Source organism: Nitrospirota bacterium, from assembly GCA_016214845.1.
Taxonomy (GTDB): Bacteria; Nitrospirota; Thermodesulfovibrionia; order UBA6902; family UBA6902; genus SURF-23.
On sequence record JACRMS010000026.1, the window covers coordinates 1 to 228,654 of the forward strand.

The window sequence follows — 228,654 nt, forward strand, 5'->3', positions numbered from 1 at the left end:
ATTTCGTAGTTGCAACTCCGGCAGTCGAATGACAGTTGTAGCAGTTGCTGTCTGTTGTTCCGGCAGGTATGGTCTTGCCTGTGATATGGCATTCTGAACAGGTTGTCTTTATAGCGGAATGCGCCCCGCTGAATGAGAACGAAGGATGAGAATATGCCTTTACGTTGGCCCATGTGCTTGCCGTTGAGTGACATGCTGTGCAATCATGGGGATAACCAGTTGATACATGGTTAGGAGCTGACTGGTACTGTGCTGCATGACATGTATAACAGTGGTCGCTTGAGGTCCCTGCTATTGAGCCGGGGTAACCATTTGTATGGCATTTGTCACAAATTAAAGTATTGTGAATACCGCTTAACTGAAATGACCTGTGCAAATACTTGGCCTGTGACCAGGTGGATTCTGTGTGACAGTTAGTGCAAACCTTGGTGAAGCTGTTTGCGGTGTGTGAAGGCGCCGCAACTTTCTCATAAGATGTAGCGGAAGCCACGCCGGAAATGGAATGGCAGTTATAACAGTCGCTCTCGGTTGTGCCGAAGGGCAATACCCCGGAAGAGACATGGCATGTTGAACAATCACCAACTAACGAGGAATGAGCGCCTTTGAAACTAAAGGCTTCGTGGCTGAATGATACCTGTTCCCATGTGCCAGTTATATCATGGCATTCCGTGCAATCATGAGGATATCCTCCGGCCACATGATTAGGGGCCGACTGATAATCTTTCTGGTGACAGACATAACAATCCGTAGGCGTATTTCTATAGTTCCCGTTTTTGTGACAGTCCGTGCAATCCGCTTTTCTGTGGCCGCCTACAAGCCTGAACCCGACGCCTATGTGTTTGAAATCCGGCGGGATCCAGGACTGCTGCCTGTGGCAGTCTCCGCAGAAGCGTCCGAACTGATTGAAATGCACATCCTTATGACAACTGGTGCAATTTGAGTCCAGGCCCTTGAAGTTCTTTGACTTCTTATGACATTCGCTGCAGCTTAATGTGTTATGAACACCTTTAAGCTCGGACGTTAACGGATCGTGAAGGAATTTTCTCGGTTCCCAGCTTTCGGGTATGTGGCACTTTTCACAGGCCTTCTCGAATTTTCCGTTGTGCTGATCTTTATGGCATGTTATGCATTTGTCATATTCAATAGGCTTGAATTTGCCAATGGTCGCCTGCTTCTGGCTGCCGAATTCTGCAAACTGGACTTCGCTCCTCTGATGATGACATTTCTCACAGGCAACTTCTTTGTGTTTGCCCTCAAGCTTGAAACCTTTATATTCTCTGGCATCGTGCCTGAATGTGATGTTCTTCCATTTCTCCTGAACCGTGTGGCAGGAGTCGCATCGCTTGTCTTTGAACTGTTCCTTATGGACGTCAAAATGACAGTCGTTACACTTTTCATATTTTATGGGTTTTAATTTGCCAACGGCAGCTGTTTTGTTTTTGTTGAACTCTTTAAAAGGCGTCTCGCTTCTTGGATGGCATTTCTCACAGGCAACTTCCTTGTGTTTGCCGTCAAGCTTGAAGCCTTTATATTCATTAGAGTCATGCTTGAATGTAATATTTTTCCATTTCTCCTGGACGGTATGACAGGAGTCGCACTTCTTGTCTTTGAATTGTCCCTGATGAATGTCAAAGTGACAGTCGCTGCAAAGCGCATGAGCAACCGGCTTGATCTTTTTAATTACCTTTTCTACCTGTATGCCGTTTGTCTTGATGATGGTCTTTTCTTCAGGGTGGCAAAGCTCGCATGAAACCTTTGAGTGGCTGCCCTCGAGTTTGAAATCGCTCAGCTTGGCATTATTATGATCGAATGTCTGTTCTTTCCAGCCCTTTGTGCTGTGACAGCTTTCACATTTGTTGTCCTTGAGCTCTTTGTGCACGTCACTGTGGCAGTCACTGCAATTCTCCGACTTGACCGGTTTGAATTTACCGGCTGTCGCCGTTTTACTCTTATTGAACTCCTTGAACTTTGTCTCGCTTCTCTGGTGACATTTCTCGCATGAGGCTTCTTTGTGTTTGCCGTCAAGTTTGAAGCCTTTATATTCATTGGAATCATGTTTGAATGTGGTATTCTTCCATTTCTCCTGTGCCGTGTGGCAGGAGTCGCACTTCTTGTCTTTGAACTGTCCCTTGTGGATATCAAAGTGGCAGTCGTTGCAAAGCGCGTGGGCGATCAGTTTGAATTTCTTGACCTGCTTTTCAACCTGTTTGCCGTTCGTCTTCACAGTGGTCTTTTCTTCGGGGTGGCAAAGCTCGCATGAAACCTTTGAGTGGCTGCCCTCGAGTTTGAAATCGCTCAGCTTGGCATTATTATGATCGAATGTCTGTTCTTTCCAGCCCTTTGTGCTGTGACAGCTTTCACATTTGTTGTCCCTTATGCTTTTGTGAATGTCATTGTGACAGTCAGTGCAGCTTCCGGATTTAATAGGTTTAAATTGAAGGACCTTGTAAACTTTGCCGTCCTTTTCTTTATTGCCTTTCACCTGAACTACCGGATGGCAGCCTTCGCATTTCGCTTCCGTGTGTTTTCCGGTAAGCTGAAACTTTGAATTCTTGTCATGCTCAAACGACATGTTTTTCCAGCCGGTGAAGTTGTGGCATTTAAGGCAGTTATCAGGCAGAGTTTTCCTGTGAACATCAGTGTGGCAATTGAGACATTCCTGGGACAAGCCAAGATATGTCTTTTCCTTTTTATGACACGAGCTACACGTGGTCTTGTGCTTGTCTTTTAACGCAAAGCCCGTTTTTTCATGGTCAAAATTATCCTTATCAAGAGGCATTATATTAAAGTCTTCGCCTTTATGGTCGATGTGGCATTCAGTGCATCTCTTCCCGTTTAACTGGGCATGAAGACCTTTACTTTTCTTAATTCGCTCAACGAGCTTGTCATGGCATGACAAGCAGGACGAATCGGAAATCCCCTGTCCTAAGACGTGGCAGGAGATACATTTCTTAATAGTGTCCAGGTTCTTGTGAGATTTTGTCAGCTTCCCCGGAGAAATCATATCGGCGAAGCTTGCTCCAGAGAAACAAGAAAGCAAAAAGACAACAAATACGATAATCTTACCTTGTGTTATCATACTTTCATCCTTAATCCGTGCAACATATTCCATTGTTAGGCCAGGCTCCTTTTTTCTGTTGAACATTTTCGGAAGACAGGAAGGATCTTATATTGTAGGCAGTCTCTTGTAATTATTATTCTTACTTGATCCATGTTCTTTATTAGAGTATTTTATTATCTTATAATTGATTTGAAAAGGCGGTCTGTGATTGACCGCACAAAAATGCTTTTTCAATAAAAAATTTTCAAAGGCATCGGATAAAACAACGCCTGCTGACTCCTTAAATTGCCTGTGTAACAATAATTCCCGGTATAAATGTTTTTATGAGAAGGTAGAGAGTAATTCATATATCGGGACGTCTATAAAGCAATGTTTGTGCCATCCTGCTAACTTGTTAATATTTTGAAAAAGCAGATAGGACCGAAGAATCAGAAGTGTATTCTATTCATACACTGTTTAAAGGAGGGGAACAGGGAATCGTTTAATATGAAGGGGTTGTTGCGGTTTCTTTGTGCATGGAAAATCATACAGCGGGCCTTTAACGTATGTAGTTGAATAAGAATAACTTTCATCTTACGTTCTTATGCTGTAATGAATCATATCCGGTTGATATTATCCCAAGTACATCATTTTTTACAAAATATAAAAGGGGCGCCTTCTTATAGTAAAGGCGCCCCTTTTCAAAACTCCTCAAGTACAACTGATAACCTAATTGTCCTTAATACACGATAATTGTGTTTGCCTCAAAACATCCGCTGCTGTCCGCGGTCCCGTAAACATCGACCTTGACGCCGGCGGTAAGGTCTGCAAAATTGGTCATTTCACTTGTGACCGCATCATCCGTATCTTCTATTTGAAAGATATCCACATTGTCTGAGATGCCGACACATGTTGTCCCGACATCAAAGGTCTTCAGTATGAAGTCTATATTGCTTATGGTCCCGGAAACTTTATCTGAGGTCGTATCAAGCAAAATGAAGGCGGCATTGAGAAGGACCGGATTGTTATTTAATAATAGTATGCCGTCAACAATCGCGTGGACGCCTTCATGAATTGAGGACTCCGGGAGGGGGTCACCGTTCGATGAATAAATTTTTGTTTCCGCGTGAATACCGGCCTTTATCGGAGATGCCGCCTGGATGCCCTGGTCCTGGTCCAGTTCAAAATCAAATTGTCCGCCTGCACCGTTTTGTGAAATGACCCCTGAACGGACCATGCCTGAGAATTGCGCAAACTCCCCTATTTCCACTGTAACTGCCGACATTGTCATTTCACACGGCGTGTTGTCATCGTCTTCAGGAGAATCCATCATATAAAATCCGATGACTGTTACCGGACTGTTTTCAGCAAGGTCATCAAATGTTGCAGGACCTCCATCCCGGATCGCGCTGAAAAAAGACGTGTCGTCAGGAAGGCGGACAGTCAAACAGCGGTCTCCTGCGTCATCATTATTACCCTCTACAGGCTGGCCCATGTGCATGCCTGATGCGGTCATCATATTATCGCCGGGTATCTCTTTCAGCAAGAGATTGAATGTATGATTGACCGGGTCCGGATTGCTGACAGTGCCTTTTATGCGCATTAGCTTGCTTTGGTCCACATGATGAAGGACATCAATGAAAACCACCGGCCTGAAAATATATTTTTCCTGGTTCCCGGTCCTTACAATATGAATGGATTTCTCCGCGTCCATATCCAGTTGAACAGCAACTGTTTTGCCGGAAACAACGGTGAACATCTCACGCAGATTAAGGTCTATCTTGCCGTTTGCGGGCAAGTCAGGGTATATCTTTTCTCCGGTGTCTTTCTTGACCAATTCTATTTTCTCAACATATAGCCTTATCTTGTTGTATTGCGCGGCGGACACATTGTTCCCAACAGAAAACAGCATGGTCTCATCTTTCAGATCGAGCAGATTTAAGGTCTTGATGCCCGAAAACACCGTGACGTTCCGGTCATTGGATATCAGGCCGATCCGGGAAATCGTGATGTTAATCTGTGAAAAATCATCTGCGGGAGAGTCTTTAAGAAAGACCGCTACGCTGCCGCTGCCGCTTTGAGTTCCCTGTGATGTATTGGAAGACCCTCCCCCGCTGCCGCCGCAGGACGAAATGATCAATGCTGACAGATATAAGACAATAAAAGCTAAAAAAATATTTCGGTTGTGTTTCATTATAATCTCCTCCTTTTAAAATATTTGCGGTCAAAGACCGAATTGATTGTCCGCCTATTAAGCAATCCTTATACCACATTTATAACTAACTGAATTTATGAAAGTTGAAATATCCGGATTGAAGCGGGCGTGCATGGTTTTTCAATCAATGGCCGGAGAAAGAAATGTAAAATCTATTAATCAATTGGACTGTTACGGCTTTCTGTCCGTTGAAGGCAAAAGCATACACGATGTAAGGATGCTTGAGTATTAAAACTTGCCGGGTAAAATTATTATTGGATGGTTATATTTCTTTGAAATTTACGTGAAGACTTCGTCATCAAAAGGGACGCCGCCGATTGATTCTTCCATATCTTTGAGATCGTTTTCTGCTATTCCGAGGATATCAAGGGCTGAAAAATCAAGCGGGTAATTCGGGTCTTTTTCTGTGGGGCTCAGGATATTTCTTGTGGTTATATAATCGGCAATATGTATCACGGCTACCTGCTTCAGATTTTTTTCTGCTCGTGACGGTGTGTGATGGTACAGGTTTGAATCTATAATGATGTCGGGCAGGTCCCATCCTTCCGCAAGCCATGATCCGATCTCCGTGTGGTTGAAATCCAGTACTTTTTTCTCTGCGGCAAGCAGCGAATCCTCTTTCTCAAATGCCTGTAGCACTTCCTGATATTTGTCCGTGAAATACCTGTTCATGACCAGATACCCCAGGTCATGCAATGTCCCGCTCACCAAAACATCTTCCGCAATGTCCATTTTTAGGTTCCTGGAGATCAGCCTCGCGGTAAACCCGACTGAAACGGAATGGTTGAATATCCGCTGGTAATCGAAGGACTTTCCCCTCCTTCCGTCATCAAGCATGGTCATTAAAGAAATTCCGAGCGCGACATTTTTAACATTGTTGAATCCCACGCGCATTATTGCCGTCTGAAGCGCGTCGGTATGCACCTTGAACCCGAAAAAAGCAGAGTTGGCAACGCTCAAAACCTTCGCGGAGATAGCAGGGTCTTTTTCTACAATGCTCTCAAGTTTGTCAACTGACAACAAGTCATCGCCGATAAGCGCCAGAACTTCTTGAGCAATTACAGGAATGGTGGGGAGCTTCCTGATCTTCTGAACGTAAGACTTTAACGAATCATTCATAGCTGTATTATTATCGTCTTTTCAGTGCAATTTCTTAAGTGGAATATTATCATCTGCTCTTTGAATCAAGCCATATTGTCACAGGCCCGTCGTTAATTAATGATACTTCCATATGCGCGGCGAATATGCCTTCTTTAGCAGTTAATCCTTCTTCTCTCAACATGTTATTGAACAGCTTCCAGTATTCTTCGGCTATATCCGGACTTGCTGATTGATCAAAACCGGGACGGTTGCCTTTTCGCGTATCAGCATAAAGGGTAAATTGCGACACGCTCAAAACCTCGCCCCGGACTTGGTTAACATTTAGATTCATCTTCCCCATCTCGTCTTCAAAGATGCGGAGGTTCGCTGCCTTCCTGGCAAGGTACTCAATGTCATCTTTATTGTCATCCTTGCCTATTCCGGCAAGAAGCAGGAGCCCCTTCCCTATTTCCGTAACAGCCTGTCCATCCACAATTACTTTTGCGGTCTTGACCCTTTGGATCAGTATTCTCATGTACCGGCCTTTCTTAAATAAACACTGTCAATAAGTTGCAGCGGATCCAGCAGCCTCAGGATTTTCCGTGCGCTTATTATTTCCCAGTCAAGCTGAGCATATTGCACGACTTCAGATGACCATCCTGTTGAAATATGTAAATGAGGGATAATTCCGGCCCTTGCCTTACCAGATACTGTTGCGATAACATCGCCTTCCCTTACAACCATGCCGGCATGTAAACCATCAACCGGATTTGTATGCCCGTAGATCGTACACCACCGGATTTGATCATTGTCAGGGAGTTTGTGCTCTATGATAACAGACTTGCCGAGAAAGTCATTTATAATTCCGGCAAAAACTCCGTCATACATTACAGGAATTTTCATGTCCTCATTAAGACGATGGACCCCGCCCTGCCCGTCCTTATAAAAACAAAAATCCACACCCTCATGAGGGGTGTCCCGCCTTCCCTGATCACCCCACCATTTATTCAAATCATCAAACAGCATTCCTTTATAAAAGACCCATTCTTTAAAACTGTTTTCAAGGGCGTTCTCCCTGAAAAAAATTTCAGTGAATCGTGATTTTCTCAGTGGTGGAATATTCATGGCGTTAAATTTTAAATCCATTCTCGCTTAATCACAATATTTTCTTCTTACGCTGATTTAGATTATACGATATTATTTTTATCACAAGGTATTCAAGGTTATTAAAAAAGCGGGTTGGCAAGAATGCTTTGTGTTAAAATACTAAATCTCAATTATGCCTAACGAGCTGATCGAAACCATAACCAGCCAGGATGATCCCATCCGCAACCGTTCCATTACCTCACTTCTGCGAAACAAAAATAGTAAAGAACTCATCCAGCTTGCTGATGAAGTTGAAGCCTTCCGGAAATCCTCCGGCAACCTCTACCACAAAGTAAGGGCTTCCCTGTTTCTCTTTGTGATCTACAGGTATTACCTCCAGGTCAATAAAGATATACTTCAATACGGCAACATCCCCTTTGAAGGCGTCAAAGCTGCCTTTGAAAGAGACTTTGAACTTGCCATAACTACTTATCTGACTGAAACAAAAAGCCCCGGCGGCCAAAACAGCGCCGTCTTCAGCGCATTGGCGGAATCATACTACAACCTTGCTTTTAAGTATTTACTCGATCAGGTAAAGTTATCCATTAGCCAATGTACGGAAAACTATCTGCTTTTCAACATAAAAGGAATTGATGGTTACCCGTATTCTGCACCCGTAGAATTGACAACGCCGGACCCTGAAACAGGGCTATATCCGGTCGGGATGGATGCCTCGCCTGTCAGGCTGGACCCGTCTCACAGCGGATGGTCCGACATATTTTTCCTCGGAATGGATTTTCCCGAAGGCGCAAAGGTCGTAAACCTGTCGGTGAACATGAGGGTCCACAGTAGCGATGAGCGGATACTTCCTCCATGTGAGTGCTACACCCGCTTTATTGAAGAACCTGTTATTCACCTGATCTCAATCGACCTGAAGTCCTCAAAAAAAATATCCACTTTGCAGGAGCTTTTTAATTTCGGCAATGATTACCTCTCCCTTCTTAAAGCCGGAGTAGTAGCGTCCGGTATTGTGCCTCCCTGTTTTGAAGGCAGGAATATTCCGCTTAAAGATTTATTACATAAACTGCTTGGCAAACCCGGGGGCATAGAGGTAGTGACAAAGGTCAACGGCATCCCAAAGGGTTCGCGACTTGCCGTCAGTACAACACTTATTTCGACGATCATAACCCGCCTCATGAGATTCAGCGGCCAGATCAAAAACCAGACAGGGACATTGACCGAACTTGAAAGGCGCACAGTGGCGTCGAGGGCAATCCTTGGAGAATGGCTTGGCGGCTCAGGCGGCGGCTGGCAGGATTCAGGCGGCCTGTGGCCGGGGATAAAAGTGATAATGGGAAAGCTGTCAGGACACGGCGACACTGAATACGGTGTGAGCAGGGGCTGCCTCCTGCCTGAGCACAATGTGTTCTCCTGGGAGGAGATCTCAAAAGAGGTGGAGCAAAAGATCATTGATTCGATGGTGCTTGTTCATGGCGGGATATCGCAGGACGTGGGTCCCATTCTTGAGATGGTCACTGAAAAATATCTCCTTAAATATGAAAAGGAATGGAAAGCCCGGCTAAAGGGGATCGAACTGTTCACCAGTATCGTTGACGCATTAAAGATTGGCGATATGAAAGCACTCGGCAGGCTGACCACCGAGGATTGGGAAGGCCCGATACAGGACATTGTTCCATGGGTGAACAATGCCTTCACGGAGGCTTTAATCAATAATGTAAAAAATGAGTTCAGTGACGATTACTGGGGATTTCTGATGCTTGGCGGGATGTCAGGCGGAGGCATGGCGTTTATTGTGAATCCTGCGATCAAAACCGCTTTCAAAAATAGAATTGCTGAGATCATGCATGAGCTGAAGCAAATGTACAACTCCTCCCTGCCCTTTATCATTGATCCCGTGGTATATGATTTCGAGATCAACCATGAAGGTATAGCAGCGAAGTTATTGAAGGGGAAAGAAGCGGTGATGCCTGAGATTGAAGGCGTTCCTGTTTGTCACCCTGAACTTGTTTCAGGGTCTAATGGAGAGATGCTGAAACGAGTTCAGCATGACAGTCCGATAACCGAAGATCAGATTAAAAACCAATTCGGCTTCGATGTCCGCTCTCATGAGCATATGAAGGCCCTGTTAAAAAAAGGCGAGATCGGTCTTTCAAAAAACCGCCTTCCTTTGACAACTAAAATTGAAGACGTTTCGCCTGAGGAAATATTTCATTTTGAAGAGTTTAATTATTCCCCTCTATCAAGAGGGGTTAGGGGTGTGTCCTCCCCTCCTTTAGAAAAGAAAGGTGAGGGGGGATATTCCGAAACAGGCCTCGCCGCCCTCAAAAATAACGAAGTCGCCGTAGTCACTTTTGCCGGGGGCATGGGCAGCCGCTGGACGCACGGTGCAGCCGTCGTGAAATCCATTAACCCTTTTATTAAAATGGACGGCGCGTACAGGACATTTATTGAAATCCATCTTGCCAAGAGCCGGAAGACAGGAAAGTTATCAGGCCGCAATGTCCCTCATGTCTTCACGACAAGTTACTTAACACATGATGCTGTGTTCAGATACCTCGACAGATTTAACTACTTCAGCTACGAGGGGAAAATATATCTTTCTCCGGCAAAGTCCATAGCCCACAGGGTCTATCCGATGGAGCGGGACCTGCGCTTTCACTGGGAGGAACAGCTTCAGCAGAAGCTTGATGAGAATGTACAGAGGGTGCAGGATGATGTCCGCCGCGCATTAATAGAGTGGGCAAAATCAAAAGGCGAAGGGGAAGATTACAGCGAGAACAAGCCGATGCTGAGATTCAACCCGCCCGGACACTGGTATGAAATTCCGAATCTCATAAAGAACGGTGTGCTCGCGCAGATGCTGAGGGACAACCCAAACCTCAGGTATCTTTTCTGTCACAACGTCGATACATTGGGGGCGGATGTTGATCCGCACATGCTCGGAATGCACATTGAAAATAAAAAGTGCATGACGTTTGAAGTGACTCCCCGAAGAATAGAGGACGCGGGTGGAGGCCTGGCAAAGATCAACGGGCACGTCAGGCTCGTTGAGGGAATGGCGCTCCCAAGGGAAGAGGACGAATACGGTCTGAGTTTTTATAATACAAACACCAACTGGATAACCATTGATCCCATGCTCGAATATTTCGGGCTGGACAGGAATGTGATCTTGGATGCTGAGAACAGTCCGGAGAAGCAGGACAAAATACTTGACGCCATACACGCGGTTGAAAAAAAGATCCCGGCATACGTAACGTTAAAGGATGTAAAATACGTCTGGGGCAGCGGACAGGAGGATGTTTATCCCGTTGCCCAGTTTGAAAAGATCTGGGGCGACATGACAGGCCTCACGGACCTTAAGACAGGTTTTGTGTCTGTTGCAAGATACAGAGGCCAGCAATTGAAAGAGCCCGCGTTATTGGACACGTGGGCGAATGACGGGTCGTTTGAGTATGTGAAAGGGAAAGCGATCTTTTAGCTGCGGATTATGCAGATGGACGCATATATAGAAAAAATATTATTGACCGAAAATACCTTTAAAGTTGTCATTCCGGCAGGTCGTAAGCCGGAATCCAGTTTTTTGTTAAAAGGCTCTGGATTCCCGTTTACTGACTACGGGAATGACAATTCATAAATTGGTTAACACGGAGGAACTCATGTCCAATAAAAAGGTGGCGCTGATCCACGGCGACAACAGGAAAGAGAACATCAAGAAATGTCTCACGTTGATTAGAGAAGATTTGGAGCCTATAAAGAAGGCAAAGAACATTCTGATCAAGCCGAATCTCGTGGCGCTGAAACCGGACTTCGCAAACACCAATGTGGAGGCCATAGAAGCCGTCATCGAGTTCACCCGCACTCTTGCCCCTGATACACCGATCACTGTCGGTGAAAGTTCCGCCACCGCGTTCTACAGGAAGCTTCCTACAACGAAGGTGTTTGAGGATTATGATTATTACAGGCTTGAAAAGAAATACCGCAATGTGAAGCTGACTGATTTCGACAACGATAATGATGTGATGGAAAGTCCCATTCACTCGGTTGTCGGCGACACGCACCTGAGAATTTCAAAACGTGTCCTTGAATTCGACTACAGGATATCGCTCGCAATTCCCAAGACGCATAACTTCGCGCAAGCGACATTCGGAATTAAAAATATGGCCGGGCTTGTTTTAAGACAGGACATGGCAATGATCCACGGGATGAAAGGCGGAGTTGAAGTTGACGCGCCAAAGACACTCCTTGACAGACTGCCGCCCGGCACTGTTTCAAAGGCGAGAAGAAAACTTCCGCCCTGGCTGATAAACTTTTTGTTCAGGCAATACCCTGCCTACCGCAAGAGCGTAAAGATGATCCATCACAACATTGTCGAATTCGCAAAGAGGACCTGGCCTGATCTGGTGGTGCTTGATGGATTTACTTGTATGGAAAACAACGGCCCTGTTGACGGCACCCCTGTTGACATGAGAATAGCGATAGCCTCCGCTGATCCGGTTAAAGCCGACGGTGTCGCGGCAAGGGCGATTGGTTTTGAGCCCGAAGAGATCGGTTATCTTTATTACCTTCAGAACGAAGAGAAGATGGGGGACTATTCTCTCGAAGGTCTTGTGGGGGACGATCTAAATAAGATCAGGAAAGTCTTCAAACGTCACGGGACGTATGATATCCAGAGCCAGTGGAAATGAGCCTACTTTTGAACTTCCCAACTTTAAGAACCTAAAAAGTTACAATGTCCCGGTTCGTTCACCTTTTGTACTTCTGCACTTCCGCTCTTTTGCACTTTTGTTTCAGCAGTGTGTTCCTCGTTCAACTCCACTGACTGGTTATAACCTCATTTCTTTTTAGGTTTCTTATTTTGTTCCTTAAAATATGTTATTTGTCTCTCAATCATCTCCAGAATTTCATCTGGAACTTCTTCTCTTGCCAATAGTCCAATGACAACCGCACGAGCTATGCTTACGTCATAATCAATGTCGTTATAAAAACCCATCATCCATTTTGAAGGACCTTTATCATACTCATGAATATGAACACTTAGTTCGCCGCTGCTCATCTTGCCTATTTTCCAATCCTCAAACTTTGCCGACAGCTCAATTAAATGTTTTTTTATTTCTCTTTCATGTGCTTCCCTTTTCAATTCAAGAAGCTTCTTTTTCAGACTTTTTGAATTTGTCATTTCTTGTTTAACTCAAGCATCTATAATCTTTTTAATTTTCTCTGCTGCAAGCTTAACTTCAGCTTCAATGAGCTTGATATTAAATGCTTGCCCAACTATGTCTGATACAGCTTTTTCTACATTGTTTTGATAAAAAAAGCCAAGAGTCGCAAGTATGTCGATAGCTTCTACTCTATAACCGTTCAGATCTTCTACGACCTTTGCTTTTTCTCCAAGAGGATGTCTATTCCATTATTTGTTATGTCCCGATTATTTCATTCAGCCCTTCGACTACTTGAGCAAGTTCTTCTGGAGATACTCTTCCAAGTTTCTTCCCGATTCTCTCAACAGAAAGAGTTCGTATCTGGCTGATCTTTACCCATGATCGTTTTGGTAGTTTTTCAGTTTTCAGCTCCAGCGTCAAAGGGAAACCTGCTTTCTGCGGCTGGCTGGTTAATGTCATCGCTATGACTGTCCCGGAATGTTCGTTAAATATATCTTGACTCAAGATTAAAACAGGTCGCATGCCTGCTTGCTCATGACCACGCACGGGATTTAAGTCTGCCCATCGAATCTCACCCCTTAGTATTTTGGCCATTCGCTTAAATCCTCGGTTAATCCTTCTTCAGCCATAGCTTTCTCGAAAGCCGGATCCAATTTGGCACATTCTTTCGCCAACCGATTACGCTCTAATCTTTCTATCTTTTCGTTCACAGCTTCTTGAATTGCCTGACTACGGTTTATAAAAATGTTTTCATGAACGAGATGGTCTAAGCGACTAATTGAATTTTGATCAAGGGTAATTGCAATTTTTGCTTTACTCATATATTCACCTCCCGGTATTACTACTTATCATACCGGATACCAGAATTACGGTCAAGATGTTTTCATTGGTATGGACATAACAGTTGACTGTTTCAGACCACCGAATGACTTAAAAGAGCAAGAAACCGTTTTGAACTTCATGAATCTATGCTTAGAATATGATCTGGATGCCGCTGATTTGAAATTAAGTCAGAGTATGTTTTTTATATCGCTCGCATGACGGATTTTTTCAAAATCCGTGACGGGTGATCTTTGCCCCTTGACAACCGGAGGCCTTATAAGTGTTATCTATTCCTTTTACTTTAGATATTTCTCTATTGTCTTAAGTATTCTATATAAATCAATTTCTTGATAATTGTTTGATAAAGGTAATAAACGTTTTCCCAATCTATTCCTGCCCAATCGTTTGCTTTCAATGTTCCATTTAAAATATCCTCGAAGTTTGTCGTATATGTTGACTTACCATTAAAACGACCAGCCTTAATATCGTCTATGAATGTTTGAAATGTGTTCAGTTGTTGAGAATAGTGGGTATATTTAACTCTGGCTGACCAATTTAATGTGTTCTTAATTTTTATGATTAAACTTATCTCATTTTCATTTTCTATTTCCTTTTCTTTCAATTTTCTTGTTAAGAATGGTCCCCAATCTTCTTTATTATGTTTCTTCCCACAGGCTTTTACTTCTTGGTCAGGTGCTCCCATGATTGTCTCAAAAATGGTTTGAAGTTGCGACACCTTTTGAAATATGTTGTCGTAATACTTAGGCTTCGATCCAATTGTATACAAAAAAGGTCAATTATATTTCGGAAATTATCATCTTCATTATATTTCTTAATGAAGCAATTGTGAAATTCTGTAAAATTTATTTTATTCGGTAGTTGGCTATGAAAAGTATCTATTTCATCGAAAGATATTTTGAGCCCTCCACCCGTTTCATATTTTTTGCATAATTTTTCAGTTACTTCATTTATATTTGCTCCGGTTTCTTTAAATATTGATAAGCCTTGCTGAATTGATGAGAAGAAATATATATCACTTCTAAGAAATAAAAACTGGTAACAAAAAATAAAAAGATTAAGTCTTGGGCGAATTTCTTTATTATTCATCTCAGAAGCAATAATTAATTTGCATTGCGATAACTTCAATGCTCCAACTTTTTTGGTAGCAGGAATAATCCAGAAGTTCTTTAACTCGATTGCTTTATCCGGTTGATATAAGGCACCTGTCACTTCAATGCAGTTAAGCTCCATAATCGTAGCCACTTTCTAATAGATAACAGACATTAGATAGAATGTCTCATATTTAATAAACTACAATTTGTCATTAAGTAATAAGTGACATTGTTAGTTATCACTTAATACCAACTTATTAACTTTTTCCTGCTGACACTGTGTGTAGTGACAGGGTCTTTATTTATTCCAGCGCATCGTCCCACTTGATATGGAAATATTCTAAAGCAAGGTCTTCGAAATATCAATTAAAAAAATCGAAGAATAATTTCCCTTTCAAAGGCGCACATGTTTTTTATATAATTAAAAAGTCTTTTAATTTTCTTGCCGCACCTTTAACTTTAATTTTCCATGAAACGAATTCCTGAACCGGATTTAATGGATGATGCCGAGCAGGCAAAGGCTTACGCGGACACTGATTTCTCAGAACCGCACGAGGCCTTTGTTAAACATTTCACAACCCGTTTTCCTGAATTCTCTTACGGTGAGGCGCTTGACCTCGGATGCGGAACGGCGGACGTCATTATCAGAATGGCAAGGGCCTTGCCCGGAGTGAAGATCACTGGCATTGACGGCGCGCAGGCGATGCTTGACATCGGTATCCATGATGTTAAACAGAAGGGGTTTGAGCAGCAGATCAAACTGAGGAAATGCGCCCTGCCCGCCCCTGAACTGTCCGGGAAAAAGTTCGACGCGGTCATATCCAACAGCCTGCTCCATCACCTTGCCGGACCGCTAATATTATGGGAAGCAGTCAGGCAGTGCGCAAAACCCGGAGCGCCGATTTTTGTTATGGACTTACTGCGCCCTCATGATGTAGAATCAGCAAAGGCCCTTTTACAGCTTTATGCTGCTGATGCCTCGCCTGTTTTACAAAAAGATTTTTATAATTCCCTGCTGGCATCTTACAGCGTTGAGGAAATTCAACAGCAGCTTGAGGCGATGGACCTTGACCATCTCACAATCGATATTGTCAGCGACCGTCATGTATTAGTATGGGGAAAAAATCGTGAACACTGAGAAAAGCGAATTTCTCGGGACAGCATTCAGGGCTTCAATGCTTGCAGGGGAAGTTGTTCTAAATAATCTTGGCAAGATCTCTCCGGATGACATTGATATCAAGCAGGCCTCGGATTTTGTAACTACCATTGACAAAGAATCAGAGAAGATCATCATTGATACGATCAGGAGGAAGTTTCCAAGTCATCATTTCCTTGCCGAGGAATCCCTAAAAGAAGCGCAGACCACGGAGTACCGCTGGATAATTGACCCAATTGACGGCACGACAAACTTTATTCACGGATACCCTGTATTCTCCATTTCAATAGCGCTTGAATTCAACAGAGAAATAATTATGGGAGTTATTTTTGATCCGCTGCGGGAAGAAATTTTTACCGCGGAAAAAGGGAAAGGCGCATTCCTTAACGGGAGGCAGTTAAAGGTCTCCGGGGTAACTAATCTCGCAAACGGCCTTGTTACAACCGGGTTCCCCTTCCGCAAAAGAGACCTAATCGACAACTATTTAATGCTCTTTAAAAATATCTTCAACAGGGTGAGTGACATCAGGAGGGCCGGCTCCGCTGCGCTGGACCTTGCATATGTCGCAGCCGGCAGATGTGACGCGTTCTTTGAAATAGGACTGGGTCCATGGGACATTGCGGCTGGAAGTTTTCTGATCAAAGAAGCAGGCGGCGTTGTCACTGATTTCGGAGGTAAAAGAGATTATCTCTCAACAGGAAACATCGTGGCCGCCAATCCCGCAATACATGGAGAAATACTGAAAGAGGTCAGGAATGTGTTCGGGGGAATGATAGCCGGATGACACTCTTTCGTGAATAATTTTTCAAGGCGAATTTTTTTCTTTCCTCCACTTGACAACTAAAAAACTTATGATATAGTTTTTTCATGCAAACATCCGAAAGTAAAAAAATAAGGGCCGCGTGGGCCTTATTCATTATCTTTCTGTTCGTATTTACCCTGCCGCAGGCATTTGCTCTCACGTTGGACGGCGAATCAAAAACTTACTTTCAGTCCAGGGAGACCCTCGATTCAGACAGCATCTCTCCAATCTTTGAATATCTCGATTTCACTGTCGGTGACCTTGGCAGGGAAGAGGTCTCTTTTCACTTCGGCGGCTGGGCAAGATACAAAGATAACGGGGACATTGGTTTTTCAAAAACGTCCAACAGCGATCTTCAGTACGCGTATCTCAGCTTTAAAAAGAAGACCGACAACGCTGTCATAAATCTCGGCAGGCTCTTTGTCTCCGAAGGCGTTGCCCTTGAGCAGATAGACGGCTTTTATAAACGCGCTGATCTCAAGGGAGGATTCGGGGTCGCGGTCTTCGGCGGTGTGCCGGTTGAGACTGATTTCGACAGCCGCGAGGGCGACCTGGTATACGGGGCAAGGGTCACTCACGGCAAGGCCGGGCTTTACACTGCCGGTATTTCCTATCTAAAGGAGAGGAACGAGCACGACAAATTCAGGGAAGAGAGCGGCTTTGATATCTGGCTGCTTCCGGTTGACAAGGTAACAGTCCTCGGCAGGTCTTCTTATAATGTGACCGATTCGGGCGCGATGGAGCACTCATATTTTATAACGCTGGGCCCGTTTGAAAAATTCAGGATCTCACCCGAGATCTACTGGGCTGATTACAAGCGATACTTCACTTCGCAAACAACGAGCGCCTTCACATTTCAAAGCAGCATTATTGATCCCAAAGAGGAACTGCTCATGCTTGGCGGAGAAGCCTCGTATGCTTTTACGGAAGACATTCTCGTTGCCGCTAAGTACAAAAATTATAACTATGATATCGCCGGAAGCGCGGACTTTTACGGCGGCAGCATCACGTACTCTGTTTTCGGGACGGGAAGCGCGGGGCTTTCCGTCTACCGCATGAGCGGCGATGGTGAGAGTTTGAAGTATACTGAATACAGGGTGTACGGGAGCAAGAAGTTCGGGAAGGCCGACATAACAGCGGATTTCTTCAATGTGGCATACGCCGCGGAGATCAATGATGTGAAAAATGCCTATGCCGCTTCGGTTGCCGCGGGATATGATTTCAACCGGAAGATGAGGGCGGCAGCCGACCTTGAGTACGGGCAGAATCCTTATTTTGACGAGGAAGTAAAGCTCTTCCTCAAATTCCTTTACCGGTTCGGCACGGGGGCCTGAAATGAAAAGCGGACACATAAAAGCATTAATAATGATTTTTCTACTAACGGTCTCCGCTGTTATCTTTAACTGCGCGGGGCACAACAGCATTGCAAGACTTCATCCTGTCGAATTAGAGACAAAACCCCTCTGCAGCGAGTGCCACGCCGAAGAGTTTGCCGCGATTGACCACACAAGCGATTACGGCACAAGGCACAAGTTCCACGCGACACAGAACCAGAATACATGCAAAGTCTGCCACAGGGAATCATTCTGCAGCGACTGCCACGCGAACAAGGAAGAGCTAAAGCCAAGCGACAAATTCAAGGACGCCCCGGGAAGGTCCCTGCCGCACAGGGGAGACTATCTCACCCAGCACACGATCGACGGCAAGATAAATCCTGCCGTGTGCTTCAAATGCCACGGGCGCAAGAACAACGAAAGGTGCGGCTCATGCCACAGATGAGAATAAAAGAAAGACTTATACTCGCCGCGCTGCTTGCCGCGTTCGCATTACTCTTTGCATGTGGTGATGCGAATGAACAGGCGGTTTTCAATTCTGACACAAACAGTCATCCCGAGGGCTGGGCTGATCCCTTATCAATAGGCCATGACAATTACCACGCTACCCTGATGAAGGAAGTATCTTCATCTTCAAGAGGACGTACACTCTTTGCCAGGCGCTGCGCCCTCTGCCACGGCAAGGACGCAAATGGGAAGATCGGCCCCAGGATATTCAATATCAGCGCGTCATCAATTGCCGGCGTCATCGGGGTGGTCCCTTTAATGAAAGGACAATCAGACCTGAGCTCAAGCGACATTCAGGCGATAGCAGATTATATAGCTGAGTTGAGGGACGGGGCAACTCCGGTAACGACCACGCTCAATACGGAACTATGTGTAAACTGTCACGGCAGTGATCTTGACGGAGGCATATCGGGGATAAGCTGCTTTTCGTGTCACAACGGACCTGACGGCAGTATCGGCCATCCCGGGCTCGCGACCCATGTATGGCATGAGGCAAAAGATGATCCTTTGCATTACCACGGCACTTATGGAAGGAGATTCAGTGCTGCCTGCACTAATTGCCACGGATATAATTTACAGGGACACGCAGGACCGGCGTGCGATAGCTGCCATGACGGCGTTACTGCCGCGGTACTGGATTTTGTGCCGCCTCCTATCGTGCCGAACCCGACCGGACAGAGCATTACATTAACTATTTCCCTGACCGGAAGCAGCGAAGTCCCGCCTGTTGTTACCACTGGCAGCGGGACAGCGACCCTGATTGTCGATCTCGATACAAGGGAGATAAGCGGCACTTTAGCCTTTTCCGGGCTGAGCAGCGCCGCGACTGCTGCGCATATCCATCAGGCCGCTGCCGGAGCGAACGGGCCGATTGCTGTAGCACTGACTGGCGGAGCGGGAGGGACATCTGGAGTAGGGACTGTACCGGCGACCATCCTTACCGAAGAGCAGTTCAATGTACTCAAGGCAGACGGGCTTTATATTAATGTTCATACTTCAAACAATCCGGCCGGCGAGATACGGGGCCAGATCATATTCACGGGAGTTACGCTATCTGCTACACTGTCAGGGGCGCAAATGGTGCCTCCTGTGGTTACAACAGGAAGCGGTTCCGCAACTTTGACAGCCAACACAAGCACGCGCGGGATAAGCGGGACTGTGACTTTTTCAGGACTCACGGGCAATGCCACCGCCGCCCATATACACCAGGCCCCTGCCGGTTCAAACGGAGGTGTGATTGCAGCTCTCACAGGCGGCGCTGGAGGGACATCCGGTACATGGACCATTCCTTCCGGGACCATCCTGACAGTTGAACAGTTCAACGCGTTTATGGCAAACGGGCTTTATTTCAATATCCATACCACGACTAACCTTGACGGCGAGATACGGGGACAGATCGTCTTTGCCGAGCTGAGCGGCGCACAGGAGGTCCCGGCGGTAACAACTTCGGGAAGCGGCACTTATGACATCACAGTCAATACCGGCACGGGTGAGATAAGCGGAACAGTCACATTTTCCGGGCTCAGCAGCAACGCCTCTGTGGCGCATATACATCAGGCTGCTGCCGGAGCAGTAGGCCCTGTTATCGTCTCGCTTGAAGGCGGAGCAGGGGCGACATCAGGCGTGTGGACCATACCAACAGGCACAATCCTGACCGCTGAACAGATCACCGCCTATCAGGCAAACGGGCTTTATTTCAATGTCCATAGCACGATCAACCCTTCCGGCGAGATCAGGGGACAGATCATCGCGCAGTAAGCGGTACGCTGATTTTTGTTTTTCATTCTGTGCTGCGGAAATAATTTACCCGTCGTTCCTTCTTCACGTGAAACTGAACACCACTGAGACACATCCATCACATTTCTCTGTGTCTCTGTGCCTCCGTGGTTGACTGCTTAATTATAGAATGAAATCTTCTGCCACTGTGTTCTCCAGAGTTCTTTATTAAGGACCCTGCGGCCTCTGCAGCAGGGCGTCTATCATTTGAAAGTTTATTTTTTGGTGTCATTCCCGCAAGCGAAGCGCGTCGGGAATCCCTCCGGATTTATGAACATAAAAAAAACGGGGAGGTCATGCAAGACCTCCCCGTTTGCGTTTCAACAACTGCTTTACTGGGTTGTGAAGGTAGAGGACTCTGTTTCTACTGACCCTCCTTTGCTGTCGTCAGCTTCAACTTTCCAGTAGTAGGTTACTCCAGACGACAGATTGCTTACCTGAGTGGTCACATCGGTTGACGCGATAGTCTGGCCTCCACCTCCGCCTCCTCCGCCTCCGCCACCTCCGCAGGCATAGAGGGACATTCCCGTGATAAGCACAAGCGACAGGAGCGCTATTGTCCTGTTCCGTCTGTTCATGCCGCCTGCAAAGGCAAGTCCGACTATCCCTATCATGCTCAGACCGCCAAGGCCTGCGTAATAGACATTCATTTTACCTGCTGACGCAGTAACAACAAGGTCCTTCTGGCAATCGTTCCCGCTGCCGATGAAGAACGGGTTATTGCAGACGCTTACCTTATAACTGACTGTGTCCGAATCCTGATCATTTGACTTTGTCCACTTGAGCGTAACCGGCATCGATACTCCGGTTTCTCCATTTGCAGGGGACACAATCTCAGGAGCAGTCGGCGTGAAGTTAGTTACAAATGTGGCTGTGTAGTTGGCCGCAAGAGCGTTTTGCGCGAGGTCGTCAACGCCGGTTGTGACGGTAAGCGTATAAGGCGTGCCGGACGCCAGCGGGCTGTCAGGAGTGAAAGTGGCTGTCTTTGTCGAGGAATCGTACGTTACGGTCCCGGTCACCGCGCCGCTTGCGGAGCTGAGCGTTACAGTGCTGGTAGTTATGGAAGCCCCGTGCATCTGCTCGCTGAATACCACGGTAAGCGCTGAGGATTTTGGGAATCCGCTGCTGCTGTCTGCCGGATTAGTCGAGCTGATTGTCGGCGGTGTATCATCAGGGGCAGCTCCGGTGAAAGTCCAGGATTTTGCAACCAATGGATTGCCCACAGCATCCGTAGCACCGGTTGTAATTGCAGCTGTATAAACAACCCCTACGGTCAGATTCGCAGATGGGATGAACGTTGCGGTGTTGTTAACAGTATCATATGTAACAGTTCCGGCAATAGCCGGTCCCGCAGGGCTCGTAGGTGTCACTGTAAAATTAGTTGCATTAATTGTAGCCTGCGCCATTGCTTCACTGAAAACAGCAGTCATGGTAACATTGCCTGGTGCAGAACTGCCATCTTCCGGGAACACGGCAGTTACTGTAGGCGCTATGGAATCGATAGTCCCGCTCACCAGAACATGCCCTGCTGGAATTGCAGTGTCTGTCGGAGGAACATGGATTGTCGCGCTTCTGGCAGCCGCGCCAGCCGTGCCTGAGAAGCGTACTGTGAATGAACACGATCCGGATGCGGCAATCGTCGCATTGGAGCATGTATCAGGAGCAACGACTGTGAAATCGGCAGTATTGGACGATGTAATCGCTCCGAGGGTAACTGCGGCCCCTGTTACATTTGTAACTGTAACCACACTGTCCGTAAATATAGGAGCAACACCTTGCTTGGAAAAGACAATCGACGCAGGCGAAACCTGCATACCTAATTTTTTCCCGGCGAGGAAAAACAGACTGGTATTTTCAAGGGTCTCAAGAACATTGCCTGAGGCGTCTATTCTGTCAACTTTCAGGAAATTGGTCCCGAAAGGGCTGCCGGTCACGGTAACCGGCGCTGCCGGACTTGCAAGATAAATATTCCCGGTTGCCGGATCGGTCACATCTTTATTGCCAACTGTCGTGCTCTGAAGGAACGGCCCTATTTTCCCGCCCAATGCGCCGGTAAAAACGCCCGGAGCAATTCCGACGTCTGCCGTGGAATTGATCGCTTTTATTCCTGCGGGAACGTTAGTAAAAGTATCCACACCATAAGGATGAGTAACGCGATAGGTGCCCGCTGTAGTAGTGTCAACCCTGATCCTTATTCTTGCAAAAACTGTCTGGTCCCCTTGAACAGGAACACCGTTGCCGAATGAGCCCTCAAGGGCGGCGCGATATATTATCTTTTTAGACACTGTAGAGGCATCGGCAATAAAATAAAAGAATTCCGCGGGGAAATTTAGCGGCGGCCCCGGAAACACGAGAGGCAGCGTTCCGTTAAAGGTCGCATCCGCCAGCAGAACACAATACACCGTTGAGTCAACGCAAGATCCAAGCGCAAGCCCGGTTGAGTCCTGATACCAGAATGGGTACCCATTTGGATCATTGGTCGGACTGACCGCAGTTAATCCAGCGTGTGTTGACTGCGCGGTTACCAACGATAACAAAATCACTATAACTACTAATAACTTTTTCAACATATTTTTTCTCCTTTCGTTTACATTATTTTTGTTTTACTTGTCCTTCACAGGTACTGTAGCTGCTGGCGGCGCATGATCTGACCGCGGGTTGACCATGATCAGTATTGTTGCCGCGAGACTGTCCATGCTGCCGTCATTGACACGGTACGTGAAGGCGTCTACAATTGGCGATTCAATCTTCGCTTTATACATGTATGTAAAAGAGCCGTCAGGGCTCAGCTTGACTGACGCGTTCGGATCTGACGGACCGTTCACCAGCACCGCGGTTAAAGTATTTCCATCCGGGTCAGTATCATTGGCCAGGACACCGGGGGACGCAACTGTCAGAGGGACAGACGCTTCAACCGTATACAGATCACCTGTTGGCGAAGGCACACGGTTCGGCCCGGCATTGTCCGTTATATTTTCTGTGTTACTATCGCCCGCTTGATCTGCACTTGGACCATCGCTGGGGGGGGCTGAGGACTTCATTCCATTGGCATAAGCAAATGAGCGTGCAGCGCCACCGGAAACTGTATTGACCTGTGGCTCCGCGGCTGAGGCTCCTATATCTGTTGTATTTGTGCCAGCCGTATTCTCCACCTGTACCTGAGCGGAAATCGGACCGCCATCAAGTGTGGACAGGCTGGCGTTGAGCGCAGTTATCTTCACTGCTTTATCAAACGTGAGCGCCGCAATAATTCCGCTTCCTTCTATGGGTGCTATGCGGATGATGCCCATGCGCAGGGTCCCCGGGGTGTTGGTATTGACTGCTGTCAACGCGCCGGATATCAACCCTCCATAAGCTACACTTGGAGCGGCAGCGCCGTCATAGGTTATAATGAGGTCCATAGCCGCGGCCTTCTCCACCTTTGTCCCTTGCAGCACAAAAACTCTGTCAGTAAACTGCGAGACAACGATAGTGGAAGCGGCACATGAATTTCGCGCAAGCCCGGGGGCAAAAGCGGACAATAAAATAATGATGCAGAAAATAAACTTTATATTAAATTTCAAAATAACCTCCTTAAAAACACACCCCTCGATCCTTCATTATTAGAGGGGAGGTTCTACGGCCCGCTGAAGACTGCAGTAACAACTGCATTTGCTGCCGTCACCGCCGGGATGGTTGCGGCATCGCCCGCATCTACGGCGATAAAGCTTCCCGGTGTCTGATTAATGCTGAATGTCGGCAGCGCTGCTCCATCAGCAATTGCAAAGGTCACCTTTATGATCGCGGTGGTCCCGGTGTTGAAGCCGTTAACTCCCGCGTTAACTAAGGCAATCCTTGTGCTGTTGGCGGCTGCGTCAAAATTGGCGGTGACGAGTGTTTGCGCCCCGGCAGCAGCATTGTTGATCGCGAATACCTGCTGAGCATTGTTGTCAAACGTCGCGCCTGCCGTGTTATTCAAAGTGAACTGAAGCCCTGCCAGGTTCGTGACCGCCTGATCAAATGCAATGGTGACTTCAGCGCGGGTAACCACAGTCGGGGTGTTGTCACCGCCTCCAGTGCCTCCACCTCCGCCGCCGCCACCGCAGCTAATTAAAGCCAGTGCAAAAAAAATATAAGTCAAATAAGACTTATAAGACATATCTTTTATCCTCCTCAAAAGCTGATCAACCCCACAGCCTTCTTCAAAATCAGCAGGGCATCGGATATATCAATCCTGTTGTCCGGGGCAGTTAACGGAGCGACGTCTCCGTGATACATATCTTCATTTGTTGCTGTAGCAAGGCCGACCGCAATACGCAATGCCTTGAGCGCATCGCAGACGCTTACCGCAGCGCCGCCGCATAATTTACCATCAGAGAGGATGACTGTTATAACTGCCGTTTGCGTGGCGATGTTCCCGGTAAGGTCGGCAGCGGTAACAGTAATGCTGTTTGCTCCCGGGGACAATCCGCTGACAGGGACGCTCCATGCCGTGCCGCTGACAGTGACTGAGCCTGCGACAGCCGGAGCGCTGACCGTGACCTCCGGGACCACGCCGGCTTCCACTGTCCCGGAGATCAGCTTAGTTGTGGAAGTGGAAGTGGCGATGGCATCAATAGTAAGGGCAGGAGCTGAAATATCTGGACCGCTCACCGGCCAGGCCATAAGGAGGCCGCTTCCCTTTGAGGCGGCATTAACACTTCCGTCAAACACGCTGACCACCCATGCTGTCTTTGTGTCGGCTGCGCTTGTCGTTGAGGACCAGAAGACGTACTCCTTTACCATAAGAGGCACAAAAGGACTCAGGTCGGGGAGAGCAGGATTTCCAGTTGCATAATCTATATGGCTTCGCACCTCCTTCCGGTTAGGTAGCCGCCAGTTGCTAAGGCCGAGATATGAATTTTGATTAAGACACTTTATATGGTCGAGTGCCTCCTGCCAGTTCATTACATGTCCGGTATCGGGACAGGCAGCAGGTCCGGGGCTGTTTGCGTCAAGGGGCCAGATGAGGCCGGTCAGTTTGTCAACAGCAAGGGTCGCGGCAGAGCTCGGGCCTACATTCGTTTTGAATCTGGGAGAAGGCCACGCCGCGCCTGCAAGCATCTCTCCGTCCTGGCCCGCCAGACTGGTGCCGCAGGGATTGATTCTACTGCCTGCAACATCGAAACACTTTGTCTGTCCGGTCTTCCATAACTGAGTTGATAAGCCGCGCACAGGCCAGACAGCCCTTGTAAGGTCTTTATCAGAGGTCAATGCCAAGTCGCCTGAAACGAGGGACACGTCCCATGCGTCAGGTGCTGGAGGCACGGCCTTGAGATTGCTGTTATCGTTTGTGGAAGTCCAGTACAGGTCCGCCTGGACCAGGGTAAAGCCGTTCGCGATTAAATAGACTGATGAATTCGCTGCTCCTGCATGGACCAGGCTCTCCATCTCGTTAAGGTTTGGAAGACGCCAGTCGGCGAAGCCGGAAAAATTATTAGCGTTGAGGCATGTCACAAAAGCAAGGGCCTGCTGCCATGTCATTTTGCTCCCGGCGTTTACGCATACACCCGGAGAAGGGTCCGGGGCATTCGCGTTCTTGCTCCAGATAAGCCCGGTAAGATTGTCGGTTATAGTTGCATTGCCGTTATCGCTGAACCGCACAGGCCACGCTGCTCCGGCCTGCTTCTCGCCGTCTTCTCCGGTGCCAAGACACGCGCGGGGATTCCCGTTTATATCAAAGCATGCTGTCTGACCGGTTGCAGGTAGTTGAACGGCATTTGAAAGCTCCGGCACGATCAGCAGGAAAGTTATAACAAGTGTCACTATTTTATTGATCATGAATATCTCCTTTTCACTTTTCATTGCCGCCTACCTCACCGCCGCAGGGTATGCCGGGCGGGACGTTCCCAGCGGTGACGATTGAACGCTGATAGTGCGGGTTGCGTCAGGGAGAACAGAAGAACCGCTCTGGCGGAAACTCCACAACCCTTCAATGGGAGATGCTGTGCCGATGACCGTGCCGGTCAGGCTGTTGCCGCTGTAAATAGTTATCGTGGTCGCAAGCAGGTTCGTCGTAGTCCCTTCAACAACCCAGTCGCCGGTAGTGGCAGTAGCTGTCCTGAACTGTGCCCTGAGAACTGTAACTGTCTCGGAAACCGGCGATGTAACGCTCACTGTGACTGTCGCGGAATTGGAGACATTGCCGATGATATCTTTCACTGTGTATGTGAAGACATCTGTGCCGGTAAAACCGGTAACCGGCGTATAGGTAATCGTGCCGTCAAGGTTAGCTGCTGCCGTGCCGTGAAGCGGAGCAGAAGCCGCGAGCGTGTTCGGCGCAAGGGCATTGCTGACGCCGGTATCATTGGCTGTCACGTTTATTGTCTTTGATACATTCATCGCAGTCATGGCAGCGTCGTTTGCCGCGACCGGCGGGGTGTTCATATTCCTGAAGATCGTTGCAACCGGCAGAGTAGTAGTATTGCCAATGGCATCATTAGCGCTGACTTCAATAGTATTATCTCCTGCGTTCGTAAGCCCGGCGGTATAACTCCATGAGGTTCCGGTCACGGTCGCAGCAGACGCTGCGCCTCCGTTGACTGAAACATGCACCGCGGCCCCTGCCTCCACTGTGCCGGAGATAATCTGTGTAGACAAGCCGGTCGGGGTTGATACAGCATTAAGTGTAAGAGAAGGCGGAGTTGTGTCAAGAGTTATCGTAGCTGTTATCGATGTCTGTATACTGCTGGCGATCTCGACAGCGCTGACCTCAATGGCGTTTGCTCCTTCCTGAAATCCGCCGATATCAGCGCTCCAGGTTATGCCGGTCACAATTGCATTGACCGGCGCGCCGCCGTTGACTGTAACAGCCGGGGTCGTCATACCGGCTTGCACTGTTCCTGAAATTGTTTGAGCAGTTGAATTAGTAGGGCTGAGCACTGCATTGAGCGTGAGGGCAAGCTGCGGCGCTGGCACTCCGTTTGAGTCACGGGCGGGAATATGGGTCAACACTTCGGGGTCGCCTTCCGGAATAAACAGCTCAGGATGGTCGAAGGGCGCTGACTCGTTCCTGACCCTCGGATCTGTAAGAGCTGTGAGGAAATCGGTTATAGCTACATGGAGGGTCTGGTTATTTGATATCAGCGTGAGTCCGGCGCCGATTACAGGGTCAAGGTTATGGATGTTTTCTGCCGGGAAGTTTCCGCCCCGGGAATAAAAGTTCACAACACTATCAAGAGTCATTTCACTGCCGTTATGAAAGTAAGGGCCGGTCAGCTCCACGTTTCGCAGCCCCGGAACTTTGAATGCGCCGTCTGCGACAACAGGCATATTGACCGGAATGAAGGACTGGAGTATCGGGGTTTCGAAAGGTAAAAGGGCCTGCTCCTGGAGCTCTGCAAGACGCGAGAATGAAAGCGGAAACGGCTGTCCTGTCAGCAGGTTGGTAAAAGGCGCTGTCCCGCCCCTGCTGAGGTCCTCGGCGGTCGGTCTTATTGCGTTATTTACAAAGCCCTCGTCGTAGATATTCTGCACGCCGTCTGCCGCGAACATCAACTCTATTGTGTTATTAATGGTATTGTTCAAAAACCCAATGTTGGCAATAGAGTGGGCGGTCAATTCGGTGCCGATGTGGCAGACAGTGCAATTGCCGACACCTGCGAAGAGAGAGAACCCGAACTGCTGTTGTTCAGTGAGTGCGGTTGTATCCCCCGCCAGCCAGCGATCGAACGGGGAGTCGCCGGAGACCAGAGTTGCCTCATAGAGCTGAATAGCAAGCCCCCAGAAGAGAGAGAAGTTCGCCTCCATCTGGGTAAACCCGTCAGGCGTAAGCTTCGACGAATTCCAGAGGTTGTCGTTAAAAGCCTCCCTTATCAACTGAGCATAGCCAGTATGGAGCCCTTTGGCGCCGGGAGTGACGGCAGAGTTGGCAAGGCCGCCAAGCACACTGTCATCATGACTGACGAGCTGCTTGCCGAGTGGTGTCAAACCGAGCAGCTTTCTGCCAAGCATGGGAAAGGTGCGGCCCCTGCCTGACATCTCGACGGAGTCAAGAGGGGGGCCCACCGCCTGGGAGGCGAGGCTCGCGAATTCTATGACAACAGGCCGCTTCACAAGCTGCGGCTGAGCAGGATCGTCAAACCAGACGCCCGCATTCGCATCTGCGGGGCCGAAAGGATTTTCTCCATTAAAGCGGAAGTTGGCCCGGCCGTCCCAGAAGTTGGTGAAATTAAATACGGCATTTATCATGGTCGGTGCATTGCGGCCGGTAACCCGCCGGAGATTGCCGTACACAGGATCGTGGAAAACAGTGTCAGCTTCGGCAGCAAGCGCACTGTCCACAGACGGGTCCGGGAAGACGCCGACCCCGACGAAATCGGAGAGGCGGACCCCCTGTGACCCGATCACATCATTGGTATCGCGAATGATCGGATCAGTCTGTAAGTGACCGGAGCCATCCCGTTGATGCAGGGGAAAGTCATTGACCGGGTCCAGAGTATAGTTCGGTCCGAACTGAGAAAACCCGTTGACCCCCAATGTATTGTTTCCGAAGATCGTATCGCCGGCTTTTGTTCCGGGGTTAAGAGTATTCTTGAGCCGTTTGTCCACGCCGGCGCTGTGATGGCATGTCGCACAGGCCACAATGCCGTCGCTCCCCGCCTGCATCTCCCAGAAGAATGCCTTTCCGATCTGGATTGCAATGCTTTTGTTTTTCACATAGGTGAAGAGCTGCGGCGGCTCTGTGACCGCGCTCTGGTTGAGCGGGTTCAGTGCGGGCGGGGGCACAACAATTATTCCCCACGCTGTCCTGACGATCATAACAGCGCAGACTATCGCTATTGCCAGCAAACATATGGCAGCTTGTGATGTTAAATAATGTTGCCGTTTTTTCATCGCGATCTCTTGTGCTCTAACTTCCAAATTAGAATCAGTCCTAATTTTGAACAGTAATCTTTTTCTGTCATTCCGGCGGCTCCAACTCTGTCATTCCGGCTTGTCCGGAATCTTCTCCAAAAAGAATTCCCGGCGCGCTTCGCTTGCGGGAATGACGACCCAAAACACCCTTCTCACTTTACGCGCTAATAACAATCGGTATCCTTCCGTTCAACAAAGAAGCCCCTGTCCTGTTGTGAATGAACTCCACATTAGCAAAGCTACTAAAGGGCGTCGCCGATCTCATCAGCACATCAAACCGCCGCGCAGTTGAAAGCTCATAGGGCGTATTTGCCGGCAGCAGAAAAGGTTTGGTGTACTGGTTCAGCGGCGGCACTCCCAGCGCCCTGCCGTCAAAGGCGATGATCACGACATCTATAGGGAATGTGATCTTGATGCCGACATAGGCAGCGCAGAGAGCGCGTATAAGTATCGTCTGATTTACCTTTGCATTGACCGAGACCTGCATCCCTGTTACCCCGCTGTTCAGGTACGGTGGAACGGTGATTCCGGGGGCAATGCTTATCGTGTTTCCGACATGGGCCGGAAACGGAACGCCTGTGCAAAAAAAGTAATCGGGATTGAAGTCGTGAAAATCCCCTAACATAAACTGGTCATTGCTTCCGGGCTGGCTTCCATGCTTTGGAAAGGTATCAAAGGCGCCGCTCATATTATCACTCCATACGGAATCACGGTCATCAAGCACCCAGAGCGCTTCCACATCATAGGGTATTGTCATAGCGTGAGGGTCGCCGCTTCTAAGGTCTCCTCCGGTAAAACCCGGGAACATAGCCTGGAACTCCGGGAAATTAGTGAAGTTGGCCGCGGTCCTGCGAGGATAGCCTCCGGCATAATCAGGCAGCGCCGGGTTCTGCTGGTTGAACGCGTCGGGCGGCTCTATAAGGAGCATTCCGTACAACCCGAACTCAAAGTGCTGCATTGTGTTTCTGTGGCAGTGGTAAAAATAGGTGCCGATGAAATTGGGCTGCCACTGATAAGTATATTTTCCAAGCTCCATAGAGCAGTGCCCTACCCCGTCATTCATCGGGGTCGGCTCTATGCCGTGCCAGTGAATGGTATGGGGCGGCGGGCCGCCTGCGCTGGTCTGGCCATGGAAAACAACCCCGCGCGGCACGCGGATAGTCGGCCCCGGCCATACACCGCCTACTCCATTTGTAGCAACAGGATCAAAAGTCTGGAAAATATCCGGGTCCATAAAGGTGAAGAACCTGAGCGCTTTTAAGCCGTCCCACGAGGTGATAGTCCCTCCATGCATCAGGCTCCGGCCCACCGTATGAGGCGGCGACGGAACGTACCCCACTGTTGTAGGCGTAAATTCGGGATGCGCCGCCCTGATAAATTCCGGCACAGGGTTTGTCGGGCTCAAAAGCTCCGGCGTGTCCGGGCTTGCCGTAGGGGGGTCAAACATCTTGACCCACTCCCCTTCCATCCCTTGCACCGACTGTCTTTGAATATGAAATGCTGGATTATTGAATGACATGTTGTATCTCCTTCTTGATGAAAATTCTCATTTAATGACCATGCCCTGCAAACTCCACTGTTGCCGGGCCTGTAGATTCAGGGCCGTGCATGTCAGGCGCGTTAGGGAACGTCATCACCCCGCCTGCGGCATTGCGGTCTCCGGTGAAATTTATACCTGAGATCAACCCGCAATTGTAATTGCCTCCCTGCGCCGACTGCGATGCCTCTGAATGGTCGTGCATTGGGTAACAGAGGGGTGACAACTGCACCGAGAGATCAACACCATTGCCGGCTATTGTTCCTTTCGGCGGGATAAAGGTGTTCAGTTCCTGGTCCGGCGGCCAGACCGGCTTGCCGGTGACTGGCGAGGTGAGCGGAGTGTCCGCGCGCCCGATGCCCCCGACATTTGGAATGTCCGGCGGCCTGATATAGGGCACCAGCCATTCATAGGTGTCCAGCGCATGCAGCGTATAGCTGTCCACCCATAGTGGATTTTCTCTGACCACATTATTTTCTGCCAGCACAAATACGTGGTTTGCGTGTATGTGCAGGGAATGCATGTGCAGCCCCGCGTTGAGACAGCGGATAATTACCGGCTCGCCCACGCGGTTGTTCGGGCAGATGTAAGGATTGTTGTGGGAGAAATGTCCGGACTGCCCGTTGATGGTAAAGAAGTGCGCCTTCTTGTTGAAGCTTCCATTCTTAAATGAATTTACATAAGGATCGTTCAGGAATGCATCCACGAAGGTTGCGGCAGGGTAATCCTGCCCTGCGGGATACTGCCCCACCTCCTGAAACAGCAGTGGACTGGCCTGATGACACAGCCAGATGTACTGCCTGAAGGCCGGGGTCTTGCCTGTAGAAGAATTGTCAGCCTCCTCCCATGCGAGACCGGGCCAGTGCTCGGCTGTTCCAAGGTCATCAAACAACTGCTGCACCGCGGTTGTGGGATTGCTGAACGGGGTAAATTTATGACCGGCAACTGCCTGCCTCGGCATAACTACAAGCGCGCCGTGAAGTCCCATCACGCGGTTTACAGGCTCGTTAAGATTATCATAGTAGAGAAATGTGCCTGTCTTTGAAAGTGTGAATTCAAAGGTCTGTGTAGCTCCCGGCGCAACCGGACCGCTGCTGAACATGCCGGGCACATGAAGAGCGTGGGGTTCGTCAAGATCATTGGTCAGAGTCAGTCTGATAACGTCTCCCTGAAACGCAATGATATTGGGTCCCGGACAATCAGCATCTAAGTGAGGAGATTCACTCTTGTATATCCAGAAGTAGCAGCGCGCGTTTCTTAACGAATTGTGGGTGACCATATCTTTCATCGCATCAGTAATGCGGAATGTAATAGCCTGGATCACCGGCGTTACTGGAATTGGGTCCTGGGTGCTCGGAAAATTACCACCTCCATTACCATCACCACTTCCATTGCCACTGCTATTACCGCCGGAGCTGCTGCCGCCTCCACCGCCGCCTCCACCGCCGCAGGCGCCGAGAACGATAGTCGCTATCCCGCCTCCCGCGTAAATAAGGAATTGACGCCTGTCAATCAATGCTTTCTTAATGCTGTTGTTTTTCAAGGTGCGACCCTCCTTTATTCTTTTTTTTTATAACCACTGAGTCACTGAGACACAGAGAAAATATATAATCCTTCTTATTTATCTTCCTCCGTGCCTCTGTGCCTCTGTGGTTTACGAATTGACCTTTCTAATTTTCAAGTTCAGCTTCTTCCACCAAAATACCGGCAGGCGGAGTGCTGAACGCTCCCTTCACCTTAACGAGCGTGCCTCCAGTAGTCCCGCTCTTCGCAGTGATTGCCGCAAAGAATGATTGCGCTGTGGTAATGCTGCTGTCTTCGTCCAGACTGAACTGAACAGCGGCGCCGCTCAGATCAGCGGTGATGCCGAGCATCGTAAGGGTTAAGTTCGTAGCGTCTTTTGCTTCCACCTCTGCCTGAAGTGTATCTTTGCATGAGTTGCCATCATCTTTTATTTCACTGGCGATTATGTTGCCTGAGGAATCTACAAAGCCGCGCATCTGGACACACGCTTCAGTGCCGGTAAAGCTGGTATCTTTGGTCATGTCGTTGATCGTAACGGTCTTTCCCATCATGATGATCTGGCCGGGCAAACCTGTAAGGTCCAGATTATCGGTAGTTATGCGGACCACCTTCTTCTTAAACTTAATTTCCCGCGCCTGAAATGACCCGCCGTTCATTGTGCCGTCGACTTCTACAGAAACACCGTTTGCAAGGTCTATTGACGAACCGCTGCTGAACTCCGTTGCTGATGTTGTTGTCACGGAGACGGTGCCGACATTGAATGTCCCCGGATGCGCGGTGAATCCGGCAATAAACCCTTCTATCTCGAAGTCCTCATTTTCCGCAGGCACAAATTCCGCGTCTTCCTCATCTTCAAACTGTACTTTGGCAGCCGTGATCACGCCGCCTGCCAGAGAACCTTCAACTTCAACAAGTTCGCCGTTGACCAGCGTCATGCCCGCAGGCTCGATCGTTGCAGTAGCAAAGTTCACTACCTGTGTGCCGATAGTAAACGTCGTTGCAGTGAGATTGCCAATCATACCCCTGAGATTCACTCCATCGTCAGCAAACTCGTTTTTCAGCTCTACGCGGGTGGCAATGATATTGCCCATATCGTCTCTTTGGCCGTGCACTTCCACCTCTGTAGTACCGGCAACAATATCAGCAAGCAGGCCATTTGCAAAAACAGTCGAGTCATCAACAATAACCTTCTGTCCGGCTACCGTTAAAGTGTCAGGGTTCGCTGTCGTATCCTTCGCGGTTACGTTCCCCTGGACTTCATTTTCAGCTTCAATTGTGTCTGCCGTTCCGGTAACGCCGTCGTCATTAACAGTCCCTTTGACATGCACCTGCATCCCGTCCTTAAGCTCTGTCTCCGGTCTGCCGGGGTTGTCATCAATCCTAATAGAGGCGCCTGAAGCTACAGTGAACTCAACACCGTTTACAATTACGCTGCCCTTTGTCATTGTGCCGGACATTACCGCAGCCTTCGCAGTCCCGCCACCACCGCCGCTTCCTCCGCTGCTTCCGCTGCTTCCGCCGCCTCCGCCTCCACAGGCGATTAATGCTAAAGCGGCAAATACCGCAAACAGGATTGTAAATATATTTTGTTTTCTCACTTTGTCCTCCCTTTTAAGTGTTTTAATTTAATTTCAACAATTCATTTGTCAATTTAAATATTTCCAGATATGCCTCCTGCCGTCACCTCCTTATACAATTTTGCCTTACCCGTTAATCCAAACTTAACTATTGGCATAATATTTTTTTTACTTCTGCGGTTGGCTTTTGCAAAGATAATGCCATTTGAAAAGTTTGTGTAAAATTAAAGGGTTTTTGATTATTACGTGTTGATGGAGCTCATTATGAATGGCCTATTTTGAACTAACAGGTCCATTTTAGGCCATATGCTCCGGCCTTAAGTTTCTCCTGAAATATCGTCAATTCAGCGAGCGTCTGCCCTGTCATAAGCAGAGTATCTCATGAAAAAAATGACCCGCAATCTTCACCCGGACTGTTCCCTCTTGCCGCAAAGAAATCGATGTGGTATATAAACCAAGATAAGGTGAAAAACTTTCAAAGGAGAAAACCATGAAAAGAAAAAGTGTTCTGTTTGCTGTAGCTGTTCTCATTGTTTTGGCTGCAAGCGGCGCGGCATTCGCGCATCATGCATCCATCGGATCAGGCATCGGGCAGGCAGGCCCGGTAACAACCGTTTCCGCTTCAACGCTCAGCAAAGGCAGCTTCAATTTTGAGGTCCTTTTCGAGTACCAGAAGTTCGATACATTTTCCGACAGTGAACTGTTAGGGTTTGCCAGGAGCGGAGATGAGGGCATCCACAACGTCGAATCATTATTCAGTCCTTCAATCGGCCTTGCGTACGGAGCAGCGGACAATCTGACCGTTCATTTACGGATACCCTACGTGTCGATGAAGGGAGTGTCCATGAACATTTGATTTGACCGGCCCGATCTGTCGTCTCAGCCCGATCTTCCCTCCTAATGGAACGGGACAATGGCATACCCTTTATTCTGATATCCGACAAGCGAGACCCAGCCGTTGCCGACAAGCTTGATGCCGGAGAGTATGTCATTGTAGTCTACCTTAAGCAAACGGGCTGCAAGGGCGCATACCTCAAAGTCCACGCCGATGCCCCTGAGTTCCGTTATCATCTTTGCGATGTCATCAAGTTTCTTCTGGCGTTCAGGCGGCATCCCTTCCCTTTTTTTGGATACGAGGGGGACCGCGCCGCCGTGTATCTGGACAATCATGACAGGCTTGACTCCCTGTTTGAGCATACTGTCATGCGTGTCTTTTATTACAGACAGATACAGGAACAAATTCTCAGGGTCTCCGATCCCGGCTTCAAAAATGACCTTTCCCTCTTTTAGCCCCTTCAATGAATCCGCGTCATCCGGTTCAGCCGCCTGCGCGAAAGATAAGACCCAAAGCAGTGTGAAAGCCAGTGTTAAGGCCATCACCGAAGAAATTTTACTCGTCTTCATATTGACCGTCCTTTCTTTTGTTTGTTTGTTTTATTAATAAATATTAGCATGGTTACACGTGAAGTCAAGACGACAAATCAATAAGTTCAAAAACCGTTTGACAATTTTATAAGGCAGTGCAATATTACAAATATAGACGGCATAACCGGGGGGGGTAATTTATTTTATTCAATCGACAAACGGCTTATTATATTTTTGCTTCAGAGCATGTAGTTATGTCTTTAACTCTCTGCCCTATGCTCTATGCTCGCAGGCTTTCATTTCAGATGAAAGATATTAAAGGCCATGAAAGATAAAGGCAAGACAAAAGAACAGCTTATTAATGAACTGGCGCAGCTGCGGAGGCGTGTTGTCAAGCTGGAGACTTTTAAGGCCAGACATGGTCGTGTTGAGAAGGAACTGCAGAAGACCAATGAACGGCTGCATGCTGTCCTGAAAGCTTCGCCGGAAGCTATTGTGACACTCGACAATGACGGAATAGTCACAATGTGGAACGACGCTGCGGAGCGTATATTCGGCTGGAGCAAAAATGAAGTGATCGGAAAATTCAATCCGATAGTGCCTGAAAATAAATTTGAGGAATTCCTTTCATTGCGTGAAAGGGTGATGAAAGGTGAATCCCTGCACAATGTCGAGCTCAGGCGGCAGAGAAAGGACAGCTCCCCCATAGACATCAGCATATCAACGACGCCACTGATGGACCCGAAAAATAAGATAACCGGCATCCTTGCGGCAATCACGGACATCACCGGACGCAGGAAGATGGAGAAGAAGCTTCGCGCCCTGTCTCTCAAAGATGACCTCACCGGGCTATACAACCGGCGGGGTTTCCTGACCTTTGCCAGACAGCAGTTGAAGATCGCGAACCGCAGGAAAGAAGGGGTCATGCTTCTTTTTGCGGACCTCGACGGCCTGAAGATGATCAACGACGGCTTCGGGCACAAGGCGGGCGATCTCATTTTGACAAAGACAGCCGCGCTCCTCAAAAAAGTTTTTCGCGAGAGCGACATCATCGCCCGTATCGGCGGCGATGAATTTGTGGTGTTCTCAATTGAAACTCCAGAGATCGATATTGAAATAATCAAGGACCGTTTTGAAAGACACGTTGAGAATTACAATGTCAGAAGGACCCATGTATTCAGGCTCTCTATTAGCACCGGCATAGTATATTACAAACCCGGATGCCCTTATTCCATTGAAGACCTCCTGACACAAGCAGACACGCTCATGTACGAGCAGAAGAGGCAGAAGCAAAAGCCTTAGTTATCCTTAAAATGGAATTGCCAGGGGGAAGATAAAATTCCGATTGACAGATGCTGTTAAAAGCGTAGAATATAAGACGCGTCAAACCTCTTTAATAAAAGGAGTGAAACTATGCTTGAAAGCAAAAGGCAATTCAGAAGATTCGACCTTCCCCTTATTGTTAAATTCAGACCTACTTACGGGCCCACACAATATTCGCTGGGTTTGACAAAGAACATATCCTGCGACGGCCTCTGTCTCGAAGCGCGTGACTTCAATTTCATTAAATTTGAAAATCTCGAACTGGAGCTGAAATTTCCCCAGGGCAATTCCTCGGTTTCCATTTTCGGCGAAGTTATCTGGAAAAAGCAGGACGGCAACATAAGCCGCGCCGGGATCAAGCTCCGCCTGCAGGATGAGAATATAAAAAATGACATAATGGAAAAAATATCCGGCAACGCGAATATTCCCATAGACGCCCTGATGTTCGGCAAAGACATTTATCATGAGGCTGAGAAGAAAAAGGCTGTATTAAAACCGGCAAAAAAAGAAGTCCAGTCTCCCAGGGCCTTTAAGCAGGAAATTCACTTGCCGGTCCCGGTCAGTCAGGAAGGGCCGGTCATGACATCAGGCTTTACCAAAGAGTACATTGATGATTTCAAATGCAGGGTGACATTCAGACTGCCAAAAGCGGCCGCGCCCGAATGCTCAAATGTGACGATTGCCGGCGATTTTAATAACTGGGACGCTGCAGTCACCCCGATGAGTAAACTTGAGAACGGAGACTTTTGTGTATCACTGGAATTGGATGTAAGGAGAGAGTATAGATTCAAGTATCTAATTGACGGCAGCCGCTGGGAGAACGACTGGCATGCGGACAAATACCTTCCAAATTCCTTCGGCTCTGAAGACTCGGTAGTGGTCGTGTGAAAGCGGCGTTATTTTTTAATTAAGGCGTTCCAGTCCGCTGAAAATTTTTCCATGCCTTTAACAGTTAGTTCATGAGTGATGTCGTATTCCTGCCACTTTTTCGACAGGCTGATCTCTTTGTAGGGAATACTTTTCAGATTTTTCAAGGTGTAAATATAATTCTTCCCCGGCAGCGGAAGTCCTTTCTCACCCCATTCTTTTAATATGCCGTAAGGCGCCGTGATAATATCAGAGCCGAGATGCAGCGCGTACATAAAGTGGTCAAAGCTCCTGACGCTCGCGGTCAGCACCTGCACATGGCGGTCGCTATTCTGGAACATCTTCATGATATTGGCTATTAAAGTCATGCCGTTTTCTCCTTTGTCATCAAGACGCCCGATAAAAGGCGAGACAAACACGTCACCTTTTTTTGCCCCCGGGGTAGCGGCGTATACGGCTGCGGCCTGTTCCTGGGTGAAACAGAGAGTCAGGTTTACCCGCATGCCTTCAAGGACAGCCTGTCCGGCTGCCTTCAAGCCTTCCCTGTTTGTCGGGAATTTGATATGCGCATTAGGGATCCATGAGTTCATTTCCCTTCCTTGTGTGATCATCTGCCCGGCGGTCGTTAAAAGGTCCGCATATACCTCGATCGATATTGAGCCCTGCGGAATCAGCGCTGAGATCTCTCTGACAACGTTTTTATAGAATGAATAAATTTCGGCTTCGCTGAATTTCTCTCCGCTCTCAAGGCGTTTGCGCGCCTCAGGGTTTTTGGAGATGAGGGTCGGGTTTGTCGTCTGCCCGTCTAAAAAACCGATAAGCTTAATGATCTCTCTTGACTCTCCCTGATCTCCGCCGTCTAAAAAAATTCTTGTCTTCAGGTCTTGCGGTCTCATGAAATCTCCTTTACGAAAATTCCCGGCTGACAGGAATGATAAAAAAAGGGAGGGAAAATCCCCTCCCTTTTAAAAAGATGTTCTAATAACCGGGGGCCTTTTCCTTCTTGGGCATTTCCTTCATCTCTTTCATTTCTTCTTTTTTTGTCTCGCCCATCTCGTGCTTCATTCCTTTTGTCATCGGCTTACCCAGAGATTTAATGTATGCGACGAGGTCCTTCATGTCTTCAGACTTCGGATCAATTGCCTTGCCTTTATTTGCCATGATAATGCATACATTAATTGCATCTTCAAGGTTAAGCCACATCCCCGCAGGGTTCTTCCACTCTTTTTTGGCTGCGGATTTTTCCAGGCCCTTTCCGTCCGGATGGCATGAGCTGCATGAAGCTGAGCCCTCAGCGAATTTAGGGTCGTCGAAGTACTTCTTTCCATCTTCTGCCTTACCTGCCATCTTGCTGCCTGCAAAGCCGAAACTTGCGACAAGTCCCACAACAATCATTGCAAACAGTACGATCCTTAATATCTTCATCTTTCTTTCACCTCCTTTCAATTTAGTTAGAAACAGCATTTTAATACATGCTGATTTTTTTATAGTTCAAAGCATAGCACTTTTGAAAGCAATGTCAAGAATATTTTGCATCCCGGCAGTTCAAATTTTCTTGTAACCAAAACTGTGATATATTCTTTATGAAAGGCATGACCATTTTCATCACGAGTATAGAATGAAGAAACGCCCGGCTGAAGAAAAAAGGATTGCGGACAATAACGAACACAAGGTCTTCTGGAAAAAGTGGGGGCCCTATTTAAGCGAACGCCAATGGGGAACTGTGCGTGAGGACTATAGCGAAAACAGTGACGCGTGGAATTATTTCCCCCATGAGCACGCGCGCTCCCGCGCATACCGCTGGGGGGAAGACGGCCTTGCGGGGATATCCGATATAAAACAGGACCTATGTTTCGCGCTGGCGTTGTGGAACGGCAGGGAGCCGGTTTTGAAAGAGAGGCTGTTCGGATTAAATTCCTATGAAGGCAATCACGGAGAGGACGTCAAAGAGCTTTATTATTATCTGGACAATACACCGACCCACTCTTACATGAAGTATCTGTATAAATATCCTCACGCGGAATTTCCCTACAAACAATTGCTTGAGATCAACAGAAGCAGACAGAGACAGGGGCCTGAATATGAACTGCTTGACACAGGCGTCTTTGACGACAATAAATATTTTGATGTTTTTGTTGAATATGCAAAGGCAGGACCTGACGATATTTTGATAAAGCTTGAGATATTCAACCGTGCAGAAAGCGGCGCCGAGATTACCGTGCTTCCCACGCTCTGGTTCCGAAACACATGGGCTTTCGGCAAGACAAAGACAAAACCGGACATTCATTTGATGCAAAGCCCTCCTGAATGGCACTTATTGGAAGCCGTGCATGAAGATACCGGTGCATATTATTTACACTGTGAGAAAGCGCAGTCTGTTTTATTCACGGAAAACGAAACCAATACTGAAAGACTATTTAATTTCCCAAATCTCTCGCTTTACGTGAAAGACTCTTTTCATGATGCCGTTATCAATAATAATTTTGAACTGTTCAAAGATAAATTCAACGGGACCAAATGCGCGATAGTTTACAGATATGAAATTCCCGGCGGCAGGTCAAAGACAATTAAATTGCGCCTGGCGAACAGGAAGTTTAATAAAAATCCGTTTGGACCGGAGTTTGACAAAGTGTTTCGTCAGAGAATTTCAGAGGCGGATGAATTTTACAAACAGTTCATCCCCGAAGAGCCTGTAAGCGATGTCATACAGGTGCAGAGACTGGCGTTTGCCACCCTGCTCTGGAACAAACAGTATTACAATTACGAGATGGAGACATGGTTGAACGGGGACAAAGGCCAGCCTCCTCCGCCTGAAAACAGGAAGCGCGGGCGCAATCACGACTGGAAATACCTCTTTAACAGGGACATTATTTCCATGCCCGACAAGTGGGAGTACCCGTGGTATGCGTCATGGGACCTGGCGTTTCACTGCGTCCCCCTCTCCATGATTGACCCGGATTTCGCGAAAAAGCAGATCATGCTTTTTTTAAGGGAATGGTACATGCATCCTAACGGACAGATGCCTGCCTATGAGTGGGACCTCGGAGAAGTAAATCCCCCGGTCCACGCATGGGCCGCAATGAAGATCTACGAGATCGAAAAGAAATATAAAGGAAAGGGCGACATTGTATTTCTGAAGAGGGTATTTCAGAAGCTCTTGCTAAATTTTACATGGTGGGTCAACAGAAAGGACTCCGAAGGCCATAATATTTTCCAGGGAGGATTTTTGGGCCTGGACAATATCGGGGCCTTTGACCGGAGCAAGGTGTTGCCGGCAGGCGGACATGTTGAGCAGGCGGACGGCACAAGCTGGATGGCGATGTATTGCCTGGACCTCATGGACATGGCGCTTGAGATATCACAGACTGACCCGGCTTATGAAGATATGGCTTCAAAGTTTTTTGAGCATTTCATTCATATCGCTGAATCGCTGAATGCATTCGGCAAGCACGGTCTCTGGCATGAAGAAGACGGATTTTATTATGACGCCATGCATTTACCCGACGGCAGTATCAAGCCTCTGAGGGTAAGGTCGCTGGTGGGATTGACTTCGCTGTTTGCTGTTTCAGTGATAGATAAAGATCGTCTTAACAGATTAGCGGGATTCAAGAAAAGGCTGATGTGGTTTATGAATAACAGGAAAGACCTTAATAAATATCTGGCAATCGAGGAGCTTAGCGAGGACAGGGATATTTTGCTTTCCCTCACGCCAAAAGAGAGACTTGTAAGGATTCTGCAAACCATGCTTGATGAAAATAATTTTCTGGCCCCGGGCGGAATAAGGTCCATCTCAAAATGCCACAAAGACATTCCGTTCATTATGAGGATCAATGGAGAAGAATATCGCGTGGATTATGAGCCGGGAGAATCGATAACCGGCCTCTTCGGCGGTAATTCCAACTGGAGAGGCCCCGTATGGGTGCCTATCAATTACCTGTTCATAGAGTCTCTGAAAAAATATAACCATTATTACGGTGATACCCTGACAGTTGAATTCCCCACAGGTTCAGGAAACTTCATGAACCTCTGGGATGTGGCGAAGAAACTCTCGCAAAGAATAACCGACATGTTCATCAGAGATGAGAACGGTAACAGGCCGGTACACTGCGATGAGAAACGGTACAGGGATGACCCTCACTTTAAAGACCTTGTGCTTTTCTATGAATTCTTTCACGGCGACACCTGCAAGGGCCTGGGAGCGAGTCATCAAAGCTGGACCGGGCTTGTGGCTGAGATGATCCAATGGTGCTGGTGTAAGTGAACCGATAAGTCAGGAGTTCTCTTTTGAAAGAAGCTTTATAATATGTTTAGCAAGAGTATCGTTTATTTCGTTGTGCCGTGGAACTGGCTGTGAAAACCTGGTCACAGGATTCTGATACCAATCGTGATTCCCACCATGTCTGATGAATATACAACCCATCCCCTCTATCTTTTTGATTAAATCTTTTCTCTTCACGAAACTTGCAGTTCGGCCACTTTACGCACACAGGGAATAGCGCCACTGGTTAAATCATTATAAATATCCTTGAGATTCTCTTTTAATTCTTCCAATGATTCTCCCTGCGTCATATAATCCGGATATTCTTCCAGGTAGCCAATCCACATTCCACCGTCTTGCCAGTAAACATATTTTTTTGTTTCCATTTTCAATACCTCAAACAGATTATTTATATAATATAATGGTGGCTTTTCCGGTAAAAATCAAGTTTATTTTATACATACCTAACCGCCTATACAATTTCTTGCAAGTTGTGTTCTGGCATAAATTACTTCAAACATTTTGTCAACTTAGATATTATTGCGCCTCTCTTAATTAGATCCTCACAATAAACTCCCTTATCTACTTTTTCTTCATTCGTCATAGATGCTACAGACCTACGACGAGTTGGCCAAAGTGCAGCTCTTGATAAATCTGCCTTACTGAAATCAGCACCAGTTAGACTTAACGCATCATATAAGTAAGTTCCTTCTAAGTTTGCTCCTATAAATTTGGAATCTGTAAGGTCTGCTCCAGTAAAAAAAGCATATTTTAAAATCGAAAACGAAAGATTGGCTCCCCTGAGATCTGCTCCATCAAAATGAATTTTCGAAAGGTCGGCTTTAACTAACCGGGCATTTCTTAATTTAGCATTTCTGAAGGAGCCATGATCTATATATGCTTCTTCGAGATTCGCCCCCACCATGATAGCATTATTAAATGATCCTCCATCTATATGACACTTAAGCATTATTGCACCTTCCATAATTGTATTATCAAACACCGAATAATCTATAAATGCTCCATTAAAATCGAAATCTTTAAAATTTGCGCCTGTAAAATTACAATGATCACACTGCCTATACTCCTTTATATAACTTAACGATTCTTCTAATTCATTTTGCTCTGCCCAAACCTCAGATGCAAAAATTAATAATAATGAACTTATCAATATCAATGATTTCATTCCGTTTTCCCTCCTGTTATTTCTTTCTATATGATTGCAGGTATAATTACGTTTAACTCTCTATGTCAAGGCATCTGTTCTTACATGCATGTAATCTTTCTTCAGTGGTGGCAAGAACATTTGACTATACGTATGAGCCGTGAGGTTAATATAGTTAATTGATATGGCTATTGTAAATAAGATTCTTAAGATCATGCTGAAGAATAAAGTAACGAGCCGATTATTCGTCAGCCTTAAGTTACAAGCTCTCAACCACCCTTTTGAGTTTTGCCTGGATCTGAAAAGCTATCTCGCTTAGTACCGGGTTCTGAATGGCCTGCATTGACGCAATAGGATCGATCGCAGCCACTTCAACCTGTCCCGCTGAAATCTCCTGCACGATCACATTGCAAGGGAGCATGGTGCCGATCTTGTCTTCAGCAAGCAGCGCCTTGTATGCAGAAGACGGGCTGCAGGCGCCGAGGATTCTATATTTTCTGAAATCAACATCCAGCTTTTTCTTCAGCGTGGCCTGCACGTCGATCTCGGTGAGAATTCCGAAGCCTTCCTTTTTCAGCCTCTCGGTTACCCTTGCAACCGCTTCATCAAAAGATGTGCTCAATATTTTATTGAAGTAATAGCTCATGCGTTCCTCCCTTTTTAAAAAAGTATCCCGGTCCCTAAAAACAACTGGACCGGATAAAGGGTTAAAATTAATATGCCGAGGCTGAAATGCAAATTCCTCCATTTGGGGTCAGGCCCCTTTATTTTCCTCGATATAAAAAATGTGGCGCTGATCAAAAGCGCGATGTCCAATCCGACGATGAAATGCAGAGGATATTTCATTAAATGTCCGTAGTCCAGATAGGCCAGGGTCACTCCGGCGAAGAACCCGGCTATGCCCATTACCGCAAGTATCGGCCCGATTTTCCTATGGCGTTTTATTATATTGAATTGCGGCTTGCCGCCTGCCTTTCTTTGTCTCCTGATCTTTAATCCGAGCGTGCCCTGGTAAATGAAAAGAAGCATCATGATCGTGTTGAAAGAGCCGTGCACAAGTCTCAGATATGCTATTGTCTGTTTGTCTATCATAGGATGTTGTATGTCACCCTGAACTTGATTCAGGGTCTCTCTATAGTTTTAATATTTAGATGCTGAAACAATACTGAATCAAGTTCAGCACAAGGTTCAGCATGACAGTTTGTTTAATAAAATTCTTTTAAAGTACTCTCTATTTTAGACATTTCAAATGATTGTCTCACGAGAGGATTATCTTTGATAGCCGGGACCCTTTCTTCTAAAACCTGCCGGTTGTTTCTGTAAATTATTCCAACCGGGATGCGGTCTCCCCATTCGAGCGCTTTTTGAAATGCCGCAATCCTGTCTTCCGGATTGTATTCGGGCTCTATGTTATAAACTCTCTGCTTGTACCAGTCAAATGTATTGATCTTGTTGAATGTGACGCAAGGCTGGAGAATGTCTACAAGGCTGAAGCCTTTGTGATTGACCGCCTCTTTTATCAGTGAGGTCAGATGTTTCATATCACCTGCAAACCCTCTTGCCGCGAAGCTGCAATCGAGAGCGACAGCGAGCGCCATTGGATTTAGCTGTTCGGAAAAAACCCCGAAGGGCTGGTTCTTCGTCTTCATCCCTTCCATGCTTGTCGGAGACGCCTGTCCTTTTGTCAGCCCGTAGATCTGGTTGTCATGGACAAAGAGTTTTACGTTTATGTTTCTCCTGATAGCGTGCATAAGATGGTTGCCGCCTTCACCGTAGCAGTCGCCGTCTCCCGCGACCGCCATCACAAGCATTTCGTGATTTGCGAGCTTTATCCCCGTTGCGACCGGGAGCGTCCTGCCGTGGAGGCCGTTGAACGTATTGCATCTCACGTAATGCGGAAATTTCCCGGCCTGCCCTATTCCCGATACGATGGTAAACTGATGGGGTTCGATGTTCAGTTCGATCATCGCGTCCTTGAATGATTTGAGGATACTGAAATTACCGCACCCCGGACACCACGCCGGATGCCTCCCCCTGTAATCCTGTAATGTCGGCATATGGGTCTCCTGTTTTGAATTCCCTCTTTTGTAGGGGCGGGTTTCAAACCCGCCCCTACGGAGGAGAAGGGATCGTCATAATGAATCTATTATATCTGTAGAAAAATTATAGAGGCTAAGAGGTGAGAATGCAAATAATTATGGTCCGTCTTTTTCGGCGGGCCTTTCGAGCACCTTCAGGAACACCTCAACTATTTTCGGATTATATTGAGTTCCTGAACACCGCTTGAGCTCGGAGATCGCATAGTCCCTGCCCGGTGATTTTCTGTAAGGCCTGTCAGCGGTCATTGAATCAAACGAGTCAGCGACTGAAAGTATGCTCGCGCAAAGAGGTATGTCTTCACCCTTCAGGCCGAAGGGGTAGCCTTTCCCGTCATATCTTTCATGATGATGGAGAACGCCGGGGATAACATTGTTTAACTGTTTTATGGGGGCTATTATATCAGCGCCCTGCCCCGGGTGTTTCTTTATAAGTTCATATTCTTCATCAGTGAGTTTGCCGGGTTTGTCAAGAAGGCCGTCGAATGTTCCGACCTTGCCGATGTCATGCAATATGCCGCACAGCCTGACGTGATTAACTTCTTTCTCATGCAGTCCCATCTCCCTTGCGATCTCCACCGCGTATTTTGTGACCCTTTCAGAATGACCTTTGGTCCATGGAGATTTTGCGTCAATGATCGAAATAAGTGATGTTGTTGTATTAATAAGCAGCTCCTGGAGGTCGTCATAAAGCTTTGCATGTTCAAGCGCTACGGTTATCTGTGAGGCGATCTTTTCGGCTGTGGATATATGGTCGGAAGTAAGTTTATCGGAATACATAGAGCCGATATCCAGAATACCTAACATTTCGCCTTTACTGATAAGAGGGACTATAATGGATGATTTTATCCCAATCTCAATCTGCTCTCTATGATAAACACAATTAACGCTGTCTTTGGAAATGTCAGGAATAAAAAGGGGCCCCCTTCCCTGCTCAATAATACTGAAATGAGAGGTCTCCGTATCATAAGTCCTGTCTTTGAATTTACCCAGCCCCCATTCGGCAACCGGGCCGTATTTATCACTCTCTTTAAGGAGAACAGCGACTCTGTCACACGTTATTAATCCGCTCGTCAGCGTAGTGGCTGTTTTTAAAATTGCATTTTTATCAATAGAAGACAGTATCTCCTTGTCAAGCTGTGCCATTGCGTTTATTGTTTCTATCTTGTTTGTTAATTCCACAAGCCTTTCATTAGATTCCTGGTAGAGTTTGCTGTTCTGAAGCGCAATGCCCAGCCCGCTTGCAAGGCCCTTGAGAAGCGCGATGTCCTTCTGATCTACCGGCTGATCGGAAGTATAAATACCGCATATCATGCCGCTTATCTTCCCTCTGAAAGAAATCGGGACCAGCAGCGCGCTGTTCATGTTGAAGGTATCAATCATGTCTCCGCTGACAAGAATGCTTTCTACTGCCTTGTCTATGATCACACCTTCCCCTTTCATGATAGTATCGATCGCGGGAAAGTCGCCCGGCCTTATCGTTTTTGCCGCTACCATTTCCTTCTCGGCAGGACTTAAGCCATACGCGCCCGCGAATGCAAAGCATCCGGCCTCATCATCATAAAAGTATAAGCTCATCCTGTTAAACTTCAGATATCTCGGGGCCAGGTCCAGCACATTTCTGACAAGTTCCTTTTCTTCAAGGCTGGTATTTAATGCCTCGACCAGCTCAAAAAGCGACCTGGATACCTCCGCCTCGCTCTTTACTTCATCATACAACTGCGCCAGCTTGTCCTCCGCCTTCTTGCGCTCGGTAATGTCATGGATCAAGCCCACAGCGTGCCATTCATCTTTGACCATAATTCCCGAGGTGGAAACTTCAATTGGAAATTCCGTCCCGTCTTTCCTTAAGGCGCTCAATTCAATTGTCTTGCCGATTGCAAAACCTTGTCCTGTTGTCCTGAACTTATCGAAACCATTCCTGTATTCTTCATGGTATCTCCGGGGCGCAATATACCGGTGCAATTCTTTTCCAAGCGCCTCCTGAGGTGTGTATCCGAATAATCTTTCAGCGGCAGAATTCCAGTAGGTAACAAGCCCCTTATTGTCCATAGTAATAATGCCGTCAACCGCAGTCGCTGTTATCGCGCGGAATTTCTCCTCGCTTTCATAAAGTGACTTCAGCGCCTGAGATAAGGCGTTCAGGGGGAATATCTTAATAATGAAATATCCCGACAGTCCAAGGACAACTCCAAGCAGTCCGAACAATGACGTATTCCTCAAGACCGGGCGCAAAGACCGGCTGACCTCGATCTTTGCAACGACATTCCCTGAATCAAAAAGCGGATGTGAGCGTGTTACGACTGGCCCCTTAACATCAACATCGTTGGACGCAAGGACTTCGTTATTAACGTCAATGATACTTCGGGCCTCGTTATCTCCCTTGGCAGTAAAGCGGTTGAGCGCTTCATTGAGCCTGTGCTGCGAGTACCGCCAGTAGGAGGGATTTGCGTTTATCAACTGCGTGATAAAAAACGCGTTGGCTTCCGCCTCAGTCTCAAGCACTGCGGCATGTTCCTGATAGCTTAAAACAAAATAAGCGGAAGGCAGCAGGACCGCCACCATCACTGACAAAATCAGGGCCAGGAGGCTTGTTGTCCTGATGACCTTGCTGGCGCTCGCTTTGTTCATTACTTCCCTGACAAAGCAAGGAACCCTGTTTTATTGAGGATCGCCTTGCCTTCTTTTGAATTTACGAACTCGATGAAATTGTTTGTGACCGGGATGCTCTTCGGGCCCTTAACAATAAAGAGAGATTTGTAATAAGGATACTTTCCCTCAGTAAAAGTTTTCATACCCGGTGCTACACCGTTCAGCGTCACAATGTTGAACGCCCTCTTTTCTGCTATGATCTGCCCGATCGTTAATGCTCCAAAAGAACCGGGTACCTTTTCCAATGCGTCAGCACAGTCCTGGTCCGAGGGGGCTATTGTCATCCCCTCCCGCGACATTGCTTTCCCTAACGCCTCTTTCATTTCCGGAGACATACTTTTCATCAAGTCGGTATCTGCATCTGTTTCAGGACGCAATATTATTCTAATGGGCGTGCCGTCAGGCCAGTTTTTCGTCTCGCCTGTATACATCTTTGCAATGTCCTTAAGCGTAAGATTTACAACCCCTGCTTTACCGTAAAACACAAATACAAACGGGGTCCGAGCTACTTCTTCATCTGCGGCCCCGTATATACGTTCAGCATCTTTTAGCTGCCTGGAGCTGAGTCCGAGATCCAGCGCTCCCGCATTGACCGCCTTTATGCCTCCGGTGCTTCCAAGGCTTGGAAGAATGACAATATTCACACCAGGATGTAATTTTTGAAAAGCATCTCCCAGTTCCTTAAAACTTCCTAACGCATTCCCTGTCCCGCCCACTCTGATTGTCCCATTGATATCTTCCGCGTAGAGGCATATGCTCATAAGCAATAGACAAAGAATAACTGTTGATGCAAGAACAATTAACTGACTGAAAATTATCTTTCCCGGATTAGCCGCAACTTTTTTACAACAGCGCATACATTCCTCCTTTGTTTTTAATTTTTCATTCTTTGTTGCAAACTGCATAACCCTATATAAATACTTTGCAAATATTTTATCGGAATACGTTTAAAATTTCTTAAGGATTTTCCTTAATAAGGCAATTAGATGTTTTAATTGATTGCAATTAAAGATTGGAGGCTTAAAGCAATTCGGAGTTACGTCTGTGATAGGCTGGAATTGATTTCTCTTAGTAATTCATCTGCTGTAAAGGGCCTTCCGTCATATTTATTAATCCTCTGCTTGAAGTCATATCCTGTTTCTGCCCTCATTAATCTTGCGAACTGTCCCGTCGCATTGTTTTCAATACAGATGGTAATCTTTGCGTTGTTGAGAATGCGCAGATAATCAAGTTTGTCTGTTGAAGGGAATGGATAAATTTCACTGAAGTGAAGCATGGCAATATTTTTTTCATTCGAAAACATATTAACCGCCTCTTTCATCACGCCGTATGTGGAACCCCATCCGGCGATCACAATTTCCGGTCCTTCATTACCGTAAAAAAAAGGCGGCTCAATCTCCTGCCTGATGAGAGGAAGTTTTTTGAACAGCCGCTTGTCCAGCATTTTCATCCTCGTCTCCGCGTCTTCCACGATATGCCCTTCTTCATCATGCTCGTCACTGTCTGTCACAACCAGATGTTTTGCATCGCCGGGGATTCCCAAAGGCGTCACGCCTGTCTGTGTAAACGCATGGCGTTTGTATTCAGGAAGGTCCTTGAATATATCTCCTCTCAATCTGTAATCAGCATATTTCATTTTGGGTAGATCAAATCCTTCAAATGTCCATTGCGAATCAGATAGGTACTGGTCAAAAATAATGATAACGGGTATCTGATATTTTTCGGCAATATCAAAAGCTTTATTAGTCAGATAAAAAGCCTGCTCAGGTGTTCCCGGCGCAAAGATCACCCTGGGAAATTCTCCGTGGGCGGTGTAAAGGGCAAACTGCAAATCCCCCTGCTCCGTCCTCGTCGGAAAACCTGTGGCCGGTCCGGGCCTCTGTCCAAGCGCGATGACAACCGGCGTCTCTGTCATCCCCGCGAGTGAAAGCCCTTCCACCATGAGCGCGAACCCGCCGCCGGATGTTCCGGTCATGGCCCTCACTCCGGCGAATGACGCGCCAAGGGCCATATTGATCGCGGCAATTTCATCTTCCGCCTGCTCGACAATAATGCTGTATTCCGCTTCATTGTCGGCGATGTAATTCATGATTCCGGTGGAAGGCGTCATTGGATATGCTGAATAAAACTTTAAGCCTGATGCAATTGCTCCGAGCGCTATCGCCTCAACTCCGGTTATCAGCAGCAGGGGCGAGCTGCCGTTCGCCCGCACATTGAACGAACACCTCTGACAATTCTTTATGGCAAACGCATGTCCTGCCGCTGCGGCATTGATATTGCCTTTTATAACGTCTTCTCCTTTTTTCCTGAAAGTATCTTTGATGATATCGAATAATATATTCAGCTCCATCCCAAGCATTCCAAGCACGGCTCCGGTTGCTACGGTGTTTGCCATGATCTTATTTCCGCCGTGTTCTGCTGCAAGGTTAGTGAATGGGACGTCGAAATAGCTGGGGGTTGGGGATTGGGGGTTGGGAGTTGGAATCGTTGCTGAATCGTAAATGATGAGGCCGTTTTCCGTAAGCTCCTTTTCATGCAGCAATATGCTTTCTTTGTCAAACGCAACCACAATATCGATACCGTCCCTCGATGCGGTAACAGGATTGTCGGCAAATCTGATCTGGTAAAAATTATGTCCGCCCCTTATGCGTGATTCATAATCCTGGTGTGTGAAGACGTGAAGACCTGATCTTGAAAACACCTTTGCGAGAGTATCACCAACAGTCTGAATACCCTGCCCGGCCTCACCGCCTATTTTAATTGAGTAGTCCATAGTTACCCTCTGTGCGCTTCATAAATCTCCTCGAACTGTTTATGTATCCTCCTGAACGCCTCAAGCATATCAGGGGCAAAATGTTCAGGCATGGTCCTTCCATCGCCTTCAGTTATTCTCCTGTAAACCTCCTCATGGCTCAAGGGCATCCTGTACGGCCTCCTCATCCTCAAGGCATCATACTGGTCGCAGAGCATCACGATCCTTCCTTCAATCGGGATGTCTTCCCCTTTTAATCCCCTTGGATATCCGGTGCCGTCCCACCTCTCATGATGGTTTAAAGCCACTGATGCGGTCAATTGAATATTGTCATAAGAAGACCCTGAAAGCATCTTCTCTCCTATGATGGAGTGTGTCCTCATCACATCAAACTCAAGGGGAGCGAGCGCGTCAGGTTTTAAGAGTATATTGTCCGGTATCCCTATTTTCCCTATATCGTGCAGAGGGGCGGCAAATGAAATTGTCTCAACGAAATCCTTCGGCATGTCAAGCGCCCCGGCAAGCTTGCTTGCGTAAAAACCGATCCTCGATATATGAACGCCCGTGCCTGCGTCCCTGTATTCGGCAATTACCGTTATCCTTTTTATCATTTCATTGCTCATATTTTTGACCATTTCAAGTGCGTTTGCCAGCTCCAGCGTCCTCTTTTGAACAGTGGCCTCGAGCATCTGCTTGTTGTTCTTTTCAGCCTGGATCAACTTTGTATAACGGACAGCTTTATCGACCGAGCAGATAAGGTGCGGCGGCTTGTACGGTTTGATTATAAAGTCAAACGCGCCCTCCTGTATTGCTGCGACCGCTATATCAACTTCAGCATATGCGGTCATCAGTATGACCGGGACTTCGGAATTGATCGCGTGGACCTTTTTTAAAAGTTCGAGCCCTGAAATCACAGGCATCTTTAAGTCGGTCAGGACAACATCGATTGTATCTTTCTGAAATTTGTCGAGAGCACTCATTGCGCTGCTGCGCGAGGTAACGGAATATCCGTGTGATTCCAATACCAGTGAAACCGACTCAAGAATATAAGGGTCGTCATCAACTACAAGAATGTGTGCTTTAATGTCAGCGTTCATTTATCGAGAACTTCTCTAAGCTTGCGTAAAAGGGCCGCGGGAGGCGCCGGTTTCGCAATGAAGTCAAGCCCCTCCGCAAGTATGTCCTGCTTATAAATGTGCTCTTCAGGATACCCGCTTGTAAAAAGAACTTTAACGAGCCTTATATTTCTTATCTTCTCATAGGCCTCTCTGCCGTTTATCCTCGGCATTATGAGATCAAACAAAAGGAGGTGGATTTTATCCCTGTACGTCATGAATCTCTCCACCGCGTCCTCTCCATTGACCGCCTCAATGACTTTATAACCCGATTCCTCAAGCAAATGGGTCGTGAGTTTTCTGACCGCGTCATCATCTTCAGCCACCAGTATTGTCTCTGTCCCCCCGGCAGGCGCCGCAGGCTCGGCTATTATTGCTTCTTTGACATCTTCCGCTTTTATAATTGGCAGGTAGATCCTGAAGGTCGTGCCCTTCCCCGGTTCGCTGTAACAATTTATGTATCCGCTGTGCTGCTTTACGATCCCATATACAATGGAAAGTCCGAGTCCCGTGCCCTTTCCGACCTCTTTGGTTGTAAAAAAAGGATCGAATATCCTGTCCATTGTCTTTTTATCCATGCCGGTCCCGGTGTCAGTAAAGGCTATAAGGACATATGCCCCGGGTTCTCCATAACCATGCATCCTTATAAATCCCCTGTCCAGGTGCACGATCTCCGTGCTTATGCTTAATGTGCCTCCGTTCGGCATTGCGTCACGGGCATTTGTCGCAAGGTTCATGAATACCTGCTCCAACTGGGAGGTATCAGCCAACACAGTTAAATCCCCGCCAATGAGTGTTGTCGTAAGCTCAATATCTTCTCCTATTACCCTGACGAGAAACTTTTCCACCCTCCCGATAACAGAGTTAAGGTTTACTCTTGAAGGATTGCTTATCTGTTTCCTGCTGAAGGCGAGCAGGCTTTGTGTGAGGGACGCGGCCCTGTCCGCTGAGGCGAGTATCTGGTCGAGATGTATTTTTAACGGGTCATCAGGCCTCATCTTTATCTGCAATATGCTGGCATATCCGATTATTGCTGTCAGGATGTTATTAAAGTCGTGGGAGATCCCTGCCGCGATCTGCCCGATCGCCTCCATCTTCTGTGCCTGGCGGAGCTGGTCTTCAAGTTTGCATTTTTCAGTTATATCATTGATGATCTCAATTACAGATACTATCTCCCCTGCGGCATTTTTCATGGGAAAGGATTTTGTCTCCACGTAAAAAGGATTGCCTCCCTTCTTGTGAACATGCAGGGCTGTGTGAGGCTCTCCGGTATCGAAGGTTTGTTTTACAACACAGTCCACTCCCGATTCGTAGCACGGACTTTCCAGGTAATGTGAAACTTCATAGCAGTGCCTGCCTGTGACTTTTTCAGACGGGAGACCTGTCATTTCAAGATACGCCCTGTTTGCGGATATGATCCTGTATTCACGATCAACGACAATAAAACCTTCATCCACGCTCTCAAGGATACTTCTTATGAATGCCTCAGACTCCTCTATCAGCGCATTCGCATCCTGAAGCTCCTGAATTTTTTTCTCCAGCTTGGTGGCAACAATGTTACTGTATTTCTTAAGATACTCTATGTCATCTTTGAGCAGTTCTTCTGAGACGGACGGTCCCTCTTTAAGGCTGCATCCCTCAATAATGTCTTTTACTTCACTCCAGAATTCATCAGGCTCTTTGGGTTTGGCAATAAACGCCTCCGCCCCGAGGGACATGGCAAGCTCGGCTTCCTTATTGCCGACATATGTAGCTGAATAAAAAATAAACGGGATCGATTTCAGGGCCTCATCTGTCTTGACCGCCCTGAGAAACTGAAAGCCGTCCATCCTCGGCATAAGCGCGTCCGCGATTATGAGGTCGGGTTTATGAACAACCGCAAGCTCAAGTCCCTCCACTCCGTCACTTGCCTCAATGACGGCGCAATTGCGGCGCTCCAGATTGTATTTTAAAAGTCTTCTGTCATCGTTGTTGTCGTCAACTATCAATATCTTCATTTTGCACCTTCAGCCCAATAGATTTGTGGATACGGTCTACAATAGTGAGGGGATCAATCGGTTTTTCAAAGTATGCGTTGCACCCTGCGGCTAAAATCCTCTCCATGTCGCCCTGCATGGCGAAAGAAGTTATTGCCACAACGGGAATGCCGCGCCCTGCCTCCATGTTCCTTATCCGCCTTGTGGTCTCAAGCCCGTCAATGCCGGGCAGGTTTATATCCACAATAATGAAAAAGGGACGCAGGCTCGACGCGAGCTCAATACCCTCTTCGCCTGTGGCTGCCGGAACAACCTCATATCCGCTCCGCTCAAGCGCGTAGGTTATAAGCCGCAGATTGTCCGCGTTATCTTCTATTACCAGGACCTTTTTCATCAATCCTCACTGGTATAATTATCGAGAACGTACTCCCCTCACCATGCCTGCTTGAAAAAAGTATATCACCTTTTAAAACCTCTGCAACAAGCTTTTTAGTGAGATAGAGGCCGAGACCTGTGCCGGGGATCGATGCCCTCAGGGAAGAATCAAGACGGACAAATGCATTAAACAGTTTCGGGTAGTCTTCTTCGGAAATGCCGATGCCGGTGTCCTTGACAGAAATCTCAACGAGATTTCTGTCTTCTTTTTCCCCAACCCCCAACCCCCAATCCCCAATCCCTATGCATGCAAGCACGCTTAAGCTTCCTCTCTCCGTAAACTTCACCGCGTTGCTCAAAAGGTTCAGCACGCATTGAAGCAGCCTTCGCCTGTCCGTGTGCATTTCCTGATGCACGGCTTCAACAGTCAGGGAAAGTCTTTTTTCATATATCTCTTTTGAAAAGGAGTTAACCGCCTCTTCAATAACATCGTGCAAATCAAAATTCTCCATAAGGGAATCGATTTTTCCCGCCTCTATCTTTGAGACATCGATAATGTCATTTATCAGATTGAGAAGATGCCTGCCGGATTTCAGTATCGTGGAAAGGTTCCCTTTTTGTTCTGCATTCACCGGGCCTGTCCACTCATTAAGGAGGATGCTCGAAAAACCTATTATTGAATTCAGAGGCGTCCTCAGCTCATGGCTCATAGAGGCGATGAACATGGATTTCATGCGGTCCATTTCCTTCAGCCTGATATTCGCCTTCTTCAGTTCTTCCGTCTTCAGATTCAGGTCCTCTACGATATTGACCAGCGCCCGCTGACTGTCATACAGCTCAGCAGTACGTTCGATTATGCGCTGTTCAAGCACTTCATTGAGTTTGCGTATTTCTTCTTCATCCCGCTTGCGATCGGTGATATCGCGGGCAGTGGCATACGTGATCCCTTCTTCTTTAGAATAAATTGCACGCCACGATAACCACTTGATAGAACCGTCCTTGCATATGTAGCGATTTTCGAAGTTAAGCGAATAGCCTCTCTGCAGTTGTCTTGCCATTTCATCAATGGTTGACTGTTTGTCCTCAGGGTGAATGAATTCTATGAACGGCTTTGCAACAAGCTCTGTCCCGGAATATCCCAGGGTCTCAGTGCAGGCAGGGTTTGTCTTCATAAAGGACCCGTTTGGATCCGCAATTGCCATCATATCAGCAGAGGTTTGGAAGAATCTATAAAACTGTTCCTTTTCGGTTTCAGCACGCTTGCGCTCGGTGATGTCCTGGAACGATCCGAAGAGGCGTGTGGCCTTACCGCCGGGCCCCATCTCCGCATAACCTTGGGCCCGGCACACCCGCGTCTCTCCGTCTGTCCGGATGGCGCGCAGTTCCATCTCATAAGGCACGCCTTCTTTTACAGCGGCCTCTACCGCAAGTTTAAGCTTCTCCATGTCATCGGGATGATAGAGCCTGGGATGTTCCGCAAAGGACGGCGCCCCATCGGCAGGATCAAGCTGAAAGATGTGGAACAACTCGTCCGACCATGTCACGGTGTCAGTAGCCACCTCCCATTCCCAACTGCCGACATGCGCGATGCCCTCCGTCCGTGCCAGCATGTCCTGGTTGCGCTGCAGCGCCACTTCTGCCTTCTTACGCTCCGTGATGTTCTGTGCTGTGCCGCGAAGTCCCCATATCGTGCCGCCCGCGTCACGTTTGGCTTCACCGCGGGCAACTATCCATCTTGTCGTAACAGTCGGATTTGCCAGTTCAAGATCAAGCTCGTACGGCTCGCCGGTTTCCATGGCCATCTTCACTGCGGCATCAAGCCGCCCGGCGCTTTCAGAGGTATAGACCTTCAGGTGCTCGATATAGTTGGGCGTAGGCAGTTTCGGGTCTATGTTATAGATACGATAATATTCATCAGACCACCAGATAGTGTCGGTCGTTGCATCCCAATCCCAACTGCCGATATGCGCTACGCGCTGTGATTCATTCAGTTCCGCCTCTATTTGACGCAGAACGCTTTCCGACCGCTTGCGTTCGGCAAGTTCGTGTTGCAACTGCTCATTGACATTTTGTAATTCGGCAGTGCGTTCCAATACCCGCAACTCCAACTCTTCCTTGGATCTGCGAAGGGCCTCTTCCGCCAGCCCGCGCTGATGCACATTGAGTCCGAGAATAATAATGCCGGAGGTCAGTATAATAATCACCAGCATGATGCTTGCAACAAGGTACTTGTGTGATGAAATAAAAGAGACCGGCCTGTTGACGATAACACCGCCTTCCGGCAACGCCTTAGAGGGGATCCAAAACCGGACAAGCTGGTTATAATCAAACATCATCCGCGTCGGAGGATTCATGTCAACCGGAATATTAGATGCCTGGGTCCCTGAAAGTATCTTGAGAGCGACCCGGCCCGCGTGCGCTCCATGAAGTTTTCCGCTGAGAAGGCTTCCGCCCACAATCCCGTACCCCAGCCGCTCCTGATGGACCCCGTAAACAGGCACAGGGGAGTTCGCGCTGAACAGCCTCGCCACATCCTCAGTACCTATTATTTCACCATCTTTGAACACGCTATAACCAAGCACAAAGACAAGACTGTCTTCAGATAAGCCCCTCAGTAACTGCGTCATTTCTTTTTTAGTCATATCTTCCACATACCGGAATGATACCCTGTCGAACATGCCCTTCATCTGCTTCTCCGCCTCTCTGCGTGTTGCCAGACCGGTGGAAGTATAATCGTGTACAATGAAGACCTCTTTTGTTTTTGGATGAAGCGTCAGGGCCACGCGCATCGTATCAACCGCATCGAGAACTTCCGCAAGGCCGGTGATATTTTTCTGCCCTTCAAGCATTTCCTTTTTAAAGTTGTTGATCCCGCAAAAGACAATGGATGAGCGTGGGAATAGCAGGGCACGGTACTTCAGGGCGAACTCAAGGGCCGGATTGTCCGTAACGATGACTACCGGGATTTCCCTATTACCGTATTTTAGTTTAAAAAGGTCCTTGACCAGTTCGAAGTGCTCATATTTAGGGTAATGTTTACAGTCCAAATATTCTACATGATATCGAATGTCTGGCGATGCCTCTTGTAAAACTTCAATGATTCCCGCCATCTCGTTGTCTGACCAGGTGTGTCCCACATGGTAGGAGTTGAGAACGAGGACTTCCCGGGAAGCCGTTACTAATGCTGTTGAGACTTTGGAAGTCTTTCTTTCTGCCTGACCGGTCGGCAGTTCTATATAAGCGGTTTCTTTCACTTGTCGGTATGAGCTATAAAGCAGTGCCAATAAGGCAATGCCGAAGAGCAGGCTTATAAACGCGACCTTCCGCGAGCAGAAAAAGACTGACGAAAGTCGTTCCGGAAAAGAATTCTTTTTTTGCATCACATCCTTATTCACTTCTTTTGTCCCTCTATCTGGTTCTCCAGTTCCTTTATCATCTCCTTCAACTCCGCCATCCTCAGCTCCCTGCCCACAAAGATTTTATTCATTTGCTCCAGCTCCGCGTTTTTCTTTTTAAGCTCGGCAGTCCTTTCTTTTACTCGCTGCTCCAGTTCTTCATTAAGCTTGCGTATCTCCTCCTCGGCTTTTTTGCGCACGGTTATATCGTGGAAAGTCGTGACGACAGCATAAGGTTTGGATTCTCCGGGCGCTATCAGGGGTTGAGAATTTATGGAAATCCATACAAAAATCCCGTCCGGACGGTGAATACCCATCACTACGCCGTATTGCGGCTCTCCTGTGCGCAAGGTGACCATTGCCGGATGGAGTTCCCCGGGGAACGGTAAGCCGTCTTCATAAAAAGCCTCCCACTGCCGGTCCCCGGATGTCAGTCCAATCATTTGTTCGGCTGACCGACCCAGAATTTTCTCGGCCACAGTATTGACGGCGATTATTTTTCCACTTGCTGCCTGGAACACAACACCTTCAGCCATTGCAGAGACAACTGAACGGTACATCTCTTCGCTCTCCCTTAATCTTTGCTCGGCTATTCTCTGGCCGGTGACATCATAAATGGCTCCCTGTACATAAACTGGTCCACTTGAACTGTCACAGATATTTTTTATAAGTTCGTGGACCCATTTTGTGCTTCCATCCTTCAGGATGATGCGATATTCCCTTTCATCAGAGTAACCGGGAACAGAACGGATATTTTGAAAACTTTCCTGCAATTTTTTAAAATCATCCGGGTAGATAATCTGGTCCCAGCGTACTTTGCCTGAGATGAATTCTTCTTTTTCATATCCGGTGATCGCATTGACAGATCCTTCAAAAAAAACAGGTATAAAATCCATTTTACCGAAGAACGCGATCCCCTGAAAATTTTCCAGGAACTCTCGTAAACGTGTTTCACTTTCCTGCAATGCCTTCTTAGCCTGCTTGCTCTCGGTGATATCCGCGCCAAAGGAGATGGTAATAATTTTCTCGTCAGGGGTAGAGATCGCGCTGTTCTGCCAGGAAATAAAACGCTCCTCACCTGTTTTTGTCAGGATCGGATTTTCAAGAGTTGTCGGCATACTACCGATTTTTTCCTGATAACTCCGGAAGGTTTCCCACACATCGGGATAGCGGTCTTTGGGGACAATCTTCTCGAACCAGTCAATACCGGTCAGTTCCTCGATGGTATAACCGGTAATTTTCTTCGCGGTATTGTTGAACATTTTTAGATGGCCTGAGGCGTCAAGCCCTATGATCATCACATTTGCCGATGAGATGAGTTGTTGAATGTATTCATAAGAATTACGCAGCTCCTCTTCCGATTGCCTGCGGACTTCCGCCTCCCGTTTTAACTTCCGCATCATATAGGCCATTGCGAACAGGAATGCCAGGCAGATAAACTCCAATATCCGCAGGCTCCGCTCAAGCGCCCCCGGGCCGTACCCGTTAAATTGCAGCATAATCCCGCTGCCCGGCGGATCCAGAGAAACCCGGTGGACCAGACTTTCATCCACTGTGCCCGTCGGCTGCATCTCCAAAAGTACCTTCCCCGAGGCATCCACCAGTCTGACATTATTTGTCTTGAGCGCTTGAGGGCTGACAAGAGAATGCAGCATCTTCTCGAAGGAATATATACCGCCGAACAAACCAAGAAAGACGTTATCATGAAAGATCGGCACCCATAACTCGAAGGCAAGCCCGCCCTGAATGACCTCGAACGGACGTGTGTAAACGGGCTGCCGCTTTTCCATGGCCAGACGGGAGGCGCGCTTCGGTTCCGGCAGGTTGAGTCTTAGTCCCACTACCTGCTTATTGGGAGCGATAGGCGCTACATCAGTAATAAGATAATCTGCATCCACCCAGTTAATACAAATCATTTCCGGGTGGTCCGTCACATAACGCGAGGCCCGCTCCTGAAATGACCGGGCAGTCATGGCCCCATCGCCGCCCTCTTTTGCCAGCATAAGCAAATAGTCCTCGTTCCCTTTCAGCCGCAGGCGTATACTCTCGGCGGTTGATTCTGCATTGCCGACAAGCTGGTTCTGTTTTGTCGTATAGGTGTTTTTCTGGATGAGCCAGAAGAGCGTTACGAAAAGGAATATTAGTGAACAGAGAAAAACCGCGGGACCGAACCATGAGGTGCGGCCTTTCGCCTGTTTATAGTCAGAAGTGACATCTGTTTTGGTGTTATCGGAAACTCCCATGGCAATATGTATCCCCAATTATAAAGATCAGCGGCATTAAGTCAAGAATCTGCGATAGAGTTGGCAGCAACTAAGATTCTAAAATAACAATCTCATTGTAAATTTATGACCCTCCCTTTATTCAATGCGTTGTCTAACTCTGCGATCTTTTCCTTCAGCTCTATCATCCGCAGTTCTCTGCCCACGAACAATTTATTTAAACGTTCCAGCTCCGCATTCTTCATTTCGAGCTCTGCTGTCCTTTCTTTCACCCGCTGCTCCAGTTCTTCATTGAGCTTGCGGATCTCTTCTTCCGCCTTTTTGCGTTCAGTGATATCACGGGTGATCGTCGAGGCGCCGACGATCCTGCCTTCCGTATCTTTAATAGGCGAAATGGTCAGCGATACGCTGATCATCTGGCCGTCCTTTCTTTTCCGCTCGGTCTCGTAATGTTCAATATACTCACCACGGCTGAGTTTATCGATAATTTGCAGCTCTTCTGCTTTGCGCTCATCGGGGAAGAGGATCGTTATGAGTTTACCGATAATTTCATTCTCACGGTAGCCGTATATTTTTTCCGCGCCGCGGTTCCAGCTTGTTATTTTCCCGTCAAGGGTCTTCCCTATGATCGCGTCACTGGAATATTGCACAATGGAGCTGAGAAGATGCGATACTTTCTCTGCCTGCATGCGCTCCGTGATATCGCGCGCGGCCGCAAATACTCCCACAATTTCTCCGGCCGCGTCCCGGTATACAGAGGCATTGTATAATACTGACGTTATATGCCCGTCCCTGTGCTGGATCTCCAGCGGATAGTCACGCACCTTGCCTTCCTGAAAGACCTTCCGGTATCCTGCACGGGCCTTCTCAGGCTCTGTGAAATATTCTGAGAAGTCAGCGCCGATCAACTTCTCCCTGACGTAACCTGTTACTGCCTCTGTCGCGGCATTCACATCGGTGATCTTGCCGTCCGGTCCGATAGTAACCAGCGGATCAAGGCTGGCCTCGATCAAGCTCCTGTTATAAGCTCCGGCCTCATGCATTAACTTTTCAGCCCGTCTGCGCTCTGTAATATCCAGATTGTATTCAATGACCTGGATGATATTCCCCCCGCTGTCAAAGACGGGATACCCGTGAATCTCTATAATTCTGGGAGTCCCATCCTTATCATAGTGTATGTGTTCGACGGTTTCTGATTTTCCCGTTTCTTTTATTTTCTTGATCACGCAAGGATGGTCTTTGTCATCGCACGGTTCTTTTTTCTGATGGCTTAATGCATAACACGTTGTCTTACCGGGAACTCTGATTGCCCGTGCCGCTGAATTTGCAAGCCTGACTGTATAATCATTAGCATCAATGACATAGAAGGGATGAGTCACTGCTTCAAGTATATTATTCAGGAGTTCATTTTGCTGCATGATCTGCTGCTCCGCCTTTTTGCGCTCAGTGACATCTTCAAGAGAAAAGACCAAAAATTCCACTTCATTTTGATTGTCTAAAAGGGGGGTCAGGTTCCAATTCCAGTAAGTCACGCCCCATTCGGGATGATCTGGATAGACAAAAGGTCTTGCGATTGTTTGATAAGGGGTTTTTGTCTCAACTACCTGTTCAAATATCGCCTTGGCATCTGAAGGGTAAAATTCGAAATGGTTGTGCCCGGGGAATTCCGAGACATCCCGTTGACCTGCTTTAGCATAAGCCTCGTTAACCCTGATGAAATTAAATTTTCTGTCGAGAATTACTAACGGAGTAATCGTGTGACTGAAAAAAGCTTCTAAAATCCTCGATTGTTCGATCAGTGTCTTCTCCGCTTTCTTGCGTTCCGTGATGTCCTGATTGACGATGATCGTTCCCATTATCTCATCCTGTTCATTCCTGATAGGCAGGGCGGAATTGAGAATGATCTTGCGGCTCCCGTCAAAACATTCGATCTCCACTTCCTCCTCGATAGATGTTTCTCCTTTTTCAATTGCCCGCGCAGCAGCCCATTCATCAGGCTCAATTTTCTTCCCGGTATCCAGCCACCAGCCTTTATACTCGCCGTATTTTTCAATTCCGATGTACCGGGCGCCCTCCCATATCCTTTTGCTTGCTGAATTGCCTTGCACGATATTGCCGTCCTTGTCCGTTATCCAGACACCAACGGGCAATATCTCAAGGACTTTCCGCAGCAGCTCTTCGCTCTGTCCGGGTTCGCCCTCTGCGTTTTTGTCTTGTGACATATTCAGCCCTCCGATTAAATGTTATCTTATTTAATCCCGTTGTCAATCTTCATTTATTTATATTGAAATTACAGGGGTGCGAAGGTGGATACGTCCCGGGAAGTCTCCGAAAATGTGCAAGGGAGACGATAAGTATGCCTCAGATATTTCTTTTGATTAGTAAAGACTTGAGAGCAGCCGAATCAGAAACAGGCTCGTAGCAAACATTTTTCTTGCAGGGGACAACATAACCTTTATCATCTCCGTAAACAATAATTTTATGCGGGTTGGGTGATGATAAAGCGGCGGATGACAGGTCGGATGACGCCGGCGTATTGAGCGTGAGTTTGACTGAATTAAAGAAGGCGTCAAGAGCGCAGAAATAATATCCTGAATGAATGCCGATATTCTTTGCCTTTGACGAAAATAATTTTAAAGCCTTTTCCGCATAGCGAAGATACCCGTCATTATTAATCATGAAGGACAGCTTGAGCATCTGTATTATAAGAATTGAATTCGCCGATGGGTGCGGTATGTCCTCAATGCCTTTTATCTTCATTCCGAGAAGGTGCTCATCCGTATCAAAAAAACCGCCATCTTCACTGTCCCATAAATTTTCCATGCACAATTTCATGAGTCCATCCGCCTGCTTAAGGTATGAGGCTTTGCCTGTAACTTCATATGCTGAGATCAGGGCGTCTATAATATATGCGTAGTCATCCAGCAGGGCTTTTACCCCTTCAGTGTGGAAGAGCCTGTTTTCAATAAAGCGCAGCTTCATTATTTTCTCAAGGCTCTTAAGTGCGAATTCCTTCAGACTATCGTCTTTGAACACCTTATAACCAAGTAAAAAAGCAGATATCAGCATCCCGTTTACTGACGTGTAGAATGTCTTATCGATAAAAGGTGTCTGCCTCTGATTTCTTTCTTTAAGCAATTTTGATTTCCCGCTTTTGATTATCGCTGAAACTTCCTTTACGTCCTTTCCGGTTTTTCCGGCAATTTCTTCTGCGCCCATTGCGACAAACAAAACTTTCTTGGATTCGTCATGATGCATCGCCCCGGCGTCGTTCATCCAATAAAGGGAGAGCACCTTGTACTCTTCGTCATTGAGCGTTTTCCTGAACTCATCGTCCGTCCATGTAAAATATCCGCCTTCATCAGCAGGAGTGACATCGGCATCCTGGCTGACATAAAATCCGCCGTCGGGATTTGACAGAACGTCACGGATGAAATTAAGCGTCCCCTTTGCAACCTCGCTGAAAAGCCCATCACCAAAAACAGAATACGCGTTTATGTAATTCCTGAGAAGCCATGCGTTGTCGTCCGACATTTTTTCAAAGTGCGGGATTATCCAGGCCTTGTCGGTTGAATACCTGTGAAACCCTCCGCCGGTCTGATCGTAAAATCCGCCAAGCGCCATTGCTTCGAGAGTTTTCCTGACAGTGTATCCTGCGGATTCATTATTAGACAGGACATATCTGCCGAGAAGAAACTCCAATGCGCCGGGCATCGGGAATTTCGGCGCAGTGCCAAAGCCCCCATTCTGCGGGTCGAATTCAGAGAGCATGTCCGTCACTTCGCCGTCAAGGAGGGACTCGTTTATGTCGCCTGCCAATACCGGCGCGGTTTTTAAAGCGTTCATCAGCTTCTCAGTGTATTCGGAGATATCGTCTTTCTGCCTCCGGTAAAGCTCATCGACCGCCCTCAATACTTTTTTGAAGCTTGGCCTGCCGAGTTTTTCTTCAGCCGGGAAATACGTCCCGCCGAAAAAAGGGACTTTGTCCGGAGTGAGAAAGACGCTGAGAGGCCATCCGCCGCCTGAGCCCATTGCCGCGACCGCGATCTGGTATCTCCTGTCTATGTCCGGGCGTTCGTCCCTGTCGAGTTTTATGCTTATGAAATTATCATTAAGGAGTCCGGCGATCTCGTCATCATAAAAACATTCCTCCGCCATCACATGACACCAGTGGCACCATACTGCGCCGGAGCTTAAAAATATTGGTTTGTCTTCAAGCCTTGCCTTCTCAAAAGGCTCCTCAGACCATGGATACCACTCGATCTTTTGGCTGGCGGAATGTTTCAGGTAAGCGGACTTTTCTTTGGAGAGCCTGTTCATCGCAGATTTTCTTCAACAAGTAAAACCACTGAGGCACGGTGGCACAGAGGAATTTGCAATAAAAAAGTCCTGTTCTTTTCTCAGTGTCTCAGTGACTCCGTGGTTTTAAAAACGTCAGATTACCACTACCGAATCTTCAGTTCCGAAATCATTGGGAATATATTTATCTGCAAACCAGTCGTTTTCCCAGTGGTTGGAGTCAATGAGATACCTGAACCTGTATTCCCTGTTGCAGGGGAGGTCAAGGGTCAGCGTAAAGTCGCCATTCTTGAGTTTCTTCATCTGGTTCTCGGTAAGGTTCCAGTTGTTGAAATCTCCTACAACTGTGACCATCTGGGCCCCGTGCGCCGCTTCTTTAGGCAGGCGGAATGAGACCTTGCAGATGCTTTCTGATTTTGAATACTGCTTTTTCAGGCTCTTTGGTTCTGCTGCCTTCCTGGGTTTTGCAGATGATGTCTTTTTGGCAGGCGCGGACAATGTGGCGCTGTATGCTTTCTTTTCTATTGCTTTTTTCATTATACCCCTCCTTCAAGGTCTACAAATTCTGTATATCGTATATTTAAAATGCGTTCTATGCGCTTATGTTAACTTTGCACTTTTATCATTATACTTCCTGTTGAACAAATTTCCAAGTCTTAATCCAGACATCAATATGATATTAACAGCTAAGACAATATCAATGCAGGCATTCTCACCGTTTCAGATATGAAATAACTTCTTCCGACGGTTTGGGAAGCCCCGCGATCTTCCATGCCTTGACAGGATCAATGAAATCTTCATTGACACAGTCTTTGGGCTGATGCACATTTTTGCAGACAGCGCCCAGGATGGGAAAGGCCTTGAACTTCGTATAATATTCCCTCATGAATTTTATAATCTCCAGCCTGTCTTTTGAAAGCTCTTCAATGCCTTCATGCTCAGCCAGGCCACACGCTGTTTTTTCACTCCAGTCGTCAAAATTTAAAAGATATCCTTCTTCGTCAAGCTTGATTTTTACTCCGCCGTATTCAATTACGGGCATTTTGCACCTCCTGAAAATTATTTTAACAATTCAAAGTTCTTAACAAACTCTGCTATCTTTATGCCAAGATATATGCACTTTATTCCGTCCATGCATTCATCAGCATCTTTCTTTTCAATATGGGTTGTCAGTTCATGCGCGTCCTTCTTCAGTTTGACGTCATACATTTTCAATTCACGGTTAAAATCAAGACTGACAGTGATGCCATGCTCCTGAAGCTCAGGATACATCTCCATGATCGTGTCTTTCAGCGCAACATTTGTGTAACCCATTTACCCTCCTCTAATAGCTATCAGCTAACAGCCATTAGCTGTCAGCTATTTGTTACGCCCAGGGCGTGCCTCCATCGACGATGCTGTGCTCTTCCCACATAAACCAGCTGCCTGTGTCAGAAAGGAAAAAATATGTGTTTGCGAAGATATCGTAATGCTGCTGCTCTTCTTTAATCAGTCTCTCAAACAGATCTTTTTCCTTTCCGGTCTTCGCACCCTCGACGGACTTTCTGTAAAACTCGACGCCTTCCTTCTCCATACCCATCGCGATCTTGAAGGCCTCAAGCTCGTCTGTGGTCGCCTCAACCTTGTGCAGCATTTCGTCCTTCATCTCTTCAAACACAGTTTTTATTTTTTTCATGGGGCTTACATCACTGGATTTTATATCCAGCCCCTTCATTATCTGCGAGAGGACCTCAAGGTGTCTCTTCTCGTCTTCCCTTACAGACAGGAACATCTTTTTCCCGACAGCGTGGGCCATTTTATCAGCCGCTTCCTGGTAAAACTTTATTGCGTCCGTTTCCATCTTAATGGCAATCTCTATAGCGTTCATATTGTGTTTCCCCTTTCATCGAGATAAACAAGTTTGCCGAACAATGTCCGTATTCTCAAATTTAATATACCTTCACGAGTTTCAGTCTCAGGTCTTTTAGATGATCAACGTGCTTCATTTCCTGTGCCATCATCTCCTCAAAGACGACTTTCGCGTTTGTGTCTTTTGCGCTTTGGGACAGCTTGCGGTAAAGATTATAAGCCTTGCCCTCTATTTCCATTGCTAACGTGAGCGCCGCTCTTTCGTCCTTTATCTGATACTTCTCGATCTTTGCCTCAAGGTCTTTTACCGGAATGCCGGCTTCAGTCATAGGGGCCCCGGTCCTTTTATTAAACTCCTCGAAACTTCTTAGCTCAATGTCGCCGTTTACCGACTGGTACAAAGACTGGATAAAGTCCATATGCTTCTGCTCCCAGTCGGAAAGCTCTTTGAATGTTTTTTTGGCATCGCCGCTGACCGACTTGTCGGATGCATGGGCATAGAATTCCTTTGTCCCCTTCTCCATCAGGAAGGCTTCAATAAGCGAGTTAAGCAAGTCCTCTTTCCCGGTTATCATTATTATTTTATTCTCCCTTCCGCCGCGTTCCAGTCAATGTTCTTGAAGAATGCTTCAATGTAGTCCGCCCTTTTCAGGCCGTAATCAATCATAAAGGCGTGTTCAAAAACATCCATTATCAGGACGAGTTTACAGCCTGCCGGATGCGAGACATCGTGCTCGTTTATCCAGAAGTTGATGAGCCTGCCGCTGGCGGAGTCCTGGTAAAGCGCAATCCATCCGATTCCCCTCATCGCGCCGGTCGCGCGGAAATCCTTTTCCCACGCTTCATAGCTGCCGAAATCCTGGGCCATCTTTTTGGCAAGCGCGCCGTTCTTGTTGATCTCGTCTTTGCCGCCGAGGTTTTCAAAGTAATACTCGTGCAGCCTCATGCCGTTAAATTCCCAGCCGAGCCTCCTCTTTAATTCAGCAAACTCCGGGGTCCCGGTCTTGCCGTCTTTCAGCATCTGGTCCAGCGTGTCAAGCACCTTGTTGGTATTGGTCACGTAACCCTGATAAAGTGTGAAGTGGTTTTTCAAAAGTGTTTCACTGAACCCCTGCATCCCTAAAAGCTTGCCGTAGTCTTTAGCAGTATATGGCATTTTTATTCCTCCTTTTTGATTTTATAAATTTATTATGTTGAGCGGGAATCCGGTCTTTGTAGAGACGCCATTGAATGGCGTCTCTACCAGATGCCCGATTACTGACCCCCGATTAAGAAATTCGAGGGCAGGCTTCGGGCATGACGAAATCATGACGGACCCCTTTCTCAGTCATTTTGCTGTGTCCTTAAATGCAGATCATACAACGCCTTGCCCGTGAAGAAATCCGCCCATGCGATCCCGATGTCCGGGAGGGTCGACTTCATAAACCAGTCCCTGAAAGGGGCGGACCTTGAAGTAAGCTCCGCAATGCTGAAATGCGCCATGAACACAGTGCCGTATATAACAATTATCCCGTTAAAGAGATAAGCGTAAGCAACAGTCTTTCTTGACATAAAAAGCGCGGTTACCGCGATGACGTCAATTAACGGGAATATAAAAGAAAGAAATCTCGTTCCGTCAAAGCTGAGTGTTTTAGTGACCGGGTCCGCCACCATGAAATTGTGGATCCTGTAATGAAGCATAAGCCCCGACAAAGCTAAAACAAAAAGCGATATTAACAGCGCCCTTTTTGTATACATATTGTCCTTAAAATTTAAATTTTGCCAAATGGCCTAAATAAAAAGTCAGGCTTATCATTATGATGTGGAGTATCCACCACCCGGGTTTATATCTCATGAAATATTTCAGCATGTCATCGCCACAAAAGATGCCCCAGCGTATAAACTGCCGCTATTGCCGCAAGGTGGACCAGCCACCATCCCGGAGTCAGAAATCCTATCCTGGCTGACAATTTTCTTTGCTCCATTCAGCGCTCCTTATTTTTCAAAGCTGAAATTATATCCATCACTGCTCTTATTAATTGTATCAAAATAATATTTACAAACTGTCGGCCCTTGTCCGTCATGCCCGAAGTTCTTAATCGGGCATCCAGAGACTAAAACTACTGGATTCCCGCTAAAGACATGCGGGAATGACGCCTCTGGAATGTACAGTCTATTATGAAAACCTTTATAATTTCAATCATTGTTTCAGAATTAAGCTTACTGATTTGTTAAAATCATAGGCATTAATATAGTGGTCACCCATGTTATAGATCATAACAATCATTATCTGAGAGAAAGTTTATCACATCTTAAAAGAATGTCAATTATTTTCGGGTCTTGCGGTAAAGTTATTGAGAGGGAATAAATGATAAAGGCAACAATATTTGATTTCGGAGGGGTGCTGGCGGAAGAAGGCTTTAAGCAAGGCATCAGCGCCATAGCCATACAAAACCGTCTCGATCAGGATAAGCTGTTTAACATTTCGGAAAAACTCATATACGATTCAGGCTATGTAGCCGGGACTTCCGGCGAGGCGGATTACTGGACCGCTTTCAGAAAACAAACCGGCATTACGAACACAGACACCGAGCTCAGGGAAACGGTCCTGGCCGCGTTTGCTTTAAGGCCCGCGATGTTAAGACACGTTGAAAGGATAAAAAGTCTTGGCTTCATCACCGCGATCCTCAGCGATCAGACAAACTGGCTTGATGAGATTGATCAAAGAACACCATTCTTTTACCTTTTCGATCATGTATACAATTCATTCCATATTAAAAAAAGCAAAAGGGAACCTTCCCTTTTCAGAGAAGTATGCTCGATGTTGAATGTAAAACCTGAAGAAGCGCTCTTCGTAGATGATAACGCCGGTAACATCCAAAGGGCCTCGGCAGAAGGGCTTAAGACGATTCATTTCACTGGCATAGAGAGTTTCGGGAAAGAGATTGTAAAGTTTATTGCCTGAGATATTAGTAACCTACTAAGCCCCTCGTCCCCTGCCCGGGCTCAGATATTCCATACACCGGCAACAGGCTGCTTGCATTGAGGGCAGGCATTGTCCTGTATACGGTTTTTCAGTACCCGGAAACCGTATCGTTCGATCAGAACAGTTTTACAGGCGGGACAAAGGGTATTCTCTCCTTCATCGCCCGGCACATTGCCTGCATAGATATATTTAAGCCCTTTTTGATATCCGATATTCATTGCGCGCTTAAGTGTTTCAACAGGTGTGGGAGGCTTGTCAGTCAGAAGATAAGTCGGATAAAAGCGGCTCACATGCCAGGGTATCGAGGGGTCTACTGAAGCGATGAAATCCACAATGTCGTTCAGGTCATTGTCCGAGTCATTGTGATCGGGGATGATAAGCGTCGTGACCTCAACCCATACCCCAAGCTCTTTCATGAGCCTGATCGTGTTTTTTACGGGCTCAAGTCTCGCCCCGCAGATTTTCTTATAAAAAGTGTCGCCGCCTTTCAGGTCAATATTATTTGCGTCAAGATAAGGAGCTATGAGCTTTGCCGCCCCGGCCCCGGTGTATCCGTTGCTCACAAAAATATTCTTAATGCCTTTTTCATGCGCGAGTTTTGCGCAGTCATACGCAAACTCAAAGAAGATGGTAGGCTCCGTGTAAGTATAGGAAATGCTCTCACACTTATATTGCAGGGCCGCATTCACTATATCTTCGGGTGTCATGTCATTTCCGGGAATAGTGAATTTGCGCTCTTTGGGAAACTGTGAGATCTCATAATTCTGGCAGTGCATGCACCGGAAATTACATCCCGCGGTGGCAATCGAAAAGGAGGATGAGCCGGGGAGAAAATGAAAGAGCGGCTTCTTTTCAATAGGGTCGATATTTGATGCGACGACTTTGCCGTATACAAGGCTGTATAAAACGCCGTCCCTGTTCTCACGCACGGCGCATATGCCCCTTTGACCGTTGCTTATGAGGCAGTTATGCGCGCACAGATGACATCTGGCATCCGTGCCTTTCAGTTTCTCATATACCATCGCCTCTTTCATAAGGTAATTATATCAGGACTTGAACGGTTGTAAATGCGGGGAGCAATTATGAATGGGGAAAGTTCGTAGGTGCTGGTTTCAAACCCGCCCCTGCAATGACGCATCAATTTCCTCTCTTCCTGAAGAAATCAATAAAACCACCGTTTGCCTTAATCGCGCCGTATATCTTAAAATTTCCCGGACAAGAAAATAGAAACAGGTTGACTAATTATGGCGAGAAATAAGTTTTTCAAAAGTTTTCCGAAGGGGCTTTTCTTAGTTCTCATTTTTGCAATGCTTATGAGCATCGGCTTTTATTTTGTTTACCCTAATGTTCCAAAATTAAAAAAGGAAAATCCGGCTAAGACATCATTCATGGAGTTCCGTGAGAAAGAGCGGCAGGAACAGGGAAAGAAAATAAAGATAAGGCAGGCCTGGGTCCCTCTTTCCCGCATCTCCCCGTATCTGATAAAAGCTGTGCTCATTGCCGAGGACGATAAATTCTATCAGCATGAAGGCTTTGATTTTGAGGCAATGCAAAAGGCCTTCGAGAAAGACATCAAGCAGAAAAAGTTCAAATTCGGCGGAAGCACCATAAGCCAGCAGCTTGCAAAAAACCTGTTCCTGTCACCGTCTAAAAATCCTTTGCGGAAATTAAAAGAGGCAATACTCACATGGAGGATAGAGAAGACACTTTCAAAAAGGAGAATACTTGAACTATATTTGAATGTCGCCGAGTGGGGTGAAGGAATATTCGGAATAGAAGCGGCCTCTTTCCACTACTTCGGAAAACCTGCATCAGATTTAAGTCCTGAAGAAGCCGCAAGACTTGCCTCAGTACTGCCGAATCCGAGGAAGTTCAACCCAACAGGTACATCAAGGTATGTGGAAAAACGCTCACGATTGATCTATGACATAATGGTGCGAAGGGGCATCGTGACGGATGAATTTGATTTATTGGAGTAGCACATTTAGAAATCACAGATCATACAGAAAAGATTAAACTAAGACAATCCACAGATTACGCAGATCTCACAGATTGTTTATGAAGTCTTTATTTAATCTGCGAAATCTATGAAATCTGCGGAAATTTGTTTTCATTCTCCGTGTCCTCTGTGGTTAAACATTTTATCAAAACCGAATATCACCAGAAAGATCAGCGCTGAGATAAATGCGGTGGACATACCGTAATAGAAAGTCGCGTGAGGGCCGAACTTGTCCCACAGATAACCGCCGACAACACTCGCGGGAAATACCGCGATCCCGACAAACGTATTATATATCCCGTATGCAGTAGCCTTGCATTCAGCGGGTATTATTGATCCGAGATACGCCTTTTGGATTCCCTCTGTAAGGCCCATAAATACGCCGTAGAGGAGAAACAACCCCCAGATGTGGCCCTGCTCTGTAGCCACGGCAAAGCCCCAGTAAATAAAACCGAAGAGGACGAAGCCGGAAAGTATGATCCTCTTCCTTCCGATCCTGTCTGATAGAATTCCCGCGGGCATGGCTGTAAGCGCATAGACAAGATTAAAGAAAAGATAAAGCACCGGTATCTGCGTTTCTTTTATACCGGCGCTTGTCGCCTTCAGGATCAAAAACACGTCGCTTGAATTGCCGATGGCAAAAAGGGTCGCGATAGCCACAAATGTTTTGTATCTCCAGTCAAAATTAGTGCGAAAGTTCGGAAGTTCTGAAGCTCGGAAGTCCTTACCTTCCGCACTTCCGCGCTTCCGAACTTCTGCGCCATTGATCTTTTGCTCTTTTATAAAAAATAAAATTACAACCACCGCAATTATCCCCGGTATCATTGAAAGCCAGAACACGAGGCGGTAATTGCCGGTAAATAATGAGAGTATGACAAAGGCAACCGCAGGCCCTGCTACCGCGCCGAATGTATCCATCCCCCTATGAAAACCGAATGAGCGACCGAGTTCGGCGCGTGGAGTGGACTCTGCGATTATGGCATCTCTTGGAGCGCCCCTTATGCCCTTACCGAACCTGTCGATGAAACGAAAGGTTAGCACATGGCCCCATACAGTTGAAAGCGCGATCACCGGCCTGCTCAATGCCGAGATGCCGTAGCCGGCAACCATGAGGACCTTTCTTTTACCCATCCTGTCCGAGAGCCAGCCTGAAAATACCTTCAGCAAACTCGCGGTGCTCTCAGCAATTCCTTCGATGAGCCCGATAACGGACTTGTTGACACCAAGCACGGAACTCAGAAATATCGGCACCAGCGGGTATATCATCTCGGAGCTGAAGTCCATAAAGAAACTCACAAGCCCGGTGAAGAATACATTCCTGTTCAAGCCAAGGATTTTTTTGGACGGCATATTAAATCATATTATTAAAACAACGCGAAATGTAATTTACCACAGAGACACTGAGGCACAGAGGTTGTTCATTCTCTCATTCTCTCATTCTCTCAGTGTCTCTGTGGTTATTCACAATTAGTTCTGAATCATCCTTTTTCAAGAAACTTTTCCCCGGTAACGCCCATGGCTATTGCGCCCATTGGAGCGGTAAAGAGTATTGACAGGACGGCGACGGCAAGGATTATTTCTCCCGATTTAACTCCGATGGAAAGCGGCACAGCGCCGATTGCCGCTTGTACCGTCGCCTTTGGAATATACGCGACCATGCAGAAAAGTTTTTCCCTGAAATTCAGCTCGGTTCTTATCAGCGAAATATATGTCCCGGCAGCCCTTGCCAGTAATCCGAGAAATATGACTGCCGCTCCTGCCAGTCCCGCATCCAATGCCACGTGAATATTGACCTGGGTCCCAACCAGTACAAAAAGCAGTATCTCCGCGAAGACCCAGATCTTGCCGAGCTTCTGTGATATCTTATGGGCAATAGGTTCTGATTTTTCAAGTATGATGAAACCGATGGCTATGACACCCGAAAGCGCGGAGATGGATACAAAAGGTTTAAGTGTCTTTTCAAGCCATGTAAGAAGTATCGCGGTCCCGATGACGATCATGCCTTTCTTGGTGGCCCTCGGCTCAAATCTTTCAAATATCTTGTATAACGCAAATCCTGTTACAATACCGGCGGCAATGCCGAGGCTTATGGAAACCGGTATATCTAAAAGCTTCATCAGGATGTTTGTGTTTTCCCCCTCATACATCCCGATCAACGCTGAAAAGATCACGATCACGAATACATTATCAAGAGAGGAAGACGCAAGCAATAAGGTGGGTATCCCCTTTTTAGTCCCCCTGTTGTCTTCAATGAATTTTATCATCGAGGGCACTACAACCGCAGGCGATACCGCCGCGACTACTGAACCCAGGATAGCGGACTCAATGAGGCTTACATGAAAAAAGAAAGGGGCAATTAATGCTACGAATGTGCCCTCAAAAACCGCCGGGACAAAACCCACTAACAGGGCCCTCTTCCCTACCCTGTTCAGGGTCTCTCTTCTTGTGGCAAACCCCGCCCGCAAAAGAATGACTATCAGCGCTATCATCCTGAAATCAGATGACACCTTTATTAAAGCGGGATCGATCAGGTTTAAAACATGCGGGCCTGCAAGAATTCCGGCTAACAGCATACCGATAATTCCCGGAAGCCTGATCAATCTGAAAAGATAATCCGACAGCAAACCCAAAATGATTATGAGGGCCAGACTTATCGCCACAATTCAACCTCCGCGCATTAAAAAAACTCCTGCCCTCATGAGTGAGAGTAGGAGTCATCATTCCCTGATCAACGGGGACGGTTCTAAAGCGAACTCCATCGCATGTGAATTAGGATAACAAAACCCGGAAGTTATTTCAAAACATTTTTACTGCGGCTTATACCTTAAAGAGGCCGATCTTATTTCTAAGCTCCAATGAAAGTTTTTCAAGCTCATCCGAGGACATTTTGATATTGCTTGTTGCCTCTGAAGACTGGTTTGTAACAAGCAGGATGTTCTCCATATTCTGTGAAACCTGTTCCGTGCTCACGGACTGCTCTTCCGCGGCCTGCGATATCATCCGGACTGTATTGGCCGCTTTTTCAGAAGTCGAAACGATCTGGTACAGGGAATTTTTTGCTTCTTCCGCAAGCTTAACGCCGTTTTCAACTTCTGTTTTTCCCGTGTTCATGGCTGTAACAGACTTTTCCGTGTCTACCTGTATCTTCTTTATCATCTCTGAAATTTCTTTTGTTGCCACGCCGGTGCTCTCAGCGAGCTTTTTAACTTCATTTGCGACCACGGCAAAGCCCCTCCCGTTTTCTCCGGCCCTTGCAGCCTCGATCGCGGCATTAAGCGCAAGCAGATTTGTCTGTTCCGCGATATCATTGATGACCTTCAGGATATTTCCGATCTCATCTGAGCTTTTGCCGAGCTTTTCTATGATGCCGGATGTATCTTTAACGGTCTCAGCTATTTTCTCCATGCCTTTGACCGTTCTCTCAACCACCTCCATGCCTTTACTGGCAAGAGTTGACGCGTCTTTTGAGGCCCTTGTAGATTCGCCCGCATTCTGGACTATCCCGGTAATGCTCTGGGACATCTGTGTCATCGCAGTGGCAATCTGCTCTGTCTGCAATTTCTGATCGCTGGAGCCCCTGCTTAAACTCTCCGCCGTAGATGAAAGCTCGGTGCTTGCAACTGAGACCCTTTCGGCGTTTGCCTGGACAGTAGCGATTATTTCCCTGATATTGTCAATGAAAATATTAAACCACTTCGCCAGCTCCCCAAGCTCATCCCCGGTGTCCGCGTGAAGGTGTTTTCTTAAATCGCCATCGCCCTGGGCAATGTCTTTGAGCATTTCCACAGTGGCCTGAACCCTGCGGGTTATGATTGTTCGGACAAGGAATATGATCCCAAACGCAAGAATGCACAAGGCAACGATGGTGCTTGCGGCGATTATCATGATGCTGTTGTTTATGCTTTTGTTAAGATGTTCTTTGTTATAACCGAGCTTCAGGTACCCCAGGATATTACCGCTCTCATCCTTGATTTCACGGTCATATATTATCAGGGAAGAAGTGTCTTTCGGCATTTTATCAATTGAGGTCATGGGTTTCTTATTATTGTTGTAGAAAACGGCAAACGCCACATCGGGATCGCTCTGCAGCGCCTTGACGAATTTTTCAAAGTCATTGAAATCGAAAATGGCGAAGTAGTCCGCGCTTAATTTGGTAACAAACCCTGTCACGGACTCACCTTTTGAATCCATCATAGACAGGATAGATGATTTGTCTTTCTGGATCATGAATATCCCCAGGCCGCAAAAGAGAATAATCGCCAGCGTCAATGTCGGCACGAGGAATTTTTTACTTATGTTGTTAAAAGAAGTTGAATTTTTCATAGTCTCCCCACCTTAAAAGGATTTATTTTTATTCATATTATCTTGTTCCGTTAAGATAGTCATACGCATTGCCGGAGCCGCCGAGGGTCGCCTCAACGGACTTGTTTAAATTCCCGTCATCCAGAAAATCAATACTGTCATATATAAGCTTTCTTGTGTATTCGCGATTATGCACGTATGCAGCAGGAACGTTTTTGAATAGATTAAGATTAAACGCTGCGCCAAGGGTATCTTTGTTCGGCCATGTTGCCGGAGATACCGGATAAGTCGCGCCTCCACATGCAGCCGCGTTTTTAAAGTATGGATAGCTGGCGCAATAATATATTCCTTTGCTGTTAAGCTGTGTCTCAAGCGCGGCAAGTGCAGCGTTATACTGGGTATCGCGCGTGTTCAGGGTCGCAATCAGCGCTGCCTTGTTTCCATGACACCTTGAACAAACATTCGTATATGATTTTATGTCCGTTACCGCTCCAAGATCGCCCTCAACAACTTCAAATGAATGGCTTTCATCATTCTTCATGTGGCAAGCGACGCATGGGCCTTCGTCTCCTTCTGCGCCGCCTGTTGAGCCGATAGTCGGATGCACATAACTGACAGCATCACTGTAATCCTGTCCTGTAAATTCATACCCGATGGTCCTGTACATAATGCCGCCGTCTGCAAGATAGTGTGAGTTGAAGGTCCCGAAGTTCGCAGTGAGTGATCCAGGATAATTTTTTATGTATTCACCCGTCAGCCTGCCTGAATGGCAGGAGGCGCATATGGATGAACCGGTAGTTCCTGTTGCGATCTCGCGGCCGGCCGGCGTAATATAGGCTGTGATCACATACCCGACTTGAGATGCCGTTGTACCGGTATAAGCTGAGGACAGTGTGAACTGTGAGACCATCTGGTTCGTTGGCGCATCGGAATATGTCAAGGTCTTTACTATATTGGTTGAAGAGTTCCCCAATATCTGAAGCATACTGCCTACAGGGACAAAACTCTTATGAATTGGCTGATTGGTTGTAACAGTAGTTGAATTATTAGTCACATTTACGGTCCCCGTTGTGTAACGAGGTGAAACATACGACCCTGGTTTTCTAAGAGCTCCCACACTGTTCGTATGGCAAGCCCAGCAATAGAGCATTTCCATCTGCTGTCCGGAAGCAGGAAAGACATTATTTGCCGGATCATAGTTTGAAGGAGAGTTCGCCAGGTTTTTAAAACCAGTGGCTGTATGACACCTCTGGCAGGCTTTTCTGTCACTTGAATCATTAGACATATATTTCCAGGTGTATTCGAGCCAGGGCTTGGCTGTAACGTTTGCTTTGCCGGCAACTATGCTGTCAAGAATGAAACCGCCATGACCGGAATTTGCCCATTCGTTATTTATCGTGTTATCAGCGTTATGAGGGTTATGGCAGTCACTGCAGGCACGTTCACTTGCTTTATCAATAATATAACCTTCGATTATCCTGTTAGGAGTAGCCAGGGGAGTTGCAGGGGTATTTGGATCGTCATAATGAGTGTCATAAATTGTCCTTGTTGTGTCTGAAGCGTTAAATTCCGGGTTATTTTCTCCATGATAACTGTCTTCAACGATCTGGTGACAGCTTGTGCAAGTCCTGTACTCAGACGATTCTCCCCCGGATGCGGGCAGGAGCAATGTATTAGAAGAGTGCGCGTCGTGGCAGGTATTGCATTTGACCGGATTAGCGTTAGCAGCATCGGCCTCAGATGCAAATCGCGCGTCCTGAGAAGTATACTCTGCCGAGTAGTTATCCTCTTTGGTATATTTTCTTGCGCCTTCATCAGTATGACATTTGGAGCATAACGGTTTGACATCCGTGGTGCTGCCGTCAGCATAAATTTCGGTGCTTAATGAACTTGCATGTGGCGAAGCCTGGTAATCAGCATAGATATTGTCACCCTCAGGATAGGATGCCGCATGATAATCATCTTTCTTATGGCATTTGCCGCAAACGTCAGCCCCGGGATTTTCAACTATGTTGCCGATGCCGAAGTGGGAACTTCCGGAGCCGTGGCAGCTTTCGCAGCCGACTACGGGCCTGTTTTCAGTGCCCAGAAAGCTTAACCCAGTCTGCTGATAATAACCGCTTAATAGCTCCCCGTCACTCAGCTCATCATGACATGCATTGCAGGCAGTGGCGGTCAAATCACTATAACCTGGATTTCCCTTGTAACCGGCGCCCTCGTAATTGCCGTGTTTTCCGTTAAGCCATGTTGAAAATATATCCGTGCTGCAGCAGGATGACGATGAAACAGCGCCTGCCGCACTTCCTATCGTTACGCCGTCTGCGTGACAGTTGTAGCACTCGGTAATTCCGACATAACCGTTAGTTGCCCCCGGACCGGAGGAATCAGAAGGACCTCCGCCTGATGAACTTCCCCCGCCTCCGCAGCCGGTTGCAATAAAAATAAAAATTGCGGCCCCGGCAAGCAATACAATTGTTTTACATGAATAATTAATAAGCTTTGTGAATCTCACCATATTCTTGTCCATGACTTTAATTAACATTCGTCAATTCGCCGTAAAAACTTTAACCGGCATTTATAAAATATATTCATTCTATAACTTTTGACGCAGCCCCCTGCACGCTCGCAGGGATACTTAGACCTATGGCCTTCGCCTCCTTGAGGTTTAAAATTACCTGGATTTGCTTCGGCTGTTTCACAGCCAGGTCGGCAGGTTTAGCGCCGCCGAGTACCTTTTTCACTATTTCAGCTATCCCTTCGCCCTGCTCTTTGGGGTCCGCGGAGAAAGTCAAAATGATCCCCGTATTTTCTCCGCCGCTCATTAAGGCGGCTGTTGGGATTTTGTCCCTGCGCGCTATGTCTACAACGTTCTTTATATTCATCATGCCCACGCCGCATGTCGTCAGAAGCAGCGCGTTCACACCTTTTATTTCATCCTTGTTGACCTGGTCCGTTACACTGAACATAACTGATTCAAAACCGACGGCAGCCTCGTTTTTTTTGATATCGCGAATCTGAATTATCGTGTCTTTTTCCGATTTACTGAATATGATCCCTAATTTTGCGAATTTCGATATCTCGCTCAATTGCTTGATGACCTTATCTATCGGAACGGATGAGCTCATTCCCGTGGCATTCTTTCCTGTCATATTCATGGAATCGGGGTCATAAACACCGCCGAATATAATGGGCACATCGGAAGTCTCCTTCATTGTTGTCAATGTAGCGGGCGCGCCGAGGGTAACAATAACGCTCGCCCCTGCGCCGACAACCTTTCTTGCCGCGTTAGTCCATGACATGGGGTCAGGCTGGGGTTTCTGGACGATAATCTCTACGTCTTTTCCCAGGGCGTCGCCAAGGACCTTGCTGATGTCCCTGTAATATTGAGTGTCCGCCGTCATTATCACTCCGATACTCTTTGCAAAAGCCGGCTGTCCCGGCGCCGCAAGGAGCATGGCAAACAAAACTACGACAATGGCCTTATGCGCTTTAATTTTTAACCCCATCTCTTTTTAATTCGCAATATGATGATATAGGCATCTCCATCCTGACTGTTTCCATTAGCGTCGCTAAGTATGTCTTCGATGTCACTGTACTTGAAATCTATAGCGCCTGAAAAGCCGTATTTGAATTCATATTCTCCTGATACCTGATAAACGGTATCTCTCGTTTTTTGCCTGCTGAGCGATGATATGGATATGGGTCCAAGAAGGTCCTGACTGTTCGGTAAAAACTCGCCCGTGCTTCTTGTGTGGGACACAAGTGCGACAAGATTCAACTTGTCAACCGGCACATAATCAAAAGATGCTGAATAAACATGCGCGGTGTCTTTCGACGAAACATTGCTGTCAATCAGGGGAACGTCTCCGAGCGAATCATACACGATATCCTGCTGGATTTTGTAGCGTAAGAACGCGTAGCTTGCGGTAAATGAAAGATTGTTCAGGAGTTTAAAGGTACCGCTTCCCAATATGTTGTCCGTCCTTGTTTTCCTGTCCTTTGCGTCTTGTGTCTCAGAAAAAACAAGATAGTTTCGCTTCTCACTCGCAATGCTATAGTTCAGCAGAAAGTTCATTTCAGCAGAGGGCAGCCACGAAATCGATGCCGCCCCCTCATCTGAATTGTCCGGTTCAGTGTTATACGAAGGGCTGTTGATCGTCCTGTGTATATAGTTTGCTTTTACCTTCAAACCTTTCATAACCTTGATATCAGCGGAAAACAACGCGGTGTTTTTTCTCGTTGAGTCCTCTAAATTCCAGTCGTCCGCGTTGTCTCTCTCAATATTTTCAAATTGATACCTGGCCAATAACATTACCCCTGTTTCAGGTTTGTATCTCCCTGTCAATGAAACAATATCGGTTGTTTTTGAGATGGAGGGTTTTACTGACTCTGTATATGTTGTTACGGAGCCGTTAATGTCTTTTATTGAAGCAGTATTGGGATTGTCCGCGTCTGTATCAATGTGTGAATACCTCAAAAATAAAGACAGCCGCGTCAAAGGCGTCCATTGGAGTATGCCGGTCCCTTTAAATATATCAGCCGTTGCGCCGCTTGTTTTGTTGCTTCTTTCTTTTAATGAAAACGTTGCAGAAGCCGACAGGCTTTCAGTGTAGTTATTATGGATCTTTATTTCATTGGAAGACCCTTTAAGCTCAGGGAATTGATTATGCGGGAAGGTCCCGGCCGGACGGAAGGCACTTGCCTCATAAAAATTATGCATGACCTCGCCATCCCTGATGTCAAATCTCTTTTCCGCGTGGGAAAAATCAACCTCAACCGGGCCGAGATGACTGTTTGCGCCTACAGTGTAGGTCAGGGTATTCCAGTCGATTTCCCTTTTCTGTGTGGCACGTTGAACGTTCTGGAAATAACCTGTGCCTGACAGGCTTCGCTGTTGCTGTTCCCCTTCTCTATTCACGTTTAATGTCCTGATGTAAGCATGGGCCGGGAAATCAGGGGTTTTTAATCTCAACAATAAATTATTTATTCCTGACTTAATTCCGTATTCCGCGTTCTTGTCTTTTATATCAATACCGTATATTGACGACGAGGTATCGAGGTCCGTCAAATTGATATTTTCAAGGTTGTGAAAAAAAGTATTGTTGGACCATCTGGCGATAAAAAGCTCCCCAAAGGCATAATGGACATCACCCTGGTAATCTTTTCTATTATTCAAATCGAAATCAAGCTGCAGCCGGTGCGGGAACCTGAATAATTTCAAATCACCGCTGAACACCGGAGAGTCTTTCATATATTCATACTCAAACGCCCTTTCCAGGTCATGCGAATCAGCGAGCCTGTGGCCTAAAAATACGGTTGCTTCGGGTTTGATCTCAGGGAATTGATACGATATCTTTTCTTTATCCTCCACATGTTCAATGCCAAGCTCCTCCATCAATTTATGTTCATCGAACTCATCCGCAGAGTAACCTCTGCCTGCGATGGCTAACGATAAAATTAAAAAACCTATTATCTTTTTAATATTGGATTTCATCATTAGTTAATAAACATCCCCTTTCCGCTTGTTGAAGGGAGGTCCGTGCCGTGTATCTGTGAATGGCAGTCTGTGCAGCGGGAATAGAAGGCCCCTTTAGAATCCTTTGTCGTCGAGGCGCTTGAAGTCCTGTGTCCGCCGTGGCACTGAAGGCACAGGAACGGTTCACTGACTTTAAGAAGGTTGTTGTTGACGGAGCCGTGAGGACTGTGGCATGTCATGCAGTCATCATTCAGGTCCGCGTGTTCAAATGTATTAGGACCTTCCATTTCCCCGTGGCATCTTGTACATGTCTCTTTAGCCGTGTCCTCAATCAGCAACCCTTCATTCACAGCGCCGTGAGGATCGTGGCAATCCGTACAGAAAAGTTTTTTCTCCATCACCGGGTGGCGGCTTGGAAGCGAAAATTCAGCAGCCTGTGCCTGGTGGCATTTTAGGCACATATCTCTCGTGTCCTGGGGTTTAGTTATTAAAGACGGCCCCGCGTGTATGTTATGACAGTCAAAACAGGAAACCTCATTTATTGTATGCGCCCCGGCATTCCAGTTATGCAGATTGAATGATGAATTTTCCGAGTGACAATTAAGACACATAAGAGACTGCGCCTGCGCAGGAAGGGCCTTGAGATTGATCAGGGTCTCATACTTGCACGCGGCCTGTTTTCCTTCTGCCGCATCCGCTGCTACACTTTCAGGTGTTATACCCTCTACGGCAAGGCTGCCCGGGCCGTGACAGGATTCACAGTTAACAAGAGGCATATGCGACGTTGCCGACATTTGCGCTCCCATAGTGCTCGCCTCAAAGTAGCGTCTGACGTTGTCATGGTAATGGCAGGCCGAGAGACAGGTGTTTGTCCCGACATAATCAGCGTCAAGACGTCCCATGAGCATCTTTTGATATTCCTGAATCGGCATTACCGGCTTTGCGGACCTGATTGCTTCACAGCCGGAAAAAGCTATCATTAAAAGAAGCAAGAAAGGCAGCGTCATTTTAAATGAAATCACTTTCGTCTCCCCTGATATTTTTTGATTCCGGGATGCATGAACCATGCTCCTTTTTTCCATATTGCGTTTAACGACACTTTTTCAATAAAACTTTAGCGGGCTTCGTGGAAATTGTTGCTTCCATCCGGTCAAAAGGGACTTCTCAGCCGGATGTCCGCTTTTCAGGTCATGTCTAAATGAAATGATATTTTTCGGGGAACTTTAGCGCCTTTCCCCGACGAGGAGCCACAAGAGGGATTAATTACGTCGGGAAATTGATTGGAGGTTCAGATGAGACGATTGGAATAATCGGATATTATTTGAGTATCTTCTTGACCGGGAAATTATATCTAACAATTCTATTACGAAAAGCTTTCTCACCAATTCTTCTTGAAATCACTTGGAGAGTATGTATAATTTCTTGTTGTGAAATAACTCGATGTCTTGATTCTTTTCAGGATTAAAGGGTTTCTGTGGAATATTCTATACAAAAAAGAAACAGGAGTTAAGACCGCAAAAAAAATAAAAGTTATAATTATTTTTGTGGTAATTCCTCCCATGAAATGTCCCAGCTTAAACCAGACATGCACAAACTTTGAAAATAAATTGGCAAAAAGAAGACTTGCTATCAACAATATGAGGGATATATATATGAGGAATGGCTTGTCGAAAAGGTAATGGAGAACGAGTAAAAATGCAGATAGTACTACCGCTGTTTCCAGGTCTCTTATTCTTGAATCTTTCATGACAACTCCTCATTCAGAAATACAAGGTTGATTGCCGAGTTTCCTGATTTATTTTGAGCTTAATTAATTAGAACATTGTGTAAATAAGGGGCGCTATTGCAGAGCCGCCGGAGAAAATCATTACCCCTACGATAAGCAAAACAAGAATAACCGGCAATAACCACCATTTTTTCCGCTCCATCATAAATCCTAAAATGTCTTTGATAAAATCCATAAGACAACCTCCTGTAAGGCTTCTTTTAATCCCGGTATGACCATCCGCTGATACAATTTGTTTTATTAATCTTCATATATATTTTTTTTCTTTTTCCTGAACAAGAATCTTTCAATTACTAAGTAATCCATGTCTGTCTTCATAAAGCACTTATACGCATCTTCAGGGGTGCATACAATAGGCTCTCCTCTCACATTAAAACTTGTATTGACAATAAGGCCATACCCGGTTCTTTCCTTAAAAGCTTTGAGCAGCTTCCAGAACTTTGGATTTGTCTCTTTGTGAACAGTCTGAAGTCTGGCAGAATAATCCAAATGCGTTATTGCCGGTATATCCGAACGCAGGTGGTACAATTTCTCTTTCAACGGCAAAGAGCTATATCCTTCCGGAAATGGCTTTCTCCTTTTCACATTAACATCCGAAATTAAAAGCATGTATGGAGACGGATGGTTTATTTCAAAATATTCCTTTTCATCTTCATATAGCACCGCTGGAGCGAAAGGCCTGAAGCTCTCTCTGTATTTTATCTTCAGGTTCAATCTCTTTTGCATCTCCGGGTTTCTTGCATCTCCCAAAATACTTCTGTTACCCAATGCCCTCGGCCCCCACTCCATTCTTCCCTGGAACCATCCCACCACATGACCTTTGCCTAAAAGCTCCGCAGTCTTATCACAGAGGCTTTCAATGTCATTATAAAATTCATACACCGCGTTATACTTCTTAATCGTTTGTTCTATTTCAAAGTTTGAAAATTCCGGCCCAAGATAAGAACCCTGCATTTTATCATGCACTCCATCCGCATATCTTGGTTTGTTGAAATACATGTGATATGCAGCGTACGCGGCTCCAAGAGAACCCCCGGCATCTCCGGAAGCCGGTTGAATCCATATATCGTCAAAAATTCCGGCCTTGAGAAGCTTTCCATTAGCCACGCAATTCAGGGCCACACCTCCTGCCAAACACAGGTATTTTGAATCAGTCAATCTCCTGGCCTCGTTAGCCATCTTCAAAACTATATCTTCAGTAATGTTCTGAATTGCAAGCGCCATATCACAATGGTCCTGCAATATTTCTGTTTCCGGCTTCCGCCTTGGTAAACCCAAAAGCTTTTCAAACTTCTCATCCTTTACCATTTTCAAACCGGTTGCATAATCAAAATATTCCTGGTTTAACCATATAGAGCCGTCTTCCTTGACTTCTATTAAATTTGAGTAAATTATATCCATGTATTTTTTGACATTTTGTGATGCGGGATCTCCATAAGGCGCAAGACCCATAAGCTTATACTCTCCGGAGTTTACCTTAAACCCTAAAAAATAAGTAAAGGCAGTGTAAAGAAGGCCAAGGGAATGGGGAAACCTGAGCTCTTTCAGTATTGTTATATTGTTGTCTTTTCCATAAGAGATGGAGGCGGTGGCCCATTCACCAACCCCGTCTATAGTCAATATAGCAGCTTCTGCAAAGGGAGACGGGAAAAAAGCGCTTGCAGCATGTGATAAGTGGTGTTCTGTAAACAAGGGTTTTAACTTATTCTTGTCTATATTCTCAATTTTTGTCAGTTCTTCATATATAAGTTTCTTCAAAAAGAGTTTCTCTTTTACCCAAACAGGCATGGCTTCCAGAAATGATTTCAATCCACTCGGGGCAAATGCATAATAGGTTTCCAGCAGCCTTTCAAACTTTAAAAGAGGCTTGTCATAAAAAACTATAGCGTCGATTTCATTCAGGGCCAGGTCCTTATGTTTCAAACAGTACTTAATGGCATTTGAAGGAAAAGAGGCATCATGCTTTTTCCTTGTGAACCTTTCCTCATGCGCTGCGGCAACTATTTCACCTTCATTTATCAAACAGGCGGCAGCATCATGATAAAAAGCGGATATGCCTAAAATGTACATTGTCCTCTGCTCTCTTTCATCGGGCTTATCGACATTATTAAAATATAATATTAAAAGACATGCTGAATGTTAAAAAAACTGACTCTATCAAAACTTCTTGCGGCCGATCATTGTGAAAAATCCGCCTTCTTTACTTCCAGTGAATATCATTCCCAGTTGAACAAGAAAGTGATCAAAGCGCGAGCCCCTGGGATTTGCCTTAAATAATTTTTCTTCCGGTGTGAAGGATTCAAGTGGATTAGACTTTGGAATATTGTTAATGAATTCTACACCGCTTTTGTCAAACCACTGCAATACCTCTCCAATTGTATGCTTGGACTCATGGGGGTTTTTATATTGGTCCATAAACCATGTATGTCTTTTTACATCGCTTAGTGTTTTGTCTCTTAGGCGGGGATCAAGAAACTTGAAGCGGTTATCGGAAAACCTGAAAATCAAGCGCCTGATATCAGTAATCAGTCTTCCGTAAGTATGATAAAGCCCTATTATTATAAAACCATTCTTTTTAACCAGTCTTAAAATTGACTGAAAGCCGCCAAACGGGTCGCCGGTGTGATGCAATACTCCATTGCATATTACTATATCAAAGCTCTCCGGTTTAAATACCGGCCTGAACAAATTCATTTGGAGAAAACACACATTGTCCAAGTTGTTTTTTTCCTTGAATTCAAATCCAAGCTTGAGAGAATTGAGACACATATCTGCGCCAAAAACCGACCGTTCGCCGGTTATGCTCAAATAGTTGCTTAACTGTCCCGTGCCGCATCCTACCTCAAGAACTCTTGAATCATATGAAATCTGATCATCCAATAATCTGGCAAAAACCGACTGTTCAGCTTTTTTTCTGAAACTCGAAATGGAGTCTAGATCTTCATAGTTAGGGAAAGGGGTTTCTTCATAAAAAGATTTTACTGTTTCTGTGACATCTTTTTTATCATTTTCTCTTTCTGGAAAATGGAACAGCAAAGGTATACCATTTGTACAATTAAAAGACCTGCCACATTTATAGCACTTAATTGCCTCTCGGTCATCCGAAATATTCAGGGACCCTTCACATGCGGGGCAAATAAATATTTCAATGTTCTCAATGATATGAGCCGGCAGTTTATTATTAACAGATATCATCTTTCAGGCGCTGTTCAGCTTTCAGGGTAAATTATAATAATAACTAATAAATGTATTTTTAATTTAACACAACTTGTAATGACATTACAATTAAAAGGGAAGGGAATCATTACGAGCTATAACAATTCCACTTTAAGTTTGTTTTTGTTTATAATCTTCTCGTGCAAAACAAACCCCTTGCTGCAATCGACATAGGAACCAATACTTGCAGGCTTTTGATCGCAGATGTTCACTTCGATCCAAAAAAGAAAACCTACTGCATAAAAGAACTTTTCTCCGACAGGATAATTGCGAGGCTCGGAGAAGGCCTTCACAAAAACAAGCGACTTAATAAACAGGCAATGGCAAGAGGGCTGAAGGCCCTCAGAAAATTCAGTGATGCCTTATCAGAGTACAATGTCACTGAAACATCAGCGTTTGCGACAAGCGCGCTCAGAGAGGCAAAGAACAGGAATGATTTCTTAATCAAAGTTAAAGAGGCCACCGGGCTTGATATTAATATCATCAGCGGGGAAGAAGAAGCAAGAATAACCGCATCAGGGATGCTCACGGACATTGTAATACCAAAGGCCGCCCTCCTCGTTGACATCGGTGGGGGAAGCACGGAGCTTATATTCGCAAGAAAAGGGAAACCTTTGTCTGTGCATAGCCTGGACCTCGGTGTCGTTTACCTGGCGGGCCAGTACATGAAGAACGACCCTCCTTCTCAGGAAGATCTGATCAAGATGGACAGCCATATTTCCGGGAAGATCAGAGCGAACGTGGATACGTATTTAAAGCTCATCGATCATAACTCAAAACTCAAAACCTCGTTTATAGGCACGGCAGGGACAATAACAGCCCTTGCCGCAATCACTAAAAAAGCAAAAAGATTTGAGCATAAAAAAATCCACGGAACCAGAATAAAAAGGGGAAAGGTGAAATGCATTTTTCACGATATTTCCACTGTCACCGCTAAAGAGAGAGCAAAATATCTGCCGTTTGAACCTTCGAGGCTTGACATTATAGTGCCGGGAACACTTATACTGTTGAAGCTGATGGAAGCCTTTGACTTCAGGGAGATCACAGTCAGTAATCACGGTTTAAAAGAAGGTATTCTTATTGAGCTTTTCAAGGAAATAAATGAGTAAAAAAACTTCAAGCACATACCAGTTCAGGAAAGCCACCATCAAAGACGTCAAGGCAATACATGTCCTTGTAAATCAATTCGCAAGGAAGGAAGAAATGCTCCCGCGCTCCTTGAATGAGATTTACGAGAACATACGCGATTTCTTCATCTGTCTTGATGACGGGAAGATCGTCGGGGCCGCCGCGCTTCACATCCTGTGGGAAGACCTTGCCGAGGTGAGATCAGTTGCCGTGGCAAGCAATTATCAGCGCAAAGGCATAGGCGGGAAGCTGGTAAAGAAATGCCTGAAAGATGCTGAAGAGCTCGGCGTGGAAAAAGTATTTGCCCTCACCTATCATCCGGGCTTCTTCAAGGAATTGGGATTTCATGACGTCGACAAAGACGCCCTCCCCCAGAAGATCTGGGGCGAATGTCTCAAATGCCATAAGTTTCCAGAATGCAATGAGTTGGCTGTGATAAAGGAATTAGGGTAGATCAGGTTCGGCGGAAAGCCGCACTCTTATGTAGGCGTTCTCCCTCAGTTCTTTTATATGCTCAAGCAGTTTTAATCTCAATTTCCCCACAACGAGAATGTCCTCTATCTCATCCTTGACTTCGAGAAATTCTTTACCGCTGAAGCGTTCCATGTTGTTTGAATAAAAAGATTCTATCTCTTCTATCGGGACGTGTATCGAGGATTTTATTCTCTTCTCTATATATTCTTTTACAAGGGCATCATCGTCTGCCGCTTTATTTGAGTTGGCAGCGCGCCCCGGCCTCAATCTTTTCGCCTGTTCAAGAAGCAGGATCCTGTTTATCATCTCATCCAGGACCCTGCCCTCTGATACGTTCGCATCTGACTTTCTTGCAGCGTTAAGCGCCTCCTGATATTCACTCTGCAGGACAACTTCTTTATTTACTATCGCCACAATCCGGTCGAGGACCTCTGAATTACAAACAGAGGACAGAAGACAGATGACAGTACACAGAATAATAATAACAAGTCTGCCTTCTGCCTTCTGCCTTCTGTCTTCTGTTCTCTGTCTTCTGTTCTCTGTCTTAGAACGCATGTCCAAAGCTGAAGTGGAGTTCTCCTGAAGTTTCTCCACGGTCCCTGTTCATTTTATGCCCGTAGTCTAAACTGATCGGGCCGATAGGTGTTTTATATCTCAGTCCCGCGCCGGAGGTATATTTTAATTTCATGCGCACATCCTGGAGCAGCTGCCACACGTTGCCCGCATCCATAAATGTCACAAGCCCGAACCCTTTCCCGAGCGCTATCCTGAATTCGAGGTTTCCAAGGGCGAAGATGTTGCCGCCTGTCGGCGAATCGTCAGCGCCTTTTGGCCCGAGGGTGTCATTGCTGTATCCCCTGACCGTTGTCCTTCCGCCAAGAAAAAATCTTTCGACAAGGGGCAGCTCCTGAATGGTGTCATAACTGTAAGCAGCTCCGCCCCTTAGTGAAAGCGCGAACACGACCCTTTTTATTAATGGGAAAAACCATGAGCTTTGGACTGTGCCTTTTATAAATTCGGTCTCCGAGAGCAGGGCCTTTGAGGCAAACTTGACAACAATGCCGTGTAATGCCCCCTTGGTTGGATCAAAAGGGTCGTCCCGCGTGTCATAAAATAATGAAGGTGAAACGCTGCCTATGCCGATTGTCCCGGAATCTTCACGGCTCAATATTACGCCGGGCTGAACGTCCTTGGTGTCAACAAAAGAATACTCATAGTTCAGGGTCGCCCTCCATTCTTTTTTTATCACTTTTTCCACGCCTAAAAGCGTGCCCATCCTGTCAATCTTGTACAGCACGTCTCTTGTGTCAAGATTGACCGACCGCGTCTTCTCTTTAATTAATAAAGCTGTAAACAACAAGTCCCGCTGGTTAAAAAGCCACGGCTCTTTGAAACTGAATGTATATCTCTCCTTGACCGCGCTGAAATCGCCCTTGAGCCCTATCTGCCTGTGATATCCACCGAGGTTATTGTAGTTGATCCCGAGCGAGGCGCGAAACCTTTCGTAATCGCCGTAACCGAGACTGAGCTCCACGGAACCGGGATTCCCTTCTTTCAGAGAGACGAGCATGTCCCTTACAAGTTTACCGTCCTCTGTCTTCCCCGGTTCGAGCACGCTTACCGATACTTCATTAAAGATACCAAGCTTGTATAGCCGCTGTTTGGTCGTTAATATATCTTCATAATTATAGGTATCGCCTTCAGTCACTGTAAATTCCCGTTCTATGATCTTCGCCTTTGTCTGGCGGTTCCCGCTGATGATGATCTTCCCTATGACGGAAGGCCTGTTTTCCGTTACCTTGAAAGTTATAAAAGCCTTGTCCTCCTCAACCCTGCTTTCAACCTCAACGCGCGCGTCCATATAGCCTTTACTGTTGTACAGGGAAATGATCCTGTATCTCGCATCGCCTATGTCAACTAAATTGTAGGGGGACCCTTTCTTAAGCTGTATCGCGTTCTCAATTTCTGAAGAGCTGATATCGCTGTTGCCGTCAAGCTGAATATTTTCGAGCTTTGTCTGTGGCCCTTCCGCGATAATAAATTTAAGCAGCAATTGACTGCCGTCTTCCTGGAAATCTTTCTCTATATCTTTTATGTCCGTCTTGAGATATCCGAGCGCGTTATAAAATCTCAGGATCGAATCCCTGCTTGCCGCCAACATGTTATCATTGTATGGCTTCCCTTCAGTAAGGGGAATTATGCTCTTAACGGCCTCAGAAGAAATACTGGTCCCTTCAAAGTCAATTTTCTTCAGAAAAACCTTTTTGCCTTCAAAGATAATAAAATCGAGCTTTATAACTTCATCCTCTGTCCTCTTTCCAGCTGCGACCTGCGCGTAGTAATACCCTTCGCCCAGGTAGACGCTTTTCATCCGGTCAAGCGCCTCCTGCACCGCTTCGTCAGTGACTTCCCCGTCTTCAAAAAAAGGCGTCTCTTTTTCGAGGTCCTTCGAGCTTACCGCGTAATTACCTATGAAAAACATTTCGAGTCTCTGCCCTTTTTCCACAGGTACGGCAAGAACGCCGTCTTTGAATTCGTACGGGCCGGCAACCGGGCTGAAATAATTTTCGGTCTTCAAAGATTCCTTCAGATTTTTTATTTGCAGGTCCACTTCGTCCTTATCAAATCTGTCCCCTTCCGATACCTTAAAATACCACCTCAGATCATCGGCGATGTCAACAGTATTTATTATCAGGGGATGCCCCTCGTTAATCTGTATGTTCAGGTTTACTTCCGCCGGCTTGTCCGTTTGTTCAGAGGAGATCGTGACTTCGGCGGCAGGGAACCCCTTTCTCCCGTAATGGTTGAGCAGGTCCGTTTTCGCCTTATTGAGATATTCTTCCCTGAAATCTTCTCCTTCTTTATACGGGACCACTTTTTTAATGTCCCTGGAAGAGACATATTTATTTCCTTCTATTACAATTTTTTTGATGAGCGGTATTTCTTTAACAACATACTTCAATTTGGTCCCGCCGTCATAAGGCACGGACACTGCCTGTATGTCGTAGAAAATGCCTTTCCTGAAGGCCCGTTTTATTCCTATGGCCAGATCTTCTTCATTGAATATTTGCCCCACCCTTAAATCGATAAGGTCAATTAATTCCTTCTTCTCGATCCTGTGAAGCCCCTCGACCTCAATCGCCCTGATGACTTTGTCCGTATCTGAGCCATATGTATAAATAGGAAGTAAGAAGCAGGAAGTAAGAAGTAAAATAAAGGCAAGAATTCTACCCCTATTTTTTTCTGGATTCCCGCTTTCACGGGAATGACGCCATTTGCTGTGATTAATGTCGCAATATATATTTATCATTTTCACTTCTCACTTCTTACTTTTTACTTCTCACTTATTTAAACTCAAACCTGAATTTTAGGTCTCCACCGACGCTGCCTATCTCGTCCCTTGAGCCGACAAGGGAAACATTCTTATCAAGCTTGTATTCAAGCTTGATAACGCTTTCCTCGGTCGTGCCTATGGAGGTGGAATACGTCACGAAGAGTTTGTCCTCAAGCAGCCTCTTGCCTATAGTGACTTTGGGGCTCAGCGAGCCTGTAGCGGTTGTATAAGGCTCAACATAAAACCTTTCGATACCGGTGATGCTCTTGAATTTTTCCCCCACCACGTCCTGCAGGCCTTCGGTAAGTATTGAAGCCGCCTCGCCCGCGGCAATGCCGCTCTCAAATCCTTTCGTCTCTTTCCTGAGCTGGCCTGCGGTAAGCAGGGTGAGTATCTCCATCTCATTTAAAGGGGGATCTGAAAAGAGCGACAGCGTAAATTTATCAATCGTCCCGTCCAGATTAAGTTTAACGTAGTATTCTCCCACATAGGTGTCGGCCATTATGTGGAACACCGGGACAATACGGTTGGAGTCCACAAAGTCGACGATGCTGCCCTCAAGGAGTTTGAATTCATTGCTCCTGAAATATATTACACCTTCATTGGCCTCGATCCTTCCGATAAGTCCGTAATTGGTGACGTTCCCGGTCAGATTGACTGATATTTTTATGGGTGTCTTTGCGATGTTATTGTCTATGACGATATTGTCAGCCCCGGAGATATGCACGTTAAGCTCAAGGCCCTTTAAAAAAGCCGGATAATTCACAGGCTCGCTGCTGACTTCCTTAAGGCCTATGAGCCACTTGTTCCACTCAATGTTTTTCTCATACCTGGCTTTTATTATATCTATATTCCCGGAAAGCGTAGAGCCTTTAGGAGACATCTCATAAAAGAGCCTTCCATCCACTGTGGCGCTCACCTTTTCAACGGGCCTGATATTGATCCCTGAAAGCTGCGATGACACGTATATCCTCTTTACCGATAATTCCTGAACGTATACAACTCCGGACATGACTGCCGTGCCTCCGCCGAAGCCGGCCTGCACTGAATCAAAAGTGGCCCTGTCTCTTTTCAGGAAAAGGGTCCCGTTCACAGGGCCGACCTTATAAGGATACTCCTTCAGTGACGCGATAGCGTCGTTAATATTCACATCGCCTGTTATCTCAGGTTTTTCCCAGAAGCCTGAGACAACAAGGTCCAACATCCCCTGCCCCCGCAGAGAAACAAGCTTGTCTGAAAATGCCTTTAAGGGTGCCAGGTTCAAATTGCCTTTGACTTTTACGTTGAATTGCCTGCCCGGACTCAGATCGCCTTCAGCCGACAACTCGCCGTTGTCTCCTGTCAGAGAGAGAGATTTTATCAAAAGCATATTGTCGGCAAAATTCAGGACAACGTCTTTGCTGTTTCTGAAATCATATCCGTAGAGCGTGAGATTAAAAAAATTAAACTTTGACGATAACGAATAATTCTTTCCTTCCCCGTTTATTTTCGCATTGCCCCCGAGTGAAAGCGCGAGGTCTTTCGGCACGTTTTTATAAAAGCCAGCCAGCAGGAAATCATATCTGCCTCTATGGACGTCAACGTCAACGTCCCAAGCTATATTTTTGGAAAGAGAGACCCTTGCGTCAGCGGACACAGCCCCGTTTAAGAGTACTCCCTTCGCTGTGATGTTCTTTTCTTTCATCTCGCCGGTCACTTCTCCCAGTCCCGTATGAATGCCTCTAAACATGCTGTCAATGATCCTCATGGAAAACTTCATATCAGGCTTTTCAACGGCGCCTGAGCCTTTAATGTCCATACTGAAGGTCGCATCAACAGGATAATCCTTGAACATATTGATATCGTATAAATGCATCTTGTCCGATGAGGCGGAGAGGCTGAATTTTTTATCAAAGGACAGCGTTCCTTTTGCGGTAAGCGCGGAGTCGCCGTTTTGCGCTGTAACGGAGTTGAAGTCAATTCCCTTTGGGTCCATAGCGGCATTGACAGTAATTCTCGTGAACTGCTGGCCGTACACCATGCTTTCCACAGCCACTAAATTACCTTTGGCAATATAATTTTCAGAATCGCCCTCATATTCAAGAGAGCCGCTTGCAGTGCCCGTGACCGGGATGTCTTTATACAGGGCTGAAATAAACGGCTTTATGTCAATGTCCTTGACCAATGCCTTTGCCTTGTACGAAGGGTCCTTAAAAGAAAAGAGCCCTTTGGCGCCTCTGAATTCAATCGTGCCTGACGCGGCACAGGATGATTTGCCGTGAGTAATGTTCAGGTTGTTTACCGCGAGAGAACGGACCCTGTATTTTAGGTCAGCGGACGCCTTTGTAAACATTATCCCGTGGACACTGCCTGTCACAGATTCGAGCTTGCCGGATATTTCAGGGTCTTTAAGAGGCCCTTTTGCCGCGCCCGCAAATCTGACAGGCGCAGAGAGTTTTGAATAATAAGGGACGGTCAGGTCGGAGGCGTCTTTGCTTTCGAGCAGGAGATCGAGCCACATTATGTTGTTGTCAAAATCTAAAATTCCGTCTAAAGAAAGATTTGAAGCCGCCGTTGAAAAAACAGCATTACTTATTTCAAGGACATTCTCTTTCAAATCAAGGTCCCCTTTTATTCTTTGCAGCCTGTTAAGCACGTCTCCTTCAGTTTTGGAGGTATTCAGATAATTCACATTCGCAGTGACCGCAATGTTTCCCCCCCGGATATGTGTCAGTTTGAAATGACCGCCGAGCTGGCCCTGAGGAAATGGAGGCTCCCACCCTATGTATTTAAAAAATTCCGGGCTGCTGATCCCGGAGATATCGGCTGCAACTGAATAATCCGCCTCCGGTATCGATATCGACGCGTCTCCTTTTCTCAGCTCCCCTCCATAGGTGCGCGCTGTGAACTCTTTAAGGGAGAATTTTTTGTTTTCGTATTTTAATTTCCCCTCCGCACTGTCAATTGGAAGGGTTTCGAGCATGGCCTTCTCAAGGCCCCCCGCGCCATCTCCGGTCAGCTCCGGGAAAGTGCCTTTTATTTTTCCTTTTACTGAAACCTTGCCGGTGAAGTTGTCCTTTACTTTCAGTATCTCCATTAATGTTTCAAGATAAAACCTGCTGTCGGTTTTTAGATCAACTGTGAAAACCGGCAGGGAGGAACCATCCTTAGCGGCCATGTCAACTCTGCCTTCAAAAGACAGCATCCCCTCTTTTTCAGTTTTCAGATTTAAGAATTTGCGGACAGTATCTTCATATATTTCAGCGTTCCCTGTGAAGCTTCCGTCTTTTATAATCAATCCTTCCGCAAGACGTATCCAGCCCTTTGCGTTTAAGTTAGACCTGGAAGACTTCACTTTAATTTCATCGATATCGATCCGGTCTTTTTCCATATTAAACTTCCCGTCCAGGCCGCCTTTTATCTCCGTGATGTCCGGCGAGCTCAACGTTATTTCATCGAGAAGCATTTGAGCGGTCACCGTTTTTTTCGTGGACATCTCAAAAGACAACCCTTTGCCGGAGACGGTCAGGCCCTTAGCGTTATTAAAACTGAATTTGCCGTCTGACAGCTCGATATTTTTCAGGCTGACTTTATATTTTTCTTCCTGCCCGGGGGCCGCCTTAGCGCTTCCCATTATCCTTTTCAATTCTTCCTCATCCACGGTAAGGTTCGGCTCTTTGACGGTCAATTTTCGTATCTTGATATCTCCCGTAAGCAGCCCCAACAGATCAATATAGGCGCGGGCCCTTGTGACCAGGAGAAGGCGGTTGCCGTCCCTGTCGAACATCTTTAAGCCCTTTGCCTGAATATAGAAAGGGAAAGCATTGACTACGGCATTGTCGATAATTATCCTCTCCTGTGTCGCGTTCTCAAGAACAGGGATGATGATCCTCTTTGCCGAGTTTGAAAGATACGGCCCTCTGAAAATGAAGTAAAGGAAAACGCCTGCAAAGATTGCGGCGAAAATTATTATCAACCGCTTTATGAATTTACCTTGCAAACTTGCAGCTCCCTTTATCTAATGATTTACTCAGGATTAGATGTCATTATTTGAAATAAGTTACAGCGACCTCTTAATTTCTTTAAGAGTTTTATAGTATATTACCTTAGTAATTGTGAAGGGTCAATGAAGAAACAAGGGGTTGGGGTTCGGGGATTAGGGTTTGGAAGTTGGCTTTCTGTATCTTTACTAAACCCTAACCCCTAATCCCTAACAACTGTCTTTTAAGGGGGTGTAGCTCAGCTGGGAGAGCGTCTCGTTCGCAACGAGAAGGCCGACGGTTCGATCCCGTTCACCTCCATTTTCTTTTTGGTAGTAAACTTAGCTGAATTTTCGGGATGAAATAAAGAAGGGGGGACATGAAAAAATATTCGCAGGAAGAAATCGAAGGGCTTATTACATGCAAGAAGCGTGTTATTGAGCCGCCGCGCAAAGAGATGAAGACTGACCGGGGGAGTCTGAGAAACGACATGAAGTTGGAATCGCTCGACGGTACAATGGGGTTCGCAGTTTTTATGAGAATAAATGAACGGTTCCCGGAGAATTTCTCGATCGGTCTTAATTTTATTCCAAGGGATGAGCCTGGAAGCTTTTGTCTGCTCCGGTATAACGGGCCTTATGGCGAGCATGATAATGCACCAATCGATGAGGGTCATCCGCATTTCGGTTATCATATCCATAGCGCAAAGGCCGAACTGATTGAGGCTGGAATGCTCCCTGAGAAATATGCGGAAATAACGGAGACGTACGCTTCTTACAAAGAGGCATTGTTTCAATTCCTGAAAATTATTAATATACAGGACGCAGAGTAATATTTTGATGATCTCGGACAGGACTCATTATTTGAGAGAGGTGATATACAATGAATTACCTTGATCTGCTTAGGGCGCAATTCAACAACAGGGTCGATTTTCGTGAAAAACGCCCCGGTGTTTTGCAGCTTATCCTCCCCCTTTATCATGAAGACGGAGACATGATAGATATTTTTATCGAGCCACTGAACGGGAATGGAATTATACGGATCAGTGATTACGGGATGACGCTCATGCGCCTTTCCTATTCCTTTGACCTCGACACTCCAAACAAAGAGCGTATTTTCTCCAGGATAATCTCGGAGAATCAGGTTAACGAAGACAACGGGAAACTCTATCTGGACACTAAGCCGGAATCATTATATCCCGCCATTCTTCAATTTGCACAGACAGTAGCCAAGGTGTCGAACATGAGACTGTATAAGCGCGAAGTCATTCAGAGCCTTTTTTATGAAATCCTTGCGGAAGTGATAGAGGAGAACCTTAAAATGTACAATCCCCAGCCAAATGTTTTTCCTTTGTCTGAAAGGGATGATCTGGAAGTGGATTATCAGTTCGATATCAAACCATATCCTATTTATCTTTTCGGGGTCAAGGATACAGCTAAAGCCCGTCTCGCCACGATCTGTTGCCTGGAGTTTCAACGGGCCAAGCTGAAGTTCAAGGGGTTTGTTGTTCATGAGGACTTCGATAACCTGAGCAAGAAAGACCGCAACAGGATCACCAGCGCAACGGACAAACAGTTTATCTCTCTGGATGATTTCAGGAATAATGCGAATCAGGTTTTTGAACGGGAAGTTGCGTGATGTCTGAAATATTTTATATGACGAAAAGGAGTAGATATGGAAATCATCACTTCATTAAAAATTAGCCCATCCTTAAGAGATAATATCGATGCAATGCTTGCAAGTTTCAATGACTCATTCAATCCTCTCGAAAAGAATCATGAATATATAATCATTGATAAGAGAACAAAGGCTATCTATTTTGAGTGCCACATTAAAGCAAGTAGCCTAGTCGATTTGTCTACAATAGATGTTCCTCTGGAGCCTGACACTCAAGCAGAATATAGAGCAAATCGGGATGTTGTAGAAGATCATAATGCTTTTATAATAATGAAGCAAGATGCCTTGCACGGTAGAAGTTTTAGCAATATTGTCGGCGAATATATTACCAAATATGATAGTTCTCACCCCTTTAAAATAATAGGGGGCCAGCATAGATTTATCGCGATCAAAGATGCTGTTGAAAACGGTGTTGACGAATATCACGGAGTAAAAGTTTATTTTCATCTTGATACGACACAGCGTCTTGATGTTCAACTTATTTCTAACACAAATATTGCTGTTGCCGGCGACTTGCTTGACAGAATGTATGAAACAGTTCGTGGGCCAGAATTAAGGAAGTGGTGTCAAGATACTGGTTTGTTAGAATCGGGGGATGATTTCTCTGACCGAAAACAGAGAGGAAGTAGAGTAACGGTTAGAGGCGCTCGTTCTTTTATTTTAAGCTTCTATGAAGGCAAAAAGTATTCAAAAGAAGATTTTAACAAGGTAAAGCCAGAACCAATTATTGCAAAGACAGGTGTTATTGATGAACAGTGGGACAGATTGCGTGCAGAAGAAAAGGATATTTGGTCAAATAGTGATCTTCTTGAAGCAGGCAAGCAGTATTCAAAACTTTATGATGCCCAATATAAAGCAATAACTTCCAAAAAGGGTTCAGCAGAATATGCAGAGAAGGCTTTCAATTATGCAATCATATCTTCGTGGGCATATGTTGCTGGGTTACTGCAAAATAATAAGACGAGGATAGAACGACACTATTCCTTAGCTGAAAAAGCAGGAAATGACCCATTAAATGCCAGTGCGTTATCTAAAGCCCGTCATAAGACTGACCCAGAGAACTATCGTGGTTTGGGGACTCGTACTGATGCTAAGGAAAGAGGTAGGCTTGTTGAACTATTTTATGCTCAGGCCGAAAAAGGTGAAGGCATAAGCACAGGCTTAGTAGACTACGCAGTTAAAAGCTATCATGCAAGACTTGCCTTTCTTGAGGCAGAAGAAGCTAAGAGGAAAATCTAATGAGCATACGAACGGCTGACGATTACGCCTATGATTTACTCGAAAAAGCCAAGCGATTTTATGGAAAAGGGAAAAATGAATTTGATGAAAATGGCAAATCGGCATATTATCAGTCGTCTATCATTTTTGCTGTGATGTGTCTCGAAACAACAATTAATAGCATTGCGGATGAGCTATGTATCCGTGATGACTTTTCATTGAATGAAAAATCACTTCTACTGGAGCGAGAGATTTCATTTGACAAAGGGTTGTTTAATTTATCAAGGAAACTAAAGATGAGCAGGCTTATTGACAAGATATCTTTTTTGCTTGCGCGGTTCAATGCAAGGACAGATAAGAGCACCGACGTTTGGTGGGGTCAATTGATGGAGGGCATAAATATCCGCAACGCTCTTATACACCCCAAAACTATTCCTACAATTAGCCCTATACAGGTTGAGAATACTATTTTATCTGTTCTAAAGTGCATCGATGTTCTTTATAGGGCGATATACAAGAGAAAATATCCTCATTACAATAAGAAGACCGTTTCTACTTATGATTTTTAGTAGGTGTATTGTAGTGATGTACCAATTTGCTCATGCGGAAGTTCGAATTGAAACAAATAACCTACTGATAGAATTGTCCAGTGGATATTTCTTAATAAAGCAATCAGACAAAGGCATCGGCTATGGGTTTTTGCTCGTGAGCAATAAATATACATAGGGGACAGGAGGTCAATATGACTGAAACACACTTAGCGGTTTTTAAAGGCAGGAAGATCAGGAAAACAATTCATAACAATGAATGGTGGTTTGTGATTAACGATGTTATTGAATCATTGACTGATTCAAATGATCCGGCTCAATATTTTAAACGATTAAAGCAAAGGGATGAGGAGCTTGCAAAGCTTACTGATAAAGGGGGGGTACAATTTGTACCACCCCTTATGATAGACATAGAAACTACCGGCGGAAAACAAAAGATGTATTGTTGGAACACTGAAGGTATATTTCGTCTTATTCAATCCATTCCCTCCCCCAAGGCCGAACCCTTCAAACTTTGGCTGGCAAAGGTCGGCTATGAGCGTGTGCAGGAAATCGAAGACCCTGAACTCGGCACAAAGAGAACAAGAGCTTTGTATAAGGCAAAGGGCTATTCGGATGACTGGATTGAAAAGAGAATGCGTGGAATTGCCATCCGCGAAGAACTCACCGACGAATGGAAAAAAAGGGAAGTGAAAGAGAAAAAGGAATATGAAATTCTCACTGCCGAGATTGCGATGGCCGCATTCGGGATTACACCGGACAAGCATAAAAAGTTCAAGGGATTAAAACGGGAGAATCTCCGCGACCACATGACCGACCTTGAACTGATATTCTCAATGTTAGGTGAAGCCGCTACAACCGAGATTACAAAGGTTGATGATGCGAAGGGATTTCATGAGAGTAAACAATCCGCTCGTAAAGGCGGTGAGGTTGCAGGCAAAGCGCGGGAAGACCTTGAACGAAAAACTGGCAGGCGGGTTGTCTCGCGTGAGAATTATCTGACTGAACCGGAAAGCCGGAAAAGATTAGAGAGGAAGAAGTAAAAGACGAAACTCAATAAACCCATCCCCCGTACTCCCATTGGTAAGATTCATTGCGGTTGAAGTACACAAAGTTCTCTATCTTCCAGATGGGTTTTTTCGAGCCGAGACGCTCGACCGGGAGGCGGCTCTTTTCGCCCGGATCGCCTGCCCCGTATCCGGTCACCCTGACCATCAATCCGACCTTTCCTGACGCGTCCCTGAAAAGCACGGGCTTGCTGAGTGTTATTGCCTCGGCTTCAGGGACCAGGCTTTTGACATCCTTGTTCTGAAAATATATTTTCGCGGACATTATCCCGTCTTCAACATATTGCCGCGCCTCATCAGTTGATACTTCCTCTTTTGTAACGTTGACGTAATCACACCCCAATAAAGTCACGCCGGAAGTGTCGACAGGGAAAGACATCCCGTGAGACTCGAAATATTCCTCCACTGTATTTTGCGAGCAAGAAAAAATAAGCGCGCAGGAAATCATCACGGTTATTGAGAAGAGTTTTTTAATTGCCTGACCTCCTCTGCGGCCTTGCTGTAATATTCTGAAGACGGCTCAAGATAAGTGAGCGCCGCGGAGAATTTCTCTAAGGCCTTTGCCTTTTGTCCTTCTTTTTTCAGGGACAAACCTGACATGTAGTAATCCCTTCCAATGGCGTTCTTGTGTTTGCCGGTTTTGTACGGGAACAATTTCAGGGCGTCATTTCTCATGCTGATCGCCTTTTCCAAGTCCATTTTGATCTCGTATATTCCGGCGGCGGCATCGAAAGGGTCAAGGTTCAAAGATAAAAGATAGCGCGTATCATCCCCTTTGCCGGGATTATAGAGGCTTATTATTTTCAGCCCCTCAAGAAGAACTTCATCCTGGTTCTGTATCTTTTGTTTTAAATAAAGATCGAGAAGCAGGGCGCGAAGCAGTATCGAGTCCGGGATCGAATAAGCGAGCACTTTGAGCTTTTCGAGTACCACGGGATAAGTGTACGTGCCTCCCATAAAGCGCCTTACATACTCCTCTGCTTCATTTACCGCGCTCTTTCCTTTCAGTAAATTAGCTATCAGTTCGGCTGTTTCAGATAGTCCCTTCCGTATCTCATCATCACCAAGCCCGGTGACGGGAAATGATCTTTGAGAACCAGTGTCATTGCCTTCAATCAAACGGACATCAAAGTTCCACCTGCTGCCTGATCTTGCCACGTCGCCATAAATTGAATAATCCGCTGAGACGGTCTTATTTACCTCTTCTATAAGGACCGGTCGGATGGTCCAGAGTATGCCCCCCTTTTTTTGATCACCCTCCTTCTCGGTCCACAGGAAAGAAGGCTCAACCTCGTAGAGTTTCGTTGTAATGGTTTCAACCGGAACTATTTCAAGGAATTCATATCCCGACAACACCGCTTTCAATATTAAAGGAATACCCTTATCAAGAGTCTGGGAATCCATGTCATTAAAAGGGAAGAGCGCGACTGTGAGCTTTGGAGTGTCAGTGCTTTGCGCATTTAAAATGCGTGCGTGCAGAACTGTGCACAGAAGAATTAAAACTAATAAGAGTATCTTTTCTTTTTTCAGCATTTCGCCAAAACCTCAAACCAGGCGCGTGCTTATCAGCGGCTCAAGCGTTGACACAATACGCCCGTTTTCAAATATGGTGACCCTTCCGGTACTTTCAGAAACCACCACCGCGACCGCCCCGGTCATCTTTGTTATTCCGGCGGCAGCCCTGTGTCTTGAGCCGAAACCCTTCAACTGTCTGGTCACCACACTCCTTGCGTCAAGATGCCTCCCGGCCGCCTCCACAATGCCTGTGTCAGAAATGATAAAGGCCCCATCCAGTTTTGCGAGTTCCTTCATGCTCTCAACAACCTCTGACCTGTTTATCAGTCTTTCTTTGGGCGAATATCCCTTGAACGGGTTGAACACCGCCTGATGCGACAATTGCAGGACCCGCTTCATATCGCCTATTACAAAAGTCGTTCCGACAGGTTTTCCCTCTCTTCCAAGCGCGCCTATATCAAGGGCTATATCGATGACAGCAAGAATTGTCTTGAAGGCTTTATTATGCATTATCGAGCGAGGGTCAAACGGGAAATCCTCGCTCCATGAAAGGGAAAGGTCATGGATCGCGATGGTATCAAGATGGCTCTTGCCCCACGGGCCCAGGACACAAACGACCCTGCTGTCGGTCTGGATGATCTCCTGAGCAACGCCGTGCAGGAATGCGTATTTGATCCGTGAAAACCTTGTCTGGTTCCCCGCCCAACTGCGTATCGCCGCTATCCTGTCTTTTGAAAGGGGGCCCCCCATTTTTAATTCCCTGGGTATTACAAGCACGATCTTGTTTTTTTCTGATATACCGGCCTTTAAAAACCAGCGGCAATCTTTTGCAGTATCAAGGAACAGGAAAACACACTGGCTGTTTGTCTCCCTTGCTATGTCCACGGCATTTTTGATAATTGATATCTTCTGGTCTTTCATAGCTGTGACGGACTTAATTAGAGTCTGTCCATAAATTGCTATTTTTTATTTTTGTCATGCCCGAAGTCCTTAATCGGGCATCCAGAACCTCTTAAGGAGACTGGATTCCCGCTCAACAGACTGCGGGAATGACGGTTTAATGTTCGAGTTTATGGACAGACTCTAATTACCTTGCCCTGGTTTTACAAATATCATAGCACATAACCCCTGTACTGATGCTTAAAATCCCGGCATACTTTTGTATTGCCTAATTGAAACTGAAATTTTATAATAGTGCGTTTTATCTTATCCGCTGCAATAGTTTAAAAAAATGGAGGCGTAATGAGACTTGAAGGAAAAAAGGCATTGATCACAGGCGCGGCCCAGGGCATCGGGAAATCGATCGCGCTGGCAATGGCAAAGGAAGGCGCTGATATAGGGGTAACTGACGTGAACATTGAGAGCGCGGAAAAGACCGCTCAGGAGATCATGGCATTGGGGGTAAAGAGCATAGCTTTGAAACTCGACGTTTCCAAACAGTCCGAGGTCACCGGTTGTTTTGAGGCGTTCGTAAAGGCGGTTGGAGCGCTGGACATACTTGTAAATAACGCGGGGATCACTAAAGACAATGTCCTGCTCAGGATGAAGGAAGAAGACTGGGACGCGGTCATGAACATTAATCTCAAAGGCTCTTTCCTGTGCTGTAAGGAAGCAGTAAAGATAATGGCCAAACAGCGCTCAGGAAAGATAATAAGCATTTCCTCGGTAGTGGCTTTCATGGGCAATCCCGGGCAGGCGAACTACAGCTCCTCAAAGGCGGGACTTATCGGCCTCACAAAAACGATCGCAAAGGAATACGCGAGCCGGGGCGTAAGGGCAAACGCCGTCGCCCCCGGATTTATCCAGACGGCAATGACCGATGTGCTCACTGACGCGGTCAAAGACGAGATGAAGAGGGCCATCCCTCTCGGACAATTCGGAACACCCGAAGACGTGGCAAACGCCGTCATATTCCTTGCATCCAGAGAGTCGGATTACATAACCGGACAGGTGCTGCACATAAACGGCGGCATGTATATGTAAGCAGCTGACAGCGATTGGCCGTAAGCCTTTTTGTCAGGTGAAAAATTTAAGATAAACTTGTATAATGGATTTCTTGTAATTTTAGAACTTAATATGTAAATTCATAAAAAGTGGAGGTGTTTGATGTCAGTTGAAGCAAAAGTAAAGGACATAATTGCAAAACAGCTTGGTGTTGATATGGAAAAAGTAACCCTCGAATCATCTTTCGTTGAAGACCTCGGGGCCGACTCTCTTGATACTGTGGAACTCGTAATGGCCTTTGAAGAGGCCTTTAATATTGAGATCCCCGATGAAGACGCTGAAAAGATCTTGAAGGTCCAGGACGCCATTAAATACATAGAAGAAAAATCAGGAAGCTAAAATACTTACCACAGGGGCAACAGAGTGAGATAGAAGATGAGAAGTTGGGAAATTAAGAAGATGGGAGAAAAAATAATTTCTGTCTTTTCTCAGCTTCATAACTTCTTATCTTCTCAACTTCTTTTTTAAACTCAGTGTTCTCTGTGGTTGAAAAATTTCAACTAAACCAATGAAAAGAAGAGTCGTTATTACCGGGGTGGGCATGGTGACACCTCTGGGCACAGGCACACAAAAATCATGGGAAGGCCTCATTGCAGGCCGCTCCGCGATCAGGAAAATAACCCGCTTTAACGCTTACGGGATGCCGTGTCAGATAGCCGCCGAAGTCCCTGACTTTGAGATCGACCAGTTCGTAGAGATCAAAGAGCAAAAGAAGATGGACAGGTTCATCCATCTGGGTATCGCCGCGGCAACAATGGCAATGCAGGACTCAGGGCTTCAGATCACTGAAAGCAACGCGGACAGAACCGGCGTTTGCGTCGGCTCCGGCATCGGCGGATTGCAGGCGATCGAGAATTACACACAGATACTCAATGAGAAAGGTTTCAGGAGGGTCTCGCCTTTTTTCATTCCAATGACGATAATCAACCTGGCCGCCGGGCAGATATCCATTCGTTTCGGAGCAAAAGGTCCCAATCTGGCGCTTGCGACAGCCTGCGCCACCGGCACTCATTCGATAGGTGAGGCCTTCAGGCAAATACAACACGGCATTGCCGACGCGATGATCTGCGGAGGGACGGAAGCGGTAGTAACGCCTCTCGGCATTTCCGGTTTTGCCTCGATGAAGGCGCTTTCCACAAGAAACGATGAACCTGAAAAAGCGAGCAGGCCGTTTGATAAAGACAGGGACGGCTTTGTCATGGGCGAAGGCGCGGGCATATTGATAATTGAAGAACTGGAACACGCTGTAAGCAGAGGGGCCAGAATCTATGCGGAGCTGATCGGCTACGGTCTGAACTCCGACGCTTATCATATAACAAGCCCCGCCCCCAATGGCGAAGGCGCGGCTAAGTGCATGGAATCAACATTGAAGGACGCCGGGACCAGCCGTGAAGAAGTGGACTATATAAACGCGCACGGGACCTCGACAAAATACGGCGACGAGATAGAGACAACGGCGATCAAAAAGGTCTTCGGGCCGCACGCCTACAAATTATGCGTCAGCTCCACAAAGTCGATGATAGGGCATCTTCTTGGAGCGTCAGGAGGAGTGGAGGCGGCGATCTGCGCGCTCAGCATCCACAACAGGATCGTCCCGCCGACCGTCAATCTCGATAATCCCGACACTGAGTGTGATCTCGACTATATACCTCACAAGGCAAGGCCTCTTGAGATAAATATTGCAATGTCCAATTCTTTCGGTTTCGGCGGAACTAATGCGTGCATCGTCTTCAGAAAATTTAGCTGACTTTGAAAAGGCCATAGGCTACAAGTTCAGGAAGAAGTCTCTGTTAAAAGAGTCTCTTACTCACAAGTCCTATGCCCATGAACAACAAAAAAACCATCCCTCTTTCAATGAGCGCATGGAATTTCTCGGAGACGCCGTACTCGAATTGATCATCAGCGAATACATTTATACCACATACCCGGAATATACCGAGGCGGATCTTTCAAGGATCAAGGCATATGCCGTTCAGGAGGCCACACTGGCAGAGGTCTCAATTGCGATCAACATCGGAGAATATCTCAGCCTCGGCAGGGGAGAGGAAATGACAGGAGGCAGAAAGAAGGCTTCCCTTCTTGCCGACGCCTTTGAGGCAGTGCTTGCGGCGATATACCTTGACAGCAGTTATAAAAAGGCAAAGGAATTTGTCCTTAAACATCTCGCGCACAAAATAGAAGAGCTTACGGTAACGAACTTTATCTTTGACTTTAAAACCAAACTGCAGGAAGTTTCCCAGGCGCAGTTCAGCGTGCTGCCGAGGTATATTATTCATAAGGAAGAAGGGCCTGAGCACAGGAAGACCTTTGAGGTAAAGGTCTTTATCAACCAGGATTTCTTTGGCTCAGGCAAGGGAAAAACAAAAAAGGCCGCTGCGCAGAAGGCCGCGGAGGCAGCTCTGAAGAAGATCAAGAAGACCCATGAAACTGACATATAAAACATCAGGCGTTGACATTGATAAAGGCAACAGGCTTGTCGATATTATCAAGCCGCTTGCGCGCGCGACCTTTTCGTCAAACGTTATAAATGAAATAGGCTCCTTCGGCGCATTTTTTAAAATTGATAATTCCAAGTATCAGAACCCCGTTCTTGTCAGCGGCACTGACGGCGTGGGCACAAAATTGAAGATCGCCTTCATGATGAACAAACATGATACCGTAGGGATGGACCTTGTCGCAATGAGTGTGAATGACATCCTTACAAGCGGGGCGAAGCCGCTGTTCTTCCTCGATTACTTTGCGACAGGAAAACTCTCAACAAAGACCGCTGGAGACGTCATCAAAGGGATAGCAAACGGCTGCAAGATGTCTGACTGTTCGCTCATCGGCGGAGAGACAGCGGAGATGCCGGGGTTTTACAGCGATGGAGAATACGACCTTGCCGGATTTGCAGTCGGTATAGTGGACAAGAACAAGATCATCAACGGTTCCGGGATCAATAACGGAGACATCCTGATCGGCCTTTCATCCAGCGGGCTTCACAGCAACGGGTATTCGCTTGCGAGAAAAGTGTTCTTCGATGTAAAAAAATACGGCCCGGGCAAGCAGATAAGAGAACTCGGCTGCTCCATCGGTGAAGAGCTGCTGAAGCCGACAAGGATCTACGTGAAAAGCGTCCTGAAGGTCATGCAGAATTTCAGCATCAAAGGGATTGCACATATTACCGGCGGAGGGATAACTGAAAATCTCCCGCGAATTATTCCCCAGAGCAAAAGGTTGAAGTTCATCATTAAAAATGACAGTTGGCCGGTCCATGATATATTTCAGCTCATCCAGCATATGGGCAATGTTGAAAAAGCGGAGATGTACAAGACCTTCAATATGGGGATCGGCATGATACTGGTGGTAAATAATTCAGACGCAAGAAAGGTCCTGCAAAAATTCGAAATGCTTGGTGAAAAGGCATTCGTGATCGGATATGTTGATAAAGGCCCTAAGTGTGTTGAATATGTCTGATTAAGCAACGCTTACTCTATTCTTAAAAATTGAAAACCGTGGGGCAGGGAGAAGGTTTTGAATATTGAGTTTCCGTTCAAGAAATTTGAATTCCAATTAATACCTGAAGAACCAATAATCCTTACTTCGTATAAAGGCTCCACATTAAGAGGCGGCTTCGGCAATGCATTCAAAAAAGTCGTCTGCTATACCTTATAAATTTTAACACCCGGTATTTGTTCAAAATGCTTGTCGAGGGTAAACACAGAGAGGTTATGTTCTATGGCAATGGACGCGATAAAAATATCTGATAACGGCAAGGTCACGCCTTTTCTTTTTAAAGAGGCGGAAAGGTCTGCTGATTTTTTCCATAATGGCCTGGACATTTCGAGATATTCCATACCGGACAATGCCTCAGCTATTTGTTTTTTTTCAGTCTCTGATCTTACTCCCTGCAGAAGTTCAAAAAGAACAATGCCGCAGGTCCATACGGAGTTCTTGATTATAAGCGACTCAAGTCTTTTGCCTGTTGGCGATTCCAGCTTGAAGAACTCTATCCATACGCTTGTGTCAGCCAATATCCCTTTACTTTTTTCTTCCATGCTGCTTCTCCCGTTCTTTCTGCGCCTTCATCTCCAGTTCCTCTTCCTTCTGCCAGTCGTAATCAATCTGCACTTTACCTCTAAGCGCAATAAGCTCTTTAACTTTTTTCTGCCTTACAAATGCCTTCATGGCAGTAATGATGGCGTTTGTTTTAGACTTTTCGCCGGAGAGCTTCTGCACTTCGGAAACGAGGTTATCGGGTATGTTTAATGTCGCACGCATATCATGCACCTCCTTAATATGCTATTATTGTATGCAAAATAAAGCCATACGTCAAGAATGGGGACAGCAGATACGAGTGACTGGAATCGGGTGGTGGATGAATTTATTGCTTTAATTTATAATTGACCATGCTTACAATCGGCGTACTTGCCTCCGGCAGAGGCTCTAATTTCCAGTCAATCATCGACAGCATCGGTTCCGGTTTTATCAAGGCAAAGATCGCGGTCCTTATAACCGACAACCCTAACTCGTTCGCGATAGAGCGCGCTAAGAAACACGGCATCGAACCGCTCGTGTTAAGGCCACGAGACTTTTCTGACAAGAACACTTATTACTCTCATATCGCTGAGGAACTGAAAAAGAGGGACGTTGAATTGGTTGTCCTCGCGGGCTTCATGAGAGTGGTCGGCAAGGCGCTCATTGAGCGGTACCGGGATAAAATCATGAACATCCACCCTGCCCTGCTCCCCTCATTTCCCGGACTACACGGACAGAAACAGGCTGTTGATTACGGGGTGAAGATCTCCGGCTGCACCGTGCATTTTGTAGATGAAGGAATGGACACCGGGGCGATAATCATTCAGGCCGCTGTCCCGGCGTATCATGATGACAATGAAGACACTCTTTCGGAAAGAATATTGAAACAGGAACACAGGATATTCCCGTATGCGATAAAACTTTATTCAGAAGGCAGGATCTCGGTTGAAGGACGAAAGGTAATAATCAAAGGCGACAGAGAAGATTCCCTGCTGATCAACCCGCCGCTTTCTTCTCCATAGATTCCCCCGCCTGGTGCATGAACGCCTCAAGCTGTATCTCTGAGCACGTTGTCTCCGCGCCGTCGAAAGCGACGCTGAGACACGGCAAGGACGCGTCCTGTTTGAGTCCTTTCAGCAGGGCGCTGACGATGGTGCCGGGCATACAGCCGAATGGCATTGCGCTGATGATCCCCGAGGCGCCGTGTTTAACGAAATCCACTGCCTTGCCCATGCTAAGGACAGCCTCACCTTCAAAGGAATCATGCAGATACGGAGAGGCGTTTTTCAGTATCTCGGAGGTGGAAGGTTCTTTCACCGTCTTTAGAAATCCCTTAAACGGCTTTGCGAATTTGTGTTCTATCCTGCTTTGAACAAACCTTGTGGCTACCGTGCTAAGTAAATCCTTTGCGAGCTGCTGGGTGAACAGATCATTGCGCAGCCTGACGAGTGATTTCCTCAGCGACATAAGGTTCACATAATAAATCCATTCTTCCACAGGGGCCAGCCACACCTCCCCGCCCAGGGCCTCGATCTTTCTGATAAGGTTTTCATTTGCAAACGTATTGTGCCTGACAAATATCTCTCCAATGATCCCTATGAGCGGCCTTTTCTCTTCACTCTTTTTTAACTCTGAAAAATCCCTGCGCATGTCTCTGAAAAGCGCGTCCATCGCGCCGTTATCGCTCTTCAGGGCCGTGCTTATCTTTTTCAGATACTCCTGGTAGAGGCGGTCTGTCTCGCCTTTATTGATCTCATAGGGCCTTGTCTCATGAAGACATTTCATCAGGAGCTCAACCGCGATGATCCCTCTCCATGCCTGTTTTGTAAAGTCCTTTCCAACCATGCCGAGCACTGTATAAAGGGACTCATCCTGGTTGGGTGAAAAGATCGGGACGTCCGGGAAACCGACCTCATCAAGCACCAGCCTGTGGAAGACATTATATTGCCCGAAACGGCACGGGCCCGCGCCTGACGGCATGAAAAAGGCGGCCCTGTCAGGTTCGAAATCCTTTGACATAGTTTTCTTCACCATATCGCCTGTCGTAATTGCGCAAGGGTAACATTCCTTCCCTGATACATGACGTCTCCCGATCTTGACGGTCTCAGTGTCGGGGAGATTCATTACCTCGGCATCAAGCCCGCACTTCTCAAAAGCGGCCGCAATGCCAAACGCATGGTTCGACATGCGAGGTATATAAACAATTCTCTTATGAAGCGCGGAAGCGCGGAAGCGCGGAAACACTTTCTTTTCTTCTGATGTCTGTTCTCTGACTTCTGACTTCTGTATTCTGGCTTCTGACTTCTGACTTCTCTCTTCTGCCTTCTGCCCTTCGATGCTGTCAAGAAACGCCTCGCATCTTGTGATAACCCCGGCGTCTGCGCTGTGTTCATCAATCTCTATATTCAGATACGGCTTGCCCGCCATGGTCTCATTAAAGAAATGATGTATAAACGAATCAGGTCCGCAGGAGAAATTGCCGATGTAGAGCGCGAACAATTTAGGGTTGTCCTTTATTATCTCGGCGGCCCTCAGGATATTCTGACCGGACCTCCAGTACATGTTGGCCCACCTGCCTGAGATGTCGACAGAATCTAACGGCAAATAGTCCATGGGGATTGAAAACACACCGAGCGCGGCAAGCTTCTTCGGTATCTCAAGATTGATCCCGTTATCAAAGGCATTATAGGGACGGCCGAGAATAACTATCGTCCTTCCGGTTATATTTGCCAGGACCTCCCCGCTGCGTTTTTTTATGGCGGAGGCAAACTCCTTCTGCGCGTGCTCCGCTTTTTCAAGAGCTTTCTTGATCGCGGTCTTTGTTATGTGAAAGGTTTTGAGATACTTAAACAATTCATCTACGAGATACTGCCTTCCCCTGTCATGGTTGATAATCGGTTTTAGCAGTTTTACATTTCTAAAGGCTATCCCCGCAAGATAAGGCATGGTCTGGGCGTATGGACAGGCAAAGCTCCGGACGGATTCACTGTCGGGGTTGAAGTTTATAAAGCTCGGCAGGAAGATCGCGTCGACATTTTTGTCAATCAGGTCTTTTATATGGCCGTGCGCGACCTTGTGCGGGAAACAGCTTTCTGAAAGGATATTCTCGACGCCCTTGTTTATTATCTGCCTGTTCGTGCTGTTTGAAAGTTCAACTTCAAAACCGAGCTCCCAGAGCAGCGTGCTCCATAACGGCAAATGATCGTGGAAGAAAAATATCCTCGGAATTCCTATCCGAATATTATTTGGTCTTTGACTTCTGACTTCTTCATATTTATTGTGCGTCTTTGTGAGCAGCTCTTCTCTTTCAGCAAACAGGTCAGGCATGTTCTGCGAAGAAACCTTCTGCTTTCTCTTGACGTCATATTTTTCGCACCTGCTGCCGTAGTAGAGAGGTTCTTTTTCTCCCTCCACCTGGACCCTGTTGATCTCGCACAAATTATCGCAGCCCTTGCACATGAAGGACTTAATTTCGTAGCTGCTCTTTGAAAGGTCGAACCCCTTGAACCGTGAAGAGGTATCAACCCCCCTGTATCCCCCCTTACTATGGGGGGAATTTAAGGGGGGTGACTTCTGTATTCTGACTTCTGACTTCTGACTTTCCATGTGCCTCTTCGCGATTATCGCCATGCCGATCGCGCCTGTTACGTCATGATGGGGCGGCACGATGATCTCCCTGCCGACATAATTTTCAAAGGCCGCTACAACGGATTTATTGAAGGCGACTCCACCCTGGAAAAATATCTTTTTGCCGACGGCCCTGTCGCTGACAACGCGGTTTATATAATTCTGGACGATGGAGTAAGCGAGCCCCGCGGTCAGGTCTTCTTTCGCGGCGCCCTTCTGCTGTTTTGAAAGGAGAGAATTTTCCATGAACACAGTGCATCTCTCACCCAGGGAACATGGTTTCTCTGACTTAAAAGCGATCTCGGCAAATTCGTTCTTCACTGAAATACCGAGCTTCTCAGCCTGCTCCTCAAGGAAAGAGCCGGTACCGGCGGCGCACGCCTTGTTCATTTCAAAATCAACAATGATGCCGTCTCTAATGGAAATGTATTTTGAGTCCTGCCCGCCGATCTCAAAAATAGTATCTACCTCAGGGTCAATTTCTATTGCTGCCTGCGCCTGCGCAGTGATCTCATTCTTCACAATATCCGCGCCTACAAAATCGGCGATCATATACCTGCCGGAGCCTGTTGTCCCGACACCGCAGATGTTTACCTTGTCTCCGACTTCAGCGCCTATCTCCTCAAGGCCCTGCTTAACGGCCTCAATGGGCCTTCCAGCCGTCATAAGATATCTCTTTGCAAGCAGCCTGCCCTCTTCATCAAGGACAGCAAGATTGGTGCTTATCGATCCGATGTCAATGCCGAGGAATGCGTTTAAAGGCAGTAACGGGGAACCCCAGAAGTCAAGAGGTTGAGAAGTTAAGAAGCTCTTACCTTCCCATCTTCTCATCTTCTCATCTTCTTCCTCACTTCTGTCTTCTGTCCTCTGCCCTCTGTCTTCTGCCTTCTGCCTGAGCGGTTTATGCCCGGCGGTATCGTCTTTCAGGGATTCAATTAATAATTTCAGCTTTGCTATATCAAAAGGATTTTCTTTTCCTTCCTCCATGTCTTTCAGCGCTGCGCCTATCGCCGTCATTATCGCGAAGTGTTCCGGGATTATCAGGTTGTCCGCTGACAAAACTTCTCTGAACGCCCTGACAACCCCTTTGTTGGCAGCGACCCCGCCCTGGAAACTGATGGGCTGAGGCAGTTCCATGTTTTTGCATATGCTCCCTTTGAAATTTCTCGCAACCGCAAAACAGAGCCCAGCGACGATTTCCTCAACAGGCGTAGCTATCTGCTGGAGATGTATCATGTCGGATTTCGCGAAAACGCTGCACCTGCCGGCGATCCTTGGAGGGTGTTTGGATTTCAGAGACATGTCGCTGAATTCCTCAATAGCGAGGTTCAGCCTCTCTGCCTGCTGGTCGATAAATGACCCCGTGCCTGCGGCGCACGCGGAGTTCATGGAGAATTCTTTGATCGCCCCTTTTTCAAGGAGGATGAGTTTTGAATCTTCGCCGCCCATTTCCATGACGGTTTTGACGTCTGGGAAAAATTTCCTGGTTGAATAACTGATGGCGACGACCTCATTTACAGGTTTGATGCCGAACGCGCCGGCAATAATTTTACCGGCTGAACCGGTAACGGAGAGTGACAGGTCCGGCTCTGAAGGCATGGGCGTTATGCCTTTTAGTAATTCATAAGCAGCCGCGAGCGGATTACCCTTGTGCCTGACGTATCTGGTCTCAAGGATATTTCCTGCGATATCCAATATTGCAAATTTTACGCTTACTGAACCTGCATCAAGTCCTATGAATCTCTTCATCAGGGCTTACCTACTTTTTCAAGGCCTTGCCTAATCTTTTTTCAATGGACTTTACTTTTCCATTGATCCTGTCAGGCTTACCTTTTCTGTCGTCGATTGATATTGTCGTATACACGCGGTCTTCAGACTTTAAGACCGTTTGATGGCATTCTTTAATTAACTTCAGGATCTCATTCCAGCTGCCTTCGATAACGGTGCCCATCGGGTTTATTTTATAAGGCAGGCCGCTTTCATCAACTATCTTCAATACCCCGGCAAGCCGGTCGCCTATGCTGCTGCCTGCGCCTATTGGGATTATACTGAATTCTACAAGCATCTTCCCCCCCCTTTTTTTAGAGTTGTCAGTGTCAGTCTTTATTTCCTGACACTGACACTATTCACTGACACTTAACCCTTGGAAAGCTTTTCCTTCTCTTTCTCGTAAGCCTCTTTGCCTGCGTCTATAGCCGTGGAGATAAGTGATTTCTTATCTTCAACATAATGCTTGCCGTGCTCTACCGCGGACGTGACTTTTTCTTTGACCTGCCCCGCATATTCCGTGGCTTTTTTTCTGGTATCGTCGGCAAACTCCTTTATCTTCTCTCTCGTCTCTTTACCCGACTGCGGAGCGGTCAATAGCGCGATCCCGGCCCCTACAACACCGCCTAAAACAAATGCAAGAAGAACACTCCCTGCTGAAAACCCTCTGTCGTCATTCATTGTCTTAACCTCCTTTTTTAATTATTCCCTGCGCCAATACGCTCAGGGCGGTTTTTATTCCGGTCCCAAAACTCGATGTCGTGACCGAAAGCGCTGTTTGTATATTGCGGATAAAGTTGTTTATGTCCCCGATGATCGCCCCGGTCTCACCCACTGCCTTTGTCAAATGCTGTACGTCGCTGATCGACTGGTCCAGCTTTGCGGCGATCTGGTTTGTTTTGTCCACGGTCTCATTAAGCCTGGCAATCAGCGGATTTAATGACGCCTGAGTGGTCCTTAAAAATTCCTCGGCAGCCTTTGCAGTTCTCGTAATCTGCAGGATGGCGGGAATTAAAAACGCCACCAGCACGATCAATGCACCAGCTATGATTCCCCAGAAAAATTGCGTTTGCATATAGCGCTCCTCTTTGTTCTTTATTTATTGATAATGCAAAGGCCTGTATTGTTAGAAAGCATTTTACCAATATAAAGGAAAGGTTGCAAGCGATTTTTTCCGCTATTTTTCACCCGCTGCCGCACTTATTTCTTGACTATTGCCGGGAGAATGATAAAATAATGCTAATCAATTTTCTTTAAAACGGATTATTGGAAATTTCAAAAGAGGTGAAAATAAAATAACTCCTTCCGACGGCAAACCAAAAAATCTGCAGTGGATATTGGCCTTCGCTTTAATGGCTGCCTCCATTTCCTTTCTTTTATGGGGACAGTGGGGCCAGTTCGGCAATGTAAAGAGCGAAAAAGAATACATCATCAATTACAGCCAGTTTTTTGATCAGCTCAATGCGGGCAACATCGTATCCGTCACTATAACTAATTTACAGGTAAGCGGGGAACTGAAAACAGAGACCTCTCTCGCAGTTTCGGGAGAAAAGGAACCGCGGTCCGTAAAATTATTTCAGACCTTCCTCCCGTCCTTTCAGGGAGAAGACCTGATTTCAAGCCTCAAGGAAAAAGGCGTGGCAATAAGTGTAGTGCCTCCTGAGAAAATGTCTCCATTCTGGCAATTCATAACCGGCCTGCTTCCGTGGGTCCTTATTATCGGGGTATGGATATTGATCATGCGCGGCGCTCAACGCGTTCAGGGAGGGCCCGGAGGCCTTTTTTCATTCGGTGCGAGCAAGGCAAAACTGCATGACGTGCAAAAATCGCAGGTGACCTTCAAGGACGTCGCGGGAATGGAGAACGCGAAAAAAGAACTTGAGGAGACCATCGAGTTCCTCAAGAACCCCTCAAGGTTCAAAAGGCTCGGCGCTAAGGTGCCGAGAGGCGTCCTTCTCGTAGGGCCTCCGGGCACGGGGAAAACCCTGTTGGCGCGCGCGGTGGCCGGTGAGGCGGGTGTCCCTTTTTACAGCATCAGCGCGTCGGAGTTTATAGAGATGTTTGTCGGCGTCGGCGCATCGCGCGTCAGGGACATGTTTCAAAAGGCCAAGGCCAACACGCCGAGCATTATCTTCATAGATGAAATTGACTCTGTGGGGCGCACGCGCGGCGCGGGACTTGGCGGAGGACACGATGAGAGGGAGCAGACCCTGAACCAGCTTTTAAGCGAGCTGGACGGGTTTGAGCCGCATCAGGAGGTAATCGTCATTGCGGCAACAAACAGGCCTGACGTGCTCGACCCCGCCCTTCTGAGACCGGGACGTTTCGACAGGCACGTAATAATTGACAGGCCGGGGCTGAAAGACAGGAAGGCCATTCTTGAAGTGCACGTTAAAAACAAGACCCTGTCGGAAGATGTTGACCTCGAAAAAATCGCACGGGGCACTCCCGGCATGTCAGGAGCGGACCTGGAAAATCTTGCTAACGAAGCCGCGCTTACCGCGATAAGGAAGAATAAAGAAAAGATCGATACGGATGATTTTGAAGAGGCGCGTGATAAAGTCCTGATGGGCACGGTAAGAGAAGAATCCATAAGCGACCTGGAAAAACGTATCACGGCATACCACGAGGCAGGACATGCCCTTGTGGCCCATGAGCTTCCCGGGACTGACCCGATCCACAAAGTGAGCATTATTCCGAGAGGCATGGCAATGGGGGTGACTCAACTGCTCCCTGAAGAAGACAGGCATTATTATCCCAAGACATATCTCATGAACAAATTGAGCGTAGCGCTTGCCGGCAGAGTAGCGGAAAAGATCATCTTCAACGACCTGAGCACGGGAGCGCAGAGCGATTTAAAAGAGGCGTCTTCCCTCGCTGAAAAGATGGTTGCTCAATGGGGCATGAGCGACAAGGTCGGGCCGATAAGCTTCGGGCGCGGAGAAGAACATCCGTTTTTAGGCAGGGAGCTGGCGCTTCCAAAACGGTACAGCGAAGACCTGGCATGGCTCATGGACCAGGAGATAAGGAAATTAATAGTCGAGGCTGAGTCAAAGGCAGAAGAGGTATTAAACGCGAACAAGGATGTTCTTGAAAAATTAGCCGAAGAACTTATAAAGACAGAAGTGCTGGACAAAGAAGACGTAGAAAAGATAATCAGGGAATCCAGATCTTAGTGCAGAGTCCTTACAAAATTTTTGAATTCTGACGGCGGGTCGATAATCTCCAGTCCCACGCTGCTTGTCAAATCATCAGGTGAATTATCAATGGCCCACTTAACATGGCAGTTGAGGTTTATTATCTTTCCATTGTTGAGTTCAAGCTCAAGATCGATTTCCTTGCCGGGCACATATTCATTTTTCTTTGCAGGGGCTGTAGTCATGTATATTCCGTCTTCAGAAAGGTTCTCGATAAATACCGAACAGTTATTAGTGCAAGAAATACGTTCGGCCTTTAAATTGACCGTTATCCTCTTTGACCGTCTTTTATCCATATGACCCCTTCCCTTTTTTAGTGGTTAAATAAATTGATGTGTGAGTATAGCAAAACGATTACAAAAATGGAATTGCTTTTTACGTTTCATTGACTTACCAAAATGTCAGCGGCTAAAATAAATAAAATCAACTGGAGGTAACAATGCCTATTTATGAATATATATGCCTGAAATGCAATAACCGGTTTGCCATGCTTCAGAGCTTACACCCTGAGGAAAAGCATACGGAATGCCCGAACTGTTCTTCAAAGGAAGTGAAAAAGGCCATGTCGTCCTTTAGCTGCTCAACCGGACCGGGAAGCGGGTTTTCACCTTCAACGCCTTCTCATGGTTTCGGGGGCGGCGGAGGCTGAGGGTCCCATTGCTGAACAGGCTGTTCAGCCGGACAAAACACATTTCAGCAGATTAGTCTTCAAGCCAGTGCTTGACGCACTCGATTTCATCTTCAGACAATTCCATGATAGGATGGTTTCTTTCTTCAGTCATCATTGTCATGGTTTTATCAAATTGCGGCCTGAAAATTCCGATCGTATCGGCAAATCCCGGGGAAACGGCCCCGCAAAACTTTAATGCGGTCTTAAAGTTTTTAACGGCTTCTTTTTCATTGCCCATCCGCACATAAGCCGAGCCCCTCGCAAAATAAGCGGCCCCGTGATCAGGCTTCAACTCGATGGTTTTGTCAAAATCTGAAACGGCCTTCTTGAAATCTTCTTTTGACATGTAGGCTATCCCCCGGTAAAAGTGCGCGCGCATATTATTGTCGTTCATGTTCACGACCCCGGTGAAATCTTCAATGGCCTTTTCAACCTGTCCTGTCTGAAGGTGAGCAACCCCCCTGCTGAGAAATGAGATCTCCGTTTTCATGCCGGCCTCGATCGCTTCTGTAAAGGCACTGATGCTTTTACTTTTTTTGCCTTCCATAAAAAGCTGCTGCGCTTTATCGAATAAAATCCTCGCGTTTATGTTGGTCCTTCTGTTCAATATATATTTTATTTACCTCAGAGTAGTCAAAGACAGTTCGTTGAATTTACTGTCATACTTCACTTATATCAGATTTAAAAAAATTTGCAACTCCCTGCCGGTCAGAAATAGTGGTTTGTCAAAATCAGTTATAATTATTATGTGACAACAAAACCAGTTCCCAGGAAACCCGCCAACCAGAAAGGCCCTCAGGAGAAACAACCCGCTCCTGTCTGTTTTAACAGGGACTGCAAGCTAAGAAAACAGAAGGCCTGTAAGGGTTTTGAAGGCTGTCCGGGTTTTAAGGGCAAATAGCAGCGGTTTTTCAAAACCAGAGCCGGTACGCGCCTATCCATAAAAGGCATCCTGAGAAGGCTAACGCCTTTTCAAACTTACTCAAACGCTCTGTTCTGATTATGAAATAAAGGCTGAGCGGAGAGGTAAGAAAGCACGCTGTGATGTAAATCCATTTAGGGGACCTCTCCTTCTTAGGCGCATCAGGGAAAAGCGAGCAGAAGGGACACTCAATTTCTCCCTCAAGCCTGTGTCCGCATCGCGCGCACCGGGTTATGCCAAGTATTTCGTCGTGATCTTCGTTGTCCATCTTATAAACCGAATTCAATAAAATACTGATACGGCAATATACATTGTGAGCGTATCACACGGTAACCCGCGTCGTGGAACTCTTTATGGACCGTTTCCTCTGACAACTTGTGCTCCGGGTCCTGCGGGCCTACGGGAATCGGTTTCTTGTGGAAATCCACAACCACTATCCTCCCGCCTGCTTTCAGGCTCTTAGAAAGCTTCTGTAAATATGCGGACCTGTTCTCAATGTGATGGTATGTATCGCATATGAAAACAACATCCACGGAATCCGGTCCGAGCTCAGGGTCATCAGTTTTGATAAGCCTGGCCATATAATTTTTGAGGCCCAGCTTTTTGGCGTCCTGCTCCATATAATTGACCATCGAGGGTTCCACCTCAAGACCAAGGGCCTTTCCGGCCGGGCCGACTGCAACCGCCAATCGCCTGGTAAAATATCCTGTGCCTGCGCCGAGATCGGCGACTACATCGCCCTGTTTCAGGTTAAGGGCCTTTACCACTTCATCGGGTTTCTGCCATTTTTCCCGTTCCGGGTCCTCGAACACCTTGACCCAGTATTGAATGTCGTCAAACCTCTGCTGTGACGCGGGTGTATGCTGTTGCTGCTGCCCGTAAACTGTAAATGAATACGTCAGGAAAAACAGGACGAACATCGTTCCGGTTACTGTCTTTCTTAAAATGTTAAACATAGTTCCTCCTAAAGTGTATTTAGATATGCGATTATGTCTTCCACTTCTTTTCCGGAAAGATAATCAAACGATGGCATCGTGCTGAAAGGCTTCCTTAATTGCTTTTTAATATTTTCCGGAGTTGCCGGAAGTTTGCTTACAGGGAGCTTCGGGTTTTTAAGTATTCCCATTAACCCCGGCCCTACAATAGTATCAGTGCTGTAAGCATTATGACAAAACCTGCATTTTGCGTCAAAAAGGTTTTTGCCTCTTTCGGTGCTCTCAGGGGCTGATTTAATTCCACGTTTAATGGTTTCAATCGGTTTTTCCGTCCTTTGCAGAGCGAATCTTTCTCCGTACCGGCCCGGCCTGTCATGAGATATAACGGTGTCTGATCCAGAAACAGAGAGGGACATGCCTGCCGCAGGCAGCAGGATAAATATTACAGAGAAAATAGTTTTAATAAAACACATAGATATTCAGGCTCCGTAACAAACAAAAAAAGGGAGAGTTGTACAAACCCTCCCTTTAGAAAAATTCATCTTAATAACCGCCTGTTGCTTTTTTCTTCGGCTTCAGGGATTTAATATAGGCAACGATACTCTTCATATCATCGGAGTTAGCATCGATTGCCGTGCCCTTGTTCTGATTCACGATGCAGACGTTCACTGCTTCTTCAAGACTTGCCTGCTTTTTGCCGGCTAAATTGAATTCTTTCTTGTCAGCAGCTTTTTCCAGGCCCTTGCCGTTCATATGGCATGAACCGCAGGATTTTCCGGATGTGCCTCCAGCGAATTTCGCGTCATTGAAAAGGGCCTTCCCTTTGTCCGCCGCGCTTTCTGCAAATGCGAAAGAACAGATTAAACCGACAACCAGCAATGATAACAACATTATCCTGATTGCTTTCATTCCCTCACTCACCTCCTCTCTTTTTTATCATTTAGGGAATTCTAACAAAGAAGGAAATAAGTTGCAACACCGGCCTTTTTGGTAATTTATGATGTGTAATATGATGATATAATTATTAACAACAAGAGGCGGTCACCCGTTCAGAACAAAACCTGAAATCATTTGCAGGAATAGAATATATGGCAAACCCTGTCAGAGTAAATATTTCTAACAGGGTTTATTTAACTATTTTCCTGGTCTCCTGCTCGACCCTCATGTTCGAGGTCTCCCTTACGAGGATCTTTTCAATAAGCCTGTGGTATCACTTTGCTTTTATGGTGATAAGCATAGCCATGCTCGGTATTGGCTCTGCCGGGACTATGCTTTCTGTAATTTCTAAAAGCAGATTTCTTTCAGAATCTATTATCGGCATTTGTTCCCTGTGTGAAGGTGTCGCCCTGCTTGTCTGCTACGCGGGATCAAACAACATACCTTTTGATCCCGCAAGGTTTTCATGGGACAGGGTGCAGATACTTTACCTGTCGTTGTATTGCCTTGTATTGAGCGTCCCGTTCTTTTTTGCCGGCGCACTGACGGCCGCCGTATTCACTTTGCGCAGCGATAAGGCAAGGTCCATCTACTGCTCCGACCTGCTTGGCGCCGGAACAGGCTCTCTTATTGTCCTTGTCATGTTAAGTGTAACGGCCCCTGAATACGCTATTGTCTCAGCTTCGATACTTTGTTTTACCGGGGCGATAATAAGCGGCAAAAGGCATACGAGATCACTCTCATTTCTATTCTTATTGATCAGCCTGCCGGTCCTCGCAATTCATCCTGCCTTTATGAAGGTGAAGATATCTCCTTACAAAAGTCTTTCTCAATATCTGCAACATCCCGGGGCGCAGCGCTTGAATACTTTCTACAGTTCGTATTCCCGGGTGGATACGTTTAAGAGTCCAGCCGTGAGGTTCGCGCCCGGTCTGAGCCTGCTGTATCCTGCACCCCTGCCGCAGCAGATCGGCCTGGCAATAGATGGTGACAGGGTAGACGTCATAACATCAGCTCAGGACAGTTCCACGCTTGAATTTCTTGAATTCCTTCCGTCTTCCGCGGCTTATGAGATCAGCAGGAAAGACAGCGTGTTGATAATCGATCCAAAGGGCGGGCTTCATGCGCTTATGGCAATGCGCTATGATTCAAAAAACATTCAAAAAGTTGAGAGCAACCCCCTGGTCATCAAGATTGTCAAAGACAATTTCAATGAGTTCTCGGGAAAGATCTTTGAAAACAATACAACGACAGGGTATGCCCGCAGCTTTCTTCACTCAAAAGGGAATACTCGCTATGATCTGATCGAAGCATCCATGAGTGATATTTCCGTGGCAGGCATATTCGGGATCTCCGAAGACTACAGCTATACGGTTGAAGCATTTAAACAGTATTTACGCGCCTTAAAAAAAGACGGGATGCTGAGCATCAGCCTTTATCTTGTACCGCCCCCGAGGACTGAGCTCAGGGTCCTCGCAACCATCGTTACTGCATTTGAACAAATGGGCGGAATAGACGCCCGGCAAAACATTGCCGCACTGAGAAGCTGGGACAGCATGACAATAATTTTCAAAAACTCTACCCTCACTGAACAGGAAATCGAACGTCTGAGAAAATTCTCGCGTGACAGACGCTTTGACCTTGTGTACTATCCTGGAATAAAAGAGGGCGAGTCCAATCTATATGTCAAATTGCCTTCGGATGAATATTTTAACGGCTTCATAAATATCCTGGACCCTGAAACACGAGCATCTTTTTTAGATAATTATCTCTTCGACATCAGGCCTGTTTACGATAACAACCCGTTCTTTCATTACTTCCTCAAGATTAAAAATCTAAAGGTCATTTATCAGACAATGGGGCAGAAATGGCTGTACTTCCTGCAGGAAGGATATCTCCTGCCGGTCCTTTTAATAATTGTTGCCATAATAAGTGCAGTCTTAATTATACTTCCGCTCATCTTTAACAAATTATCAGCAAATCACCATGACCGTCATGAACTATCAAACCTGCTTTCAACCCTGGTCTATTTCGCTATGCTCGGGCTTGGATTTATGTTTGTTGAGGTCTCGCTGATACAGAAGTCCATTCTTCTGTTTGAGAATCCGTCGTACTCGGTTGTTATCGTGCTTGCATCCATCCTGGCAAGTTCGGGGCTTGGCAGCATTATCAGCTCAAGGTTCATTAGACTCAGCACCCCGTATTCTCTGCTCGTGGTCTCGTTCTTCATTTTGACCCACAGTGTGGTATACCCGTCATTGGCGGACATGCTGCTGTCTTTTAATTATTTTTTCAAAGTCGCGATAATGTCTGCCGCGATCTTTCCTCTTGGATTTTTCATGGGGATACCCTTTCCCATGGGAATAAGATCCCTTGGTGAAAAAAGTGAAGCATTGGTCCCTTGGGCATGGGCAATAAATGCCTGTATGTCTGTCCTTGCCCCGATACTGACGATCATGCTTGCTCTGATAACAGGGTTTCAGACCGTACTGCTGATCGGCGCACTCGCATATCTCCTTGCTTTTACGGCATTGAAAAGGATGCGAACTTTAAAAATCCCTCCCTAAGAGCGGCTGAGTGTAAACGTCAAACTCAATGCTGTCATTCTCCGGATCCGGTCCCTCTTTCTGGATTGCCCGATCAAGTCGGGCAATGACGACTAATGCAGATGCAATTTATTAAAGAAATTATTAAGTTGTCCGATAAGATAGAAAATATTCAACTATAAAAAGGGCATGGGAAAAAATTAGGAATGTCTGATACCGTTCTGTTTGTAGACGACGATGAATATATTTTAAATTCGATAGACAGGCTTTTTGCCCACAACGGCATAACCATTTTGAGGGCCGCAAACGCAAATGAGGCCCTTGATTTCTTCAGTAAATTAGAGATAGCCGTAATTATCACGGACAACCAGATGCCAGGTATGAGAGGCACCGAGCTTCTTGCAAAAGTCAAAGAGGTCTCTCCTGACACCTTAAAAATATTAATGACGGCACATGGAGATCTTTCTATCGCTGTTGACGCAATAAATAAAGGCGAGGTGTTTCGCTTTATTATGAAGCCGTGGGATGATGACGCGCTGCTCCAGACCGTGCAGGAGTCGGTCAAGCGTTACCAGATCATTAAGTCACTCAAAAGAGATGATGAATCAATACTGCTTTCCCTTGCGCAAACAATAGAGTTAAAAGACGCTTATACAAGGGGACACTGTGAGAGGGTCGCTGAATACGCTTTAATAATAGCTGACGCGTTAAGCCTGTCTGATAACAGAAAAAAAGACCTGTTATACGGAAGCTGGCTGCACGACTGCGGTAAGATAGGAATACCTGAAAGCATACTTAATAAAAAATGTCCTCTTGAACATGAAGAGTTTGAGATAATAAAACACCACCCGGGATGGGGCGCTGATGTTGTAAGGCAGGCCCGGCTGTCAGAGTCTGTTGTAAAAATCATTTTGCATCATCATGAAAGATACGACGGCAGCGGTTATCCGGCGGGTTTAAAGAAAACCGATATACCTCTTGATGCAAGGATTGTGACTGTGGCCGATATATTCGATGCATTAACAAGCGACAGGCCGTACAGAGATAGATATTCTGAAGAGAAAGCAATCAATATAATGCAGTCAATGAAAAGCAATATCCTGGACCCGGAAATCGTTGACGTCTTCCTTTATAATTACCTGAAGATTAAAAAAGAAGATATCTCTCCTGCCGCTTAGCGCTCCTCCCCTTCACTGCCGCCTGTCAGTATCTCCGCTTTATCGAATTTTAATCTCTTCCTTTTTTGTGTATACTTTATAACCATGTAGAATGGCTGCTGAAATGAAAGGCTGCGGAAGAATTTCTATACGACACCTTTAAAAAGCAGCGGGCAAAGAGCAGAGAGCATAGGGTTAGAGGCATAAATACTATTTGCTCTGAAGCAAAAATGTAATAATCCGTTTGTCGATTATAGAAATTCTGGAGCAGACTTTCATTTCAGATGCAAGATAATTAAATGTCGTTACGAAAACGACTGTTGACTTATGAACCATATCAGATGGCAAATAATTTTAGGGTTATCTTTGATCGCGCTGTCCGCGGCGCTGTATCTCATCCACTACGCGATTTTCAGGGATGTTCGTAACACCCTGTTTTATTCACTCATGGACATCGCCTTTCTCCCCATAAACGTCCTGATAGTCACAATGATACTGCACAGGCTCCTGGGCGCAAGGGAAAGGCGCGCCAAGCTGGAAAAACTGAACGTAGTGATAGAGACCTTTTTCAGCGAGATGGGGACTAAGGCGCTTACTTACTTCTCGGCCTCTGACCCTGAACTGGACGACATCAGAAAAAACCTTATCGTCACGGACCAGTGGTCTGATCAGGACTTCATAAGGGTCAGTAACAAGCTTAAAGGCTACACTTACAACGTTGATATTAATAAAGTGGACGTGGCTAATTTGAAAAATTACCTCTCTGAGAAAAGAAGCTTCCTGCTGCGCCTGCTTGAAAACCCCGCCCTGCTGGAGCATGAATCCTTCACGGAGCTTCAACTGGCGATCTTTCATCTCACGGAAGAACTGTCGGTCAGGACGGACATTCAGCAGATGCCGGACACCGACCTGCAGCACATCTCAGGCGACATAAAAAGGGTGTACGGCTTACTCGTCCATCAATGGCTTGACTACATGAAATATTTGAAGGCAAATTATCCTTATCTCTTCTCACTTGCGGTGAGGACCAACCCTTTTGACCGGAGCGCGTCTCCGGTCGTGAGATAATACCAGGAGGAAAAATGACATTGGACCTGAAGGCGTGGACAAGAGACTGGGCGTTAATGAGCAGTTTCTTCAGCTTCGGGGAGATCAACAGGATCTCCGGCAAGCTGAAGAAGCTCAGGATACAGAATGTCGTCTTCTGTTCCTTTGAAAACAGGTTCGCAAAAAGCGGCGGGCTTGCCGCTGTCACCACAAATATCCTGCCTTATTTAAAAGAAATAAACCATGTCCCCAATGTTATCTTAATGACGCCGTTCTATCCTTCAATTATGGACAGTACACAGTTGCAGTCAACGGGAAAGAGTTTCAGAGTTCCATTTAATAATAAGGTCGTCCAGGCTGAGCTATACGAATATACATGGAATTACACTAAACCCCAACGCGGCAGCTTAAAAGAATATTATCTGAAAGCGGAAGGGTTATTTGAAACTTCCAAAAATATAAAAGACCCCTATCTCTACAGTGAATCCGACAAACTGCTCAACGATAACCTGATGAGGGAGAGTTCACTGTTCTTTTGCAAGGCCGTCCCTCTGGCGCTGCAAGAGCTTGGCATACGTGAAAACATTGTATTTCATTTACAGGAGTGGCAAACCGCCCTGCTCTCACTTTCTGCTAAAGCAGCTATGCTGAACGGCACACTGGAATCCTGCGCGACAGTGCAGACAATGCATAATTCCTACGATTCATTCATTCCCTGGGAATCGCTTGCCGGGATCGTAAACGGAAAGGCAAAGCAAAATATCTCATTGTTCCCCGGCCTCGGCGCAACCGCATACCAGATTGGCCTTCAGCTGGCTGATGCCCCGGTAACCACCGTAAGCGAACATTACGCGGAAGAATTTACGACCGACATCCTGCAGACTGAATACTTCGCCCCGCATCTGCAGAATATATTTTTAAAGAGCGGGGTCTACGGAGTAAATAACGGCATGTTCATTGAATTGTCTCCTGAGCTTTCATCCGAAGGGAATCTTTCCATAGATGATATCCGAAAGATCAAATTGAAAAACAGGAAGGCCCTGTTAAAAGTTCTGGCCTCTTACAAACCAAAAGAACGTTTCGGCGAGTTGACGTATAAAGGCAAGACCATTTCCAGGCTGCCTGACAATGTCCCGATCATTGTAATGAGCGGAAGGCTCGATCCCCTTCAAAAGGGTTTTGACATCTTATTGCGCGCGATAGAAAGATTCGCGGAAGATGAGATAAAGGTTGTCCTTACCCCTATGGCCACCCGCCGCGCGGACCTTGATTGCTTTTACGAGGCAGCGTGTAAATGCAAAGGGAACCTGACCGTGTTCGCCGGGAGGATGGAAAAAGGGTTCAGCGAGCTGCAGGCTGGAGCAACATTCGGATTGATGCCCTCAATATATGAACCGTTCGGCGCGGCAGTGGAATACATGGCAAACGGGACGGTGAACATCGGCAGGTCCACCGGCGGACTGGTAGACCAGATCGATCTGAAATGCGGATACCTCTATAAAGAAGACGCCGTCTTTTACACCCTTGATAATATCAGGGACTTTGTTGAAACAGCGGACATTGTGCAGGCGAGAAAGGCAAACCCGTGGGCGCTCCGCATGGCCGATAGTTTATATGAGGTCCTGAAGAAGGCTGTTAACGTATATCGGAACAGCCCGGACCAGTATTACAAATTGGTCCTTAACGGCCTCAGGAAAGTAAACAACTTCAATTGGGAGACAAATGCCCGAAAATATTTCCAGGTCTATGAAAAGACCCGTGGCGTTTGAGGGTCCACCACTGCTTATTTCCTTTTCCCCGCTTCGCCTGTCATAGGCACAAATGCAACTCCGCCCATCTGCTCTACTTCGAGCTCGCCTTTGATCTTTGATACAAGCGTAAGCGTCTGGTAATAAAGAGTGCTGCCGAGAGGGATGATCAGCCTGCCGCCATCTTTCAACTGCTCAATAAGCAGCGGAGGTATATGGTTGGCGGATGCTGTAATGATAATGGCGTCAAAAGGCGCGTACTCTTCCCAGCCGAAATAACCGTCCGCATGTTTTGTCCTGATGTGCTTATAGCCGAGGTCAGTGAGTAGTTTCGAGGCCTTTTTTTGCAGCAGTTCTATGATCTCAATGGTATAAACTTCCTTTACCATCTCCGCGAGGACCGCCGCCTGATACCCGGAGCCTGTGCCGATCTCAAGTACCCGGTCTGAAGATTTAAGCTTCAACGCCTCAGTCATGAGCGCCACAACATACGGCTGAGAGATAGTCTGTCCCTCACCGATCGGGAGAGGGTGGTCATCGTACGCGCTGTTTCTAAAAGGGGAGGCAACAAAGTGATGTCTCGGTATCTTCGACATCGCGTCGAGGACCCTCTTGTCCTTTATGCCCCTTCCCGCAAGCTGGGCCTCTACCATTTCCCGTCTTGAAATTGAATATTCGTCAGCAGCGGAGTTAGAGACGAGAAAAAAGAGCGGCAAAACAACAATGGGAATGATCCTCAACCTGTCCATACAACAATTATCTTCCATAATCCTCACATCGTCAATAAGAAAGAGGGAAAATAAAAATCCCCCTTTGGAAAAGGGGGGGCGGGCATCCAGTCTTTTTAATAAGTCCTGGATGCCCGATTACTAACTTCGGGCATGACGAAAAGAAAAAAAGACAGACATTATTAAAGCAAAATTCTACGGCTTCCAGTGTTCTGTAAACTTACCGCCTTTTGTGATCCACACAACGTAAGGCGCAACCGTGACATCGCCTTTGGAATCAAACTTTATATTGCCAAGCGCGCCGTTAAATTCCATGGAATGGAGTATATCCATAATGGCTCTGCCCTCAGTTGTCTTAGCGGCGTCTATGGCCTTCAGCATAATGTTTCCTGCGTCATAAGCGTAGATCGAATAGGGCCCGATCTCACCGAATTTTTTATTGTACTGCTCAATGAATCCCTTTGCGCTTGGGATGTTGACGGGATCAGGGCTGAATGTTATATAAGTCCCTTCTGCGGACTCTGCTCCCGCGATCTCGATAAACTTGGGGTCAATGATGCCGTCGCCGCCCATAAAAGGGACTGTCATGCCGAGCTCGCGGGACTGCTTCACTAAAAGCCCACCCTCCGGATAAATTCCCCCGAAAAATATCAGCTCAGGTTTCTTCTCTTTGATGGAGATCAGAACGGTCTTGAAGTCCTTGTCTCCCTGGACAATGCCGCCGTAATAAACGACTTCCGCTTTATCGCCAAGGAACTTTTTGAATTCATCGGCAAGCCCCTGCCCATAGGTGGTCTTATCATGAATGACGGCAACTTTTTTTACTTTAAGCTGGGAGACCGCAAAATCGGCAGCGACCTTTCCCTGCTGGTCGTCCCTGCCGCACACCCTGAATACACCGTGATAGCCTTTTTCCGTAAGCTGGGGATTTGTAGAGCCCGGGGATATCATCGGGACGCCCGCGCGGTTGTATACATCAGAGGCGGGAATAGAGCAGCTTGAGTTGAAATGCCCGATCACTCCGGCCGCGCCTTGCGTTACAAGTTTATTGGCAACCGAAACCGCCTGCTTGGGGTCCCTCTGGTCATCCCCGATTATAAGCTCGATCTTTTTGCCGAGGACACCGCCTTTGGCGTTCCACTCCTCCACTGCAAGGGTCACTCCGTTCTTGAAATCCATTCCCATCTTTGCCTGGTCGCCTGTCATCGGACCGGCAATGCCTATCTTGATCACATCTTCACCTTTCTTGACACAACCAAGCATGACCAGGATTACAAGTGAAAGCAGTAATAATCTTCTTACCATTTTTCCCTCCGTGTTTTTTTAAATTTAAAACAGTCTACTTCGTACAGGCATGGCGAAACAACATGTTGAGCAATACCTTATTAAAGCCGTCATGAGTTATTTTTTTAACCCGTTACGCATTACGCATCACGCATTACGTCTGGGCCAACAGATTCTAACAAAAATCAATTTTGCTTACAAGAAGTTTTCAGCCCTGCTTAAGATACGCCCTCCTCTTTCCCTCTTCAAATCTCTCTATCGCGTATCTCAGCATCGTCCTCGGCATTGCCTTGTAATGTTTTTTTAAAAATGCCTCTTCTTTGGCCTGATCTCTTTTACCGACTTCTCTGAGCATCCAGCCCACAGCCTTTTGAATGAGGTCGTGCCTGTCGCGCAAAAGTATTTCCGCGATACGCAGCGTGTCTTCAAAGTCATTCTTCCTGATAAAAGCAAAGGTCGACATGACGGCGATCCTTCTCTCCCAGAGACTTTCCGAGTTTGCGAGTTTGTAGAGGACACCCCTGTCTTTATCAATAAGATAGTCTCCTGAAATATTCGGCGCTGAGAGGTCTACGAGGTCCCAGTTGTTTATCCGCTTTGTGTTGTTAAGATAAAAATCATTGATGGCCTTTTTCCCTTCATCACCTGCTTTTCCGTATTTAATGATCAGGATGAGAAGGGCAACAAGCCTCTCCTCGTGAATCTTGCTATGAAGCAGTTTTTTTATTTCACTTAATGGCAGGTCAGGATATTGCTTTGCGACCCTGCGCTGTTCAGGCACTTTAATTCCGAGGAAGACATCTCCTTCGCCGTACTGTCCCTTCCCGGTCTTAAAAAACCGTGAAAGTATGTCAGCCTTCTCCGGGCTTGCGAGTTTCCTCAAATCTGTTCTTAACTTTTTAAGCATAGGCTTTGTGTTCAAAGCAGGTATGATTATACCATTTCCGTTCTCAGCGCTTTATATTTTCAAACCTATAACGTTTTGGTATACTCAGAAATAAGATGTATAAAGAGGAGCAATAACATGGGGAAGATATTTTTTTGCAGAGACCTCGGAGTGTCCTGTAAGTGGGGTTGTTCCGGTGAAACAGATGAAGACGTCTTAAGGCAGATCATGGCCCATGCCCTGGAAAAACACGGTTGTAAAGAGATGACGGAAATGATGCTTGAAAAAATAAAGGCCAAGATCCGCGAGCAGGAACCAACCGACTAAGGCAGGTGGTCGCAGATCATTCTCCAAGATACGCCTTCTTTATATCCGGGTCATCGAGAAGCTCTTTCCCCTTCCCTTCTTTTACGACCCTGCCTGATTCAATGACATATCCCCTGTGCGCCAATCTTAAGGCCGCCTTTGCATTCTGCTCGACAAGCAGTATTGTCAGCCCTTCGGCATTTAGTTCTTTTATAGTCTTGAATATCTTGCTTACTATGATCGGGGCCAATCCGAGAGAAGGTTCGTCAAGCAGAAGGAGCTTGGGTCTTGACATGAGCGCCCTTCCGATCGCGAGCATCTGCTGTTCCCCCCCGCTCAATGTGCCGCCGAATTGTTTCTGCCTCTCTTTAAGAACCGGGAATAGCGAGAAAATATATTCCAATTGATTTTTGATTCCTGTCCCCGTAGGGGCGATTCGCGAATCGCCCCTACTTCTGACTTCTGACTTCTGTCTTCTGTCTTCTAAAAACGCCCCCATTTCAAGATTTTCCCTTACCGTCAATTTAGGGAATATCCTTCTGCCTTCCGGTACCTGCGATATACCTCTTGAGACGATCTCATGCGGGGGCAGGTTGTGGATCTCATTACCCTCAAAAAATATCTTCCCCTTTGAAGGACTGAGTATCCTTGATATCGTCATCAGGGTAGTGCTCTTGCCTGCCCCGTTACTTCCTATGAGACTGACGATCTCTCCCCTGCTGATCTCAAGGTTTATCCCCTTGATCGCCTCGATGCGTCCATAAGATGTGTGCACACTTTCAAGTTTAAGCATAATTAATGTTTCGGACAGACTCTAATTATATTAATGCCGCGTTAGATTGTAAACACGTTCATAATTGCATGTTCGAACCATCTCATAGTAAAATCCATCTATGCCTAAAGCAGTAGCGCTATATTCAGGAGGCCTTGACAGCACCCTCGCCATACTCGTAATGATGAAGCAGGGCATTGATGTCACGGCCATAACATTCCTAAATCACTTCGGCTGCGACATCAGCGACAAATCATCCTGTTCAAAAGACCCTTTTGCCGCGTCAGTGAAATTCGGTTTCAAGGTAAAGCTTTCACATCTCTCGGATAAGTTCCTCGACATAGTGAAAAAACCACAGCACGGACATGGCAAGAATATGAACCCGTGCATTGACTGCCGGATACTGATGCTGAAAGAGGCAAAGCAGATGATGGACCTCATCGGCGCTGATTTCCTTGTAACAGGTGAAGTGCTCGGACAGAGGCCGATGAGCCAGAGGAAAGATTGCTTCCCGATGATCGACAAGGCAGCCGGCGTGAAAGGACTGGTGGTGAGACCGCTAAGCGCGAAGTATCTTCCGGTCACAATCCCTGAAGAGACAGGCCTGGTCAATCGTGACATGCTCCTTAATTTCACCGGCCGTTCGAGAAAGCCGCAGATGGCGCTCGCCACTGAATTCGGTTTAACGGAATATCCCATGCCCGCAGGCGGATGCCTCCTCACAGAGCCGATCTACTCTTTCAAATTGAAAGACCTTCTAACCTTCAACGTCAACCCTGAATACAAAGACATAAACCTTCTGCGTGTCGGCAGGCATTTCAGGTTCTCTCCTGAATGCAAAATTATTGTGGGAAGACATGACCAGGAAAATGAGATCATCAACTCAGTCGCCGGCCCGGATGATTATCTGCTGAGAGTCGACGGCGTCGGCAGCCCCCTCGTTATCCTCCGGGGCAAAGTAACAGATGAAGCGCTTACAGCGGCAGCCTCATTGTGCGCGAGATATTCCGATGCAAAGAAACTTGATGAAGTTGATGTGACGGTTTTACTCGGAGACAAAACCTCCCACCTGAATGTTCAGCCTGCGGATAATGAGTTGATTGAGTTGTACAGGATTGAGAAGAAACCGCCGTTGAGTTTGTCATCGAGGACTTGAAGGGGAAGCCAGTTCCTTATTTTTTGCTCTTAACTCTCGAAGGTGCTTCCCCGGATGTCATCATAGGGATTGCTTAAATGTTTAATGAAGGTTTGACCCCGGTTGTCTCGTTTATTATTGAAATTATCTTCTTACCACAACTTAATAAATAATCATAAGATATTATTTGAATATGGTTTAAGTTAGAGTTCAACATTCGCAGTGCTTGGAATTGGGCATCTTTAAAATTATTTGTTCTACCTGCAATAATTTTTATTCGCGGTCTTAATATTTTCACTTTGTGTTCTTTTTCTAAATTAAGTTTATAGTCATCCATTTTTTCTAGATAGAACAAACATTGTCCGATAGCTTTTGATAAATCTGGTGATGGGTAGTAACTGTTATGACTTAAGTCATGCTTAAAAATCTCATAATCTAATCTTGGTCTTTTTAGTTCTATTAAATCTAAAAAGCCATCAATTGATTCCATTAATAAATCTCCTTCACTAAACAGTGCTATTTTTCTTGCATCATGTTTTTTTATATATTCAACACCGAATACCCATAAATTTTGTTCAATCCAATTCTGAAAAATCTTTTCAGGCTGATTCGCCATATAAGATTTCAGGCTATCATAATTCTTTATTTCCTCAACAATATTGCCTGTTTCTTCTATAGAGAGTAGCTTTTCTAAATTATCTAATTCTGTTTGGTAAATATTGTGCCTATGTGTTGCAAATAAGTTTGTTAATTCTATTTCTGTTAAAGAAGAAAGAAGATTTGTAATCTTGTCATCTTTATTGAGTTTATCCAATAATATTTTTAACACTTTTGGATCAATCTCTTTTAGGCCATTAAATATAGATAGAATTTCATCTGTTGTTTCGATAATCTTAATTTGTTCAATTCCCCTTTTTTCCGTAGACGTATTAGTTGCTTTTTGAGAATTAAGCAAATCTAAAATTTTATTTTGAGCATCAGGAGTAAAACCTCTAACAACTTCAACTATATTTTTCTCAGAAGCATAGGTCCTAATAAATTCATCCTTGTCTGTTTCTGTAAGGTTAATATCCTTGATGCTAAGATTTTGACCAAGAAACGCTTTTAATCTACCACCTGTTTTAGTTCCTATAGTTTTACAAAAATCACAATAGGAAACCATGTTTATTAAAAATCCTTGATCAATCTTTTTAATTGGTTTTACGTTCTCATCCAAAGTAATGAAAATGTTCACTTGGGAATTTTCTGTTAGAAACTGCAACATATTTTTATGGAATGGAAATTTTGTTGTTTTTCTTTTATGTCCAAAGTGGTTATGAAAAGAATACTTTTCATCAAAGAAAAGACTTTTCCCATCTTCGTATATAACTTCTTTAAAATCAGCGTAATTGACTGTTATGGAATCCAAGATATTTTCACTCTCTTCACGCAAATTCTCTTTAAATTTAGAGGGACACATTCCATATCATTTGTCCACTAACTATGCCGCCAACTTTTCTCTTACTTCTTCCCAGTTACGCCAAAGATCCCGAACGCACATAATCAATTCACCCTCCATCACTCAACTTCAAAAATATCATACGTAAATACATCAATAAAGCGCAACAGATTTTTCAGCTTTCAGCCTCTCTCTTAAACCCAATCTTCTTCCTCTCCGGCGGAGACATCAATTGCCTTATCGCATCAAAGACAACCTTGAATTGTTCATCATATTTCTTTTCCAGCGATTTCATTTTTCTTGCAAGTGCGGCATTGGAAGCAAGTATGCTTCGGATTTTTGTAAACGTTCTCATGATTTGTTTGTTTACCTGAATTGCTCTTTTGCTGTTTAATACGCTGGATAGCATTGCAACCCCATTCTCGGTAAAGGCATACGGGGAATATTTTATATTCTGTCCACGCTTCAAGGTGCCAAATAGGTACCTTGAAAGTTTAGTGTATTCATCCCTCGTCAACTGAAACATAAACTGGATTCCCGCTTACGACATGCGGGAATGACGGCATTCAGGGGCTTGGATATTCAAGCAGCCAATTCTTCCCTCAACTCTTCTCTCTTACTCCAAAGAACCGGACTCACATCATAATTCTTAAGAGCGTCCAGCACGGACGCTGTCGGTGCATGTTCCGAATCATTTAAAAAAGCATATGCCCGTGAGTTGGCCGGGCGTACTTCTTTTGTATCGATCCAGGAAAAGGCCACTGCCTGGGCCGTATCACGGCTTGGCCTGTTTATTGTCTGAAGAATACGCTCCGGCTGTTTTTTAGATGCGGGGATAACGAAATCGAAGAGATGGTCATAGCCGCTCTTACCAGTGAATTTAACTTTTGGAGTATAGCGTATCTCGCTTAAATCCAGCCATGCAGAAACATCTTCAAGAAAAAGACTTGCGACCATAGGGACAGCTAAATAGAAAAGATCATTTACTGCCAGCATGGCCTGTACCAGATTATGTTTCCTCAAGGCAAAAGTGTCCGGTGAAGCATGCACAATTAGCTCATCATTAATTATTTTAACGCCGAAGCCGTTCAGCGTCAGATTCAGGAGATCTTTACGTTTTTTAGTTTCCAATTCGCAGCCGGAAAGGCGAAGGTCTTCAATCGTGTATCCGTCATCCGTGATAACGAAGTTCCCATTTTCACGTTTGACATATATCTGCATGTAATCATTGTGCCTGTCTAAATAAGGAGTGGTTATTTCAATCCAGTCCTTAACCTGGCGAAGCGATGTCTTGTCCTTCAGCCATAACAGATACTGGTCTAATAATTTCTGAACGTCATCAATCATGTAAACAATCCTCTTTCGATAACTGGCGGCTCTTTAATATTACAAAATTGCATGAAATCATTCAAAGTTTGCCATAAGTCAGATATATTGGGAAACTTATCAGATGGTACCGGAATAGCCCATTTGTCACCAAATGCTTCTCTGTAGATGTGCAGATGAGGTGATGGAATTTCTTCACCATCAGGATTGCGGTGCGGTTGCCCTCCGAAATCTATACGCACAAGCACAATTATCTGGCGTGCCCTGTTCTGATATTTCCCTCTAAGAAGATCGATCCTGCCCTTGCTTATATCAAGGAAGAAGTTCTCTCTCTTGTCAGCAGAAGTCAATGGAATTGATATTGTCCCTCCAAGAGAAGGATAATTCCAATTGTCATCATTTAATCTGTGCTTATCAATTGCAATCAATGCGTCAGCTTCCGATTGTGTAAGATTTATTTCAGCCATTGTTCCCCCATTTCAAAACTGAAATATCATACGCAAACACCGCGATAAAGCGCAACAGATTTTTTGTTCATGAGGTGAATTCAAAGAAACTGGATTCCCGCTTACGACATGCGGGACGGCATTCAGCATCCTGTATATTTAGAACCTGTAAACATCTTTACGGTGTCGGGTTTCAAACCCGCCCTGAACAAAAGTGCATTAAAATGGACTCAACCGTAGCAAAATTAATACACAATTCATTATTTGGAAGCAGGTGTCATCTTTTTTTGTAAATAAATTTAGCTTGTAAATTTAGATGGTTATCATTGCATGAAGTTCATGGAATATAAATTGCTTTAATAAACCTATTTGGCAAGAGCAGGAATGATACCTGCTGGGGTGAATAATATCTTAATCCATTAACAAAATATACTGCTTGAGCAGGACGTGGAAGATACAAAAAGGCAGCGGGGAATGAAAGGAGGTCTCAAAATGTAAAAGCCCGCGACTATGTGATTTGCTGTTAAACAAGATCTCTAACAATGAAGAAAAAACCATTTGGAGGGAGAGAATGAACATCATAGCAAAGAACATAATGTTAATGGGATGTACACGTTTTGCGTCAAAGAACAACTGGGTGGAACGAAGCACAAATGGAAGGGATATCGCTAATAAATTATTGAGGAGTCGATTAACGGGCATTCCCGTTGTCGATGATAAAGAACGCAGGAGAGTTATTGGTATCATAACTGAGATAAACCTCATAGGGATATTCAGAGAGGGGATGGACCCCATCAACTTTACTGCGGACAGAATAATGTCGGGGGTCCCAAAGACTGCTGACATTGATACGCCGGTTGAAGAGCTGATAGATATAATGGTCGAAAACAATTTCACGGTAATCCCCATTACAAAAAACGATAGACTTGTCGGAGTAGTGGACAGATGTTCGCTGATGGATTTTTTCGTCAGCCCTTGCACAGAGAGATATGCTACGGCGATAGGGAGTTAGTATTATTTTTTTTAGTTGCGGTAGTATCGAAAAGGGGCGCCTGAATATTCAGTCGCCCCTTTTTTAACAAATGAAACTCTACAACCTTACCGGAACACCTTTGGACTTCAGATATTCTTTTGTCTCTTTGATCGTGTATTCCCTGTAGTGGAAAATCGATGCGGCGAGGGCGGCGTCTGCTTTGCCCTCAACAAGCCCTTCGCGCAGGTGTTCAAGCGTCCCTACCCCGCCGGATGCGACAACTGGAATTGAAACCGCCTCTGCAATCGCGCGTGTCAGTTCAATATCATAACCGTCCTTTGTTCCGTCCCTGTCCATGCTGGTGAGCAATATTTCACCGGAGCCGAGATCTTCCATCTTCTTCGCCCATTTCACGGCGTCAATGAGTCTCATCTTCCTGCCTCCGTGTGTGGAGATCGCCCAGGTCAAGGACAAGTGAGAAGTGGGAAGTGAGAAGTGGGAAGCAGGCAATTCAAGCCTTACATCATTTAGAAACGGATCGTTGAACCAGGGTTCTTCGGGTTCGAATGTCATGTCCGCCCTGAGCCTTTTTGCGTCAACGGCAACAACAATACACTGGCTGCCGAACCTCTCAGCAGCTTCTCTTATAAAGTATGGATTGACAACGGCTGTGGTGTTGATTGAAACCTTGTCGCAGCCAGAATTAAGAAGGTTACGGATGTCATCAAGTGTCCTGATACCGCCGCCGACAGTCAGCGGCATGAAGACGTCGTTTGCGGTCCTTGCGACAACATCGAGAATGGTTTTCCTTTTTTCATGAGAGGCCGTGATGTCAAGGAACACGAGCTCGTCAGCGCCCTGCTCATCATAATACTTCGCGTTCTCGACAGGGTCGCCAGCGTCGACAAGATTCTTAAAGCTGACGCCCTTTACAACCCTGCCGTCCTTAACGTCAAGACATGGTATGATTCGTTTGGCCAACATTCTAATTGCCTTTAGTAAGCCCTATTGCTTCCTTCAAATCCACTGTCCCGGCGTACAATGCTTTTCCTGTGATCACGCCCCAAAGGTTTTTTATCTGCATGAGATTTTTTATGTCTTTAATTTTAGCTACGCCTCCTGAGGCAATGACCGGTATGCTGACAGCGCTGACCATCTTTGCCATTGCTTCAAGGTTGGGCCCCGTAAGCATCCCGTCTCTTTCAATGTCAGTGTAAATAATTCCCGCAGCGCCGTCATCCTGCATCTTCTTTGCAAATTCAATCGCGTGAAATTCGGTGACCTCTTCCCATCCCCTGATAGCTACCTTGCCGTCTTTCGCGTCGATGCCTACGAGCACTTTGCCGGGGAATTTCTCACAGGCCTTCTTTATCATGTCGGGGTTTTTCGCAGCGGAAGTCCCGATGATCACCCTGTCAACGCCGAGGCTGATAAGTGTTTCCATTCTTTCGAGGTTCCTGATGCCGCCTCCGACCTCGATCGGGATGTCGATTGCTTTTCTTATTACCTTGATCTCTTCGAGGTTCTTTTGCTCGCCGGTGAATGCGCCGTCAAGGTCAACGATGTGAAGCAGCTCGGCCCCAAGCCCGACCCACTGCTTTGCCATTGCCGCAGGGTCGTCTGAATAAACAGTGACTTCTTCCTTCTTCCCCTGGAGAAGCCGGACGCACTTGCTGTCTTTAAGATCTATCGCAGGTATAATAATCATCGTATGAGTATATCAGATAGGTTTTTTATCAATCAACAACGGGTCCTCTGCTCCAGCCTCTTTAAACCCCTTCGCCCGGAGCAAACAACTGTCGCAACTCCTGCAAGGGGTTAGGGATTGGGGATTAGGGATTGGGTCATAACAGCTCCAGGTCAGGGCATAGTCAACGCCCAGCTCAATTCCCTTTTTAATAATCTCGCCCTTGGTGAGTTTTATCAGAGGGGCTTGAATTTTGAATCTGCTTTTCCCTTCAACAGACGCCTTTGTTGCGAGGTTTGCCATGTCTTCAAATGCCTTTATGAACTCCGGCCTGCAGTCAGGGTATCCGCTGTAGTCAATCGCATTAGCCCCTATAAAAATATCCTCTGCTTCCAAAACCTCCGCCCACCCAAGAGCAAAGGAAAGGAAAATCGTATTGCGCGCCGGAACGTAAGTTATGGGGATTGGGGATTGGGGATTGGAGATTGGATATGAATTGTCTTTACTAATCCCTAACCCCTGATCCCTAACCCCTGTTTTAGGCACCTCAGTATCACTCGTCAGCGCGGAGCCGCCGATGTCCCTGAGATTAATATTTATGATGAGGTGTTTTTTGGCACCGAATTTTTCCGCATTCAGGCGGGCCATTTCCAGCTCTATCTTATGCCTCTGTCCGTAATCAAAACTCAGGGCGTAGACCTCAAACCTCTGGGCCTTTGCTATTGCCATTACGGTTGTCGAATCAACCCCGCCGCTTAAAAGAACGACTGCTTTTTTCATAGTTTCATTTATCCGCAGATTACACAGATGACACAGATTAATAAAAATAAATTTAAAGTTGATACATAATCATCATTATTGATCTGCGAAATCTGTGGATTTATTTCTTCTTCCCTATCTTTGATTCTGTTCCCTCAAGGAGTCGCTTCATGTTCTCCTTGTGTCTGAAGACTATCAATATGGCAAGCAAAATTCCAAATACAATTTTAGCTTTTGAGTAATCCAGCAGTGCGAAAGTGACCGGCAGTGCGCTTACCGCGGCAACTGCCGCAAGAGATGAATATTTTGTAATGAAAGCAGTGGCGATCCAGAGCAGCAGTGTCACAGCCGCTGATGCAGGACTGTACGCGGCCAAAACTCCGAATCCGGTTGCAACACCTTTGCCGCCTTTAAAGGAAAGAAATATCGAAAATATGTGCCCGGCTACAGCCGACACTCCCACAAGCCCTCCCCAGAAATCCAGGGCATTCTGAAGCATCTCCGGGTCGTCGGTAATTTTAGCGGCAATAATATAATTGCAGATCAAAACAGGCCCCGCGCCTTTAAGCGCGTCACCCAATAATGTTAACAGCGCGGGCCATTTGCCTGCTGTCCTTAGTACATTGGTTGCGCCGATATTTTTACTCCCCGTGGTCCTGAGGTCTATCCCTTTTTTCCTTGTCACAAGGAGGCCGAAAGGAATAGAGCCTATTAAAAAAGCAGCGGGTATTAACAAATATAAGGCAGGGTAAATCAAAAGAGGCGGGGCCGTCATAGCCGTTTCCAGAAAGTTATGAAATACTGAATGCCGGATATAACGCCTAAGACCATTGCTATCCAGAGCAATGAAATCCCGACAGCGTATAGATCAAAAGGTATTAATGTATTGTCTATAAACAAAACAAGAATCGATGATATCTGAGCGACCACTTTTATCTTGCCGCCCATCTCGGCCGGTATCACGATGTCCTTTGAAAGCGCGGCGAACCTCAACCCGGTAACTACGAATTCCCTGATGATAATCACTATGGCTATCCAGGCGGGGATGATGCCTTTATCAACGAATATTATCAGCGCTGATATGACTAAGAGTTTGTCCGCTATCGGATCGAGGAGAATGCCTAGCTTTGTTACCTGCTGCGATCTCCTCGCGAGATAACCGTCAAGGAAGTCGGTCATTGCCGCGACTGCAAAAATTATCGCGCCGAACAAGGGGTCCTCTGAGGCGATAAAAACGAACGGGATGATTATTACTATCCGGCTGAATGTGATAATGGTAGGAACGTTAACCAAGAAACTCTCCTGCTACCCTTTCCCATAGACCTGATTCTTTCAGGATCAGGTCAGTAAATTCTCTCACGGCCCCTCTGCCGCCGTTCTTTTTCATTATGAGGTCCGCGTATTTTTTGGTCCCTTCGTCCGCGTCGGCAGGCACGGCTGAAAGCCCCGTCCTTTTAAGAAGCTCGACATCAACGATATCATCGCCCATGAAAGCTACGTCCTCGTCCCTGTAATTGTATTTATCAAGCAATTGTCCATACACGACTGATTTTCTGAAGACCTTCTGATGCACCTCGGCAATGCCAAGCTCAGCGGCCCTCAGGTCAACCACTTTGGATTTTCTTCCTGTAATAATTGCGACCTTTATCCCGGACCTTTGCAGCATCTTAATGCCGTGACCGTCCCTGACGTTAAATCTTTTAAATTCGTTGCCCTCGTTATCAAGTATAATACTCCCGTCCGTCATGACCCCATCAACATCGAGTATCAGAAGTTTGATGTCCTTAGCCTTTTCTTCGATTGTCTTCTGTATTCTGGCCTCTGTCTTCTGTTTTCTGTTTCCTGTCTTCTGACTTCCGACTTCTGTTTTCTGTCTTCTGCTCTTCATACAATCCCCGCCTTCAGTAAATCGTGCAGATGGATAACGCCCTTTATATTGTTTTCTTCGTCAGCAACTATGAGCACGGTGATGGAATACTTCTCCATTACCGATACCGCCTTTGCCGCAAGCACATTGCTTGTTATAGTTTTGGCCTTGTAGGTCATCACATCTCCGGCTTTCAGCGAAAAGAAATTTTCGCCCCACTTTTCAAGCCCCCTGCGCAGGTCTCCGTCGGTTATAACGCCCAACAGCTTTGAATTGCTGTCCATAACTGCGGTGATGCCCATCCTCTTGGAAGAGATCTCTATGATGGCGTCCTTCATAAGTTTATCAGAATGTACAACCGGTACTGCGTCGCCGGTGTGCATGAGGTCTTCCACCGTCAAAAGAAGCCTGCGTCCGAGGTTGCCCCCGGGATGGAAGAACGCAAAATCCTCCTCTGTAAATCCCTTCTTGCTGAGCAGTGTGATGGCCAGCGCATCTCCCATCGCAAGCGCAGCGGTAGTGGAAGCGGTCGGCGCGAGACCCATAGGACACGCCTCCTCTTTTACGGAAACATCGAGAGATACATCGGAAGTCCTTGCGAGGGTTGACTGCGGGTTTCCTGTCATGGCGATTATTTTTATATCCAGCCTTTTAAGAGTGGGGAGTATCCTGATGACCTCCTCTGTCTCTCCGCTGTTCGAGATCGCGATCACGACATCCCCTTTTGAAACAACCCCGACATCGCCATGACTGCCTTCCGCGGGGTTGAGATAAAATGCAGGAGTTCCCGTGGAGGCAAGTGTTGCGGCAATCTTCTTACCTATAATCCCTGACTTGCCCATCCCTGTGACCACAACCTTACCGTGGCATAAATACATGAGCTCTATCGCCTGGATAAAGTTTTCATTAATGCGGTCAATGAGCGCATGAACCGCCCCGGATTCAATTGCAAGAATGTGCTTTGCCTGTTTGATGATATTGTCCATTATCCCATTATCGTCATTCTCCGACTTGATCGGGGAATCCAGTACCTTGTGTAATTTCGCTATCGCAGGAAAAGTATCTGGATTCCCGTTTTCACGGGAATGACAAAAACAACTTTACTCCCATTTCCTTACCAATTGATTCAATTCCACCAGCCTTTTAGCCAATTCAAAAAAACTATCGAGGCCCAGCATATTCGGCCCGTCGCAAAGCGCTTTATCCGGGTCTTCATGCACTTCCATGAAAACCGCATCACAGCCCGTTGCAACAGCCGCCCTTGCAAGCGGTCCGATGAATTCCCTTTGCCCGCCAGAACAACTGCCGAGTCCGCCGGGTAACTGCACGCTGTGTGTCGCGTCATAAACAACGGGGAATCCGAATCCCTGCATGATCGGGATCGAACGCATATCCACAATAAGGTTATTATATCCGAACGATATGCCTCTTTCAGTAATTATTATATTTTCATTTCCTGTGGAACGGGCTTTATCAATTGTGTTTTTCACATCATACGGTGAGAGGAACTGCCCCTTCTTTATGTTTACGGGACTGCCGGTCTTTGCCGCAGCAACAATGATGTCAGTCTGCCTGCAGAGAAACGCCGGTATCTGCAAGACGTCAACCACGTCAGCAGCCTTTGCTGCTTCTTCCGGTGAATGAATATCGGAAAGAATGGGGAGTTCAAGTTCTTCTTTAACTCTCCGGAGGATCCTCAGCCCTTCATCAATGCCGGGGCCTCTGTAGGAATTTACGGAAGTCCTGTTGGCCTTGTCATAAGAGCTTTTGAAGATGAGGGGTATGTTTTGCTTTTCTGAATATTCTCTTAGTTTTCCGGCAATCCTTAAAGTTATCTCTTCGCTTTCAATTACACAAGGGCCTGCAATGAACGCGAGAGACTGCTGCCCTCCAATTATCACATTGCCTATCTTTATTTCTTTGGTTGGCATATTAAAAAATAAACGACAGGCGAGACGCCTGTCTTTTTAGTTCAAGAAATACTTTAACCTCACTTTTACTTTTTCGGCACATGGACTGCCATGTTATGAACATCTTCCGCAGCTTCCATAACGCCTTCAGCAAGTGTCGGGTGTGCGTGAATGGTGTGTGCGATGTCTTTTACAGTAAGTCCGCTTTCCATGGCAACGGCAACTTCATGTATCAGGTCTGAGGCGTGGGGGCCTATGATATGCGCGCCAAGAATTTTGTCCGTCCCGTCCTCCGCAATTATTTTAAAAAGTCCGGATATCTCTCCCATCGCGTGGGCCTTTCCGAGCGCACGGAACTGGAACCTGCCGACTTTATATTTAATATTCTTTTCCTTGACCTGGTGTTCTCTCAGTCCGACCGACGCTATTTCGGGACTTGTAAAGATTGCCGCAGGAATAACATCGTATCTTATCTTCGCGCTGCCGCCGGTGGCGTTCTCCGCCGCAATAAGGCCCTGCTTTGATGCAAGGTGCGCAAGCATAATTCCGCCGACAACATCGCCTATGGCGTAAATCCCTTCAATGTTCGTCTGAAGTTTTTCATCAACGATAATCTCCCCTCTCTTGCCCGTATTGACGCCTATGTCTTCAAGTCCGAGATTCCTGCTGTTGACCGCCCTGCCGATAGAGACAAGGACTTTTTCAGCGTCAATTGTCTTGCCGTCTGAAAGCGTAGCAGTGATCCCGTCTTCTTTGACATCAACCTTCTGGACGCCTGTATTGGTTATCAGCTTTATCTTGTTTTTCTTAAGCTCTCTTTCGAGAAGAGCTGAGATTTCCTCGTCCTCGGTTGAAACAGCGCGAGGCATCATCTCGACCATTGTGACTTCTGAACCGAATTCTCTATAGATAAATGCGAATTCACAGCCGATCACCCCGGCGCCGACAACGAGAAGGCTTTTGGGAATGACGTCGAGGTTTATTGCGTGATCACTGGACAATATTTTTTGCCCGTCAAAAGGGAATACCGGTATCTGTGCGGGCCTCGATCCGGTAGCGATGATAATTTTGTCCGTATCAACTTCCGATGTGGAACCGTCCCTGAGGGTGACTTTTATTTTCCCGGGGCTTGCGATGACCCCCCTGCCCTCAATAAGCTTGACGCCCCATGATTTGAAAAGTCCGCGGATGCCTTTGACCTGTGTGTCCACGACCTTTTTCTTCCTGTCCATTATCTTCTGGATATTTGGAGAAACGGTCCCGTTTAGCTCAAGCCCGAAATCCTCAGCGTTTTTGGTTTTGTGGAGGACTTCGGCTGAGGCAATTAATGTTTTAGTCGGGATGCATCCCCAGTTAAGGCATGTGCCGCCCACTTCACTTTCTTCTATAACTGTAACTTCAGCGCCGAGCTGCGCAGCCCTGAGCGCCGCAACATAACCTCCGGGGCCTGCCCCTATGATTGTAACTTTCATTATTTCAGTTTTACCTCTTCTTCAAGATATTTTTCATATTCGCCAGCGTCCATTAATTCATCCAGCTCTGAGTCGTCCTCCATTTCAAGGACGGCTATCCAGCCCTTATGGTAAGGGTCTTCATTGATTATCTCCGGAGAATCCGTCAGGTCCTCGTTAAATTCAATGACAGTTCCGCTGACAGGGCTGATTACCGATGAAGTTGCCTTGGTGGATTCAATCTGTGTCAGCTCAGTGCCTGCTTCGACCGTGGAATCAATTTCGGGCGAATCAATATAAACAATGTCCCCGAGTGACTCCTGGGCGTAGAAAGTAATACCAACAGTCGCTTTCTTTCCTGATACTTTTACCCATGTATGCTCTTTGTGATATTTAAGACCGTCAGGATACATCTTTTCCCTCCTTGAAATATAATATGGTTTCTAAGGTGTGTGAAATTCTAAACAATAGAAAAAATCTTTGTCAAGAAAATTTACCCGGTCCAGAAAAAAACTTTTCAGGCCCCAATCTCAAAAACAGAAGTATCTGGAGTTTTCACCCGGCTTTTGACGGGTTTACTATTGATTAAGTAATTTATCAATCAGTCCCTTTGCGTCCCTGTCTTCCCATTCTACCATACCCATAAACTTGCGGCTGATCTTGCCCTCGCGGTCAATAAGAAACGTTGTAGGCAGGCTCATGACATTATAAGGCACGGCGGCAAAGCCTTCAGTGTCTGATAATACTATATATGGGGCAGGATTATATTCCATGAATTTTTTGAGAGGCTTCTCCGACCTGTCGGTTGAAACAGCGATGATCACCAGATCTTTCCCCTTGTATGTCTCATAGAGGGATTTGAGGTGGGGCCTTTCCTGCCTGCAGTAAGGACACCATGTGGCCCAGAAATTCAGGACTACAAGCTTCCCTTTAAATGAAGAAAGGGTCACGCTTTTACCGGACATATCCTTTAAAGTAAAGTCCGGGGCCTTTTCGCCTATGATTTTTTCAAGCTCAAACGGCAGGAAGTTCTGAGCGTAAATATAAGGCGTAATAACAAAGGGGAGAGAGAGCACGGCGGCTGCCATCAGAGCAATTAATTTTCGTTTGATCATGTTGCTTCCTTTTTCTGTTTTCCTGGATTTAAATCACCTTGTTGATATTAGCTAATAATGCAGAAGTATATCAAGGTTTTGATTAAGACTGATGTGATTTAATAAAGCAGAAAATTAAAAATCGTCTACTTATCTGAAGAAGTGATTTTTGCAGAGAATGGAACAAGCACTTCACCGCCCTTACCGTCGCTTATCAATACTTTTACATCATGAGGTTCCCTGTCGCCCTGCGGTACTTTCCAGGTGATAAGTCCGCTTGACGTGTTAATAGTCATTCCATCAGGTCCCTCTTTAAGCTCGTAAGTCAGCGTGTCACCGTCAGGGTCGGTTGCTTTTACCTGATACGTAAAAATATTGCCGTTAACTGATGGCTTGCCTTCCGTATAAACAGGAATGATATTGTAAACAGTATTTTTCAATCTGACGGGACTGCCTGTATCTTCACCATCAAAGGGTGTGACCTCAACCATGATCCTGTCGCCGCCCTTAAGCTCAGTATAGAGAGATTTGTCTTCTCCTATAAAGTTATCGTTTAGATACCACTTATATTTATACGAAATCCTGTCTTTGTCAAAGTCCTCCGCATTTACATCAACTGTTAATGTGGAAGAAGCCATCGGAGTTTGCGGCAAAAGCTTTGAGTTAATTATCACGGGTGGGGTGTTCCTGATTACTATCCCGTTTGAACGGAATTCCTTGTCGCCTTTAACCACCCTGGCGTAAACGTTATCTCCCTTTCTGATCCCGGCAGAAGTAAAACGCGCACCTTTTGAAGCTTCATCCCTTACGTCATTAACAAACCATTGAATCTCTCCCTTATTCAGAATGCCGCTGTCTGCCTTTAAGGTTATGACAGTTTGCGCTGTGGCGTTCTCAGGGCTGATAACCACAGAAGATACTTGAGACGGTTGAACGGTTTCCGGCACCGCAATTTGAGGCTCCTCAGATTTCCTGCTGCAACCGGACAATAAAAGCAAGAAAACACAGAAGACACAGAGGGTATAAATAGAAGATATGAAGTTAAGAAGTTGGGAAGATGCCTCAGTAAGATTTTTCTGTTTTTTCTCATCTTCAAAACTTCTCAACTTCTCTTCACTTCTGACTTCTGCGTTCATTTTATCTCTTCACTCTTCCAGCCGACCAGGCCGCTTTTTAAAGAAACAGGGGTGATGCTCTCAAGCTGCTGGATAACGCCGGTCGACTGCTGCGCGAACCCTTTTATTGAGCTCGAACCTGAACTGTCAATACTGCCGTTGCATTCACCGCCGGAGCCGGGGTTTTGCGAGCCGGGCTGCGATATTATTTGCGCGCTGAGAGATGAAGGCATGCCCACTCCAAGCTTCATGACCCTGTCAATGACAGCCGGGGGCGCTGGATTCGGATTCGGATGAAGGTCATTCTGTGTGCTGAATACGAAGTCCTTGTAAGCGGTGCCGGTTTTGTAATAGACCGCATATACATTACTGTCTCCTTCATATGAACAGGCGCTGATCCCGGGAATATAACTGGCCCATATTACAAGCCCTCCCAGCACAAGCGGTTTTGCATTCACTCTTTCTCCATTATGCTTAAGCGCCGTTCCGTTGAAATCCACAGTTTCGCTGAGGTTTTTAAAGTACATGGCCCAGCCGTCACACGTGCTGGATGCGGTAAGGAGATCAGACCAGGTGTTCACTGCGCCGCAGTTTCCGCTGACGCCCGAAACGCTGTCGTCTGTCATTACGGTTGCGGCTGAAACATCCAGCAGATTTGAAAATGAAAGACTGCATGTCCCGTCCCAGCAGCCGTCCTTGATCCCGTAGAAAGCCCCTGTGTCTGTCTGGTTCTTGTCATCCGATCCAAGGTACTGTCCTGTGCCGAAGTACACGTAGAGATTGGCCTTGTCATCCATGGCGGCAGACGGGGCCGCAGTAATTCTCTTGACAACATCTTTAGTCCCTGCAATAGTACTGATGTCTGCAAATGTGGACATAGACCAGAGGGCCGGGCTTCCCTCTGTGCCCTTGTTTGTGGTTATCCTTTTTAAACGTGTATTCCAGTTGTTTCCCTGCTTGTTGTTTTCTCCGATATACATTACATCCACATCATTGTCCATATCGACATCAACGGAAATCGGGTCGGCCATGAACGTGGTTGCATTGCCGGTTGATATCTTCCAGTAGTTTGTGTTTTCGGTCCACGCGCTTATGACCCCGTGAGCGCCTCCTGACATCTTCAGCACAAATACATTGCCGTTCTGAAAGGCCGTCAGGTTTGAATTTACATCATAACCATTAACATTATTTCCGTCATATGATGGCACTGATGAGCTCGCTCCCGACCCGAAGATTGCAAACCACTCGCCTCCAACCTTTGCCACGGCCGGATAGGACATACTCAATCCAAGAACAGGACTTGTAAAGGTCCACAGAAGTCTCGGATTGAGAGGGTCCGTTATGTCAAGGGCGAAATATTCAGGATACCTGTCGATGTTGTTTCCGTCCTTGATGTGTTTTCCTCCGTAACGGAAGCCGCCGATCAGTATGGTCCCCCATCCATCGGGATGGGTATCGTCGGCATTAAACATCTTCACATCCGTCACCTTCGGTTTTAAATCCACGTAATACACATGGGTATATGTCGGCAGGGTGTCCCATTTCAGATGAGGCAATAATCCGCGTGGTATGAAAGACCAGAGTTCGTCACCGAGGACGTATGTCCCGACTGTGCAGTTTCCGTTGTTATCAACAGCCCCGGTGCAGAACTTGTGCTGACCGGAGTTGTAAAAACCTCCGTTAAACGCATGGAGCATCCCGTCATTCGACCCGACAAAGACCACATTTCTTCTCTTCAGGTAAGTAGTCCGGAAGTTTGTATAAGTGCTGTCACCGTAGAGAAGATCATAGTTTTCCATCGGACGTCCGACAACTGTTGGAGTGGAATAGATGACGTCGCCAAGCTTCCAGACATTGACCACATTATTTATGGTAATGCTTCTCTTTCTGTATCCGCTGGCATGACCGGCATCAATTATTCCGGTAAGATCATCGCCTCGAATCCAGTTAATAATATTGGCCGACTCGGTATCATCTGCCGCGCGGACATAAGGTTTTAACGTAGTCTTGTTTGTATCATTAAAAGTAATCGTATTAAAGCCGTCTGTCGTAGTAAAGATAGTCCTGTTTGCGGCAGGGGTCTGCCACAGTCTGTCGCCACCTTTCCATATCGCCTTCAAGTCTTCAAGCGCAACTATTGCGGCAGGATTATCCGGAGAGTCTTTTTCCCCGTCACCGTCTGCGTCGGTGTATCTCTTGATCGTAGTGCCGACTTCAGCGCTGTATTCCATCTCCACAATGTAGTCTGAGGTCATATCAAGTGTTGCATTAGCATTAAAGTCTTCTCTCAGGTTTCCATATTTGTCCACAAAGAGCGCCTGAAGATAACCAAGCCATTTCCTGGAATCGGTTTTTTCTAATTTCTCAGGATAGAAATACGCCTGATAAACCGCTCCTTCTCCTTCACCCGTGGTGGCAAGCACGCTGACAGCGGTCCCTGACGATGCGCGGCGAAGGATATCCGTGAGCGCGTCCAGAAGGGACGACTCAAGCAGGGCGCCTTCCTGCGCTTCAAAATACGTGTCCGGAACACCGTTGCCGTCTTCGTCCCACTCATTTTGCAGGTCGGGCTTATTGTTTGCGTTATAATCTCTGAATCCGCCGTATTTTGCCGTCTTCTTTAAAAGGTCGCGTCCCACCGGCGAATCATCAAATGCAAATACTGCGTATGTGGTAATATTCTGAGTGCCCGCCCAGTCGGTAGGCCTGAGGTCAGTAATATGCGCCCAGTACGCAACTCCTTCGAGATAGTAGGTCCCCATTGAAGTATTGGCGTCCACGGCCTTCTGGCTGGCAGTGCCTTCATTAGCTGCGATCAAGTCCATATATGCTCCCACATCAAAGCCCATAGGGTCTGCTACTTTTGCTACGCCCGCCGTTGAGTTCCAGTTGCCACCGGGGAGGTTTCTGTCCATGGTTGATTCACCATCAGTCAGTATAAGCACAAAATTCTTCTGACAGTCATACTGCTGAGGGTCCACGCCTGCGGCGGAATAATTGGCGTTACGATATGCGCCGGTGGTGGCCCTGAAAAAACGGGTCGCCTCATAGAGCGTCTCTCCCAGAGGCGTCCATGTTAAAGGGTCGGTATTTTCTATACTCGTTATAAGATTTACGTTTGTCCCCGGGCCGCTGATGTTGTCCTGAACATAGCCGCCGTCATAATTGCCGCCGCCGCCGGACTCAAATTTGCTGCCGCTATTGTTGTAATACATTAATCCGAATCTTATCCTGTCCCGTGTCTTCTGCACAACGCCCAGAGGTTCTTCAGTATCGCTGAATTTCACCTTGATGTTATAAGTACCCGCTGTAAAATTTGAACAGGTCCCGTCTGTTTTGGTTGATACGGCTATGTTGCCATTGCTGTTTCTAAAACATCTCGTATTTGTAAAGGGGGCGTAGGTGCTGGCGACTGCGTACTTTTTGTAATAATCCCTGTCCGGGATATTGACCAGCAGATAGTTTGGGGAACCAGAAATTCTCGGAATTGCCTTTCCTCCTATAAGCACCTTTCGTACAACATCCATCCTCCTCATAGTCAGCCAGTTCATGAAATTGCCATTCCATGTGCCCGCCGCGTCCTGGTAGAAATGCCCGCCTGCTAATGCTGAATAGCTGTATTTTTTTGTGGAATCAAAGTAGCCGTAATAAGTGGTGGCAGGATTAAAACTTGCGTCAGGTGAAATTGTTGCGCTATGATCACCGGGTGTCTTGTAAGCAAACTCATTCATCGAGCCTGACTCGTCAAGCATGATCATCACGTTAGGCGGCGTCTGCTGGGACACAAAAGGAGGATATGCGGTATAATCATTAATGTCCTGAGAGCGTGAGAACTCCGCTTTAACCATCAATGCTATAAACATTATTGACGTTAAAATTACTTTTGATTTTCTATTCATAAAGTTGCCTCCTAATTCCTCAATCTGACTTCTTCAATAACCAGCGTCTTAACAACGCTTCTTTCAACCAGCGCGTTGACCTTTGCCGATTCAGTGGCCCTAAAAACTCTGATATCCTGAATAATTTCTCCGTCTTCATATTTTATGACCGTCTCCGGTGTCAGACTGTATTCCCTGCCTTCGATTACTGCTGACACTTTTGTTATTTTCGTCATGGTCCCTTTGATCCATACAGTCCTTTCATCTGTAGCATTTTGTATATCCTGAGAATTATTTTTTTGGACCGGCCTTATTTGCTTGCCCCATGCATTTAAAGTGGATATCAATAATAATACCGTCAAAATCAAAACTGATAATTTCATATTCATAATAACTCCTTATGTATGCGTTATCTGCTAACGTATCTGTATATGGCCCCGACAGTTGTATTTGAAGCACATTCTGTGCTGTTTGAATTTATCCTGTAAAATGCATAAATCCCGCTGCTGCCGCTTTTGCCCACGCCCTCGTATCCGGCAGCATATTCTATTGCGGTGCCGTTTATCCATTTTGAGTACATTTTGTCTATATCAATATTTAGATTTCCGCCATCGACCTGCAAGGTTGCATCAGGATTTGTATCCGGCTCATCAGTGGCAAAAGACGTGTTCAATAATTCAAACGGCAGATTCGGGTCCATGATTACGCCTGAAAAACACTTGGTGTCCCCGTCCGGCCCTAACGCCCTTTGGATGATCCCCGTGCTTATACCTATGCCTCCGGCAGACTTGGAAATATTTCTCTCCCTGCATTTGATATTCCCCGACATCATGTTCTCAATTGTGCTTGTACCTATCGCCGTCATACCAACGACTGTAAGCACAAGCAGGAGAAGGAGCACCGTGATGAGGATGTAGCCGTTGTCATCCCTATCAGAACAACTTATAATGATCTTTTTTCTCTTCAGCATATCTCTCTCTCCCTCACTTATTCTTCATAGTTACTATGGTCTGCCACCATCTGCGCCTGAGATTATCGGTACCCTGCGGGTGGTTTCGGTTTTCAATCGCTGCCGGACGGATACCCTGGTCCTGGTAGTTCATGTCCGCTCTGTCGGACTTTGCAAGAATATTTACCCTGACAGCCCTTATGGTGGAAGGGGTTCCTATTACTCCGGCATTTACTCCATCATATAAATAATCATTCGTGTCGAAATCAAGGTCACCGTCCTGATCATCCATCAGCCCGTCGCTACCGGCGGCCAAAGTAATATTGTCGATTGCATCAACAGTGTATGCAAACTGAAGGTCTTCTATATTTTCAGCTATAACTTCATCGTCAGATGTGGCTATTCCTGTGCAGGTAGTCGGATCGCCGCCCCCGCGTATTCTTCGCAGAAGAGGCTTATTGATGTTAGTATTGTCAATGCAATATGTAGCGTCTTCAACAAGATACACAGGCCTGCCTGTATCACATAAACCGTCGCCGTCTGTGTCGACTAACGGGACCGATGTCTGGGTAATTGTGATAGGAGAAGAAAGACAGATACCATTTGCATCGAGGGCACAGTTCTGGACCTGAACAAAATTCATTCCGTCAATGCTCAGATATCTTTTATTGCTAACATTGGGGCCGTCCTGACCGGTATAAATTATGCTGATTTGCGTAGTCGTAAAGAATGACATACGGGATGGCGCCGGACAAGAGGTGGCGGGACCCGTTCCAACAGGCCAGGCTGTTCCAATCATTCTGAAACCGCCCACAATAGTGATCGCGTCGGAGGCATTATTACCGCCATCAACAGGGGTGATGACAGCAGTGAATCCGTTTATCGTGTTTTCATTCATATCATCCGGCGTTCCGAACCCCGCGCTCCTGATATCATTTATTAGCATGTCGTGAGCTATTTTTGATTGAGTATTTACCTCGGACACGTTTTCCTGCACGACAAACGAGCGGTTCTGCGCAATGTATGTCGCTGAAGCCGCAGCCATCAGTATGAGACTGATTGTAATGGCTATGATCAGTTCCGTAAGCGTGTAACCTTTATCATTAAGGTATGGCATTTTCTCTCCATCTAAGTGTGTCAAGAGTTACGGAATGTATTGTCCCGCTCTTTTGGTCTGTCCAGCAGGTCCTTGCGCGGATTGCGCAAACCGGGACATTTCTAACCGGATCGGGATCGCCTGTTGCGCTGCATGCCGCCGCTATGGCGGGATTGCACGGATTGGCAGGGTCATCATTTGTTAAATCCAGGCTTACGCAATCCGGCACAACCCACCATGTCCTTGTAAACAGCTCCGCATTTACGGATGATTTCTTTCCTAATAATGCGATTCTGCCGGCTTCATCAGTGGGGTCAGGCGGTTTAGGTGTATCCGTCCCGCTTATTAAATTCAAAGTACCATCAGGTTTTAAGTACGGCATTGCATCCATTTGCTCAACCAGGTCCTCTCCCAGACTTGTAGCTATTCTCATCTCCCTGCTGAATGTATTTCCCGTTACTGCGTAATACTGCATCCCAATGACCCCAAGCATCCCGACAAGCAGCACCACCAGCGCGACCATTACCTCAACGAGAGTGAAGCCTTTTTCTGTTTTCTGTCTTCTGACTTCTGACTTCTGTCTTCTCATCTCAGCTCCGGCCATCCGGTTTCTCCTGTATGGGCTGCATCTCCATCCCACATAAAAAGATTGATCGTGCCCGCTGAATTGGCAAGCTCAACGCAAAATGTGTAACCCCTGTCCTGACCGCTGTGCTGAAAATATACTTGCGCCGGTAAGGCTTGCCCGTTTGCATTCATTGAGCCGTCAGGCAACATCTGAAAAGATAGCGTATTGTTAATGGCAACACCGTTAGGGTCATTAGGCGGATTGGTTGTGAAGTTGGCGCTGCCGACTACAATTTCATTTCCATATTCAGTTCGTAAATTAAAAACCTTAACTGGAAGAACAGGATTGCCATTTATATCTCGTTCGTAACCGTCTACGTTATCAAGCAGATCGCCGTCTCCGTTGCCGTCGAAGCCTATCCTGTAATTATTAGCAGCTGCGTCAAAGGTAATTAAATAGGCCCCGTTTTCTTTAATTGCCATTGTCCTTGTAAGCCTCATGTTCTGAAGCAATTCGTCAGCAGCCCTTCTCGCCTTGCTTTTAGCGATAAATTGTCCGTACTGCGGAATACCGATGATAGCAAGAATACCTATTATGGTGACTACTATGACCAGTTCAATAAGGCTGAAGCCTGAATCTTTTTTGATAATATTCATCATCACCATTCCTGAATAAAGCTTATAGCAATTGTGATGCTAAAAACAGAAGCCATCTCTTTCAAAGAGTTAACCACCATGCTCAGCCAATCCATGTAATTAGTTTCATAAGTTTGTGTAATCTGCTACATGTTGATTTGCAACGCTCTCACACGTTATATTTATCGGCGAATGTTGTTGTATACTTAATAAAACTCGTTAGATGGTAAGCATAAAACGTCATTCAAGCTTGTCGGGAATCAGCCGGTTCGTCATTCCGACTTGTTCGGAATCCTTCTTTTAGAATGATTCCAGACAAGCTGGAATGACAGACGGGCAAGCCGGAATGACAGTTGGAGGAGTTCGCTATGAACAGTAATTTTGCTGAAGATATAGTAAAGAGGGCTTTGAAAAACGGCTGCGATGCTGCTGAGGTTTTCATTAAAAACGTAAAAGGCATTTCCGCAGAGGCAAAAGACGGAAAGGTCGAGGCCTTGAAATCGTCGCATGATTATGGCCTGGCCTTGAAGGTCATCAAAGATCAGAGACTCGGTTTCGCTTTTACAACGACCACTGACGACATTGACAAGGTATTAAATGAAGCAGTTGAAGCCGCCCGGTGGACAGCGGTTGATGCGTATGCCGGGATCCCTGATTGCATGCCTTCAGGAGATGTTTTGATCTTTGATGAAAAAATAAAAAGTCTGACCGAAGATGACGTCATTAAAGAGGCCATGCGTCTTGAAGAGAGCGCACTCGCCTTTGATAAGAGGATCAAAAAGGTGAGAAAGGCCGAGGCGGGAGCGCGGATAGGAAGCACGGTCATTGTAAATTCAAAAGGGGTCAACGTCAGTTATGAGAGCACCTATTATTCAGCGCATTTAACAACTCTTGCACAGGATGATAAAGACAGTCAGATGGGATGGGATTTCGCGGGCAGCAGGAGAATGAGCGATATAGATCTACATTCAGTCGGACGCAACGCCTCTAAAAGGGCCATAGAGCTTCTCGGTTCAAGAAAGATCTCTACAGTGAAAGCCCCGGTAATATTTGATCCGTCCGTTGCAGTTGATTTCCTTGATATCCTAAGCGCGTCCATGTCCGCTGAGGCGGTACAGAAAAACAGATCTTTCCTTTCCGGTAAAACAGGCCAATGTGTTATAAGCGAACTCGTCGACATCATTGACGATGGGACCATGCCGTGGGGCTCAGGCACTAATCCCGTTGATGACGAAGGCGTCCCATCTGAAAACAAGACGATTATTTCAAAGGGCGTTTTAAACGGTTATTTCTATAACACGTATTCAGCCAAAAAGGCCGGGACAAAATCTACCGGCAATGCAGTGAGAGGCAGCTTCAAAAGCCTGCCCGGTATCGGGATAACAAATTTGTACCTAAGACCGGCAGAAAGGCAAAGGGCAGAGGGCAAAGGGCAGAGGGCTGAAGAAAATAATAAATTGGTAAAATCGTTATCAAAGGGTATCCTGATTCTCGGCGCGATGGGGGTGCACACTGCAAACCCGATATCAGGTGATTTTTCAATAGGCATCTCCGGGCTCTGGATCGAAAACGGTGAAGCGCTTTATCCGGTCAAGGAAGCCGTGATCTCAGGCAATATCCTTGAACTGTTCAGAAAGATAGAAGGCGTCGGTGATGATCTTACATTTTTCGGCAACATCGGCTCGCCGAGCCTTCTGATCGGTGAGATGGATATAAGCGCATGAAATAGCTGACAGCTTTCAGTTATCAGCTTTCGGTTTGTTATTCAAAACAGCATCCTTGATACTATTTGCGCCGTCCTTAAAACGTTTCAGCAGGTGTCTTGCCCATACAAATTCCGTTGCGAGGATCCCCAGCCCGACGGGAATAACAACAATAGCCGGCCCGGGCAATGCAATCATGATTATTCCTATAGCCAGCACTGTAAATCCCACTACAATTCTAATAAGACGTTTCGTCTGCTGAAGTGTAGCAATTAAAGGATGTACTTTCTTGCCCGGTTTCATTTTGCTGATAAGTTCATGGTAGAGACACTTGCTTGTCATTCCGACTTGTTCGGAATCTTTTTTGAAGAAGATTCCGGACATTCATCCTTCGCAGTTCAGCCTTCGTAGCACTTCGGCGAAGTAGGCTGCTACGGAGAACGGAAGCCAGAATGACAGATTTTAATTTTACACAGCTTCCTTTTTCATTTTCTTCAGGAACGGCTCAATGAGATCTATCGGCACCGGGAAAATGATCGTTGAATTTTTCTCGGCAGAGATCTCTGTCAAGGTCTGAAGGAATCTCAACTGGATGGCTGAAGGCTGGGTGCCGATGATTGCCGCCGCATCAGCCAGCTTTTGCGATGCCTGAAACTCACCCTCGGCATGAATGACCTTGGCCCTTCTTTCGCGTTCAGCCTCGGCCTGTTTTGCGATCGCCCGCTGCATCTCAACAGGCAGGTCCACATTTTTGACCTCAACTGTGGTGACTTTTATGCCCCAGGGTTCTGTCTGCTCGTCAATAATTTTCTGGAGCTGAGCGTTCAATTCATCTCTTTTAGAAAGGAGGTCATCAAGCTGGCTTTGTCCCAGAACGCTCCTTAGTGTAGTTTGTGATATCAGAGAGGTCGCGTATTCAAAGTCTGTTACCTCGGTGATCGCCTTTATCGGTTCAACGACCCTGAAATAAACAACCGCGTTCACTTTTACCGTCACATTGTCTCTTGTGATGATGTCCTGTGAAGGCACATCCATCGTGACCGTCCGCAGGCTGACTTTTACCAGCTTGTCGATTATGGGCCAGATGATCACAAGTCCCGGGCCTCTGACCGGTATTATTCTGCCGAGCCTGAATACAACGCCCCTTTCGTATTCACGGAGTATCTTGATCGCGCTTGAAAGGAAATACACTATGAGAACGACAGCTAAGATCAATCCTGAAAAACCTACCTGAAACATTTTACCCCTCCTTATTCACGCCCCGACTGAGCGGTTACATTGTTATTGTCCCTTGTCACACGGCTTCAAAAAAGATAGTTATTATGTTAAATAGATTATAACACTGGTATAATAATCGAGTTTGTACGCTAAAGCAATTTAAACAAAAAACTTGACCCATGTCAAACGAAGATCTCTCAAAGTTAAAGATAGATAAATCCACATCTGTCTCTGCCCCTTCAAGGCGCAGAAAGGCATTCTACCCGGTAATTGCGATCATAGTTATCGCGCTTGCTGCTGTATTCTATTTTAAAGGGACTGCCGTGGAAGTGGAGGTTGCGGGTGTTTCGCAGATATACCCTTCACAGTCTTTTACGCTGCTGAACGCCAGCGGATATGTCGTGGCCCAGCGGAAGGCCGCTGTTGCGTCAAAGGTCACTGGACGGCTTGTATCAATAAATGTCGAAGAAGGCAATCACGTTAAAAAGGGGGACATCATCGCCCGGCTTGAAAATGAAGATGTGACCGCAATTTATGAACAGGCAAAAGCAAACCTCGCTTCCGCGCGCGCCAATCTCGAACAGGCGAAGGCAGAGCTGCATGACGCGGATGTAACTTTCAACCGTTATAAAGAACTGATGAAAAGCGAACTGGTGTCAAAAAACGATTATGATTCTGCAGAGGCCCGTTATAAAAAAGCGGTCGCTGCCGCTGCCGGGGCTGAAGCTGCGATCAATGCCGGCAAAGCCGCGTTGAGCGGCGCGGAAGTTTCCCTTGAATATACACTGATACGCGCCCCGTTTGACGCGGTAGTGCTGACCAAGAACGCTGACATCGGCGACATCGTTACACCGCTCGGCGCCGCGGAAAACGCAAAGGCCGCTGTCGTTACCATCGCTGATATGAGCTCCCTGCAGGTGGAAGCAGACGTCTCTGAATCAAACCTGCAATATGTGAAATTGGAACAGCCGTGCGAGATACAGCTTGACGCATTCCCGGATTCAAGGTTCCGCGGAGCAGTCCATATGATCGTCCCGACCGCTGACAGGAGCAAGGCTTCTGTGATGATAAAGGTCAAGTTCCTGGACTATGACAGCAGGATACTTCCTGAAATGAGCGCCAAGGTCGCTTTCCTACAGCGTCCTGTGAAACCGGAAGAACAAAAACCCCGCACAGTTATCAATCCCGCCGCTGTCATAAACAAGGGCAATAATAAATTCGTATTCGTAGTGAATGGAGAGCGGGTAGTTGATACCCAAATAAAAACAGGCGAACAGTTCGGCGACGTGATCGAGGTTTTAAGCGGCGCAAAGGCAGGAGACAAAGTTGCCCTGAAGCCGCTGGAGAAATTGCGAGACGGCGTAAAGGTCAAGGTAGCAGAGAAGTAGAATTGTGAAAAACACAGAACCACAGAGTCACGGAGAAAAGCATTCCTCATATATATTTTTCTGTTACCTCTCTGTGTCTCCGTGCCTCTGTGGTTAAATCTTTTAGTTGAACAAATGGAAAACAAATCTCCAATCGTTGAAATAAAAAACCTGTACAAGTCCTACCGGCGCGGCGCCCAGGTGATCCCTGTCTTACAGGACATTAATCTTGATATCGGGGAAAGTGAATTTCTGGCATTGATGGGGCCATCAGGCTCCGGGAAAAGCACCCTGCTGAATCTGATAGCGGGAATAGACAAAGCGGACAGCGGCTTGATAAAGGTCGTCGGGACGGACATCACTTCTCTTTCTGAAACAGAGCTTGCATTGTGGCGCGCTACCAACGTCGGTTTCATCTTTCAGTTTTACAACCTGATCCCGGTGCTTACGGCCTATGAAAATGTCGAGCTCCCCCTGCTCCTGACAGGGCTTTCAAGGAAAGAAAAGAGAGAACATGTGGAAACCGCCCTGCGGGTCGTAAACCTTTCCGACAGGATGGACCATTATCCCGGCCAGTTGTCAGGCGGCCAGCAGCAGCGCGTTGCAATCGCCCGCGCCATTGTAACCGACCCGACCATAATCGTAGCTGATGAGCCGACAGGAGACCTCGACAGGGTCTCGGCTGAGGAGATATTGGCGCTTATGGAACGGCTCGTCCATGAACTCGGCAAGACCATTATAATGGTGACCCATGACCCCCGCGCCGCCAGGATGGCGCACATAATCATGCATCTTGATAAAGGTGTTTTGAATCAAAACAATGCAACTTCTCAAGCTCATATATAAAAATGCCTTCCGTCACAAGCTGCGCACCTTCCTGACCATTGCCGGCATCAGCATTGCCATTCTTTCATTCGGCCTTCTCCGCACTGTAATAAGCGCCTGGTATGTGGGCGTCGAAGCCTCTTCCGCAAACCGCCTTGTAACAAGGAATTCAATATCTCTGATCTTTCCTCTCCCAATTTCCTATAAAGATAAGATCCGTCAGATAGACGGGGTGACAAACGTCTCTTACGGGAACTGGTTCGGCGGAATTTACATTGACGAAAAAAACTTCTTTGCCAATTTTGCAGTGGAGCCTGAGAGTTATTTGAAGCTGTATCCCGAATACGTCCTCCCGCCGGACCAAAAGGCCGCATTCTTACGGGACAGAAAGGGGTTCTTCGCAGGAAGAAAGCTCGCTGAGAAATACAACTGGAAACTCGGCGACACCGTTGTCCTCAAAGGCACCATTTTCCCCGGGGAATGGGATTTTGTACTACGCGCAATTTACAAAGGCCGGGACAAAAACATAGATGAAACGCAGTTCATCTTCCACTGGGATTATCTCAACGAGACCATGAAAAAGATCGCGCCGCTCCGCGCTGACCAGGTGGGTTTTTACATGATCAGCATAAAGAACCCGGCCCTTGCAGCGGACGTATCGGTGGCTGTAGACAAAACTTTCAAGAACTCTCTTGCCGAAACACTAACCGAGACTGAGAAGGCCTTTCAGTTGAGTTTTATCTCGATGAGCGAGGCGATAGTGATCGCCATACAGATGGTTTCTTTTGTCGTGATAATCATAATCATGGCTGTAATGGCAAACACCATGGCAATGTCCGCCAGGGAGCGCTTCGGTGAATACGCGGTATTTAAGACCCTCGGTTTCGGAGGCGCTTACATTGCCGGTCTTATATTTGGCGAATCGCTCTTCATCACCTCGATCGGATGCATCCTTGGAATTATACTGACCTTCCCTGCCGCTCAGGCCTTCGGCAGCGCCATGAGCCAGTTCTTCCCGGTGTTTAACGTTTCGGTTAAAACCATTTACCTGGATATTGCTTCATCTTTAGTGGTCGGAATTACAGCGGCGATCATCCCTTCATACCGCGCCGTCAGCATCCGCATAGCGGACGGTCTGAGGAGGATAGGATGAGACCAGAAAACAGAAGACAGAATAAAGAGTACAGACAAAGAAATAGCATTCTTAAGTCTGTTATCTGTGCTCTGTGTTCTGACTGTCTGAATATTTTATGAAGATTCCTCTTTCATACAGCTTTCGTAACCTCTGGACGCGGAGACTTACGACAATACTCACTGCATCGGGCATAGCGCTTGTCGTGTTTGTATTTGCCTCGATCCTGATGCTGTCTGAAGGCCTGAGAAAGGCGCTTGTTGATACAGGCTCGTATGACAACGTTGTTATAATCCGGAAAGGCTCTGACTCCGAGGTGCAAAGCGGCGTTGAACGCATCCAGGCCTCAATAGTGGAAACCCAGCCTGAAGTGGCCATCGGCGCGGACGGCAAACGTCTTCTGGCAAAAGAGCTTGTCGTCCTTATCAGCCTGCCGAAACGAGGGACGGACAAGCCTTCAAATGTGGTGATCAGGGGGACTTCTGAAAGCTCTCTGCCTCTGAGGCCGCAGGTGAAACTTGTTGAGGGGCGTTTGCCGCGCGCGGGTTCATCGGAGATATTAGCGGGCCGGAGTATCGCAAAGAGATTTAAAGGCGGCGGGCTTGGCGAGACCATCCGCTTCGGCATGAGGGACTGGACCGTGGTGGGGATATTTGATGCGGGCAACACCGGTTTCAGCTCTGAGATATGGGGAGATGTTGATCAGCTCATGAGCGTGTTCCGGCGTCCTGCTTACTCGTCCGTCATATTCAAACTCCGGGACCCGTCAGGGTTTGAAAAATTCAAGGCGCGCGTTGAGAGCGACCCCAGGCTGACTGTTGAGGCGGACAGGGAAACGGTATATTATGCCAAGCAGTCCGAGATGATGGCGAAATTCATCAGGATACTCGGCCTGTCTCTAACGATGATATTTTCCCTCGGCGCGATCATCGGCGCGATGATCACGATGTACTCGGCAGTCGCCAACCGCACAGCGGAGATCGGAACAATGCGCGCACTCGGGTTTCGGAGGAGAGATATTCTTTTCGCGTTCATGGTGGAATCCCTGCTGCTGAGTTTTACCGGCGGCTGCGCTGGATTGTTCTTTTCATCATTCATGCAGCTTCTGACCATTTCGACCATGAACTTCCAGACCTTTTCGGAACTGGCCTTTACCTTCGCGCTGACCTTCGAGATATTTTACAAGGCCCTCTTGTTCTCACTGATAATGGGATTTATCGGCGGCGTGCTCCCCGCCGCAAGGGCGTCAAGGATGAATATAGTTGAGGCGCTAAGAGAGGGGTGATTGTTGCGGCAGGGATTCCTAGTTAAGAACGCCTGACCTTGACTCTCAGGTGCTCGACCTTCTCAACGATAACATTTTCACCGGCCTTGATCGGTCCATCGCTCCAGGCCTTCCATATCTCGCCGTGGACAAAGACCATGCCTTCGTTATGAATGTCGGTCCTGGCTTTGCCCTCAAGTCCGACAAGCCCTTCGGCCCCGGTGACAGGCTTCTGTTTCTGAGCCTTCACAGCAAGCCTGATCGTCAGGAAGAAAAACAGTGTGGTAAGAAGGACCCCGGGAAGGACCACTTTAAGAGAGAGCTGGAAAAAAGGCAGAGGTGATTCAAAGAGCATCAGGGAGCCAATGGTCATCGAGATTATCCCGCCGATCGTAAGCACGCCATGAGAGATAATTTTGATTTCAAGAATGAAAAGGATCAGGGCGAGAATGATCAGGAGCAGTCCGGCATAATTTACTGGCAGGGTCTGAAATGAATAGAAAGCGAGTATCAACGAGATCGCGCCGAACACCCCTGGGAATATCGCGCCGGGATTTGTCATCTCAAAAAATATGCCGTAAAAGCCTAACAGCATCAGCAAATACGCGACATTCGGATCGCTGATGAGATCCAGGATCTTGCTCCTGATGCCCATCTCCTTCATTACGATCTTTACGTCTTTGGTTTTTAAAACACGCTTCCCTGCCGCGGTTTCAACCTCTTTATTATCTATGGAGTCGAGAAGTGTTTTCAGGTCCGCCGCGACAAGATCGATCACCTTCAGTTTCAAGGCTTCGGTCTCTGTGATCGACACGCTCTCCCGCACAGCCTTCTCCGCCCATTCGGCATTCCTTCCCCTTTTCCCGGCTGTGGACTTAATGTAAGCGGCGGCGTCATTGACGGCCTTTTCCGCCATTGTCTTGTCCATTTTTTCTCCAACGCCTACGGGATGCGCAGCCCCGATATTAGTGCCCGGTGCCATCGCTGCAATATGCGCGGCAATGGTAATGAATACCCCCGCTGACGCGGCCCGCGCCCCTCCCGGAGCTACATAGACAGCTACGGGGACCTCGCTCGCAGTCATCCTTTTTACGATAGACCTCATTGAGGTATCCAGCCCGCCCGGGGTGTCGAGTTCGATGACAAGCAACTCCGCTTTTTCCTTCTCCGCTTCATCTATGCTTTTTGTAATGTATTCGGACATGACGGGATTCACTACGCCATCCGCTTTTATGACGATTATGTCAGCGACCGATTGTGAGACGAAAAGAAGTGACGCGAGAAGGGAAAAAAATATAAACGATATTTTACCGGACATACCGGACATAATTGAATTGCAGTTGAAAAGGTTTTTCATGGTATAATACTTTTACTAAATTTTAACATAAGAATTCAGGATATGCTGAAAATCAACGAAATCTTCAAAAGCATTCAGGGGGAATCAACTTTCGCGGGGCTCCCCTGCACTTTCATAAGACTCGCCGGCTGCAATCTCAGATGCACTTACTGCGATACCAGTTATGCTTACTACAACGGCAAGGAGATCGCTGATGATGAGATCATTTCAAAGATAGATGAATACGGCGTCAAGTACGTGGAGTTCACCGGCGGCGAACCTTTGCTCCAGGAAGAAACTCCGCCTTTGCTTAAGACCCTCCTTGATAAGGGCTACACCGTATTGATCGAAACAAACGGCTCCATATGCATCGGCTGCCTCGACAAAAGACTGAATATCATCATGGATTACAAATCTCCGAAAAGCGGGATGAGCGAAAGGATGCGTCCAAAGAACTTTGATTTTTTAAAAAAGACCGACCAGATAAAATTTGTCCTCATGGACGAGTCCGATTACACCTGGGCAAAGGGTGTGATCTCGGAGAATAAACTCGCCGAGAGGTTCGATAACATCCTGATGTCCCCTGCCTACGGCATCCTGCCTGCCAAAGACCTCGTGATGTGGGTATTGCGCGACAACCTTCCCGTCAGGGTGCAATTGCAGATCCATAAATACATCTGGGCTCCCGACGAGCACGAAGGGGTCTTTTAAGATGGGAATTCAGAAGGCAGAATTCAGAAGACAGAAGACAGATTAAAGAAAGTGAAATGGTTTGGCGTAGAACTTCAGGCGCTCAAAAAAGAAAACCTCCTCAGAAAACTTACCTGCATTGGCCCATCTCACGGCCCAAAGATCTTAATTAACGGTCAAACCTTTATCAATTTTTCCTCAAATGATTATCTCGGCTTGTCAGGCCATCCTGAAATTGTGAGGGCCGCCGCAGGGGCGTTAAAGGAATACGGACTCGGCTCCGGCTCATCAAGACTTCTGAGCGGCACATATACTCCGCATGAAAAACTTGAGGCGCGGATAGCCAAATTCAAAAGGACGGAAGCCGCCCTTGTATTCAACACAGGGTATGCTGCCAATACCGGGACCATTCCGGCGATAGCAGGAGATGATGCATTGATCTTCAGTGATGAGCTCAATCATGCGAGCATTGTTGACGGCGTGAGACTTTCAAAGGCCGATGTGAAAATTTATAAACATCGAGACGTAAATAATCTTGAATCTCTTTTAAAGAAAAATTGCAAAAGCAGATCGATCAAAAGACGCCTGATAATCACCGACACGATCTTCAGCATGGACGGAGACATTGCGCCGCTGAAGGACATTCTTTCTTTTTGTGAAAAATATGACGCACTGCTGATGATCGATGACGCTCATGGTACAGGTGTGATCGGGAAAACCGGCAGGGGCGCTCTTGAGCATTTCAACATTAGATCAAACCGCGTAATACAGATGGGCACGTTGAGTAAGGCGGCCGGATGTTTCGGCGCATTTGTCGCGGGTCCAACCGATTTAATAAACCTGCTGATCAGCAAGGCAAGGAGCTTCATCTATTCGACCTCCCTCCCTCCAGCAATTACTGAGGCAAGCACGAAAGCAATAGATATTGTTGAGAATGAGTCGGGACAGAGAAGGAATAAATTATGGAAAAACAGGTTGCGATTATCTGAAGGTCTCAAGGGCCTCGGTTTTGATACGCTTAACTCGGAGACGCCGATAATCCCGGTGCTGATCGGCGATACAAAAAAAACGTTGAAGGCGGGGGGTTATCTTTTCAAAGAAAAAATATTCGCCCCTGCAATACGCCCACCCAGTGTGCCGGAGGGAAAATGCAGATTAAGGTTTTCAGTAACCTCCGCACATACGGATAAAGATATTGATCGGGTGTTGGAGAGTTTAAGAAAGGTTAAAAACAAATAACCACAGAGACTCAGAGGCACGGAGATGTTTTTATAAAGACATTTTAATTCCTCCGTGTCTCAGTGCCTCAGTGGTTTTTAAATTATTACTAAAATGGTCTGTCTAATCACCGGTTCATCAAGAGGTCTCGGAAAATCTGTTGCTCTCGCTTTTGGAAAGCGGGGGCATCGGGTGGTTGTTCATTTCAAAGATAAAAAGAGTGAGGCTGATGCAGTTGCTTCCGGGATAAAAGAATCGCTGGCGCTCAAAGCTGATGTCAGAGATTTCAATGAGGTGAAATCTCTGGTTGAAAAAGTCGTGCGGAAATGGGGCCGCATTGATGTGCTTGTGAATAACGCAGGAATTACAAAAGAGGCCCTGCTGTTAAAGACATCCGAAAAAGATTTTGACGAAGTAGTTGACACCAACCTCAAGGGGCCGTTCAATTTCATCCGCGCCGTTGCTCCATACATGACAAAGCAGAAAACCAAACACATCATAAACATCTCCTCCATCGCCGGGATAAAAGGCAAGGCAGGTTTGTCAGCTTACTCAGCGTCAAAGGCTGGTCTCATCGGTTTAACTATAAGTGCGGCACGAGAACTTAGTAAACACAACATCATGGTCAACGCCGTTCTTCCCGGATACATGCTCACTGAAATGGGAATGGCATCGAATGAGAAAGCAAAAGAACTCGCGCTTCAGGACAGTCTTGTAAAAGAATTCTCTAACCCCGATAATGTCGCCGACTTTATCTGCTACCTTTCAGAGACAAAAGGAATAACAGAACAGGTTTTCAATCTGGATTCAAGGATATTGTAGGGGCGGGAGTTTAGAGACCGGCAATGGGAATTGACAAGCGCTTGGCATCATGCCATTATAGTCTTAATTCTGGTCAACCTTAATGGAGGTCATCGAAATGAAAACTTTATCGCTTTCCGAGGCAAAAATGAAATTAAGCGGGCTTGTCGAATCAGTTTCCAGGACCGACGAAGAGATAGTCATTACGAAAAACGGCTCACCCGCAGCTGTGTTGATAAGTCCTGACGAATTTGAGAGCCTTAAAGAGACCATTGCCGTCCGTTCTGATGTGTCTCTCATGAATGAAATTAAAAAGGGACTGAAAGCCCTGAAAGCAAAAAAGGCAAAACTATATACCCTTGATGAATTGTTCGGGTAACCTTCCCTGTCATGGCACATTCAACATACAAGCTGAAAATTCCCGATGATATTGCACATCTAATCCGCACACTGCACCCCGAACTTAAAAAAAAGAGCAGGGCCGGCCTCAAGGCCATTCTGTCAAATCCAGCCGACGGCAAAGCGCTTAAAGACGAACTCGCAGGACTGCGAAGCTTCCGTATCAGCAAATTCAGGATCATCTACAGAGAAGGCCGAAATGTAATCGAACTTGTCGCCATTGGTCCGCGTGAACGGATATATGAAGATACCTACCGGCTGTTGAAAAAAGAGGGTCTGGACTGACCGAGGAATTAACTATGCACAAAGGCATTTTCATAACAGGCACTGACACTGGCGTCGGCAAGTCATTTGTAGCAATCGGCCTGATGAGGGCTTTTAAGGAAATGGGATTGCAGGTCTGTCCCATGAAGCCGGTGGAGACAGGCTGCAAAGTTCAGAAGGGAAAGCTCGTTCCGGCGGATACAATGGAACTTATCAACGCTGCTGATGTGAATGAGCCGCTTGACCTCATCAACCCTTACCGTTTCAGACAACCGCTTGCCCCGGCAGTAGCGGCTGAGGTGGAGGGAGTTGTAATCAAAAAAGAAAAGATATTGTCCGCACACAAACAACTTTCAAAGAGATACGACATTACAATTGTCGAAGGCGCAGGCGGGATAATGGTGCCTGTGTATAAAAAATATCTCTTCCTTGACCTTATTAAAGATATGAGACTGCCGGTCATAATCGTCTCAAGGCCCGGCCTCGGAACGATCAACCATACCCTGCTGACGATAAACGCCGCGAGGAGCAGAGGGATAGAAGTTGCCGGTGTGATAATAAATTATTCGGGAAAGATAAAAAAAGATATTTCCGTGAGGACTAACCCTGAAGTGATAGAGGGGCTTGGCAGGGTCCCGGTCTTGGGTATTTTGCATTCCGGAAAAGTATTTGCACAAATTGCGAAAAATATTTTGTCCTGTCTTCAGTAATTCAGAGGCATTAAATTAACCGGGACCCTGTCCCCGCGTTATTCCACAACCAGCTTGCCTATCATACCACCCCATGAATAATGGAATCCCTTTTCAATGTAACAGCCAAATTCAAACTCGCCTGATTTGGATGCGTAAAATTCCCCGGCAACCTTCTTGCCTTTGGGAACTTCAAAGCGCAGGCCGTAACCGTTGAGCCTGAAATTATAATCCCAGTCAACGCTCTCCACTTCCAATATCACGTGGGAATCCTTCTTCACCTTGATGACATTCGGCTCCCAGTTGCAGTTTTCACCTTTCAATTGGACTTTCATGACAGGCGCGCTGGCAGGCATTCCCTCCAGGGCTGTCATTTTCTGCTTGGCGGCGCATCCGACAATAAAGATCATAAAAACAAGAAGACATAACTTTCTCACTTTGCTCCTCCTTTCATTAAAATAATTTTGTGCGTATTTCTTATCTTCTGATTATCATATAAGGCAATGCGTGTCCACTTTAAAAATTTTATAAAACTATAAAACACAAGGCTTGAAATTCCCTTCTTTGACTTACACTTTTCAAATCAGTTAACTTTATATTCATGCGCCACCCGGAATGGATAAAGGTAAAATTAACAGAGACACACGGTACAAAAAAGATACTCAGAGATCATAAGGTCTCTACCGTCTGTGAAGAAGCCCGGTGCCCCAACCAGGGAAAGTGTTTTTCTAAGAACACCGCGACCTTTATGGTCTTAGGCGACAGGTGCACGAGGAACTGCTCCTTCTGCGCTGTTGAATCCTCAAGCCCTTTGCCGCTTGACCCCGGTGAGCCTGAAAGGGTCGCGGATGCCGCGTCAGCGCTGGGCCTGAAATTCGTCGTCATCACCTCTGTGACGAGAGACGATCTGCCGGACGGCGGGGCCGGGCAGTTTGCAAGAACGATACAGGCGATACGGAAGAAAAACCCGGCAATTAAAATAGAAGTGCTGACTCCTGATTTCAGGGGAAATGTTGAGGCGTTAAAAACAGTCCTTGACGCACAGCCCGATGTATTCAATCATAATGTCGAAACAGTTCCGCGCTTGTATTCAACGGTCAGGCCTCAGGCCGGTTATCTTCTTTCGATAAACGTACTGAAAACTGCAAAGCAATTGTGTCCCGGTATGAAAACCAAATCAGGACTTATGCTCGGCCTTGGAGAGAATGAATCAGAGGTGCTGTCTGTCATGAGAGATTTGAGGGACGCAGGCTGTGACTTTCTGACAATCGGCCAATACCTGAGGCCGGGGAGAAACAATATCCCCGTTGTTGAATACATAAGACCTGAGATGTTTGAACAATACAGGATAAAGGGACTTGAAATGGGTTTTACCGCCGTCGCTTCATCGCCGCTGACGAGAAGCTCAATGGACGCGCATAAAATATATTATAATAATCCTTAGATTTCGCATCTGTGTCATCTGCGTAATCTGCGGATATTTTTTTAAGGAGATCGTATGCTTGAGTTTAAGAGAATAAAACGCCTTCCGCCTTATGTCTTTGCGATTGTAAACCAGCTAAAGATGGAGGCGCGGAGGAAGGGTGAGGACATCATCGACCTCGGCATGGGAAATCCCGATATGCCGACACCTCAGCACATTGTAGAAAAACTTGTAGAGGCGGCCCAGAACCCGAAGAACCACAGGTACTCCGCATCAAAAGGTATCACCCAGTTGAGGCTTGCAATATGCGAGTGGTACAAGAGGCGATTTGACGTTGATCTCGACCACGAGACCGAGGCGGTAGTGACAATCGGCTCAAAGGAAGGGTTGTCTCATCTCGCATACGCGATGATCGAGCCCGGCGACCTTATATTGACTCCGGCCCCAGCGTACCCAATTCATCCCTACAGTTTCATCCTTGCCGGAGGCGACGTCAGGAGCATCCCGATCGGAAAAGACACGGATTTTTTTAAAAGCATGGAAGACGCCTTCAGGACAGCATGGCCGAGGCCGAAGGCGCTGCTGATAAACTTTCCCCATAATCCGACAACCGCCTGCACTGATATTGAATTCTTTCAGAGGGTGGTTGATTTTGCGAAGGAGAACAACATTATCGTTATCCATGATTTTGCTTATGCCGATCTTGCTTTCGATGGTTACAAACCGCCGAGCTTTCTCCAGGCAAAAGGCGCGAAAGATGTGGGTGTGGAATTCTTCTCGCTCACGAAAAGTTATTCAATGGCGGGCTGGAGGGTCGGCTTTTGCGTGGGCAATAAGGAAATAGTCGGCGCGCTTACAAAGATAAAAAGCTATCTCGACTACGGCATGTTCCAGCCGATACAGATCGCGAGCATCATTGCATTGAGAGGGCCGCAGGACTGCGTTGGGCAGATCGCAAAGACATACGAAAGCAGAAGGAACGTTTTGATACAGGGACTGAATAGCGCGGGATGGATAGTGGAGCCTCCAAAAGCAACCATGTTCGTATGGGCTGATATCCCTGAACCGTTCAGGAAAATGGATTCGCTCGAATTTTCAAAGCACCTGATAAAAGAAGCCGGTGTTGCTGTTTCACCCGGTATCGGCTTCGGCCCGGCAGGTGAGGGATTTGTCCGGTTTGCACTGGTGGAAAACGAGCACAGGATAAAACAGGCGGCACGGGGAATCAAGAAAGCGCTGAATAAACTGTAAATTGAATCGTGATGCGTAAAGCGTAATGGGCAAAAAAACAATTCATAACGCATTACGGATTTCTCATAACGGTTTTAATATTATCTTGTCCTTACCTTGAATAAATCCAAGTATTTGGAGCATAATATTTTTCCAGATAAAATTTATTGACTGCTTGCGGGGTAACATTGAAAAACAACTCTGTAAATATCGGCATTATCGGTTTTGGAACTGTAGGGGCCGGGACCGCAAAAATTCTTTTGAGGAAACGCGCGGAACTTGAGGGTAAGCTCGGTTTCCCGCTTGTTCTCAAAAACATTGCCGACCTCGATACAAAACGCGACAGGGGCATTAAACTTCCAGCCGGGGTCCTGATAAATGACGCGAAGGCAATGTTGAATGATCCCTCCATTGATATCGTGGTAGAGCTTATGGGCGGGATACATCCGGCAAAGGAGTTTATCCTTCAGGCAATTAAAAACGGCAAGCACGTTGTGACTGCCAACAAGGCGCTTCTTGCTACTGAAGGCCACGAGATATTCAAGGCGGCGAGAAAGAGCAAGGTGGATATCGGCTTTGAGGCGTCGGTTGCCGGCAGCATCCCTATTATAAAGGTGGTGAGGGAGTCGCTCATCGGCAACAACATCCAGAGTATCTACGGCATCATCAACGGGACGTCGAATTATATTCTTACCAAAATGACCGATGAGGGAATTGACTTCGGGACAGCCCTCAAAGAGGCCCAGGCGCTTGGCTACGCGGAGGCAGACCCTACTTTTGATATTGAAGGCATTGATTCAGCGCACAAGCTGACGATCCTTTCATCGCTTTCTTTCGGCGTCCCGCTTTCCTTTAAAAAGATCTACACTGAAGGCATAACGAAGATCACACCGCTGGATATCCAGTTTGCATCTGAGTTTGGATATAAGATAAAATTACTGGCGATCGCGAAACAGGCTGACAGGCATGTCGAGGTCAGGGTGCATCCGACAATGCTCCCGAAGGACCACCTCATTGCAAATGTGAACGGCGTGTTTAATGCGATTTACATTGAGGGCGACGCGATAGGCTCCCAGCTTTATTATGGAAAGGGAGCCGGTGAAATGCCCACGGGCAGCGCCGTTGTCAGCGACATCGCGGATATCGCAAGAGGTATCAAAACAGGTCTGTCATGCAGAACACATGGAATTACCATGACTGAGAACCCTGAATTGAAGATCAAAAAAATTGAGGACATCAGGACCTGTTATTACCTGCGCTTCTCAGCGCTTGACAAACCGGGGGTGCTGTCCAAAATATCGGGCATCCTCGGAAGCCACGATATAAGCATAAAGTCGATGATACAGAAGGGCAGAAAGGTAGAGAAGGCGGTGCCTGTTGTTATGATGACGCATGAAGCAAGGGAAAATGATATGGCGCAGGCGCTGAAAGAGATCAACCGCCTCTCGCTTGTGTCGGAGAAAACCATTTATCTGAGGGTCGAGGGAGGAGAAGGTTAATTCATGGAAGGGACAAAACCAGACAAATTTTTAGATATAAGAGGCGTTGTTTGCCCTTATACTTTAGTAAAGTCCAAGCTTGCAATTGAAAATATTAAGGTCGGCCAGATTCTTGAAATTATACTGGATTATCCTGAGGCGTCAGACAGCATCCCGAAGGCAATGTTGAATTATGGCCATTCTGTTTTGAAGGTAGAAAAAATAAATCCGAAGGAATGGATTGTTCAGGTTAGAAAAGAGGTAGAGGACTGATGGAATTCACCGAGGAGCAATTAAAAAGGTACAGCAGGCATATAATCCTTCCTGAGGTCGGCGGCAAGGGACAGCAGAAGATCTCAAATTCAAAGGTCCTCATTGTCGGCGCAGGCGGCCTTGGCTGTCCTGTCGGATATTACCTTGCAGCGGCAGGCGTCGGCACTCTCGCCCTTGTGGATAATGACGTTGTTGAACTGAGCAATTTGCAAAGACAGATCGCGCACAGCGTAAAAACACTTGGCATGAATAAGGCTGATTCAGCGAAGCAGACCTTTGAGAACCTGAACCCTGATGTAAATGTAGTTGCAGTAAAAGAGAGGATCAACAGCAAGAACATCCTTGGCCTGTTCAAAGATTATGACATCATCGTGGACGGGACGGACAATTTCCCTACACGTTATCTGATCAATGACGCATGTGTGATGCTGAAAAAACCCCTTGTCAGCGGGGCTATTCTCAGGTTTGAAGGACAGGTCACAACAATATTGCCGGGCGAAGGCCCGTGTTACCGGTGCCTGTTTGAAGAGCCGCCACCTGCAGGGCTTGTGCCCTCATGCCAGGAGGCAGGCGTGCTCGGCGTTCTTCCCGGGATCATCGGCGCGCTTCAGGCTACCGAGGTTTTGAAATTGATCATCGGCAAGGGAAAACCTTTAAAGGGTGAATTGCTGATCTATGATGCCCTTGGCGTGAATTTCAGAAAAGTGAGGGTCCCAAAAAACAGCGACTGTCCTATTTGCGGCAAGAACCCTACGATCAAGGAACTGTCGGATATACCGGAACAGTATTGTTCGATATAATCAGATAAATGTCATTGCCCGCTTGATCGGGCAATCCAGTACCTTATTAAAACTGGATTCCCGTTTTCACGGGAATGACGGAAACAACATGGAGGCAAGGTAAATGGGTTTTGTACATGGACTGAAATGCAGGGAGTGCGGAAGAGAGTACCCTGTTGATCCTATATATGTTTGTGAATTCTGCTTCGGCCCTCTTGAGGTCGTTTACGACTATAAAGAGATAAAGAAGGTTTTGACTAAGGAGAAGATCCTCTCAAGGCCGCAGAACCTGTGGCGGTACAAAGAATTGCTGCCGATTGACGGAGAACCCACAAGCGGGCTCCAGTCAGGGTTCACCCCTCTTGTTAAGGCGGACAAGCTTGCAAAAATTATCGGGGTGAAGGAACTCTATATCAAGGACGACACCGTTACTCACCCTACCCTCTCTTTTAAAGACAGGGTGGTCGCGGTTGCGCTTTCCAAGGCAAGGGAGTTCGGGTTTGATACAGTGGCCTGCGCGTCAACAGGCAATCTCGCGCATTCCGTATCAGCCCACGGCGCGGCAGGAGGTTTCAAGAGATTCATCTTCATCCCCGCGACCCTTGAGCGCAGCAAGATAGTGGCCTCGCTTGTGTATGAGCCTAATCTCATCGCTGTGGACGGGAATTACGACGACGTAAACAGGCTGTGCAGTGAAGTCGCGAATAAATACCGCTGGGCATTCGTGAATATCAATATCCGTCCGTTTTACGCGGAAGGCTCGAAGACCCAGGGATACGAAATTCTCGAACAGCTTGGATGGAAAGCCCCGGACGCGGTTGTGGTCCCATCCGCGAGCGGTTCTTTGCTTACGAAGATATGGAAGAGTTTTAAAGAGTTCAAGGAACTCGGTTTGATCGATGGATTACATTCAAAGGTGTATTCAGCCCAGGCAACAGGATGTTCGCCGATAGTTACCGCCATAAAGGCAGGCGTTGATGTTATCAAGCCGGTAAAACCTGACACGATCGCAAAGTCCCTCGCCATCGGAAATCCCGCGGACGGTTATTACGCCACTCATGTGGTAAAGGAAAGCGGCGGATTCGGGGAAGACGTCCCGGACCAGGAGATAATAGACGCGATAAAACTCCTTGCGAGGACAGAGGGGATATTTGCGGAGACAGCGGGCGGGGTCACTTTGGCCTCTGCGATCAAGCTGATAAGAGAAGGCCATATAAAAGAAGACGACCTGACCGTGCTTTGCATAACAGGCAACGGTCTCAAAACAAAGGAAGCTATTATGGGACAAACCGGCGAACCTTATCAAATTCAACCGAACCTGAAATCCTTTGAAGAAGTTTTAAAGAAAATAAAGTAATAATATATCCGCAGATAACTCAGATTACGCAGAGAGAATAAAAAAACAAATCTGCGCAATCTGCGGATGTATCAATATAAAGGAGGAGCATTAAATGGCAGTAACAGTAAAAATACCCGTACCGCTTCAGAGACTAACACAGGGAAAGGCAGAAGTTGAAGGGGAACCCGGCACAATCATATCACTTATTACCAACCTTGATCAGAAGTATCCGGGACTCGGCGAAAGAATATCCGATGGCGGCAAACTGAGGAGATTTGTAAACGTTTATGTAAATGAGGAAGACGTGAGATTTCTCAAAAACGAAGCCACCGAGGTCAAAGACGGAGATGAAATTTCCATAGTCCCCGCAATTGCAGGAGGGACAAAAAACAGCTATTAGCATTTGTTAGCTGTGAGCAACTGACTGCTGATCGCTAAGAGCTTATTGCTGATTTAAAAAGGGAGTTAAGATGAAAACGAGAATAAAATTAACATTTCCGCAGCAGCTCATCAGGGAGCCTGTGATATTCGCTATGGCAAAGAAATTCGATATAATGCCGAATATCAGGAGGGCGCGCGTAACTGAAAGCGTCGGAGAGATGATACTCGAACTTGAAGGTCTGAATGAAAATATCGAGAAAGGCATCGAATCTCTCAGACAGCAGGGAGTTAATGTGGAGCTTGTGGAAGGCGACATCATCGAATAATGACGCAGCCCTGGCATGGCCTTATCAATCAATACAGAAGTTTCCTGCCCGTAACAGACAAAACACCTGTTGTCACCCTCAATGAAGGCAATACTCCTTTAATAACGGCCTCCCATATTAATGAAGTAATCAAAGAAGAGATCAGTTTGTATTTTAAATTCGAGGGCGCAAACCCCACCGGCTCATTCAAAGACCGGGGCATGACCCTTGCCATTTCAAAGGCAGCTGAGGAAAATGCGAAGGCAGTTATCTGTGCGTCAACAGGCAATACATCCGCGTCAGCGTCGGCATATTCCGCAAGGGCCAACATGTCCTGCATTGTGCTCATTCCCGAAGGCAAGATCGCGATGGGCAAACTCGCCCAGGCAATGATACACGGCGCGATGGTGCTGCAGGTCGACGGCAATTTTGACGACGCGTTGAGAATGGTCAAAGAGGTCGTGGCAAAACATCCCATTGTGCTTGTCAACTCCATAAATCCCTTCCGTATCGAGGGACAGAAGACTGCGGCCTTTGAGGTCTGCGACCAGCTCGGTAAAGCGCCTGTTTATCATGCGCTCCCTGTCGGCAATGCCGGGAACATCACTGCTTACTGGAAAGGCTATAAAGAATATCATGCGTCCGGGAAGATCACGTCCCTGCCCAAAATGATAGGATTTCAGGCGGCAGGCGCGGCGCCTATTGTGCTGGGTCACCCTGTTGAAAAGCCTGAAACGATTGCCACGGCGATCAGGATCGGCAACCCCGCAAGCTGGAAGGGCGCAGAGACCGCAAGAGACGAATCCGGTGGGAAGATAGATTCCGTGACCGACGATGAGATCCTGGAGGCGTATAAATTCATTGCGTCACGCGAGGGGATTTTCTGTGAACCGGCTTCAGCCGCTTCCCTCGCAGGTGTGATCAAATTCTCAAAGCGGAACTACTTCAAACAAGGCGACACCATCGTCTGCACCCTCACCGGCCACGGGTTAAAAGATCCCGATAACGCGCTGAAGGTTTCAAAAGAGCCGGTAAAGATAAAATCGTCACTTTCCGCATTGGAAAACATCCTCAGAGGCTGCTGCATATAGCCGGCACATCATGGCTGTTATTTTTCTTTCTTTTCTTTTTCGTGATCGTTGAATCCGGGATAGAGTTCCTTAAAACACTCGGGACACAGTCCATGTGAAAAATCCACCCCGATATAATCATTGAAGTAAGATTCAACATTGTGCCAATACTCCTGGTCATCCCGGATCTTTTTGCATTTGGCGCAGATAGGGATGATATCGCGTAAAGTGGATATCTCGCTGATATCTTCGAGGATCAGCAGGGCAAGCGGCTCTTTTCTGCCCGGTACCGGGCTTGCCGTTATCAGCACTTCGAGTTCTTTTCTTGTCCCTTGAAGCAGGATATCGATCTTGGTCCGTCTCCTTATTACGGCCTGACCCTGCAGACAGCCAGTTACGGAATTCCTTATCACACAGTTACGGCAAAACGGCGCCCTCCCGCATCCTTCCGCAACATCATGAGAGTGCAGGCAATGAAGCGCCTCGCCGCCCCGCCGCTTCAGCACGGTTGCCTTGTTCAGTCCAAACACTTTCTCAGCGGCAATGTTCAGATCATGGATCCTCACGTCATCATCGACCACAAAGATCATCAGAGGGATCGCATCCAGTATTTCCCTGTAGTATGAATTTCCAATATTCTCCATCTCTTCTCCTTAGGTATATGAAACCGAAAAATGTCTGATTAAAATTCTACAGCGGAATCAGGCGCAGCGCAAGTTTTTTCAGGCAAATTTTCAGTTCGGCTTAAAAAAAGCCGATAAAAAACTAAAATCCTTTGAGGAAGGATAAGTGAATGGAAAAAGACAGTGACTGGTTTAAAGAAGAAATAAAAGAGATCCAGACACGGCTTGAGAAATTAATTAAGGCAGTTGAAGAGCTGACTGAAGAAAAAGATGACAAAGAAAGAGATTATGGAATATAAAGTGGTCATACAGGAAAACCTGGACGACGGCAATTTGTTTTTTCACAACTACCCCCTTGAACCCTTTTCCTTTAAGGAAGCACTGAAGTTCAGGGCGATGAGTTATCATTCCGATTGTTTTTTCATTGTAGAGTATTCTTTAAATTGATCATTCAGGTTTAATTATAACTCCTGCCGAATATAACACATTCATCTCAAGCCGTATTCCTTCAGTGCCTGAGAGACATTCAATCTCTCTCAGATGTTCTCTTCTGAATCTTTCCAGATCTTTCGGAGTGAGGCTGCTTACAAACCGGCGAAGACCGGCATTCCATACTATGTCCCACCACTGACCGGCATCTGTAAGATAATAGCTTATATCTTTTGTGTTGACGCGAACTTCGGATAAACCGGCCTTTTCAAAAAGAGCAGCACACTCTTCCTGTGTTGAAAGACGCCGCCACGTGGGAGGCGTCTCCACTCCGAATTTTTCTATTCGTTCAAAAAACATATCTACCTGGGGAGAAAACGTCCCGCCTTGAAAACTCGTCGCAAGGACCCTGCCGCCGGGTTTCACTTTTTCCATGACTCGGCGAAGCATACCTTCCATGTCCTCAACAAAAAAGATGCTGAAGGAAAACACGGCAGCGTCAAAATTGTTTTCCGGAAAATCAAGTGCCTGCATGTCCATAGAAAGCAGATCAATATTGCGGATGTCTCTTTCCTCGATCTTTGCCTTTGCTCGCGCAAGCATTCCCTCTGAAAAGTCGATCCCCGTGACCCTCCCCTGCGGCAAGACAGCGGCAAGCGCCATCGCGGCATGGCCCGTGCCGGTTGCGACATCGAGCACATGTTCATCGCCTTTCAGATTTAGATACTCTGAAAGATGTTTGGCGCTTTCAGGGAAGAAACGCAACGCGGGATTGTCATAGCCCACAGCCACGCTATTAAAAGCCTCCCTGAGCTTCTTTTTCATTTCCTGTTCCTGAGATTCATTATTATCAGACATCTACTCAGTCCTCCACTTACATTTATAAGAACTCTTTCCTCACCGGCGACCATGCGTCCACGGCTCTGCAGGGCTTGCTGCCTGTGGAGGCAGAATGAATAATGTTTGATGGAATGGCTATTACTTCACCGGATTTCAAAGCAACGGTCTTTCCTTCATAGGCAAAAGTCAGCTCCCCCTCCAGTATGAGAGTGATCTGCTCCGCCTCATGCGAATGCTCCGGGAATTTGGTGTCCGGCTCCATTTCGAAATAAGTTAGCATCGCCTTTTCCAGACCGACAGCCCACATCTTCGCACCGGGGACGTTAGGTTTTAATGATAACGCATTGGCGTTGTATACTTTGATTTTCTTCATATGTCTTTAATCCTTTTTTAAAATGACATCCACCATTGTTTTCGTGTCCTGGCAAAACAGTTTTTTGATCTTGTCCCTGTATTCCTGAGGGGTGATCTTCTCCTGGTGCGTCCCGATTATAATCTTGATATCCGGGAATGCCTCCTCTATCGTCTTTTTGTATTTCTCCTGAAACGGGCAAAGCGCCTTCATGCAGAAAGTGAAATGGATCGCATCCACCTTGAATTCGGTCAGTCCCCGGATACGCTTCAATAATTTATCCGGCCCTGTGAGGGTCGGGCATCCGGGACAGTTGATTATGCCGATGAGGTCCAGCGGCTCATCTTTGGGATAAGCCTCAAAGGCCCCGGCCCTCTTTCGTAAATCCGCCAGACAACTGACTGACGAACACCCAAGTTCCTGCGTTGCGTTAGAGCATGTTAAAATTCCAATCCTTGCCATTTTATTTCCTCCTTTGATATTTCCAGAACTTTTTCCGTCATTTCCGTAAATTTTGAATCTCCCGCGCCATTGAGTCTATATCATAATCGGCAGTATCGCTGTCCGTTAAATATTTGTTCTCCCTGCAATATGATGTCAGTTCGTATAATGCGCACCGGAATTCTTCCTTAACGGTTTCCATTTCACCCATACCATCGCAGCCTTTCTGCCTTTTTTGAGCAAGCAGATATATATCAGCGTATTCCCGCGCATTGCAAAAAAGTTTTGAGAGATTGACGTCTGTTTGCGTAATCTCCTTTATTAAATAAAGCAAGGTCGACATACCGCCTCCTTCTCATTTTATAACAGGCCTCAGTAAACCCGGGAGGACGGTCTTAACAAAAGCTAAGAATGTCCCCCGGGTTGAGCTTTAATAAATTCCTGATGTTAAGAACATCCACAACCCCCGCCTGATGAGACTGGAGCGGCGTTGTCACCTTTTGCCAGGCCCAGCGCGAGTTTGTCAATTCCGGATGCCGCTCCTTTTCTTACAGCGGTCCCGACCTTGACTGCTTCCGCGATCTCCTGCTCATCCGCCCCGCTTTCTTTGGCCTTGCCGACATGATACTGTAGACAGGGCTGACAGTTTGCGGTTACAGAAGCGCCGACGGCAATCAGCTCTTTGATACGGATATCGAGTTTCATTGTATCACCTCCTTTTCCATTTAGACGAAAAACAGAAAAGAAAGGATACAGAATATTATTTGCTCCGGAATTTCAAAAAAGTATTCTTCCTGTCACAGGCAAATTCATTACGTTCATCCCTGTAAAAATCGCAATGAGACTCAAGAGCTTTTTTCAGCATGGCGCGGGCACGGTGCAGCCTTATCTTGACCGTATCAAGGCCCAGGCCGAGGACATCGGCGATCTCTTTATTCTTTAATTCTTCCAATTCCCCAAGCACGATAACAGTCCTGTAGTCCAGCGGCAGGTTATTGACGATGTCCCGGATACACTCATTCATTTCCTTACGGATAAACTGCCGGTCAGGCTGCAGGACCTTTTCGCCTGCAAGAATATCGTCCTCAAGGACTGGGCCATCATCTCCGGTTGATCGAGTGTTCTGATCATTTTGGAACCGGGTACTGCGCAGCTTATCCAGGGCAGTATTTGTAGCGATACGATATATCCACGTGGAAATTTGAGATTTCCCCTTGAAATCCTTCAATGAATTACTGACCTTGAGAAAAACATCCTGTGACAATTCTTCAGCCACACTCCTGTCAAAAAAGCGCATGAGATACCTGAGTATTTTATGCTTATGCTTCTCATAGATCTGATGGAATTCGAGTTCATTCGTCATATGAGTAATCTTGCTTGTATCTCCTGGTCCTATTTCTTCAAATATTTCATCTGTATATTGGCAGGGATCATTGACTCGCCTTCGGGCCTCGAAGGCAGGGATTTCTTGATCTCTGACGCGATCTGCGCGGCATCGCCGGAGTTTGCGGCTAATTCCTTTGCCTTTTTATCAAAGGAGATCAGATAATTCTTCATGTCTTCTATATCTTTTTTGCCCGATACCGGCCCGTGTCCGGGGATTATCGTTACATCGCCCATTGATGAGATATGGTCAAGGACCTTGACCCAGCCGTCAATATCTCCGTCGGCCATAAAGGGATGATACCCTGTAAACAGGATGTCGCCGGCAAACACTATCTTTTTGTCCGGCAGACAAACCATTATGCTGTCATTTGTATGTGAAGCGCCATGAAAAATTAGCTCCACTTTCTGGTTACCGAGATCGATTTCCATCCTGTCGCTGAAGGTCAGCGCTGGATACGCGATCATGGTCCCTTCCATGTCTTTATCTGTAAGGCCGTATACCTTTGCATTCTTTAACGCGGCCTCGCCCTGCTTCTCCATATTCAGTTTGCAATTTTCATGAGAAATAATGACCGCCCCGAATTTTTCAAACTCTGAATTGCCGAATGTATGGTCCAGGTGAGAATGGGTATTGACAACATATTTCATGGGCTTGTCCGAGACCGCGCGAATGTCCCTGATGAAGCTCTGCGCCTCTTTTGCGGATATAAGCGTGTCAATTACGAGAATGCCCTTCTCTCCGATAACGATCCCGGAGTTTGCGCCGAAACTGTTTGCGGGAGAACCCTGTTTTACGTCAGCATACGAATAAACATTGCCGGCGATCTTTGTTAATCCGCCCTGCGCTGTTGCTGCCGGTACGAATGTCAGTGAGTAAATAAGTGCAAATACAATTACGCTCAGAACAGTAAACCTTCCTCTTGAAAATTCTTTCTTCATCTTTCCTCCTTATTTAAGATTGCTTCATCATATGATGTTTGGATTTAAAACCCGGCCCTCTATTTTATCACCTCCCTTTAGAATTCAACATTCCCGTTACCAGTCACCCGTCACTTTTATTCTTTGCCCCCAGTATCACCATTACAACCCCGGCAAGGATTATAAGCATTGCTGAAATACCGGTTGCCGTGATCTGCTCACCTGCAAGCCAAACTCCCAATATGACTGCGATAACGGGATTGACGTATGCATAGCTCGTTGCAAGCGAGGGACGCACTTTATCGAGCAGATACATGTATGCAATGAATCCCACCAGCGATCCGAAGACCGCAAGATATATAACTGCCGCTACCGAATGCCACGTTGGGACCCCGCTCACTCTCTCGCCTGCAAGCAGACTTACGGCAAGCACAAGCACCCCGCCGGTTATCATCTCAGCCGCGCTTGCCATCATCCCCGAAGGAAGGGATATGCGTCTGCTCCACACGGAACCGAATGACCAGGAGACGGCCGAGATCATCAATGCGATCGCCCCGATCGGGTTGGCCTTAAGGTCAGCTTCAAAATTCAGGACCGCCACTCCGGCAAGTCCCAGGATAAGCCCGGCCCATTCAAGACGCGATGGTCTGTGCCCCCAGATCGCTGAAAATATAACTGTCCACAGAGGCACAGTCGCGATCAAAAGCGCCGCAAGTCCGGACCCAATCCATTGTTCGGCAAACGCAACTCCGCCGCCACCGCCTAACAGTAAAAGTCCTCCGATCAATGTCGCATTTAACCACTGGGAACGGTCAGGCGTACAGACACCTTTCATCCTCAGGAATACATAAAGTCCTGCCCCCGCCGCAAGAAACCGCACCCCCATCATGAAAAAGGGAGGGAAGTCCTTCAGCGCCACCCGTATCGCCAGGTATGTCGAGCTCCAGAATATATAAACCGCAAGCAGCGCAATTATTACCCTGGCCTTTACATCTCCTCTGATCGCTTTTAAAACCATATTGAATCTCTCAGTGTGTCAATGGTAGGGGCGGGTTTGAAACCCGCCCCTACTTATCCGCAAAGGCAAAGAGCCTTCTGAAATTAAACTCTATCCCGCGTTTCGTTCTATAGTTCTCAAATCCCATCGCGAATGCATATTTAAAACGCTCCTGCTTCTTCTCCGACAAAGGGGCAAGATACGGTCTCAGCGCTGCTGAAACTCCCCATTTAAGCACATCATTGATGCTGTCAAACAGGAGAACATAATCTTTGTAAGAGACATTGATATTACCAAAGCCCGCGTCTTTGAGAAAACCATACAGCTCTTCCTTCAACGGAAAACGCCACGGCGATTCCATCCTGTTGAATTTCTCATCAAGACCGAGAGCTGCGATAGCGCTTTGTATATTTTCCGACAACGTCCAGCAAAAGTCCTTTGCGGGCATTTGGACCGCAAGCCTACCGTAAGGTTTTAACGCCCTGTGTGCGCGGGCAACCACATCCTCCTGCTCTTTTATCCACTGCAGCGCGGAATTGGAAAATACAAGATCAAACTCTTTTTCGAAATCCATGGACTGTGCCGGAATTTTCAGCAGATGCATATTGCCGAGATCAGCAGACACTTCCCTCGCTTTTGAAAGCATCTCATCCGACGGGTCAATGCCGATGACATTTCCCCTTGCGGCAAGACGCGCAAGTTCAACCGTAAGCTTTCCGGTGCCGCAGCCGAGGTCGAGTACGCAATCATCTTCTCTCACCTTTGCCCTATCAATCAGTTCCATGCCTGCGTCGATCTGCGGGGCATGTGTCAGGTCATACTGCTCTGCGTCCCATTTCATGGCACACCTCCAAAATAAAAAAGCCACGGAAATTGTTCCGTGGCTTTTGAAGTTTTCTTATTATCCGGCTAACAGTTAATAGAACTCCTCCTCAGCCACGGCATTAATATGCCATGCGGCTTTAAGATTAAGGACTATCCTGACTGTCATCGGATTAGTGAAAAACATGTTTTAAGTATAGGCCAACTTATTTCCCATGTCAAGAATTTTTTTCAAAATGAATTTTTTATAACGTCTTCAACCTTGAAAATTCTTTAAGCGACCTCGAAACACAGTCCTCTATCGCCATGCCGTCAAAATAATTCCCGGTCAGCAAAAGCCTTTTCCCAGCGATCACGCTGTCGATCATGCCGGTCAGCTTCTCATGACCAGCCCTGAGTGAAGGCACTACACTCTCTCTTGATGCGACATGCATAATGTCTTCGCGCTTTATTCCAAGCACCTCGCTGATGCGCTTCAGCTTGGCGTCATGGTCCATGATGCCCGGTTTGAAATGAAAGGTGAAACCGCGGTACATGTCATGGTGAACAATGTCCCTGGAGACTACGGAGAAAAAATTATCTCCAAGCGGGATGAGCCCGGCGCAGGGGGCCATGCGGACCGTTTCCCTTTTCACTGCCACACCAACGGATTCAACCCGCGCCTCCCTGATCTGTGACAGGTATACAGAGACATCAGGGAATGACGCGGACAGGAGCCGCGCAGCAGCAGAAGGCGGTATTGCCAATGCGAGATTCCGTGACTCATATGTGCTGCCGTCTGTAGTCATGATTGCAAAGACGTCTTTATCAAAACTGATGTCACGGGTTTCCTTTCCGGTCATGACAGTTATATCTTTCTGCGAGACAATCGAATCCGTGATGGTCTGGATGCCGTTGTCCAGAGAAAATTTACGCATGATATCCTTTCTGCGGGGACGCTTTTTAAAAAGCATATCGGACGGGAAATCATCAGCGGCCTGACAGATCACGGCGCTGAGCGAAGGCGAAAGGACTTTTTCATAGTTATTGCTCCCGACGATCTTTGAATAATAGGACCTGATGCTCTGCCCTTCTTTTTTGAGAGTAAAAAGTTTCGGCACTGACAATAACAGCTCCACAAAATCAAGCTGAGAAGGAATGGATGTTATCCTGTTATCGGCAAGCATCCTGAAAGACACCTTTTCACGCTGGATAATCCGGCTGATAGCGCCGCTCTCTTCCAGAACACGAATGAGGTTGCAGTAGGAATTGTAACAGGTGTGGGCCCCGAGTTCTATCCAGAACCCATCAGTACCTTCAAAGCGCTGCGAATGAAACGTGCCCCCTGCCCTGTCACTTTTTTCCAGCACGAGGGTTTTAAATCCCGCCCTGGCGCAATAATGCGCAAGGCTCAACCCGCTGATACCGGCGCCTACGATTACAATGTCAAAGTTATTCATAGAGAACTCCGTTCCAATGGTTGCTGAAATGGAAGGCTGCGGAAGAATTTCTATACGACACCTTTAAAAGCAGAGGGCAAAGAGCAGAGTGCATAGAGTAAAAGGCATGAATACTATTGCCCTGAAGCAAAAATGTAATAAGTCGTTTGTCGATTATAGAAATTCTGTAGCAGGTTTTCATTTCAGCCCCATATATACTAAATATGTTTGTTGACTTATAACCTCTCAGACATTTTACATCATTTGCGTGCTTCAACATAGACGCTGACCACATAATCATCGAGGGATTCACCTTTACCCAAGCTGTTTAAGATCGCCCTGCCGATGGGGTCTTTTGTGTCCGGGTCGATGCAGGCCGAAGAACCTTTGACGGTCACTTTAACATTTTTAAATCCAGCGTCCTTAACTAATTTTTTATAGTCTTCGACAAGTATTGCTCCGCCTACACAGCCGACATATGCCCCCATGCTTTTTTTGATCTTCGATGAGAGACTTTTCTTCAGGGCGATATCCGAAATTGCAATTCTGCCGCCGCGCCTTAAGACCCTCTTCACCTCATGGAGGACCTTTTCTTTATCAGAAGAGAGATTGATGACGCAATTGGAAATAACAACGTCCACGGTATTATCTCCGGCAGGAAGGTTCTCAATCTCCCCAAGCCTGAATTCCACATTTTTGAATTTATTTTTCCGGGCATTCTCCCTTGCCTTCTCGATCATCTCAGGCGTCATGTCCACGCCAATGACCTTTCCGCTCCGGCCCGCATTCTTTGCCGCGAGGAAACAGTCAAATCCCGCGCCTGCCCCGAGATCAAGGACTGTTTCGCCTTTTTTGATACTTGCGAGCGCCGTCGGGTTCCCGCAGCTAAGCCCCAGGTTGGCATCTTCCGGAATAACGTTCAATTCCTTTTCCGAATAGCCGATGCCTTTGGCAAATTCCCTTGCGTCCGGCCCGCAGGCGCCGCAGCCGCAGCCCTTTTGCTCCTTGGCGATCCTGCCATAGGATTCTCTAACGACTTTCTTGATTTCAATTGATTTCATTTCGTAGCTTCCTCCTCGCTTGTTCCTGCACCTCGCCGTCTTCACTTTTGTAAAGCGGAAAGGTTAATATAAACTCTATTTTACAGGGGAGTTTAAAAAAAACAACTATGAAATACATCGTACTAATCGGCGATGGAATGACCGGCAGGCCGCTGAAGGAGCTCGGCGACAAGACCTGCCTTCAAAAAGCACGCACTCCTAATATGGACAGGCTTGCCGCGGAAGGCGTTATCGGCACGGCCCGCACCATTCCGCACGGATTTCATCCCGGCTCTGATGTTGCCAACCTCAGCATACTTGGTTACAACCCTGCTCAGTACTATACAGGCAGGGCCCCGCTTGAGGCCGCAAGCATCGGCATAAAACTCGACAGGGACGATGTCGCCTACAGGTGCAATCTCGTTACATTGAAGGCCGATGGTGATAAAACATTTATGGATGACTACAGCAGCGGTCATATAACCACTGAAGAAGCAAGCGAGATTATTAAATCTATTGGTAACGAACTCGGCAATGAGGAAATAAAATTCTATCCCGGAGTGAGCTACCGTCATCTGATGGTCTGGAAGAACGGACATGCTGATATTCAGTGTACGCCGCCTCACGACATACTCGGAAAAGAGATCAGCGGGTATATGCCGTCTGGTGAAGGTGAAAAGATTTTAAGGGATTTAATGAAGCGTTCCGTGAAAGTCCTTGAGACTCATCCCGTAAATCAGAAGAGATTGCGAGACGGAAAGAAACCCGCCAGCAGTATCTGGCTGTGGGGACAAGGCAGGAAACCGCAGTTGCCAACGTACCATGAAAAGTACGGATTGAAGGGCGCGCTCATCTCGGCAGTTGACCTGACAAAAGGGCTTGGCATATACGCGGGATTTGAGATTCTTAAAGTGCCGGGTGTGACGGGCTGGCTTGATACGAATTATAAAGGCAAGGCTGATTACGCCTTGAATGCGCTGAATGACGCGGACTTTGTTTATATACATGTCGAGTCTCCTGATGAGGCGGGACATTCGGGAAGTTATGAAGATAAGCTGAAGGCCATAGAGGATTTTGATGCGCTGGTTGTCGGGCCCGTGATGAAAGGATTGGCGGAAAGGTTTGACAATTACCGCGTCCTGCTGATGCCTGACCATGCGACCCCGGTTGCAGCAAGGACCCACACGCCCGATCCTGTGCCGTTCGTGGTATTTGACAGCCGTCACAAAATGAAAAACGAGGGCGCGGCATTTGACGAATCCATTGCTGAGAGGAAGAACATTATGGTCTTTGAAGAGGGATACAGGTTGATGGATTATTTTATCAAGGAGGTTTTTTAATAATGTTAATCGTTCAGAAATACGGAGGCACCTCTGTAGCGAACGTCGCGAGGATAAAAGCAGTCGCGGAGCGTGTTTCAAAAGCGGCGAAAGAGGGGCACAAAGTTGTTGTAGTCGTGTCAGCCATGTCGGGCGAGACCGACAAACTGATAGGGCTTGCCAACCAGATATCACAAAATCCCGGGGAGAGGGAAATGGACCTGCTGCTTTCATCCGGTGAACGCGTGACCAGCGCTCTTACCGCAATGGCTGTTGAAGCGCTGGGGCATAAGGCAATGGCGTTTACAGGAAGGCAGATGGGCATTATTACAGACGCGGTCCACACTAAGGCAAGGATAGAGAAGATCACTGGCGAAAGGGCCCAAAAGGCATTGAGTGAAAACTACGTCATCGTGGTCGCGGGATTTCAGGGTGTAACCGAGACAGATGATGTAACGACCCTCGGCAGGGGCGGCTCCGACCTTTCCGCGGTTGCGATAGCCTCTGCCCTGAATGCCGACCTGTGCGAGATTTACACTGACGTTGACGGGGTCTACACCACAGACCCCAATATCGTGCCGGAGGCGAAGAAGCTTGAAAAAATATCCTATGAAGAAATGCTTGAGCTTGCAAGCCTCGGGGCAAAGGTGCTTCAGACACGTTCTGTAGAATTTGCAATGAAATACGGAGTGCCTGTGGTGGTGAGATCGAGTTTCAATGATAACCCGGGAACGCTTGTTACCAAGGAGGACAAAGATATGGAGAAGGTTGTAGTATCCGGCGTCGCTTATGATAAAAACCAGGCCAAGATAACTGTGATGGCAGTGCCCGACACACCCGGAATAGCGGCAAGGCTTTTTAGAGGAATTGCGGATGCAAACATTGTCGTCGACATGATCGTCCAGAATATCAGCAGTGACGGAAACGCGGCTGATATTTCATTCACCGTTCCCAAGACTGACAGCAAAAAAACGCTGAAGCTGGCTGAAGAAATTGCAAAGGCGCTCAATGCAAAAAGCGTTAACCTCAGGGAGGACATTGCCAAGATATCCGTTGTGGGCGTCGGCATGAGGACGCATTCCGGGGTCGCCTCGCAGATGTTCGACACCCTCGCGAAACACGGAATAAATATCATGATGATCGGCACATCGGAAATAAAGGTGTCCTGCGTCATAGAGCTGAAATATACCGAGCTTGCAGTGAGGGTGCTGCATGAGGCATTCGGTCTGGCGCAATAGGAGTTGTATGAAAATAAATAAACACAGAGACACGGAGGCACTGAGAAACTTCTTATCTTCAAGTTATTCTCTGTGTCTCAGTGACTCAGTGGTTTCAGAGATATGGTAAAATAACGCCATGCGCAAAATTGAACTGTACGACACGACATTAAGAGACGGCGCCCAGTCAGAGGACGTCTCCTTCTCTGTAGAAGACAAGTTAAGGATAATGTGGAAGCTCGATGATCTGGGCATCCATTATATCGAAGGCGGATGGCCCGGATCAAATCCGCGGGACGCCGAGTTTTTTAACAAGGCAAAAAAGTTTAAATTTAAAAACGCGCAGCTCGCGGCCTTCGGTTCCACGTACCACGCATCCAACAAAGTAAACGACGACCCCAATATCAAGGCGCTCCTTGCGGCCAAAACCCCTGTAATAACCATTGTGGGAAAGACGTGGGACTTTCACGTGAAAGAAGCTTTGAGGGTTTCACAACAGACAAATCTTGAACTGATCTTCAACTCGATAGAGTATCTCAAAAAGAGGGTATCAAAAGTATTCTTTGATGCCGAGCATTTCTTTGACGGTTATAAGGCAAACCCGGAATATGCGCTGAAAGCCCTGGAGGCCGCTGTCACAGGCGGCGCTGACTGTCTCGTGCTCTGTGATTCAAACGGAGGGACTTTGCCTCCCGATATAGCGAAGATCGTGAAAATCGTATCGGAGAAATTTAAGTTTCCACTCGGCATACATGCTCACAACGATTCCGAATGCGCGGTGGCAAACTCTATTGTTGCCATTGAAAACGGCGTGATGCAGGTGCAGGGAACGATAAACGGCTTGGGTGAAAGATGCGGCAACGCCAACCTGATCTCCGTCATTCCTAATTTGAAATTAAAGTTGAAGTTTGACTGCATAAGCGACACTGACTTAAAGAAATTAAAGGGTGTCTCCAGGTTCGTGACCGAGATCTCGAACATGAGGCATTTCAAAAGACAGCCTTATGTCGGAGACAGCGCCTTTGCGCATAAAGGCGGCATCCATGTCAGCGCAATTCAAAGGCATCCCCAGACATATGAACATATCCGCCCTGACACAGTAGGAAATTATCAGAGAGTACTGGTGTCCGACCTCGGCGGCAGGAGCAATATCATCAGGAAGATAAAAGATTTTAAATTGAAGGTCGACCCTGATTCACCGAAGGTCACGCAGATTGTAAAGGAACTGAAAGAGCTTGAGAACCAGGGGTTCCAGTTTGAAGGTGCTGAGGCGTCGTTTGAACTTTTGATAAAGAAGACCTTCGGGCTTCACAGGAAATTTTTCGACCTTATGGGTTTCAGGCTGATCGTTGAAAAAAGAGAAGAAGGCGGCGCCCCTCTCAGCGAGGCGACTATTATGGTCAAAGTTGGAAAAACACTGGAGCACACAGCAGCGACAGGCCACGGCCCCGTTAACGCGCTCGATAACGCTCTCAGAAAAGCGCTTGAGAAATTCTATCCGCAGCTTAAGCATGTGAAGCTTCTGGATTATAAAGTTCGGGTGTTGACCGCAGGCGTCGGCACCTCAGCAAAGGTCAGGGTCCTGATCGAATCAGGAGATGAAACTCACAAATGGGGGACCGTTGGCGTATCGGAAAATATAATTGAAGCGTCATACCAGGCGCTGGTGGATAGTATCGAGTATAAATTATTGAGAGGGTAAGACAGTAACGAGTGATAAGTAACGGGTAACGAGTAAAAACTGCTCGTAACTCGTCACGCGTAACTCGTCACTTAAAGAATGATTGAAGAGACCGGCATAGTTTTAAAAACAGAAGGCAACATTGCAAAAGTTCTCGTTCACAGGAAAAGCGGCTGTGAAGGCTGCGCCGCGCAAGGGGCTTGCGAACCTTCCGACGCCGGGATGGAAATCGAAGCGCTGAATCCGGTAAATGCAAAGGCCGGACAAACCGTAAAGGTATTGATGAACCCTAAACTGTTTTTAAAGGGGTCTCTCCTCGTTTACGGAATTCCTTTGGCCGCATTGATCGCAGGCGCAATAATCGGGAAAAACCTGGGCGAAAGATTTTTCGGAAGCTCAAACTCCGATATTGTTGCCGCTGTCGTCGGCTTCAGCTCTCTTATATTATCGTTTATTGCTATAAAGCTGTGGACGCGCAACGCTGAAACAAAAGCCGAATACAAGCCGGTCATTGAAGAGATAATCAGTTAATTAACCACAGAGGACACAGAGATAATTTTTTGGAATAACAAAAAAGACTCAATCCACAGATTACTCAGATTAGCGCAGATTCCAATGAAGTTTTTAATAATCTGTGGAATCTGCGAAATCTGTGGATAAAATTTATCATGTTCTAAAATCTTTAAATGGGGAGGGTGACTTATGAACTTCGATGTTGAAAAAATCAGGAACATTGCAGTAATCGCTCACGGCGGGGCCGGTAAAACATCACTTGTTGAGGCAATACTTTTTGACTCTAAAATGACTGACAGGCTCGGGACCATTCAGGATGGGACTACAGTGACCGACTTTGAAACAGAGGAGATCGAGCGCAAGATCTCGATATCTTCTTCAAGCGCCTTCTGTAACTGGAACTCGCACAGAATTAACCTTATAGACACTCCCGGATACATAAATTTTATTGAAGACACAAAATGCTGTCTCAGCGCCATTGACGGCGCAATCGTTATCGTAAGCGCCCTGTCAGGGGTAAAAGCTGAAACGGAAAAGATATGGCAGTTTGCCTGCCGATATGAGATACCCCGGCTTGTTTTTATAAATAAGATGGACCGGGAAAACGCCAACTTCAAAATGGCCCTGAGCGACCTTGAAAAATCTTACGGCTCTACCGCAATCCCATTGAATATCCCCATCGGCACTGAAAATGACTTCGAAGGGGTCATCGACCTTGTCAACTTAAAAGCAGTAACGTATAAGAACGGGGCCCCGTCGGAAGGCCCGATACCTGATGCATATAAAACCGAGGTTGAAGAATACCGCAAGATGCTTATTGAAAAAATCGCGGAACTAAATGACGCGCTCCTTGAAAAGTATCTCGAAGGGGGAGAGCTCACGAATGATGAAATAAAAAAGGGCATCAGGGAAGGCTCCATCACGAGGAGATTTATCCCGGTCGTTTGCGGCTCGGCAACGAGGAACATCGGCATTCATCAACTGCTTGATACGGTCATACTCTGCCTGCCTTCGCCTGAGGAAAAGGCAAACATAACACCGATAAACGGAAAAGATCCAAAGACAGGAAATGAGATCAAAAGGAAGGCCGCAGCAAGCGAGCCGCTTTCCGCCCGGGTTTTCAAGACCATAGCGGACCCCTTTGCAGGCAAGCTGACGCTGTTCAGAGTCTACTCCGGGGTCTTAAAGGCGGATTCCACAGTTTATAATTCCACCCGCGACAACAAGGAAAAGATGGGCAACATTTTCTACCTGCTCGGTAAAAAGCAGGTTCCCGTAAAAGAAGTCGGCCCGGGGGAAATAGCGGCTGTCGCAAAACTCAAAGACTTTCAAACAGGCGACACCATCTCGGATGTCGCCAATCCCATACTTTTTGAGCCTGTCCAGTTTTCCGACCCGATGATCTCATATGCGATAGAGCCCAAGACAAGAGGCGACGAGGAAAAAGTCAGCACCGCGCTTCACAGGATGCTTGAAGAAGACCCGACCCTGAAATTCCACAGGGACGCGGACACAAAGGAGATGATCCTTGCCGGAATGGGGCAGGTGCATCTTGAAGTCACTCTCGAAAAACTGAAAAGGAAATTCGGCGTAGACGTATTGATGAAAACCCCGAAAATCCCGTACAGGGAAACGATCAAAGCCGCATCAAGCGCGCAGGGCAGATACAAAAAACAGTCCGGAGGCAGGGGACAATACGGCGACTGCTGGATAAAAATCGAGCCGCTTCCCAGAGGCGCCGGCTTTGAGTTTGTTGATAATATTGTCGGCGGCGTGATCCCGCGGCAATATATTCCTGCCGTTGAAAAAGGAATTATAGAGTCCATGAAAGACGGCTTAATCGCCGGTTACCCGGTCATTGATATCCGGGCGACTTTATACGACGGTTCTTATCACACAGTGGATTCTTCGGAAATGGCGTTTAAAATAGCAGGTTCCATGGCGTTAAAAAACGCAACCCAGAATGCAAAGCCAATCATTCTCGAACCGATTGTCAAGATAGAAGTCATTACACCTGACGAGTCGTTAGGAAATGTAATTGGAGACCTCAATTCAAAACGCGGTAAGGTACAGGGCGTTGAACCGCAGGCCGGCGGCAACCAGAAAATCATGGCCCTTGTGCCGATGGCGGAAATTTTGACTTATGCCAACCAGCTCAATTCCTTAACGAGCGGCAGGGGCATTTACACGATGGAAGCTTCTCATTACGAAGAGGTGCCTTCCCACCTTGCCCAAAAAATTATCGCACAAAAGGCAGAGACTAAGAAAGTCGAGTAAAGTGGGACATGTCACACATCTGTGACAGCATGCCCATGTGCAAAAAATTTTTTTGACCTTTTCAAATATATCTGATCAACTACATCTGCGTATATAACCTCTTGTTTTTATACTCATAATTTAAACATCTCCTTTCCCCTAATCTTCTGGCATATAGCTTGCAATATCCCCTGTCATACAGGAGGTATATGTTGAACCTAACTACAAACAAGACACGCTGTCCCTTTATTTATGAGCCCTTTGATGATTGTTACTGCGCAAAGATGAATAGCCAGGACATTGAACGGGCTGTGTATCTATGTTCCAATAATTTCGAAATGTGCGATATCTATAAAAAAGGGAACGGTAATGGCAATGGTAACGGCAATGGGAATGGGAACGGTAAAAAGATCATGAAAACAGGGTCTACAAATATTCGAGTCTCTCAAAAAATCATTACAGATAAGAAAGACTGATATTGAACCCTTTTTTTAAATCTGAATGACATGCTAAAGAAAATATTTTTAATTATCTGCCTTATATTAATAGCGCTGACAAATAACTTAAATGCGTCAACCTGTCCCACGTGCCCCGGTACAGGACCATACACAGCAGATAGTTATGGAACACTACGATCAGAATTCACTCCAGACGAGATTCCATATCTGTACTGGAAACTCCCATCGAGTAACATAAGCAATATTGTATCCTGGTGGGCGCTTGATGGGACTACTACGTTCTACTCTAAGGAGATGCTTAATACAAGCGGTTCAGATGAAATCATGCTTAGCCTGGATAACTGGAATTCAATTAACCCGAAAGTGGGGACCTGGACCATAAACGCTTTCTATTCAGCACCCGGGGAGAACACCATCTGCGCCAATAGCTTCACGGTTACTCCCGAACCGGTCAGTTCGATTCTATTCATATCAGGCGGGGCAGTCTTTGCAGTCAACCGCTGTTTAAAACGCAGGAAAAAGATAAAGCTCTCCTGATTAATTCCCGAAGTTTTTCAGAGCGAAGAAGGCAAGGTTTCAGTACTCTTAAAGTAATGCATTCCCTTCCATATCAAATCCCGACATACCGAAACAGGACAAAACAGTAGGCGCAATATCCATAAGGCTTGGGCTATTGCTGTTTGTCATAAAATTAGTGAGAAATATTCCCGGCACAACTGAAGGGTCAACTATATGGTCTCCGCTCCATTTTTTTAAATTATCAATGATGAGCTCTGAAGGCGCGCCGCCAATGGCCGTCTGCCACGACGCCCTGTAGCCATCCTGAAATCCAACCACAAGATCGGGAGATTCATTGACCTGGGCGCCGGAATAAATAATTTTATTTTTATAAACATTCTTAACGGCTGACTGCCCGTCTTTTGTGTCGGTCAAACGTATAAGGTTGTCCGCAATCTGACCGGCCACTGATTCAGCCTCTGCTCCTGCTCCGACTATGCCGTGCTTCTCCCTTCCTTTAATGTTTAAATAAATACTGCCGAAACCAAGGGCATATGCCTTTGTTTTCTTCCAGTCGACGTATTGAAATAAGCCGCCGCCTTCTTTATCATCTTCGGAGACTTTTTGGTTGAGAGTCATAAAACCGTTCTGTGCAAGCCATGAGTTTATGTTTACAGCGCGTCTAAAGCTTGCGAAGCCATGATCTGAAAAAACCATAAACGCTGTTCTGTCGTCGACCTGTTTCATTACTTCGCCAAGGATGACATCCATTTTCCTGTAATAATCATCAATGACGTGTCCGTACTTTTCAGCATACGCTTTATTATAAAGAGGATGCCCGGGGTCTTTAGTGACCCAGAAAATATGCTGTATTCTGTCAGTGGAAAAGAAAGCAGAAGCTAACAGCCCTTCCTTAAATCTGGTCAATTCATGCCAAAGCATCTTTTCCTGTTCGGCGATTATTTCATCGCACATTGCAATAAAAGCTTCCTCATCGATCCTTCCCTCTTCAAGGGCCTTCGTGTCCTCAGGCATACCAAGGGTATAAAATTGTCCGACTTCACCGGCAAGTTCCTTAATATAATCATCTGGACTCGATATTACAAATGCGGGGTCCTTCGGGTTTATCTGGACCGCAGTCATATAAAGCTCAAGTTCCGGAGCGGTTTTGTTTAAATAAAACTTAACAATACCTGACACTGTTTTCATAAGCCCGAGCTTGAATTTCAATTCAATCCAATCGCTCCACACGCCTTGTCTCAGCATTATTTTCTTGCCGTCGACGTTCATCTCTATACCTGAATTATCGGAATTTACGCTTATAACAAGATCAACTTTTGCGGTGTCCCTTGAGGTAAGCTTTGTAATATTTGGGCCAGAGATAGATGTCTTGACATTATTCCCCTCAAGCTTAACCTTTATGACTTTCTCGAATCCTTCTTCATTTTTGGTAATATCTCTTGTGGTATAAAATGCATACTTACCGAGACCGCCTTTTATGTCAGGGACGCCAAGCCCTGCATAAAGCTTTGCCTTGTTTTGTTTTGGTTGAAAGGTCATCGGCCATTTTAAAATAGTCGAAGGGATACCGCTGTCGGAAGTGTGATCCCAAAATGAATTTCCCTGCATCACGGGCAAAAACATCATTTCCCGTTTTCCGAAGACGTTCTTAGGATTCATTTTCAATATAGCCAACTGCGGCATATAGTCAGTCACTCTGCGGTTTAAAAAATCAAAAACACCATGATAACCGGGGTTATTGCCCGTGGCTATTGAGGCCCATGCAACCGGGCTTTGGGCAGGATTGCTCGTAGCTAATGGAGAAAATGTGCCCATCAGGCTGAGCTTATTAAAATTCGGTAAGTCACCCCGCTGCATCAGATGAGAAAGTAATTTAGGGTCCAGTCCGTCAAAGCCGAGAAGTATTACTCGTTTATATTTTGCAATTCCAGTGAATTTCACTGAATTGTCCATAAATATTAGCTCCTCTTCTGCAAGACTTGATAATCAATTGTAAGTTAATTCTATTTTTTGTGTCAATCAGAGCAGGACATGTTTTCTTTCTTTTGACAAAGAAGAATAAAGGAAATTATTGAAAGTAAAGTTGCAAAAAATAAAAAAGGGACGGATTAAGTTCCGTCCCCTTTTAGGATAAGCCAAGACTAAAAAGGTTTATCACCCACCCAGCCGTCAGTCCATTTAACGCCATAAGGACTGTATATAGTGCCCGTAAAACCATATCCTGACACGTCATTAGCAGTTGAATCGGCGCCTTCATTAAAAGGCCAATAGCCTTTCAATATATCTGAGTCAATCTTACACGGAGCTAAGGAGAAATTAAGTTGCTGACTCATGCATTCCTGCAGCTCAGCCCGTGTCCTTGCAACCGTCCAGAACCTTACCTCATCGATTTCGCCGTCGAACCTTGTATCATGACAAAGCCCGTCAAACCCCTTGACACAGTTGTTCGAGTCATCAGCAACGCCGTCACCATTTTTGTCCACATCCTTCGTGCCCTCAGCCTGGGGAATCATCCCTATGTATAGTTCCTTACTGTCGTCAGTAGCGATGAACTGTGAATCTAACGTGGCGCAATTCTTATATTCTCCATTTACATAAATATCCATGTGCGGTGTTGTATTCCTACCGTTAGCTTCTACTGTTTGGGTTACCCATGAACCTGACGCGTTTGTCGCGTACTTTAGATTACCATTAGTGGCATCGTAATAACTGATATATGCTTTATCTGAAGAGTCTAATGCAATGGATGTGAACTTACCGACATCTCCAGCACTGTCCACTGTTTCGGCTGTAGCGCAGTTTATTACCGGTGGAAATGCGCTTGTCGATGTGCATGTTGCATACTTGAGGTCGCCATTGGTGGCATCATAATAGCTGATGTGTATTTTATTGGTTGAGTCTTTCACTGAAGACTCATACTTACCGACATCTACACCGCTGGGATTGTCAACTGCTTGAGTTGTCCATGAAGCTGCTGAAGAGCTTGTAACTTGAGGTTTATATATACCATATTTAAGTATGCCGGCAACATCATAATAAGTGATGTGGACTTTATTGCCATTCTGTCCCGATTGTGTAAATGATTCAATACGAGACAAGGAGCTATACTGACCTACATTTCCAGTGCTCTCTAACGTTTTTTGTACCCACGAACCAGTTGCATTTGTTGCGTATTTTAGGTCGCCAGTAGTGACATCATAATAGCTGATGTAAGCGCTGTTTGTTGAGTCTAACGCAATGGACGAATACTTACCAACATCTTCTCCGCCTGTATTGTCCGCAGTTGCTGCTGACCACGACCATACTGGAGGGGTACCTGTGCCCGTAAACGTAGCATATTTAAGTATTCCTGCAGCATCATAATAACTGATATAGGCCCTATTGTTATCTTCGCCGGTTCGTTTGGTTGGCTCCACTGTAATGGATGAATACTTGCCCACATCTCCACTATTGTCTACCAGTGCTTTAGCCCATGAACCTGAGGCGTTTGTCGCAGACTTGAGGTCTCCAGTGGTGGCATCATAATAGCTGATATAAGCGCTGCCTGTTGAGTCTAACGCAAGAGATGAGTACCTGCCAACGTCTCCAACAGTCCCAGCGCTGTCATCTACTGTAGATGTGACCCAGGAGCCTGTGGCGTTGGTTGCATACCTGAGATGACCATTATAATAACTAATATGGGCTTTCTTTGATGAGTCTATCTTTATTGAGGTAGAAAAACTTTCATCTATCGGACAGATTGCATGGTCAGCACTGTGATCTGCATTAGCAAGCACACCCGCGACATGTGTCCAATTATTTTCTGATAAATCAACGTTTGCGGATACATTATAATAAACGCTTCCAACCTTGACACTAAACTTGGGCTGATTGTCTTTTACATACGTTGAAAAACCTCCGTTCACAGAAAAACGCGAAAATATCCCGCCGTTAAAAGCGCCGCTTGTTTTTCTCTTTATCCATGCCTCAGCAGTAAACTCCTTCCCATTAATAGCAGCATAAGTTGCAAGCTTCGGATCTTCAACGAAAGCTCCACAATTATACATATTCTCGCCTTTATTAATGCCGGTAGCGCGACTGCAATCAAGCGCAAAATCGCCCGCATTAATTGCCGCCACTTTTTGCTGTGGATCGTTTCCGCAACTAATTATTATTAAGCCTGAACATAAAATTATGATTGCTCCGATAAGCAAGAAGATAGGTTTACTTTTTCTCAGCTTCATTATGCCTCCTTCAGGTTTTGTATAAAAGGAAAGATTGAAAATTATAAGTTATTAAATCTCAAATGTCAACTTAAGTTTTTTAAATTCAGTTATTAGCTAATCTATATTTATTTACTTTATCGGAAAAATTTAAAGGGTCAAGCTCTGCCGCCTTTTCAGCTTCCTTTATTGCGTTACCTTTATCGCCGGCCGCAAAATAAATTTCCGCAATATCAAAATGATATCGGGCGTTACCCGGAAATTTTTTTATAATCTTTTTATAAAATTGAAGCGCGATTTTATAATCTCCTGTCTCTCTGGCGGCATCAATAAGAACGAAAAGCTCATCTGTTGATAACCCTGAAGCAATGCCGTCTTCTTTGGACTTCCTGAGCTTTTTTACATTTTCAAGTGCATCATTTATTACAGCTTTTTTCGACGTCAATATTCCTGCAAGCGCCAGTTTCAACTGAACTGTATCATTTTGCGGATTAATAGCCGCGGCTTTATTAACTGATAACAAAGCATTCTCATAGTCCTTTTTAAGGATAAAATTATCAGCAAGGGCAAAATAATTCCATTGATTTTCAGGTGCAATTATCATGCACTCTTTAATGAGCGCCCCTGCCTTATTTATAAATGATGGTTCATAGACCGCGATAGCATGATACAGGTCTACCACCTCCATCCGGTATTGCAAATTATAAAAATCATCCGCAACCAATTTTTTTGCCTCTTCAGCCGACATCTGTATGAATTTCAACGCCCCTTCTATCTCAAAGGCTTTTATTCCCAATATTCCAGTCGAGATAGCGGACATCAATCGACGGACTTCCGTGCTGCCGAATGTATCGATTGACAGGGCTGTTTTAAAATCGTCTAAAAAAGTCAAAAAAGTCTTATATCTGTTTTCCTTAAAACCGGATATAATGCGACTTGTAAGGTATGATTCCCGCATAGGCCTGTAATTAACAAAGTATGCAGTTGCCGTAATTAAAAACAGAGCAAGAGAAACCGCGCATAGAGACCTGAGCTGAAGACCGTTTATATTTGCGGAGCTATCAGGATGCGGCAGTTTCTCAAGATCATGAAGGCTGTCGATATATGCCAATAAAGTAAAAAAAACGAGGTATGAATTAATAGTATCAAAAACTGACAAGTTTTGTACAAGATAAGCTGCAAGGGCAGTTATAAGAACAACCGCTTCAATTTTGATAATAGCTCCTTTTCTAAGGGCAGACCAAATGACGTAGACAGACATTCCAAAAATCGACAGGTAGGAAAGCAGTCCGGTTATTCCGGCATTAATCAGCCAATCCAGGAAAATATTATGTGCCCTGTCCAGGAAATTCCTCCCTCCGTAAGGGATGGGCCTTAACGAATACAGGCTCATGAAGTTTTCCTGCCCCCAGCCTAAGACCGGCCTTTTCTTAATGCCCTCCCATGCCACCTTCCATGCGTCTAATCTTGAAGTGACAGACGCGTCTACAGTTGCCGTCGCAAATCTGGGCAATGTGCTTTGGAATTCTAAATCCTGAGGCAGCGGAGGGGCATCATAAAAAGATAAAATAATAAGGGGCGCGAGAAGGGCCATGCCGGTGACCGATAATGCAATCTTCCTGTATAACTTATCACGGGATGTTTTTGTCTTTCCAAGAATATAAAAAAGACTAAAAACTATTACGCCGCAAAAGACAGCCAGAATAGCGCCTCTTGTAGCCGTAAAATAAATAGCCAGCATGTCCGCAAAGACAGCGGACAGATATAAACATCTTAACAAAACACTTCGGACGCTGAAGAGCAGTCTTAATCCTATAAAAACGGCCAGCAGCAGGTAAGAGGCCAAAAAAGACGGATGTCCTATCGTGCCGTATTCCCTGAGCGCTTCGCCATGCAGCAATTTATGATATAAGACATATGTGCTGACGCATACACTTGCCAGGAAAACAATATTCAGGTACAGCGTCCAATCCTTTTGGGTCCTGAAAACACTTTTCATAATTACGAAATACAAGGCGAGATGAAGGATAGTTATATAACCCTCCATGCGTTCATAACCGGACCAGAAACTCTTATAAGGGTTCACTCCCAGCAAATCCGCAAGTCCCGCGATAAAAGTAAAAACCAGGATCGCTAAAAAAACAGGTGAGGTTTTGGGACGGTGTTCTTCGCTAAGCATCATAAGTCCTATCCAGAAAACAGCAGCGGATTCCACTATAATCCTGAACGCATAATTCTTTCCTTCTATATATGGAAATATGAATGACCCGGACACAAAGAGAGGCAAAAATGGAATCAGGAAAATAAGTATCTTGACGGCATGAATATAAAATGATTTTAATTTAGTGATATACATTTCACATTTGATAACGTTCTAAACAATAGAAGGACTATTATAACTATGGCCAGAATAATATACAGTATGGAAAACCATTTGTCCGCGCTAAAAATTCCAGTGCAATTCTCTCTGTTTTACTACTGGATGAGGCGCCTTTTCACTCAGGTCATAGAGATAAACCGCTGCTCCCTCCCCCTCAAAGGAGTCAATCTGCCTGCCTATAGTATTTAAGTAATATACAAAAAAGACTTTTTCATTTATGCCTTTTTTAAGTACAGGTGTCTCGGTGAAAAGTATCCACACCCTCTTTTTACCATGAAGATGGTCCAGATCATCAGTGTATGCGTTTAAATAGTCAACTGAAAAGGCCCATAAATTATTCTTTTCACCAGCGTATATCCCGACAATATAATCTTTGTCGTTAAAACCGTATTTTTTCTTATAGTATTCAAAGACAGGATGGGCGCGATAATGAACATACAGAACATCTCCCTCCTGCCAATGCTTTCGAACATAATTGATCGCCGGCTTGATTTCTTCCTGGACAACAGGTTTGAACAGGTGGTGTGCAGCTGAAAGCAGCGGGTAAAACAACAATAACCCGATCAACACTGTTCCGATTATTGGTGTATGCCGGGCGGTTTTATCTCTTATATATTCCGCCCCTTCAGCGATAAAAAACAGCAGGGGAGGCACAAGAAATAATATCATTCTGTGCCTGAATGGGTACATATAAAAGCTTGAAGCCAACAGGACAAAAACAACAGGGGAAATAAGGATAAAAAACCTGTCTTTCTTCTCGGAAAAAATTGAAATGCCGCCTGTAATAAACGCAAATGCCGCTATGCCCGACAGAGAGATCCCAACGGTTTCATCGAAAACCCTGAAGAAGCTTCTTATATACCACGCAATACCGAAAAAAGACAAAGGGGGAAAAGGCGCGAAGGCTTCCTCGCCCCCGAATGTATTTACAAACCATTCGGCATTTGTGAGGTTCTTCAGGTATAAAAAATAACAAAAAGCAAAGCTGATCAACCAGCATGTGTAAATCATTAATAAAGCGCCGGCCTTTTGCCATTCCTTCCTTATAACAGAACATACGCCCAAAGTGGCGCCGGCGCCGGCCAGGATGAACACTGAAGTGCTGGAAAACCATATCACTACGGAGCCTATCGCCGCAAATACGACAGCGCGGGGAAAAAACAATCTGTTTGAATGAAAATACATAGCTGTCATATATACCAGGAGAGCAGCAGCTATATCGCTTGAATAGGGCCTGACTGAAGATGAATAGTAAATCAATGGTTCTAATGTAGCAAACAGTATAAGCGCAACCGTAACGGCATTGCCTTTTATATATTGTCTGGCAGTGTAATAAAAGAGGACTAAGGAAACTATCCCCGCAATGAGAGGAAAAAGGCGAAGCACATATTCGCTGTTTCCCATAAACTGAACGGCAAGCTTCTCGATTACAAAAAACCCGAGCGGCGGCGAAGGTATGAAAATATCCGGAGGCGGGCCGAGCAAGCCAGAGAATGACCTGCCAAGTATACCTGCAACCGTATCTCTTGCTTCATCTATATAAAGAGAGAAATTATGAAGGTATTGGACGATGCGGAAAATTATACCGAATGAAATTATAATCCATGGAAACCTGTCGGATTTATATAGTAAGTTTAACTTATGGAACATAACATGGCACTTACAATCTTATTTCAAGATGAAGAAAAATAAATAAAGTTAACAAAAGTTTTCAATATTATAAAGCGCGATGCCCATTTCTTCTACTCTAAATCAAAATTACCGTCACCGTTTTTCCATGATGATCGCCTGCCTCAGGCTTAAGGATCTCAGGAAAGGTATTGAAGAAATTATCCTCCCTGCCGACTCCACCTTTTTCAATTGTTGTTCGGAATCAGCGCTCGCGACAAAATTAACATAAACCACACGAAAATTTTTAAAATAAGGAGAAAACAATCTGCGAAGGACTGGCGCGTAATTTCTCACGACAGCGAGGCGTTCTTCGGATGGAATCAGGTGGGCTATAAAAATGAGAGGATTTATGGTATTGGGCTCTACCGCTAAAAGCCGCCCGCCGTGTTTCAGCACGCGGTTAAAGTGGAAAATAGATCTTTTGATGTCTGGTATGTGATGGAGGACATCCATACATAAAATCGTATCAACGCTCTCATCCGGCATGTCTATGTCTTCCCCGCTTTGAACGCGGGCTTCAATATTTTTTAATCCTTTCGCTTCAATGAGTCTCTTAGCTTCAGAAATCATTGACGCTGAATAATCAAGGCCGATAATTTGTTCACAGTATTTTGCCAAAACCGGCCAATAGAGTCCCGTCCCGCAGCCGACGTCGAGCACTTTACCGGCTGCCTTCCCCAAAAACCTGGAAAACAGTTCGTCATACACGGACGCCATGAAGGGTTTGCGGTCCAGCATGAACGGATCAAATCTCTCATAATAGCCGCAGCTGAAAATCCCCCGCGTCGGCATGCGCTGCTGAACAAGCCGTGAATAATGTGTATCCTGTTTCTTATTGTTCTGGAAAAACAATCTGATATGTGTCCTTAAATATCTTAGACCTTGGTAAAGTCTCTCTCAAATTTATACTTAACGGGATCGAAGGCATCAGGATTCTTCAAGTAGAGGCCGGCGATCTCCATTGCCTGTGCGATGGAATGGTCCTGGTTGTTGTACCAAAAACCTCCGGTGCGCCCGAAATTCAGTAAATTCTTGTAATTATGCAGCGCATCAGAAATCAAATTTATCTTGCGCGGATAATTGAGCGTGTAGATCGGATAGGCATTCGGGATACGTTCAAATTTAACGTCGATGAAGTCATTAAAACGCGCGACAAGTTTCGACTTAATCAGGAACTCCTCAATGACCACATCCATGCGTTCGGGATGTGTCCAGATCCCGTCACCCTCCATACATGTCAATTCCACGCATAAACCGCTTTTCCCTTCAGGAGCGAGGTTGGGATTAAACATTGTCGGGATAGCAATACGCGAAACAGGCGCATCTTCAGTGCCGTAGTAGCACCACTGAAAAAGCTGTTCCGGGGGGGCATCTATAATATAATTAGCAAGGACGAGGGCGAGGTACTCAACACTCGGCAGTTTATCATCAACACCTAACAATTTCAACAGGACCGGTATCGGCGCTGACCAGAACAGGTTTTTGGTTTCAATTTTCTCCGAGTCGTTTACCACTACGCTTTCAACGGAACCGTCATTAGTCTTTATAGAAGTGACTGTGCTGGAAAGCAAAACACGGCCGCCCAATTTTTTGATTTTCTGTTCCAGATACTGGCAAAATACATCATTCCCCCCGCTCTTTGGATATATAAATTTCGTGTCCACTGCTTTTGGCATTAAAGTGGAACGCACCACATCGATAAGACTGCTTGCCTTTACCCGCTTGTCAATTACAGCGCGATTAATGCCCGTCTTGGCCCAGTCTGAATGCAACTGAGAGCAATCATATTTAAGAAATTTCTGGGTGTATGGTTTAAAGAAAACCTTGTAGAGGCTTTCTCCATACTTCTCAATAATAAAATCCTCAAAACTTTCAGTCTTCGCCGTCTTCTTTACCAGTAAATCAACAGTTGATTTAAGCATAAGCAGGAAAGGCAATTTGAAAACCGTATTAATTTTTAAAGGCCAGTTATGATAATGGTCATACATCCAGACGCTGCTGAATCTTCCGATCTCAATATGGTCATCCCCGAGTATTTCCAGCACAAAATCCATGACAGCCTTGTCATCAGAATGATAGCGGTGAGGACCAATATCGAAAATGAATGCATCTGAGCCGATATTGTAAGTGAAACTGCGTGCCAATCCTCCAACCCTGTCTTCTTTCTCTACAATCACTACAGGATTCTTAACGCCTGTTTCCAATAATTTATAAGCCAATGTCAGTCCGGCAATACCGGCCCCTGTAATCACTATGCTCTTTTCACCCATTATCAAGCTTCCTTTCTTAGCGGTTTACAATGCTAACATGAGGCGAGTTTATTAGCGCTGCGTTTATAATTTTTTGCAAGCCAGGCCACTTTTATTTTACGAAATAAGGTCATCTCCACTTTTGTTTTAAAGCGTCTGCTCAGTAAGGCCCAGCCATAACCAAACATTCTCACAGGATGATAAAACATCTTGATGAAAATATACTGAATGTATATGCTCTTTCTGAATTTTGCAACCGTACTGTAATCATCTCTCCATTTAGGAGTGAACGTTAGTTGATTGAGGTCTTGAAATTTATTCAGATACTGCTGATATATTTGCGAACCCGGCATTGGAGTAATGATAAAAAGCGCCACTTCGTCAACTCCCACCTTCGCCAACTGACGCACCAACCCGGCGGTTTGCTGACGGTCAGGGTCATTTTCTCCAGGATACCCGAGTACGAAACATGCCTGTGTGTATATGCCTTTTCGATTCATAAGGCTGAACATCTCCACCGCATGGTCAATATCAACGGGCTTATTCATCAACTTCAAAATGCGCTTTGATCCTGATTCAGGAGACATCGATACATAGTTACAGCCTGCTCCTGCCATCAAATCTATGGCCTCGCTGTCAAGCGATTCAAGTTTTGTGCCCTGGGCCAGTTTCCATGTAATGCGTATATTCCGCTCATTCAACAAGCGGCAGAATTCTTTTATCCGCTTCTTGTTCAGTGTCGGATTTACGTCTTCGAAATGAAATTCATTCACGCCATATTTTTTTTGAAAATATTCAATTTCATCAACAACGTTCCTCGCAGACCGCGCCTGCCACTTTCTGTCGCTTACCTCAGGCATTATGCAGAATCCGCAGTTATATGCGCACCCTCGCGATGACAGCAGGGGCAGATATTTATCTGAAGCAAGCGGGCCATGAGCATAACCTAAGCGCCAGTAATTCTGTAATGGAAGCAGGTCCCATGCCGGAAAAGGCAGATCATCCAGGTTTGCGTCTTTAGTAAAATCGCGGGGCGGGACAATCTTGTCACAATTAGCCTTTGTGATCACGCCGTCCTGATCATGCACTGATGCGCCATTCCGGACTGATTCAAGAAGCCGCTGTGTTCGGTGTTCAAGGTAACCCAATACCACATAATCTATTCCATGAGCAAAAAAGTCCTTGTACACTTGTCTGAGAGAATAAGAATTTACTTTATTTATATTCTCAAGGACAATAGTAGCGCAATGCGGGAATCTTTTCTTGATAGAATCTATTATTTCCAAAAGTATATTGTGCGTTACTGTAAGATGCGCATAAAAACCGACCACCTGAATATCGGAGGGGATTTTCTCTGTTACTTGATCCGGCGTTAGTCCCTGGATATAATACTTCCCGCTGCTTCTCACCTGGTCAGGAGCATCTCCGAATGCATCTATGACCTGGATATCATGGTTCTGACTGCGTAAATAGCCGGCAAGATATGCAAGCCCAATTGGCATATATGGAATTCCGCTCCCTGATAGATCTATTTTTTGAGACACTATGTTGGGATTGATCAAGGTGATTTTCATGTTTTCATTACGTTAGCTGCTGGGAAAAACATAATTATAAGCGTAACTAAACCAACTTGTGTGAGATGATAAATGATGTGCATTTGCATCTGAATATAAAAAAATTTTAACACAAAATAAGGATTATTGACAATACTGCCCTCTATTTAAAAAAATCCCCCTCCTGATAAAGGAGGGGGCCAGAGGGGGGTAGTGAGCCTTTAATAACTACATCTTTAACTTTGCTATCTCTTTTGTCAGGAGCGTTGCCTTTCTGGAATCCATCATTCCTATAACAAGCCCGGCTTTTTTGCTCTCCATTTTTAGCAATATCTGGATCGCGGTCTCATTGTCGAGACCGACAAGCCTCTGTGCCGCATCTTCAGGCGGCATGGCTTCATAGGCCTTTGCAACGTGCCTCAATCTCTTGTTGCCCGTCTCTTCCGCCATCTGCAGGGACTTTTCGATCTGCTGCAGGATGTTTGAATACTTAGCTATCTCATCTTCCACTTCTTTCTTTAATATCTTGAGCCGTTCCGTCTCCTGTTTTATGATCTCTTCCTTCTTTGCAAGCTCAAGCTTCTGCTTCTCTATGCCGCCTGCCGCATCATCCTCAGCATATGCGGTAACCGATAGAAGAAACAGGGCCATAATACAAAATATTAACTTTTTCATCTTAACCTCCTTGAAATCGAGAAGAAATCATTTTCTTTCTGTTCCAGGTTCAATTTTTCCTTATGCTCACGCTTGATGATCCTTTCATGCAGTATCTCAACCACCTTTTTGTCCTTGTACGCGGTGACAAGCGTGTCCTTTAAACAGGTAAGTTCATCCTGGCACTGCGCGTGGACTTTTTTCTGTTCAATTATTTTTCCGTTAATGCGTGAAAAAAAGTCATAACACGAGATCAGGTTGTTCGCGTCCAGAGAGCCTTCCTCCTGCTTCTCGTTAAAGAACCTGAGCATGTCGGTAAAATTATTTTCAAGGGACTGAAGTTTGGTGTTCTCTTCATCGACTTTATCAGCCGCTTTCTTTACCTCCATTTCAACTTCTTTCTTCTTGCTGTCTTTTAATTTCAATATCTTTGAGATCGTCTTCTGTTTAGGCATTTTCCTTCTCCATTTGATCAAAGATAAAATATAATCCCTGTATGCTGTCGGCGAAATCTATCCGCTCATTCATGCCCTGTCTGAGATAACCCTTGAACCTGTCTATCAGTTTTATTGAATAATCGACCTTGAAGTTCGAGCCGTGCTTGTATGCGCCGAGGTTTATCATGTCTTCAAACTTTTTATATACGGACAGCGCCTCGATAAACTTGCCGGCGTATTCCCTGTGCCTGTCATCTATAACATGGGGCATGACCCTGCTGATGGACTGCAAAACGTCTATGGAGGGATAATGGTTCTCCATCGCGAGGTCTCTCGATAATACTATGTGCCCGTCGAGTATCGCCCTCGACATGTCCGCTACAGGCTCCAGCATATCGTCTCCTTCAACAAGGACTGTGTAAAGGCCCGTAATGCTGCCCGCGCCTTCCGAAGTGCCGACCCTTTCGAGCAGTTTCGGAAGAAGCGCAAATACCGAAGGGGTGTAGCCTCTTGTTGTCGGCGGCTCTCCTACAGCGAGACCGACTTCCCTTTGCGCCATAGCGACGCGCGTCAGCGAATCCATCAGGAGCAGGACGTTCTTTCCGCAGTCCCTGAAATATTCCGCTATCGCGGTGGCTGTGAAAGCGCCCCTTACCTTTGCAAGCGGGGTCTGCTCTGAAGTAGAGACGACCACAACTGACTTTCTCAATCCTTCTTCTCCAAGGTTCTTGTCAATAAACTCCCTGACCTCGCGGCTCCTTTCACCGATCAGCGCTATCACATTGACCGCTGCCTCAGAATATTTCGCGATCATGCCTAACAGCACGCTTTTCCCGACGCCCGAGCCTGCCATTATCCCGACCCTTTGCCCCTTGCCGCAAGTGAGCAGGCCGTTAATTGTCCGGATGCCGATATCTATCGGCTCTTCGATCATTTGTCTTGTCAGCGGATGCGGCGATGTTTTATAAAGCAGATAATCCATCCCGTCTATGTGTCCCTTTCCGTCTATCGGCCTGCCAGCCGCGTCAAGCACCCTTCCTACAAGTTCATCACAAACCTTTACCGAAACATTCTTCCCAAGCGGCAATACCCGGCTGCCGTGCCTTATGCCGGAAATCTCGCCGGTAGCCATGAGGATGACCTGTCCTTCTTTAAAACCGACAACCTCCGCTTCTACGGAAGGAGAATTTTCAGAATAAATCCTGCACGATTCTCCGATGCTCACATCAAGCCCGGTTGCCTTGATGGTAAGCCCGGTTATCTCCACTATCCTTCCGTAGACCTTCAGCGGGTCTGAATTCTCAACAGCAGATATGTATTGTGCCAGATCGATGTTAATCATAAGTTAGAAATAAGCTAAAAGCTACGAGCTAACAGCTAAAAGTCATTAGCTCATTCATTACTTTCTGTTTTACTTTTTGCCCTCTGCCCTTTGCCCTTTGCAGCAGTAACAGCCTTCATTTCTTCCACAACTTTTGCCAGAAGCGAATCAATGTCCGTTACTACTTCCTCGGTCTTACTTATCACAAGAGGTCCCATAACCGGCACACTGGAAATCACTTCAAAGACTATGTCCTGATGGATGTCAACCAGTTCCTGTTTTTTCTTAATGAACAGTTCATGCAGCGCGGGATTAATTTTAATTGTGATGACGCCCGTACGCTGCAATTTCTTCAGGGCTTCCTTTACCATCGCAATAATAATTTCCGGCCTTGTTTTTATCTCCTCAATAATTATTTTCTTCGCTATTGCAACCGCAAGGTCGACTGACTGCTGCTCAAGCGCTTCAGCAAGGTTATCTTTGACCGTCGTTATCTCATCAATGATCTTTTCAAGCCCCTCAATAAGGACAAGGGCCTTTTGCTCCCCGCCCGCATAACCGGCCTTCTCGCCTGCCGCGAAACCGTCTTCATATGCCCTTCTCTGGATCTCTTCCGACCTCTGCATAATTGATTCACGGCTTAACGGCCTCCTGTCTTCTTCAAGGGCCGGCATAGTGAAAACAGACGCCTCGGTGTGCTTTGGAATCCTCGCCTTAAACAAATTCTTCCTTGCCCCTTCCCGCTATCACAACCTTGCCTTCCTCATCAAGCTTCCTTGCGATCTTGACGATGTTCTGCTGTGACTTCTCAACATCGGACACCTTCACAGGGCCCCTTGTCTCCATCTCTTCCTTCAAAATCTGCACCGCCCTCTGAGACATATTCTTGAAGATCTTTTGCTTAAATGTGTCGGTAGCTGTTTTTAAAGCAAGCGTGAGGTCCTCGGTGGTGATCTCTTTCAATATGAGCTGGATCCCCCTGTCATCTATCTTCTCAAGGTCATCAAACACCAGCATAAGCTCTCTGATCGAATCCGCCATCGCGTTGTCCCTGCCTTCTATGTTGCCGAGTATCTTCTGCTCTGTGGTCCTTTCACAGTGGTTTAATATCTCGGCAATTACCTTTGTGCCTTGAAAGGACTTTCCCTGGTTCCCCTTGCCAATATCCAGTTGTCCTTTAAGCACCTCCTCTATTTCTTCAAGCGCGCTGTCAGGTATCCTCTCGGTTGTCGCGACCCTGAGCGCAACATCAGCCCTTACATGCTCCGGCAGCGCCTCCATAATTGCGGCCGCCTGCTCTGAATCAAGAAGACATAAAATCAGGGCGATGGTCTGGGGATGTTCAGTCACGAGAAAGCTTGAAAGGATCTTGGGGTTTACCCATTTCAATGATTCCAGCGGGCTCTCTTTAGATACCATCTCGAGGATTTTCTCGGCATCGGCGTTTCCAAGCCCTTTGGTCAAAATCTTTTTCACATATTCCTCGCCTCCGACCTGGGTTATGTCGCCGCTGCTTACCTTTTCCAGTGTTTCAATAAAAACGCTCTCTATCTTCGTGCGGTCGGACCTTTTCATGCGCGACATGTACGAGGTGATTTTACCTATGACTTCCGGGTCGAGGCCTTTTAAAATCTGTGACGCCGTCTCCTCGCCTACGGCGCTTAAAAATATGGCTGCTTTCTCATACCCGTTCATCGCCATCTATTTTTCCTCAAGCCAGCCCTTCACCAGCACAGCCGCCTGCTGCGGGTTTTTGTTCGCCCAGTCTATGACCTTCTTTTCAAGCGGTATCTCTTTGGCCTGCAGCGGGCTTTCATCCAGGGCGTTTGCTGCCCCTGCTGCGCCTCCGGGATAAGACTGCTGCTGCCTGACCGGCATCGATGAAAGCGTCTTCATCAGAGGACGGACAACAAAGAGGAAGAACAATAAGGCAACGGCAACCGGTATGAGGTATTTCGAAACACTCATGACGATCGGCATAATTTCCCTCGGAGCGTCTTTGGCGTCCTCAACCGCCATTTCCCTGAACGGCATGACCTTCACGCTGATCTCGTCTCCCCTGTCGGAGGTGAAGCCAACGGTCTTTTTAACTATGTCTTCATAATACTTAACATCTTCTTCAGAGCGCTGGACGTATTGTTTCGCGTTTTCCACCGCCCCCTGCTGCGACGGGAGAATGCCGTCAACAAGTATCGCCACCGTCATCCTCTCAAGCGAAACCGGTGATTCAACTACGTGGGTAACGGTCTTGCTCGTTTCGTAATTGATCGTTTCATCCTGCTTTGAGGATTGTCCCTGTGAGCCTGCATACTGCGGGGCTGCCCCGCCGGGCAGATTGGATGCGGTGCCGGGGATGCCGGCAGGCGTGCCGGAGGTGGACTTTTCAGAGCTCTTCTGCTCGCTCCTTACAACAACTCCTTCGGGATCAAACTTCTCTTCGGTCCTTTCGCTCTTTGTGAAATCAAACGCAGCGGAAACTTTCGCCTTCACCTTGCCTCTGCCTGCAACGGGTTCAAGAATGCTGACGATCTTTTGCGCGATGTTCGATTCATAACTGTGCTGGTACTCCATCTGTGACCCGCTGAGGCTGAGCATGCTGTCATTAGTGGGTTTCTGAAGGAGATCGCCTTTGCTGTCGACAACGGTGATATTTTCGGGGTTCAGTCCTTCCACGCTGCTTGCCACAAGGTGAATTATGCCGTCCACTTCACTGCTGCTGGGTTTCCTTCCCTGCTTAAGGGTCAGAAAAACCGCGGCTGTGGCATCCTGCTTCTCCTGCTGAAAGGCGAACACGGATTTATCGGGCACCACCAGATGCACCCTGCACTGCTGCACGCTCGCGAGAGAGCGGATGGTCCGGGAGAGTTCCCCTTCAAGCGCCCTCCTGTAATTGAGCTTCTGGACAAACTCGCTTGTTGTAAAAGTTGTATTATCAAATATTTCAAATCCTACGCCGCCGCCCTGCGGAAGGCCCTGCGAGGCAAGCTGGAGCCTTGTGTCGTAAACCTTGTCCGAGGCAACAAGCACAGCGCCGCCGTCGCCAACTTTATACGGTATCTTCTTTTCCTGTAATGCCTGGACGATCTTCCCCGCGTCTTCTTCTGAAAGGTTTGAATACAGGACCTGATAATCGACCCTCTGCATCCATGACATCAGGAGGATTATTCCGGCAATGCTTATCACCAGCACTGCCAGGGCCGCGGTCTTTTTTGAAGCAGGCCAGGATTTTAAATTTTCAAAAACATTGTCGATAGCCGCCATTCATTCTCCTTGAATCCCTCTATATCTTCTTTTATAGAGGGAGTGTTTTTACTCGTTACTCGTCACTCATTAAACCGGCAACCTCATCACTTCTTCATAAGTGCTTATAAGCTTGTTCCTTATCTCAACCATCAGCTGAAACGACATGTCAGCTTTTTCCACCGCGAGGATCGCGCTTGTGACATCGCCTCCCTTTGACAGGTCGCCTACCGCCTTGTCAACATCATTCTGCAGCTGTGAGGCCTTGCTCATCGCTTCATTTATAACTTCGTCAAAACTGGCCCCGGAAACACTGCCCGCCGGATTTTTCTGCGAAGCGGAGTTAGTCGCGATATTGCTGCCGATATTTTTGATCATTGTTATGTCCGCCATTATACCCTCCCGAGTTCAAGCGCCTTCTGGAACATGCCTTTGCTTGTATTGAACGCCTTGACGTTTGCTTCATAGGCCCTCAGCGCCATCATCATATTCGCCATCTCTTCAATGACGTTGATATTCGGCATGCTGACGTTGCCGTCTTCATCAGCGTCAGGATGCCCCGGATCATAAATCGTTATCGGCGGTTTATTGTCCGGGACCACGTTGCTGACCCTGACCCCTTCAAGTTTTTCAGAAGGATTTGAATTTATGAGCATTGTCGAGAACACGACGTCCTTCCTCACGTACGGGCCGCCGGTCTCCGTCTTTGTGGTCTGCGCGTTTGCCATATTGGATGCTATTGTATTCATCCTTATCCTTTGCGCCTCAAGGGCGGTTGCGCTCACCTTAAAAATATCCATTTACTGCCTCCCTTAAAATCCTGCACTATCTTGACTTGGCAGGGCATCGCCCCGCCCTGCACTGCTTTACCTTCTGCTTATGGCGTTTTTATACATCCTGATCTTCGATGATAAGATCGTTACCGCTGTGTCGTGCAGCAGTGCATTCTCGGTCATCTTCGCCACTTCAACATTGAGCTCGACATTGTTTTTGTCTTCCCATGAAAGATTGTCTTCAACATTTGCCGTGCTGCTTACCGTTGAAGCATTTGCGCCGCCGACGTGTTTGGGGTCCGTTGTTAAAAGCTTTTTTTCGCTGCTGAGAAGATTATTGAACTTAACGTCCTTTGCCTTGTATCCGGGCGTATCGACGTTGGCAATGTTGGAGGAAATGACCTTCTGCCTTATATTGGCAGCCTGAACTAATCCCTCAAGAATCTTAAAACCCTTGTCCATAATTTATCTCCTTGACCCTTATTACTTCAAGAACCGTGCCATAATAATCAACTTTGCTGCTGTCATGCTGAACTTGTTTCAGCATCTAATGAAATCATTATGTTATGAGACCCTGAATCAAGTTCAGGGTGACGTAACCGGCATATTTTTCCAAGCATCTGATGTTCTGTATCTTGACCATATGTCAATTTTTCCACGCTGCGGGAAAATTTTTCCCGTTCTCTTGAAGTTTATTCCTGATGGTCCTGACGCTCACCCCGAGTTTCTTGGCGGCCTTTGTCTTATTGCCGTTCGTCTCCTCAAGGGTCTTCATGATCAGGTCCATCTCCATGCCTCTTAAACTCCCGTTGCCGGGATTGCACTGGCTTAAATTACCTTCAAGCATAAAGTCGTCCGCGTTTATTAAATCCGATTTCGCGATAAGCACTGAACGGTGCACCGCGTTTTCGAGCTCCCTTATGTTTCCCCTCCACTGTCTTGTCCTTAATAATTCAACCGCGTCATCCGAGAAACCCGTGATGGTCTTGTTAAGTTGTACGGAAAACTTTTTTGCAAAGTGTTCTGAAAGCAGAAGGATATCTTCCGGTCTTTCCCTTAACGGCAGCAGTTGAATGGGGAATACGCTGAGCCTGTAAAAAAGGTCCTCCCTGAACCTTCCTTCTTTTATCTCTTTTTGCAGGTCCCTGTTGGTTGTGGCGATGACCCTCACGTCTACCGGGACAGGCTGTTTGCCCCCTACCCTGTCAACCTCCCTTTCCTGCAAGACCCTCAGGAGCTTCGCCTGCAGGATTGCGGTCATCTCTCCAATTTCATCGAGGAGGATCGTGCCTCCGTGGGCAAGCTCGAACTTGCCTATTTTTCTGTCCAGCGCTCCGGTGAAGGCGCCTTTTTCATGGCCGAAAAGCTCGGACTCAAGGAGGTTGTCGGGTATCGCGGCGCAGTTCACCGCGATAAATGGTTTCTTGCTCCTGTGGCTTGTCTTGTAAATATATCTTGCGAGAAGCTCCTTTCCTGTTCCGCTCTCGCCTAAAATAAGCACCGTCATGTCGCTTAATGCTACGCTGTGTGAAAGCTGGATCAGGTTTTTCATGTTCTCGTTGTTGGTCAACACCTCATCGCCGCCCTGTGAAACGCTCGACATGATGGATTCGATCGCCTTTGTCAGGGCCTCGAATGAGAACGGCTTCATCAGGTAATCGTACGCGCCCTCCTTCATGGCATTGACCGCGTTTTCAACAGTGGCAAACCCGGTAATAACAAGTATCGGCAGGCTTCCGGTCTTTTTTCTTGCCTCTTTAATAAACGCAACGCCGTCCATCTTCGGCATCTTCATGTCAGTCACTATCATCGATACAGGAGTCTCATCAAGTTTTTTCAGCGCGTCAACAGGGTCTTCCGCAAGTATCACGCTGTAGCCCATCCTGACAATGGCCTCTCTTAACGCCGTCCTTAACTGTGTGTCATCATCAACAACAAGTATTGATTTCATTTTGCCGCTCCAGTAATACACTCCTCTTTAATTCTCCCCTTTGCAAGGGGAGACACAGAGTGGTTATTTTTATTTTCAGGAAAATAAAGACGGAAGGTGCAGCCTTTATTTTCATTGATAAACGCCTTTATAAAACCGTTGTGGCGCTGGACTATCTTGTAGGCGATTGTCAGGCCGAGTCCCGTGCCCTTGTCCTTTGTGCTGAAAAAAGGGTCGAATATCTTCTCGATATTTTCCCGGCTGATCCCCTCGCCTTCATCAATGACCGAAACAGTTGTGAAACCGTCCGCAGCATCCATGACAATTTCCAGTCTCCCGCCGTCAGGCATGGCCTGGGCCGCGTTTAAAATAATATTCATGAAGACCTGTTTCAGCAACTCGGAGTCGCCGTCGATAACTTTATCCGTCAGCTTCGTTGAAACGCGGACACCCCTGATCTCCATTAAGGGCTTAAGCATTGTCATTGAGTCCTCAACCACGCCGCTGAGTTTCACGTCCCTGAAAGACGGTTTCTGGTCTCTTGCGAACATAAGCATGTTGGTGAGGATGTTATTAAGGCTGTGTATCCCGCTTGAGATGCCCTTTGACATCTCCTCATGCCGGGTCCCTTTCAGGTCATTGGAAAGCATGGATGCAAACAGTTCCACGCTGCACAGGGGACTTCTTATTTCATGCACGATCTTTGCAGCCATCTCTCCCATCGCGATCAGCCTTGAATTCCTCTCCTGCAGTCTTTCAAGCTCGCTTACCCGCGCGTTCTTCCGCTCCAGTTCCTGGGTCAGGTACCTGACCTGTTCGCTGAGCTTCGTGTAGTAAGCCTCAAGGCTTTTTGACGCCTGAGTGAAACTGTAAAACGCCTCGTTCAGCTTGAGCGCTTTTTCCATTATTGATACACCTCGTCGATCTTGTTCAGGATGCTGAGACCTCTCAGTTTTGTCTTTGCCAGGCGGCTTACCAGCGAATCGCCTTTTTGCAGTTTGTCTAACATTTCATTTTTCCCTTCGGTATCGGATATGCTGCCGAGCCTGTACATTGCCCATTCGTCATCCGGATTTTTCTCATTGGCGAGACTGTAATATGCAAGCGCCTTGTCGTCTTTTTCTTTGTCATAATAATAATCGGCAAGTATGAGGTAGTCTCCAGCGTCGCCGTCAAACTTGTTTATCATCTTTTCATAAAACGCGACAACTTTTTGCGTATTGTCCGGCGCTGTTTCTTTCATGTCTTTGATTATCTTTCCCAGCAGCTTCAGGTCGGAGCTTTCAAATTCTTTTATTGCCATCAGGTTCTTTAACGCAGGATCAATACGTTTGTTAGAGTAGTTTATCCTTGCATCGATCCTCTGCACCGCGTCTCCGGCATCTTTCGTTTTTGAATCCTTAAATATAGTTATGTACCTCTCTGCCGAGGGCATATTCCCCAGCCCGACATAATAATCCGCGAGATCGAGCGCGGCAGTGGTCCTTGCCTTGCCGGACGTATTTTCCACAAGCCATGAACACAGCTTCAGGAACGGCTCGCCGTGGGGTTTCAGCTTTTTTGCGATCTTCATCAGGAACTCCTCCCTCGACGGGTCGAGCATCCACTGCCCGACCTCTTTCCATAAATCAGGAAGGCTTAATTCGCCGGTTGTCCTTTCGCTTGCCTCAAGCAGGAGCGTCTCAAGGTCCGCGAATGCCTCTGCCGGCGGCTCTTTACCGTAAACGACTTCCTTTAACAAAGAGACGGACTCTTTACTCCTTCCCTCTTTCTTGTAAAGTTTCGCGAGGAGGACCAGGGTTTCTTTATACCTGTTTGAGGAGTCAAAATGATTGTGCCTGATCTCCTCAAGGCTCGATATGGATTCCTTTAAATTATTCGCCTTCAAATAGGTCAGCGACAGATTCAGTAAGGCCTCCTCCTTAATCTTCCTGTCTTTTGAGAAACCTGCCGACTTAAAATATTCTATGGCCTTGGGATAATCAGCTTCTTCCATCGCGATCAGACCGAGGCTGATGATTGCGTTGTCTCTGAAGGGGCCCGTATTGATCTCAGACAGGTGCTTTTTTGCTTCAGCAAGCCTGCCGGTCACGCGCATATTCTCACCGATCAAATAGTAAGTCTCAGGTGATCTTCCGGGATAAGCGCTGTCAACGAGGGCTGCGTTATTATATGCCTTCCTGGCCTCTTCAACCTTCCCTGTTTTTTGCAATGCATTTGCCATGCTGAAGACCACATCGGGACCCCTGCCCGCATTTTCATAGTGCTGGACCGCTTCGGAAAACTCTCCTATCGCTGAAAGACTGTTTGCAAGGCCGAGATGGGCCTTTGCAATATATTTTGAGGACGGGAAATCTTTTAGAAAGATGAAATAGTTGGTCCTTGCTTCATAAACGAGCCCGACCTCCTGATAGATCTCCGCCCTTCTGATAAACGCCAGCTCTTTTAATTGCGCATCAGTTGAATATACGAACGCGAGCCTGAACTGCTCAATGGCTTCAAGATGTTTTTTTGCGCCGTCCAGCGCCTCTCCGTATATGAAGTGGTAGATACCGAGGGACCCGGCATCCTTCGGCTTGTTGCTGGAAAGCTCGGCTATTACCTTAAACGGGTTGTCCTCCGCCTTTAAAACCGACCATATCTTTTTATATTTTTCTGGAATGAAACTGTATTCATTGGTTGCTTTATCAGAGACCGTTACATCCGTTTTAGTATCTATATATTGCTCTGACAATTTGTTACTGAAATCTCCGTCGCCTTCATAAGGCAATGCCTTCAGCTTCCTGCTGACAGAAGTCGAAATACTTCTATTTGAAAATCCCCCTGCCTCCCCCTTTTTCAAAGGGGGACTTTTTTCCCCTCTATTAAGACCAACAGTAGGTGCTTTAAGCAGGGGATTCAGGGGAGGGTTTCCAACTTTTTTTAAGGGGGGATTATTTTTTTCTGCCGCGTTGACCGTCTTTGCATCCGCCTTTGGATATGCGTCAATGACAAGACGGCTCGGGCTGTCAAGTGAGAAGATTTTCAGGTCAGAACTGTTCTTCAGGGCGAATATAACGGCATCATTGTTTCTCCTGTAAGAAACAAGAAGCTTTTGTTGTTTAACTGCGAAGTCTGAACCGGGAAAGTTGACCAGGATTTCCTTGTCCTTCTGACTCACCTGGCCCCTTGATATCAGATCATTTGGTCCTTCCAGGACAATTCTTAAAAACCCGGGATGATCACTGGCCCTGATTTGAAGAGGAGCATTGTCGCTTTCAAGAGCGGCGTGTAAATCACTTAATTGAGGACAAAGCGCAAGCAGCATGAGTGTGATGACCGCACATAAAACATTCATGCCTGCTAAAACAGCAAGTAGCGTGCCAAATTCAACTATTGATTTATTAAGATATTACCTGGAAGAAATGCGTCAGTAAAATGACGGGAATCCGCTTTTATTTATTTCTCACTCAGTGGTCTTGGCGCCGAAGTCGATGGATTTTTTCTTCATTTTTTCGATCAGCGTGGTCCTGTTAAGACCGAGCAGGCTCGCGGCTTTGCTCTTTATGCCTTTGGACATTTCCAGCGCCTGAACGATCAGATTATTTTCTATTTCATCAAGCATCATGTTAAGGTCCACTCCCTCAGACGACAATGACTGCAATTTTGCAAGGCCCTTTTGCGCCTGGCGTTTTTCATGGAACCTCTCGGGAAGGTCCTCAGGGACAATGGTGTCTCCTTCCTTCAAAATGATGAGCCTCTCCAGCAGATTTTCAAGCTCCCGTACATTGCCGGGCCACCTGTAGTCTGTAAGATACCGCATCACTTCATGGGAAATGACCGGTTGCTCTTTCTTTTTCCTTCTTGAAAGCTCCGCGATAAAATGTTCGACCAGCAGCGGAATATCTTCTTTCATCCTCCTGAGAGGAGGCAGGTGGATTGGGATAACATTTAGTCTGTAGAAAAGGTCCTCTCTGAAGGCCTCTTCCTTCACGGCCTTTTCCAGGTCCCTGTTTGTAGCGGCAATGATCCTCACGTCAACCTTTATGGTTTTTACTCCGCCCACCCTTTCAAACTCTTTTTCCTGGAGGACACGGAGCAGCTTGACCTGAAGCGCGGGCGCCAGTTCGCCGATTTCGTCAAGAAAGAGCGTGCCGTTGTTTGCAAGCTCAAAACGCCCGATCCTTGTATTGACAGCCCCGGTGAACGCGCCTTTTTCATGGCCGAAGAGCTCGGACTCAAGGATGTCCTTTGGAATCGCGGCGCAATTCAGAGGGACAAATGTATTGCGCGCCCTTGAACTCTGATAGTGGATTGTCTTTGCGACAAGCTCTTTGCCGGTCCCGCTCTCCCCTGTGATAAGCACGGTGCTGTCGGTATCGGCGATCTTGTCGATGAACTTGATAACATTCTGTATAGGCAGGGAGTTTCCAATGATCTTGTGGGTGCTGAATTTCTTTTTCAGTTCCTTCTTCAGCCTGATATTTTCTTCCTGAAGTTGTGAAACATCAAGCGCCCTTTTTATGGTAAAGAACATATCTTCAAGATTGAATGGTTTTGTAATATAATCGAAGGCCCCGAGTTTCATTGCCTCGACTGCGGTCTGCACACTCGCATGCGCGGTGATCATTATCGGGGTGACGTCGATCTTTTCAGAGGCAATATTGCGCAGAACATCCATGCCGTTCATACCCGGCATCATAAGATCAAGCAGCAAAAGGCCAAATTTATCTTCTTTTAAAACAGACAGACCGGTTTCCCCGTCGGAAGCGGTCAGGACTTCAAACCCTTTGGTTTCAAGAAAATCTTTTAAAAGTCCTCTGATAGATGCTTCATCATCTATTACCAGGATACGCTGCATGGGTATATATTGCCATATTAAAAAAGCGACGTCAACACTTTGACAGGAAGAAATTTAATAGTATGAATTGATTACCGAATTTAATTTGAAAATGATTGGATAGATATAATTAAAGAATGTATCCTTCTCAATCCATTACAACGACCTTGTTGCGTCCCTCTCTCTTGGCCCTGTAGAGAGCCTCGTCTGCTTTCTTAATCATCATCTCCGCAGATTCTATACCTTTTCTGAATTCAGAAACTCCGAGGCTGATGGTCACCTTTATAATTTCACCGTCGTAATTAGTCTCCTGCTGTTCTATTGCCGCCCTGAAACGCTCCGCAACAGTAAGCGCCGCCGGGATCCCCGTCTCAGGAAGCAGGCAGCAGAATTCCTCTCCGCCGTACCGCGCCAGGTAATCCACGTTTCTGATAATTGAAGCGACCCTTGAGCTCACCGCTTTTAAGATGAAATCGCCGCACTGGTGTCCGTGCGTATCATTGACCTTTTTAAAAAAATCTATGTCCAGCATGACAAGGCTGAATACGCCGCCGTATCTCTGGTGCCTGTTAAACTCCTCACTGAGTTTGCTTTCAAGGAATCTCCTGTTATAAATTCCCGTAAGCCCGTCCCGCATGTTCATCTCCAGAAGTTTTTGCTCGTAGGCGGCAACTTCCGTGACATCCTGCACATAAATGAATAAATATTTTATTTCGTTGTTCTCATCACGGAGCGGTCCCATCGCGCAGCTCTGCTGCATAAAATCAAATTTTGAATCAGCATAGCTTGTGGTTTTAAAGGGAAACAGGTGGCGGTGTAATTTCTGCGAGAAAAAACAGAAGTTGCCGAAGGAAAATACCGATTTGCAGCTCCGTATGAATTTCGGATTATTCAGATGTGGGAAAGTGTCAAAAATGGGAGAGCTTTTAATTTTGCTCTCGTCAATCCCGCTATGCACTTCCATCCAGCGGTTCCATCCATGGACCTTCAGATCTTTATCCAGGATAACAATGCCGATATTGATAGCGTCAAATATCTGTTGGAACATTATTCATATTGTTCTATAAAAATGCGTAAAGCGTCTTTCAGCCATTTTATAGAATCGTTGCTTGTTACCAGGAATAAAAAACCGCTTACGTTCCCTTCCGTAAAACTGAAATCCGTCTTTAAGACAATAGCTGTCTTGTCGGCGTCAAACTGTTTCCCGGAAAGCGCATCGGTATAATATCTCTCAACGACAACCATCGGCGGCGTGTAAGTTACAACGTCTTTGAGCAATTCGGCAAGCTTACCCACGCAAGCGCCTATAAGTATGTTGCCGACTTCCATCAGGGTCTCTCTTTCCAGGATATCAATAGGGTCTGATTCAAAACTGCTCATTTCCACCTGCCCGTGCTGCAGCATGGCTATCAACTCCTTGCCCGAACCTGATGAAAAAATCAGAAGCGCGTCTCCTTTGAACCGGCCCCAAAAATTCTGTTCCACGATGCTGATTTTTTTATAGTCTTTGACGTGGTCCCTGATATACACGGGAAGCTCTGTCACCTGCATGATTTTTATAAAAGGAATGCTGAGCACAACATGGGTATCTATTACATCCGCGAGGTCTGCCGCGGATTTACCAAAAGCGATATTCATTATCTCCTGAAGGATTTCTCCTTCCTCGCCCGTCAGAATCTGATCTTCGTGTATTTCCATCATTATTGGACCTTTTGCAATGTATCCTGCGCCTTCATTATTGCGGCCAGCAGGTCTTCTTTCTTCAGAGGTTTTCTCAAAACCATATACGCGCCCAAATCCAGCACCGTGGTTATCGCCTTCATCTGCACGTCAGCGGTAACAACGATAATTAAGGCATTCTTATCATGTTTCATAATCTCTTCGATGGCTTCATACCCGGTCATAACGGGCATGGTCAAATCCATGAATGTTATGTCAGGGCGGAGGTTTAAATATTTTTCCACGCCGTCCTTGCCGTCACAGGCCTCATAAAACTCAAACCCCTGGTCCTTCGGCAGACAGCTTTTCAGCATCTTCCTTGCTATCGGTGAATCATCAACAATCAATAATTTCTTTATCATTATCTACCCTGCTATTGAATCGATTTGATAATAAGCCCTTTCATTGTCATGGGAATATAAGCATAGGGCATCATCTTTTTCAACATTATTATCAATAAATAACCAAGTCACGTTTAAGCTATAATAGCTTTATACTCATCTATATCGGAACATATGAAAAAAAACTTTAAGCAATTATCACAAAAAGAAATATCCCTGTTTATTCACCAGCTACGCCAAAAACCCTTCAGGGCAAAACAGATCATTCACTGGATATACGGGAAGCTTGCAAGTTCCTTTGATGAAATGACTGACCTCCCAAAAGACCTTCGTGAGGGGCTTAACAGAACAGCGTTCATAAGCAATCTTCATCTCCTGCAAAAAAAGGTTTCAAGCGACGGCGCGCAGAAATTCCTGTTTGAGCTTGAAGACGGCGAGACAATTGAGAGCGTGCTGATCCCTAACACTATCGGGGACGGGAAATTCACACTGTGCATTTCTTCGCAGGCAGGCTGCGCTATGGGATGCGCATTTTGCACGACCGGGAAACTGGGATTTAAAAGAAATCTCAAGGCATACGAAATTGTTGATCAGATGATATCGGTAGAAAGAAGTTTATTAATCCCCTCTCCCCAACAAAAAATTACCAACATCGTCTTTATGGGAATGGGGGAGCCGTTGAATAATTTCAACGAAGTCGTCGAGGCGCTCTGGAGAATTACCGGTCTTAAGGGTTTTTCAAAAAGAAGGATCACCGTCTCCACAGCAGGCATCGTACCTAAAATTTATGAACTCGCGGAGAAAGCCCCTGACGTAAATCTCGCCATATCATTAAATGCTACAACCGATGAGACAAGAAATAAAATTATGCCCGTCAATAAAAAATATCCGTTAAAAGAGCTCCTGAAAGCCTGCAAGGAATTTCCCATTCCTCCCCGCAGGCACATAACATTTGAATATGTCCTGATAGACGGGATCAACGATACAAATGAAGACGCCGCAAGACTCGTAAAGTTATTAAAAGGTATCCGGTCGAAAGTAAATTTAATACCGTACAACCCGCCTCTTCAGGAAAAGCCTCAGATATTCAGACAGCCCTCTGAAAACAGGATACTTGAATTTCAGAAAATTCTGCATAACGCAAAAATCACCGTGTTAATCAGAAAAAGTATGGGTGCTGACATCTCAGCGGCATGCGGACAATTAAAGGCAATGTATAGCATAAAGCAAGGAGCATAGAGCAAAGGGAGAAGGAAGTGCGCTTTGCCCTATGCACTTACCAGCTTCTTCCCAGCTTCGTACGCTTCCGTAAGCGCTGTAGGATGATGGAGGATCTCACCTTTTTTATCTATACCTAAAAAATGAAGCGTGCTGTGCTCCGGGACGTTTACGGTCCTGAAAAATGCCATTGCACATGCTTCGGCACATTGTATGCCGATCTCTTTTTTCATCCCGCCGACGAGCAGTAAAAGCCCCTTCCGTCCAAATTCACCTGATTGAATGGGTCTTTTCAGAAGATATTTTTCACACCAGAAACTCTGGCATCTGTCTATCATAATTTTCGCCTGAGCGCTGAGCGCGAAGAAGAATACCGGAGAAGCAAGTATAATCCTGTCGGCAGCGCGTATCGCGTCATGTACCTGGTCCATTTCATCACGGATGATACAAGTCCCCGAGTCTTCACATCCTCCGCAATCCTGACACGGGCTGATATTAATTGAATTAAGATTAAATATCTGAACAGCGCGGCCGGCCTGTTCAATTCCTTTTACCGCCTCATTCAAAAGCAGCTCTGTATTTCCGCCCTTACGGGGGCTTCCGTTAAACGCAATTATTTTCATTTCATTATTGTAACAAAGAGAGAAAATTTAAAGGAGGGAATTGCGATAAAACGATTTTGGAAGCTACTTCGATTTCTCGACAACCTTTACGAAGACATCGACCAGGTGGGGGTCAAATTGTTTTCCGGCGCATCCCATCAGTTCCGCAATTGCATCTTTTGATGACGCGGCTTTTTTATAAGGGGTGTCCGACCTCATAACGTCATATGCCTCTGCGATTGCCAGAATACGCGCTCCGTAGGGGATGTTGTCGCCCTTTAATTTGTGCGGATAGCCGCTGCCGTCAAACCTTTCGTGATGGTGAAGTATGATAGGAAGTTCTTTATGGAACAGCTTTGTCTTTTCAATTATTTTCACCCCGATATTGGCATGTCTCTTTATCAACCGGTATTCCGCCTCAGTAAGTTTACTGCTCTTCTTTAATATCTTTGAATTAATTCCTACCATGCCTATATCATGAAGCAATGCCGCCCGTTTTATTACACTTACGTCTTCATCTGACATAAGCAGTCCCTTCGTCAGTTTTTCAGCATAATTACTGACCCGGATGGAATGTTCATTTATATAATTACATCCATTATTCAACTCACATAGTATGTCATGGGCGGATTCGATACATGTCTCTTTAATATTTTCATTTACGCTCTCGAGCTTGCTGTAAAAATCCTTTATCTTTTTTTCCTCTTCCTTTATGCCGGCAGCTCCCTCAAATTCCGTTTCTTCATATGTGCAGACATTATTTCTTCCTCTCCACTTGGCGCGATAAAGCGCCTTGTCGGCATTTGCAATAAGGTCGGCCTCTGCTGCTACGTTATTGTCCGAAGTAGAAGACAACCCTATGCTTATAGTCGCTGTGCTTGAAATGTCATCTTTTCTGAACACATTGTTTTCGAACGCGCTGCGGATCCTCTCTGCCAATATAAAAGCCCCTTCAAGGTCAGTGTTCGGCAGAATAATAAAAAATTCCTCGCCTCCGTAACGCGCAACAAAGTCAGTGTCCCTCACGAGTTTTTTCAGTATCTCGGCTGACTTGATAAGTACAAAATCACCAAAAGGGTGCCCGTAGGAATCATTTATCGATTTGAAATGGTCAAGGTCCAGCATAATGCAGGAGAGGGGCTGCAAATGTCTCTTTGACTTTTTGTATTCATTCTTGATTACCTCATGAAAGTGGCGGTGATTAAATAACCCGGTAAGGCCGTCCCTGATCGCCAGTTTTTCCAGTTTTGCAATGGACTCTTTAACGTCGTCTTCCAGTTTTTTTCTCTGTATGGCCCTGCGTATGGCCCTGCTCAAGGCCACTGTTTTTATTTCTTCTTTGGTCAGGTAATCATATGCGCCCTTGTCCATTGCCTCAACGCCGAGCTTTTCATTGCCTTCTTCAACGATCATGATCACAGGCATTTCTAATTTTCGCTTGCTTATCTCATCGAGTATTTTAATTCCGCTTGTGCCGTTAATTGTACGATTAATCAATAAAAGATCGAACTTGTCCCGCTCAGTCTTTTCCAGAATGTCTTTCCCGGTATGAGCGATATCGAATTTGTAACTGATATCATTATAATTGGCCAGGGTAGCTTTGATGGCCTCAATATTAGGATGGTTATTATCTGCCACTAAGATAAATACATCTTGTTTAGGCATGTTAAAATTTCCCTTCAGTTAAGGAGCGCTCTTTAATACGACTAAAAAAATAACAGATAAAAACTGTGCTTCTTCTTTTACAATGACTTATTATAGCTTTTCTAAATTTTACAATCAACTGTAAAATCTATATACACGAAATCTTCTCTTAATTGACAAATTAATCTTAATCTACCTATTATTAGTGACTAATTTTTCTGCACTTAAAATATCAATGTGCCTTAAAATTGTCAAGATAAATTTAATAGTTAGTGTTTAAATATTATGATGATGAAACTTATTGACGGCATTGAAAACTTAAAAGATAAGTTACCCTACCCTGTCCTGACAATCGGGAATTTTGACGGCGTGCATCTCGGTCACCAAGCTATCTTCAAGATGCTGATAGAAAGGGCGCGGGAGAAGAACGGAACGTCGATTGTTTTCACTTTTGTGCCTCACCCCCTGAGAGTCATTGCCCCTGAAAGGTCTCCAAAACTACTTACTACGTATAAGGACAAATTAAAGCTGATACAGGATTCCGGCATTGACGTTATAATCTGCACAAATTTCACTAAAGAGTTTGCCAATATCCCGGCGGAAAATTTTGTAACAGAGGTCCTGTGCAAGACTCTTGGGGTAAAAGAGATTTTCATCGGCTCCAACTACCTTTTTGGAAAAGGCAGGAGAGGGTCGCCTGAACTATTAAAGGAGCTTGGGGAAAAATGTGGTTTTGAGGTCACAATAGTTGACGAAATTAAAATCAGCAATACGCCTCTCAGCAGCTCCGGGATAAGGACCCTCGTCGCAAAAGGAAAGGTCGATGAGGCGGCGGTATTGCTGGGAAGATTATACTCTGTGGAAGGCATCGTTGTGGAAGGGGCAAAAAGAGGCAAAAGCCTCCTGAATGTGCCGACAGCAAATCTCATAACCGCCAACGAACTGCTCCCTAAAGACGGTGTATATGCTGTCATTGCGGAGATAGACGGGAAAAAATACGGAGGGGCCACCAACATAGGTTACAACCCCACCTTTGAAGAAAAGAAATTCAGCTTTGAGACGCATATCCTGAATTTCAGCGGCGAGCTTCTCGGTAAAACCATAAAGATCTACTTTGTCAAAAGAATAAGGGACGAGATGAAATTTTCCTCAGCCGATGCCCTCGCCGCGCAAATGAAAAAAGATATTGAGGACATAAGAAACATCGTTAAAAATCATATCGCCTGATCGACTTTCCACATATCAGATAATCCTGCCCGCACCTTGCTACTCTTTCCTTTAATCCAGTTTCAAGTTAAAATATTCATGTAGGACACTGTTCCAATGGTTAGTGAAATGAATAGAGTTGAGAGTTATGAATGAAAGGTTACGGAGTTCGACACATAAGTTAGCGTCATGCCCGAAGTTCTTAATCGGGTATCCAGTTCCTTTAATTCTCTCTGGATTCCCGCTTACTGACTGCGGGAATGACGAACTATCGAGCCGTTATAAACTCATTAGCAACTTTCAACTTTTAACTTAGGTAAAACGAATTATGGATGAAATTAAATTTGATCCGAATGAAGGGACCGAGGTAAAAGAGCGGCAGGAGGTAAAGACCCCCTCGCTATATAAAGTGTTCCTCATTAATGACGATTACACAACCATGGATTTTGTAGTCCATGTCCTTGAAAAGGTGTTTCACAAACCGCCTGTTGAGGCCACTCAGATAATGCTGCACGTCCATAAAAACGGAAAAGGGCTTGCCGGTGTTTACACACGCGAGATCGCCGAAACAAAGATAGAGACCGTTCACGAACTGGCACAGCAAAGTAACTACCCTTTAAAATGCACAATGGAGAAAGAATGATAAACAAAGAACTGGAACTATCAATAGAGGCCACTATCAGAGATGCTGAGTCAAGACACCACGAATACCTGACCGTCGAACACGTCCTGTTCGCCGTCCTCCACAATGACTGGGGGATTGACGTTATTACCAACTGCGGTGGGAGTGTTTCAAAGCTGAAGGCCTTGCTGGAAGATTTTTTCAATAAAAAGGTCCCGAAGCTCGTCGAGAATTCCGACACGTATCCTGAACCTACAATTGCATTTAGAAGAGTGATACAGACCGCGGTCAACCATGTGAGGTCCGCGGAGAAACAGGAGACTGACGCAGGCGATATCCTCTCGGCGATTTTCCTTGAACGGGACTCTCACGCGGTGTACTTTCTTGAGTCCGAAGGGATCACGCGTCTTGACGTGCTGAATTACGTTTCTCATGGGATAACAAAAGCAGGAGATAAATTTTCAGATGAAAATCTCAATGAACCTGAAGCGATGCCTGATAAAAAACAGGCCCCAAAAAACGACACCTTAAAACAATTCACCGTGGACCTCGTTCAGAAGGCGGCTGATGGCGGCATTGACCCTCTTGTGGGCAGGGAAAACGAACTGAAGCGGACCATCCAGGTTCTCTGCAGACGGAAGAAGAATAATATAGTTTTTGTCGGAGATCCGGGGGTCGGCAAGACCGCGATCGTTGAAGGGCTGGCCCTGAAAATTCATAAAGAGGAAGTGCCGGATATCTTAAAAAACGCCCACATCTATTCCCTTGATATGGGAGGGCTGCTTGCCGGAACAAAATACCGCGGCGACTTTGAGGCCCGTCTGAAGACAACCATAAAAGGCCTTGAGGCAATACCTGACGCAATCCTCTTCATAGACGAAATACACACTATCGTCGGGGCCGGTGCGACAAGCGGCGGCTCAATGGACGCGTCAAATATCCTGAAGCCTATTTTGAATTCGGGTAAATTACGCTGCATCGGCGCCAGCACGTATGAGGAATACAAAAACTATTTCGAGAAAGACCGCGCCCTCTCAAGGCGCTTTCAGAAAATAGAGGTCCATGAGCCTGATGTCAATGAAACATACCAGATATTGAAAGGCCTGAAATCTTATTATGAAGAATATCACGGCGTGAAATACACCGACACTGCCTTGAAAACCGCGGCCGGACTTTCGGCCAAGTATATTAATGACAAATATCTCCCTGACAAGGCGATTGATGTCATTGATGAGGCAGGCGCGTTGTTAAAGCTTTCCCCTTCGTTTAAGACCAAGAAGACCGTAGGACTGTATGAGATCGAAGATGTTGTCGCCAAGATAGCGAAGATACCGAAACGCAATGTCTCGACATCGGACATGGACAAACTGAAAAAACTCGAAGACGAATTGAAACACGCGGTCTTCGGGCAGGAAGAAGCCCTGCATTCCCTTGCCTCTTCGATCAAACGCGCGCGCGCTGGACTTGGTCCGCAGGAAAGGCCCATCGGGTCTTTTCTCTTTACCGGCCCCACAGGCGTTGGAAAGACCGAGGCGTCAAAGACGATTGCCACTGTCCTCGGCATCCAGTTCATACGCTTCGACATGAGTGAATACATGGAGAAGCACACTGTCTCAAGATTGATCGGAGCGCCTCCGGGCTATGTTGGTTTTGACCAGGGAGGACTCCTGACCGACGCTGTCAGAAAACATCCTCACAGCGTGCTCCTTCTGGATGAGATCGAGAAGGCGCATCCCGACATATTCAGCATCCTCCTTCAAGTTATGGATTACGCAACATTGACCGACAACAACGGCAAGAAGGCCGACTTCCGCAACGTCATCCTCATCATGACGTCAAACGCCGGGACAACCGAAATGAGCAGGGGCGTAGTCGGTTTTGGAGACAGGACACAGGACACACGCTCAAAAGGCAAAGACGCGATAACCCGTCTGTTCAGCACGGAGTTCAGGAACCGCCTTGATTCCACTATCACATTCAATTCACTTACACCGGAGATAATGAAAAAGGTAGTGGACAAATTCATCTCTGAATTGCAGCGGCAGCTTGACGAGAAAAAGGTCGTCATAACTGTCTCTGATAATGCCAAGAACTATCTTGCGGAGCGCGGATATGACCCGCAGCTTGGCGCGCGTCCTCTCGGAAGGCTGATGCAAAAAGAGATAAAAGACGTCTTGTCCGAAGAAGTGCTTTTCGGCAACCTCATCAAAGGGGGAAAAGTTCTTATTGATTTGGAGAAAGACAAAATAACCTTTGACTACCAACAATAATAATATTTTTACTGGAACTTTCTTGAAGGTCATTCAAGGCAGTTGAAAAAATAAATTTCGATACCTTAAGCGCAGACTTATCAGGCGCTAAAATTTCTTTAAGTTTAAAATACCGGAAGCATCATCGCTTGAAAGAATATCATCGAGTTATTTATTTTAGAAACTGCCTTGAATGACCTTCATCCAATTTGATAAATGCCGATCTTCAGACTTTCAAAAGAACTTATCTTCCCTCCCCCTCATCTCGCGGAAGACAACGGCCTTCTCGCAGTGGGAGGAAACTTAAGCGAAGAGCGCCTGCTACTCGCTTATTCGATGGGAATATTTCCGTGGTATTCAGAAGACGACCCCATTCTTTGGTGGTCTCCTGATCCGCGTCTCGTCCTGCTTACTGAAGATCTAAAAGTGTCCCGCAGCCTCAGTCAGACAATTAAGAAGGGCATATTTAAAGTCACCCTTGACACCGCCTTTGAACAAGTTATTAGAAATTGCGCCTCGGTCCACCTTCAGGACAAAGGCGATACCTGGATCACAAATGAAATGGTCGAGGCGTACATCGCCCTTCATCACTCAGGTTACGCGCACTCGGTTGAGAGCTGGTTTGAAGGCAAACTCGTTGGAGGGCTTTACGGGATTTCACTCGGCTCCGCATTTTTCGGGGAATCCATGTTCGCAAAGAAAAGCGACTCCTCTAAAGTCGCGTTTGCCACCCTGGTCCAGCAGCTCATCAGATGGAATTTCACACTGATCGACTGCCAGGTCACCACCGAGCATCTCAAAAGCTTCGGCGCGCAGGACATACCGCGAAGTGATTTTCTAATGATGCTGAAATCAGCCCTGAAGTCGCCGACAAAGAAAGGCAACTGGAAGCTTGACGACACCGGCAGTGTCCAGCAAAAAAGAACATTAAAGAAGTGCTGAGAATTTGTTTATGTATCGCTCGCATGACGGATTTTTTCAAAATTCGTGACGGGTGAGTCTTTGCCCTTGAGCAAAGGTGTCATCTGTAAAGCACTGCTGTAATCCCACTAAGTAATAACACCGCCATCCCCAAACAAAAATTCACTTTGATCAAATTTAGAGATACTTTCTGTAAAAATGATTTTTGGGAAACGGATTCCGTTCTTGCAATCCTGGGAGACAATATCAAGCCTCTATAAAAATGCACAACAACCATCCCTAATACCAATACATGCTTTACAATTAAAACCCATGTCCATTTGTTGGAACTTGTTAATGCAATCCCTGTAACAATTATGAAAATGATGCTATAGTTCGCTAAGGGAGTAAATCTTTTAGAAATTTCGCCCATCAGCTTACCAGCGTCGGCACCTAAAACCTGCTTGGCTGTCGGTATTGCAATAAAAAGGACAAAAGTAATTCCTCCAATCCATATGACTGTTGCAACAAGATGTAGCCAATAAGAAACCGCTAATATTAACTCTCTCATTTTCTCCTCCGTGTGATTTTAAAGAATGAGGGTGGATTGATTTTTTCAACCCACCCTCACAAGCGCATTGTTTATTTCTTCTTCGTGAGCGGAATACAGCCGCAGCCGCAGGAACTTTTTGAATCGCTCTTGATTTCGGCGTTCTTTTCTTCAGGATGTTCTTTTGTCTCTTTTTTAATGTCCTTTGTCATCTTTATCACCTCCTTTCAATTTAAGTTTATGCTCATTTACTTATATGATTAAGCAAAAAAAAATATCCGCTATTTACACTTGGTAACTCTTTTATGCAGTTGTTTTATCTCCACGTGCCCGCCTGAACAGCCACAAGTACAAATACGATTAAGCCTCTCCCTGCATTTTTCGAGGGTGTCTCTATTTAGAGAATAATAAATCCAGTAACCCTGCCTCTCATCCTTTACAAGTCCCGCGCTTTTAAGAACTCTCAAATGCTGAGATACCGCTGACTGTGTTATTCCCAACGCATCAGCTAACGCATTGACACTCATGGGCTCTTTTTTCAGTAATTCGATAATTTCTATTCGCTTATCGACTGAAAGCAGTTTAAATAATTCTGCGGATTCTTTCATGATTATTTCTTACCTTTAAGTATATTAGCATGAACTAATATTAACCAAGTGAAATTATATTGTCAAGCAATTTTTTGTGGGTCTAATGTATGCGTCACTATGCTATGTAAGGGTTATGGGAGATAAAGGCTTATTAGGACAGCTGGTGGTGCCAGTATGGATTCGACAGCACTTCCGGCGGGCCGCTTAGCCGCCCCAGCCGATGCTGATCACTATGGCGTCGGCGGGACAGAACTCCTGGCAGTTGCCGCAGTCGATGCAATAGGACGCCCGATGAGACAAGCTCTTGCCGTCTGACATCGTAAAACACTTGACCGGACAGAAGCCCACACAATCCCCACATCCTGTACACTTGTCCCAATTCACTAAGGCTATAAACACTTGCTCCCACATCCAAAATTCGCTTGTTCTATTGCACCCATGTAGATATATATTTTCAATATTGGCACAAAGAATATTGCAAGACCATGATACTTGTCATATGCGCTGGAAGAAGGTCGTGCCTGTTTAAGAAAGCAGCCAAAAAAACATCACGCAACAGATGAGGTAACCGAAATGACCAGCCATGAGTTTGATATGTACATGAGCGAAAATTCTTGACACTATCATTAAGGAAGCTTGACGACACCGGCAGTGTCCAGCAAAAAAGATCATTAAAGAAGTGCTGAGTATTGCAAAGTAAAATTATCAGGTTTTCATAAAAACCGTTCTATTAATATTTCATCCATGCTTCTTCTTGAATCAATTACGGCAAGAACATAAACTTTTCGGTCAGATGTCCTGTAGATAACTCGCCAGGGTGAAATGACTAATTCCCGATAACTCAATATGCCATATGTCTTCAGTTCGGGAACAATTCTGCCTCTATCGGGGAATTGATTCAACGTGTTACATTTTGATCTTATTTTCTCGAAGATGTAATAGCGGTATCAACATTATCCTGGGAGATATAGTCAATAATGTTTTCAAAATCTTTGCTCGCAGGCTGGGCCCACTCAACCACGAATCTTTTCATGGTCTATTTGTGTGTCTTCCTTTTCAATAAATTTTCTTCAATTTGCCTGAAAAGGTCTTCCTGTTTTATGGTGTTCCCTTTTTGAATTGCTTTTTCACCATGGGCCAATATCCTCATCAGGTTCAAAGAATTAATTGTTCTCTCATAGGATTCCGCGTCCTGGATAACTGCACGAGGTTCGCCATTCTGAGTAATTATCACCGGCCTATGAGTTTCATTGATTTGGGATATTAAATCAGCAGACCGGGACTTCAGATAAGAAATTGGTTTAATGTCTTCTTTAATCTTCATTACTATCACCTCCAGTCCATGAATAGTACCAAATATGGACTGAATGTTCGATTACCGTCTGTCTTCTCTCCCTTCTTCTTCAGTGTATTTCATTATTTCCCTTGCTTGCCGTATTTTGATTTTAATTCCGTGAATTTCGGTATTGCCAAAATCAGGTATGCGCTTTGCCAATCGGAAGGTTTTACTTCACGAAAAAGACCGCGACTGTCATGTTGGACCTTGGCATTATAAAATTCTCGAGCGAAACCACCTTCATTATATATCTTATAATCACTTGCTATCCGCACTTTGTTCCTGCCGATGTTGGTTTTATCATCGTGTTCCTGGGTTATGCGCCCGAACTCATGTTCTCTCCTGAAATAAACCGTTGGGTTTGAAGTGATATTACCGGAATAACCGGTAATGTTTTGAGCAATGTAAAAGTCATCTCGGTACATTAGTTCTGTCCTTTCTCATTATTGATGTACGGGCCTATGTTTTCATGCTGCTGCAATCAGGCTGACCGAATTATATAATTCAGTTATTTCAAAATCCGTGACGGGTGATCTTTGCCCCCTGACAACTGGAGGCCTTATAAGTGTTCGACAAATTTATTTATATTTATCCTTGCTGTTTTTCCACGATTCTAATAGATCATCAACAGCTATGGGATTAATTTGTAAATTCATTTCTTTAGCAAAATATCGTCCTGCGTATTCAACTGCTAAAAGAGATTTATCGTACTGTAAAACATCTATAAGAAAATTAATCCTATCTTTTTTAGATATATCTACCCTTTTTTCCCAGATGTACTCAATAAGCGCTGGTTTTGTAGTAGATGGTGCAGTTTCGTAAATCTGACGTAACGCTTTTATTGTTATAAGCTTTGATAGATCAATATCATTTGGCCATAATATAGTCATATCAGAACCGTAAAATACTGGATCATGATTAATAAATATTGTAGTCAATGCATCTTTAGAACGCTTAGAAAATGGATGAGATTCATCATTAGCCCAACGCTTTAATTTATCGAAGGCTTCGCGATCATCGTTCTCGGGAGTGTCCACGAAACTGTGTAAATTGATAAACTTATCAAAACACAGGAGGTGGATAATTGAAGGAAGAGAAAGCAGCAAAGACGGAAGAAGTAAAAGCTAAGATCAGACGCCTTGTGCAGCAGACAATGCAGGAAGCC

Annotated in this window: 216 protein-coding genes, 1 tRNA gene and 1 pseudogene; 70 read left to right on the forward strand and 148 right to left on the reverse strand. The window is 46.3% G+C overall.

What is annotated here, in order from left to right; genetic code table 11:
- Together HZB61_07775 and HZB61_07780 are read right to left on the reverse strand one after the other, a co-directional pair.
- On the reverse strand, positions 1-3,079 hold a 3,079-nt coding region (locus HZB61_07775; protein MBI5056495.1), incomplete at its 3' end, for a hypothetical protein.
- A gap of 700 nt (positions 3,080-3,779) precedes the next feature.
- Positions 3,780-5,234, reverse strand: coding sequence for a DUF4382 domain-containing protein (locus HZB61_07780; protein MBI5056496.1), 1,455 nt, complete (start codon positions 5,232-5,234; stop codon positions 3,780-3,782).
- Positions 5,235-5,331: 97 nt separating this feature from the next.
- Here HZB61_07780 and HZB61_07785 point away from each other — a divergent pair, with 97 nt between their 5' ends.
- Complete coding sequence (locus tag HZB61_07785) at positions 5,332-5,487, forward strand: hypothetical protein (protein MBI5056497.1); 156 nt, start codon at positions 5,332-5,334, stop codon at positions 5,485-5,487.
- 47 nt (positions 5,488-5,534) lie between these two features.
- Here the strand turns inward: HZB61_07785 and HZB61_07790 are convergent, their stop codons facing one another.
- From HZB61_07790 to HZB61_07800, 3 genes are read right to left on the reverse strand one after another with little or no spacing between them, the layout of a single operon-like run.
- Positions 5,535-6,374, reverse strand: a complete 840-nt coding sequence (locus HZB61_07790) for an HDOD domain-containing protein (protein ID MBI5056498.1) — start codon at positions 6,372-6,374, stop codon at positions 5,535-5,537.
- Between the two features lie 49 nt (positions 6,375-6,423).
- A complete protein-coding gene (locus HZB61_07795; protein MBI5056499.1) occupies positions 6,424-6,870 on the reverse strand; it encodes a D-tyrosyl-tRNA(Tyr) deacylase in 447 nt (148 codons plus the stop codon).
- Positions 6,867-7,481, reverse strand: coding sequence for a M23 family metallopeptidase (locus tag HZB61_07800; GenBank protein MBI5056500.1), 615 nt, complete (start codon positions 7,479-7,481; stop codon positions 6,867-6,869). The genes HZB61_07795 and HZB61_07800 overlap by 4 nt, the downstream gene beginning before the upstream one ends.
- A gap of 133 nt (positions 7,482-7,614) precedes the next feature.
- Here HZB61_07800 and HZB61_07805 point away from each other — a divergent pair, with 133 nt between their 5' ends.
- Complete coding sequence (locus HZB61_07805; protein ID MBI5056501.1) at positions 7,615-10,920, forward strand: UTP--glucose-1-phosphate uridylyltransferase; 3,306 nt, start codon at positions 7,615-7,617, stop codon at positions 10,918-10,920.
- A gap of 178 nt (positions 10,921-11,098) precedes the next feature.
- Positions 11,099-12,127, forward strand: a complete 1,029-nt coding sequence (locus tag HZB61_07810; GenBank protein MBI5056502.1) for a DUF362 domain-containing protein — start codon at positions 11,099-11,101, stop codon at positions 12,125-12,127.
- Between the two features lie 146 nt (positions 12,128-12,273).
- On the opposite strand, the gene HZB61_07815 is transcribed toward HZB61_07810, so the two are convergent.
- The 5 genes from HZB61_07815 to HZB61_07835 all read right to left on the reverse strand — a co-directional run bounded on the left by HZB61_07815 (position 12,274) and on the right by HZB61_07835 (position 14,674).
- Entirely contained in the window at positions 12,274-12,618 is a 345-nt protein-coding gene (locus HZB61_07815; protein ID MBI5056503.1) for a hypothetical protein, read from the reverse strand.
- Between the two features lie 238 nt (positions 12,619-12,856).
- Complete coding sequence (locus HZB61_07820; protein ID MBI5056504.1) at positions 12,857-13,195, reverse strand: type II toxin-antitoxin system PemK/MazF family toxin; 339 nt, start codon at positions 13,193-13,195, stop codon at positions 12,857-12,859.
- Positions 13,180-13,422 carry a ribbon-helix-helix protein, CopG family gene (locus tag HZB61_07825; protein ID MBI5056505.1) on the reverse strand — a complete coding sequence of 81 codons (243 nt, stop codon included), beginning with the start codon at positions 13,420-13,422 and terminating at the stop codon, positions 13,180-13,182. Before HZB61_07825 ends, HZB61_07820 begins: the two co-directional genes overlap by 16 nt.
- Before the next feature lie 314 nt (positions 13,423-13,736).
- Positions 13,737-14,126, reverse strand: coding sequence for a hypothetical protein (locus HZB61_07830; GenBank protein MBI5056506.1), 390 nt, complete (start codon positions 14,124-14,126; stop codon positions 13,737-13,739).
- On the reverse strand, positions 14,102-14,674 hold the full coding sequence (locus HZB61_07835; GenBank protein ID MBI5056507.1) for a hypothetical protein: 573 nt from the start codon (positions 14,672-14,674) through the stop codon (positions 14,102-14,104). Before HZB61_07835 ends, HZB61_07830 begins: the two co-directional genes overlap by 25 nt.
- 330 nt (positions 14,675-15,004) lie before the next feature.
- Here HZB61_07835 and HZB61_07840 point away from each other — a divergent pair, with 330 nt between their 5' ends.
- The 5 genes from HZB61_07840 (at position 15,005) to HZB61_07860 (ending at position 20,092) form a co-directional block, all read left to right on the forward strand.
- The gene (locus HZB61_07840; GenBank protein MBI5056508.1) at positions 15,005-15,673 is read left to right on the forward strand and encodes a class I SAM-dependent methyltransferase; all 669 of its coding nucleotides are present in this window, start codon (positions 15,005-15,007) and stop codon (positions 15,671-15,673) included.
- A gap of 37 nt (positions 15,674-15,710) precedes the next feature.
- Positions 15,711-16,475 carry an inositol monophosphatase gene (locus tag HZB61_07845; protein MBI5056509.1) on the forward strand — a complete coding sequence of 255 codons (765 nt, stop codon included), beginning with the start codon at positions 15,711-15,713 and terminating at the stop codon, positions 16,473-16,475.
- An 83-nt stretch (positions 16,476-16,558) separates the two neighbouring features.
- Positions 16,559-17,827: a hypothetical protein gene (locus HZB61_07850; GenBank protein MBI5056510.1), complete on the forward strand. Its 1,269-nt coding sequence runs from the start codon at positions 16,559-16,561 to the stop codon at positions 17,825-17,827.
- A gap of 16 nt (positions 17,828-17,843) precedes the next feature.
- Positions 17,844-18,272 (forward strand): cytochrome C, encoded by a 429-nt coding sequence (locus HZB61_07855; GenBank protein MBI5056511.1) that lies wholly within the window; start codon positions 17,844-17,846, stop codon positions 18,270-18,272.
- On the forward strand, positions 18,260-20,092 hold the full coding sequence (locus HZB61_07860; protein ID MBI5056512.1) for a CHRD domain-containing protein: 1,833 nt from the start codon (positions 18,260-18,262) through the stop codon (positions 20,090-20,092). The genes HZB61_07855 and HZB61_07860 overlap by 13 nt, the downstream gene beginning before the upstream one ends.
- A gap of 350 nt (positions 20,093-20,442) precedes the next feature.
- On the opposite strand, the gene HZB61_07865 is transcribed toward HZB61_07860, so the two are convergent.
- From HZB61_07865 to HZB61_07900, 8 genes are all read right to left on the reverse strand, one after another.
- Positions 20,443-22,680 carry an Ig-like domain-containing protein gene (locus HZB61_07865; GenBank protein MBI5056513.1) on the reverse strand — a complete coding sequence of 746 codons (2,238 nt, stop codon included), beginning with the start codon at positions 22,678-22,680 and terminating at the stop codon, positions 20,443-20,445.
- 33 nt (positions 22,681-22,713) lie between these two features.
- On the reverse strand, positions 22,714-23,511 hold the full coding sequence (locus tag HZB61_07870; protein MBI5056514.1) for a cadherin-like domain-containing protein: 798 nt from the start codon (positions 23,509-23,511) through the stop codon (positions 22,714-22,716).
- Positions 23,512-23,726: 215 nt separating this feature from the next.
- Complete coding sequence (locus tag HZB61_07875; protein ID MBI5056515.1) at positions 23,727-24,248, reverse strand: hypothetical protein; 522 nt, start codon at positions 24,246-24,248, stop codon at positions 23,727-23,729.
- A gap of 14 nt (positions 24,249-24,262) precedes the next feature.
- Positions 24,263-25,933 carry a DUF1566 domain-containing protein gene (locus HZB61_07880; GenBank protein MBI5056516.1) on the reverse strand — a complete coding sequence of 557 codons (1,671 nt, stop codon included), beginning with the start codon at positions 25,931-25,933 and terminating at the stop codon, positions 24,263-24,265.
- 6 nt (positions 25,934-25,939) lie between these two features.
- Positions 25,940-28,963: a cadherin-like domain-containing protein gene (locus HZB61_07885; GenBank protein ID MBI5056517.1), complete on the reverse strand. Its 3,024-nt coding sequence runs from the start codon at positions 28,961-28,963 to the stop codon at positions 25,940-25,942.
- A gap of 178 nt (positions 28,964-29,141) precedes the next feature.
- Complete coding sequence (locus HZB61_07890) at positions 29,142-30,503, reverse strand: multicopper oxidase domain-containing protein (GenBank protein MBI5056518.1); 1,362 nt, start codon at positions 30,501-30,503, stop codon at positions 29,142-29,144.
- Positions 30,504-30,534: 31 nt separating this feature from the next.
- Entirely contained in the window at positions 30,535-32,064 is a 1,530-nt protein-coding gene (locus tag HZB61_07895; protein ID MBI5056519.1) for a multicopper oxidase domain-containing protein, read from the reverse strand.
- 127 nt (positions 32,065-32,191) lie between these two features.
- Positions 32,192-33,643 (reverse strand): hypothetical protein, encoded by a 1,452-nt coding sequence (locus HZB61_07900; protein ID MBI5056520.1) that lies wholly within the window; start codon positions 33,641-33,643, stop codon positions 32,192-32,194.
- Positions 33,644-34,112: 469 nt separating this feature from the next.
- Here HZB61_07900 and HZB61_07905 point away from each other — a divergent pair, with 469 nt between their 5' ends.
- On the forward strand, positions 34,113-34,478 hold the full coding sequence (locus HZB61_07905) for a hypothetical protein (GenBank protein ID MBI5056521.1): 366 nt from the start codon (positions 34,113-34,115) through the stop codon (positions 34,476-34,478).
- 41 nt (positions 34,479-34,519) lie between these two features.
- Here HZB61_07905 and HZB61_07910 read toward each other — a convergent pair whose 3' ends face one another.
- Entirely contained in the window at positions 34,520-35,026 is a 507-nt protein-coding gene (locus tag HZB61_07910; protein MBI5056522.1) for a DsrE family protein, read from the reverse strand.
- A 285-nt stretch (positions 35,027-35,311) separates the two neighbouring features.
- On the opposite strand from HZB61_07910, the gene HZB61_07915 reads away from it, so the two are divergent.
- The gene (locus HZB61_07915) at positions 35,312-36,289 is read left to right on the forward strand and encodes a diguanylate cyclase (GenBank protein MBI5056523.1); all 978 of its coding nucleotides are present in this window, start codon (positions 35,312-35,314) and stop codon (positions 36,287-36,289) included.
- Positions 36,290-36,400: 111 nt separating this feature from the next.
- Positions 36,401-37,198, forward strand: coding sequence for a PilZ domain-containing protein (locus HZB61_07920; GenBank protein MBI5056524.1), 798 nt, complete (start codon positions 36,401-36,403; stop codon positions 37,196-37,198).
- Positions 37,199-37,206: 8 nt separating this feature from the next.
- Here HZB61_07920 and HZB61_07925 read toward each other — a convergent pair whose 3' ends face one another.
- Both HZB61_07925 and HZB61_07930 read right to left on the reverse strand, forming a co-directional pair.
- Entirely contained in the window at positions 37,207-38,073 is an 867-nt protein-coding gene (locus HZB61_07925; GenBank protein MBI5056525.1) for a transaldolase, read from the reverse strand.
- Between the two features lie 82 nt (positions 38,074-38,155).
- A complete protein-coding gene (locus tag HZB61_07930) occupies positions 38,156-38,602 on the reverse strand; it encodes a hypothetical protein (GenBank protein MBI5056526.1) in 447 nt (148 codons plus the stop codon).
- 193 nt (positions 38,603-38,795) lie between these two features.
- Here HZB61_07930 and HZB61_07935 point away from each other — a divergent pair, with 193 nt between their 5' ends.
- Positions 38,796-41,438 carry a glucosidase gene (locus HZB61_07935; protein ID MBI5056527.1) on the forward strand — a complete coding sequence of 881 codons (2,643 nt, stop codon included), beginning with the start codon at positions 38,796-38,798 and terminating at the stop codon, positions 41,436-41,438.
- Positions 41,439-41,447: 9 nt separating this feature from the next.
- Here the strand turns inward: HZB61_07935 and HZB61_07940 are convergent, their stop codons facing one another.
- The 23 genes from HZB61_07940 to HZB61_08050 form a co-directional block, all read right to left on the reverse strand.
- A complete protein-coding gene (locus tag HZB61_07940; protein MBI5056528.1) occupies positions 41,448-41,633 on the reverse strand; it encodes a type II toxin-antitoxin system HicA family toxin in 186 nt (61 codons plus the stop codon).
- Positions 41,630-41,821, reverse strand: a complete 192-nt coding sequence (locus tag HZB61_07945) for a type II toxin-antitoxin system HicB family antitoxin (GenBank protein ID MBI5056529.1) — start codon at positions 41,819-41,821, stop codon at positions 41,630-41,632. Before HZB61_07945 ends, HZB61_07940 begins: the two co-directional genes overlap by 4 nt.
- Before the next feature lie 122 nt (positions 41,822-41,943).
- Complete coding sequence (locus tag HZB61_07950) at positions 41,944-42,621, reverse strand: pentapeptide repeat-containing protein (protein MBI5056530.1); 678 nt, start codon at positions 42,619-42,621, stop codon at positions 41,944-41,946.
- A 238-nt stretch (positions 42,622-42,859) separates the two neighbouring features.
- Positions 42,860-43,246, reverse strand: coding sequence for a DUF302 domain-containing protein (locus HZB61_07955; GenBank protein MBI5056531.1), 387 nt, complete (start codon positions 43,244-43,246; stop codon positions 42,860-42,862).
- A 14-nt stretch (positions 43,247-43,260) separates the two neighbouring features.
- Positions 43,261-43,692, reverse strand: coding sequence for a DUF4079 domain-containing protein (locus tag HZB61_07960; GenBank protein ID MBI5056532.1), 432 nt, complete (start codon positions 43,690-43,692; stop codon positions 43,261-43,263).
- Between the two features lie 113 nt (positions 43,693-43,805).
- A complete protein-coding gene (locus HZB61_07965; protein MBI5056533.1) occupies positions 43,806-44,657 on the reverse strand; it encodes a 2-oxoacid:ferredoxin oxidoreductase subunit beta in 852 nt (283 codons plus the stop codon).
- Between the two features lie 138 nt (positions 44,658-44,795).
- Positions 44,796-47,327, reverse strand: coding sequence for a PAS domain S-box protein (locus HZB61_07970; protein ID MBI5056534.1), 2,532 nt, complete (start codon positions 47,325-47,327; stop codon positions 44,796-44,798).
- Positions 47,327-48,205 carry a substrate-binding domain-containing protein gene (locus HZB61_07975; GenBank protein MBI5056535.1) on the reverse strand — a complete coding sequence of 293 codons (879 nt, stop codon included), beginning with the start codon at positions 48,203-48,205 and terminating at the stop codon, positions 47,327-47,329. Before HZB61_07975 ends, HZB61_07970 begins: the two co-directional genes overlap by 1 nt.
- Before the next feature lie 179 nt (positions 48,206-48,384).
- Positions 48,385-50,121, reverse strand: a complete 1,737-nt coding sequence (locus HZB61_07980; GenBank protein ID MBI5056536.1) for a 2-oxoacid:acceptor oxidoreductase subunit alpha — start codon at positions 50,119-50,121, stop codon at positions 48,385-48,387.
- Positions 50,122-50,123: 2 nt separating this feature from the next.
- The gene (locus HZB61_07985) at positions 50,124-51,197 is read right to left on the reverse strand and encodes a response regulator (GenBank protein ID MBI5056537.1); all 1,074 of its coding nucleotides are present in this window, start codon (positions 51,195-51,197) and stop codon (positions 50,124-50,126) included.
- Positions 51,194-53,212 (reverse strand): response regulator, encoded by a 2,019-nt coding sequence (locus tag HZB61_07990; protein ID MBI5056538.1) that lies wholly within the window; start codon positions 53,210-53,212, stop codon positions 51,194-51,196. The genes HZB61_07985 and HZB61_07990 overlap by 4 nt, the downstream gene beginning before the upstream one ends.
- A complete protein-coding gene (locus tag HZB61_07995; GenBank protein ID MBI5056539.1) occupies positions 53,193-53,585 on the reverse strand; it encodes a response regulator in 393 nt (130 codons plus the stop codon). Before HZB61_07995 ends, HZB61_07990 begins: the two co-directional genes overlap by 20 nt.
- Complete coding sequence (locus HZB61_08000; GenBank protein ID MBI5056540.1) at positions 53,557-56,946, reverse strand: PAS domain-containing protein; 3,390 nt, start codon at positions 56,944-56,946, stop codon at positions 53,557-53,559. The genes HZB61_07995 and HZB61_08000 overlap by 29 nt, the downstream gene beginning before the upstream one ends.
- Positions 56,947-56,957: 11 nt before the next feature.
- Positions 56,958-59,204 carry a PAS domain S-box protein gene (locus tag HZB61_08005; GenBank protein MBI5056541.1) on the reverse strand — a complete coding sequence of 749 codons (2,247 nt, stop codon included), beginning with the start codon at positions 59,202-59,204 and terminating at the stop codon, positions 56,958-56,960.
- 92 nt (positions 59,205-59,296) lie between these two features.
- Positions 59,297-61,405 (reverse strand): PAS domain S-box protein, encoded by a 2,109-nt coding sequence (locus tag HZB61_08010; protein MBI5056542.1) that lies wholly within the window; start codon positions 61,403-61,405, stop codon positions 59,297-59,299.
- A 139-nt stretch (positions 61,406-61,544) separates the two neighbouring features.
- A complete protein-coding gene (locus tag HZB61_08015) occupies positions 61,545-63,503 on the reverse strand; it encodes a thioredoxin domain-containing protein (GenBank protein MBI5056543.1) in 1,959 nt (652 codons plus the stop codon).
- Between the two features lie 114 nt (positions 63,504-63,617).
- Positions 63,618-64,019, reverse strand: a complete 402-nt coding sequence (locus HZB61_08020; protein ID MBI5056544.1) for an isoamylase early set domain-containing protein — start codon at positions 64,017-64,019, stop codon at positions 63,618-63,620.
- 175 nt (positions 64,020-64,194) lie between these two features.
- Entirely contained in the window at positions 64,195-64,524 is a 330-nt protein-coding gene (locus tag HZB61_08025; GenBank protein MBI5056545.1) for a TusE/DsrC/DsvC family sulfur relay protein, read from the reverse strand.
- A 17-nt stretch (positions 64,525-64,541) separates the two neighbouring features.
- On the reverse strand, positions 64,542-64,796 hold the full coding sequence (locus tag HZB61_08030; protein ID MBI5056546.1) for a hypothetical protein: 255 nt from the start codon (positions 64,794-64,796) through the stop codon (positions 64,542-64,544).
- Positions 64,797-64,848: 52 nt separating this feature from the next.
- Positions 64,849-65,349, reverse strand: a complete 501-nt coding sequence (locus HZB61_08035) for a ferritin family protein (protein ID MBI5056547.1) — start codon at positions 65,347-65,349, stop codon at positions 64,849-64,851.
- Positions 65,350-65,410: 61 nt separating this feature from the next.
- Positions 65,411-65,905 (reverse strand): ferritin family protein, encoded by a 495-nt coding sequence (locus tag HZB61_08040; protein ID MBI5056548.1) that lies wholly within the window; start codon positions 65,903-65,905, stop codon positions 65,411-65,413.
- A gap of 2 nt (positions 65,906-65,907) precedes the next feature.
- Positions 65,908-66,486: a superoxide dismutase gene (locus HZB61_08045; GenBank protein MBI5056549.1), complete on the reverse strand. Its 579-nt coding sequence runs from the start codon at positions 66,484-66,486 to the stop codon at positions 65,908-65,910.
- Between the two features lie 167 nt (positions 66,487-66,653).
- Positions 66,654-67,067: a hypothetical protein gene (locus tag HZB61_08050; GenBank protein ID MBI5056550.1), complete on the reverse strand. Its 414-nt coding sequence runs from the start codon at positions 67,065-67,067 to the stop codon at positions 66,654-66,656.
- Positions 67,068-67,677: 610 nt separating this feature from the next.
- Between HZB61_08050 and HZB61_08055 the strand changes: the two genes are divergently transcribed.
- Positions 67,678-68,274, forward strand: coding sequence for an HAD family phosphatase (locus HZB61_08055; GenBank protein ID MBI5056551.1), 597 nt, complete (start codon positions 67,678-67,680; stop codon positions 68,272-68,274).
- A 41-nt stretch (positions 68,275-68,315) separates the two neighbouring features.
- Here HZB61_08055 and amrS read toward each other — a convergent pair whose 3' ends face one another.
- Positions 68,316-69,329, reverse strand: a complete 1,014-nt coding sequence (gene amrS / locus HZB61_08060; GenBank protein MBI5056552.1) for an AmmeMemoRadiSam system radical SAM enzyme — start codon at positions 69,327-69,329, stop codon at positions 68,316-68,318.
- Positions 69,330-69,539: 210 nt separating this feature from the next.
- Here amrS and mtgA point away from each other — a divergent pair, with 210 nt between their 5' ends.
- Positions 69,540-70,274, forward strand: coding sequence for a monofunctional biosynthetic peptidoglycan transglycosylase (mtgA, locus tag HZB61_08065; GenBank protein ID MBI5056553.1), 735 nt, complete (start codon positions 69,540-69,542; stop codon positions 70,272-70,274).
- Between the two features lie 131 nt (positions 70,275-70,405).
- Here the strand turns inward: mtgA and HZB61_08070 are convergent, their stop codons facing one another.
- From HZB61_08070 to HZB61_08120, 11 genes are all read right to left on the reverse strand, one after another.
- Positions 70,406-71,644 (reverse strand): MFS transporter, encoded by a 1,239-nt coding sequence (locus HZB61_08070; protein MBI5056554.1) that lies wholly within the window; start codon positions 71,642-71,644, stop codon positions 70,406-70,408.
- 128 nt (positions 71,645-71,772) lie between these two features.
- On the reverse strand, positions 71,773-72,954 hold the full coding sequence (locus tag HZB61_08075) for a cation:proton antiporter (GenBank protein ID MBI5056555.1): 1,182 nt from the start codon (positions 72,952-72,954) through the stop codon (positions 71,773-71,775).
- 157 nt (positions 72,955-73,111) lie between these two features.
- Positions 73,112-74,617, reverse strand: coding sequence for a HAMP domain-containing protein (locus HZB61_08080; protein ID MBI5056556.1), 1,506 nt, complete (start codon positions 74,615-74,617; stop codon positions 73,112-73,114).
- 37 nt (positions 74,618-74,654) lie between these two features.
- On the reverse strand, positions 74,655-77,138 hold the full coding sequence (locus HZB61_08085; GenBank protein ID MBI5056557.1) for a hypothetical protein: 2,484 nt from the start codon (positions 77,136-77,138) through the stop codon (positions 74,655-74,657).
- Positions 77,139-77,184: 46 nt separating this feature from the next.
- A complete protein-coding gene (locus HZB61_08090; protein MBI5056558.1) occupies positions 77,185-78,102 on the reverse strand; it encodes an ABC transporter substrate-binding protein in 918 nt (305 codons plus the stop codon).
- Positions 78,093-80,093: a hypothetical protein gene (locus HZB61_08095; GenBank protein MBI5056559.1), complete on the reverse strand. Its 2,001-nt coding sequence runs from the start codon at positions 80,091-80,093 to the stop codon at positions 78,093-78,095. The genes HZB61_08090 and HZB61_08095 overlap by 10 nt, the downstream gene beginning before the upstream one ends.
- Positions 80,093-81,094 carry a DmsE family decaheme c-type cytochrome gene (locus tag HZB61_08100; protein ID MBI5056560.1) on the reverse strand — a complete coding sequence of 334 codons (1,002 nt, stop codon included), beginning with the start codon at positions 81,092-81,094 and terminating at the stop codon, positions 80,093-80,095. The genes HZB61_08095 and HZB61_08100 overlap by 1 nt, the downstream gene beginning before the upstream one ends.
- A 356-nt stretch (positions 81,095-81,450) precedes the next feature.
- Positions 81,451-81,819, reverse strand: coding sequence for a hypothetical protein (locus HZB61_08105; GenBank protein MBI5056561.1), 369 nt, complete (start codon positions 81,817-81,819; stop codon positions 81,451-81,453).
- 67 nt (positions 81,820-81,886) lie between these two features.
- Complete coding sequence (locus HZB61_08110) at positions 81,887-82,033, reverse strand: hypothetical protein (protein MBI5056562.1); 147 nt, start codon at positions 82,031-82,033, stop codon at positions 81,887-81,889.
- Positions 82,034-82,098: 65 nt separating this feature from the next.
- Entirely contained in the window at positions 82,099-83,928 is a 1,830-nt protein-coding gene (locus HZB61_08115) for a carbamoyltransferase (protein MBI5056563.1), read from the reverse strand.
- A gap of 87 nt (positions 83,929-84,015) precedes the next feature.
- Positions 84,016-84,738 (reverse strand): class I SAM-dependent methyltransferase, encoded by a 723-nt coding sequence (locus tag HZB61_08120; GenBank protein MBI5056564.1) that lies wholly within the window; start codon positions 84,736-84,738, stop codon positions 84,016-84,018.
- A 476-nt stretch (positions 84,739-85,214) separates the two neighbouring features.
- On the opposite strand from HZB61_08120, the gene HZB61_08125 reads away from it, so the two are divergent.
- Positions 85,215-86,183: a Ppx/GppA family phosphatase gene (locus HZB61_08125; protein ID MBI5056565.1), complete on the forward strand. Its 969-nt coding sequence runs from the start codon at positions 85,215-85,217 to the stop codon at positions 86,181-86,183.
- A complete protein-coding gene (locus HZB61_08130) occupies positions 86,176-86,655 on the forward strand; it encodes an N-acetyltransferase (protein MBI5056566.1) in 480 nt (159 codons plus the stop codon). Before HZB61_08125 ends, HZB61_08130 begins: the two co-directional genes overlap by 8 nt.
- Here HZB61_08130 and HZB61_08135 read toward each other — a convergent pair.
- Genes HZB61_08135 through HZB61_08145 form a run of 3 tightly spaced genes read right to left on the reverse strand, consistent with a single transcriptional unit; the run spans position 86,647 to position 93,989 of the window.
- Positions 86,647-87,237 carry a hypothetical protein gene (locus HZB61_08135; protein ID MBI5056567.1) on the reverse strand — a complete coding sequence of 197 codons (591 nt, stop codon included), beginning with the start codon at positions 87,235-87,237 and terminating at the stop codon, positions 86,647-86,649. The two genes, HZB61_08130 and HZB61_08135, sit on opposite strands and share 9 nt — an antisense overlap.
- The gene (gene bamA, locus HZB61_08140; GenBank protein MBI5056568.1) at positions 87,221-89,986 is read right to left on the reverse strand and encodes an outer membrane protein assembly factor BamA; all 2,766 of its coding nucleotides are present in this window, start codon (positions 89,984-89,986) and stop codon (positions 87,221-87,223) included. The genes HZB61_08135 and bamA overlap by 17 nt, the downstream gene beginning before the upstream one ends.
- A 34-nt stretch (positions 89,987-90,020) precedes the next feature.
- Entirely contained in the window at positions 90,021-93,989 is a 3,969-nt protein-coding gene (locus HZB61_08145; GenBank protein ID MBI5056569.1) for a translocation/assembly module TamB domain-containing protein, read from the reverse strand.
- Between the two features lie 228 nt (positions 93,990-94,217).
- Here HZB61_08145 and HZB61_08150 point away from each other — a divergent pair.
- From HZB61_08150 to HZB61_08175, 6 genes are all read left to right on the forward strand, one after another.
- Positions 94,218-94,290, forward strand: a tRNA-Ala gene (locus tag HZB61_08150).
- Between the two features lie 58 nt (positions 94,291-94,348).
- On the forward strand, positions 94,349-94,801 hold the full coding sequence (locus tag HZB61_08155; GenBank protein MBI5056570.1) for a hypothetical protein: 453 nt from the start codon (positions 94,349-94,351) through the stop codon (positions 94,799-94,801).
- Between the two features lie 50 nt (positions 94,802-94,851).
- Entirely contained in the window at positions 94,852-95,607 is a 756-nt protein-coding gene (locus HZB61_08160; protein MBI5056571.1) for a DUF1828 domain-containing protein, read from the forward strand.
- A 93-nt stretch (positions 95,608-95,700) separates the two neighbouring features.
- Positions 95,701-96,885 carry a hypothetical protein gene (locus tag HZB61_08165; GenBank protein ID MBI5056572.1) on the forward strand — a complete coding sequence of 395 codons (1,185 nt, stop codon included), beginning with the start codon at positions 95,701-95,703 and terminating at the stop codon, positions 96,883-96,885.
- On the forward strand, positions 96,885-97,433 hold the full coding sequence (locus HZB61_08170) for a hypothetical protein (protein MBI5056573.1): 549 nt from the start codon (positions 96,885-96,887) through the stop codon (positions 97,431-97,433). The genes HZB61_08165 and HZB61_08170 overlap by 1 nt, the downstream gene beginning before the upstream one ends.
- Positions 97,434-97,606: 173 nt before the next feature.
- Positions 97,607-98,455, forward strand: a complete 849-nt coding sequence (locus HZB61_08175) for a Bro-N domain-containing protein (GenBank protein MBI5056574.1) — start codon at positions 97,607-97,609, stop codon at positions 98,453-98,455.
- Positions 98,456-98,465: 10 nt separating this feature from the next.
- Here the strand turns inward: HZB61_08175 and HZB61_08180 are convergent, their stop codons facing one another.
- Genes HZB61_08180 through HZB61_08190 form a run of 3 tightly spaced genes read right to left on the reverse strand, consistent with a single transcriptional unit; the run spans position 98,466 to position 100,915 of the window.
- Positions 98,466-98,885: a hypothetical protein gene (locus tag HZB61_08180; protein MBI5056575.1), complete on the reverse strand. Its 420-nt coding sequence runs from the start codon at positions 98,883-98,885 to the stop codon at positions 98,466-98,468.
- A gap of 47 nt (positions 98,886-98,932) precedes the next feature.
- A complete protein-coding gene (locus HZB61_08185; protein ID MBI5056576.1) occupies positions 98,933-100,012 on the reverse strand; it encodes a hypothetical protein in 1,080 nt (359 codons plus the stop codon).
- Between the two features lie 12 nt (positions 100,013-100,024).
- Positions 100,025-100,915 carry a DNA integrity scanning protein DisA nucleotide-binding domain protein gene (locus HZB61_08190; GenBank protein ID MBI5056577.1) on the reverse strand — a complete coding sequence of 297 codons (891 nt, stop codon included), beginning with the start codon at positions 100,913-100,915 and terminating at the stop codon, positions 100,025-100,027.
- Positions 100,916-101,236: 321 nt separating this feature from the next.
- Here HZB61_08190 and fabG point away from each other — a divergent pair, with 321 nt between their 5' ends.
- The 5 genes from fabG (at position 101,237) to HZB61_08215 (ending at position 105,454) form a co-directional block, all read left to right on the forward strand.
- Positions 101,237-101,977 (forward strand): 3-oxoacyl-[acyl-carrier-protein] reductase, encoded by a 741-nt coding sequence (gene fabG / locus HZB61_08195; protein MBI5056578.1) that lies wholly within the window; start codon positions 101,237-101,239, stop codon positions 101,975-101,977.
- Positions 101,978-102,100: 123 nt separating this feature from the next.
- Positions 102,101-102,337: an acyl carrier protein gene (gene acpP / locus HZB61_08200; GenBank protein MBI5056579.1), complete on the forward strand. Its 237-nt coding sequence runs from the start codon at positions 102,101-102,103 to the stop codon at positions 102,335-102,337.
- A gap of 169 nt (positions 102,338-102,506) precedes the next feature.
- A complete protein-coding gene (fabF, locus tag HZB61_08205; protein MBI5056580.1) occupies positions 102,507-103,745 on the forward strand; it encodes a beta-ketoacyl-ACP synthase II in 1,239 nt (412 codons plus the stop codon).
- The gene (gene rnc, locus HZB61_08210) at positions 103,714-104,436 is read left to right on the forward strand and encodes a ribonuclease III (GenBank protein MBI5056581.1); all 723 of its coding nucleotides are present in this window, start codon (positions 103,714-103,716) and stop codon (positions 104,434-104,436) included. Before fabF ends, rnc begins: the two co-directional genes overlap by 32 nt.
- Entirely contained in the window at positions 104,420-105,454 is a 1,035-nt protein-coding gene (locus HZB61_08215) for a phosphoribosylformylglycinamidine cyclo-ligase (GenBank protein MBI5056582.1), read from the forward strand. Before rnc ends, HZB61_08215 begins: the two co-directional genes overlap by 17 nt.
- A gap of 185 nt (positions 105,455-105,639) precedes the next feature.
- On the opposite strand, the gene HZB61_08220 is transcribed toward HZB61_08215, so the two are convergent.
- Positions 105,640-106,035, reverse strand: coding sequence for a PIN domain-containing protein (locus HZB61_08220; protein ID MBI5056583.1), 396 nt, complete (start codon positions 106,033-106,035; stop codon positions 105,640-105,642).
- Complete coding sequence (locus HZB61_08225; GenBank protein ID MBI5056584.1) at positions 106,019-106,258, reverse strand: type II toxin-antitoxin system VapB family antitoxin; 240 nt, start codon at positions 106,256-106,258, stop codon at positions 106,019-106,021. The genes HZB61_08220 and HZB61_08225 overlap by 17 nt, the downstream gene beginning before the upstream one ends.
- A gap of 128 nt (positions 106,259-106,386) precedes the next feature.
- Here HZB61_08225 and HZB61_08230 point away from each other — a divergent pair, with 128 nt between their 5' ends.
- Positions 106,387-107,037 (forward strand): phosphoribosylglycinamide formyltransferase, encoded by a 651-nt coding sequence (locus HZB61_08230; GenBank protein MBI5056585.1) that lies wholly within the window; start codon positions 106,387-106,389, stop codon positions 107,035-107,037.
- On the opposite strand, the gene HZB61_08235 is transcribed toward HZB61_08230, so the two are convergent.
- The 4 genes from HZB61_08235 to HZB61_08250 form a co-directional block, all read right to left on the reverse strand.
- A complete protein-coding gene (locus HZB61_08235) occupies positions 107,012-111,391 on the reverse strand; it encodes a CoA protein activase (GenBank protein ID MBI5056586.1) in 4,380 nt (1,459 codons plus the stop codon). The two genes, HZB61_08230 and HZB61_08235, sit on opposite strands and share 26 nt — an antisense overlap.
- A 10-nt stretch (positions 111,392-111,401) precedes the next feature.
- The gene (locus tag HZB61_08240; GenBank protein MBI5056587.1) at positions 111,402-111,707 is read right to left on the reverse strand and encodes an MTH1187 family thiamine-binding protein; all 306 of its coding nucleotides are present in this window, start codon (positions 111,705-111,707) and stop codon (positions 111,402-111,404) included.
- A gap of 71 nt (positions 111,708-111,778) precedes the next feature.
- Positions 111,779-112,090 carry a YtxH domain-containing protein gene (locus HZB61_08245; protein ID MBI5056588.1) on the reverse strand — a complete coding sequence of 104 codons (312 nt, stop codon included), beginning with the start codon at positions 112,088-112,090 and terminating at the stop codon, positions 111,779-111,781.
- A 4-nt stretch (positions 112,091-112,094) separates the two neighbouring features.
- A complete protein-coding gene (locus HZB61_08250) occupies positions 112,095-112,484 on the reverse strand; it encodes a DUF948 domain-containing protein (protein MBI5056589.1) in 390 nt (129 codons plus the stop codon).
- Positions 112,485-112,761: 277 nt separating this feature from the next.
- On the opposite strand from HZB61_08250, the gene HZB61_08255 reads away from it, so the two are divergent.
- Positions 112,762-114,585, forward strand: coding sequence for an ATP-dependent metallopeptidase FtsH/Yme1/Tma family protein (locus tag HZB61_08255; protein MBI5056590.1), 1,824 nt, complete (start codon positions 112,762-112,764; stop codon positions 114,583-114,585).
- Here HZB61_08255 and HZB61_08260 read toward each other — a convergent pair.
- Entirely contained in the window at positions 114,582-114,902 is a 321-nt protein-coding gene (locus HZB61_08260; GenBank protein MBI5056591.1) for a PilZ domain-containing protein, read from the reverse strand. The two genes, HZB61_08255 and HZB61_08260, sit on opposite strands and share 4 nt — an antisense overlap.
- A 143-nt stretch (positions 114,903-115,045) precedes the next feature.
- Between HZB61_08260 and HZB61_08265 the strand changes: the two genes are divergently transcribed.
- A complete protein-coding gene (locus HZB61_08265; protein MBI5056592.1) occupies positions 115,046-115,255 on the forward strand; it encodes a zinc ribbon domain-containing protein in 210 nt (69 codons plus the stop codon).
- Positions 115,256-115,307: 52 nt separating this feature from the next.
- Here the strand turns inward: HZB61_08265 and HZB61_08270 are convergent, their stop codons facing one another.
- The 5 genes from HZB61_08270 to HZB61_08290 form a co-directional block, all read right to left on the reverse strand.
- Entirely contained in the window at positions 115,308-115,883 is a 576-nt protein-coding gene (locus HZB61_08270) for a tetratricopeptide repeat protein (protein ID MBI5056593.1), read from the reverse strand.
- A 304-nt stretch (positions 115,884-116,187) separates the two neighbouring features.
- Positions 116,188-116,466 carry a hypothetical protein gene (locus HZB61_08275; protein MBI5056594.1) on the reverse strand — a complete coding sequence of 93 codons (279 nt, stop codon included), beginning with the start codon at positions 116,464-116,466 and terminating at the stop codon, positions 116,188-116,190.
- A 1-nt stretch (position 116,467) separates the two neighbouring features.
- A complete protein-coding gene (locus HZB61_08280; GenBank protein MBI5056595.1) occupies positions 116,468-117,154 on the reverse strand; it encodes a class I SAM-dependent methyltransferase in 687 nt (228 codons plus the stop codon).
- A gap of 8 nt (positions 117,155-117,162) precedes the next feature.
- Positions 117,163-117,606, reverse strand: coding sequence for a cytochrome c (locus tag HZB61_08285; protein MBI5056596.1), 444 nt, complete (start codon positions 117,604-117,606; stop codon positions 117,163-117,165).
- Between the two features lie 70 nt (positions 117,607-117,676).
- Positions 117,677-118,042, reverse strand: coding sequence for a hypothetical protein (locus HZB61_08290; GenBank protein ID MBI5056597.1), 366 nt, complete (start codon positions 118,040-118,042; stop codon positions 117,677-117,679).
- Positions 118,043-118,221: 179 nt separating this feature from the next.
- Between HZB61_08290 and HZB61_08295 the strand changes: the two genes are divergently transcribed.
- The 4 genes from HZB61_08295 to HZB61_08310 all read left to right on the forward strand — a co-directional run bounded on the left by HZB61_08295 (position 118,222) and on the right by HZB61_08310 (position 124,588).
- A complete protein-coding gene (locus tag HZB61_08295; GenBank protein ID MBI5056598.1) occupies positions 118,222-120,636 on the forward strand; it encodes a hypothetical protein in 2,415 nt (804 codons plus the stop codon).
- Between the two features lie 185 nt (positions 120,637-120,821).
- On the forward strand, positions 120,822-121,793 hold the full coding sequence (locus HZB61_08300) for a response regulator (protein MBI5056599.1): 972 nt from the start codon (positions 120,822-120,824) through the stop codon (positions 121,791-121,793).
- A gap of 306 nt (positions 121,794-122,099) precedes the next feature.
- Positions 122,100-122,840, forward strand: a complete 741-nt coding sequence (locus tag HZB61_08305; GenBank protein MBI5056600.1) for a hypothetical protein — start codon at positions 122,100-122,102, stop codon at positions 122,838-122,840.
- 14 nt (positions 122,841-122,854) lie between these two features.
- A complete protein-coding gene (locus HZB61_08310; protein ID MBI5056601.1) occupies positions 122,855-124,588 on the forward strand; it encodes a glycogen/starch synthase in 1,734 nt (577 codons plus the stop codon).
- 14 nt (positions 124,589-124,602) lie between these two features.
- Here the strand turns inward: HZB61_08310 and HZB61_08315 are convergent, their stop codons facing one another.
- From HZB61_08315 to HZB61_08325, 3 genes are all read right to left on the reverse strand, one after another.
- Positions 124,603-125,316, reverse strand: coding sequence for a protein-L-isoaspartate(D-aspartate) O-methyltransferase (locus tag HZB61_08315; GenBank protein MBI5056602.1), 714 nt, complete (start codon positions 125,314-125,316; stop codon positions 124,603-124,605).
- Between the two features lie 174 nt (positions 125,317-125,490).
- Positions 125,491-126,600: a branched-chain amino acid ABC transporter substrate-binding protein gene (locus tag HZB61_08320; protein MBI5056603.1), complete on the reverse strand. Its 1,110-nt coding sequence runs from the start codon at positions 126,598-126,600 to the stop codon at positions 125,491-125,493.
- Between the two features lie 187 nt (positions 126,601-126,787).
- Entirely contained in the window at positions 126,788-127,486 is a 699-nt protein-coding gene (locus HZB61_08325; protein MBI5056604.1) for a DNA alkylation repair protein, read from the reverse strand.
- 117 nt (positions 127,487-127,603) lie between these two features.
- Here HZB61_08325 and HZB61_08330 point away from each other — a divergent pair, with 117 nt between their 5' ends.
- Positions 127,604-127,792, forward strand: coding sequence for a DUF1059 domain-containing protein (locus tag HZB61_08330; GenBank protein ID MBI5056605.1), 189 nt, complete (start codon positions 127,604-127,606; stop codon positions 127,790-127,792).
- 16 nt (positions 127,793-127,808) lie between these two features.
- On the opposite strand, the gene HZB61_08335 is transcribed toward HZB61_08330, so the two are convergent.
- Positions 127,809-128,564, reverse strand: coding sequence for an ABC transporter ATP-binding protein (locus tag HZB61_08335; GenBank protein MBI5056606.1), 756 nt, complete (start codon positions 128,562-128,564; stop codon positions 127,809-127,811).
- 100 nt (positions 128,565-128,664) lie between these two features.
- Here HZB61_08335 and HZB61_08340 point away from each other — a divergent pair, with 100 nt between their 5' ends.
- On the forward strand, positions 128,665-129,699 hold the full coding sequence (locus tag HZB61_08340; GenBank protein ID MBI5056607.1) for a DUF814 domain-containing protein: 1,035 nt from the start codon (positions 128,665-128,667) through the stop codon (positions 129,697-129,699).
- Positions 129,700-129,772: 73 nt separating this feature from the next.
- Here the strand turns inward: HZB61_08340 and HZB61_08345 are convergent, their stop codons facing one another.
- From HZB61_08345 to HZB61_08360, 4 genes are all read right to left on the reverse strand, one after another.
- Positions 129,773-131,137, reverse strand: coding sequence for a DUF4263 domain-containing protein (locus tag HZB61_08345; protein ID MBI5056608.1), 1,365 nt, complete (start codon positions 131,135-131,137; stop codon positions 129,773-129,775).
- Positions 131,138-131,291: 154 nt separating this feature from the next.
- Positions 131,292-131,642 carry an ORF6N domain-containing protein gene (locus HZB61_08350; protein MBI5056609.1) on the reverse strand — a complete coding sequence of 117 codons (351 nt, stop codon included), beginning with the start codon at positions 131,640-131,642 and terminating at the stop codon, positions 131,292-131,294.
- 56 nt (positions 131,643-131,698) lie between these two features.
- Positions 131,699-132,463 carry a DUF1829 domain-containing protein gene (locus HZB61_08355; GenBank protein MBI5056610.1) on the reverse strand — a complete coding sequence of 255 codons (765 nt, stop codon included), beginning with the start codon at positions 132,461-132,463 and terminating at the stop codon, positions 131,699-131,701.
- The gene (locus HZB61_08360; GenBank protein MBI5056611.1) at positions 132,460-132,909 is read right to left on the reverse strand and encodes a hypothetical protein; all 450 of its coding nucleotides are present in this window, start codon (positions 132,907-132,909) and stop codon (positions 132,460-132,462) included. Before HZB61_08360 ends, HZB61_08355 begins: the two co-directional genes overlap by 4 nt.
- Positions 132,910-133,459: 550 nt before the next feature.
- Between HZB61_08360 and HZB61_08365 the strand changes: the two genes are divergently transcribed.
- Positions 133,460-133,900 carry a CBS domain-containing protein gene (locus HZB61_08365; protein ID MBI5056612.1) on the forward strand — a complete coding sequence of 147 codons (441 nt, stop codon included), beginning with the start codon at positions 133,460-133,462 and terminating at the stop codon, positions 133,898-133,900.
- A 78-nt stretch (positions 133,901-133,978) separates the two neighbouring features.
- Here the strand turns inward: HZB61_08365 and hisF are convergent, their stop codons facing one another.
- The 18 genes from hisF to HZB61_08455 all read right to left on the reverse strand — a co-directional run bounded on the left by hisF (position 133,979) and on the right by HZB61_08455 (position 150,891).
- Positions 133,979-134,845, reverse strand: a complete 867-nt coding sequence (gene hisF / locus HZB61_08370; GenBank protein ID MBI5056613.1) for an imidazole glycerol phosphate synthase subunit HisF — start codon at positions 134,843-134,845, stop codon at positions 133,979-133,981.
- 1 nt (position 134,846) lies between these two features.
- Entirely contained in the window at positions 134,847-135,569 is a 723-nt protein-coding gene (hisA, locus tag HZB61_08375) for a 1-(5-phosphoribosyl)-5-[(5-phosphoribosylamino)methylideneamino]imidazole-4-carboxamide isomerase (protein MBI5056614.1), read from the reverse strand.
- Between the two features lie 12 nt (positions 135,570-135,581).
- Positions 135,582-136,328 (reverse strand): 7-cyano-7-deazaguanine synthase QueC, encoded by a 747-nt coding sequence (gene queC, locus HZB61_08380; GenBank protein ID MBI5056615.1) that lies wholly within the window; start codon positions 136,326-136,328, stop codon positions 135,582-135,584.
- A gap of 100 nt (positions 136,329-136,428) precedes the next feature.
- Positions 136,429-137,082: a glycerol-3-phosphate 1-O-acyltransferase PlsY gene (gene plsY / locus HZB61_08385; GenBank protein ID MBI5056616.1), complete on the reverse strand. Its 654-nt coding sequence runs from the start codon at positions 137,080-137,082 to the stop codon at positions 136,429-136,431.
- Positions 137,079-137,600: a CDP-diacylglycerol--glycerol-3-phosphate 3-phosphatidyltransferase gene (gene pgsA, locus HZB61_08390; protein MBI5056617.1), complete on the reverse strand. Its 522-nt coding sequence runs from the start codon at positions 137,598-137,600 to the stop codon at positions 137,079-137,081. The genes plsY and pgsA overlap by 4 nt, the downstream gene beginning before the upstream one ends.
- Positions 137,593-138,108, reverse strand: coding sequence for an HAD-IIIA family hydrolase (locus tag HZB61_08395; GenBank protein ID MBI5056618.1), 516 nt, complete (start codon positions 138,106-138,108; stop codon positions 137,593-137,595). The genes pgsA and HZB61_08395 overlap by 8 nt, the downstream gene beginning before the upstream one ends.
- Positions 138,109-138,191: 83 nt before the next feature.
- Entirely contained in the window at positions 138,192-139,160 is a 969-nt protein-coding gene (locus HZB61_08400) for a KpsF/GutQ family sugar-phosphate isomerase (GenBank protein ID MBI5056619.1), read from the reverse strand.
- 114 nt (positions 139,161-139,274) lie between these two features.
- Positions 139,275-140,105: a 3-deoxy-8-phosphooctulonate synthase gene (gene kdsA, locus HZB61_08405; protein ID MBI5056620.1), complete on the reverse strand. Its 831-nt coding sequence runs from the start codon at positions 140,103-140,105 to the stop codon at positions 139,275-139,277.
- A gap of 65 nt (positions 140,106-140,170) precedes the next feature.
- The gene (gene lpdA / locus HZB61_08410) at positions 140,171-141,556 is read right to left on the reverse strand and encodes a dihydrolipoyl dehydrogenase (GenBank protein ID MBI5056621.1); all 1,386 of its coding nucleotides are present in this window, start codon (positions 141,554-141,556) and stop codon (positions 140,171-140,173) included.
- Positions 141,556-141,948 (reverse strand): glycine cleavage system protein GcvH, encoded by a 393-nt coding sequence (gene gcvH, locus HZB61_08415; protein ID MBI5056622.1) that lies wholly within the window; start codon positions 141,946-141,948, stop codon positions 141,556-141,558. Before gcvH ends, lpdA begins: the two co-directional genes overlap by 1 nt.
- A 165-nt stretch (positions 141,949-142,113) precedes the next feature.
- Entirely contained in the window at positions 142,114-142,650 is a 537-nt protein-coding gene (locus HZB61_08420; protein MBI5056623.1) for a TlpA family protein disulfide reductase, read from the reverse strand.
- A gap of 125 nt (positions 142,651-142,775) precedes the next feature.
- Entirely contained in the window at positions 142,776-143,765 is a 990-nt protein-coding gene (locus tag HZB61_08425; GenBank protein MBI5056624.1) for a cadherin repeat domain-containing protein, read from the reverse strand.
- Entirely contained in the window at positions 143,762-147,643 is a 3,882-nt protein-coding gene (locus HZB61_08430; GenBank protein MBI5056625.1) for a hypothetical protein, read from the reverse strand. The genes HZB61_08425 and HZB61_08430 overlap by 4 nt, the downstream gene beginning before the upstream one ends.
- An 11-nt stretch (positions 147,644-147,654) precedes the next feature.
- Complete coding sequence (locus HZB61_08435) at positions 147,655-148,005, reverse strand: hypothetical protein (GenBank protein ID MBI5056626.1); 351 nt, start codon at positions 148,003-148,005, stop codon at positions 147,655-147,657.
- A 26-nt stretch (positions 148,006-148,031) separates the two neighbouring features.
- The gene (locus HZB61_08440) at positions 148,032-148,592 is read right to left on the reverse strand and encodes a hypothetical protein (GenBank protein MBI5056627.1); all 561 of its coding nucleotides are present in this window, start codon (positions 148,590-148,592) and stop codon (positions 148,032-148,034) included.
- 13 nt (positions 148,593-148,605) lie between these two features.
- A complete protein-coding gene (locus HZB61_08445; protein ID MBI5056628.1) occupies positions 148,606-149,688 on the reverse strand; it encodes a PilW family protein in 1,083 nt (360 codons plus the stop codon).
- Complete coding sequence (locus HZB61_08450) at positions 149,675-150,271, reverse strand: prepilin-type N-terminal cleavage/methylation domain-containing protein (protein MBI5056629.1); 597 nt, start codon at positions 150,269-150,271, stop codon at positions 149,675-149,677. The genes HZB61_08445 and HZB61_08450 overlap by 14 nt, the downstream gene beginning before the upstream one ends.
- The gene (locus tag HZB61_08455) at positions 150,253-150,891 is read right to left on the reverse strand and encodes a prepilin-type N-terminal cleavage/methylation domain-containing protein (protein ID MBI5056630.1); all 639 of its coding nucleotides are present in this window, start codon (positions 150,889-150,891) and stop codon (positions 150,253-150,255) included. The genes HZB61_08450 and HZB61_08455 overlap by 19 nt, the downstream gene beginning before the upstream one ends.
- Before the next feature lie 347 nt (positions 150,892-151,238).
- On the opposite strand from HZB61_08455, the gene HZB61_08460 reads away from it, so the two are divergent.
- A complete protein-coding gene (locus HZB61_08460; protein ID MBI5056631.1) occupies positions 151,239-152,594 on the forward strand; it encodes a TldD/PmbA family protein in 1,356 nt (451 codons plus the stop codon).
- A 15-nt stretch (positions 152,595-152,609) separates the two neighbouring features.
- On the opposite strand, the gene HZB61_08465 is transcribed toward HZB61_08460, so the two are convergent.
- Positions 152,610-152,876, reverse strand: a complete 267-nt coding sequence (locus HZB61_08465; protein MBI5056632.1) for a PGPGW domain-containing protein — start codon at positions 152,874-152,876, stop codon at positions 152,610-152,612.
- A 165-nt stretch (positions 152,877-153,041) separates the two neighbouring features.
- Positions 153,042-153,812 (reverse strand): slipin family protein, encoded by a 771-nt coding sequence (locus tag HZB61_08470; GenBank protein MBI5056633.1) that lies wholly within the window; start codon positions 153,810-153,812, stop codon positions 153,042-153,044.
- Positions 153,813-153,970: 158 nt separating this feature from the next.
- Here HZB61_08470 and HZB61_08475 point away from each other — a divergent pair, with 158 nt between their 5' ends.
- From HZB61_08475 to HZB61_08490, 4 genes are all read left to right on the forward strand, one after another.
- The gene (locus HZB61_08475; protein ID MBI5056634.1) at positions 153,971-155,179 is read left to right on the forward strand and encodes an efflux RND transporter periplasmic adaptor subunit; all 1,209 of its coding nucleotides are present in this window, start codon (positions 153,971-153,973) and stop codon (positions 155,177-155,179) included.
- Positions 155,180-155,293: 114 nt separating this feature from the next.
- Positions 155,294-156,004 carry an ABC transporter ATP-binding protein gene (locus HZB61_08480; protein MBI5056635.1) on the forward strand — a complete coding sequence of 237 codons (711 nt, stop codon included), beginning with the start codon at positions 155,294-155,296 and terminating at the stop codon, positions 156,002-156,004.
- Complete coding sequence (locus tag HZB61_08485; GenBank protein MBI5056636.1) at positions 155,979-157,136, forward strand: FtsX-like permease family protein; 1,158 nt, start codon at positions 155,979-155,981, stop codon at positions 157,134-157,136. The genes HZB61_08480 and HZB61_08485 overlap by 26 nt, the downstream gene beginning before the upstream one ends.
- A 97-nt stretch (positions 157,137-157,233) precedes the next feature.
- The gene (locus tag HZB61_08490; GenBank protein ID MBI5056637.1) at positions 157,234-158,400 is read left to right on the forward strand and encodes an ABC transporter permease; all 1,167 of its coding nucleotides are present in this window, start codon (positions 157,234-157,236) and stop codon (positions 158,398-158,400) included.
- Positions 158,401-158,422: 22 nt separating this feature from the next.
- Here the strand turns inward: HZB61_08490 and HZB61_08495 are convergent, their stop codons facing one another.
- Complete coding sequence (locus tag HZB61_08495; protein ID MBI5056638.1) at positions 158,423-159,697, reverse strand: nodulation protein NfeD; 1,275 nt, start codon at positions 159,695-159,697, stop codon at positions 158,423-158,425.
- An 81-nt stretch (positions 159,698-159,778) separates the two neighbouring features.
- Here HZB61_08495 and HZB61_08500 point away from each other — a divergent pair, with 81 nt between their 5' ends.
- The 6 genes from HZB61_08500 to bioD all read left to right on the forward strand — a co-directional run bounded on the left by HZB61_08500 (position 159,779) and on the right by bioD (position 163,797).
- Positions 159,779-160,426 carry a radical SAM protein gene (locus HZB61_08500; protein MBI5056639.1) on the forward strand — a complete coding sequence of 216 codons (648 nt, stop codon included), beginning with the start codon at positions 159,779-159,781 and terminating at the stop codon, positions 160,424-160,426.
- Between the two features lie 51 nt (positions 160,427-160,477).
- Complete coding sequence (bioF, locus tag HZB61_08505) at positions 160,478-161,644, forward strand: 8-amino-7-oxononanoate synthase (protein ID MBI5056640.1); 1,167 nt, start codon at positions 160,478-160,480, stop codon at positions 161,642-161,644.
- 93 nt (positions 161,645-161,737) lie between these two features.
- Positions 161,738-162,445 (forward strand): SDR family NAD(P)-dependent oxidoreductase, encoded by a 708-nt coding sequence (locus tag HZB61_08510; GenBank protein ID MBI5056641.1) that lies wholly within the window; start codon positions 161,738-161,740, stop codon positions 162,443-162,445.
- 97 nt (positions 162,446-162,542) lie between these two features.
- Positions 162,543-162,803, forward strand: a complete 261-nt coding sequence (locus HZB61_08515) for a type II toxin-antitoxin system Phd/YefM family antitoxin (GenBank protein MBI5056642.1) — start codon at positions 162,543-162,545, stop codon at positions 162,801-162,803.
- Positions 162,804-162,814: 11 nt separating this feature from the next.
- On the forward strand, positions 162,815-163,108 hold the full coding sequence (locus tag HZB61_08520; GenBank protein ID MBI5056643.1) for a type II toxin-antitoxin system RelE/ParE family toxin: 294 nt from the start codon (positions 162,815-162,817) through the stop codon (positions 163,106-163,108).
- 14 nt (positions 163,109-163,122) lie between these two features.
- Positions 163,123-163,797, forward strand: coding sequence for a dethiobiotin synthase (gene bioD, locus HZB61_08525; protein MBI5056644.1), 675 nt, complete (start codon positions 163,123-163,125; stop codon positions 163,795-163,797).
- Between the two features lie 38 nt (positions 163,798-163,835).
- Here the strand turns inward: bioD and HZB61_08530 are convergent, their stop codons facing one another.
- Entirely contained in the window at positions 163,836-164,213 is a 378-nt protein-coding gene (locus tag HZB61_08530) for a hypothetical protein (GenBank protein ID MBI5056645.1), read from the reverse strand.
- A 164-nt stretch (positions 164,214-164,377) separates the two neighbouring features.
- On the opposite strand from HZB61_08530, the gene lipA reads away from it, so the two are divergent.
- The 9 genes from lipA (at position 164,378) to HZB61_08575 (ending at position 172,075) form a co-directional block, all read left to right on the forward strand.
- Positions 164,378-165,220: a lipoyl synthase gene (lipA, locus tag HZB61_08535; GenBank protein MBI5056646.1), complete on the forward strand. Its 843-nt coding sequence runs from the start codon at positions 164,378-164,380 to the stop codon at positions 165,218-165,220.
- 54 nt (positions 165,221-165,274) lie between these two features.
- Positions 165,275-166,450 carry an aminotransferase class I/II-fold pyridoxal phosphate-dependent enzyme gene (locus HZB61_08540; protein MBI5056647.1) on the forward strand — a complete coding sequence of 392 codons (1,176 nt, stop codon included), beginning with the start codon at positions 165,275-165,277 and terminating at the stop codon, positions 166,448-166,450.
- 167 nt (positions 166,451-166,617) lie between these two features.
- A complete protein-coding gene (locus HZB61_08545; protein ID MBI5056648.1) occupies positions 166,618-167,928 on the forward strand; it encodes a homoserine dehydrogenase in 1,311 nt (436 codons plus the stop codon).
- A gap of 3 nt (positions 167,929-167,931) precedes the next feature.
- Positions 167,932-168,180, forward strand: coding sequence for a sulfurtransferase TusA family protein (locus tag HZB61_08550; GenBank protein ID MBI5056649.1), 249 nt, complete (start codon positions 167,932-167,934; stop codon positions 168,178-168,180).
- Positions 168,180-168,980: a molybdopterin-synthase adenylyltransferase MoeB gene (gene moeB / locus HZB61_08555; GenBank protein MBI5056650.1), complete on the forward strand. Its 801-nt coding sequence runs from the start codon at positions 168,180-168,182 to the stop codon at positions 168,978-168,980. The genes HZB61_08550 and moeB overlap by 1 nt, the downstream gene beginning before the upstream one ends.
- A 103-nt stretch (positions 168,981-169,083) precedes the next feature.
- Positions 169,084-170,316: a threonine synthase gene (locus HZB61_08560; protein MBI5056651.1), complete on the forward strand. Its 1,233-nt coding sequence runs from the start codon at positions 169,084-169,086 to the stop codon at positions 170,314-170,316.
- A gap of 94 nt (positions 170,317-170,410) precedes the next feature.
- On the forward strand, positions 170,411-170,698 hold the full coding sequence (locus HZB61_08565; GenBank protein MBI5056652.1) for a MoaD/ThiS family protein: 288 nt from the start codon (positions 170,411-170,413) through the stop codon (positions 170,696-170,698).
- 70 nt (positions 170,699-170,768) lie between these two features.
- Positions 170,769-171,005: an NIL domain-containing protein gene (locus tag HZB61_08570; protein MBI5056653.1), complete on the forward strand. Its 237-nt coding sequence runs from the start codon at positions 170,769-170,771 to the stop codon at positions 171,003-171,005.
- Positions 171,005-172,075, forward strand: coding sequence for a threonine synthase (locus tag HZB61_08575; protein ID MBI5056654.1), 1,071 nt, complete (start codon positions 171,005-171,007; stop codon positions 172,073-172,075). Before HZB61_08570 ends, HZB61_08575 begins: the two co-directional genes overlap by 1 nt.
- Before the next feature lie 17 nt (positions 172,076-172,092).
- Here HZB61_08575 and HZB61_08580 read toward each other — a convergent pair whose 3' ends face one another.
- Positions 172,093-172,698: a PAS domain S-box protein gene (locus tag HZB61_08580; protein ID MBI5056655.1), complete on the reverse strand. Its 606-nt coding sequence runs from the start codon at positions 172,696-172,698 to the stop codon at positions 172,093-172,095.
- Between the two features lie 249 nt (positions 172,699-172,947).
- On the opposite strand from HZB61_08580, the gene HZB61_08585 reads away from it, so the two are divergent.
- Positions 172,948-173,124: a hypothetical protein gene (locus HZB61_08585; GenBank protein MBI5056656.1), complete on the forward strand. Its 177-nt coding sequence runs from the start codon at positions 172,948-172,950 to the stop codon at positions 173,122-173,124.
- Here HZB61_08585 and HZB61_08590 read toward each other — a convergent pair whose 3' ends face one another.
- The 11 genes from HZB61_08590 to arsM all read right to left on the reverse strand — a co-directional run bounded on the left by HZB61_08590 (position 173,125) and on the right by arsM (position 181,341).
- Positions 173,125-173,964: a methyltransferase domain-containing protein gene (locus tag HZB61_08590; GenBank protein MBI5056657.1), complete on the reverse strand. Its 840-nt coding sequence runs from the start codon at positions 173,962-173,964 to the stop codon at positions 173,125-173,127. It lies immediately after the preceding gene.
- A gap of 22 nt (positions 173,965-173,986) precedes the next feature.
- A complete protein-coding gene (locus HZB61_08595) occupies positions 173,987-174,319 on the reverse strand; it encodes a cupin domain-containing protein (protein ID MBI5056658.1) in 333 nt (110 codons plus the stop codon).
- A gap of 6 nt (positions 174,320-174,325) precedes the next feature.
- Complete coding sequence (locus HZB61_08600; GenBank protein MBI5056659.1) at positions 174,326-174,760, reverse strand: CGGC domain-containing protein; 435 nt, start codon at positions 174,758-174,760, stop codon at positions 174,326-174,328.
- Positions 174,761-174,797: 37 nt separating this feature from the next.
- Positions 174,798-175,082 carry a hypothetical protein gene (locus HZB61_08605; GenBank protein MBI5056660.1) on the reverse strand — a complete coding sequence of 95 codons (285 nt, stop codon included), beginning with the start codon at positions 175,080-175,082 and terminating at the stop codon, positions 174,798-174,800.
- A gap of 104 nt (positions 175,083-175,186) precedes the next feature.
- On the reverse strand, positions 175,187-175,444 hold the full coding sequence (locus tag HZB61_08610; protein ID MBI5056661.1) for a carboxymuconolactone decarboxylase family protein: 258 nt from the start codon (positions 175,442-175,444) through the stop codon (positions 175,187-175,189).
- 55 nt (positions 175,445-175,499) lie between these two features.
- The gene (locus HZB61_08615) at positions 175,500-176,102 is read right to left on the reverse strand and encodes a sigma-70 family RNA polymerase sigma factor (protein ID MBI5056662.1); all 603 of its coding nucleotides are present in this window, start codon (positions 176,100-176,102) and stop codon (positions 175,500-175,502) included.
- Positions 176,103-176,131: 29 nt separating this feature from the next.
- Positions 176,132-177,064 (reverse strand): MBL fold metallo-hydrolase, encoded by a 933-nt coding sequence (locus HZB61_08620; protein ID MBI5056663.1) that lies wholly within the window; start codon positions 177,062-177,064, stop codon positions 176,132-176,134.
- Between the two features lie 103 nt (positions 177,065-177,167).
- On the reverse strand, positions 177,168-178,061 hold the full coding sequence (gene yedA / locus HZB61_08625; protein MBI5056664.1) for a drug/metabolite exporter YedA: 894 nt from the start codon (positions 178,059-178,061) through the stop codon (positions 177,168-177,170).
- Positions 178,062-178,110: 49 nt separating this feature from the next.
- On the reverse strand, positions 178,111-178,881 hold the full coding sequence (locus tag HZB61_08630; GenBank protein MBI5056665.1) for a methyltransferase domain-containing protein: 771 nt from the start codon (positions 178,879-178,881) through the stop codon (positions 178,111-178,113).
- Positions 178,882-179,107: 226 nt separating this feature from the next.
- Positions 179,108-180,301 carry an FAD-dependent oxidoreductase gene (locus HZB61_08635; GenBank protein MBI5056666.1) on the reverse strand — a complete coding sequence of 398 codons (1,194 nt, stop codon included), beginning with the start codon at positions 180,299-180,301 and terminating at the stop codon, positions 179,108-179,110.
- 239 nt (positions 180,302-180,540) lie between these two features.
- On the reverse strand, positions 180,541-181,341 hold the full coding sequence (gene arsM / locus HZB61_08640) for an arsenite methyltransferase (GenBank protein MBI5056667.1): 801 nt from the start codon (positions 181,339-181,341) through the stop codon (positions 180,541-180,543).
- Positions 181,342-181,448: 107 nt separating this feature from the next.
- On the opposite strand from arsM, the gene HZB61_08645 reads away from it, so the two are divergent.
- From HZB61_08645 to HZB61_08675, 7 genes are all read left to right on the forward strand, one after another.
- Positions 181,449-182,660 carry a cofactor-independent phosphoglycerate mutase gene (locus tag HZB61_08645; protein ID MBI5056668.1) on the forward strand — a complete coding sequence of 404 codons (1,212 nt, stop codon included), beginning with the start codon at positions 181,449-181,451 and terminating at the stop codon, positions 182,658-182,660.
- Positions 182,660-183,877, forward strand: coding sequence for an aspartate kinase (locus HZB61_08650; protein ID MBI5056669.1), 1,218 nt, complete (start codon positions 182,660-182,662; stop codon positions 183,875-183,877). Before HZB61_08645 ends, HZB61_08650 begins: the two co-directional genes overlap by 1 nt.
- A gap of 118 nt (positions 183,878-183,995) precedes the next feature.
- Positions 183,996-185,558, forward strand: a complete 1,563-nt coding sequence (locus tag HZB61_08655) for a citramalate synthase (protein ID MBI5056670.1) — start codon at positions 183,996-183,998, stop codon at positions 185,556-185,558.
- Positions 185,559-185,636: 78 nt separating this feature from the next.
- Entirely contained in the window at positions 185,637-186,068 is a 432-nt protein-coding gene (locus tag HZB61_08660; protein MBI5056671.1) for a SoxR reducing system RseC family protein, read from the forward strand.
- Between the two features lie 171 nt (positions 186,069-186,239).
- On the forward strand, positions 186,240-188,327 hold the full coding sequence (gene fusA, locus HZB61_08665) for an elongation factor G (protein ID MBI5056672.1): 2,088 nt from the start codon (positions 186,240-186,242) through the stop codon (positions 188,325-188,327).
- Positions 188,328-188,515: 188 nt separating this feature from the next.
- Complete coding sequence (locus HZB61_08670) at positions 188,516-188,782, forward strand: hypothetical protein (protein ID MBI5056673.1); 267 nt, start codon at positions 188,516-188,518, stop codon at positions 188,780-188,782.
- Between the two features lie 30 nt (positions 188,783-188,812).
- Positions 188,813-189,301, forward strand: coding sequence for a hypothetical protein (locus tag HZB61_08675; protein ID MBI5056674.1), 489 nt, complete (start codon positions 188,813-188,815; stop codon positions 189,299-189,301).
- Between the two features lie 48 nt (positions 189,302-189,349).
- Here HZB61_08675 and HZB61_08680 read toward each other — a convergent pair whose 3' ends face one another.
- From HZB61_08680 to HZB61_08790, 23 genes are all read right to left on the reverse strand, one after another.
- Positions 189,350-191,236 (reverse strand): alkaline phosphatase family protein, encoded by a 1,887-nt coding sequence (locus HZB61_08680; protein ID MBI5056675.1) that lies wholly within the window; start codon positions 191,234-191,236, stop codon positions 189,350-189,352.
- A 188-nt stretch (positions 191,237-191,424) separates the two neighbouring features.
- Positions 191,425-193,506, reverse strand: a complete 2,082-nt coding sequence (locus HZB61_08685) for a hypothetical protein (protein MBI5056676.1) — start codon at positions 193,504-193,506, stop codon at positions 191,425-191,427.
- A gap of 85 nt (positions 193,507-193,591) precedes the next feature.
- On the reverse strand, positions 193,592-195,667 hold the full coding sequence (locus HZB61_08690; GenBank protein ID MBI5056677.1) for an O-antigen ligase family protein: 2,076 nt from the start codon (positions 195,665-195,667) through the stop codon (positions 193,592-193,594).
- Positions 195,668-195,928: 261 nt separating this feature from the next.
- The gene (locus HZB61_08695; GenBank protein ID MBI5056678.1) at positions 195,929-197,515 is read right to left on the reverse strand and encodes a glycosyltransferase family 39 protein; all 1,587 of its coding nucleotides are present in this window, start codon (positions 197,513-197,515) and stop codon (positions 195,929-195,931) included.
- Between the two features lie 114 nt (positions 197,516-197,629).
- Positions 197,630-198,328: a class I SAM-dependent methyltransferase gene (locus HZB61_08700; GenBank protein ID MBI5056679.1), complete on the reverse strand. Its 699-nt coding sequence runs from the start codon at positions 198,326-198,328 to the stop codon at positions 197,630-197,632.
- 83 nt (positions 198,329-198,411) lie between these two features.
- Positions 198,412-199,806, reverse strand: coding sequence for an FAD-dependent oxidoreductase (locus tag HZB61_08705; GenBank protein MBI5056680.1), 1,395 nt, complete (start codon positions 199,804-199,806; stop codon positions 198,412-198,414).
- Positions 199,807-199,838: 32 nt separating this feature from the next.
- Positions 199,839-201,287, reverse strand: a complete 1,449-nt coding sequence (locus HZB61_08710; protein ID MBI5056681.1) for a B12-binding domain-containing radical SAM protein — start codon at positions 201,285-201,287, stop codon at positions 199,839-199,841.
- A gap of 279 nt (positions 201,288-201,566) precedes the next feature.
- On the reverse strand, positions 201,567-202,013 hold the full coding sequence (locus HZB61_08715; GenBank protein MBI5056682.1) for a hypothetical protein: 447 nt from the start codon (positions 202,011-202,013) through the stop codon (positions 201,567-201,569).
- Positions 202,010-202,447: a flagellar export protein FliJ gene (gene fliJ / locus HZB61_08720; protein ID MBI5056683.1), complete on the reverse strand. Its 438-nt coding sequence runs from the start codon at positions 202,445-202,447 to the stop codon at positions 202,010-202,012. The genes HZB61_08715 and fliJ overlap by 4 nt, the downstream gene beginning before the upstream one ends.
- Entirely contained in the window at positions 202,440-203,771 is a 1,332-nt protein-coding gene (locus HZB61_08725) for a FliI/YscN family ATPase (GenBank protein ID MBI5056684.1), read from the reverse strand. The genes fliJ and HZB61_08725 overlap by 8 nt, the downstream gene beginning before the upstream one ends.
- A gap of 50 nt (positions 203,772-203,821) precedes the next feature.
- The gene (locus HZB61_08730; protein MBI5056685.1) at positions 203,822-204,472 is read right to left on the reverse strand and encodes a hypothetical protein; all 651 of its coding nucleotides are present in this window, start codon (positions 204,470-204,472) and stop codon (positions 203,822-203,824) included.
- Positions 204,465-205,451: a flagellar motor switch protein FliG gene (fliG, locus tag HZB61_08735; GenBank protein ID MBI5056686.1), complete on the reverse strand. Its 987-nt coding sequence runs from the start codon at positions 205,449-205,451 to the stop codon at positions 204,465-204,467. The genes HZB61_08730 and fliG overlap by 8 nt, the downstream gene beginning before the upstream one ends.
- Positions 205,452-207,011 carry a flagellar M-ring protein FliF gene (gene fliF, locus HZB61_08740; GenBank protein MBI5056687.1) on the reverse strand — a complete coding sequence of 520 codons (1,560 nt, stop codon included), beginning with the start codon at positions 207,009-207,011 and terminating at the stop codon, positions 205,452-205,454.
- A gap of 69 nt (positions 207,012-207,080) precedes the next feature.
- Positions 207,081-207,383 carry a flagellar hook-basal body complex protein FliE gene (gene fliE / locus HZB61_08745; GenBank protein ID MBI5056688.1) on the reverse strand — a complete coding sequence of 101 codons (303 nt, stop codon included), beginning with the start codon at positions 207,381-207,383 and terminating at the stop codon, positions 207,081-207,083.
- Positions 207,383-207,790 (reverse strand): flagellar basal body rod protein FlgC, encoded by a 408-nt coding sequence (gene flgC / locus HZB61_08750; GenBank protein ID MBI5056689.1) that lies wholly within the window; start codon positions 207,788-207,790, stop codon positions 207,383-207,385. Before flgC ends, fliE begins: the two co-directional genes overlap by 1 nt.
- 66 nt (positions 207,791-207,856) lie before the next feature.
- Entirely contained in the window at positions 207,857-208,225 is a 369-nt protein-coding gene (flgB, locus tag HZB61_08755; protein ID MBI5056690.1) for a flagellar basal body rod protein FlgB, read from the reverse strand.
- 184 nt (positions 208,226-208,409) lie between these two features.
- Positions 208,410-209,714, reverse strand: a complete 1,305-nt coding sequence (locus HZB61_08760) for a sigma-54-dependent Fis family transcriptional regulator (protein MBI5056691.1) — start codon at positions 209,712-209,714, stop codon at positions 208,410-208,412.
- Positions 209,711-210,598 (reverse strand): hypothetical protein, encoded by an 888-nt coding sequence (locus HZB61_08765; protein MBI5056692.1) that lies wholly within the window; start codon positions 210,596-210,598, stop codon positions 209,711-209,713. Before HZB61_08765 ends, HZB61_08760 begins: the two co-directional genes overlap by 4 nt.
- A complete protein-coding gene (locus HZB61_08770; GenBank protein ID MBI5056693.1) occupies positions 210,598-213,030 on the reverse strand; it encodes a tetratricopeptide repeat protein in 2,433 nt (810 codons plus the stop codon). Before HZB61_08770 ends, HZB61_08765 begins: the two co-directional genes overlap by 1 nt.
- A gap of 108 nt (positions 213,031-213,138) precedes the next feature.
- A complete protein-coding gene (locus HZB61_08775) occupies positions 213,139-214,533 on the reverse strand; it encodes a sigma-54-dependent Fis family transcriptional regulator (GenBank protein MBI5056694.1) in 1,395 nt (464 codons plus the stop codon).
- Positions 214,534-214,660: 127 nt separating this feature from the next.
- Complete coding sequence (locus HZB61_08780; protein ID MBI5056695.1) at positions 214,661-215,560, reverse strand: diguanylate cyclase; 900 nt, start codon at positions 215,558-215,560, stop codon at positions 214,661-214,663.
- The gene (locus HZB61_08785) at positions 215,560-216,210 is read right to left on the reverse strand and encodes a chemotaxis protein CheC (GenBank protein ID MBI5056696.1); all 651 of its coding nucleotides are present in this window, start codon (positions 216,208-216,210) and stop codon (positions 215,560-215,562) included. Before HZB61_08785 ends, HZB61_08780 begins: the two co-directional genes overlap by 1 nt.
- Before the next feature lie 2 nt (positions 216,211-216,212).
- The gene (locus HZB61_08790) at positions 216,213-216,593 is read right to left on the reverse strand and encodes a response regulator (GenBank protein MBI5056697.1); all 381 of its coding nucleotides are present in this window, start codon (positions 216,591-216,593) and stop codon (positions 216,213-216,215) included.
- A gap of 153 nt (positions 216,594-216,746) precedes the next feature.
- Between HZB61_08790 and rlmN the strand changes: the two genes are divergently transcribed.
- A complete protein-coding gene (gene rlmN / locus HZB61_08795) occupies positions 216,747-217,811 on the forward strand; it encodes a 23S rRNA (adenine(2503)-C(2))-methyltransferase RlmN (protein MBI5056698.1) in 1,065 nt (354 codons plus the stop codon).
- 29 nt (positions 217,812-217,840) lie between these two features.
- Here the strand turns inward: rlmN and HZB61_08800 are convergent, their stop codons facing one another.
- On the reverse strand, positions 217,841-218,413 hold the full coding sequence (locus tag HZB61_08800; protein ID MBI5056699.1) for a flavodoxin family protein: 573 nt from the start codon (positions 218,411-218,413) through the stop codon (positions 217,841-217,843).
- Positions 218,414-218,476: 63 nt separating this feature from the next.
- Positions 218,477-220,057, reverse strand: a complete 1,581-nt coding sequence (locus HZB61_08805; protein MBI5056700.1) for a diguanylate cyclase — start codon at positions 220,055-220,057, stop codon at positions 218,477-218,479.
- 270 nt (positions 220,058-220,327) lie between these two features.
- Here HZB61_08805 and HZB61_08810 point away from each other — a divergent pair, with 270 nt between their 5' ends.
- The 4 genes from HZB61_08810 (at position 220,328) to HZB61_08825 (ending at position 225,055) form a co-directional block, all read left to right on the forward strand.
- Positions 220,328-221,263 (forward strand): bifunctional riboflavin kinase/FAD synthetase, encoded by a 936-nt coding sequence (locus tag HZB61_08810; GenBank protein ID MBI5056701.1) that lies wholly within the window; start codon positions 220,328-220,330, stop codon positions 221,261-221,263.
- A gap of 307 nt (positions 221,264-221,570) precedes the next feature.
- The gene (gene clpS, locus HZB61_08815; GenBank protein ID MBI5056702.1) at positions 221,571-221,885 is read left to right on the forward strand and encodes an ATP-dependent Clp protease adapter ClpS; all 315 of its coding nucleotides are present in this window, start codon (positions 221,571-221,573) and stop codon (positions 221,883-221,885) included.
- Positions 221,882-224,134 (forward strand): ATP-dependent Clp protease ATP-binding subunit ClpA, encoded by a 2,253-nt coding sequence (gene clpA, locus HZB61_08820; GenBank protein MBI5056703.1) that lies wholly within the window; start codon positions 221,882-221,884, stop codon positions 224,132-224,134. Before clpS ends, clpA begins: the two co-directional genes overlap by 4 nt.
- A 195-nt stretch (positions 224,135-224,329) precedes the next feature.
- Positions 224,330-225,055, forward strand: coding sequence for a leucyl/phenylalanyl-tRNA--protein transferase (locus tag HZB61_08825; GenBank protein MBI5056704.1), 726 nt, complete (start codon positions 224,330-224,332; stop codon positions 225,053-225,055).
- Positions 225,056-225,134: 79 nt separating this feature from the next.
- Here HZB61_08825 and HZB61_08830 read toward each other — a convergent pair whose 3' ends face one another.
- The 7 genes and pseudogenes from HZB61_08830 to HZB61_08860 form a co-directional block, all read right to left on the reverse strand.
- Positions 225,135-225,584: a DUF4149 domain-containing protein gene (locus HZB61_08830; protein MBI5056705.1), complete on the reverse strand. Its 450-nt coding sequence runs from the start codon at positions 225,582-225,584 to the stop codon at positions 225,135-225,137.
- A 260-nt stretch (positions 225,585-225,844) separates the two neighbouring features.
- Positions 225,845-226,171 carry a winged helix-turn-helix transcriptional regulator gene (locus HZB61_08835; GenBank protein ID MBI5056706.1) on the reverse strand — a complete coding sequence of 109 codons (327 nt, stop codon included), beginning with the start codon at positions 226,169-226,171 and terminating at the stop codon, positions 225,845-225,847.
- A 186-nt stretch (positions 226,172-226,357) separates the two neighbouring features.
- Positions 226,358-226,552, reverse strand: a complete 195-nt coding sequence (locus HZB61_08840; GenBank protein MBI5056707.1) for a 4Fe-4S binding protein — start codon at positions 226,550-226,552, stop codon at positions 226,358-226,360.
- A gap of 314 nt (positions 226,553-226,866) precedes the next feature.
- A pseudogene (locus tag HZB61_08845) lies at positions 226,867-227,186 on the reverse strand (type II toxin-antitoxin system RelE/ParE family toxin).
- A gap of 3 nt (positions 227,187-227,189) precedes the next feature.
- Positions 227,190-227,477, reverse strand: a complete 288-nt coding sequence (locus HZB61_08850) for a type II toxin-antitoxin system Phd/YefM family antitoxin (GenBank protein MBI5056708.1) — start codon at positions 227,475-227,477, stop codon at positions 227,190-227,192.
- Positions 227,478-227,569: 92 nt separating this feature from the next.
- A complete protein-coding gene (locus tag HZB61_08855; GenBank protein MBI5056709.1) occupies positions 227,570-227,914 on the reverse strand; it encodes a hypothetical protein in 345 nt (114 codons plus the stop codon).
- Positions 227,915-228,067: 153 nt separating this feature from the next.
- Complete coding sequence (locus HZB61_08860) at positions 228,068-228,526, reverse strand: hypothetical protein (GenBank protein ID MBI5056710.1); 459 nt, start codon at positions 228,524-228,526, stop codon at positions 228,068-228,070.
- Positions 228,527-228,654 lie beyond the last annotated feature (128 nt).

Excerpts from the sequence above, each read along its gene's own strand:
- HZB61_07820 (MBI5056504.1), bottom strand. The coding sequence starts at position 13,195 with ATGGCCAAAATACTAAGGGGTGAGATTCGATGGGCAGACTTAAATCCC.
- HZB61_08450 (MBI5056629.1), bottom strand. The coding sequence starts at position 150,271 with ATGGCCGGAGCTGAGATGAGAAGACAGAAGTCAGAAGTCAGAAGACAG.
- HZB61_08715 (MBI5056682.1), bottom strand. The coding sequence starts at position 202,013 with ATGAAAAAGTTAATATTTTGTATTATGGCCCTGTTTCTTCTATCGGTT.
- HZB61_08800 (MBI5056699.1), bottom strand. The coding sequence starts at position 218,413 with ATGAAAATAATTGCGTTTAACGGAAGCCCCCGTAAGGGCGGAAATACA.
- fliF (MBI5056687.1), bottom strand. The coding sequence starts at position 207,011 with ATGGCGGCTATCGACAATGTTTTTGAAAATTTAAAATCCTGGCCTGCT.
- yedA (MBI5056664.1), bottom strand. The coding sequence starts at position 178,061 with ATGGTTTTAAAAGCGATCAGAGGAGATGTAAAGGCCAGGGTAATAATT.
- HZB61_07885 (MBI5056517.1), bottom strand. The coding sequence starts at position 28,963 with ATGAAAAAACGGCAACATTATTTAACATCACAAGCTGCCATATGTTTG.
- HZB61_07815 (MBI5056503.1), bottom strand. The coding sequence starts at position 12,618 with ATGACAAATTCAAAAAGTCTGAAAAAGAAGCTTCTTGAATTGAAAAGG.
- HZB61_08440 (MBI5056627.1), bottom strand. The coding sequence starts at position 148,592 with ATGCTGAAGAGAAAAAAGATCATTATAAGTTGTTCTGATAGGGATGAC.
- mtgA (MBI5056553.1), top strand. The coding sequence starts at position 69,540 with ATGGCGAGAAATAAGTTTTTCAAAAGTTTTCCGAAGGGGCTTTTCTTA.
- HZB61_08055 (MBI5056551.1), top strand. The coding sequence starts at position 67,678 with ATGATAAAGGCAACAATATTTGATTTCGGAGGGGTGCTGGCGGAAGAA.
- HZB61_08300 (MBI5056599.1), top strand. The coding sequence starts at position 120,822 with ATGTCTGATACCGTTCTGTTTGTAGACGACGATGAATATATTTTAAAT.
- fabF (MBI5056580.1), top strand. The coding sequence starts at position 102,507 with ATGAAAAGAAGAGTCGTTATTACCGGGGTGGGCATGGTGACACCTCTG.
- HZB61_08790 (MBI5056697.1), bottom strand. The coding sequence starts at position 216,593 with ATGATAAAGAAATTATTGATTGTTGATGATTCACCGATAGCAAGGAAG.
- HZB61_08235 (MBI5056586.1), bottom strand. The coding sequence starts at position 111,391 with ATGAAGAGATTCATAGGACTTGATGCAGGTTCAGTAAGCGTAAAATTT.
- HZB61_08540 (MBI5056647.1), top strand. The coding sequence starts at position 165,275 with ATGCTTGAGTTTAAGAGAATAAAACGCCTTCCGCCTTATGTCTTTGCG.
- HZB61_07915 (MBI5056523.1), top strand. The coding sequence starts at position 35,312 with ATGAAAGATAAAGGCAAGACAAAAGAACAGCTTATTAATGAACTGGCG.
- HZB61_07955 (MBI5056531.1), bottom strand. The coding sequence starts at position 43,246 with ATGAGCTATTACTTCAATAAAATATTGAGCACATCTTTTGATGAAGCG.
- HZB61_08015 (MBI5056543.1), bottom strand. The coding sequence starts at position 63,503 with ATGAACAGGCTCTCCAAAGAAAAGTCCGCTTACCTGAAACATTCCGCC.
- HZB61_08470 (MBI5056633.1), bottom strand. The coding sequence starts at position 153,812 with ATGTTTCAGGTAGGTTTTTCAGGATTGATCTTAGCTGTCGTTCTCATA.
- HZB61_08295 (MBI5056598.1), top strand. The coding sequence starts at position 118,222 with ATGGCAAACCCTGTCAGAGTAAATATTTCTAACAGGGTTTATTTAACT.
- flgB (MBI5056690.1), bottom strand. The coding sequence starts at position 208,225 with ATGGACAAGGGTTTTAAGATTCTTGAGGGATTAGTTCAGGCTGCCAAT.
- HZB61_08345 (MBI5056608.1), bottom strand. The coding sequence starts at position 131,137 with ATGTGTCCCTCTAAATTTAAAGAGAATTTGCGTGAAGAGAGTGAAAAT.
- HZB61_08500 (MBI5056639.1), top strand. The coding sequence starts at position 159,779 with ATGCTGAAAATCAACGAAATCTTCAAAAGCATTCAGGGGGAATCAACT.
- HZB61_08480 (MBI5056635.1), top strand. The coding sequence starts at position 155,294 with ATGGAAAACAAATCTCCAATCGTTGAAATAAAAAACCTGTACAAGTCC.
- HZB61_08285 (MBI5056596.1), bottom strand. The coding sequence starts at position 117,606 with ATGTGTTTTATTAAAACTATTTTCTCTGTAATATTTATCCTGCTGCCT.
- clpS (MBI5056702.1), top strand. The coding sequence starts at position 221,571 with ATGGATGAAATTAAATTTGATCCGAATGAAGGGACCGAGGTAAAAGAG.
- HZB61_08090 (MBI5056558.1), bottom strand. The coding sequence starts at position 78,102 with ATGGGGTTAAAAATTAAAGCGCATAAGGCCATTGTCGTAGTTTTGTTT.
- HZB61_08250 (MBI5056589.1), bottom strand. The coding sequence starts at position 112,484 with ATGCAAACGCAATTTTTCTGGGGAATCATAGCTGGTGCATTGATCGTG.
- HZB61_08710 (MBI5056681.1), bottom strand. The coding sequence starts at position 201,287 with ATGCCAATTGGGCTTGCATATCTTGCCGGCTATTTACGCAGTCAGAAC.
- HZB61_07990 (MBI5056538.1), bottom strand. The coding sequence starts at position 53,212 with ATGAAGATATTGATAGTTGACGACAACAACGATGACAGAAGACTTTTA.
- fliG (MBI5056686.1), bottom strand. The coding sequence starts at position 205,451 with ATGGCGATGAACGGGTATGAGAAAGCAGCCATATTTTTAAGCGCCGTA.
- HZB61_08570 (MBI5056653.1), top strand. The coding sequence starts at position 170,769 with ATGAAAACGAGAATAAAATTAACATTTCCGCAGCAGCTCATCAGGGAG.
- HZB61_08045 (MBI5056549.1), bottom strand. The coding sequence starts at position 66,486 with ATGCCATATACTGCTAAAGACTACGGCAAGCTTTTAGGGATGCAGGGG.
- HZB61_08420 (MBI5056623.1), bottom strand. The coding sequence starts at position 142,650 with ATGATCAAACGAAAATTAATTGCTCTGATGGCAGCCGCCGTGCTCTCT.
- HZB61_07945 (MBI5056529.1), bottom strand. The coding sequence starts at position 41,821 with ATGGAAACAAAAAAATATGTTTACTGGCAAGACGGTGGAATGTGGATT.
- HZB61_08000 (MBI5056540.1), bottom strand. The coding sequence starts at position 56,946 with ATGCAAAAAAAGAATTCTTTTCCGGAACGACTTTCGTCAGTCTTTTTC.
- HZB61_08225 (MBI5056584.1), bottom strand. The coding sequence starts at position 106,258 with ATGCGTGCGACATTAAACATACCCGATAACCTCGTTTCCGAAGTGCAG.
- HZB61_07975 (MBI5056535.1), bottom strand. The coding sequence starts at position 48,205 with ATGCGCTGTTGTAAAAAAGTTGCGGCTAATCCGGGAAAGATAATTTTC.
- HZB61_07925 (MBI5056525.1), bottom strand. The coding sequence starts at position 38,073 with ATGAGACCGCAAGACCTGAAGACAAGAATTTTTTTAGACGGCGGAGAT.
- HZB61_08635 (MBI5056666.1), bottom strand. The coding sequence starts at position 180,301 with ATGAATAACTTTGACATTGTAATCGTAGGCGCCGGTATCAGCGGGTTG.
- HZB61_07970 (MBI5056534.1), bottom strand. The coding sequence starts at position 47,327 with ATGAACAAAGCGAGCGCCAGCAAGGTCATCAGGACAACAAGCCTCCTG.
- HZB61_08155 (MBI5056570.1), top strand. The coding sequence starts at position 94,349 with ATGAAAAAATATTCGCAGGAAGAAATCGAAGGGCTTATTACATGCAAG.
- HZB61_08475 (MBI5056634.1), top strand. The coding sequence starts at position 153,971 with ATGTCAAACGAAGATCTCTCAAAGTTAAAGATAGATAAATCCACATCT.
- HZB61_08510 (MBI5056641.1), top strand. The coding sequence starts at position 161,738 with ATGGTCTGTCTAATCACCGGTTCATCAAGAGGTCTCGGAAAATCTGTT.
- acpP (MBI5056579.1), top strand. The coding sequence starts at position 102,101 with ATGTCAGTTGAAGCAAAAGTAAAGGACATAATTGCAAAACAGCTTGGT.
- HZB61_08670 (MBI5056673.1), top strand. The coding sequence starts at position 188,516 with ATGTTGAACCTAACTACAAACAAGACACGCTGTCCCTTTATTTATGAG.
- HZB61_08620 (MBI5056663.1), bottom strand. The coding sequence starts at position 177,064 with ATGAAGAAAGAATTTTCAAGAGGAAGGTTTACTGTTCTGAGCGTAATT.
- HZB61_08340 (MBI5056607.1), top strand. The coding sequence starts at position 128,665 with ATGCCTAAAGCAGTAGCGCTATATTCAGGAGGCCTTGACAGCACCCTC.
- HZB61_08685 (MBI5056676.1), bottom strand. The coding sequence starts at position 193,506 with ATGAAGCTGAGAAAAAGTAAACCTATCTTCTTGCTTATCGGAGCAATC.
- HZB61_08005 (MBI5056541.1), bottom strand. The coding sequence starts at position 59,204 with ATGGGAGTTTCCGATAACACCAAAACAGATGTCACTTCTGACTATAAA.
- hisF (MBI5056613.1), bottom strand. The coding sequence starts at position 134,845 with ATGTTGGCCAAACGAATCATACCATGTCTTGACGTTAAGGACGGCAGG.
- HZB61_08170 (MBI5056573.1), top strand. The coding sequence starts at position 96,885 with ATGAGCATACGAACGGCTGACGATTACGCCTATGATTTACTCGAAAAA.
- HZB61_08275 (MBI5056594.1), bottom strand. The coding sequence starts at position 116,466 with ATGGACAACGAAGATCACGACGAAATACTTGGCATAACCCGGTGCGCG.
- hisA (MBI5056614.1), bottom strand. The coding sequence starts at position 135,569 with ATGATTATTATACCTGCGATAGATCTTAAAGACAGCAAGTGCGTCCGG.
- HZB61_08765 (MBI5056692.1), bottom strand. The coding sequence starts at position 210,598 with ATGGAAAAAGCGCTCAAGCTGAACGAGGCGTTTTACAGTTTCACTCAG.
- HZB61_08435 (MBI5056626.1), bottom strand. The coding sequence starts at position 148,005 with ATGAAATTATCAGTTTTGATTTTGACGGTATTATTATTGATATCCACT.
- HZB61_07965 (MBI5056533.1), bottom strand. The coding sequence starts at position 44,657 with ATGCCGACATTACAGGATTACAGGGGGAGGCATCCGGCGTGGTGTCCG.
- HZB61_08660 (MBI5056671.1), top strand. The coding sequence starts at position 185,637 with ATGATTGAAGAGACCGGCATAGTTTTAAAAACAGAAGGCAACATTGCA.
- plsY (MBI5056616.1), bottom strand. The coding sequence starts at position 137,082 with ATGACGGCCCCGCCTCTTTTGATTTACCCTGCCTTATATTTGTTAATA.
- HZB61_08455 (MBI5056630.1), bottom strand. The coding sequence starts at position 150,891 with ATGAATATTATCAAAAAAGATTCAGGCTTCAGCCTTATTGAACTGGTC.
- HZB61_08825 (MBI5056704.1), top strand. The coding sequence starts at position 224,330 with ATGCCGATCTTCAGACTTTCAAAAGAACTTATCTTCCCTCCCCCTCAT.
- HZB61_08115 (MBI5056563.1), bottom strand. The coding sequence starts at position 83,928 with ATGTACATTTTAGGCATATCCGCTTTTTATCATGATGCTGCCGCCTGT.
- HZB61_08615 (MBI5056662.1), bottom strand. The coding sequence starts at position 176,102 with ATGACGAATGAACTCGAATTCCATCAGATCTATGAGAAGCATAAGCAT.
- HZB61_07790 (MBI5056498.1), bottom strand. The coding sequence starts at position 6,374 with ATGAATGATTCGTTAAAGTCTTACGTTCAGAAGATCAGGAAGCTCCCC.
- HZB61_08160 (MBI5056571.1), top strand. The coding sequence starts at position 94,852 with ATGAATTACCTTGATCTGCTTAGGGCGCAATTCAACAACAGGGTCGAT.
- HZB61_08610 (MBI5056661.1), bottom strand. The coding sequence starts at position 175,444 with ATGAAACTCGATATCCGTATCAAAGAGCTGATTGCCGTCGGCGCTTCT.
- HZB61_08600 (MBI5056659.1), bottom strand. The coding sequence starts at position 174,760 with ATGGCAAGGATTGGAATTTTAACATGCTCTAACGCAACGCAGGAACTT.
- HZB61_08230 (MBI5056585.1), top strand. The coding sequence starts at position 106,387 with ATGCTTACAATCGGCGTACTTGCCTCCGGCAGAGGCTCTAATTTCCAG.
- HZB61_08315 (MBI5056602.1), bottom strand. The coding sequence starts at position 125,316 with ATGGACAGGTTGAGGATCATTCCCATTGTTGTTTTGCCGCTCTTTTTT.
- HZB61_08675 (MBI5056674.1), top strand. The coding sequence starts at position 188,813 with ATGCTAAAGAAAATATTTTTAATTATCTGCCTTATATTAATAGCGCTG.
- HZB61_08580 (MBI5056655.1), bottom strand. The coding sequence starts at position 172,698 with ATGGAGAATATTGGAAATTCATACTACAGGGAAATACTGGATGCGATC.
- HZB61_08310 (MBI5056601.1), top strand. The coding sequence starts at position 122,855 with ATGACATTGGACCTGAAGGCGTGGACAAGAGACTGGGCGTTAATGAGC.
- HZB61_08035 (MBI5056547.1), bottom strand. The coding sequence starts at position 65,349 with ATGAACGCTATAGAGATTGCCATTAAGATGGAAACGGACGCAATAAAG.
- HZB61_08185 (MBI5056576.1), bottom strand. The coding sequence starts at position 100,012 with ATGCTGAAAAAAGAAAAGATACTCTTATTAGTTTTAATTCTTCTGTGC.
- HZB61_08320 (MBI5056603.1), bottom strand. The coding sequence starts at position 126,600 with ATGGTAAGAAGATTATTACTGCTTTCACTTGTAATCCTGGTCATGCTT.
- HZB61_08265 (MBI5056592.1), top strand. The coding sequence starts at position 115,046 with ATGCCTATTTATGAATATATATGCCTGAAATGCAATAACCGGTTTGCC.
- HZB61_08175 (MBI5056574.1), top strand. The coding sequence starts at position 97,607 with ATGACTGAAACACACTTAGCGGTTTTTAAAGGCAGGAAGATCAGGAAA.
- HZB61_08445 (MBI5056628.1), bottom strand. The coding sequence starts at position 149,688 with ATGCCATACCTTAATGATAAAGGTTACACGCTTACGGAACTGATCATA.
- HZB61_08095 (MBI5056559.1), bottom strand. The coding sequence starts at position 80,093 with ATGATGAAATCCAATATTAAAAAGATAATAGGTTTTTTAATTTTATCG.
- HZB61_08215 (MBI5056582.1), top strand. The coding sequence starts at position 104,420 with ATGAAACTGACATATAAAACATCAGGCGTTGACATTGATAAAGGCAAC.
- HZB61_07800 (MBI5056500.1), bottom strand. The coding sequence starts at position 7,481 with ATGGATTTAAAATTTAACGCCATGAATATTCCACCACTGAGAAAATCA.
- HZB61_08585 (MBI5056656.1), top strand. The coding sequence starts at position 172,948 with ATGACAAAGAAAGAGATTATGGAATATAAAGTGGTCATACAGGAAAAC.
- HZB61_08630 (MBI5056665.1), bottom strand. The coding sequence starts at position 178,881 with ATGAAATGGGACGCAGAGCAGTATGACCTGACACATGCCCCGCAGATC.
- HZB61_08645 (MBI5056668.1), top strand. The coding sequence starts at position 181,449 with ATGAAATACATCGTACTAATCGGCGATGGAATGACCGGCAGGCCGCTG.
- HZB61_08690 (MBI5056677.1), bottom strand. The coding sequence starts at position 195,667 with ATGATGCTTAGCGAAGAACACCGTCCCAAAACCTCACCTGTTTTTTTA.
- HZB61_08830 (MBI5056705.1), bottom strand. The coding sequence starts at position 225,584 with ATGAGAGAGTTAATATTAGCGGTTTCTTATTGGCTACATCTTGTTGCA.
- HZB61_08780 (MBI5056695.1), bottom strand. The coding sequence starts at position 215,560 with ATGTTCCAACAGATATTTGACGCTATCAATATCGGCATTGTTATCCTG.
- HZB61_08240 (MBI5056587.1), bottom strand. The coding sequence starts at position 111,707 with ATGCTTGTAGAATTCAGTATAATCCCAATAGGCGCAGGCAGCAGCATA.
- HZB61_07910 (MBI5056522.1), bottom strand. The coding sequence starts at position 35,026 with ATGAAGACGAGTAAAATTTCTTCGGTGATGGCCTTAACACTGGCTTTC.
- HZB61_08360 (MBI5056611.1), bottom strand. The coding sequence starts at position 132,909 with ATGGCTGAAATAAATCTTACACAATCGGAAGCTGACGCATTGATTGCA.
- HZB61_08365 (MBI5056612.1), top strand. The coding sequence starts at position 133,460 with ATGAACATCATAGCAAAGAACATAATGTTAATGGGATGTACACGTTTT.
- HZB61_08725 (MBI5056684.1), bottom strand. The coding sequence starts at position 203,771 with ATGATTAACATCGATCTGGCACAATACATATCTGCTGTTGAGAATTCA.
- HZB61_07960 (MBI5056532.1), bottom strand. The coding sequence starts at position 43,692 with ATGATAGACAAACAGACAATAGCATATCTGAGACTTGTGCACGGCTCT.
- moeB (MBI5056650.1), top strand. The coding sequence starts at position 168,180 with ATGGAATTCACCGAGGAGCAATTAAAAAGGTACAGCAGGCATATAATC.
- arsM (MBI5056667.1), bottom strand. The coding sequence starts at position 181,341 with ATGAAATCAATTGAAATCAAGAAAGTCGTTAGAGAATCCTATGGCAGG.
- HZB61_07850 (MBI5056510.1), top strand. The coding sequence starts at position 16,559 with ATGCAAACATCCGAAAGTAAAAAAATAAGGGCCGCGTGGGCCTTATTC.
- HZB61_08350 (MBI5056609.1), bottom strand. The coding sequence starts at position 131,642 with ATGTTTCAGTTGACGAGGGATGAATACACTAAACTTTCAAGGTACCTA.
- HZB61_08190 (MBI5056577.1), bottom strand. The coding sequence starts at position 100,915 with ATGAAAGACCAGAAGATATCAATTATCAAAAATGCCGTGGACATAGCA.
- HZB61_07875 (MBI5056515.1), bottom strand. The coding sequence starts at position 24,248 with ATGTCTTATAAGTCTTATTTGACTTATATTTTTTTTGCACTGGCTTTA.
- HZB61_08325 (MBI5056604.1), bottom strand. The coding sequence starts at position 127,486 with ATGCTTAAAAAGTTAAGAACAGATTTGAGGAAACTCGCAAGCCCGGAG.
- fusA (MBI5056672.1), top strand. The coding sequence starts at position 186,240 with ATGAACTTCGATGTTGAAAAAATCAGGAACATTGCAGTAATCGCTCAC.
- clpA (MBI5056703.1), top strand. The coding sequence starts at position 221,882 with ATGATAAACAAAGAACTGGAACTATCAATAGAGGCCACTATCAGAGAT.
- HZB61_07865 (MBI5056513.1), bottom strand. The coding sequence starts at position 22,680 with ATGTTGAAAAAGTTATTAGTAGTTATAGTGATTTTGTTATCGTTGGTA.
- HZB61_08030 (MBI5056546.1), bottom strand. The coding sequence starts at position 64,796 with ATGGGTTACACAAATGTTGCGCTGAAAGACACGATCATGGAGATGTAT.
- HZB61_08560 (MBI5056651.1), top strand. The coding sequence starts at position 169,084 with ATGGGTTTTGTACATGGACTGAAATGCAGGGAGTGCGGAAGAGAGTAC.
- HZB61_08220 (MBI5056583.1), bottom strand. The coding sequence starts at position 106,035 with ATGGAAGAAAAAAGTAAAGGGATATTGGCTGACACAAGCGTATGGATA.
- HZB61_08595 (MBI5056658.1), bottom strand. The coding sequence starts at position 174,319 with ATGAAGAAAATCAAAGTATACAACGCCAATGCGTTATCATTAAAACCT.
- lipA (MBI5056646.1), top strand. The coding sequence starts at position 164,378 with ATGCGCCACCCGGAATGGATAAAGGTAAAATTAACAGAGACACACGGT.
- fabG (MBI5056578.1), top strand. The coding sequence starts at position 101,237 with ATGAGACTTGAAGGAAAAAAGGCATTGATCACAGGCGCGGCCCAGGGC.
- HZB61_08400 (MBI5056619.1), bottom strand. The coding sequence starts at position 139,160 with ATGGACAATATCATCAAACAGGCAAAGCACATTCTTGCAATTGAATCC.
- HZB61_07825 (MBI5056505.1), bottom strand. The coding sequence starts at position 13,422 with ATGAGTAAAGCAAAAATTGCAATTACCCTTGATCAAAATTCAATTAGT.
- HZB61_08770 (MBI5056693.1), bottom strand. The coding sequence starts at position 213,030 with ATGAATGTTTTATGTGCGGTCATCACACTCATGCTGCTTGCGCTTTGT.
- lpdA (MBI5056621.1), bottom strand. The coding sequence starts at position 141,556 with ATGAAAGTTACAATCATAGGGGCAGGCCCCGGAGGTTATGTTGCGGCG.
- HZB61_08050 (MBI5056550.1), bottom strand. The coding sequence starts at position 67,067 with ATGTATACAAAAAGGGCGCTGTTAATATCGCTTTTTGTTTTAGCTTTG.
- HZB61_07905 (MBI5056521.1), top strand. The coding sequence starts at position 34,113 with ATGAAAAGAAAAAGTGTTCTGTTTGCTGTAGCTGTTCTCATTGTTTTG.
- HZB61_08105 (MBI5056561.1), bottom strand. The coding sequence starts at position 81,819 with ATGAAAGATTCAAGAATAAGAGACCTGGAAACAGCGGTAGTACTATCT.
- HZB61_08080 (MBI5056556.1), bottom strand. The coding sequence starts at position 74,617 with ATGAAAAATTCAACTTCTTTTAACAACATAAGTAAAAAATTCCTCGTG.
- HZB61_07785 (MBI5056497.1), top strand. The coding sequence starts at position 5,332 with ATGAAAGTTGAAATATCCGGATTGAAGCGGGCGTGCATGGTTTTTCAA.
- queC (MBI5056615.1), bottom strand. The coding sequence starts at position 136,328 with ATGAAAAAAGCAGTCGTTCTTTTAAGCGGCGGGGTTGATTCGACAACC.
- HZB61_08785 (MBI5056696.1), bottom strand. The coding sequence starts at position 216,210 with ATGGAAATACACGAAGATCAGATTCTGACGGGCGAGGAAGGAGAAATC.
- HZB61_08330 (MBI5056605.1), top strand. The coding sequence starts at position 127,604 with ATGGGGAAGATATTTTTTTGCAGAGACCTCGGAGTGTCCTGTAAGTGG.
- HZB61_08485 (MBI5056636.1), top strand. The coding sequence starts at position 155,979 with ATGCAACTTCTCAAGCTCATATATAAAAATGCCTTCCGTCACAAGCTG.
- HZB61_08025 (MBI5056545.1), bottom strand. The coding sequence starts at position 64,524 with ATGCCCGTAATTGAATACGGCGGAGTAAAAATCAAGCTTGACGAAGAA.
- rnc (MBI5056581.1), top strand. The coding sequence starts at position 103,714 with ATGCGTGCATCGTCTTCAGAAAATTTAGCTGACTTTGAAAAGGCCATA.
- HZB61_08255 (MBI5056590.1), top strand. The coding sequence starts at position 112,762 with ATGGCTGCCTCCATTTCCTTTCTTTTATGGGGACAGTGGGGCCAGTTC.
- HZB61_08460 (MBI5056631.1), top strand. The coding sequence starts at position 151,239 with ATGAACAGTAATTTTGCTGAAGATATAGTAAAGAGGGCTTTGAAAAAC.
- HZB61_08280 (MBI5056595.1), bottom strand. The coding sequence starts at position 117,154 with ATGTTTAACATTTTAAGAAAGACAGTAACCGGAACGATGTTCGTCCTG.
- bioD (MBI5056644.1), top strand. The coding sequence starts at position 163,123 with ATGCACAAAGGCATTTTCATAACAGGCACTGACACTGGCGTCGGCAAG.
- HZB61_08245 (MBI5056588.1), bottom strand. The coding sequence starts at position 112,090 with ATGAATGACGACAGAGGGTTTTCAGCAGGGAGTGTTCTTCTTGCATTT.
- HZB61_08130 (MBI5056566.1), top strand. The coding sequence starts at position 86,176 with ATGAGTAAAAAAACTTCAAGCACATACCAGTTCAGGAAAGCCACCATC.
- HZB61_07995 (MBI5056539.1), bottom strand. The coding sequence starts at position 53,585 with ATGAAAAAGGTCCTGGTAATAGAAGATAACGCGGACAATCTGCGGCTT.
- HZB61_07930 (MBI5056526.1), bottom strand. The coding sequence starts at position 38,602 with ATGAAGATATTAAGGATCGTACTGTTTGCAATGATTGTTGTGGGACTT.
- HZB61_08110 (MBI5056562.1), bottom strand. The coding sequence starts at position 82,033 with ATGGATTTTATCAAAGACATTTTAGGATTTATGATGGAGCGGAAAAAA.
- HZB61_08430 (MBI5056625.1), bottom strand. The coding sequence starts at position 147,643 with ATGAATAGAAAATCAAAAGTAATTTTAACGTCAATAATGTTTATAGCA.
- HZB61_08565 (MBI5056652.1), top strand. The coding sequence starts at position 170,411 with ATGGCAGTAACAGTAAAAATACCCGTACCGCTTCAGAGACTAACACAG.
- bamA (MBI5056568.1), bottom strand. The coding sequence starts at position 89,986 with ATGATAAATATATATTGCGACATTAATCACAGCAAATGGCGTCATTCC.
- HZB61_08700 (MBI5056679.1), bottom strand. The coding sequence starts at position 198,328 with ATGCCGACGCGGGGGATTTTCAGCTGCGGCTATTATGAGAGATTTGAT.
- HZB61_08425 (MBI5056624.1), bottom strand. The coding sequence starts at position 143,765 with ATGAACGCAGAAGTCAGAAGTGAAGAGAAGTTGAGAAGTTTTGAAGAT.
- gcvH (MBI5056622.1), bottom strand. The coding sequence starts at position 141,948 with ATGTATCCTGACGGTCTTAAATATCACAAAGAGCATACATGGGTAAAA.
- HZB61_07950 (MBI5056530.1), bottom strand. The coding sequence starts at position 42,621 with ATGAAATCATTGATATTGATAAGTTCATTATTATTAATTTTTGCATCT.
- HZB61_08305 (MBI5056600.1), top strand. The coding sequence starts at position 122,100 with ATGAACCATATCAGATGGCAAATAATTTTAGGGTTATCTTTGATCGCG.
- kdsA (MBI5056620.1), bottom strand. The coding sequence starts at position 140,105 with ATGCCAACCAAAGAAATAAAGATAGGCAATGTGATAATTGGAGGGCAG.
- HZB61_07890 (MBI5056518.1), bottom strand. The coding sequence starts at position 30,503 with ATGTCATTCAATAATCCAGCATTTCATATTCAAAGACAGTCGGTGCAA.
- HZB61_08495 (MBI5056638.1), bottom strand. The coding sequence starts at position 159,697 with ATGTCCGGTAAAATATCGTTTATATTTTTTTCCCTTCTCGCGTCACTT.
- HZB61_07805 (MBI5056501.1), top strand. The coding sequence starts at position 7,615 with ATGCCTAACGAGCTGATCGAAACCATAACCAGCCAGGATGATCCCATC.
- HZB61_08760 (MBI5056691.1), bottom strand. The coding sequence starts at position 209,714 with ATGAAATCAATACTTGTTGTTGATGATGACACACAGTTAAGGACGGCG.
- HZB61_08520 (MBI5056643.1), top strand. The coding sequence starts at position 162,815 with ATGGCACATTCAACATACAAGCTGAAAATTCCCGATGATATTGCACAT.
- HZB61_08260 (MBI5056591.1), bottom strand. The coding sequence starts at position 114,902 with ATGGATAAAAGACGGTCAAAGAGGATAACGGTCAATTTAAAGGCCGAA.
- rlmN (MBI5056698.1), top strand. The coding sequence starts at position 216,747 with ATGAAAAAAAACTTTAAGCAATTATCACAAAAAGAAATATCCCTGTTT.
- HZB61_08040 (MBI5056548.1), bottom strand. The coding sequence starts at position 65,905 with ATGATAACCGGGAAAGAGGACTTGCTTAACTCGCTTATTGAAGCCTTC.
- HZB61_08335 (MBI5056606.1), bottom strand. The coding sequence starts at position 128,564 with ATGCTTAAACTTGAAAGTGTGCACACATCTTATGGACGCATCGAGGCG.
- HZB61_08850 (MBI5056708.1), bottom strand. The coding sequence starts at position 227,477 with ATGAAGATTAAAGAAGACATTAAACCAATTTCTTATCTGAAGTCCCGG.
- HZB61_08590 (MBI5056657.1), bottom strand. The coding sequence starts at position 173,964 with ATGTCTGATAATAATGAATCTCAGGAACAGGAAATGAAAAAGAAGCTC.
- HZB61_07795 (MBI5056499.1), bottom strand. The coding sequence starts at position 6,870 with ATGAGAATACTGATCCAAAGGGTCAAGACCGCAAAAGTAATTGTGGAT.
- HZB61_08010 (MBI5056542.1), bottom strand. The coding sequence starts at position 61,405 with ATGTCACAAGACAAAAACGCAGAGGGCGAACCCGGACAGAGCGAAGAG.
- HZB61_08355 (MBI5056610.1), bottom strand. The coding sequence starts at position 132,463 with ATGATTGATGACGTTCAGAAATTATTAGACCAGTATCTGTTATGGCTG.
- HZB61_08550 (MBI5056649.1), top strand. The coding sequence starts at position 167,932 with ATGGAAGGGACAAAACCAGACAAATTTTTAGATATAAGAGGCGTTGTT.
- HZB61_08680 (MBI5056675.1), bottom strand. The coding sequence starts at position 191,236 with ATGGACAATTCAGTGAAATTCACTGGAATTGCAAAATATAAACGAGTA.
- HZB61_07980 (MBI5056536.1), bottom strand. The coding sequence starts at position 50,121 with ATGGACTACTCAATTAAAATAGGCGGTGAGGCCGGGCAGGGTATTCAG.
- HZB61_08805 (MBI5056700.1), bottom strand. The coding sequence starts at position 220,057 with ATGCCTAAACAAGATGTATTTATCTTAGTGGCAGATAATAACCATCCT.
- HZB61_08490 (MBI5056637.1), top strand. The coding sequence starts at position 157,234 with ATGAAGATTCCTCTTTCATACAGCTTTCGTAACCTCTGGACGCGGAGA.
- fliE (MBI5056688.1), bottom strand. The coding sequence starts at position 207,383 with ATGGCGGACATAACAATGATCAAAAATATCGGCAGCAATATCGCGACT.
- flgC (MBI5056689.1), bottom strand. The coding sequence starts at position 207,790 with ATGGATATTTTTAAGGTGAGCGCAACCGCCCTTGAGGCGCAAAGGATA.
- amrS (MBI5056552.1), bottom strand. The coding sequence starts at position 69,329 with ATGAAAGAGGCGATGGTATATGAGAAACTGAAAGGCACGGATGCCAGA.
- HZB61_08290 (MBI5056597.1), bottom strand. The coding sequence starts at position 118,042 with ATGAAAGCAATCAGGATAATGTTGTTATCATTGCTGGTTGTCGGTTTA.
- HZB61_08695 (MBI5056678.1), bottom strand. The coding sequence starts at position 197,515 with ATGTTCCATAAGTTAAACTTACTATATAAATCCGACAGGTTTCCATGG.
- HZB61_07935 (MBI5056527.1), top strand. The coding sequence starts at position 38,796 with ATGAAGAAACGCCCGGCTGAAGAAAAAAGGATTGCGGACAATAACGAA.
- HZB61_07985 (MBI5056537.1), bottom strand. The coding sequence starts at position 51,197 with ATGAACGCTGACATTAAAGCACACATTCTTGTAGTTGATGACGACCCT.
- HZB61_08775 (MBI5056694.1), bottom strand. The coding sequence starts at position 214,533 with ATGCAGCGTATCCTGGTAATAGATGATGAAGCATCTATCAGAGGACTT.
- HZB61_07830 (MBI5056506.1), bottom strand. The coding sequence starts at position 14,126 with ATGGGAGCACCTGACCAAGAAGTAAAAGCCTGTGGGAAGAAACATAAT.
- fliJ (MBI5056683.1), bottom strand. The coding sequence starts at position 202,447 with ATGCCTAAACAGAAGACGATCTCAAAGATATTGAAATTAAAAGACAGC.
- HZB61_08605 (MBI5056660.1), bottom strand. The coding sequence starts at position 175,082 with ATGTCGACCTTGCTTTATTTAATAAAGGAGATTACGCAAACAGACGTC.
- HZB61_08575 (MBI5056654.1), top strand. The coding sequence starts at position 171,005 with ATGACGCAGCCCTGGCATGGCCTTATCAATCAATACAGAAGTTTCCTG.
- HZB61_08515 (MBI5056642.1), top strand. The coding sequence starts at position 162,543 with ATGAAAACTTTATCGCTTTCCGAGGCAAAAATGAAATTAAGCGGGCTT.
- HZB61_08070 (MBI5056554.1), bottom strand. The coding sequence starts at position 71,644 with ATGCCGTCCAAAAAAATCCTTGGCTTGAACAGGAATGTATTCTTCACC.
- HZB61_08705 (MBI5056680.1), bottom strand. The coding sequence starts at position 199,806 with ATGGGTGAAAAGAGCATAGTGATTACAGGGGCCGGTATTGCCGGACTG.
- HZB61_07835 (MBI5056507.1), bottom strand. The coding sequence starts at position 14,674 with ATGGAGCTTAACTGCATTGAAGTGACAGGTGCCTTATATCAACCGGAT.
- HZB61_07810 (MBI5056502.1), top strand. The coding sequence starts at position 11,099 with ATGTCCAATAAAAAGGTGGCGCTGATCCACGGCGACAACAGGAAAGAG.
- HZB61_07845 (MBI5056509.1), top strand. The coding sequence starts at position 15,711 with ATGCTTGCAGGGGAAGTTGTTCTAAATAATCTTGGCAAGATCTCTCCG.
- HZB61_07920 (MBI5056524.1), top strand. The coding sequence starts at position 36,401 with ATGCTTGAAAGCAAAAGGCAATTCAGAAGATTCGACCTTCCCCTTATT.
- HZB61_07870 (MBI5056514.1), bottom strand. The coding sequence starts at position 23,511 with ATGGACCTCATTATAACCTATGACGGCGCTGCCGCTCCAAGTGTAGCT.
- HZB61_08655 (MBI5056670.1), top strand. The coding sequence starts at position 183,996 with ATGCGCAAAATTGAACTGTACGACACGACATTAAGAGACGGCGCCCAG.
- HZB61_08835 (MBI5056706.1), bottom strand. The coding sequence starts at position 226,171 with ATGAAAGAATCCGCAGAATTATTTAAACTGCTTTCAGTCGATAAGCGA.
- HZB61_08020 (MBI5056544.1), bottom strand. The coding sequence starts at position 64,019 with ATGAAAAAAGCAATAGAAAAGAAAGCATACAGCGCCACATTGTCCGCG.
- HZB61_08855 (MBI5056709.1), bottom strand. The coding sequence starts at position 227,914 with ATGTACCGAGATGACTTTTACATTGCTCAAAACATTACCGGTTATTCC.
- HZB61_07860 (MBI5056512.1), top strand. The coding sequence starts at position 18,260 with ATGCCACAGATGAGAATAAAAGAAAGACTTATACTCGCCGCGCTGCTT.
- HZB61_08465 (MBI5056632.1), bottom strand. The coding sequence starts at position 152,876 with ATGAAACCGGGCAAGAAAGTACATCCTTTAATTGCTACACTTCAGCAG.
- HZB61_07880 (MBI5056516.1), bottom strand. The coding sequence starts at position 25,933 with ATGAAAAGTGAAAAGGAGATATTCATGATCAATAAAATAGTGACACTT.
- HZB61_07780 (MBI5056496.1), bottom strand. The coding sequence starts at position 5,234 with ATGAAACACAACCGAAATATTTTTTTAGCTTTTATTGTCTTATATCTG.
- HZB61_08165 (MBI5056572.1), top strand. The coding sequence starts at position 95,701 with ATGCTTGCAAGTTTCAATGACTCATTCAATCCTCTCGAAAAGAATCAT.
- HZB61_07840 (MBI5056508.1), top strand. The coding sequence starts at position 15,005 with ATGAAACGAATTCCTGAACCGGATTTAATGGATGATGCCGAGCAGGCA.
- HZB61_08085 (MBI5056557.1), bottom strand. The coding sequence starts at position 77,138 with ATGTTAATTAAAGTCATGGACAAGAATATGGTGAGATTCACAAAGCTT.
- HZB61_08810 (MBI5056701.1), top strand. The coding sequence starts at position 220,328 with ATGAAACTTATTGACGGCATTGAAAACTTAAAAGATAAGTTACCCTAC.